217 protein-coding genes, 4 tRNA genes and 2 pseudogenes (2 of these 223 cut by a window edge) are annotated in these 230,686 nt (G+C 37.6%); 87 read left to right on the forward strand and 136 right to left on the reverse strand.

The genetic code is table 11. The annotated features are described in order from the left end of the window. Positions 1–798, reverse strand: partial view of a MaoC family dehydratase gene (locus ACTJJG_RS01390; protein ID WP_032055783.1) — the 5' portion only. It extends 57 nt beyond the left edge of the window; 798 of the gene's 855 nt are visible here — the first part of the coding sequence; the start codon lies at positions 796–798; the stop codon falls past the left edge of the window. Positions 799–872: 74 nt separating this feature from the next. After that, the gene (locus tag ACTJJG_RS01395; protein ID WP_019767650.1) at positions 873–2,264 is read right to left on the reverse strand and encodes a 3-oxoacyl-ACP reductase; all 1,392 of its coding nucleotides are present in this window, start codon (positions 2,262–2,264) and stop codon (positions 873–875) included. A 235-nt stretch (positions 2,265–2,499) separates the two neighbouring features. On the opposite strand from ACTJJG_RS01395, the gene ACTJJG_RS01400 reads away from it, so the two are divergent. After that, positions 2,500–4,068: an acetyl-CoA C-acetyltransferase gene (locus ACTJJG_RS01400; RefSeq protein ID WP_032055781.1), complete on the forward strand. Its 1,569-nt coding sequence runs from the start codon at positions 2,500–2,502 to the stop codon at positions 4,066–4,068. A gap of 64 nt (positions 4,069–4,132) precedes the next feature. On the opposite strand, the gene aceI is transcribed toward ACTJJG_RS01400, so the two are convergent. Next, on the reverse strand, positions 4,133–4,567 hold the full coding sequence (gene aceI, locus ACTJJG_RS01405) for a chlorhexidine efflux PACE transporter AceI (RefSeq protein ID WP_032055780.1): 435 nt from the start codon (positions 4,565–4,567) through the stop codon (positions 4,133–4,135). A gap of 90 nt (positions 4,568–4,657) precedes the next feature. On the opposite strand from aceI, the gene ACTJJG_RS01410 reads away from it, so the two are divergent. From ACTJJG_RS01410 to leuE, 3 genes are all read left to right on the forward strand, one after another. Continuing rightward, complete coding sequence (locus ACTJJG_RS01410) at positions 4,658–5,551, forward strand: LysR family transcriptional regulator (RefSeq protein WP_005073797.1); 894 nt, start codon at positions 4,658–4,660, stop codon at positions 5,549–5,551. 130 nt (positions 5,552–5,681) lie between these two features. Beyond that, complete coding sequence (tal, locus tag ACTJJG_RS01415; RefSeq protein WP_017387331.1) at positions 5,682–6,671, forward strand: transaldolase; 990 nt, start codon at positions 5,682–5,684, stop codon at positions 6,669–6,671. A gap of 73 nt (positions 6,672–6,744) precedes the next feature. Then, entirely contained in the window at positions 6,745–7,395 is a 651-nt protein-coding gene (leuE, locus tag ACTJJG_RS01420) for a leucine efflux protein LeuE (RefSeq protein WP_032055779.1), read from the forward strand. 50 nt (positions 7,396–7,445) lie between these two features. On the opposite strand, the gene ACTJJG_RS01425 is transcribed toward leuE, so the two are convergent. Further along, complete coding sequence (locus tag ACTJJG_RS01425; protein WP_002115169.1) at positions 7,446–7,919, reverse strand: Lrp/AsnC family transcriptional regulator; 474 nt, start codon at positions 7,917–7,919, stop codon at positions 7,446–7,448. 186 nt (positions 7,920–8,105) lie between these two features. Here ACTJJG_RS01425 and ACTJJG_RS01430 point away from each other — a divergent pair, with 186 nt between their 5' ends. Next, positions 8,106–9,281 carry a benzoate/H(+) symporter BenE family transporter gene (locus tag ACTJJG_RS01430; RefSeq protein ID WP_440608909.1) on the forward strand — a complete coding sequence of 392 codons (1,176 nt, stop codon included), beginning with the start codon at positions 8,106–8,108 and terminating at the stop codon, positions 9,279–9,281. Positions 9,282–9,341: 60 nt separating this feature from the next. On the opposite strand, the gene ACTJJG_RS01435 is transcribed toward ACTJJG_RS01430, so the two are convergent. The 3 genes from ACTJJG_RS01435 to ACTJJG_RS01445 all read right to left on the reverse strand — a co-directional run bounded on the left by ACTJJG_RS01435 (position 9,342) and on the right by ACTJJG_RS01445 (position 10,629). Then, on the reverse strand, positions 9,342–9,785 hold the full coding sequence (locus tag ACTJJG_RS01435; RefSeq protein WP_005073782.1) for an RDD family protein: 444 nt from the start codon (positions 9,783–9,785) through the stop codon (positions 9,342–9,344). A 270-nt stretch (positions 9,786–10,055) separates the two neighbouring features. Beyond that, positions 10,056–10,226 (reverse strand): hypothetical protein, encoded by a 171-nt coding sequence (locus tag ACTJJG_RS01440; RefSeq protein ID WP_032055777.1) that lies wholly within the window; start codon positions 10,224–10,226, stop codon positions 10,056–10,058. 175 nt (positions 10,227–10,401) lie between these two features. Beyond that, the gene (locus tag ACTJJG_RS01445; protein WP_032055776.1) at positions 10,402–10,629 is read right to left on the reverse strand and encodes a hypothetical protein; all 228 of its coding nucleotides are present in this window, start codon (positions 10,627–10,629) and stop codon (positions 10,402–10,404) included. Between the two features lie 290 nt (positions 10,630–10,919). Here ACTJJG_RS01445 and ACTJJG_RS01450 point away from each other — a divergent pair, with 290 nt between their 5' ends. Beyond that, positions 10,920–11,363, forward strand: coding sequence for a universal stress protein (locus ACTJJG_RS01450; RefSeq protein WP_002115225.1), 444 nt, complete (start codon positions 10,920–10,922; stop codon positions 11,361–11,363). A gap of 261 nt (positions 11,364–11,624) precedes the next feature. Beyond that, entirely contained in the window at positions 11,625–13,208 is a 1,584-nt protein-coding gene (locus ACTJJG_RS01455) for an ATP-binding cassette domain-containing protein (RefSeq protein ID WP_032055775.1), read from the forward strand. 68 nt (positions 13,209–13,276) lie between these two features. Here ACTJJG_RS01455 and ACTJJG_RS01460 read toward each other — a convergent pair whose 3' ends face one another. Both ACTJJG_RS01460 and ACTJJG_RS01465 read right to left on the reverse strand, forming a co-directional pair. Further along, complete coding sequence (locus ACTJJG_RS01460; protein ID WP_032055773.1) at positions 13,277–13,705, reverse strand: PPC domain-containing protein; 429 nt, start codon at positions 13,703–13,705, stop codon at positions 13,277–13,279. 37 nt (positions 13,706–13,742) lie between these two features. After that, positions 13,743–13,859: pseudogene (locus tag ACTJJG_RS01465) on the reverse strand (hypothetical protein). Between the two features lie 54 nt (positions 13,860–13,913). On the opposite strand from ACTJJG_RS01465, the gene ACTJJG_RS01470 reads away from it, so the two are divergent. After that, entirely contained in the window at positions 13,914–14,420 is a 507-nt protein-coding gene (locus ACTJJG_RS01470; RefSeq protein ID WP_032055771.1) for a GNAT family N-acetyltransferase, read from the forward strand. Between the two features lie 91 nt (positions 14,421–14,511). Here the strand turns inward: ACTJJG_RS01470 and ACTJJG_RS01475 are convergent, their stop codons facing one another. The 4 genes from ACTJJG_RS01475 to ACTJJG_RS01490 all read right to left on the reverse strand — a co-directional run bounded on the left by ACTJJG_RS01475 (position 14,512) and on the right by ACTJJG_RS01490 (position 16,874). Continuing rightward, positions 14,512–14,874: a NirD/YgiW/YdeI family stress tolerance protein gene (locus tag ACTJJG_RS01475; protein ID WP_032055769.1), complete on the reverse strand. Its 363-nt coding sequence runs from the start codon at positions 14,872–14,874 to the stop codon at positions 14,512–14,514. Positions 14,875–15,121: 247 nt separating this feature from the next. Beyond that, on the reverse strand, positions 15,122–15,409 hold the full coding sequence (locus ACTJJG_RS01480; protein WP_002114606.1) for a hypothetical protein: 288 nt from the start codon (positions 15,407–15,409) through the stop codon (positions 15,122–15,124). Between the two features lie 274 nt (positions 15,410–15,683). Then, positions 15,684–15,815 (reverse strand): hypothetical protein, encoded by a 132-nt coding sequence (locus ACTJJG_RS01485; protein ID WP_002114618.1) that lies wholly within the window; start codon positions 15,813–15,815, stop codon positions 15,684–15,686. Positions 15,816–16,004: 189 nt separating this feature from the next. Beyond that, a complete protein-coding gene (locus tag ACTJJG_RS01490) occupies positions 16,005–16,874 on the reverse strand; it encodes a LysR family transcriptional regulator (RefSeq protein WP_005073761.1) in 870 nt (289 codons plus the stop codon). 223 nt (positions 16,875–17,097) lie between these two features. On the opposite strand from ACTJJG_RS01490, the gene ACTJJG_RS01495 reads away from it, so the two are divergent. Continuing rightward, entirely contained in the window at positions 17,098–17,952 is an 855-nt protein-coding gene (locus ACTJJG_RS01495; protein ID WP_032055767.1) for a DMT family transporter, read from the forward strand. A gap of 56 nt (positions 17,953–18,008) precedes the next feature. Here ACTJJG_RS01495 and ACTJJG_RS01500 read toward each other — a convergent pair whose 3' ends face one another. The 10 genes from ACTJJG_RS01500 to ACTJJG_RS01545 all read right to left on the reverse strand — a co-directional run bounded on the left by ACTJJG_RS01500 (position 18,009) and on the right by ACTJJG_RS01545 (position 24,253). Further along, positions 18,009–18,272, reverse strand: a complete 264-nt coding sequence (locus ACTJJG_RS01500; protein ID WP_032055765.1) for a hypothetical protein — start codon at positions 18,270–18,272, stop codon at positions 18,009–18,011. A 162-nt stretch (positions 18,273–18,434) separates the two neighbouring features. Next, on the reverse strand, positions 18,435–19,541 hold the full coding sequence (locus ACTJJG_RS01505) for a minor capsid protein (RefSeq protein ID WP_032070445.1): 1,107 nt from the start codon (positions 19,539–19,541) through the stop codon (positions 18,435–18,437). 183 nt (positions 19,542–19,724) lie between these two features. After that, entirely contained in the window at positions 19,725–19,967 is a 243-nt protein-coding gene (locus ACTJJG_RS01510) for a hypothetical protein (protein ID WP_017398401.1), read from the reverse strand. A 559-nt stretch (positions 19,968–20,526) separates the two neighbouring features. Continuing rightward, positions 20,527–21,099 (reverse strand): lysozyme, encoded by a 573-nt coding sequence (locus ACTJJG_RS01515; RefSeq protein WP_372552708.1) that lies wholly within the window; start codon positions 21,097–21,099, stop codon positions 20,527–20,529. Between the two features lie 16 nt (positions 21,100–21,115). After that, positions 21,116–21,625 (reverse strand): hotdog fold domain-containing protein, encoded by a 510-nt coding sequence (locus tag ACTJJG_RS01520; protein ID WP_017398403.1) that lies wholly within the window; start codon positions 21,623–21,625, stop codon positions 21,116–21,118. A gap of 183 nt (positions 21,626–21,808) precedes the next feature. Then, complete coding sequence (locus ACTJJG_RS01525; protein ID WP_002114613.1) at positions 21,809–22,009, reverse strand: hypothetical protein; 201 nt, start codon at positions 22,007–22,009, stop codon at positions 21,809–21,811. Between the two features lie 186 nt (positions 22,010–22,195). Next, positions 22,196–22,654, reverse strand: a complete 459-nt coding sequence (locus tag ACTJJG_RS01530; RefSeq protein WP_017398404.1) for a hypothetical protein — start codon at positions 22,652–22,654, stop codon at positions 22,196–22,198. A gap of 307 nt (positions 22,655–22,961) precedes the next feature. Beyond that, positions 22,962–23,231 carry a hypothetical protein gene (locus tag ACTJJG_RS01535; protein ID WP_017398406.1) on the reverse strand — a complete coding sequence of 90 codons (270 nt, stop codon included), beginning with the start codon at positions 23,229–23,231 and terminating at the stop codon, positions 22,962–22,964. Between the two features lie 266 nt (positions 23,232–23,497). After that, positions 23,498–23,872 carry a TonB C-terminal domain-containing protein gene (locus ACTJJG_RS01540; protein ID WP_019767639.1) on the reverse strand — a complete coding sequence of 125 codons (375 nt, stop codon included), beginning with the start codon at positions 23,870–23,872 and terminating at the stop codon, positions 23,498–23,500. Between the two features lie 150 nt (positions 23,873–24,022). Then, complete coding sequence (locus ACTJJG_RS01545; RefSeq protein WP_005068685.1) at positions 24,023–24,253, reverse strand: hypothetical protein; 231 nt, start codon at positions 24,251–24,253, stop codon at positions 24,023–24,025. A 262-nt stretch (positions 24,254–24,515) separates the two neighbouring features. Here ACTJJG_RS01545 and ACTJJG_RS01550 point away from each other — a divergent pair, with 262 nt between their 5' ends. From ACTJJG_RS01550 to ACTJJG_RS01560, 3 genes are all read left to right on the forward strand, one after another. Then, complete coding sequence (locus ACTJJG_RS01550) at positions 24,516–25,238, forward strand: type 1 glutamine amidotransferase (RefSeq protein WP_032055758.1); 723 nt, start codon at positions 24,516–24,518, stop codon at positions 25,236–25,238. Positions 25,239–25,351: 113 nt separating this feature from the next. After that, positions 25,352–25,867 carry a hypothetical protein gene (locus ACTJJG_RS01555; protein WP_023187825.1) on the forward strand — a complete coding sequence of 172 codons (516 nt, stop codon included), beginning with the start codon at positions 25,352–25,354 and terminating at the stop codon, positions 25,865–25,867. 397 nt (positions 25,868–26,264) lie between these two features. Continuing rightward, positions 26,265–26,660, forward strand: a complete 396-nt coding sequence (locus ACTJJG_RS01560; protein WP_019767636.1) for a Fur family transcriptional regulator — start codon at positions 26,265–26,267, stop codon at positions 26,658–26,660. Positions 26,661–26,701: 41 nt separating this feature from the next. Here the strand turns inward: ACTJJG_RS01560 and ACTJJG_RS01565 are convergent, their stop codons facing one another. Together ACTJJG_RS01565 and ACTJJG_RS01570 are read right to left on the reverse strand one after the other, a co-directional pair. Continuing rightward, positions 26,702–27,385 (reverse strand): Fe2+-dependent dioxygenase, encoded by a 684-nt coding sequence (locus ACTJJG_RS01565; protein ID WP_002163149.1) that lies wholly within the window; start codon positions 27,383–27,385, stop codon positions 26,702–26,704. A gap of 94 nt (positions 27,386–27,479) precedes the next feature. Beyond that, positions 27,480–29,714, reverse strand: coding sequence for a TonB-dependent receptor (locus ACTJJG_RS01570; protein WP_019767634.1), 2,235 nt, complete (start codon positions 29,712–29,714; stop codon positions 27,480–27,482). 497 nt (positions 29,715–30,211) lie between these two features. Between ACTJJG_RS01570 and ACTJJG_RS01575 the strand changes: the two genes are divergently transcribed. Beyond that, on the forward strand, positions 30,212–32,401 hold the full coding sequence (locus ACTJJG_RS01575) for a TonB-dependent receptor family protein (protein WP_032055752.1): 2,190 nt from the start codon (positions 30,212–30,214) through the stop codon (positions 32,399–32,401). A 69-nt stretch (positions 32,402–32,470) separates the two neighbouring features. Here ACTJJG_RS01575 and ACTJJG_RS01580 read toward each other — a convergent pair whose 3' ends face one another. From ACTJJG_RS01580 to pepN, 11 genes are all read right to left on the reverse strand, one after another. Beyond that, the gene (locus ACTJJG_RS01580) at positions 32,471–33,022 is read right to left on the reverse strand and encodes a TetR/AcrR family transcriptional regulator (protein ID WP_032055750.1); all 552 of its coding nucleotides are present in this window, start codon (positions 33,020–33,022) and stop codon (positions 32,471–32,473) included. A 608-nt stretch (positions 33,023–33,630) separates the two neighbouring features. Beyond that, a complete protein-coding gene (locus ACTJJG_RS01585; protein ID WP_032055748.1) occupies positions 33,631–34,650 on the reverse strand; it encodes a hypothetical protein in 1,020 nt (339 codons plus the stop codon). Between the two features lie 49 nt (positions 34,651–34,699). Further along, positions 34,700–35,257: a chorismate mutase gene (locus tag ACTJJG_RS01590; RefSeq protein WP_233752438.1), complete on the reverse strand. Its 558-nt coding sequence runs from the start codon at positions 35,255–35,257 to the stop codon at positions 34,700–34,702. A gap of 77 nt (positions 35,258–35,334) precedes the next feature. Next, complete coding sequence (locus ACTJJG_RS01595) at positions 35,335–36,018, reverse strand: SDR family NAD(P)-dependent oxidoreductase (protein WP_032055744.1); 684 nt, start codon at positions 36,016–36,018, stop codon at positions 35,335–35,337. Between the two features lie 9 nt (positions 36,019–36,027). Then, a complete protein-coding gene (locus tag ACTJJG_RS01600; RefSeq protein WP_032055742.1) occupies positions 36,028–36,789 on the reverse strand; it encodes an SDR family NAD(P)-dependent oxidoreductase in 762 nt (253 codons plus the stop codon). Between the two features lie 7 nt (positions 36,790–36,796). Further along, positions 36,797–37,483, reverse strand: a complete 687-nt coding sequence (locus tag ACTJJG_RS01605; RefSeq protein ID WP_014207075.1) for a glutathione S-transferase — start codon at positions 37,481–37,483, stop codon at positions 36,797–36,799. Between the two features lie 228 nt (positions 37,484–37,711). Beyond that, the gene (locus tag ACTJJG_RS01610) at positions 37,712–38,731 is read right to left on the reverse strand and encodes a Csu type fimbrial protein (RefSeq protein ID WP_032063427.1); all 1,020 of its coding nucleotides are present in this window, start codon (positions 38,729–38,731) and stop codon (positions 37,712–37,714) included. Then, a complete protein-coding gene (locus ACTJJG_RS01615) occupies positions 38,722–41,181 on the reverse strand; it encodes a fimbria/pilus outer membrane usher protein (RefSeq protein WP_032055738.1) in 2,460 nt (819 codons plus the stop codon). The genes ACTJJG_RS01610 and ACTJJG_RS01615 overlap by 10 nt, the downstream gene beginning before the upstream one ends. Positions 41,182–41,190: 9 nt before the next feature. Continuing rightward, a complete protein-coding gene (locus ACTJJG_RS01620; protein ID WP_032055736.1) occupies positions 41,191–41,895 on the reverse strand; it encodes a fimbrial biogenesis chaperone in 705 nt (234 codons plus the stop codon). A 72-nt stretch (positions 41,896–41,967) separates the two neighbouring features. Continuing rightward, positions 41,968–42,498 (reverse strand): Csu type fimbrial protein, encoded by a 531-nt coding sequence (locus ACTJJG_RS01625; RefSeq protein WP_032055734.1) that lies wholly within the window; start codon positions 42,496–42,498, stop codon positions 41,968–41,970. Between the two features lie 584 nt (positions 42,499–43,082). Beyond that, complete coding sequence (gene pepN / locus ACTJJG_RS01630) at positions 43,083–45,689, reverse strand: aminopeptidase N (RefSeq protein WP_372552749.1); 2,607 nt, start codon at positions 45,687–45,689, stop codon at positions 43,083–43,085. 318 nt (positions 45,690–46,007) lie between these two features. Between pepN and ACTJJG_RS01635 the strand changes: the two genes are divergently transcribed. The 3 genes from ACTJJG_RS01635 to thiM all read left to right on the forward strand — a co-directional run bounded on the left by ACTJJG_RS01635 (position 46,008) and on the right by thiM (position 48,437). Then, positions 46,008–46,265, forward strand: a complete 258-nt coding sequence (locus ACTJJG_RS01635; protein WP_002119338.1) for a hypothetical protein — start codon at positions 46,008–46,010, stop codon at positions 46,263–46,265. Between the two features lie 151 nt (positions 46,266–46,416). Continuing rightward, positions 46,417–47,574, forward strand: coding sequence for a hypothetical protein (locus tag ACTJJG_RS01640; protein WP_032055730.1), 1,158 nt, complete (start codon positions 46,417–46,419; stop codon positions 47,572–47,574). A gap of 35 nt (positions 47,575–47,609) precedes the next feature. Continuing rightward, on the forward strand, positions 47,610–48,437 hold the full coding sequence (gene thiM, locus ACTJJG_RS01645) for a hydroxyethylthiazole kinase (protein WP_019767622.1): 828 nt from the start codon (positions 47,610–47,612) through the stop codon (positions 48,435–48,437). A 121-nt stretch (positions 48,438–48,558) separates the two neighbouring features. Here thiM and ACTJJG_RS01650 read toward each other — a convergent pair whose 3' ends face one another. Further along, complete coding sequence (locus ACTJJG_RS01650; RefSeq protein WP_019767621.1) at positions 48,559–48,918, reverse strand: 5-carboxymethyl-2-hydroxymuconate Delta-isomerase; 360 nt, start codon at positions 48,916–48,918, stop codon at positions 48,559–48,561. Between the two features lie 43 nt (positions 48,919–48,961). Then, positions 48,962–50,674: an AAA family ATPase gene (locus ACTJJG_RS01655; RefSeq protein WP_019767620.1), complete on the reverse strand. Its 1,713-nt coding sequence runs from the start codon at positions 50,672–50,674 to the stop codon at positions 48,962–48,964. A 230-nt stretch (positions 50,675–50,904) separates the two neighbouring features. Here ACTJJG_RS01655 and mdh point away from each other — a divergent pair, with 230 nt between their 5' ends. Both mdh and ACTJJG_RS01665 read left to right on the forward strand, forming a co-directional pair. Then, on the forward strand, positions 50,905–52,077 hold the full coding sequence (gene mdh, locus ACTJJG_RS01660) for an iron-dependent methanol dehydrogenase (RefSeq protein ID WP_032055726.1): 1,173 nt from the start codon (positions 50,905–50,907) through the stop codon (positions 52,075–52,077). 195 nt (positions 52,078–52,272) lie between these two features. Beyond that, positions 52,273–53,241, forward strand: coding sequence for an alpha/beta hydrolase (locus ACTJJG_RS01665; RefSeq protein WP_032055724.1), 969 nt, complete (start codon positions 52,273–52,275; stop codon positions 53,239–53,241). Here ACTJJG_RS01665 and ACTJJG_RS01670 read toward each other — a convergent pair. Next, the gene (locus ACTJJG_RS01670; protein WP_005068630.1) at positions 53,238–54,428 is read right to left on the reverse strand and encodes a helix-turn-helix domain-containing protein; all 1,191 of its coding nucleotides are present in this window, start codon (positions 54,426–54,428) and stop codon (positions 53,238–53,240) included. The genes ACTJJG_RS01665 and ACTJJG_RS01670 overlap by 4 nt on opposite strands. 142 nt (positions 54,429–54,570) lie before the next feature. Between ACTJJG_RS01670 and exaC the strand changes: the two genes are divergently transcribed. The 5 genes from exaC to ACTJJG_RS01695 all read left to right on the forward strand — a co-directional run bounded on the left by exaC (position 54,571) and on the right by ACTJJG_RS01695 (position 60,854). Beyond that, on the forward strand, positions 54,571–56,082 hold the full coding sequence (gene exaC / locus ACTJJG_RS01675) for an acetaldehyde dehydrogenase ExaC (RefSeq protein ID WP_017385402.1): 1,512 nt from the start codon (positions 54,571–54,573) through the stop codon (positions 56,080–56,082). A 220-nt stretch (positions 56,083–56,302) separates the two neighbouring features. Beyond that, complete coding sequence (gene eat / locus ACTJJG_RS01680) at positions 56,303–57,739, forward strand: ethanolamine permease (protein ID WP_032063230.1); 1,437 nt, start codon at positions 56,303–56,305, stop codon at positions 57,737–57,739. 14 nt (positions 57,740–57,753) lie between these two features. Next, positions 57,754–59,139 (forward strand): ethanolamine ammonia-lyase subunit EutB, encoded by a 1,386-nt coding sequence (locus ACTJJG_RS01685; RefSeq protein ID WP_372552750.1) that lies wholly within the window; start codon positions 57,754–57,756, stop codon positions 59,137–59,139. A gap of 10 nt (positions 59,140–59,149) precedes the next feature. Beyond that, positions 59,150–59,965, forward strand: a complete 816-nt coding sequence (eutC, locus tag ACTJJG_RS01690) for an ethanolamine ammonia-lyase subunit EutC (protein ID WP_032055718.1) — start codon at positions 59,150–59,152, stop codon at positions 59,963–59,965. 166 nt (positions 59,966–60,131) lie between these two features. Continuing rightward, positions 60,132–60,854, forward strand: coding sequence for a glutamine amidotransferase (locus ACTJJG_RS01695; RefSeq protein ID WP_032055716.1), 723 nt, complete (start codon positions 60,132–60,134; stop codon positions 60,852–60,854). A 508-nt stretch (positions 60,855–61,362) separates the two neighbouring features. Here ACTJJG_RS01695 and ACTJJG_RS01700 read toward each other — a convergent pair. Continuing rightward, on the reverse strand, positions 61,363–63,090 hold the full coding sequence (locus ACTJJG_RS01700; RefSeq protein WP_017385407.1) for a glutamine--tRNA ligase/YqeY domain fusion protein: 1,728 nt from the start codon (positions 63,088–63,090) through the stop codon (positions 61,363–61,365). 167 nt (positions 63,091–63,257) lie between these two features. Between ACTJJG_RS01700 and ACTJJG_RS01705 the strand changes: the two genes are divergently transcribed. Both ACTJJG_RS01705 and ACTJJG_RS01710 read left to right on the forward strand, forming a co-directional pair. Beyond that, positions 63,258–63,767 (forward strand): peptidylprolyl isomerase, encoded by a 510-nt coding sequence (locus ACTJJG_RS01705; protein WP_002122280.1) that lies wholly within the window; start codon positions 63,258–63,260, stop codon positions 63,765–63,767. Between the two features lie 15 nt (positions 63,768–63,782). Beyond that, positions 63,783–64,502, forward strand: coding sequence for a UDP-2,3-diacylglucosamine diphosphatase (locus ACTJJG_RS01710; protein ID WP_019767613.1), 720 nt, complete (start codon positions 63,783–63,785; stop codon positions 64,500–64,502). 7 nt (positions 64,503–64,509) lie between these two features. Here the strand turns inward: ACTJJG_RS01710 and ACTJJG_RS01715 are convergent, their stop codons facing one another. After that, positions 64,510–64,740 carry a hypothetical protein gene (locus ACTJJG_RS01715; RefSeq protein ID WP_039757939.1) on the reverse strand — a complete coding sequence of 77 codons (231 nt, stop codon included), beginning with the start codon at positions 64,738–64,740 and terminating at the stop codon, positions 64,510–64,512. Positions 64,741–64,878: 138 nt separating this feature from the next. On the opposite strand from ACTJJG_RS01715, the gene nfsB reads away from it, so the two are divergent. Continuing rightward, complete coding sequence (gene nfsB, locus ACTJJG_RS01720; protein ID WP_032070447.1) at positions 64,879–65,532, forward strand: oxygen-insensitive NAD(P)H nitroreductase; 654 nt, start codon at positions 64,879–64,881, stop codon at positions 65,530–65,532. A 39-nt stretch (positions 65,533–65,571) separates the two neighbouring features. Here nfsB and ACTJJG_RS01725 read toward each other — a convergent pair whose 3' ends face one another. The 5 genes from ACTJJG_RS01725 to tsaE all read right to left on the reverse strand — a co-directional run bounded on the left by ACTJJG_RS01725 (position 65,572) and on the right by tsaE (position 70,544). Beyond that, positions 65,572–66,429: a DMT family transporter gene (locus ACTJJG_RS01725; protein WP_069120053.1), complete on the reverse strand. Its 858-nt coding sequence runs from the start codon at positions 66,427–66,429 to the stop codon at positions 65,572–65,574. A gap of 142 nt (positions 66,430–66,571) precedes the next feature. Further along, a complete protein-coding gene (hfq, locus tag ACTJJG_RS01730) occupies positions 66,572–67,084 on the reverse strand; it encodes an RNA chaperone Hfq (RefSeq protein ID WP_002122267.1) in 513 nt (170 codons plus the stop codon). 93 nt (positions 67,085–67,177) lie between these two features. Then, the gene (miaA, locus tag ACTJJG_RS01735; protein WP_019767611.1) at positions 67,178–68,122 is read right to left on the reverse strand and encodes a tRNA (adenosine(37)-N6)-dimethylallyltransferase MiaA; all 945 of its coding nucleotides are present in this window, start codon (positions 68,120–68,122) and stop codon (positions 67,178–67,180) included. A gap of 6 nt (positions 68,123–68,128) precedes the next feature. Further along, a complete protein-coding gene (gene mutL / locus ACTJJG_RS01740) occupies positions 68,129–70,078 on the reverse strand; it encodes a DNA mismatch repair endonuclease MutL (RefSeq protein WP_068929930.1) in 1,950 nt (649 codons plus the stop codon). Further along, positions 70,071–70,544, reverse strand: a complete 474-nt coding sequence (gene tsaE, locus ACTJJG_RS01745; protein ID WP_069120061.1) for a tRNA (adenosine(37)-N6)-threonylcarbamoyltransferase complex ATPase subunit type 1 TsaE — start codon at positions 70,542–70,544, stop codon at positions 70,071–70,073. The genes mutL and tsaE overlap by 8 nt, the downstream gene beginning before the upstream one ends. A 119-nt stretch (positions 70,545–70,663) precedes the next feature. Between tsaE and ACTJJG_RS01750 the strand changes: the two genes are divergently transcribed. From ACTJJG_RS01750 to ACTJJG_RS01760, 3 genes are all read left to right on the forward strand, one after another. Continuing rightward, complete coding sequence (locus ACTJJG_RS01750; protein ID WP_032055703.1) at positions 70,664–71,572, forward strand: pseudouridine synthase; 909 nt, start codon at positions 70,664–70,666, stop codon at positions 71,570–71,572. 110 nt (positions 71,573–71,682) lie between these two features. Further along, positions 71,683–71,991, forward strand: coding sequence for a type II toxin-antitoxin system RelB/DinJ family antitoxin (locus tag ACTJJG_RS01755; protein WP_005068595.1), 309 nt, complete (start codon positions 71,683–71,685; stop codon positions 71,989–71,991). A 98-nt stretch (positions 71,992–72,089) separates the two neighbouring features. Further along, positions 72,090–72,533 (forward strand): GNAT family N-acetyltransferase, encoded by a 444-nt coding sequence (locus ACTJJG_RS01760; RefSeq protein ID WP_002122286.1) that lies wholly within the window; start codon positions 72,090–72,092, stop codon positions 72,531–72,533. Here the strand turns inward: ACTJJG_RS01760 and ACTJJG_RS01765 are convergent. After that, the gene (locus ACTJJG_RS01765) at positions 72,526–73,230 is read right to left on the reverse strand and encodes a pseudouridine synthase (protein WP_032055701.1); all 705 of its coding nucleotides are present in this window, start codon (positions 73,228–73,230) and stop codon (positions 72,526–72,528) included. The genes ACTJJG_RS01760 and ACTJJG_RS01765 overlap by 8 nt on opposite strands. Before the next feature lie 102 nt (positions 73,231–73,332). After that, on the reverse strand, positions 73,333–73,551 hold the full coding sequence (locus ACTJJG_RS01770) for a hypothetical protein (RefSeq protein ID WP_002122273.1): 219 nt from the start codon (positions 73,549–73,551) through the stop codon (positions 73,333–73,335). A gap of 250 nt (positions 73,552–73,801) precedes the next feature. On the opposite strand from ACTJJG_RS01770, the gene ACTJJG_RS01775 reads away from it, so the two are divergent. After that, positions 73,802–74,254, forward strand: a complete 453-nt coding sequence (locus ACTJJG_RS01775; protein WP_017480868.1) for a DUF441 domain-containing protein — start codon at positions 73,802–73,804, stop codon at positions 74,252–74,254. 60 nt (positions 74,255–74,314) lie between these two features. Here the strand turns inward: ACTJJG_RS01775 and ACTJJG_RS01780 are convergent, their stop codons facing one another. Both ACTJJG_RS01780 and ACTJJG_RS01785 read right to left on the reverse strand, forming a co-directional pair. Continuing rightward, on the reverse strand, positions 74,315–75,235 hold the full coding sequence (locus ACTJJG_RS01780) for a LysR family transcriptional regulator (RefSeq protein ID WP_002122195.1): 921 nt from the start codon (positions 75,233–75,235) through the stop codon (positions 74,315–74,317). Between the two features lie 289 nt (positions 75,236–75,524). Next, positions 75,525–76,322 (reverse strand): DUF4198 domain-containing protein, encoded by a 798-nt coding sequence (locus tag ACTJJG_RS01785; protein WP_032063242.1) that lies wholly within the window; start codon positions 76,320–76,322, stop codon positions 75,525–75,527. Between the two features lie 212 nt (positions 76,323–76,534). Here ACTJJG_RS01785 and ACTJJG_RS01790 point away from each other — a divergent pair, with 212 nt between their 5' ends. Next, positions 76,535–77,734 (forward strand): MFS transporter, encoded by a 1,200-nt coding sequence (locus ACTJJG_RS01790; RefSeq protein ID WP_032063243.1) that lies wholly within the window; start codon positions 76,535–76,537, stop codon positions 77,732–77,734. 26 nt (positions 77,735–77,760) lie between these two features. On the opposite strand, the gene ACTJJG_RS01795 is transcribed toward ACTJJG_RS01790, so the two are convergent. From ACTJJG_RS01795 to ACTJJG_RS01825, 7 genes are all read right to left on the reverse strand, one after another. Continuing rightward, positions 77,761–78,744, reverse strand: a complete 984-nt coding sequence (locus tag ACTJJG_RS01795) for an ion transporter (protein ID WP_032055694.1) — start codon at positions 78,742–78,744, stop codon at positions 77,761–77,763. A gap of 117 nt (positions 78,745–78,861) precedes the next feature. Then, positions 78,862–79,296, reverse strand: coding sequence for a hypothetical protein (locus tag ACTJJG_RS01800; protein WP_017385424.1), 435 nt, complete (start codon positions 79,294–79,296; stop codon positions 78,862–78,864). Between the two features lie 229 nt (positions 79,297–79,525). After that, positions 79,526–82,165, reverse strand: coding sequence for a bifunctional aconitate hydratase 2/2-methylisocitrate dehydratase (locus tag ACTJJG_RS01805; protein ID WP_002119674.1), 2,640 nt, complete (start codon positions 82,163–82,165; stop codon positions 79,526–79,528). A 254-nt stretch (positions 82,166–82,419) separates the two neighbouring features. Further along, positions 82,420–82,782, reverse strand: a complete 363-nt coding sequence (locus tag ACTJJG_RS01810; protein ID WP_005068569.1) for a hypothetical protein — start codon at positions 82,780–82,782, stop codon at positions 82,420–82,422. 134 nt (positions 82,783–82,916) lie between these two features. Continuing rightward, positions 82,917–84,152, reverse strand: coding sequence for a lactonase family protein (locus ACTJJG_RS01815; RefSeq protein WP_032055688.1), 1,236 nt, complete (start codon positions 84,150–84,152; stop codon positions 82,917–82,919). 260 nt (positions 84,153–84,412) lie between these two features. Next, the gene (locus tag ACTJJG_RS01820; RefSeq protein ID WP_032055686.1) at positions 84,413–88,921 is read right to left on the reverse strand and encodes a translocation/assembly module TamB domain-containing protein; all 4,509 of its coding nucleotides are present in this window, start codon (positions 88,919–88,921) and stop codon (positions 84,413–84,415) included. Positions 88,922–88,947: 26 nt separating this feature from the next. Further along, a complete protein-coding gene (locus ACTJJG_RS01825; RefSeq protein ID WP_372552751.1) occupies positions 88,948–91,683 on the reverse strand; it encodes an autotransporter assembly complex protein TamA in 2,736 nt (911 codons plus the stop codon). Between the two features lie 166 nt (positions 91,684–91,849). Between ACTJJG_RS01825 and ACTJJG_RS01830 the strand changes: the two genes are divergently transcribed. Both ACTJJG_RS01830 and coq7 read left to right on the forward strand, forming a co-directional pair. Next, positions 91,850–93,172, forward strand: a complete 1,323-nt coding sequence (locus ACTJJG_RS01830) for an MFS transporter (RefSeq protein ID WP_372552752.1) — start codon at positions 91,850–91,852, stop codon at positions 93,170–93,172. 3 nt (positions 93,173–93,175) lie between these two features. Next, positions 93,176–93,811 carry a 2-polyprenyl-3-methyl-6-methoxy-1,4-benzoquinone monooxygenase gene (gene coq7, locus ACTJJG_RS01835; protein WP_002119684.1) on the forward strand — a complete coding sequence of 212 codons (636 nt, stop codon included), beginning with the start codon at positions 93,176–93,178 and terminating at the stop codon, positions 93,809–93,811. 46 nt (positions 93,812–93,857) lie between these two features. Here coq7 and ACTJJG_RS01840 read toward each other — a convergent pair whose 3' ends face one another. Then, a complete protein-coding gene (locus ACTJJG_RS01840; protein WP_032055682.1) occupies positions 93,858–94,406 on the reverse strand; it encodes a DUF2799 domain-containing protein in 549 nt (182 codons plus the stop codon). 404 nt (positions 94,407–94,810) lie between these two features. Between ACTJJG_RS01840 and ACTJJG_RS01845 the strand changes: the two genes are divergently transcribed. Continuing rightward, the gene (locus ACTJJG_RS01845) at positions 94,811–96,235 is read left to right on the forward strand and encodes a glutamine synthetase family protein (protein ID WP_032063246.1); all 1,425 of its coding nucleotides are present in this window, start codon (positions 94,811–94,813) and stop codon (positions 96,233–96,235) included. A 76-nt stretch (positions 96,236–96,311) separates the two neighbouring features. Here the strand turns inward: ACTJJG_RS01845 and ACTJJG_RS01850 are convergent, their stop codons facing one another. The 9 genes from ACTJJG_RS01850 to ACTJJG_RS01890 all read right to left on the reverse strand — a co-directional run bounded on the left by ACTJJG_RS01850 (position 96,312) and on the right by ACTJJG_RS01890 (position 107,291). Next, positions 96,312–97,028, reverse strand: coding sequence for a response regulator (locus ACTJJG_RS01850; protein ID WP_000625746.1), 717 nt, complete (start codon positions 97,026–97,028; stop codon positions 96,312–96,314). Positions 97,029–97,039: 11 nt separating this feature from the next. Next, positions 97,040–99,694 (reverse strand): ATP-binding protein, encoded by a 2,655-nt coding sequence (locus ACTJJG_RS01855; RefSeq protein ID WP_372552753.1) that lies wholly within the window; start codon positions 99,692–99,694, stop codon positions 97,040–97,042. A gap of 38 nt (positions 99,695–99,732) precedes the next feature. Further along, complete coding sequence (gene kdpC, locus ACTJJG_RS01860) at positions 99,733–100,338, reverse strand: potassium-transporting ATPase subunit KdpC (RefSeq protein ID WP_372552754.1); 606 nt, start codon at positions 100,336–100,338, stop codon at positions 99,733–99,735. Between the two features lie 13 nt (positions 100,339–100,351). Next, complete coding sequence (gene kdpB / locus ACTJJG_RS01865; protein WP_372552755.1) at positions 100,352–102,391, reverse strand: potassium-transporting ATPase subunit KdpB; 2,040 nt, start codon at positions 102,389–102,391, stop codon at positions 100,352–100,354. Between the two features lie 8 nt (positions 102,392–102,399). After that, a complete protein-coding gene (gene kdpA, locus ACTJJG_RS01870; RefSeq protein ID WP_372552756.1) occupies positions 102,400–104,109 on the reverse strand; it encodes a potassium-transporting ATPase subunit KdpA in 1,710 nt (569 codons plus the stop codon). 258 nt (positions 104,110–104,367) lie between these two features. Further along, the gene (locus ACTJJG_RS01875; protein ID WP_032055675.1) at positions 104,368–104,805 is read right to left on the reverse strand and encodes a 2-amino-4-hydroxy-6-hydroxymethyldihydropteridine diphosphokinase; all 438 of its coding nucleotides are present in this window, start codon (positions 104,803–104,805) and stop codon (positions 104,368–104,370) included. Then, on the reverse strand, positions 104,762–105,142 hold the full coding sequence (gene folB / locus ACTJJG_RS01880; protein WP_069119252.1) for a dihydroneopterin aldolase: 381 nt from the start codon (positions 105,140–105,142) through the stop codon (positions 104,762–104,764). The genes ACTJJG_RS01875 and folB overlap by 44 nt, the downstream gene beginning before the upstream one ends. A gap of 15 nt (positions 105,143–105,157) precedes the next feature. Further along, a complete protein-coding gene (locus ACTJJG_RS01885) occupies positions 105,158–106,456 on the reverse strand; it encodes an ABC1 kinase family protein (protein ID WP_002119658.1) in 1,299 nt (432 codons plus the stop codon). A gap of 58 nt (positions 106,457–106,514) precedes the next feature. Further along, a complete protein-coding gene (locus tag ACTJJG_RS01890) occupies positions 106,515–107,291 on the reverse strand; it encodes a HesA/MoeB/ThiF family protein (protein ID WP_032063252.1) in 777 nt (258 codons plus the stop codon). A gap of 173 nt (positions 107,292–107,464) precedes the next feature. Here ACTJJG_RS01890 and ACTJJG_RS01895 point away from each other — a divergent pair, with 173 nt between their 5' ends. Further along, a complete protein-coding gene (locus tag ACTJJG_RS01895; RefSeq protein ID WP_032055671.1) occupies positions 107,465–108,043 on the forward strand; it encodes a flavin reductase family protein in 579 nt (192 codons plus the stop codon). Between the two features lie 91 nt (positions 108,044–108,134). Here ACTJJG_RS01895 and ACTJJG_RS01900 read toward each other — a convergent pair whose 3' ends face one another. Then, on the reverse strand, positions 108,135–109,271 hold the full coding sequence (locus ACTJJG_RS01900) for an acyl-CoA dehydrogenase family protein (protein ID WP_025466499.1): 1,137 nt from the start codon (positions 109,269–109,271) through the stop codon (positions 108,135–108,137). A 19-nt stretch (positions 109,272–109,290) separates the two neighbouring features. Continuing rightward, entirely contained in the window at positions 109,291–110,061 is a 771-nt protein-coding gene (locus ACTJJG_RS01905; RefSeq protein WP_032055667.1) for a 3-hydroxyacyl-CoA dehydrogenase, read from the reverse strand. A gap of 169 nt (positions 110,062–110,230) precedes the next feature. Here ACTJJG_RS01905 and ACTJJG_RS01910 point away from each other — a divergent pair, with 169 nt between their 5' ends. The 3 genes from ACTJJG_RS01910 (at position 110,231) to ACTJJG_RS01920 (ending at position 113,319) form a co-directional block, all read left to right on the forward strand. Further along, on the forward strand, positions 110,231–111,259 hold the full coding sequence (locus ACTJJG_RS01910) for an AraC family transcriptional regulator (protein WP_032055666.1): 1,029 nt from the start codon (positions 110,231–110,233) through the stop codon (positions 111,257–111,259). Positions 111,260–111,501: 242 nt separating this feature from the next. Beyond that, on the forward strand, positions 111,502–112,476 hold the full coding sequence (locus tag ACTJJG_RS01915) for an aliphatic sulfonate ABC transporter substrate-binding protein (RefSeq protein ID WP_005068523.1): 975 nt from the start codon (positions 111,502–111,504) through the stop codon (positions 112,474–112,476). 3 nt (positions 112,477–112,479) lie between these two features. Beyond that, positions 112,480–113,319: an ABC transporter permease gene (locus tag ACTJJG_RS01920; protein WP_032055665.1), complete on the forward strand. Its 840-nt coding sequence runs from the start codon at positions 112,480–112,482 to the stop codon at positions 113,317–113,319. A 2-nt stretch (positions 113,320–113,321) separates the two neighbouring features. Here ACTJJG_RS01920 and prmC read toward each other — a convergent pair whose 3' ends face one another. From prmC to ACTJJG_RS01935, 3 genes are all read right to left on the reverse strand, one after another. Beyond that, positions 113,322–114,137: a peptide chain release factor N(5)-glutamine methyltransferase gene (prmC, locus tag ACTJJG_RS01925; RefSeq protein ID WP_032055663.1), complete on the reverse strand. Its 816-nt coding sequence runs from the start codon at positions 114,135–114,137 to the stop codon at positions 113,322–113,324. Further along, positions 114,137–115,225, reverse strand: a complete 1,089-nt coding sequence (gene prfA / locus ACTJJG_RS01930; protein ID WP_002119588.1) for a peptide chain release factor 1 — start codon at positions 115,223–115,225, stop codon at positions 114,137–114,139. The genes prmC and prfA overlap by 1 nt, the downstream gene beginning before the upstream one ends. A gap of 290 nt (positions 115,226–115,515) precedes the next feature. Then, positions 115,516–116,355 carry a type 1 glutamine amidotransferase domain-containing protein gene (locus ACTJJG_RS01935; protein WP_032055661.1) on the reverse strand — a complete coding sequence of 280 codons (840 nt, stop codon included), beginning with the start codon at positions 116,353–116,355 and terminating at the stop codon, positions 115,516–115,518. A 119-nt stretch (positions 116,356–116,474) separates the two neighbouring features. Between ACTJJG_RS01935 and ACTJJG_RS01940 the strand changes: the two genes are divergently transcribed. From ACTJJG_RS01940 to ACTJJG_RS01960, 5 genes are all read left to right on the forward strand, one after another. After that, on the forward strand, positions 116,475–117,392 hold the full coding sequence (locus ACTJJG_RS01940; RefSeq protein ID WP_032055659.1) for a LysR family transcriptional regulator: 918 nt from the start codon (positions 116,475–116,477) through the stop codon (positions 117,390–117,392). Between the two features lie 176 nt (positions 117,393–117,568). Next, a complete protein-coding gene (locus ACTJJG_RS01945) occupies positions 117,569–117,988 on the forward strand; it encodes a glycine zipper domain-containing protein (protein WP_002119685.1) in 420 nt (139 codons plus the stop codon). 236 nt (positions 117,989–118,224) lie between these two features. After that, on the forward strand, positions 118,225–118,731 hold the full coding sequence (locus tag ACTJJG_RS01950; RefSeq protein WP_002119687.1) for a hypothetical protein: 507 nt from the start codon (positions 118,225–118,227) through the stop codon (positions 118,729–118,731). 133 nt (positions 118,732–118,864) lie between these two features. Next, positions 118,865–119,869 carry an LLM class flavin-dependent oxidoreductase gene (locus ACTJJG_RS01955; RefSeq protein WP_032055657.1) on the forward strand — a complete coding sequence of 335 codons (1,005 nt, stop codon included), beginning with the start codon at positions 118,865–118,867 and terminating at the stop codon, positions 119,867–119,869. Positions 119,870–120,016: 147 nt separating this feature from the next. Continuing rightward, entirely contained in the window at positions 120,017–120,580 is a 564-nt protein-coding gene (locus ACTJJG_RS01960) for a hypothetical protein (protein ID WP_032004706.1), read from the forward strand. A 39-nt stretch (positions 120,581–120,619) separates the two neighbouring features. Here ACTJJG_RS01960 and pgaD read toward each other — a convergent pair whose 3' ends face one another. The 5 genes from pgaD to ppsR all read right to left on the reverse strand — a co-directional run bounded on the left by pgaD (position 120,620) and on the right by ppsR (position 127,810). Continuing rightward, complete coding sequence (pgaD, locus tag ACTJJG_RS01965; protein ID WP_372552757.1) at positions 120,620–121,078, reverse strand: poly-beta-1,6-N-acetyl-D-glucosamine biosynthesis protein PgaD; 459 nt, start codon at positions 121,076–121,078, stop codon at positions 120,620–120,622. Further along, positions 121,075–122,322, reverse strand: a complete 1,248-nt coding sequence (gene pgaC / locus ACTJJG_RS01970; protein ID WP_032005419.1) for a poly-beta-1,6-N-acetyl-D-glucosamine synthase — start codon at positions 122,320–122,322, stop codon at positions 121,075–121,077. The genes pgaD and pgaC overlap by 4 nt, the downstream gene beginning before the upstream one ends. Continuing rightward, positions 122,322–124,148, reverse strand: a complete 1,827-nt coding sequence (pgaB, locus tag ACTJJG_RS01975; protein WP_032055653.1) for a poly-beta-1,6-N-acetyl-D-glucosamine N-deacetylase PgaB — start codon at positions 124,146–124,148, stop codon at positions 122,322–122,324. Before pgaB ends, pgaC begins: the two co-directional genes overlap by 1 nt. Beyond that, positions 124,148–126,586 (reverse strand): poly-beta-1,6 N-acetyl-D-glucosamine export porin PgaA, encoded by a 2,439-nt coding sequence (gene pgaA, locus ACTJJG_RS01980; protein ID WP_372552758.1) that lies wholly within the window; start codon positions 126,584–126,586, stop codon positions 124,148–124,150. Before pgaA ends, pgaB begins: the two co-directional genes overlap by 1 nt. 387 nt (positions 126,587–126,973) lie before the next feature. Then, the gene (gene ppsR, locus ACTJJG_RS01985) at positions 126,974–127,810 is read right to left on the reverse strand and encodes a posphoenolpyruvate synthetase regulatory kinase/phosphorylase PpsR (protein WP_002119749.1); all 837 of its coding nucleotides are present in this window, start codon (positions 127,808–127,810) and stop codon (positions 126,974–126,976) included. Positions 127,811–127,957: 147 nt separating this feature from the next. Between ppsR and ppsA the strand changes: the two genes are divergently transcribed. The 12 genes from ppsA (at position 127,958) to alr (ending at position 140,376) form a co-directional block, all read left to right on the forward strand. Then, complete coding sequence (ppsA, locus tag ACTJJG_RS01990) at positions 127,958–130,345, forward strand: phosphoenolpyruvate synthase (protein WP_005803576.1); 2,388 nt, start codon at positions 127,958–127,960, stop codon at positions 130,343–130,345. 64 nt (positions 130,346–130,409) lie between these two features. Beyond that, a complete protein-coding gene (locus ACTJJG_RS01995; RefSeq protein WP_002119677.1) occupies positions 130,410–131,165 on the forward strand; it encodes an RDD family protein in 756 nt (251 codons plus the stop codon). Between the two features lie 316 nt (positions 131,166–131,481). Beyond that, positions 131,482–132,534, forward strand: a complete 1,053-nt coding sequence (gene cyoA, locus ACTJJG_RS02000; protein WP_002119579.1) for a ubiquinol oxidase subunit II — start codon at positions 131,482–131,484, stop codon at positions 132,532–132,534. A 3-nt stretch (positions 132,535–132,537) separates the two neighbouring features. Beyond that, positions 132,538–134,529: a cytochrome o ubiquinol oxidase subunit I gene (cyoB, locus tag ACTJJG_RS02005; protein ID WP_005068497.1), complete on the forward strand. Its 1,992-nt coding sequence runs from the start codon at positions 132,538–132,540 to the stop codon at positions 134,527–134,529. Between the two features lie 4 nt (positions 134,530–134,533). Continuing rightward, positions 134,534–135,154, forward strand: a complete 621-nt coding sequence (gene cyoC, locus ACTJJG_RS02010) for a cytochrome o ubiquinol oxidase subunit III (protein WP_002119759.1) — start codon at positions 134,534–134,536, stop codon at positions 135,152–135,154. Further along, on the forward strand, positions 135,154–135,483 hold the full coding sequence (locus ACTJJG_RS02015; protein WP_000094534.1) for a cytochrome o ubiquinol oxidase subunit IV: 330 nt from the start codon (positions 135,154–135,156) through the stop codon (positions 135,481–135,483). Before cyoC ends, ACTJJG_RS02015 begins: the two co-directional genes overlap by 1 nt. 10 nt (positions 135,484–135,493) lie before the next feature. Beyond that, complete coding sequence (gene cyoE / locus ACTJJG_RS02020; RefSeq protein ID WP_002119614.1) at positions 135,494–136,372, forward strand: heme o synthase; 879 nt, start codon at positions 135,494–135,496, stop codon at positions 136,370–136,372. A gap of 180 nt (positions 136,373–136,552) precedes the next feature. Next, positions 136,553–136,936, forward strand: coding sequence for a 30S ribosomal protein S6 (gene rpsF / locus ACTJJG_RS02025; protein WP_002119610.1), 384 nt, complete (start codon positions 136,553–136,555; stop codon positions 136,934–136,936). A gap of 11 nt (positions 136,937–136,947) precedes the next feature. Further along, positions 136,948–137,175 carry a 30S ribosomal protein S18 gene (gene rpsR / locus ACTJJG_RS02030; protein WP_000090661.1) on the forward strand — a complete coding sequence of 76 codons (228 nt, stop codon included), beginning with the start codon at positions 136,948–136,950 and terminating at the stop codon, positions 137,173–137,175. 8 nt (positions 137,176–137,183) lie between these two features. Next, positions 137,184–137,630 (forward strand): 50S ribosomal protein L9, encoded by a 447-nt coding sequence (rplI, locus tag ACTJJG_RS02035; RefSeq protein WP_000382591.1) that lies wholly within the window; start codon positions 137,184–137,186, stop codon positions 137,628–137,630. A gap of 197 nt (positions 137,631–137,827) precedes the next feature. Continuing rightward, positions 137,828–139,273 (forward strand): replicative DNA helicase, encoded by a 1,446-nt coding sequence (gene dnaB / locus ACTJJG_RS02040; protein ID WP_002119718.1) that lies wholly within the window; start codon positions 137,828–137,830, stop codon positions 139,271–139,273. 32 nt (positions 139,274–139,305) lie between these two features. Further along, complete coding sequence (gene alr, locus ACTJJG_RS02045; RefSeq protein ID WP_080776749.1) at positions 139,306–140,376, forward strand: alanine racemase; 1,071 nt, start codon at positions 139,306–139,308, stop codon at positions 140,374–140,376. Positions 140,377–140,437: 61 nt separating this feature from the next. Here alr and ACTJJG_RS02050 read toward each other — a convergent pair whose 3' ends face one another. Genes ACTJJG_RS02050 through ACTJJG_RS02065 form a run of 4 tightly spaced genes read right to left on the reverse strand, consistent with a single transcriptional unit; the run spans position 140,438 to position 144,140 of the window. Next, the gene (locus ACTJJG_RS02050; protein WP_002119721.1) at positions 140,438–141,172 is read right to left on the reverse strand and encodes a proteasome-type protease; all 735 of its coding nucleotides are present in this window, start codon (positions 141,170–141,172) and stop codon (positions 140,438–140,440) included. 16 nt (positions 141,173–141,188) lie between these two features. Next, a complete protein-coding gene (locus tag ACTJJG_RS02055) occupies positions 141,189–141,968 on the reverse strand; it encodes a transglutaminase family protein (RefSeq protein ID WP_002119692.1) in 780 nt (259 codons plus the stop codon). A gap of 2 nt (positions 141,969–141,970) precedes the next feature. Then, entirely contained in the window at positions 141,971–142,567 is a 597-nt protein-coding gene (locus ACTJJG_RS02060) for an alpha-E domain-containing protein (protein ID WP_002119585.1), read from the reverse strand. Between the two features lie 22 nt (positions 142,568–142,589). Next, positions 142,590–144,140: a circularly permuted type 2 ATP-grasp protein gene (locus ACTJJG_RS02065; RefSeq protein WP_005803585.1), complete on the reverse strand. Its 1,551-nt coding sequence runs from the start codon at positions 144,138–144,140 to the stop codon at positions 142,590–142,592. A gap of 225 nt (positions 144,141–144,365) precedes the next feature. On the opposite strand from ACTJJG_RS02065, the gene ACTJJG_RS02070 reads away from it, so the two are divergent. Further along, on the forward strand, positions 144,366–145,373 hold the full coding sequence (locus ACTJJG_RS02070; RefSeq protein WP_002119763.1) for a helix-turn-helix transcriptional regulator: 1,008 nt from the start codon (positions 144,366–144,368) through the stop codon (positions 145,371–145,373). A gap of 373 nt (positions 145,374–145,746) precedes the next feature. Here ACTJJG_RS02070 and mnmG read toward each other — a convergent pair whose 3' ends face one another. Next, positions 145,747–147,627, reverse strand: a complete 1,881-nt coding sequence (gene mnmG, locus ACTJJG_RS02075) for a tRNA uridine-5-carboxymethylaminomethyl(34) synthesis enzyme MnmG (protein WP_032063196.1) — start codon at positions 147,625–147,627, stop codon at positions 145,747–145,749. 232 nt (positions 147,628–147,859) lie between these two features. On the opposite strand from mnmG, the gene ACTJJG_RS02080 reads away from it, so the two are divergent. The 11 genes from ACTJJG_RS02080 (at position 147,860) to ACTJJG_RS02130 (ending at position 158,326) form a co-directional block, all read left to right on the forward strand. Beyond that, positions 147,860–148,090 (forward strand): hypothetical protein, encoded by a 231-nt coding sequence (locus tag ACTJJG_RS02080; RefSeq protein ID WP_002119672.1) that lies wholly within the window; start codon positions 147,860–147,862, stop codon positions 148,088–148,090. A gap of 154 nt (positions 148,091–148,244) precedes the next feature. After that, a complete protein-coding gene (prmA, locus tag ACTJJG_RS02085; protein WP_032063197.1) occupies positions 148,245–149,150 on the forward strand; it encodes a 50S ribosomal protein L11 methyltransferase in 906 nt (301 codons plus the stop codon). Positions 149,151–149,162: 12 nt separating this feature from the next. After that, entirely contained in the window at positions 149,163–150,008 is an 846-nt protein-coding gene (locus tag ACTJJG_RS02090) for a zinc-ribbon and DUF3426 domain-containing protein (protein WP_032063199.1), read from the forward strand. Positions 150,009–150,385: 377 nt separating this feature from the next. After that, positions 150,386–150,655: a DNA-binding transcriptional regulator Fis gene (fis, locus tag ACTJJG_RS02095; protein ID WP_001086304.1), complete on the forward strand. Its 270-nt coding sequence runs from the start codon at positions 150,386–150,388 to the stop codon at positions 150,653–150,655. Positions 150,656–150,740: 85 nt separating this feature from the next. Beyond that, positions 150,741–152,315 carry a bifunctional phosphoribosylaminoimidazolecarboxamide formyltransferase/IMP cyclohydrolase gene (purH, locus tag ACTJJG_RS02100; protein WP_032063200.1) on the forward strand — a complete coding sequence of 525 codons (1,575 nt, stop codon included), beginning with the start codon at positions 150,741–150,743 and terminating at the stop codon, positions 152,313–152,315. A gap of 122 nt (positions 152,316–152,437) precedes the next feature. Continuing rightward, a complete protein-coding gene (gene purD / locus ACTJJG_RS02105) occupies positions 152,438–153,724 on the forward strand; it encodes a phosphoribosylamine--glycine ligase (protein WP_002119643.1) in 1,287 nt (428 codons plus the stop codon). Positions 153,725–154,211: 487 nt separating this feature from the next. Next, the gene (locus tag ACTJJG_RS02110) at positions 154,212–155,084 is read left to right on the forward strand and encodes a MetQ/NlpA family ABC transporter substrate-binding protein (RefSeq protein WP_002119639.1); all 873 of its coding nucleotides are present in this window, start codon (positions 154,212–154,214) and stop codon (positions 155,082–155,084) included. 75 nt (positions 155,085–155,159) lie between these two features. Beyond that, positions 155,160–156,185: a methionine ABC transporter ATP-binding protein gene (locus ACTJJG_RS02115; protein WP_032063203.1), complete on the forward strand. Its 1,026-nt coding sequence runs from the start codon at positions 155,160–155,162 to the stop codon at positions 156,183–156,185. After that, on the forward strand, positions 156,182–156,877 hold the full coding sequence (locus ACTJJG_RS02120; protein ID WP_002119707.1) for a methionine ABC transporter permease: 696 nt from the start codon (positions 156,182–156,184) through the stop codon (positions 156,875–156,877). The genes ACTJJG_RS02115 and ACTJJG_RS02120 overlap by 4 nt, the downstream gene beginning before the upstream one ends. Positions 156,878–157,029: 152 nt before the next feature. Then, the gene (gene gloB / locus ACTJJG_RS02125; protein ID WP_005068466.1) at positions 157,030–157,761 is read left to right on the forward strand and encodes a hydroxyacylglutathione hydrolase; all 732 of its coding nucleotides are present in this window, start codon (positions 157,030–157,032) and stop codon (positions 157,759–157,761) included. 361 nt (positions 157,762–158,122) lie between these two features. Beyond that, positions 158,123–158,326, forward strand: a complete 204-nt coding sequence (locus ACTJJG_RS02130) for a hypothetical protein (RefSeq protein ID WP_002119766.1) — start codon at positions 158,123–158,125, stop codon at positions 158,324–158,326. A gap of 159 nt (positions 158,327–158,485) precedes the next feature. Here ACTJJG_RS02130 and ACTJJG_RS02135 read toward each other — a convergent pair whose 3' ends face one another. Both ACTJJG_RS02135 and ACTJJG_RS02140 read right to left on the reverse strand, forming a co-directional pair. Then, the gene (locus ACTJJG_RS02135; RefSeq protein WP_002119617.1) at positions 158,486–159,784 is read right to left on the reverse strand and encodes a dicarboxylate/amino acid:cation symporter; all 1,299 of its coding nucleotides are present in this window, start codon (positions 159,782–159,784) and stop codon (positions 158,486–158,488) included. 457 nt (positions 159,785–160,241) lie between these two features. Next, positions 160,242–160,802, reverse strand: coding sequence for a TetR/AcrR family transcriptional regulator (locus ACTJJG_RS02140; protein WP_014207150.1), 561 nt, complete (start codon positions 160,800–160,802; stop codon positions 160,242–160,244). Positions 160,803–160,940: 138 nt separating this feature from the next. On the opposite strand from ACTJJG_RS02140, the gene ACTJJG_RS02145 reads away from it, so the two are divergent. Continuing rightward, positions 160,941–162,143, forward strand: coding sequence for an MFS transporter (locus ACTJJG_RS02145; protein WP_032063204.1), 1,203 nt, complete (start codon positions 160,941–160,943; stop codon positions 162,141–162,143). A gap of 58 nt (positions 162,144–162,201) precedes the next feature. On the opposite strand, the gene ACTJJG_RS02150 is transcribed toward ACTJJG_RS02145, so the two are convergent. From ACTJJG_RS02150 to ACTJJG_RS02170, 5 genes are all read right to left on the reverse strand, one after another. Next, entirely contained in the window at positions 162,202–162,654 is a 453-nt protein-coding gene (locus ACTJJG_RS02150; protein WP_005073564.1) for a GNAT family N-acetyltransferase, read from the reverse strand. A gap of 27 nt (positions 162,655–162,681) precedes the next feature. Then, the gene (locus ACTJJG_RS02155; RefSeq protein WP_032055612.1) at positions 162,682–164,055 is read right to left on the reverse strand and encodes a PQQ-dependent sugar dehydrogenase; all 1,374 of its coding nucleotides are present in this window, start codon (positions 164,053–164,055) and stop codon (positions 162,682–162,684) included. A gap of 172 nt (positions 164,056–164,227) precedes the next feature. Next, positions 164,228–164,647 (reverse strand): PH domain-containing protein, encoded by a 420-nt coding sequence (locus tag ACTJJG_RS02160; RefSeq protein ID WP_032055608.1) that lies wholly within the window; start codon positions 164,645–164,647, stop codon positions 164,228–164,230. A gap of 66 nt (positions 164,648–164,713) precedes the next feature. Then, entirely contained in the window at positions 164,714–166,543 is a 1,830-nt protein-coding gene (locus ACTJJG_RS02165; protein WP_080776769.1) for a DUF1302 domain-containing protein, read from the reverse strand. Positions 166,544–166,643: 100 nt separating this feature from the next. Next, positions 166,644–167,249, reverse strand: a complete 606-nt coding sequence (locus tag ACTJJG_RS02170; protein ID WP_080776751.1) for an RBBP9/YdeN family alpha/beta hydrolase — start codon at positions 167,247–167,249, stop codon at positions 166,644–166,646. 290 nt (positions 167,250–167,539) lie between these two features. Here ACTJJG_RS02170 and ACTJJG_RS02175 point away from each other — a divergent pair, with 290 nt between their 5' ends. Next, a complete protein-coding gene (locus ACTJJG_RS02175; protein WP_372552742.1) occupies positions 167,540–168,550 on the forward strand; it encodes an AraC family transcriptional regulator in 1,011 nt (336 codons plus the stop codon). A gap of 92 nt (positions 168,551–168,642) precedes the next feature. Here ACTJJG_RS02175 and ACTJJG_RS02180 read toward each other — a convergent pair whose 3' ends face one another. The 8 genes from ACTJJG_RS02180 to ACTJJG_RS02215 all read right to left on the reverse strand — a co-directional run bounded on the left by ACTJJG_RS02180 (position 168,643) and on the right by ACTJJG_RS02215 (position 175,937). Beyond that, positions 168,643–169,653 carry a YeiH family protein gene (locus ACTJJG_RS02180; protein WP_032070452.1) on the reverse strand — a complete coding sequence of 337 codons (1,011 nt, stop codon included), beginning with the start codon at positions 169,651–169,653 and terminating at the stop codon, positions 168,643–168,645. Beyond that, entirely contained in the window at positions 169,646–169,954 is a 309-nt protein-coding gene (locus ACTJJG_RS02185; RefSeq protein WP_080759619.1) for a Rieske (2Fe-2S) protein, read from the reverse strand. The genes ACTJJG_RS02180 and ACTJJG_RS02185 overlap by 8 nt, the downstream gene beginning before the upstream one ends. 14 nt (positions 169,955–169,968) lie before the next feature. Further along, positions 169,969–170,625 carry a DsbA family oxidoreductase gene (locus tag ACTJJG_RS02190; protein ID WP_032055596.1) on the reverse strand — a complete coding sequence of 219 codons (657 nt, stop codon included), beginning with the start codon at positions 170,623–170,625 and terminating at the stop codon, positions 169,969–169,971. After that, positions 170,622–171,971, reverse strand: coding sequence for an MFS transporter (locus ACTJJG_RS02195; RefSeq protein WP_032055593.1), 1,350 nt, complete (start codon positions 171,969–171,971; stop codon positions 170,622–170,624). Before ACTJJG_RS02195 ends, ACTJJG_RS02190 begins: the two co-directional genes overlap by 4 nt. A 117-nt stretch (positions 171,972–172,088) precedes the next feature. Then, positions 172,089–173,141, reverse strand: a complete 1,053-nt coding sequence (locus tag ACTJJG_RS02200) for a 3-keto-5-aminohexanoate cleavage protein (protein WP_032055590.1) — start codon at positions 173,139–173,141, stop codon at positions 172,089–172,091. A 60-nt stretch (positions 173,142–173,201) separates the two neighbouring features. Then, positions 173,202–174,050, reverse strand: coding sequence for a TauD/TfdA dioxygenase family protein (locus ACTJJG_RS02205; protein WP_032055586.1), 849 nt, complete (start codon positions 174,048–174,050; stop codon positions 173,202–173,204). An 11-nt stretch (positions 174,051–174,061) separates the two neighbouring features. Next, complete coding sequence (locus ACTJJG_RS02210; protein WP_032055584.1) at positions 174,062–175,048, reverse strand: quinone oxidoreductase family protein; 987 nt, start codon at positions 175,046–175,048, stop codon at positions 174,062–174,064. Between the two features lie 136 nt (positions 175,049–175,184). Next, positions 175,185–175,937, reverse strand: coding sequence for an aspartate/glutamate racemase family protein (locus tag ACTJJG_RS02215; RefSeq protein WP_032055582.1), 753 nt, complete (start codon positions 175,935–175,937; stop codon positions 175,185–175,187). 137 nt (positions 175,938–176,074) lie between these two features. Here ACTJJG_RS02215 and ACTJJG_RS02220 point away from each other — a divergent pair, with 137 nt between their 5' ends. The 4 genes from ACTJJG_RS02220 to ACTJJG_RS02235 all read left to right on the forward strand — a co-directional run bounded on the left by ACTJJG_RS02220 (position 176,075) and on the right by ACTJJG_RS02235 (position 178,483). Continuing rightward, on the forward strand, positions 176,075–176,569 hold the full coding sequence (locus ACTJJG_RS02220; RefSeq protein ID WP_032055581.1) for a GNAT family N-acetyltransferase: 495 nt from the start codon (positions 176,075–176,077) through the stop codon (positions 176,567–176,569). Positions 176,570–176,736: 167 nt separating this feature from the next. Further along, positions 176,737–177,309: a nuclear transport factor 2 family protein gene (locus tag ACTJJG_RS02225; protein WP_005073557.1), complete on the forward strand. Its 573-nt coding sequence runs from the start codon at positions 176,737–176,739 to the stop codon at positions 177,307–177,309. Further along, positions 177,276–177,770 carry a chalcone isomerase family protein gene (locus tag ACTJJG_RS02230; RefSeq protein ID WP_005073555.1) on the forward strand — a complete coding sequence of 165 codons (495 nt, stop codon included), beginning with the start codon at positions 177,276–177,278 and terminating at the stop codon, positions 177,768–177,770. The genes ACTJJG_RS02225 and ACTJJG_RS02230 overlap by 34 nt, the downstream gene beginning before the upstream one ends. Before the next feature lie 17 nt (positions 177,771–177,787). Next, complete coding sequence (locus ACTJJG_RS02235) at positions 177,788–178,483, forward strand: response regulator transcription factor (RefSeq protein WP_002119620.1); 696 nt, start codon at positions 177,788–177,790, stop codon at positions 178,481–178,483. On the opposite strand, the gene ACTJJG_RS02240 is transcribed toward ACTJJG_RS02235, so the two are convergent. The 10 genes from ACTJJG_RS02240 to ACTJJG_RS02285 form a co-directional block, all read right to left on the reverse strand. Next, on the reverse strand, positions 178,480–179,808 hold the full coding sequence (locus ACTJJG_RS02240) for a sensor histidine kinase (protein WP_032055573.1): 1,329 nt from the start codon (positions 179,806–179,808) through the stop codon (positions 178,480–178,482). The genes ACTJJG_RS02235 and ACTJJG_RS02240 overlap by 4 nt on opposite strands. Positions 179,809–179,840: 32 nt before the next feature. Then, positions 179,841–180,887, reverse strand: coding sequence for an SAM-dependent methyltransferase (locus ACTJJG_RS02245; RefSeq protein WP_005073549.1), 1,047 nt, complete (start codon positions 180,885–180,887; stop codon positions 179,841–179,843). Between the two features lie 8 nt (positions 180,888–180,895). Further along, on the reverse strand, positions 180,896–181,675 hold the full coding sequence (locus ACTJJG_RS02250) for a DUF1295 domain-containing protein (protein ID WP_032055572.1): 780 nt from the start codon (positions 181,673–181,675) through the stop codon (positions 180,896–180,898). Between the two features lie 29 nt (positions 181,676–181,704). Next, on the reverse strand, positions 181,705–182,904 hold the full coding sequence (locus tag ACTJJG_RS02255; protein ID WP_032055570.1) for an SAM-dependent methyltransferase: 1,200 nt from the start codon (positions 182,902–182,904) through the stop codon (positions 181,705–181,707). Beyond that, positions 182,901–183,692: a DUF1365 domain-containing protein gene (locus ACTJJG_RS02260; RefSeq protein ID WP_032055569.1), complete on the reverse strand. Its 792-nt coding sequence runs from the start codon at positions 183,690–183,692 to the stop codon at positions 182,901–182,903. Before ACTJJG_RS02260 ends, ACTJJG_RS02255 begins: the two co-directional genes overlap by 4 nt. A 21-nt stretch (positions 183,693–183,713) precedes the next feature. Then, positions 183,714–184,976 carry an NAD(P)/FAD-dependent oxidoreductase gene (locus tag ACTJJG_RS02265; protein WP_032055567.1) on the reverse strand — a complete coding sequence of 421 codons (1,263 nt, stop codon included), beginning with the start codon at positions 184,974–184,976 and terminating at the stop codon, positions 183,714–183,716. Then, positions 184,973–185,944 (reverse strand): acyl-CoA desaturase, encoded by a 972-nt coding sequence (locus tag ACTJJG_RS02270; RefSeq protein WP_000032710.1) that lies wholly within the window; start codon positions 185,942–185,944, stop codon positions 184,973–184,975. The genes ACTJJG_RS02265 and ACTJJG_RS02270 overlap by 4 nt, the downstream gene beginning before the upstream one ends. Before the next feature lie 119 nt (positions 185,945–186,063). Next, the gene (locus ACTJJG_RS02275; RefSeq protein ID WP_000770558.1) at positions 186,064–186,627 is read right to left on the reverse strand and encodes a lipocalin family protein; all 564 of its coding nucleotides are present in this window, start codon (positions 186,625–186,627) and stop codon (positions 186,064–186,066) included. 96 nt (positions 186,628–186,723) lie between these two features. Next, positions 186,724–188,127, reverse strand: a complete 1,404-nt coding sequence (locus ACTJJG_RS02280) for a heavy metal sensor histidine kinase (RefSeq protein WP_032055565.1) — start codon at positions 188,125–188,127, stop codon at positions 186,724–186,726. Then, positions 188,124–188,795 (reverse strand): heavy metal response regulator transcription factor, encoded by a 672-nt coding sequence (locus ACTJJG_RS02285; protein WP_002055638.1) that lies wholly within the window; start codon positions 188,793–188,795, stop codon positions 188,124–188,126. The genes ACTJJG_RS02280 and ACTJJG_RS02285 overlap by 4 nt, the downstream gene beginning before the upstream one ends. Positions 188,796–188,920: 125 nt before the next feature. Here ACTJJG_RS02285 and ACTJJG_RS02290 point away from each other — a divergent pair, with 125 nt between their 5' ends. Together ACTJJG_RS02290 and uraH are read left to right on the forward strand one after the other, a co-directional pair. Next, entirely contained in the window at positions 188,921–189,388 is a 468-nt protein-coding gene (locus tag ACTJJG_RS02290; RefSeq protein ID WP_080776771.1) for a GlcG/HbpS family heme-binding protein, read from the forward strand. A 10-nt stretch (positions 189,389–189,398) separates the two neighbouring features. Continuing rightward, a complete protein-coding gene (gene uraH, locus ACTJJG_RS02295) occupies positions 189,399–189,800 on the forward strand; it encodes a hydroxyisourate hydrolase (RefSeq protein ID WP_000167346.1) in 402 nt (133 codons plus the stop codon). Between the two features lie 59 nt (positions 189,801–189,859). Here uraH and ACTJJG_RS02300 read toward each other — a convergent pair whose 3' ends face one another. Genes ACTJJG_RS02300 through ACTJJG_RS02315 form a run of 4 tightly spaced genes read right to left on the reverse strand, consistent with a single transcriptional unit; the run spans position 189,860 to position 193,646 of the window. After that, positions 189,860–190,567, reverse strand: a complete 708-nt coding sequence (locus ACTJJG_RS02300; RefSeq protein WP_032055557.1) for a PqiC family protein — start codon at positions 190,565–190,567, stop codon at positions 189,860–189,862. Further along, positions 190,557–192,224, reverse strand: coding sequence for a PqiB family protein (locus ACTJJG_RS02305; protein ID WP_372552744.1), 1,668 nt, complete (start codon positions 192,222–192,224; stop codon positions 190,557–190,559). The genes ACTJJG_RS02300 and ACTJJG_RS02305 overlap by 11 nt, the downstream gene beginning before the upstream one ends. 7 nt (positions 192,225–192,231) lie before the next feature. Further along, positions 192,232–193,041, reverse strand: a complete 810-nt coding sequence (locus ACTJJG_RS02310; protein ID WP_372552745.1) for a paraquat-inducible protein A — start codon at positions 193,039–193,041, stop codon at positions 192,232–192,234. Continuing rightward, positions 193,038–193,646: a paraquat-inducible protein A gene (locus ACTJJG_RS02315; protein ID WP_032005371.1), complete on the reverse strand. Its 609-nt coding sequence runs from the start codon at positions 193,644–193,646 to the stop codon at positions 193,038–193,040. The genes ACTJJG_RS02310 and ACTJJG_RS02315 overlap by 4 nt, the downstream gene beginning before the upstream one ends. A 1,005-nt stretch (positions 193,647–194,651) precedes the next feature. Between ACTJJG_RS02315 and aspT the strand changes: the two genes are divergently transcribed. After that, a complete protein-coding gene (aspT, locus tag ACTJJG_RS02320; protein WP_005068377.1) occupies positions 194,652–196,337 on the forward strand; it encodes an aspartate-alanine antiporter in 1,686 nt (561 codons plus the stop codon). A gap of 56 nt (positions 196,338–196,393) precedes the next feature. Continuing rightward, entirely contained in the window at positions 196,394–197,992 is a 1,599-nt protein-coding gene (locus ACTJJG_RS02325; protein WP_005073522.1) for a bifunctional aspartate transaminase/aspartate 4-decarboxylase, read from the forward strand. Between the two features lie 91 nt (positions 197,993–198,083). On the opposite strand, the gene ACTJJG_RS02330 is transcribed toward ACTJJG_RS02325, so the two are convergent. Both ACTJJG_RS02330 and ACTJJG_RS02335 read right to left on the reverse strand, forming a co-directional pair. Further along, positions 198,084–198,638: a TetR/AcrR family transcriptional regulator gene (locus ACTJJG_RS02330; protein WP_372552746.1), complete on the reverse strand. Its 555-nt coding sequence runs from the start codon at positions 198,636–198,638 to the stop codon at positions 198,084–198,086. A 677-nt stretch (positions 198,639–199,315) separates the two neighbouring features. Next, a complete protein-coding gene (locus ACTJJG_RS02335) occupies positions 199,316–200,407 on the reverse strand; it encodes a DUF6670 family protein (RefSeq protein ID WP_440608910.1) in 1,092 nt (363 codons plus the stop codon). A gap of 412 nt (positions 200,408–200,819) precedes the next feature. On the opposite strand from ACTJJG_RS02335, the gene ACTJJG_RS02340 reads away from it, so the two are divergent. Then, on the forward strand, positions 200,820–201,053 hold the full coding sequence (locus ACTJJG_RS02340; protein WP_016806139.1) for a hypothetical protein: 234 nt from the start codon (positions 200,820–200,822) through the stop codon (positions 201,051–201,053). 89 nt (positions 201,054–201,142) lie between these two features. Here ACTJJG_RS02340 and csuE read toward each other — a convergent pair whose 3' ends face one another. The 6 genes from csuE to csuAB form a co-directional block, all read right to left on the reverse strand. Further along, positions 201,143–202,162, reverse strand: a complete 1,020-nt coding sequence (gene csuE, locus ACTJJG_RS02345; protein ID WP_017402994.1) for a Csu fimbrial tip adhesin CsuE — start codon at positions 202,160–202,162, stop codon at positions 201,143–201,145. Then, the gene (gene csuD, locus ACTJJG_RS02350; RefSeq protein WP_032055544.1) at positions 202,159–204,657 is read right to left on the reverse strand and encodes a Csu fimbrial usher CsuD; all 2,499 of its coding nucleotides are present in this window, start codon (positions 204,655–204,657) and stop codon (positions 202,159–202,161) included. Before csuD ends, csuE begins: the two co-directional genes overlap by 4 nt. Further along, entirely contained in the window at positions 204,654–205,487 is an 834-nt protein-coding gene (gene csuC, locus ACTJJG_RS02355) for a Csu fimbrial biogenesis chaperone CsuC (RefSeq protein WP_155394906.1), read from the reverse strand. Before csuC ends, csuD begins: the two co-directional genes overlap by 4 nt. Then, positions 205,481–205,999: a Csu type fimbrial protein gene (locus ACTJJG_RS02360; protein ID WP_032055540.1), complete on the reverse strand. Its 519-nt coding sequence runs from the start codon at positions 205,997–205,999 to the stop codon at positions 205,481–205,483. Before ACTJJG_RS02360 ends, csuC begins: the two co-directional genes overlap by 7 nt. A 4-nt stretch (positions 206,000–206,003) precedes the next feature. After that, positions 206,004–206,552 carry a spore coat protein U domain-containing protein gene (locus tag ACTJJG_RS02365; RefSeq protein WP_032055539.1) on the reverse strand — a complete coding sequence of 183 codons (549 nt, stop codon included), beginning with the start codon at positions 206,550–206,552 and terminating at the stop codon, positions 206,004–206,006. Between the two features lie 73 nt (positions 206,553–206,625). Beyond that, positions 206,626–207,162: a Csu fimbrial major subunit CsuAB gene (csuAB, locus tag ACTJJG_RS02370; protein ID WP_032055537.1), complete on the reverse strand. Its 537-nt coding sequence runs from the start codon at positions 207,160–207,162 to the stop codon at positions 206,626–206,628. A gap of 583 nt (positions 207,163–207,745) precedes the next feature. Between csuAB and ACTJJG_RS02375 the strand changes: the two genes are divergently transcribed. The 3 genes and pseudogenes from ACTJJG_RS02375 to ACTJJG_RS02385 all read left to right on the forward strand — a co-directional run. Further along, positions 207,746–208,384, forward strand: a complete 639-nt coding sequence (locus tag ACTJJG_RS02375) for a TetR/AcrR family transcriptional regulator (RefSeq protein WP_032055536.1) — start codon at positions 207,746–207,748, stop codon at positions 208,382–208,384. A 198-nt stretch (positions 208,385–208,582) separates the two neighbouring features. Further along, positions 208,583–208,984 carry a DoxX-like family protein gene (locus tag ACTJJG_RS02380; RefSeq protein WP_017386491.1) on the forward strand — a complete coding sequence of 134 codons (402 nt, stop codon included), beginning with the start codon at positions 208,583–208,585 and terminating at the stop codon, positions 208,982–208,984. A gap of 30 nt (positions 208,985–209,014) precedes the next feature. Beyond that, a pseudogene (locus ACTJJG_RS02385) lies at positions 209,015–209,383 on the forward strand (SDR family NAD(P)-dependent oxidoreductase); the annotation flags it as partial. 67 nt (positions 209,384–209,450) lie between these two features. Here the strand turns inward: ACTJJG_RS02385 and ACTJJG_RS02390 are convergent. Both ACTJJG_RS02390 and gltS read right to left on the reverse strand, forming a co-directional pair. Then, on the reverse strand, positions 209,451–211,286 hold the full coding sequence (locus ACTJJG_RS02390; protein WP_069119481.1) for a monovalent cation:proton antiporter-2 (CPA2) family protein: 1,836 nt from the start codon (positions 211,284–211,286) through the stop codon (positions 209,451–209,453). Between the two features lie 194 nt (positions 211,287–211,480). Continuing rightward, a complete protein-coding gene (gltS, locus tag ACTJJG_RS02395; protein ID WP_002115276.1) occupies positions 211,481–212,716 on the reverse strand; it encodes a sodium/glutamate symporter in 1,236 nt (411 codons plus the stop codon). A gap of 434 nt (positions 212,717–213,150) precedes the next feature. Between gltS and ACTJJG_RS02400 the strand changes: the two genes are divergently transcribed. Next, a complete protein-coding gene (locus ACTJJG_RS02400) occupies positions 213,151–214,302 on the forward strand; it encodes an alpha/beta fold hydrolase (RefSeq protein WP_032005341.1) in 1,152 nt (383 codons plus the stop codon). A 706-nt stretch (positions 214,303–215,008) separates the two neighbouring features. Continuing rightward, positions 215,009–215,332, forward strand: a complete 324-nt coding sequence (locus ACTJJG_RS02405; RefSeq protein WP_032005339.1) for a hypothetical protein — start codon at positions 215,009–215,011, stop codon at positions 215,330–215,332. Here the strand turns inward: ACTJJG_RS02405 and ACTJJG_RS02410 are convergent, their stop codons facing one another. The 8 genes from ACTJJG_RS02410 to ACTJJG_RS02445 all read right to left on the reverse strand — a co-directional run bounded on the left by ACTJJG_RS02410 (position 215,333) and on the right by ACTJJG_RS02445 (position 219,610). After that, complete coding sequence (locus tag ACTJJG_RS02410) at positions 215,333–215,803, reverse strand: AnBLUF65 family BLUF photoreceptors (protein WP_005073517.1); 471 nt, start codon at positions 215,801–215,803, stop codon at positions 215,333–215,335. It lies immediately after the preceding gene. Positions 215,804–216,081: 278 nt separating this feature from the next. After that, positions 216,082–216,291 (reverse strand): cold-shock protein, encoded by a 210-nt coding sequence (locus ACTJJG_RS02415; RefSeq protein ID WP_002115279.1) that lies wholly within the window; start codon positions 216,289–216,291, stop codon positions 216,082–216,084. A gap of 461 nt (positions 216,292–216,752) precedes the next feature. Then, positions 216,753–216,826 (reverse strand) — tRNA-Trp (locus tag ACTJJG_RS02420). Positions 216,827–216,881: 55 nt separating this feature from the next. Then, positions 216,882–216,966 (reverse strand) — tRNA-Leu (locus tag ACTJJG_RS02425). 27 nt (positions 216,967–216,993) lie between these two features. Further along, positions 216,994–217,067, reverse strand: a tRNA-Trp gene (locus tag ACTJJG_RS02430). 55 nt (positions 217,068–217,122) lie between these two features. Next, a tRNA-Leu gene (locus ACTJJG_RS02435) sits at positions 217,123–217,207 on the reverse strand. 92 nt (positions 217,208–217,299) lie between these two features. Then, complete coding sequence (locus ACTJJG_RS02440) at positions 217,300–218,115, reverse strand: protein kinase domain-containing protein (RefSeq protein ID WP_032055531.1); 816 nt, start codon at positions 218,113–218,115, stop codon at positions 217,300–217,302. After that, positions 218,102–219,610: a DUF3336 domain-containing protein gene (locus tag ACTJJG_RS02445; RefSeq protein WP_032055530.1), complete on the reverse strand. Its 1,509-nt coding sequence runs from the start codon at positions 219,608–219,610 to the stop codon at positions 218,102–218,104. Before ACTJJG_RS02445 ends, ACTJJG_RS02440 begins: the two co-directional genes overlap by 14 nt. 177 nt (positions 219,611–219,787) lie before the next feature. Here ACTJJG_RS02445 and ACTJJG_RS02450 point away from each other — a divergent pair, with 177 nt between their 5' ends. Together ACTJJG_RS02450 and ACTJJG_RS02455 are read left to right on the forward strand one after the other, a co-directional pair. Beyond that, a complete protein-coding gene (locus ACTJJG_RS02450) occupies positions 219,788–220,669 on the forward strand; it encodes an ATP-binding protein (protein ID WP_032062847.1) in 882 nt (293 codons plus the stop codon). Positions 220,670–220,772: 103 nt separating this feature from the next. Further along, positions 220,773–221,876 carry a DUF6670 family protein gene (locus ACTJJG_RS02455; RefSeq protein ID WP_032062845.1) on the forward strand — a complete coding sequence of 368 codons (1,104 nt, stop codon included), beginning with the start codon at positions 220,773–220,775 and terminating at the stop codon, positions 221,874–221,876. A 2-nt stretch (positions 221,877–221,878) separates the two neighbouring features. Here the strand turns inward: ACTJJG_RS02455 and tsaD are convergent, their stop codons facing one another. After that, a complete protein-coding gene (gene tsaD, locus ACTJJG_RS02460) occupies positions 221,879–222,889 on the reverse strand; it encodes a tRNA (adenosine(37)-N6)-threonylcarbamoyltransferase complex transferase subunit TsaD (RefSeq protein ID WP_032062843.1) in 1,011 nt (336 codons plus the stop codon). A 145-nt stretch (positions 222,890–223,034) separates the two neighbouring features. Here tsaD and rpsU point away from each other — a divergent pair, with 145 nt between their 5' ends. Together rpsU and ACTJJG_RS02470 are read left to right on the forward strand one after the other, a co-directional pair. Continuing rightward, positions 223,035–223,250, forward strand: a complete 216-nt coding sequence (rpsU, locus tag ACTJJG_RS02465) for a 30S ribosomal protein S21 (RefSeq protein ID WP_001136722.1) — start codon at positions 223,035–223,037, stop codon at positions 223,248–223,250. A 25-nt stretch (positions 223,251–223,275) separates the two neighbouring features. Next, a complete protein-coding gene (locus ACTJJG_RS02470) occupies positions 223,276–223,722 on the forward strand; it encodes a GatB/YqeY domain-containing protein (protein ID WP_002115302.1) in 447 nt (148 codons plus the stop codon). Positions 223,723–223,812: 90 nt separating this feature from the next. On the opposite strand, the gene ACTJJG_RS02475 is transcribed toward ACTJJG_RS02470, so the two are convergent. The 6 genes from ACTJJG_RS02475 to ACTJJG_RS02500 form a co-directional block, all read right to left on the reverse strand. After that, the gene (locus ACTJJG_RS02475) at positions 223,813–225,240 is read right to left on the reverse strand and encodes a M48 family metalloprotease (RefSeq protein ID WP_079380935.1); all 1,428 of its coding nucleotides are present in this window, start codon (positions 225,238–225,240) and stop codon (positions 223,813–223,815) included. Between the two features lie 142 nt (positions 225,241–225,382). Further along, entirely contained in the window at positions 225,383–226,348 is a 966-nt protein-coding gene (locus tag ACTJJG_RS02480) for a 2-hydroxyacid dehydrogenase (RefSeq protein ID WP_233752482.1), read from the reverse strand. Positions 226,349–226,359: 11 nt separating this feature from the next. Continuing rightward, positions 226,360–227,007 (reverse strand): hypothetical protein, encoded by a 648-nt coding sequence (locus tag ACTJJG_RS02485; RefSeq protein ID WP_069119474.1) that lies wholly within the window; start codon positions 227,005–227,007, stop codon positions 226,360–226,362. Positions 227,008–227,107: 100 nt separating this feature from the next. Next, positions 227,108–228,997 (reverse strand): M48 family metalloprotease, encoded by a 1,890-nt coding sequence (locus tag ACTJJG_RS02490; protein WP_005068334.1) that lies wholly within the window; start codon positions 228,995–228,997, stop codon positions 227,108–227,110. 78 nt (positions 228,998–229,075) lie between these two features. Further along, positions 229,076–230,617, reverse strand: coding sequence for an amidophosphoribosyltransferase (gene purF, locus ACTJJG_RS02495; protein ID WP_005068333.1), 1,542 nt, complete (start codon positions 230,615–230,617; stop codon positions 229,076–229,078). A gap of 25 nt (positions 230,618–230,642) precedes the next feature. After that, positions 230,643–230,686, reverse strand: partial view of a CvpA family protein gene (locus ACTJJG_RS02500; RefSeq protein ID WP_032062840.1) — the final stretch only. Its footprint extends 544 nt past the window's final position; 44 of the gene's 588 nt are visible here — the last part of the coding sequence; its start codon lies beyond the right edge, outside the window — the gene reads right to left on this strand; it ends in the stop codon at positions 230,643–230,645.

Consider the following 230,686-nt stretch of genomic DNA (forward strand, 5'->3'; position numbering starts at 1 on the left):
CAAGAAATCAGTCTTTTTATCTGCATTTGCAGTTAAAAACTCAACTTTTGACGGTAAGAACATTGGTAGCTTAAACCATACATCTGCTTCATAAGCATTTGGTAATTCAAGGTTTGCTAATGCTTTAGCTTTGCTCCACATACCATGCGCAATGGCTTGCTTAAAGCCAAATGCTTTTGCAGTGATGGCATGAATATGAATTAAGTTAAAATCACCAGACACTTTCGCATAACGGCGGCCTGTGTTTTCTAAAATATTCCACTCTGCCTTTGGAACATAAGCTGGTGCTTGTTCTTCTTTGACTTTCTCACCTACTCTTTTCTCAACTTTTTGGCGAGATAAATAAGTCGTTAAGCCTTCCATCACCACTTCATTGCCAACTTTTGCCGTGGTAATAAAGTCGAACTGAGCACCTTTATCATGCGGTTTTAGTTCCCCAAATTTACATGACAAAGTTAATTTTTCAGTCACAGCAATTGGTCTGGTCTGTTTAATCTGGTTACGAATATGGACTAAACCTAAAATTGGAAATGGGAATGCTTCTGCCGTCATCATGTGCATTTGCAAACTTTGAGAAAGCACCGCTAAATAAATTGCTGGTACAAAGCCATTATTTTGAAAGCCACATACTTCGTTATAAGCTTTGAGGTGGTTCTGATCAATTTCTAGGGTATCTACCACATATTCAACTTGCGGTAATATTTTTGGGCCTTTCGGCTTTTTAAAAATTAAACCTTGCACTACTTTTGGATAAGCCAATGCCGCTTTTGGTAGCTGGCTAAAATGACGAGTATTCATACCTAACCTTTTATAATTTATAGATTCTTGAATAAAAAAGGGATGCACAAGCACCCCTATTTAGCTAAAAGTGCTTAAGCGCCCAACAAGCTTTGACCACATACACGCACAACGTTGCCATTTACCCCTGTAGAAGCAGTTGATGCAAACCATGCAATTGTTTCTGCTACATCAACAGGTAAACCACCTTGTTGCATTGAGTTCATACGGCGACCAGCTTCACGAATTGCAAATGGAATTGCCGCAGTCATTTGAGTTTCGATAAAGCCGGGTGCTACTGCGTTAATGGTAATACCATTTTTTAAGATAGGCGCAGTAAATTTCACTAGACCAATCACACCTGCTTTCGACGCAGCATAGTTTGTTTGACCAAGATTACCCGCAATACCACTAATTGATGATACACAAACAATACGGCCATTTGCATTTAGACCATCGTTTTCTAACAAGTAGTCATTTACGCGTTCAGCAGCAGACAAGTTAATATTAATTACCAAATCCCAAAGCTCTGGCTTCATGTTTGCCAAAGTTTTGTCACGTGTAATACCTGCGTTATGAACGATAATATCTAAACCGCCTTGTTTTGCAGCAGCAGTTTTAATTTTTTCGCCCGCATCCGCAGCTGTAATGTCAATTGCCAATGTAGAACCGCCAATATCAGCCGCTACACGGTCAAGGTCAGCCTGTTGTTGTGGTACATCTAGACAAATAACATGCGCACCGTCACGCGCCAACACATGTGCAATCGCCTCACCAATACCACGGCTTGCACCAGTTACTAACGCAGTTTTTCCAGCAAGTGGTTTTGCCCAATCAACATCAACTACATCTGCTTTAGATACACGAATCACTTGACCAGATACATAAGCTGAACGTGGAGAAAGTAAGAAACGTAATGTTGATTCAAGGTTTGCAGCAGCACCTTCGTCTACATATACAACTTGAGCAGTAATACCCTTTTTAAATTCTTTACCTACAGATTTGATAAAGCCTTCAAGTGCACGCTGAGCAATCGCCTGTTTTACAGTTTTTGCAGTTTCAGGAGTTGTACCAATCACAATCACTCGACCAGAAGTCGCAACTTGACGTGCAATCGGGTTAAAGAATTTATAAAGTTCATTTAACTGTTCTGAGTTTTGAATACCAGATGCATCAAATACAACTGCTTTGAATTTTGATTCTTTATCGCCTGCATTGAATGGACGTAAATTTAAACCAACTTTTGCAGCTTCTTGTTGCAAAGCAACGTTATTGCCTACATAGCTATCTGCATGAACATTGCTAAGTACTTGTGCAATCGCACCAGACAATACACTTGACGGCGCTGCGCCAACCAATACTGCACCATTCACTACTGGCTGAGCACTTTCAAAACGCTCTAATACAACTGGCGATGGTAAACCCAGATTTTTAACAACGAATTTACCAATAGGAGATTGTGTAAATGCTTGGTATTGATCAGTCATGATTATTATCTCTCAAAGAAATGAATTTTCTACGACAGGCTTCATTATGTTATGAGATGGATAGAAACAATATGAAAGCAGTCGTTCATTAGAGTTACTCCAAATCATACTTGACTTCATCTTTGGATGTCTTGACCTGAATGCTATCTACAATGTCATTCTAGTCAATACAGGTCTATTTGAATTGTGTTAAGGTAGCTTACAAGAATATCGTTATTATGCTTGGAAAAGCCTTATGAGCAAACCAACTCAAGAAAATCCAGCAGTCGAAAATTCTGCTCAGGAAAAAGTGTCAAATACATCAAAGTCGGCTTCTAACACGGCTAAGCGTAACAGCACTACTCCTAAAGCAGCAACTAATACATCAAAAACGACACGTACTCGTTCAACGACTGCACCTGCACGTAGCCCTCGCACCAAGAGCGCGGCTACAGCAACTACTTCTACATCTTCAAATGTAGCTGCAGCACCAAAAGCAACAAAAACCAAAACTTCTGTTCAACAGGATAAAACCATGAGCCAAAACACTGTTCGCCGCGTTGCAATTATTGGTGGCAACCGTATTCCATTTGCACGTTCAAATACTGCTTATTTTAAAGCGTCTAATTCTGACATGCTGACAGCAGCATTGAATGGTTTGGTTGAGCGCTTTAACTTACAAGGTAAGCGTATTGGTGAAGTCGTTGCTGGTGCTGTTTTAAAACACAGCCGTGACTTTAATATGACTCGCGAAGTTGTATTGAGCACAGATCTTGCTCCTGAAACTCCTGCTTATGACATTCAAATTGCTTGTGGTACAGGTTTACAAGCAGCTTTTGTTGTTGCAAACAAAATTGCGCTTGGTCAAATCGATGTAGGTATTGCAGGTGGCGTAGATACAACTTCTGACGCTCCTATCGCTGTGGGTGATGGTTTACGTAAAGTTTTACTTGAGCTCAATGTAGCTAAAACAGGTAAAGACCGCCTTAAAGCTTTAACAAAAATTGATTTTAAAAAGCTTCTTGATGCACCAAGCAACGGTGAACCGCGTACTGGCCTTTCAATGGGTGAGCACCAAGCAATCACTGCTTTAGAATGGGGTATCACTCGCGAAGCACAAGACGAGCTAGCTGCAAGCAGCCATCAAAAACTTGCTGCTGCTTATGAGCGTGGTTTCTTTGATGACTTAATGACTCCTTTCTTAGGTCTTAACCGTGACAACAACTTACGTGCAGACAGCACAGTTGAAAAACTTGCTAAATTGAAGCCAGTTTTCGGTAAAGGCGAAACTGCAACAATGACAGCGGGTAACTCAACTCCGTTGACTGATGGTGCTTCTGTGGTATTGCTTGCTTCTGAAGAATGGGCAAAAGAAAACGGTCATGAAGTTTTAGCATACCTTTCTTTCTCTGAAACAGCAGCTGTTGACTTTATTGGTAAGAACGGTCCTAAAGAAGGTTTGTTAATGGCCCCTGCTTATGCGGTGCCTCGCATGCTTAAGCGTGCAAACCTTAAACTTCAAGACTTCGATTTCTATGAAATCCATGAAGCATTCGCATCTCAAGTGTTATCTACTTTGAAAGCTTGGGAAGATGAAAAATTCTGTAAAGAGCGTCTTGGTTTAGATGCACCTTTGGGTTCAATTGACCGTTCTAAACTGAACGTAAATGGTTCATCTTTAGGTGCAGGCCATCCATTTGCTGCAACTGGTGGTCGTATCTTAGCAACTGCTGCTAAATTGATTAATCAAAAAGGTTCAGGCCGCGCATTAATCTCGATCTGTACAGCAGGTGGTGAAGGTGTGGTTGCGATTGTAGAAAAATAATTTCTATAACGACCTAACAAAATAAGCACCCATTTGGGTGCTTATTTCATTTCAATAGATTAGCTTAATGAAGTGATGCAGCTTTGGCATCTGGGAAAAATTTATCTTCAATATGGTCATAGCACCACTGGAAAATAAAGGTATAAACCAAAATACATAAGGTTAAACCAATATCTAAAATAAGTGCATCAATGACACTCATCTGAAGCATATATGCAATCATTGGTACAGTTGCAATCAGCAAACCACCTTCAAAACCAATCGCATGTAAAATCCGCACAGCGATCGTTCTTTCCCAATTATATTTATGCTCTACTTTTTCAAAATAGTGGTTAAAAATCATGTTCCAGAAAACTGAAACCACTGCCATAAACACACCGAGTGTACCGGTTACGTCCATTGGCATATCAAAAATAAAACTTAATGCAATCGCAATGATGACCAATAAAATTCCTTCATAACTGATTGCATGAATGAGCCTTCTCTTGGAAATCAACATTTTTAAATACTCAATAATAACTTGGATAATGTGCATTTTATTTTTATAATATTGATTAATCTAATCAGGTTCTTTCAGTTTTTTTGACAGATGAATATTAATCAAGAACAACTACTCATGTTTCAAGCCGTGATTGAGACCGGCTCTTTTTCTGCAGCAGCTCGTAAACTTGGCAAAGTTCCTTCGGCTGTAAGCATGTCTATTGCCAACTTAGAGATTGATCTAGACTTAACTTTATTTGACCGTAAAGGCCGCGAACCCGTCCCTACTGACGAAGCACGGGTTTTATATGAAAAGACCTCTCAGCTTTTGATTGAGATGAATCAATGGAAACAGCATGCCCACGCCTTAAGTACAGGGTTAGAAGCTAATTTAACTATTGTGATTGTGTCTGAACTTTTACACACCAATTGGACAGACTATATTTGTCTTCTAGAGAGCCGTTTTCCAGACCTACAAATTAATATTGTCTCTGCCCCTCAAGAAGATGCTCTGCAAATGTTATTAGACGGGTCTGCCCAACTTGCACTGATGTTTGAACGCGAGCACCTAGATAACAGAGAACAATTCGTAGAGCTCAAGCAGGAAGCTCTAATTCCAGTTATTTCAAACAGCCATCCTCTAGCAAGCCAAAATCAGGTTTCTTATGAGCAGATCCTCACTACACGACAAATTGTAGTTGCAAGCCGAGATGAGACGTTAAAACCAGAATTACTTTTTTCGAAACATTATTGGCGCACCGATAACCACCACTCCGCTTGTTTAATGATCTTGCGCAATTTGGGTTGGGGTGTACTTCCTCAAGAAATGTTTAAAGAAAATCCTGAATTAAAAAATAAACTTAAAGTATTGGATTTATTAGATTTCACTCCCCGATTTGAATATTATGTCGACTTGGTATGGAGTCGAGAAAGTGAGCTTGGTGCCGCTGCTAGATTTTTGATTGAACATATCCGCAAGCAACGAATGCAACCACTACCTTAAAAATATTTCAAATTAGATGCAGAACCTAAACGTTTTTCTTTGAAATATAACAATTGATATATCGACAGCATGAATAGACTTTGTGCTATAAAGAAAAGATAAGATTTATTACCGAAGATGTTGAATATCAATGACTCATACAGCACTTGACCAATTAAAAACATTAACGACCGTTGTTGCCGACAGTAGTGACCTTGATGCAATTCGTAAATTCCGTCCATTAGACGCAACGACTAACCCTTCATTGATTACGGCAGCAGCAGAACAACCAGAAAGCAAAGAGCTGATTGAAGATGCTTATTATCAAGCCAAAGAAGAAGGCTATAGCAACGATGAGTTAATCGAAAGAACCATTGATATTTTAACCGTAAAATTTGGCGTAGAAATTTTGAAACTCATTGAAGGCCGTGTTTCTACAGAAGTTGATGCTGCTCTCTCATATGACACCGAAGCAACCATTAAAAAAGCGCATGAATTATGTGAACTTTACAAAGGTTATGGTATTGATCAGTCACGTATTCTGATTAAAATCGCGTCGACTTGGGAAGGCATTCAAGCTGCTAAGGTACTTGAAGCTGAAGGGATCGCTTGTAACCTGACTCTGCTTTTCGGTTTACACCAAGCGCAAGCATGTGCAGATGCTAAAGTGACTTTAATCTCACCATTTGTCGGCCGTATCTTAGACTGGTACAAAAAGGCTGAAGGTGTAGATGCTTACCCAATCGAAAAAGACCCAGGCGTAGTTTCAGTTAAGAAAATCTACACTTACTACAAACAGCAAAACATTCCAACTCAAGTGATGGGTGCGAGCTTCCGTAGTATTGATCAAGTGCTTGGTTTAGCTGGATGTGATTTACTAACCATCTCGCCAAGCTTACTTACCCAGCTTGAGCAAGATACCCGTACAGTCGATGCGGCACTTGATGCATCTCAAGCAAAACAAGCAGAAGCGATTGTTAGACCAGCTCAAGATGAGCAAAGTTTTAAAGATGAACTTAACCATGACTTAATGGCATTCCAGCTTTTACAAGGTGGTGTTGATGGCTTTATTAAAGCACGAGATCAATTAAGCCTTTTGTTACGTCAGTCTTTTGGAATTGATGCGGAAATAAAATCTTAAAAAACTGCACTTTTCATACAAAATTGCCGATTTTTGTTATCATGACAAAAATCGGTTTTTTATTGGGTTTCTCGTGTTCGGCATAACAGATTTAACAACATATATTATTGGTACATTCCTAATTGTGTTATTGCCAGGACCCAATTCTCTTTATGTGATGTCAATTGCTTCACGCTACGGGATTAAAACCGGATATATGGGTGCATTCGGTATTTTCACTGGTGACCTTATTTTAATGCTCTGTACCGTACTGGGTGCTGCTTCTCTACTTAAGGCATTCCCATGGATATTTGTCATTCTTAAATTAACAGGTGCACTTTATTTATCTTATTTAGGCTTTAAACTATTACAAGGCAGTATTCAACGCTGGAAACAACGTAATCAAACTCAACCAGAAATGGCTGATTTACCTGCTTTAGATAAAATTCATCCTTATAAAACAGCACTCAGTATTAGTTTACTCAATCCTAAAGCGATTTTATTTTTCCTCTCTTTCTTTGTTCAATTTGTTGAACCAGATTATGCTTATCCTGCTCTGAGCTTTTTAATTTTAGCAATTATTTTACAGATCATTAGCTTTAGTTATTTAACTGCATTAATCTTCTCTGGAATTAAACTCTCGGCATTTTTTAAAGAGAACCATAAAATTGCAGCAAGCGGAATCTTTTTAGTCGGAATTCTATTTTTCGGATTTGGTTTAAAACTAGCAACCTCAACGATTTAATTATTTTAATCTAATAACTTTTGCATTAGAAAGTTAAAACATATGAACTGCTAAAAGTCCAGCATGCCATCTGTTTTAACTTCATTAAGTACAAAAAAAGTTCTGACTTGTCTTACCCCAGGTAAAGCAATAATCTTTTCACTATGAAATCGGTTAAACGCTGCTAAATCTTTAACACGAATTTTTAGAAAATAATCGACTTCTCCGGCCACCAGATAACACTCTAAAACATTTTCCAAATCACCCGAAGCTTGTTCAAATGCTTGAAAGCTGTCAGGGGTTGAACGATCCAAAACTACACCGACTAACACCACAGTACCACGTTGAACCGTATTGGGATTGATCCGAGCACGAACATCCAAGATTGCTCCAATCTTAAAAAGACGCTGAGTATGATTCCAACAAGATGATGTACTAATACCTACTAGTTTTGCCAATTCAGCATTACTTAAACGCCCATTTTCCTGTAAGGCACGCATAATTTTCAGTTCTAGTGGAGTTAAATTTTCAGCTTTCTCATCCATAAAATAATATTCTTGATTCATTGTTATTTATGAAATAAATAATAGCATTATTTAATAATTTAAAAACATTATTTATTTTTTAATCTAAAAATAGAAAGCACCTTCGTAAAAAAAATTGTTAAATTCACCCCAACTGGAAGCAATGGCAGAAGCCTATTAATTTTTCTTGGGTTTAGAATACGTATCATGCAAAAAATTCTTCAAGATTTTTCAATTCCGGCAGTTTTTGCTGGTTTTATTACCTTTCTTATTGGTATTAGTGTTTCGGCCGTTTTAGTGATTCAGGCGGCTCAAGCTTTAGATGCTTCACCTGAACAAATCACTTCATGGTTTTGGGCTTTGGGTTTGGGTATTGGTTTATCAGGACTCATTCTTTCTTGGAAATTTAAATATCCTGTAGCAACGGCGTGGTCAACCGCTGGTCTTGCTTTAATTATGGCAACAGGTAGTGGATATAGTTTGAATGAAGCGATTGGTGCTTTTTTAGTTGGTGGTTTACTAACAGCTATTTTAGGCTTTTCAGGTATTTTTCAAAAAGCGCTGTCATACATCCCTCAAAGTTTAACAAGTGCCATGCTGGCAGGCGTGCTACTCAAATTTGGTATTTCGCTTTTCGCAAGTTTACAAAATGATTGGGCATTTGTTTTGTCCTTACTTAGCATTTATGTCATTACAAAAAGATTATGGCCGCGTTATAGCATTGTATTTACCGTAATTGCAGGTATTGCCCTATGCCCTGTCTTTTTAGAATTTCATATGCCTACAGTTCAGTGGTCTTTAGCAAAACCTGTTTGGATTAGTCCTGACTTTAGCTGGTCAGCACTTTTGGGCTTAGCACTGCCACTGTTTGTGATTAGTATGGCTTCTCAATATTTAGCGGGTATTGCCATGATCAAAAGTTATGGCTACAAACCACACGTGAATCAACTCATTGGCTGGACAGGTTTAACCCAAGTTGTGCTTGCTCCGTTTGGCTGTTATAGCGTCAATATTGCTGCGATTAGTGCTGCCGTAAGCTTAGACGACCAAGTTCATCCTGACCCAAGCAAACGCTATATTGCAGGTATAAGCTGCGGTTTTTTCTACATCTTAATGGGTTTGTTTGCTGCAACACTCACAAGTTTATTGATGTCTTTCCCTCATATTTTTATTGTAGCTTTAGCGGGTATTGCATTACTTGGTACGATCAGCCACAACATTGCGATTGCTTTTGCTCAAATTGAAGAGCGTGAAGCTGCATTATTTACCTTTTTATGTAGCGCTTCGGGTATTCAATTCTTCGGAATCGGCTCAGCATTTTGGGGATTGGTGGTCGGAATTATTGTATTTGTTGTTCTCAAATTTAAATCCAAAAAAAGCTAATAAAAAAAGCGTTCATAGCTCCCTATTTTCAATGCTATGAACGCTTTTTAGTATAGTTTCTTATAACTCTCTTACTACGACTGTTTTTGCCATTTTGTCGTGCCAGCCTTGTTTTTTAGCGTCAAATGCCACCCAAAAAAGACCAATACCAAATACTAAAATTGATGGAATATAGCCAATATATCGAATAATACTTTGCATGACTGTGAGCTTATTACCTGTTTTTTCATCTAAAACTTTTAAGCGCATCAAACGTTTGCCAGGTGTACCTGCAAAATACAACCAACATAAAACTGAATATAAAAAAGGAAATGCGTAGTTCACAATCAGGTCAAACCAATAGTTTTGTGGCTGACTACTTAAGCCTGTAGCAAATACTAAGTCGTAATCTCCCCGATAAAAAATCCATGCGGCTGGAATAATTGCTAAACAAAGAATAAGACTATCAATAATCATTGCGCCAAATCTTAACCAGAACCCTGCATACTCATACTTATAAGTCATGCCTACCTCACTTTGTTATTGTTTAATAGCTAAAATGGTCTTACTACTTTACTTTTATCCTAATTGAAACTTTTTTATTTTTAAATACTTAAATAAATTTTAAATTTCTTACTTTTATATTTTATTGTAATTATTTTGATCAAAAAACATCATTAACCACATATCTCTACAAAAACTTAATTTAATCTTTTAAAAACTGACATTTTTTTATGTCAGTTATATCGAAATACGTTTATATATAAATTAAATTACAAATAAATATTATATTTATTACCAAAATAAAATATCTATTTTAAATTCTTTTTTTAATAAAAGTGCTACAAATAATAGAGCCAATCCGATTGTAATTAAAAAAACACTTAAACTGATTAATCCATAAACAATTGTTATACCGCCTAATATAGCTAAAATATAAAAAATAATTACACTGATTGTTGGCATTTCAATTTATTCCACTACTTAAAATAAAAGCAATTTATTCTATCGAGTTTATAAACGATTGCTGTTTTCAAATGTTGATTACACTATTAATTTGTATCATCATACATTAATAATGTTATTAAACTTATTTAGTGTTAATTTAGTTTAATAGACAGTGATGAAGTTCACATAAGTTTTATCTAATTTCAAAATAATGTTTTTCAGTCACAAGTTTAATTTTTAAGTTTTTATATAAGCGTTCTTTTGAGTCTTCTAGTGAAGGAACAACTTTTTCTGCAAATTTATCTTCAGTCATCAGTCTTGCATAAGTTTTGTAGCCAATGATTAACTTTTGAGGTTCTTTACCTGTTTGACTAAACTCTTCAATGAGTTTATTGACTTTCTTTGCTGTTAAATCTGCCATCTTTCTTAGCCCCCCTTTAATTTACTATTTTGTTATACGGCTTCTTTGTGACAGAAATATGAACCGTAATTTTTTGTAATTTTCATGTAAATATTAACAATTATTGGTCTACAGCATACTTATCAGTTCAAAACCAGCAAAGCAATCAATTCAACTATTTGATTTATATTTATTTTATTTAATTTCAATTACTTTTAATTGAATAGATGTCTCCATAGAATGAAATATGTTAATCTTTAATTAATAAAAGCTTCATACATATAACAACTGTAAATAAGAGGAATAACATCATGAATTACCAACATATTATTGTACCAGTAGATGGTTCTGAGATTTCTTTAGCAGCAGCTCGACAAGCAGCTCACATTGCAAAAGCATTTGGTAGTAAATTGACCGCCATTAGTTTGGTTGCGGTAGATCCTTTTAGTGGCGTAGATTTTTATTACATCTCACCTGTTGTAAAAGATTATTTTGTTGAAGCACGTGCCAACGCAGAAAAAACTCTCGCAAAAGTTAAAGCTTTATGTGCTGAAGAAGGTATTGATGCAGAGACTCAAATCATCCAAGGTGAAATTTCTTCAGATGGTATTTTGAAAGCCGTAGAAGACTTAGGTTCTGATTTGATTGTGATTGGTTCGCATGGCCGTAAAGGTTTCCAAAAACTAATTTTGGGAAGTTTTGCTCAAGATGTTTTAAATAGCACCAAGATTCAAGTTTTAGTCGTAAAAGAGTAAAATTCTTGAAAGATAAAAACCCAATCCTATGATTGGGTTTTTTAATAAAATAACTTATAGAAATTTTACACCCACTAAAAAACCCTATAGAATAGTTCACTATTCCATCAATTTCGTGAGTCACGCCAATGAAGTAAGTCTTTTTTCTCATCAATTTTTTCTTTTTTTGATGTGCAAAATAGACTATTTTTGTGATTTACCGTCTCTATTAAAAATTATCATTCTCCTATTTTGTACATCCTGTATTTATGAGGTTTTTTTATGACTCAGCAGGCATGTGTAATATCGCAACTTACCTTAGAGTTCCCTTCAAAGGTAATGTTTAAGCATCTAAATTTTAGTCTTGAATCGAATCAGGTATCTGCCCTAATTGGTCGTAATGGCCAAGGCAAATCTTTGCTTATGCAATTTTTAAATGAGACGCTTGCATTAGATTCAGTTGTTACATCAGGGCAAATATCCTGGCATGTAAAACATGCGTATTTACCTCAATTGCATCGTTTGACAGCACTGACGATTGCTGAAGCCTTAGATATTTTAGATATTTACGATGCTTTTAAAAGAGTTGAACAAGGTAATGCCGACTTCGATGATTATGATTTATTGGAAGGTAAATGGGACCTGCCCACTTTATGGAACAACCTCTTAGAATCTGCTGGTCTACCAACAGATTTAGATTTCCCAGTTAAAAATTTAAGTGAAGGTCAAAAAACCAAATTGGCTCTAAGCTGTTTATTTTTAAAATCAGATCACTATCTATTACTTGATGAGCCTAGTAATCATCTAGATCAGGAATCTAGACAATGGTTAATCGATCATTTAAAAAAACACCCGGCAGGTAGTCTTATCATTAGCCATGATCGGACTTTATTAAATGAAGTCGATCATATTTATCATTTAAATGAACATGGTCTACATCACACCACCGGAAATTATGAAAAATTTTATGGGCAGTATCAAACCAATATTGCAGCTCTAGAGCAATCTATTCAACAGAGCCAACGTGAAGTTAAGCACATGAAGCAAAAGCAACATGATGTATTAATGAAAGCTCAAAAACGAGAGCGTGCTGGCAATAAATTAAGAGAATCAAATTCTCAAGCCAAGATTTTGCTCGACTTTAAAAAGGAACAAGCAGGCCAAAGCATTGCTGTTATACAGTCTCAACACCAACGTCAGATTTCGAACAGTCAAAATGATTTAAAAGATAAGAAATTGTTTCTCGAAACGGTTAAACCTCAACAGTTTTTCTTCCCGTCTTTTCATAAGAAATCTGGTGAAATTCTGCGGATTAAAAAATTGAAACTGAAACATGGTACTCAAAAACCCATCGATCTAGCTGTACAAGCAGCTCAAAAAATTCACATAGCAGGAGAAAATGGTATTGGAAAATCAACTTTACTTAAGGCAATTCATGCAGAGAACAATCAACCCTGTGACAGCATTCACTTATCTGTAGAGTGTTTCTATCTCGACCAGAACTTTAGCTTTTTGTGTGATGAAATGACTGTTATTGAAAATTTATCTCACATGAATAATGAACTTTCAGAACTCGAATGGAGAAATTTGCTAGGTCAACTTCGAATTCGTGGGGATAAAGGTACCCAACTATTGTCTCAGTTAAGTGGTGGTGAAAAATTAAAAGTAGCTTTATTGGCTCTTAGCCAGTTAAATCCTGCACCTGAACTTCTGTTATTAGATGAACCAGAAAATCATTTGGATATTGAATCTAGAGAGCTACTTGCTAATGCTATTCAGAGTTATGAAGGTGCGGTATTGCTCGTTTCACACGATCAACTGTTTGTTGAAAGCTCGGGCATTCATGAGTCATTTTCCTTAACGTAATAGTTAGTAATATACCAATTTTCAAATTTACTAGTTCTCATTTGAGAGCTAGTAAATTTCATCAGTTATTATTTTTTCACTTTATTTAATAACTCGAGGTCTAAAGTATATTTGACAGTTTTATTTTTACGAGCACTATTACGCATTTGATAAACTTGAATAATATAATCACCGTCAACTGGTAAAGTAAACTCTCCTTTAAAACCTATAGTTGAGCCAATCAATAATGCGTTATCTTTACCTGGCTTCTTACCAGGTGCAAAAATATTTATGTAGGCTAAATTCCCCAGACTATTGATATCAAATTTTAATATTTGGCCTTTTTTTGCATAAATTCTATACCTTACATCATCGTAGCCCTGAAATTTTCCAGTTAAAGTGGTATGTGGTGAACTTTGTAAAAAATTAACTTTTTGCTCATTATTTTTGGCATAGATAGTGAACGAAGTAGCTGAAATAAGCGTAGATAGTAATAATGTTTTAATGATTTTCCTCAATTTATTGACCCTCGAAATTATTTTTACAATGATTATATTAAAAATAATTTTTATAAAATTTTACTTTATGTATGAGTTTGATGAGTAGTAGTTGCTTTTTATAACCAGTAACAAATAAAGTATCTTAGAAATCTAAATTATCTTTCTTTTCAATAATTATTTAAAAGTTAAAGTATATGAATAATCTATAAGTCTGGAAGAATTTTTAATGAATATTATTATTCGTGATGAGCAAGCCGAAGATATTGAAGCCATTGAAGAATTGACAAAAGCAGCTTTTCAAAATGCTGAGCACACAAGTCATACCGAGCATTTTATTGTTAATAGTCTAAGAGATCACGGACAACTTACTATTTCTCTAGTTGCAATTGAAGATGAGTCTATTATTGGACATATTGCTATTTCTCCGGTTGAGATTAGCTCAGGCGAAATAGGTTGGTATGGTTTAGGTCCTATCTCAGTTCATCCAAATAAACAAGGATGCGGTGTTGGCTCTCTTCTCATCAATAAATCACTAGAAAAATTAAAACAACTTGCCGCTCAAGGATGTGTTTTATTAGGTGATCCAAATTATTACAGCCGATTTGGTTTTAAAAATTATCCTGAGCTAATTTTTCCTGATGTACCGAGTGAATATTTTCAGGCTCTAACTTTCTCGGGCAATATTCCAAAAGCTAATGTCAAATACCATGAGGCTTTTAATGCAACGCAATAATAAAAAATTACTATCTTCAAAAGAAAACTCCTAAAAATAGGAGTTTTCTTTTTCATTGGTTTTGAACAATATTTACTTAAAACATTAGCTTTTATTTAACACGCTCAATTTGGAAAACTTCAATATCGGTAGGCTTAACTCTATGCTTATCTACCTCACCAACGACACGTACTTTATCCCCTGCTTTTAGTTCAAGAGGTTTCCATAAGTCATCATCGATATCAATTATGATTGAACCCGTAGCATCTTTTAACTCAAAATGATCCCCAGCAATATGCTTTACGATCGTACCAGTTAAAGTTACTCCAGATTCATCAGCCAAAGTTTTTACTTTAGCCACCGTGACTACATTTTTTGTTGCTTCTTTTAATAAAGCAGCATCTGGTTTAGCCATCACAGCACTACTTCCTAATAAAGCAAATCCAGCCAACGCTGTTAAAAGTATTTTTTTCATGACGATTACCTACTTTTTAATATTCTTAGTTATATAAACAAATTCTTTTAAAGTTATAGATTTAGCTTTTGTGGCTTTTTGTATCTTATTAGGATCTTTTTTTAATGAGAATAAATAGTAATATTAAAAAATTTCTTTAAGTTCTCTTTTCCAACAACTATTTTATGGTCTTTATTTTTTCGTGAATTTACTTAAGAAAGCTTTTTCTTAAGTAAATTAAACTCAGCATTTAAATATCACTTCATTGTTAGGCAACAAGTTGTCCTAAACTCAATAAAATATTTATGGCTTCTGTCTCGTCCTCAGTTTGCATAACAATCATTCTGTCATAAGAAATTCCACCAACCTCAATATAAATTTTTGGATGTGGAAGCTGAGGGATATAGACTTTTAGTGGTTGATAAAGAGCAAGAAGATAACCAAATGAATCATAAGGATAATGATCATCTTTTAATGTCTTCTTTATAACAACATAGTTGTTCAATATATTTAAGATAAAACCGTATTCATTTTCAGAATGAAATTTAGCGTCCATACCTACCTCCTTGATTAGTTAATATTTTTATAATCAAATTTAAAGGTTAAATTTCTGATCTGAGGATATTTGAACTAATTTACTTTAAATATAGAGTTCTATTTAAAATAATTAGTGTCGAATTTAAATATATTTAAAACCGAGTGTATTAGTCAACATATTTTGAACAGTGCCATTAAAAATAAATCTTTTGAGTTACAAATCACACTTTAAGACAGAAATAAAAAGATATAAAAAAGCCCATCTTACGATGGGCTTTGGGCATTCAACTAGATTATGAATCTTTATCCATTGAATGAGGAGTTGTGGTTTTATCTTGCTGTTTTGTGTCGTTTTCACCTTGGCAAGCACTCACACTCAAAGAAATAAAGGCGGCTAAACCCAAGGTCGCTATAATTTTTGTCATGTTTCACCTCATGAGTTATTCAGATTGATGAGTTAATAAATACTTTTTATTAGTTTTACGATCAGCATAGGTTTCTAGGCTTTTTTGTAGATTTAGCGCAAAAATGTAAAGCTATTTAGTTTTGACTTTAAGTGCTCATTTAAATTTAACTCAACAATTTCAAAGCCCAGTACCTAAAATAAACTTAAATTAAATATTAACTGAATGCCTGAGCGTTTTGAGGAGTAAGTCATATAAGTGATCCACAGCTTTAGACTCCAAAGATGCCCGACTCCGATAAACAGCGACCTCCATAGGTTCTAAAGGTCCTAAGCCATGATCAGCACTTAAAATAGTTAAATGCTCAGGCGCACTACACTGTGTGAACACAGCAATTGCTAAACCACTTTCCACTGCTGCAATTTGACCAGCTAAACTTGAACTGTTGTATACTACCCGATAACGGCGTCCCTGTAAGGCCAAAGAATTAATAGCACTCTTTTTGGCTTGACTAGTACTTTCATAAACTGCAATTGGGAGTGGATCTTCTCGCCAGAGTTCAAACTGTGGAGAGCCTACCCACACCATTGGTTCATGAAATAGAAGTGTTCCTTGACGAGCGTTATCTCTCGAAATTAATGCTAAATCTATATCCCCAGTTTCTACCCGTGGTATTAACGAAGTAGACTGCTCACAAATTAATTCAATTTCAACACCTCCATAACGTGGAGCAAAACGCTTCAGTACGGGCGTTAAATATTTTGCAGCATAATCATCGGGCACCCCAAGGCGTATACGCCCCTTCAGCTCATCTCCGTGAAATGCCATTTGGGCTTCTGCATGTAAGTCGAGAATACGGCGCGCATAACCTAAAAGCAGCTGTCCTTGAGACGTTAATTCAATTTGTCGGTGCGTTCGTATTAAAAGTTGGCAATGTAGAGCTTCTTCAAGTTTTTTTAGTTGCATGCTAACAGCTGACTGTGACCGATATAACTCAGGTGCTGCGTTTGATAAAGAGCCTGTATCTACTACGGTGACAAAACACTTTAGCCAATCAATCTGTAAATTTTTTAAAGTCATTAGAATTTATCTATTCGATTTTCAAATAGTATATAAAAGAATTATGCGCTTTTCTTTATTTATTGTCTCTTTCATACTGAGCTTATAAGAAGTTAAAACAATTCATTTTTTAACGTCGCTAACAGTAAATTGATTAACAACTGAATAACTCGTTAATCACTGTCCTTACTAACAATTTTATCACTTCGTATTTCTTAGGTATTACGCACTAGGAGGAGGTTTTATGCGCCTAAATAAACAGATGCTTGCGTCACAAAGTGCGACATCCACTTTCGTTTTACTTTGGGGAAGCGCTGCGATTTTTACTCGATGGGGACTCGACAGTGCCTCACCTATAGCATTATTAATTCTGCGTTTTGCCACAGCTTTGTTTGTTCTATTGTTAATTGCTATTTTTAGAAAAAGGCTTTTGCCTAAGCATGGAACTCGAAAGCAAGTTTTATTAACTGGACTCCTTATTATTGCAGGTTATTCAATTTGTTATTTTAAAGCCATGGCTCACGGAGTCACCCCTGGTTTAATGGCCACAATCATGGGAATACAGCCAATCTTGACGCTTTGTCTTTTAGAAAAGAATTTACAAAAAGAGAGATTATTAGGTCTATTGATTGCTTTAGCCGGACTCATCCTTTTAGTGTGGAAAAGCTTAACTATGTCTTTTATCGCTCCAATCGGAATATTCTTTGCTTTAGCAGCACTGATCTGTATAACTTTTGGGGCCATCATGCAAAAAAATATTCAACAAGCCCCAACAGATGTCTTACCGCTCCAATATGTAGTTAGCCTTGTAGTTTGTTTATTTATAGTTCCATTTGAACATTTTGAAATAACGTGGAATTCACAACTCATTATTTCGGTATTATTTCTTGGAATTTTAATTTCTGTAGTTGCTCAACTTTTACTTTACCGTCTTCTAAATCAGGGCAATCTTGTAAATGTGACAAGCCTATTCTATTTAGTCCCTGTTGTTACTGCACTTTTAGATTTTTTAATTTTAAAAAATAAGTTGCCGCTTGCAGGCTTAATAGGAATGATTGCAATTTTAATAGGCTTAATGCTTGTATTTAAAAAGAAATAACTCATTTAAGGTAAATTATAAAACCCTCGACTGAGGGCTTTATGCTGAGTTAAAGACTACTCTAAATTTTTCCAATCTTTACCAATTTGAGCTAATGCTGGCAGTTCATCGCTATTAAAAACATTAGAATTACGATCAATAGCAAATCGATAGATGGGCACAGAATCAGCTTGAGTTTTTTTATAGAAGCTGAAATTTTCAGTAATGTGGTAATTGCCAGCTTCTGTAGATTTTATAGCTGCACCTGATGGAATATGGATATAACTTTCACATTCCACTTCAACATTATTTCCAGCAAGATCTTGGTAGGAAAATTTCATGTTTTGATCCTTTCTAAATTTTTATGATTGAGAAAAACTTAACATGCTATCTGGCCAGATTATTGAAACTTTTTTCAACTAATTGTTTAAGTGTGTGTATTTAGTTAAAACTAAAAATATTATTCAAGATAAAAATCTTATCTCTAATATTTCTACTCTATCTCACAATCCCAATGCTTTAAAAGCTCGTTCATCAAGTTCTTTAAGCTCCTCAAGTGTATACAACCGTCCTTCTGGATCAAAAAACTTCTCAAAGTCGAATTGTCCTTCTTTATATAGTTGATATCTTTTAGGCCCTAACCACTCTTTTTGAAAGAAATCATCTGTTAGTTTAAAAAACTCTTTAAATGACATATTTGCATCTAATTGGCCAATTAACTGTTCACGTTCATTTTTAGGAATATCCCTAAATTTTCTTTCATCCATAATAAAGGCTCGGCTACCAACTAGCTGACCATCTTCATGAGTTGGAACTAGAATACTGCGGCAATGAGGATGCAAAGGCGGAACTTTTTTTGTAGGATCATTGATATTCCACACACTACTATCGAGGGCTGCACATACTTTTGAGGTTCTACCATCAAGCACACTTACAAATCTGACATATTCAAACTTTAACTGTTTATAGCTGTGTAAATAGGCCTGATTGGATATATGGCTTCGAATCGTACGCACAGTTCGTTCAATATCAATCTTAGAGCTATTTAGTAGTCCATCTTCATATTTAAGGCGTTTAGTCCCTCGAATCCTTTGAATAATTTGTTGATTCGTTGCTCCAGTATTGAGGCCATCCCGAATTGCATACTCCACTCTTTGACGGGCCACCTCTGCAATTGTAGAAAATAACTCATCTACCAATGCTCCACCTGCTAAAGGAACACGTTTAGCAGCTTTATAGAGCTGTTCACCTTTTAATTCTTTATGTTTGCCACCAAAAATTTTTGACATATATCTGACTTCATAGACAGCCAATGCCACAGCAGAGACAGTAAACGTATCAATGAGTGCATCATTCGTTACATTAAACCATTGAGAAATTAGTGCACGTATCTCTTTTAATGGAGCTGTTGAGTAAAGTCCGCCTGCTAGCGCTGTTTTTTCCTTTTCATTTAGTCCATCTAACAAATTACTTAACTTGGTAAGCATGTTAACTGTTTCGGAATTAAATAAATTAAGAAGTTCATTGACCGATCTTGAAGATGCTCGATATAGATAAGCTTGATGTTGAGTCAGAACATCAAAAAGTGATTTCTGATGAAGATTAACCATAAAAATTACCTCTACAGAATTGCCCTTTTTGTTATTTTCTATTTGTTTGTCTTACCTTATATAATTTGCTTATTATTAATATCTCTAGAATAAGTTATGACTAACAAGTGTACCTACGTAAAGTTATTTAGCTAACAGCTTATCCTTGTAATTTATATCTTTATAAACTTGTCTCGTGTCTAACTACACAATCTCTTTAATGCTGAGTAAAACAGCATTACTCGGAATATTTTTAAGTATTTTCTTTTGTTGTTTTCGCCATTCTTTATGAAATTTTTTAACAGATTGTTCGGAAAAACTATCTCTATGCTTCTGACAATCAGTATCTTCTAAATTTGGTGATTGTATACATGGCCACTTGTTTAATTGAGGTGTTAAAACCGCATTACTCATCAATGATAATTCTTCTAATCTAATTAAATTCATATTTACTTCCTTGCTTATATCTGGCTCCTGATGTCTTCGTTCAAAACTTTATTGAACCTTTAAAAGATAGCTATTGTTTTATTTCCCAAGCCAATCAGAGCCTACACAAATACCACATCCATAAAAATGCAAAGTGCAATTTTTGTGTATTGATTTACCAATGATGTAACTTGCTATATGCCCAAATAAATTAATTTTAAATAGAATGAAAAGCTATTTATAAGGTTTTCTTCTCAGTTGCTCCAATTTCAGATATACTGACCTTAGTATGAGATGAGCCTTATATAGTTCATTGGTAGATCAATGAATGACTAAGCCCTTCGCTTTCGAGCAAGGGCTTTTTTAATGTGTGTAATTTGGAAAAATTACTTTTATCTGACTCAGCAATTCAAGCCTTGGTTTGCCTTTACTGAACAGGTCTGTTAGATTGGTCTTGTTCATCAACTCCTATTGTCGATGAATACTGAAGCCTGATTCGTAGCATCAGGCTTTTTTCATGCTTAAATTTTATAAAGATCGGAATAGCTTTTCTGATAAAACCCTATAAAAATTAAAAAGACTATGATCCTAAAAACAATTTCTTTTCAATAGCGCGGCGTCTAACCAATCCAGCCAAACGCTTACCACCTGCGTTTACCCATACATCAAATTGGTTTGCGGCCCCTTTGTAATCTCCTGAATTTAATTTTTTTAATAAGGTCGATTTTTTAAAGGCTCCTACGCCGATGTTATAACTCAGACAGACTAATGCGTCGAATTGATTTTGCGTTAAAGGAACTTTTACAGCGCCATTGACTGCACGCTCAAATATTTTCAAATCATGCTGCATATATACTTTGGCCTGCTCAAGAGTACATGTGTCACCTTTTTGAACGCTCAAACCATTTGGGTATCTGGTTGTGCCATAACCAATGCTCCAGACACCTATGCCATCATCATAAGCACTGAGTCTTAATCCTTCAAAATTACAAATATGGTTTACCCCTACCTGACTCAGAGACATCTCATCTACCGCAAAACCCATTTCCTGATCGCCATTGTCTGTTGCTGTAGCAATCGAGCTATTTGTAGCGGCACGTGACCGAGACTGAGTAGTAAAAAGCTTGCAAAGATAATCCAATATTTTTTGCATCTAATCCTCTGTCATCTTACTTTTTCTCTGTAACCCAAAGTGTAATATACCCTTGAACTACAGGCTGTCCATCTGCTCTATAGGCATTTACTTTTATTTGCATATCGCCAACTTTCCATTCTTCATCAATTGTTGCGACGACTTTAATATCAGAATCGGCTTTGGCGACATAATTTACATTCATGCCTTTAGGTAACCATCTTAAATGTTGAGGAATAGATGCTTCGGTTAGTACACCCATAACAAATTCTAATCCATTACATATGGCAATAACGTGAACTGTTCCTATGTGATTTTCGACTGATTTATTCTTTTTGATGAAAGCTTCACACACGTCAGCATCTAGTTTTTGAATAATTGGATTTACTGTTTGAAAATATGGAGCAACACGGCTAACAACTTTTGACAACAACGTTAATCCACCTGGTATTGCTTTCAATGTTCTAAAAGCGAGCAAAACGTCATTAATTGGTGGTACAGCGTTATGTTTGATTTGGTTGGCAAATTTATAAATATAATTACTCATAGTTTTACTTCTGGCTGAAAATAAGAATTTAATAAATATATAGCCTCATATCTCTAGACTCATTGCTTAACTTTAATGTTTTTTAAGTCATTAATGATAATTTTTGAATAACATCTAGGGTTTGTTGTTGTTCAACCAAATACGCTAGAAATTAAAATGCCCAATATAAAATTGGGCTATAGATTATTCTTCGACTTCTATGGGATCGCCATCTTCAGGTCGAATATGTCGCTCACCATCATCTGCCGGATCGACACTAGAGCCATCTTTGGTAATACTGTTATACAACTCATCCTCTTTTTTATCATCGATAAATTCTTCATCTGCAAAATCAAGAGGCTCTTCATCATCATCAAAATTTAAGGGTTTTTCTTCATCTATCATGAAATTTATCCTTTACTTCACTTGTCTCATACCATGCTCAAATAATTAACAGATACATTCAACATGAAACAATCATCATTTATGTAACAGACACTTTAAGATACATATAACAAAGAAAACTGCCCTCGAAGGCGGTTACTAAGCTCTAAATTGATAGAGATAATTGGCTTATAACTTTTATATATTTTAAGAAGGTAGTTTATTATTTTTAATATAATCATCTGATTTAAAATAATTAATAATCATTTCTGCATTTTCTTCTTTTACAGGTAAAGTAGTTACTGGAATATTTTCATTTACCATACTAAAGCCTTGAGGGACCAACTGAGAAATAGGAGGAAATTTAGCTTTACCTCCATCAGTGATTCTTTCAATAAAACCTGCAAGCCATAAAATAAACTCACCTTCATTATCAAACTTAGGCATAAGACTAAAATCAATTTTTACCGAGCATTGCTCGATGGGTTTGGTTAAGCAGTCTTCAAAATTAATAAAATTATACTTTAATTTGAATTCAGTACCTTTTATCGCATTACGAATAAGCCCAACCAAACAATTTAAATTTTCTATTACATCATCAGAAAACAAGTTGTCATTTTTAATTTTTTTATAAACCTTATCTGCTATAGCTAGATATCTTGGCATCTTAACCTCCTATCTTCTCATGCGTATATTTATATACTTCTTTAAACTATTATTTTTTTATGTAAGATAGGGTAAAACTCATCAACTAAATGTAAGAAATACAAGGTTTTTGAAAGTTAATAGTAAGGTATTTATCAAAAACATTTAAAAATGTGAAACATGCAACACAAAATACCAAAATAAAAGAAGATTTTGAAAAATTTTCTTTCAATTTATTTTTATAGATGAGCAATGCTTCCAATACTAACTTACCATCCATTTAAGATGAAATATACTTATACAAGATATTAATTTACTAAGATATTTTTTAATTTTTATTGTTTTCAAGGTGATTCAAAATACTACTAATTTTTAAAAACAAATAACCGAAAAGTAGTCCATTAAATATAATAAAAAGACCTACAGTGACCATTTCTTTAGACCACACTTGGATAATGTCTAAATTATCATTTCGAGTTTCAACTTGCCCGTATGACAAAATAAAAGCCAAGCCTAAGACAATTCCAAACAAAATCACAACCCATGCTACAACTGATGTAGTCTTACTTTCTTTAAAAGATTTCTTCACTTCATGCATAATTTTTCTTGATAAACTTCTAGATTTACATATTCTTTTATATTAATTGGCTATGTAATTAAAGTTTTATTTCTTTAACTTTTTGATAAAAATGTTATTAATTTTTATATTTTGTTTATCAAAAAATATTAATTAGTATATTTAATATTTCTGTAACCTCAAAATTTTAAAGTAAATAGTATTAAAGATATTTACAACAAAGGGGCGAATTTAATATAAATAAATGAAAATCCTTTAAATCCGCTCCTCATGTTTAGTATCTTCTTTTATTTTACATGAAATTTAATATTGAATTTTCTTGCTTGTTTTCTTACTTCCGGATTAGATGGTAAAACAAATGGACTTGAACGCCAGATAGCTTTTTCAATACTTGTTTTAAATTTTTGCTCTTCTTTATCTAAAAAGATAATTTGCTCAATTTCGCCAGTATCCGTTAAAAAGACTTTAACACTTGCACTCATACCTGTAGAAGACTTGGGAATATTCCATGTTTTATAAATTTTCTTTTGATATTGTTTTTTATATTTTTCAGCTTCTGAAATAATTTTATTATCAGCCACTGGCACAGGAGTGACTTGTTTGTGACCTGTGGCACACCCAACTAACAAAAATAAAGAAGCAACAATAGTGAAGTTTTTCATTTAAAATACCTTATTTTCAATAATTAAAATTTAACAGTTTAGAGTTTAAAAAACCACCCAAAAGGTTGTATTAATCATTAATTATTATGAGTTAACAAAGGTGTGAAGCCACCTTTGCTCTTCCCTTTTTTATTTAATATTTTATTTTCATTAAAAAGGAACTTCATAACGAAAATTTAGATTTGAATTTTCTGATATATTTATATTATAGACATCTCGATCAGTAAAAATCCCGTGTTCAGGTGTTTTAAAACTATTAAAAGCTTTATTCTCTGGAACTATTGGAGGTTTATTTAAATAATTTTCTTGAGAATTATATGGAGATGAAGCACAACCAATCAGCCCAAAACCCAATAAAGATATAACTAAAAATGTCTTCATAAATTTTGTCCACTTTGATAAAAGCTACACAATTTAACAAATTGAAATGCTATTGTCACACCAGAATAATTTAGTTTAACTTAACAATAAATATATCGCATATATTTTAAAAACAAATAATTTCAACTTCGATAAAAACAAATAAAGCTGGCCCATATAAGTTTTCAAAACTGGATGTATTAAAGGCCCTATTCTAATTTTAATATTTCCTTGATTTTTAACCAATGATCTACCTATTAATGTTTAGATTTTAAGGATTGTTATGCGGTTACATTTTATTGTTCATGAAGATTTTGAAGCGCCTGGCGCATATGAAATTTGGGGCAAAATGAATAACTTCAAAATTACCTATTCAAGAGTGTATTTAAATGAAGTTTTGCCAACTTCTGTTGAAGATATTGACTTTCTTATTGTAATGGGTGGCCCACAAAGTCCCGATACTACATTAGATATGTGCCCTCACTTTAATTCATTAGCAGAACAAGCAATCATTAAAAAAGCGATTGAAGCAAATAAAGTGGTTATTGGGGTATGCCTAGGATCTCAATTGATCGGTGAAGCTTTAGGTGCCAAGTTTGAACACAGCCCTGAGCGAGAAATTGGTAAGTTTCCAATTATGCTTACAGAGTATGGAATAACGCATTCTAAGTTTTCTCACTTAGGAAAAATGACCGAAGTTGGCCATTGGCATAACGACATGCCAGGCTTAACTCCCAACGCAAAAATTATTGCTTTTAGCGCAGGGTGCCCAAGACAGATTATTGAATATTCCAAATTAGTTTATGGCCTACAATGTCATATGGAATTAACTTCAGAAGTAGTTGAATTGCTGATTCAACATTCAGAAATCGAGTTAAATGATGCTCATAATTATAAATTTGTGAATACTCGTGAAGAATTATGGAAGCATGACTATCAAAAAATGAATCAAAACCTCTTTATTTTTCTGGATAAATTGAAAGAAGAATATTCAAAACGATCTTAAAAAAATGAGTGTAAAGAGCCTTTTTAAATTGGCTTTTACGCTCCGCTACAGATCTTATTATTTACCAGTTGATCAAGCATACTTGAAGTCAAACCTTCAAAAATCAAATTTTAATGTTACAATACAGTGATTTACTCAATTTCAATTGGACTCCCAAAGAAATGAATAGATTTTTATTAACTTTTTTATCTTTAAATATTGGGCTTTTTTCTTCTTCCACTTTTGCTGAAACAAACACATTTCAAACCAAACAAGAATATAACCGCCCTAGATTTAATCAGCATAAAAGTATGCTTGAAGTAAATTCTAACACTCAGAACTATCAGCTGACTGAACAACAAAATTCATTTAATTCTCCTCATTCTCAAAACGTAGATTTTTTTGAAATTGCAAAACAATATCAAGAAAATGAAGCAAAGCCTTCTTCGTTTACTGATGAAACAGTGAATATGAGCGATCATGAGCGTAGTCTTTACTACATTAGACATCATGATAATGTGGGCATTCAAAGAGAAATTCGTGGCCAACAGTTTAAATCGCTAAAACAACAGCGAGATAAAGGTGTTATTTCTAATCATGTATATAAAGAAAAGGTCTACAAAATCTTAAAACAACCTAACTTTAAATAAATTTGAAGCCCTCTTCGGAGGGCTTTTTAAATGTTACTTTTAGGAATGCCACTTCCTTCATCTTTACAACTCTCAATTCATAGGTATTGCAGCCTCACCTATAACAAAAGTAAATCAATCATGTGAAAAGCTAACAGAGATCATTGAGCAAAATAGAACTCAGGTCATGAGAGTCTAAAAATTTAATGGTATGGTAAATATGAGCTTCTAAAAAAGAATCGACTGCTAACTTTTGTTATTTCTATTAGTATTTTTACTTTTTATCATAATACTTTTTATACCAAATGGTTTACAATTAAGACTAATATCATTCGTTTTCAAATAGATTTTTTTACCTGCTACTAAAAAGCCTTAGTAATCAATTTAAATGTAAAGAAGCCATTAGCAGAGGAACTAAATGGATTATCATCAAGCGTTAATGGAAATGGGTTTATCAGCTACACCTTCGCGAGTTGCTATTTTTCGTTTTCTACATGAGAACGATAAGGGAATAACTGCAGAAGAAATATATCTACTATCTCAAAAGAAAAATTTAAAAATTAGTCTAGCCACGACATATCGTACTTTAGCGGAACTCGAACATAGAAAATTAATTAAAAGAGTTGTTTTAGGTAAAAGTAATAGAGGGATTTATAGACCAGCCTCTAATAAAATTAGTTTAAATCTTATTAATACCAAAACTGGAAAATCTCATCCTTTTGAATATGATGAAAAAGTAGAAGAACTACTAGAATGCTTGTTGAAAAAAATTGATGAAAAAGCGTTAAATATTGAAGTAAATATTTATAAGTAGTCTATAAATAATCTACGCTACTTAATTACTCGCCTTGTTATTTAAACCTCAGCCCACTTACGAATTAAGTTGTGATAAGTATTGGTTAAGTTCAAAACTTCTTTATGATCATCACCTAGTTGCATACGTAAATTTTGAATAGTTTGGTCTAGATTAAATAACATATGTCGCTCTGCATCATCACGAATCATGCTCTGAACCCAGAAAAAAGACGCTATACGACAGCCTGAAGTAATAGCGGTGACTTCGTGTAGACTGGTAGATGGATACAAAATCATATCACCAGCAGGTAATTTAATCTCATGATATCCATACGTATCTTCAATTACGAGTTCCCCACCTTCATACTCTTCTGGCTCACTTAAAAAAACCGTACACGATAAATCTGTTCTTAAACGCTGATTACTACCACGTATGAGCCGTATTGAATTATCTACATGAAAACCAAAAGACTCATGATTTTCATAGCGATTAAATAATGGTGGGATTATATCTAGGGGAATTGCGGCAGATAGAAATAATGGATGTTTTCCTAAAGCATCAAGAATGATATTGCTCAGTTGATGAGTTAGAGGATCTTCTTCAGGCAATTGCTGATTATGTTTTACTGTAGCTGAAAGTGTACCAGCAGTGACTTTTCCATTAACCCATTCTGCTTTGTCCATTTCTTGACGGAAAAACTGGACTTGGTCTTTATTAAGTACATTTGGAATATGGTGAATCACGGCGATACCTTTAAAAATAGCTTTAATTAATAAAATAGCCTCATATTGAGGCTATTTTAGATTACTTATTCAAACTAATAAATTTTTAAACTTATTAGTATTTAAAGTTAACTGATAATACTGCGCTACGGCCTTCTGCTTCAGTTGCATAGTGTGAAGCATATGCTTTAGTAAAGTAACGCTTATCAGAAAGATTATTTAAGTTAAGTTGCAAGTTAACATTCTTGTTAACGTTATAACGAGCCATTGCATCATATCGAACATATGAAGGAACCCATTTTGTATTAGCTGCATCACCATATACTTTGTCAGCATAGAAAGCGCCAGCACCCACAGTAACTTGAGGCAATACTTTATATGTAGTCCATAAAGTTGCAGAGTTTTTAGGTACGTTTGGAAGTTGCTTACCCTTAGCTGCATTTTCTGGATTACATACACCAGCACGACTACAACTTGGCCCTGGATCAGTATTTTCACTATCTAAGTAGGTGTAACCTGCACTCACAGCCCATTTATCAGTGATATTTCCGTTTGCTGAAAGTTCAATACCGTCAACTTTACTATCGCCGCCATTCGTATAAGTGCTTGAGTCAACTTGAATACGTGTATTTTGTTTCTCTGTACGGAAAATGGCAGCAGTTAAATTAAGTTTTTCGTTTAGAACGTTCCACTTTGTACCCAATTCAATGGTTTGGCTTTCTTCTGGTTTAAGGTCCATATAAGCTTGACCGATTGACTCAGAACCATCACCGCCATCAACACCTACAGGGTTAGCAGAAGTTGCATAACTTGCATAAATACTACCATTTTCAGTAGGTTTGAAAGTTACGCCTGCATTGTAAGTAACAAAATCTTTATTACTCTCGATTTTAGCGCCAGTGGCATTTGTCACCTGTTCGGTATCAAACTTATCCCAACGAACACCTAAATCAAGTAACCATTGAGGATTAAACTCAATATTATCTAATAAATAGACAGAAGTATTTTTTGTAGTCGTTGTCGTAGTTGCTTTATTGGCGATACGACCACCTAACCACGCATCTTTAGAATTAGGATTAGTTAATGAAGTACACCATGCATCATTAATAGCACAATCACTATTAAAACCGCCCGTTGTAGAACCTGCATACCCCGGATATGTTGTCGTGTAGCTACCTTTATCTGACTCTTGATCACTGTATTCTGCACCGACATTAAAGCTATGCTTGATAGCTCCAGTATTAAACTTACCTCTTAAAGATAATTGATCGGTGAAAATATCAGTGTCAGTAATTCGAGAATTAATACGACGCCAAACTTTACCGTTTGCTACATTACCTTTTGAATCATCTGGCTGAGTCCAAAGGTAATCATTTTTTGATTTGCTGTAGAGTACGGTGTTAGCAAGAGTAAGATTTTCATTTAAATCATGCTCTACTTTAAAAGTACCAATATGATTTTCTTGTTTTTGGAAATCACGACCTTTTAAACCATAGTAAATACCTTGTTTAACATCAACAGGCTTACCAACAGTTGCCTTTTTAGCCGTATCGTAATTATATGGAACACCTGAATCTGGAGTGTCATCAGATCTTAAGTAGTAATAACTTAAAGTTGCACGTGTTGGTGTATCCAATCCAAATGTAATACTAGGTGCGATACCTACACGCTTGTATTCAGCGCCATCGCTTTGACCCGCTTTTTCATTTTTATGCCCCATAAGAACAACGCGACCAGCAGTACCATTACCGAAGTCTTTATTACCATCTAATGTGATACGTTGATAATTATCGGTACCTGCTTGTACAGAGCCTTCTAAAAAGTCACCTTTTTTAGCAACTTTAGAAATCATATTGATGCTACCGCCAACAGAACCTGCACCACCCATAGAAGAAGCAGACCCCTTAGTCACTTCAACTTGCTCGATAGCAAACATTTCACGGTTTTGTGATGATGAGTTACGAATACCATCAACGTACATCGAACTTTCTGAATTGTAACCACGAATAAATGGTCGATCCCCATTCGGGTTACCGCCTTCTCCAGCACCTAAGGTAATGCCTGGTACAGTACGAAGTGCGTCACTTAATGTATTTACTTTGATATCTTCAATAAGTTGTTTTGAAATTACTGAAACTGATTTTGGTGTATTTAATAGAGGTGCGACAAATTTAGAGTTAGCCGATTTATCAACTTTAAGGCTCTGTGCAACCTCTGCATCTGCTTGAACATGAATTAATGGAAGCGCTACAGAATTTTCCTGAGCAGCCATTGCAGTTGTAGCTACAATTGATAATGAAGAAGCTATTGCTGATTTAGCAATCTTCTTGCGAGACTTAATAAATTCCATATATATTTTGTGTGTTCATGTAAATATTAGCGCAAATAATAATGATTATTGATTATTAAAACAATAATTTAATATAAAAATCCTATAACAAATGTTCAATAAAAATTAATAATTATTTGATTTTAATTAAAAATATTTATGAAATTATTTTCAATTTCACACAAATAGCCTTTAAAGTCAACTTATTACCTGATTATCTACACTAAGTTTGTAATAGTGTACTTTTGATCTCACCACTACTTTTATACTTACTGTGTCTTTAAATAGAAATTATATGTGGTTGTACATAAGAGGGCTTCGATCTTTTAACAGCCAATGTCTAGCTAGAATCTTATTATCTATATCTAAATCATAGTCAGCTCTTTGAAATTATTATCAAAAGTAACCTTTTAGAAAAAGTTTAAAATTCTTAGAAAAAAACTAAACCGTTTTATAAAATTTTGTTACTTTTTCGCTATAATGATTATAATTATCGTTTAGGATTTCGATACATCAACATGGACCGCTCAACCCCTCTTTCACTACCAAATTTTAGGTTCAAAGTTTCTACACTTAGCTATGCAATCGGAATTGCTTGTACTTATCTCGCACTTCCTGTACATGCTGAAGATACAACTGCTAGTGCTTTACCGACTATTACCATTAAGGCACAAGGTAACTGGTTAGAAGAAGCAAATGCAGAAACTGTTCACAAGCATGCTGGCGCTCGAACTATTATTGACCGTAAGCGTTTAGATGAAACAGCTGCAACTTCAATCCGAGAAGCATTAAAACAAATTCCTGGGGTTCAAGCTCAAGATAGCAGCGGAACAGGTGGTAGTGATGTTTCACTCAATATTGGGGTTCGTGGTCTAGCATCTCGCCTATCACCTCGCTCAACAGTTCTAGTAGACGGCGTTCCACTTTCATTTGCACCTTATGGTCAGCCACAGTTATCTTTAGCTCCTGTTTCAATTGGTAATATTGAGTCAGTTGACGTTGTGCGCGGTGCAGGTTCGGTACGTTTTGGGCCTCAAAACGTAGGCGGAATTATTAACTTTGCGACTCGCTCAATTCCTCAAGATTTTAGCGGAACTGTTAGCCTGACTTCAGAATATGCTTCTGGTACTGACCACGTAAAACTGAGCCCTAATCTATTTGTGGGAGGAACTTTAGATAATGGTTTAGGCCTTGCCCTTCTATATTCAGGGACTAAAGGAAATGGTTATCGAGAAGCTAACAATAAGATTGATATCGATGATGTAATGCTAAAGTCTGCGTATCAATTTAATGATAAAGACTCGGTTGCTTTAAATCTGCATCATTATGAAGGTCGTGGTGAAATGCCAGAGGGTTTAACTCAGGCGCAATATGCTGAAAACCCTTATCAATCTTCTGGTGAAAAGAACTATTTTGCAGGTCGACGTACAGATGTCTCTTTACGTTATAACCATAAAGATGAAAAAAATAACTTCGAGGTTTTGAGTTACTACATCGACTCTTTCCGTACTAGTAATCTTGAGACTACACTAGCGAATGGGCAAAAACGCCTCGATTCTGCTCCACGCGATTATAAAGTCTATGCAATTGAACCGCGTTACTCTCGCATTTATGAACTTGGTAATACTCAAAATGAAGTAACGGTTGGCTATCGCTATTTAAAAGAAGAAAGTTCTGAATTTGCAGGACGTACTGCATCTTATGCAGCAGGTTCATCAGTGCCAGATTTTGCTCCGCGTAGTAGTAGTGAAGGCGGTACTAAAGCACATGCTGTATATATCGACAACCGTATGGAACTCGGCCGTTGGACGATTACACCGGGTGTTCGTTTCGAATCAATTGAAACCCATAATAACTTCACAGGTTATAACAAAGGACAACCTAATACTGTTTATCCAAAAATTGATTCAGACGAATTTTTACCAAGTTTATCCGTGATGTACTCAGCAAATGAAAACTGGAATATATTTGCAAACGCAGGCGTATCGTTCGGTCCACAGCAATACAGTCAATTAGCTCGTCTTGAAGGAACAACCGCAACGGCTACAACCGAAGGCTTACATCCTGAAAAGTCGAACAACTATGAAATTGGCACCAAATATTTGGGCAATGGTTTAAATGCCGAATTTACCGTGTTCTATTTAGACTTTGATAAAGAGCTTTCATTGGTTCGTGATGCTGCTAATAACGGAATCTGGACAGATTTAGGGGCAACCAGCCATAAAGGTGTCGAAACAGGTATTAGCTATGATTTCGGACAATTGTCTGATGCACTGGAAGGCTTAAAAGTATATGGAAACTATACTTTTACCAAAGCAGTGGCTGAAGCTGGTCAATTTAAAGATAAAGACCTACCGTTTTACTCGCGGCATGTCGGTAATGTTGGGTTAGGTTACACAGTAGATAAATGGTCTTTAAATGCGGATATGTTTGCTCAATCTAAGCAGCATTCACCAGATCTTCCAGATAGTAATGTCTATCAAACAGAAGAAACTGCTGATGGTAAATATGGAGATATTCCGGGTTACACCACTTTTGCGCTACGTACCTCTTATGACTTAAGTTCACAAGTTAAAGGTTTAAAAATCGCTGGTGGAATCAAAAACGTCTTTGATAAGCAATATTTTACTCGCTCAACAGACTCTACTGGCGGTAAGTATGTAGGACTGCCACGTACGTTCTATCTACAAACATCTTTTGATTTTTAAAGCTAAACCAAATTGAATAAAAAGCCCTCTTCGGAGGGCTTTTCTTTAAGTATTAAAGTCTTCGCCAATTTAAGTAAGTATCGACATAAAATATTCTAATAACTTATCTCTTTCATCGATCTTATTTGCATTTAAAAGCTGGACCATTGCCCCATCAATCACAAACAAAAACATGTAGGCATCTTCAACTGTAGCGGTAACTTTTACGGTTAAAAGCAACTTATAAATTTCATTTATGAACCATTTTCGATAGTCGCTGACGACCGTATAAGCTGCTGGATAAAGCTTTTCAATTTCAAAAATGGCTTTAAATGGCAAACGATAAAAACCTTCTAAGTTTGCATGTAAAAAGTAAATTTTCTTGAGCTTATCAAACATCATAAGTTCACGGTACGAATAAATAATTGAAAACACCTCATGTTTTAATACATCTATTTGAAAAGTTAAGCTCATCTGAATGAGCCTTTCTTTGGAGTGAAAGTAGTTATAAAAAGTGGCTTTGGGAATTTTGGCTTCCTCAATAATTCGGTCAATCCCAATGTAAAACCCATATTGATTAAACAAATCTCTTGCCGCATGTAGCACGCAAAGTGCTCTAAATGATGCTTCTAAATTTGGCATTTTTATACCGTTTATAATAATTTTTTGTTGTAAGTAAATGAGATAGAAATACTGTCACTCTTAAATTGAGCGCTAAAAACAGGCATACAAAAGCGGCACAAAAAGGTGTGCTCGCCTATCTCAGGTTTATTGTTGCTATGATTTTTTAGTCGTAACGATTCTTAAGGTGCAAAAAACCTAGAGCCGATTAAACCGTTTGAAAGACTTTTTAAATGGAATGTATAAAGAGATTTTGGCAGAGATCAATAAAGAAGAAATAGTACGCATAACGGCGGACTCCTTTTGATTTAGAAGAGTCTTACCAATTACTGTCAAATAATGGTGGCAAGACTAGAAGGGTTGACAGACTGGTACAAAAGGAAACCAGCGCACGCAAGCGTGCCCCTCCTAGCCTCACCATAAAGGCGTGACTTAGGAGAACGCACAAAACGAAATAATACGTTGTTGTGCGCCTTTTGTACCAGCTCTGTCAAAAGCTGACTGGCAATGTGGCCAGCAGGCAAAGGATAATCGGAGAGATTTTGGGTGTCAATGTTCTAAACTGAAGAAGTAAGAGTATTGAATATAAAAAAAGCTCTTTAAATAACAAGAGCTTTAAATATTGAAACTTACTTAGTCTCTTTTACATGAAATGACTGTATAAGCCGAGTTAAATTATTTTCTATATTCTGCCAATCAGCTAAATGTATATCACTGTAATGTGCGGTAATACTCATCGGCAGTCCCTTCACATTAAAAGTATGTCTACAATAGTATTGCTGATTTGGTCTAGCATAGTCTTCTAGAATAGCCTGTTCAGGATCTGGTTTACTTAATAAATAAGTACGAGCAAAAGTACTACAACTAATATAAGAAACTATATTTCCACCAGCGTCTTTTTTAAAATAAATCTTATAATGATTATAATCCTCTGTTACATCCTCAGGATATTTCTTTTGCCAATCCTTATAAACAAGAACTTTATAGAACCCGCCTGGTAAATTAGGATCTAGTGATACCACTTCTGTTAAGCCTAATTCTGGAGCTGGTTTAGTTTGTATATATTTAATTAATTTTGGCGTTTCAAAATACTCTTTCGGATGAAACACTGAACTTAAATTTATACCCATCGTAATTTCTGCATCACTGGCATTCACTTTATGATTCTTAGGTATCCAGCTATTTAAGGAAAACCAAATTACATACTTATGAAACTCTTGCCAGTCTTTAGGTATTTCATAATCAGCTCTTACTGATTCAGGATTAAAAATATGTAAATTTTCTAATGTTTTTCCTTTGTACTCAGGTAAAAGAACTTGAAAAAGTTCAGTACATTGAAATCTATCACATAAGGCTTTGCCGCTCTCATACCTTTGCTTTTCTCTGAATTCTAGATCTTTCTTTCGTGAAGATTCAGAAATAGCAGTTGCATCCATAAGATAATTTGCTGGAATATCTAATGTGACTCCATTAGGGTCAAATTCAGATGGCCAAATCTCTCTATACAATGGTGGATGTAAATAATATTCTCTAAATAAAATCTTTTCTTTGTAATTGTGGTATTTGCCATAACCAAAGACTGCAACTAACAAAAGTATCAGTAAATATCTCTTCTTAAGAAGAAAAGATATTGAGGAAGCTTTTTTCATAAAACCTCTCCTGATAACAAATTTAGTGCTTTAATTATCTTAAATAGATTCAGTCTTTTAACTTAATTTTATTTAATGTCATACATAAAGCTTTTTTGTCGGCTTCTTTAAGTTGTGGATGCTGAACAGGCCACATATAACTACAGTCATGAGGCGCTTTGTTATGATTTCTCTTAAGTTCATCGGCGATATTTTTTAAAAGTTCAGTGTTTAAAGAACTAATTTTTAAACGTACTTCTGCTAAATCTTGAGGTTTCCAATTGCTTTCTGGAATCGACAACCAATCAGCCCGATAACGGTATTGAATGGCCTTGGCAACATTCATTTGCGTCACAATAAATGGCTTTACCGTTTCGCTATTTAAGCCAAAAGATTCGGCTTCAGAAAGTGATTGATCCAGAACTTTCTTTTCTTGAGTTAAATCTTCAATAGGTAAATGCTGCTCTGCTTTATAACCTGCGACATCCTTCATATAAGATAAGCGTTCGTTAACTAAACGAGCAGTTTGAGTGTATTGTGAAGCTTGCGCGAGTGGAGGAAAACACATAAAAGCTGCCAAGGTCGACACTACTTGAACCGTTCGCTGAAAACTCTTTATATTCACCATTTAAAACCTACCGAAGTTATTGTTCTGTCGTCATTTCAGATCAGTAATGTATTTTAACAACATGTAAAAGTAAAATTTTAAGATAGGCTGAGTTCTTGGCTCCATGCCGAATCAGGTTGCTGATAGATGTGTTGGCATACTTGTTTGAGAGATGAGGTAAAGTGCTGATTTTGCCCCTCCCATTTTTCAATCATGCAATAACTAACATGAATACCTTTAGGCTGAAACTCTCTGGCTAATGACTGCGATAAAGCTCGAATGCTAGCAAACATGCTTTGGCTTAACACATCGTAATGGGTCGAGTGATTAGAGGGTGCGCCAAGAAAAATAAGGGTGCCCCGCTGTTGTTTAAGCATAGGCTTAATGACAGCTTGAGCGATACTTACTGCACTTAAACCTGCGGTCTGCCAACTGTGTTCAATCTCTTCTAAAGACAAAGCTTCGATATTGGGCGAAGATGAAAAACTCGGCTGAAATACACAGAGTTCAATGGTATGCCCGTGTTTTGAAATATAACGCAATAAGCATTTTAAGTGATCTGCATTCACTAAATTTAAATGTACTGCTGTCACGCCATCATTTATAGAATGAATTTTCATCTTTTGCGTAGTTGAATCATGTATAACCTGATAAAGATGTAATGGAAAATGTGCATTTTTATCTAGAATTACAAAATCACGCTCAATCAGTTGTAGGTCATGACCAGCCACTACAACACAGCCCTGCTTTTTTTGAAATTTTTGGAATATTTTTTTTAGCATTTTAATCTCTCAAAATTTTTCTTGATAAGGGCGTAAATCCAACTCATGTGTCCAGAGCTTCGGTGTTTGTTGGTAAAGCATCCAATAATTTTCTGCAATTGCATCAATATTAAGTCCGCCAGTGCCACGCGTAAGACGAGCTAACCGCCCCAGACCAAATAATGCTTTATTCACTCTATCGCCATCGACCATGCCATCAATAATCACATGAGCAATATGGATGCCTTGTGATTTATAGATTTGGGCTAGATTTAAGGCATAAGCTCTTAAGGCAGATTTTCCCATCGTAAAAGCTGCGAAAAAAGGTTTGCCGCGTAGAGATGCACTCGCTCCAGTAAAAATAAGCGTACCGTGATTTTGATCTTTAAAAATTTTTAGACAGCTTTGAGAAACTAAATAAGCCGATAAAAAAGTGGATTGCCACATTTGAGTAAAAAACGACAATGGACTGCGTAAAAAGATGGAAGGAATATTCCCCCCCACATTATGAATGACAGCAGTAATACGCTCATTTTGACTTGTAATGGTGTCAAACAGGGCTTGTACTTGGTGTATATCTTCTGCATCTAAACGAAACGCTACAGCTTCCCCTGCATTTGCATGGATTTGGGCAGCCACTGCTTCAATTTTCTGGAAAGTACGTCCAGCAACATAGACTTTTAAGCCTTCTTTGGCGAAAAGACGACACACCGCTGCACCAATACCTTGTGATGCCCCGACGCCAATAACAACCGCACAATCTTGTTTTTTATCTAATGTTGCTGATGTCATAGACATTTCACCCTGTTTGTTTTTTATACCATAATGCAATAAACGGACGATTCAAAATTTCTTTACTAAATTTTTTACTGGTGCGGATCACTTCACCGAGTTGAGCAACTACCGCAATGTCTGCAATGGTTTGGCTGTTTCCAACTAACCATTCACTTTGTGACAAAACCTGCTCAATACGGTCGAGATGTCGTATAAATTCTTCTTCAACATTTTCAGCTTTCATACGTCCTAAGCCTTGAAAGAATAGCTGCGTTTTCAACTCGGCTAAAATAAAACCTTTTACCATGGGCTTTTCATAGGCCGGACGACCAATGCTACTAATGCGAATCGCTTCTTCTAAAGCTTCTGAGTCATTTACGCGTAAATAGACTTCATAAAAATAAAGAGATTCATCTGCCCAATCTTCCCAAAGTTCAGCAAGCGCTTTTTGATTTGGATCTTCAGGGTAAAGCCGAGGTGTGTCTGGAAAGGCTTCATCTAGATAGCGCGCGATTCGAGTGCTGTCTTGAATCCTCTGACCGTTATGGTCAATGACAGGTACTTTGCCCACCTTACTTAGTAGAGGAACTTTCGCTCCAAGAATGCCGTTATAGTTAACTGTGTCAAATGGAATTCCTTTAAATTTCAAAACTCTTGAAATTTTTTGACAGAATGGGGAAATTTCCCATTGATGCAAAATAATATTCGACATTTATTCACCTTTATTTTTAATTGCCTTTTATCTAGTTCTTTTTTAGAACTAATCAATAAATATACAGAATGCTTTTTTAAGTCAAACTGTTTTTGATGACGAACAAGTTCCGAAAGCTAAGAATTATTTGATTTTTACTACTTATTTCAGAACCTTTTTCAAGCGATATAATTTGAATTATAGGAAGCTCTGCCTTAAAAAGAACTTCCTATATAATAGATGAGAAAATTAATAAGTCACCGTAACGACAACACTATCAGAATAGACACCAGGTCTACTTGCGATGGCAGTGCCTTGCGGAATCTTTCCATACACAGTAGTCGTTTGAGCACTTCCTGTACCTGTTTTTGAGACTCCCCCTGTTCCCCCAACATTGGTTACGCCTCCCGTGGCATCCCATACCGTACTATAGTTAGAATCTTTATATAGCTGATAGGGAATAAATTCATTATTACTATTGATCATACGCCTAAAGCCTCCAGCAATACGGTTGTTTCCATCCCCTAAATAAATACTATATGGCGTTCCAAAATTACAGGTTGTATTCACTGCCCCTTGCGCTGTGTAATCACGCTTAGTCGTGCCAATATCATTAATATTGCCGAAATCTACAGTTGAGGTTGAGTTTAATTGGCACAGGCTTGGGACCACAAAGTTTGCTGTTAGCAATGTATCGCCTGAATCCCAGCCACCAAGTAAATCACCACATGACAAACCCAAAAGATCCATATCCCAATACAACCGAACCGAAGCCGTATATGTTCCTTGAGGGTATGCAATGAGAGACCCTGTTCGAGCTGGTACTTTTATATTTACCGAGTAGCTCACAATATTATTTGATGCGACTGTTGGTACTGGGCCATACCACACATTGGAGGTTTGGTTGGTGGTAGAGGAACCTGCCCCGCCTACAGTTGCAGTAACCGTATACGGTAATGAAACACTGTTAATTGCATTTGTTGTTCCCGTAAATACGGTTTTCATACACATGAAATTAGAAATCTGGGGAAGTCCTAAATTCGTACAAGTAATTGTTCCTGAAAGATTTACGGTTGCATCACTATTAATATTTGCTGCTGTGTAGGTAAACGTATTATTCGTGGTCCCACTTACCGTACAAGCCGCATGTGCAGGACTAAAAAATGCATAAACGAGATAAAATAAGCAAATGCCTACAAAATATTTTAAAGACAATGGAAAAAACTTATAGCTCTCTATTTGAGCCTTATTCATAATATTTAATGACATATATAAGGTCCCAATTTTTTAGTTGAGTACTGATTACTGTTATAAGTGAAGCCAACTTGGCATGAACCATGATCTAGAAGATCGACTTCAAGTTTGTTTTGCTTCAATAGGTTTGGAATAAATACTTCACCGTCATACCCAACCATCCCATTTTGCTGACCATTAATTCGAACGGTATAACCCGGCTTTAACGGTGAATTTTTTTGATCAACAAGTTTCACTAATCCTGAAATAACCTGATGAGCACCAAAGTCAACCAAAGTTCCTTGACGATAACCCACGACTGTTTTTTGATCTGTAGATTTAACATTCCAATTCAGAGGAAGATACGATGGATCTAAATAAATATGGTTCACTTGATATGGCATGAGACTAGGAATCAGAAATCTTCCAGACTTGTCAGTTTCTCCCAAATTGACCCCACCATTTATAATTTGACTTTGTGGTCCGGCATTCGTGACAACCGCATAGCCGTCTCCAATTTCATTAGCCGCAAAGATACGTCCCGCCGCAGCAACCAATGAACCTGTTGCTGAAAGTGCAACCTGATCGTTGTCGCCAAATCGGTTATAACGTCCCGTCAGGTAAGCTGCTCGTGCTCGGTAAGATGCATAGACCGATGCATTGTTTTCTTTTGCATCCTGATCTCGCTCAACATAGCCACCCCAGCCAAATGAACCAATTTGGGGTTCTGACAAACCGAATATTTCTTGGCGATACCGTAGGCTACCGCTGTCACTAGATACACTCGTGATCGCATTCACTTTACTGGACGGTGTATATCGCAGCGCAAAGTAAATACCATAGTCCTTGTGGTTTTCATAATCTTTATACGCTGATGCATAAAAACCCCAGTTCTTGTCCAGACTTCCACTTAAATTGGTAGACAGTAACTTGTAAGAGTTGTCGCTATATTTGATCTGGTTATAGCCCAGATAAACCCCATAGCCTGCATAAAAGTTATAGTTAATCCCTGCCCTAAAAATCTCATCTGCCAGTGCGCTGTAGTTCAGGTAGTTCTGTGACTCAGGATTAATTTGATTCTCTTTTAAATATCTCACTTGAGACACACGAGCTAGGTCAAAATAGTTATCAAATACTTTGCGGTAACTGGTGTTAAATGAAATGTTCTTACTGATGCGGCCTTCTAAACCCAGCAAGGCAGAATAACCGTTTTCATCTTTATACTGGCTTGCTGCAATGTCGGCATTGATCACGCCAATACCCAAAACATTCTTGGCAAATCCTGTGCCTAGGTTCGATAACCCATCTGTTGAAGCTTCTGCTCCACCGCTTAAGGTCAGTGAGTTACTGTAGCCGTATCGAATCGCACCTGAGGCAAAGGTGACATCATCATAATCGTTTGAATAGAGTCCATAGTTGTAGCGTGGAACCCCCACATCTACTGAAAACTCATTAATACCTTTTGCCAGAATCTTGGATGAAAAATAGTACGGCTTTTTGGTAATGCTCTGCTGACCCGTTGCATCTGTGGTCACCAGTGTGACTTCATTTCCTGAAATAAACGGAAGCTGTTTAATATCAAAGGGACCTGATGGCACTAGACCTGAATAAATCTTTTGCTGGTTGACGTATAAATCTAGGGTTGAAGGCAATGCTGCCGAGCCAGAGAATTGAGGGAGTGCCGAAGTGACAATATCCCCGCGTTGGCTATAAGCACTCGACCACTGAAAACCGGCCAGACGGACACTGCTTCCCCAATCCGGGCTATTAGAAATAAAGTCCCCTAGGGTATATATCCTGATCTTTTCAGGGTCAACATATTGCCACTTACTTTCTAGGCGCACCCACTTTTCATGGCTATAACTATTTTCATTACTACCGTTATATAAAACGCCTGAAGAAAAGTTACCGATTGCGCTATTAAAGATCCCTTCTGCCGTACCTGAGAAAACATTCTCATCATTGGTTATGGTGTTATACAGACTGTAGTTCAAAATAGCCGCGTTTAAGGGCTTCATCTTTAGCAAATGCGGGCTAGTGACCTGCTGACTACTTAAGTCAACTGAATAACCCGTTAACATGTTCGACGGAACTTTTAAGTTTAAAGACTGCTCATTCTCTAGATATTTAAACTGGATTCCGTTTAGATCATTAATACATACCCACTGATTATCTGGGATATGTTCATCCATTTTTAGTCTTAAAGTTTTTAAAGTGCTAGATCGAATATATAGTTTTCCATCCTTAGATTGCTTTACTGCAACCAAATCTTCATTAGCATTTGAGTTAATCGAAACATTTAAAAATAGATGAATGAAATTAAGATCTTGCTCCTGCTCATTCGCTCCTACTTGTGTATATTCACCATTGCTACCTACAGATTTAGGAACACTGGGAACTGCAGTATTCGTATGATCTAGTAACTGTTCGGCAAAAGAATATGCAGGAAAATACGCAACACATAAGACACCTATAATGTATTTCATATAAGCCTCTTAAAGTGTGGTTTTCTTACCATTAACTGTTAGAGATACGCTGTATTTATGATTTGGTTGGTAGGTAAAGTTACTAATCGAGTAACTTTTCGACTTCTCCGCAAGAATATAACCATTCACAGTATTTACTTTAATGGGATAACTTTTATTTGCTGTTGTATCAATAAGCATTAGACTATTTAACAGCGCATGTCGGTTACCTATATTGCTAATATTTAAAGAAGGTGTGTTCTGGTTAACATCAATTTTCCAACTCAGTTTGGTAATCGCATCTTTATTTACTACAAATACAGGTAATGATGAGCGAAGTAATACATTTACTCCCTGAGCTGCTTTACGGCTATCAATTGGTTTGGGTAACTCATCAATAATAATACGATAGGTTTTTTCACCAGAAATAGGTTCTGGGTTAATTCTAACTACACGTAAGTTATAAGAGTCACTAGGTTGTAGTTTTAAAAATGGTGGACTAACTACAATATCATCCGTAGGGATTAGTTGATCTTGCCCAGCATTTTGTCTCCACTCAAATACACGCACCTGCAAATCAGCACTTTCATTTGACTGGTTATATAAACTAATTGAAGCAGCATTTTGATTACTTAATATTTCTACATTTACAGGTGAAAGACGGATTGTTGCGGCGTTAATAGAGCTAGATAAAGATAAGAATAATCCCATAATAATAAAAATATTTTTTTTCATGATTTGCTCAAATATAACTTTTTAATGTATTAGCCCTTTCAAAAGGGCTAACGTAATTCTAATTTATGCAAATTAATAAGTTACCGTGACAGTCACACTGTCAACATAGTTACCTGCACTTGGTAAAGTTGTTCCTGCAGGAATACGACCATATACATTTATAGTTTGAACATTACCCGTTCCGGTTCCACTGTAGGCAGTCGTTGCAATACCAATTGCTGTGGCACGTCCTGTGTCAGAGAAAAGGTTGTAAGGAATATATTCATTGCTAGTCGCCCCACCGATCATGCGACGTTGTGTTGATAAAACATTCTGACCACCATCAAATGACAAAGTCCATGGCACAGTATTATTACAAAGGACTTTAATTGAGGTACCACCAGTCGTTGTGGTATCTGCATCAACATTGCCAGCAAGTGAACTTAAAGTACCAAAGTCTAAAACGGCATTTGTTGTCGTGCCAGTTGCAGAGGTATTCAATACACAACTATTCGTTACTGTTGCTCTAACAGTTAATGTACCTGTTGCTGTAGCTGCATTTGCCGCATTGAGAGAAAATACTCCTGCAACAACTGCTGATAAATAAATAAAAGTCTTTTTCATGGCCAAAACCTTTTAAACTAAATTGTCGAATTAATAGATATAAAAAATTTAACCCTTATTCTTACAATCATTTTTATTTGACTGCTCTTTTAAAGCTTATTTTTTTATCCTACTTTCCAACATAATACATAAAAATAAATAAAATGCATGTTCACGTTATTATTTTAATTTCTAATCAATAAAACAAATTTACCTAAACCTATCTTACGGATACAAAAAAACAATATTTACAAAATATAAATATTTGATTTAAATAATTTTAATAAAAACACTAGAAAAAATATTAAGATAAATTTAAATAAATATTTCAAAATTTAGCTAACTTTAAAAAATTAAATAATTTTTACGAGCCAATTTATTTTTTATATTATTTATCTCTTTAATTTTCATTTTATATTATTTCTTAAAAGTGCACCTTCAGAAAACTATTAAAGATTATAATTTATATAAAAATAAAATGATAAAAAATGATCTACAGATGAACTATAACAAGGATAGTTTTATTTATTTTAAATATTGAAGAGCTATGAGATATAAAAAAATAAAGGCCTCTTTAGAGACCTTTATTTAGTAAATTTAAATAATTAAACGCTCAGCATGCTATTTAAAGTTTCAGAAACATTTTTCGATTTCACTTTAGGCTGCAATGCTTGTAAAGCTTGTTGTACTTGAGAGCGCTGAGGCTCTGCAAGCGTATACCAACGAGATAACACCTGTAACAGACGTGAACCTAAAATCGGGTTTTTCTCGTCAAGATATTCTGCAAGGTTAATAAAGTGAGCGACACCAAAGCCCCAAGTATTTTCTGGATTATTTGACAAGCCACCACTTACCGCACGAATACGGTTTGGAGTTGTTAAATCATAGTCTGGATGTTGAGTAAGGTACTCAATTGTTTCTGTTGTCGCATTTGGGTTTGCAGCTTGAATCATAAACCACTGATCTAAAGACAAGGCTTCATCTTTAAAGCGATCATAGAAATCAGCAAGTGCCTCTTGAGCTTGAGGTGCATTTTGCCAAACCAATACACGTAAGGCACCTAAACGTTCAGACATATTGCCTGTGTTTTGGTATTGAACATGTGCTAATTCAAATGCAGTTTGGTCGCCCTGACGAGCCATCATCATCAACATGATATTTTTTAATGCACGAACACCCATGGCTAACGAGAATTCTTTTTGCAAGTCTGGGTCAAGGGTAAGATAAGTATCTTTCCAGAATGAACCCAACTCTTGTGCTAAACGATTAAGCAAGGCTTCACGCTTTACATGAATATCGGCTGGTGCATAGTTCTGATCAATACGACTACCCAAATAACCTTCACTTGGTACATCAAACAAACGTGATGCTAAAAGCGGGTCACGACCAACCAACTCCGGCAAAGTGCTCTGAATAGCTTGAATGTATGCATCTGCAGAATGGTCTTCTAGCAAAATACGCTCAAGCAAGGTTTGCGTTGCTTGCCATTGGTTAAAGCCGTTTGTTTCATGTTGAATTAAGAATGCTAATTCTTCATCACTATAATCAAATACCAGATTTACCGGAGCTGAGAAATTACGCAGCAATGACACAACTGGTTGCTCAGTCACACCTGTGAATTCAATTGTTGCTTCGTCTTGATCAAACAAGTACACACCATCTTTAACATCATTTACGAATAAGCTGTCACTGTGTAATGTATATTGCTCGCCTGTTTTAGCATTAAATAGCGCTAAAGCCACAGGAATTGGAACAGCTTTTAAGTTTGGATATTTAGGATGTGCTTTTAGGCTTTGTTTAAAACTTAAACGGTATGTTTGTGCCGCTGCATCATATTCACCTTTTGCTTCAAGCTTTGGTGTACCTGGTTGGTTATACCAAGTTAAGAATGCAGACAAATCGACACCTGAACCTGCAGATAATGCAGCAACCCAGTCTTCTACAGTTACGGCTTGTCCATCATGACGGCGGAAGTATTCGTCTGTTCCCTTACGGTATTTTTCTTTGCCTAACAAAGTAGACATCATGCGGTTAATTTCCGCACCTTTTTCATAAACAGTCACTGTATAGAAGTTATTAATTTCTACAAAGTGATCTGGACGTGGTGGATGCGACAATGGTCCAGCATCTTCAGGGAATTGATGCGATTTAAGTACTGCGACATCGTCAATACGTTGAACCGCAGCAGATTGTAAATCTTCAGAGAAAGATTGGTCACGGAAAACCGTTAAGCCTTCTTTTAAGCATAGCTGGAACCAGTCACGGCAAGTAATACGGTTCCCTGTCCAGTTATGGAAATATTCATGGGCAATCACAGACTGCACACGCATAATTGCTGCGTCAGTTGTGTATTCTTCATCGGCAAGTACGCATGAAGTATTAAAGATGTTTAAACCTTTATTTTCCATTGCACCCATGTTGAACTGACTCACCGCAACAATCATATAGTTGTCGAGGTCATAAGCACGACCGTAGTGTTCTTCATCCCAACGCATTGAATGCTTTAAGGCTTCCATCGCGATATGGCATTTTGGAATGTCTTTCTCGATTGCATAGATTTCTAGAGCAACATCACGCCCTTCCGAAGTCGTATAGTGATCTTTAAGAACAGCTAAATCACCAATGACACAAGCAAACAAATAGCTTGGTTTTTTAGTCGGGTCTTGCCAGATCGCAAAGTGGCGGTTTTCACCTACCTCACCTGTTTCAAGCAAATTACCATTGGCAAGTAACACTGGATATTTTTTGTCTGCTTCTACACGTGTCGTAAAGACTGAAAGTACATCTGGACGGTCTGGATAGAACGTGATTTTACGGAAGCCTTCAGGCTCATTCTGGGTTACAAACAACTCATCTGCTTTATATAAACCTTCAAGCTGAGTGTTGGTTTCAGGATGAATAATCACTTGAGTCTGTAAAATGACTTCATCTGGTGCATCAGTGATCACCAGTTGTTCACTATCGAGTGAATATTGTGCAGGAGTAAGATCTTGACCATTGAGCTGAATAGATTGCAACTCAAGATCACGGCCCAATAACACCAAATCTCCAGCAGTTTGACGCTTCATGACTAATGTTGAATCAACAATTGTTTTGTCATCATATACTTGAATATCAAGATTAATGGATTCAACCAAGAACGAAGGTTTTTGATAATCTTTTAAATAAACTGTTTGATCTGCCTGAACTGGAGGCTGCGCCGCAATATTCATCTTTATTCCTTATATACTTTTCGGAAACCGTTGTACGAATTTTATGAACTTGATCATACACATTCATACATACCGTGTTTGTTTACCTTTATAAAATTAATGGGACTTCATTTATACATTTCAAATTAGAATCGTCTTTTATTAGCACAGATTAGACCAAATTTACGATAATCGTTGCTTATATAATCAATCTATACAATAAAAATAAAACAACTTCAGCTTTTAACATTTTTTAGAGTCAGCTTACATTTTGGGCATGGTTCTTGCCTTCACTAATACACCAATATAATTATTTCAATCAGAACAAGAGGTGTCAGTATGGAATTAAAAGCACATTTTCATCGTTTAGAAAATATTAAAGCGATTCATGATCTAAACGCAGCAGGTCTCGATCACCATGTGATTGCGGTGTTTTTATCTGCAGAAGGTATTTCAATGACTGCTCAGGAGGTAACTTCTATCGTCAATACTTACGACGCTTTAGGTAAAGTAAAATTACCAAGTAAAAAAGTGCAGGCCCTTATTAATGCCAAAAAGCTTGGACAGAATGATGAGAGCTTGCCGTGCCCTGTTTAATTTTAAATTTTAATCCCTTATGAAAACCTAAAATCATAATAAAGATTTTAGGTTTTCTATTTTTGCATCAAACAAAAAGACAATCTCAGCTATCGGCAATGCGGCTGTGTATAATAAGTCAATCATGATAGTTTTAAACGTTCGGAGCAAAATGGTCTTACAAATTCTACAGAAACAGCTAGATGAAAGTAGCCATTGTCCTCTCTGCCAAGCTTCAATGTACTGGGTAGATGCCGAGCAATTTGAACAAGACATTCAGTTTCATGAATGCAGTCATTGTCAGCACCGTGTATTTAAAGATACGAAAATGACTTGTCATTGTGAAACATGCACAAAACAACGAAAAAAGCTTTTACAGCAAACACGCCTACAAGAACAACGCCAGTTTAAGTCAAAAGAGCAACCTCAACGTAGTCTGGAACAGCTCAGTTTTTTACATAAACTTTTTTTACTTAGCCTGCTCGACGACTATGCACGAGACGATGTTGCTCATGACGAATATATTCACTGGGACAAAATTAAATATCAGTCCATTACACCAAATTGGATTTTTCAAAACTATCTGATTAAACAACTCCATAAAGATGGAATTTTAAACGCCCAAGATCAAGCGGATGAACCTCAGTGCTTTTATTTAAACATTCGCTTAGATGGTTATAGTGACCCAAGTTTATTTAGTGTAGCCCAGCAATTACGCTACTGGTTTTATGAAAATTTAAGTCTTGGTATTCCGTTTCGTAGTGCTGATGAAGTAAAAGACGTACTTTTTCAGGTGCTCTATCAAGAGATTATTCAGTTTATGCAGTTCTATTGCCGAACTTGGGGCATTCAAATTGCAGGAAGCTCAAATTTCCAAACTTTTTGCTATCGTTTAATGGATTCATTGGCAATTGGTCAGATTTATTATTTAATTCAAACCGCACTTGAGTATCTTTATAAACAGAAAGCCCTACAGCCGCGTAATGAAAAATTTATTAATACCAATTTGTTAAAGAAAACCTTAGAGCAATATCGCGAGAGAGCCTTAGCTGAAAAGTGGGAAACCTCAATGTTGCCTCGCCCTCACAATATTCCCTACAGTAAAATGAGTTATATTTTACTTAACCGCTTCTTAGGCTACGACGAACAAATCTTTGTCCAACCTGTCTGGAAAGCATGGCGAAAAATTGAACCTCGATTAAACTTTTATTCAGTTAAACGCTGTATGCATTGTGGTTCAAATGATTTAAGTGTTGATTATGATGCGGCAGATTATGTTTCTTTAATTTGCCAAAGATGTAAGCATCAAGATCATTATTTTACTCACTAAATCTACAATCACTTTGGCTTAATAAGGATAATAACATGACATCAGCATCGACTTTGATTGAGCAGGTAATTGACGCTTGGCAAAACATGCAGGCAAAGACGCCTCTTGTGCAATGCATTACCAATAGCGTTGCAGCCAACTATACAGCCAATGTCTTACTTGCTTCTGGTGCTTCACCTGCCATGATTGATAATCCTTATGAAGCGGAAAGTTTTACCAAAATTTCATCGGCTTTGAGTATTAATCTGGGTACGCCAACCTCAGAGCAAATGCAAGCTATGCAAATCTCTGCCAAGACTGCACAGCTCAATGGCATTCCATGGGTGCTTGATCCAGTCGGCTATGGACCAATTTTAGCTTGGCGTAGTCAAATGACAGACGAGCTTTTACAGTTCAAGCCAAGCGTTATTCGTGGTAATGCCTCAGAAATTAGTACGCTTGCTGGCAACCAAGTTCAATCTAAAGGTGTCGATAGTACTTTAAGCAGTGATCAAGCCTATCAACAGGCTTATGCACTATTAGCACATACGGACTGTATCGCTATTTCAGGTGAGTCAGATTATATTTTATCTAAAGAATTAGACATCGTTATTCAAGTAAACGGTGGAAGTCCATTACAGCCCAAAATTACAGCAACGGGCTGCGCTTTAGGTGCCTTAATCGCAGCATATAGCGCTGTGACGACGCCAACAATTGCTGCTCTTTCAGCTCATGTTCATTTTGCGATTGCGGGTAAACTTGCTGCAAATCAAGCGCAAACTATGGGAAGTTTTAGCACCATCTTCATGGATTACATCCACATGCTAGATGACAACTTGATTGAGCAATATGCAGATATTAAGCTTTTAGAGATACAGGCATAATCTAGGTTATACCTGTATCATACTAGACTCACTTTAAAGTAAGTAGATGTCTGTTCATTCGAAAGCACTACTTTTACATAGTGCTGATCGCTATTCTTGATCGAAATTACGCTTTTTAGTGTTATACAACTTGCTTGAAATAATCTTCTCTTGGCATATCGACAAGCTCAACGCACAATTGAATTTCTTTATGAAACTCTGGTTGTAGATATTTTTTATTACTAAGCGCCGCTAATAACTGCTCACCCAGAAGCTGTTTTTGTTCAGCCGTTCTTCCCGACAAAATATAGACCTTTGCATGAATATAAGCCTGTTCCGCTCCCAAACCTATGAGGAAAACATCATCTTTACGCGCACGGCTTTTAATGTCTTCTGGACTAAATAGCTCTGTATCAATCAATGTGGTATTAATTTCTTCAAGTAATTGTTTTGCGTTTAATCCAGTTAAATTTTCTGAATAATCAACTATAACGTGCGGCATAGCCACCTCAATTTATATAACAAGTCATTAAGCTAATTAAACTTTACTCAATAAATAATAAAGCTAATCTGACCTGATCATATCCCATTCGAGGGCTGGTTGCTTCAACAATTGGTCTTAGTTTGATCGAACCATCATCAGAAAAATGATCTGGATTTTGGCGCTTTTTCAGCTTCTTATAAATTTTACGAATTTCTTCGACCACCTCTTCACCCGGATGGGCAACCGAAATATCTAACTTTTGCTCTTTATGCAGTCGAGCCAAGTGATTAATAATTGTCGCTGGGGTTAAACCACGTTCATGCGCGATGTCTTCAATCTCATAGCCTTCTTCAAACAAAACACGTGTCTCATCTAAAGTTGCCGTAGCATAATTTTGCTTGCCACCTTTTGCGAGTTTCTTCTCATTACGAGAGATCTCGGTTTCATTCAAGGTACCGCCACAATGACGAATAAATGCTTTATGCTGAGCCGTTAAATCTACATCTGCAAAGTTGTCTTCGGCTTCTTTTGAAAGCTCTTGGAAACGGCGATCGGCTTTGACAGCTAAACTGTCTAACTCTAAAGCTTGCTCGTTAATACCTAATAATTTTAGACCAGTTAAAGATTTTAAGCGCGACAATGCAACATAACCCTGACCTTTCTCGAAGGTATTCATCAGGTTAATTTCAGCCGCTTCTAAAGTCATACCTTGGCTTTTATGAATAGTAATCGCCCACGCTAAACGAAGTGGGATTTGCTGAAAACTTGCAATCACTTTGCCTGCTTCATTTTCAACGGACCACGTTTCAGGAGCAACCAGCAAAGTCGTGCCATCAGTCAGTTTTACTTTCGGCAGTAAGCCATTTTCATCATCTTCTTCAAAGCCGATGACTTCACCCAAGCTTCCATTGATATAACCCATATCAAAGTTATTTTTTACAAACATGACTTTTGCATGCTTTTTAAGGGTGAGTTCTTCTGGCGCACGAACTGAAGATTTTAAAGTTTCTAATAACTTTTCATTACCATCTAAAACAGCATTGAATTGATGCCCTTCATTATCAATTTCATTTAAGTGCTGATAGTTGATGTTATCGACATCCATATTGTGTGTATAAAGACGAGTAAAGGTCTCACCAATATCATGTGCTCGTGATTGACGCAGTGCTTGCAAATGATCGGGTTGAATATTTTGCGCGCGAATAGCGTTTAAAATCTGGTTCAGAATTTCATCATCTTGGCGGTGTTGTTCCGTTAAATAACATACACGGAATTTGGCTTCGACCCATGCATCTGACATAAAGCAGAACTTGTCACGATTGGCTTCACCATTACGTCCTACAGGCGGCAACTGGAAGAAATCTCCAGCCACAATGACTTGAATACCACCGAATGCTTCGTCGCTTTCTTTAAAATATTTTAGGACTTGATTGACCAGATTGAGCTGCTTCGCATGTAGCATTGAGATTTCATCAATCACAAGAACTTGCGCATTTTCAAGGTGTTCCTTGAGATATTTACGCTCTTTCATGCGTTTTAGATCGTCGTCAGTTAACAGATCTTTAATGCCAATGCCAGCCCATGTATGAATGGTCATACCGTTCATATGTGTTGCTGCAATACCTGTAGACGCCGTAATTGCCACAGGCACTTTACGTGCTTTTAAGTATTGGATGTACTGATTAAGTGTATAGGTTTTCCCTGCACCAGCCGAACCGGTTAAAAAGACATTTTCACCTGCTTTAAGCAGTTTAAGCGCAGTTTCCTGTTTCATAATCTCATATGTACATCTTCAACAGCCCATAGCTTAACGATTTTCCCGAAAAAATTAAATGAATGTGCCAAACTTTCTAAAAAGCACATATAAATCAATAATTAAAAACAAAATAATATTTGGTAGGTTTTTGGTAGGTAGGAAAATAAACTTCACATCACAATACTAAGCCCATGGTGAGGCTCACCTGTAATAACAAACAATGGATTTATGGAAGAAGGAATCACTCCATGGCTTTTAAAAATATTGCAGATCAAACAAACGGTTTTTACATTCCTTGCGTATCACTCTTTGGACCAGGATGTGCCAAAGAAATTGGTACGAAGGCGCAAAACCTCGGTGCAAAAAAAGCATTAATTGTGACCGATGAAGGCTTATTTAAATTTGGCGTTGCAGACCTTATCGCAAACTATTTAACTGAAGCAGGTGTTGCGAGCCATATTTTCCCGGGTGCAGAACCGAACCCGACCGATATTAATGTTCATAATGGCGTAAATGCCTATAAAGATAATGGCTGTGACTTTATTGTCTCTCTAGGTGGTGGATCATCTCACGACTGTGCAAAAGGGATTGGCTTAGTCACTGCTGGCGGTGGTCATATTCGTGACTATGAAGGTATTGATAAAAGCAAAGTACCTATGACGCCGTTGATTGCAGTAAATACAACGGCTGGTACGGCCTCTGAAATGACTCGTTTCTGTATTATTACTAATACAGACACTCACGTAAAAATGGCAATTGTCGACTGGCGTTGTACCCCACTCATTGCCATTGATGACCCTAAACTCATGATCGCAAAACCGGCTGGTTTAACAGCGGCAACAGGTATGGACGCGTTAACTCATGCAGTTGAAGCATATGTTTCTACGGCGGCAAACCCGATTACTGATGCGTGTGCAGAAAAAGCGATTACGATGATTAGCCAGTGGCTCCAACCTGCTGTCGCAAATGGTGAAAACATCGAAGCGCGTGATGCAATGAGCTACGCACAATACTTGGCTGGTATGGCATTTAACAACGCGTCATTAGGCTATGTTCATGCAATGGCGCACCAGTTAGGCGGTTTCTACAACCTACCTCACGGCGTATGTAATGCCATCTTGTTACCACACGTTTGTGAATTTAACTTAATTGCTTGCCCAGATCGTTACGCAAAAATCGCAGAGTTAATGGGTGTAAGAACTCATGGATTAACAGTGATGGAAGCTGCGTATGCTGCTATTGATGCCATTCGTAAACTGTCTTCATCAATTGGTATTCCATCTGGTTTAACCGAGCTTGGTGTAAAAACTGAAGACCTTGCGGTGATGGCAGATAATGCTCAAAAAGATGCATGTATGCTCACCAACCCTCGTAAAGCAAATCATGCACAAGTTGTGGAGATTTTCAAAGCAGCACTTTAATACTGATGTAATGGCATATCCCTCTAGTAAGTCAAATCCCTCCGACCGTTGACTTACTTTTTTCGGGAATACTTAGCTCCAGCGGTATTCCCTTTTTTTAGAACCTATACTCCAACCTTTTCCAAACCTGATTGACAATTCACCCATTTCATTGAAGGATACTCTGCATGTCTTAATTACAATAGCTCGATAAAAATGAATACATCTTTAGCTAATCAAACTTATGTTCCAGATATTTTAGGCACAGGTTACGAACAGCTCACACTTAGTTTTCCTGATGATTATGAAGGGAAAGTTGTAGCTACCTTAGTACGTAAAAAGGCCGCTCAATCGACTCAAAAAGCCGTGCTGTATATTCATGGTTTTTTAGATTATTTCTTTCAAACCGAAATGGCTGAGCAATTCAATGCTCATGGTTATGACTTCTATGCACTTGATTTAAGAAAATATGGCCGCTCAAAGCTACCTCATCAAATTTTCTATAATGTGCTTGATTTAAAAGAATATGATGCCGAAATTACTCAAGCATTAGAGATTATTGGCGAAGAGCAACACACTCAGGTTTTACTCGCAGGGCATTCAACTGGTGGTTTGACAGCAACACTTTATGCTGCCCATCATCCAGATCATCCTCTTATTAAAGCGCTATGGGCAAATAGTCCATTTTACGATTTTAATTTAAGCTTAGTCGAAAAGAAGTTTGGTATTCCAATGCTCAGTCGAGTAGGAAAATATCTACCAAAAGTTAAATTTCCAAGCCAATTAAACAAATGGTACACCACTAGCCTTCATAAGCAGCTGAAAGGTGAATGGGAGTTCAATCTTGACTGGAAACCGACCTCTGCCCCTACAGTTCAACTCAGCTTTGTACATGCAATTCATACAGCACAAAAAGAGATTCACCGTGGGGTTAAACTGAACGTTCCCGCCCTGATTATGCATTCGCACCAAACTAAAAATCCAAAAAAATGGGGAATAGATGCGACTCAAAGTGACGTAATTTTAGATGTTAAAGATATTGAGAAACATGGTAAAAAAATTAAAGGCGATGTCTCGGTTGTCTCTATTCACAATGGATTGCATGACTTAGTCCTTTCGGCCCAGCCAGTACGAGAACAAGTCTATCAACAATTGTTCCAGTGGCTGGATCAAAAAATTACTTAACTAAGCTTAGGTGAGTCAAGGTATTTCACCAGCAGTTGATGCGCAGGATGTTCACTTGGTAAGAGCTCCATAAGGCGTTCTACCGCGTCAATTGCTTCAGGGAAATGAGCTAGATGCTTTAACAGTAAATCTGTTTCTTGGGTTTTAAAAATTGCATCGCTCAAGCGTGACTCAAGGCAATCGCGCCATGCGCATAAAAATGGACTTTCAGTTTTTGCCAGAAATACACCTGTGTAAAGCTGCAAAGCCGAGGCTGCATATCCCGCATCGAGCGCTTGTTCAGCTTGTAAAAAATCGGCTTCAACATGCACCAGCAAACGATATGGACGTGAACCAAGTAAACCACCCAAAATATCTCGTAGTTGAGACATTTCAGCTTTAAGCGTACCCATACTGACTTTACGTTCGCCATAGAGCGCCTGATAAAGATGCTCTAAAGTTAAACCATGCGGACATAGTGCCAATATGGTTAAAATTTCAATTTGACGCGGCGTTAATAATAAACTTTTGCCGTTAAATTTAACTTGCGGCGTCGAAAATGCACGGATATGTAATTGCTGGCGCTGCTGCTCTAGCAAAGCAGATTGAATAATGGATGCACAACGTTCAGCAGCCAGAATTCCTAAACTATTATGGTTCTTCCATGTGGTTGATAAATCAACAACACCAAGGGTTTGTTTTGAATATGGATCGATAATCGGCGCGGCATAACACACCCAATCATGAATCGACTCCATGTAATGTTCGTTTGAAAAAACACAGCTTGATTGTTGAGTTTTTAAAGATAAAGCCAAGGCATTGGTGCCCACAAATTCTTCACGCCACTGACCACCTTGTACGAAATGTACACGCTCAGCAGCACTTTGCATTTGAGCACTTGGTGCCGTCCAGATAATCGTACTGCCAATATCACCGACAGCAATTACCATTGAAGATTGCTCTGCAATATGACGTAAGTCATCGGCACATTGGCTTAAAGCCATATCTAAAGCATTTTGTGAAGCAGTTTTTTTCTCGACTAATGGAGCAGCAAAACGCTCTTTAGGAATCGCGGCAGAAGCCGATCGTTCCCACGAGCTTGCAATACTTTGGCCGAGTTTGGCAGCGTTCTGAGGAGAGAGACTATTTTGCGTGCGCAGTTGATCAATCAACGTCCGTTGCTGCAATAAATCCTTTTTTGTGAACATTTGTAAATTCCTTATATATCCACATTTCTATTCCAACCTTTCTCCAACCTTCTTCTTTATATCCTAATTATACAAAGTACGAAAGTACCTACTGACAGGGTTCTTGTTAGTCTTTAGTCCTAAAAAGCAAAGGAATATTTATATGCGCTATATCGATCCAAATCAACCAGGCTCAAAAGTTCAATTTAAATCACAATACGAAAATTTTATTGGCGGTGAATGGGTGGCACCTTTAAAGGGTGCATATTTTGACAATGTATCTCCTGTTGATGGAAAAGCTTTCACACGTATTCCACGCTCTAGTGCCGAAGATATTGAACTCGCTCTAGATGCAGCACATAAAGCGAAAGCAACATGGAATAAAGCATCACCGACGGTACGCTCAAATATACTTTTAAAAATTGCTGATCGTTTAGAAGCAAATCTTGAAATGCTTGCTGTTGCTGAAACTTGGGATAATGGTAAAGCAGTACGTGAAACTTTAGCAGCTGATCTTCCGCTCGCGATCGACCATTTCCGTTATTTCGCTGGATGTATACGTGCTCAAGAAGGCGGAATCTCTGAAATTGACGAAGATACCATTGCTTATCATTTCCATGAACCACTCGGTGTAGTTGGTCAAATTATTCCATGGAACTTCCCAATTTTGATGGCAGCATGGAAACTTGCACCTGCTTTAGCAGCAGGTAACTGTGTTGTGATTAAGCCAGCTGAACAAACTCCAGTGGGTATTTTGTTGGTGGCTGAACTCATCCAAGATATTTTACCGCCGGGTGTACTTAATATTGTCAATGGTTTCGGTTCAGAAGTCGGCCGCCCGTTAGCTACCAACCCACGTATTGCAAAAATCGCATTCACAGGTTCAACTCAAACTGGACAAATGGTGATGCAATATGCGACCGAAAATATTATTCCAGTGACATTAGAACTTGGCGGTAAGTCACCAAACCTTTTCTTTGAAGATATCATGGATAAAGAAGATGACTTCTTAGAAAAAACGCTTGAAGGTTTTGCTATGTTTGCCTTAAACCAAGGTGAAGTATGTACTTGCCCTTCTCGTGCTTTAGTACAAGAAAGCATTGCTGATCAGTTCTTAGAGATGGCTGTCGAACGTGTAAAACGTATTAAAACTGGTCATCCACTTGATACTGAAACGATGATTGGTGCTCAAGCATCTCTACAACAGCAAGAGAAAATCTTACGTTGTATTAACACTGGTCGTGAAGAAGGTGCAGAACTCTTACTTGGCGGTAGCGGCCGTAAAGAAGTAGGCGATGGTTACTATGTCGATCCGACTATTTTTAAAGGTCACAATGGCATGCAAGTTTTCCAAGAGGAAATTTTTGGACCTGTACTTGCTGTGACAACATTCAAAGACTTTGACGATGCAATTAAAATTGCCAATGACACCATGTATGGTTTAGGTGCAGGTGTATGGTCACGTTCAGCTCACATTTCTTATCGTGCGGGTCGTGCTATTGAAGCTGGCCGTGTCTGGACAAACTGCTATAACATCTACCCTGCACATGCTGCATTTGGTGGCTACAAGAAGTCTGGTATTGGCCGTGAAAACCATAAGATGATGCTAGATCACTATCAACAAACTAAAAACTTGTTGGTAAGTTACTCAACTAAACCAATGGGCTTCTTCTAAGTTTCGCACCAAGTTGATACCAAACTATCAACACTAGAAAGAAGTAAGATGACTAATTATATAAGAAGCCAGTAATTTAGATTGCTGGCTTCTTTATTCCCGATTGTTAAGATTGAATTTTTATCATTTAGAATAAAAAAGCTCCATCTACTCTCTAAAGTGCTTCATTTAGGCATTGCTTTTGCATTGATTCATACAAACTAACTCGCAGGAGTATTGTATGAATCAACCAGAAACAGCTTCCGTTATTTCCTCAAAGACAGAAGTCTCGTCAGCAGAATATTTTGCTCAGCGTCAACTTAAACAAGGTACCGTTGGTTGGTTACTCCTGATTGGTTTAGGCGTAGCGTATGTGATATCAGGTGATTTTGCTGGTTGGAACTTCGGCATAGCCCAAGGTGGCTGGGGCGGGATGTTTATTGCCACTGCCCTTGCTGCAATCATGTATCTGTGCCTGTGTCTTTCTATGTCAGAAATGTCCACCATGATGCCGACAGCAGGTGGCGGTTATAGTTTTGCACGTGCTGCTTTTGGTCCTTTTGGCGGCTATTTAACAGGAACAGCTATTTTAATTGAATACGCAATTGCTCCTGCGGCTATTGCCGTATTTATTGGTGGTTATTGCGAATCTCTATTTGGTATTAATGGCTGGATGATTTACCTCGCTTGTTACGCCATTTTTATGGGTATACACCTCAAAGGTGCTGGCGAAGCCTTAAAAATCATGTTCGCAATTACGCTTGTCGCTGCTGTTGCCCTTGTCGTGTTTATTGGGGCAATGATTCCACACTTTAAAGCGCAAAATTTATTTGATATTCCAGTTGGTACAGGTGTTGGTGCAAGTCTTTTTTTACCTCATGGCTATTTGGGCATCTGGGCTGCAGTTCCTTTTGCTATCTGGTTTTTTCTTGCAGTTGAAGGTGTACCATTAGCAGCCGAAGAAGCGAAAGATCCAGCCAAATCTCTGCCACGCGGTTTAATCGGAGCAATGCTCATCTTAACAGCCTTTGCCATACTCATTTTATTCTTAGGTGCAGGTGCAGCGGGTGCAAGTACTTTACAAAACTCTGGCGCTCCCCTCGTCGATGCTCTGGTTAAAGTGTATGGCACCAATACTTGGCTTGCGACTTTTGTTAACTTTGTTGGTTTAGCAGGTTTAATCGCGAGTTTCTTTTCAATTATCTATGCCTATTCGCGTCAAATTTTTGCACTCTCTCGTGCTGGTTACTTACCTACTTCACTCTCTTTAACCAATAAAAATAAAGCCCCTTATCTCGCAATTATTATTCCGGGCATTATTGGGTTCTTGCTTTCACTCACCAAAGAAGGTGATTCACTCATTTTAATCGCTGTTTTTGGTGCCACCATTTCTTATGTGTTGATTCTTTTATCCCACATCAAACTACGCCTATCTAAACCCGACATGCCTCGTCCTTATAAAACTCCTGGAGGAATCGTTACTTCAAGTATTGCCTTAGTTCTAGCAGTCGCTGCTGTAGTTGCGGGCTTTGTTGTTAACCCAAAAGTTTGGTTTATTGCTGCCGCTATTTATGTCGTATTTATTGCTTACTTTTTATTCTATAGCCGTTATCATTTAGTGAAAGGCACACCAGAAGAAGAGTTTGCAAATATTAAAGCCGCAGAACAAGAACTATAAAAAAGGATTCAACTATGAGTTATCGCAATATTGTCGCCAATCAACAGTATCACTTTGCTGACTTGAAGACCTTGATGGCAAAAGCAACGCCGTTACGTTCAGGTGATGAATTAGCAGGTGTAGCGGCCAGAGATGCAACCGAACATGTTGCGGCACAAATGACTTTAGCCGATGTACCACTTAAAACTTTTTTGAATGAGGTTGTGGTCGATTACGAAACTGATGAAATTACACGACTAATTATTGATGAACATGATCTAGCAGCCTTTGCCCCTATTTCACACTTTACAGTAGGCGATTTTCGAAATTGGTTACTTGGTGAAGAAGCGACTGCACAAAGCTTAAAAGCTTTAGCATCAGGTTTAACTCCAGAAATGGTGGCTGCAGTCAGCAAAATTATGCGCAATCAAGATTTGATTTATGTCGCCAGCAAATGCGAAGTGGTCACCCAATTTCGCAACACAATCGGTTTAAAAGGTCATCTTTCTACCCGTTTACAACCGAACCACCCTACCGATGATGTGCTTGGTATTTCTGCCAGTATTTTAGATGGTTTGATGTATGGCAATGGTGATGCCGTAATTGGGATTAATCCAGCGACAGATAACTTACATAATTTATCAGAGCTACTGAAGTTACTTGATCATGTCATTCAGGAATATCAAATTCCGACGCAATCTTGTGTACTTACCCATATCAGCTCAGGTATTCAACTGGCTGAAAAAAATGTGCCAATTGATTTAATGTTCCAATCAATTGCCGGCACCCAACTAGCTAATGAAGGTTTTGGAATTTCACTCGATTTACTACAAGAAGGATATGAAGCCACACTTGCACTCAAGCGCGGAACGATTGGACAAAACGTCATGTACTTTGAAACGGGCCAAGGCAGTGCGTTATCCAGCAATGCACATCACGGCGTTGATCAGCAAACATTAGAAACGCGTGCTTATGCAGTCGCCCGTAAATACAATCCGCTTTTAGTAAATACAGTCGTCGGCTTTATTGGCCCCGAGTACCTATTTAACGGTAAACAAATTATACGTGCGGGACTAGAAGATCACTTCTGCGGTAAGTTACTTGGAGTACCGATGGGCTGCGACATTTGTTATACCAACCATGCCGATGCCGACCAAAATGATATGGATGTTCTCCTTACTCTGTTTGGTGCTGCGGGCATTAACTTTATTATGGGAATTCCGGGTTCAGACGATGTCATGCTCAACTATCAAACGACCTCATTCCATGATGCTCTCTATTTAAGACAACTCCTAGGTTTAAAACCTGCTCCTGAGTTTTCAGCTTGGCTTGAACAGCAAGGTATTTTTAAACAACAAAACTCTCAAATCTGTTGGGCAGACCACATGCCTGACCAATTCTCTCGTCTGCTCATGAGCTAGGGAGAACCCCATGAAACTGAACCGTGATATTCAATATCCATCTTCTACCCATCAAGATCAGTGGGAAAAACTTAAACAGTTTACTGATGCCCGTATTGCTCTGGGCCGTGCGGGTTGTAGCATTCCAACACGTGCCTTACTTGAGTTCCAGTTGTCGCATGCGCAAGCAAAAGATGCGGTTTATCAAGAGATGGATGTTTCCTACCTCTCGGAGCAATTAACACAACGGCAGCTGCAAAGTCTTCATGTACAAAGTAATGCACCTAATAAAGAAATTTATCTTAAACGTCCTGATTTAGGACGTCAGCTTTCAAACCCCTCAAAAGAAGCCTTAATTAAGAAGTATGCAGAAAACACGCAACAATACGATGTTTGTATTGTGGTCGGTGATGGTCTCTCCGCAAGAGCGATTGAAGCGAATGCTATCTCATTCATTACAATGCTGAATGAACAAATTCAGCAAGAAAACTGGAGCCTTGCACCCATTGCACTGGCAACAGGCAGTCGGGTTGCATTAGGTGATGAGGTTGCTGAAATCTTTAAGGCACCGATGCTTGTGATGCTGATCGGTGAGCGTCCTGGTTTAAGCTCTCCTGATAGTATGGGAATTTACTATACATGGAATGCATATTCAGGCTGCCTCGATGCCAAACGTAATTGTGTTTCTAATATTCGCTCAGCAGGTTTAAGTATTCCAGTTGCAGTACAACGTTTAATCGCTTTAATAAAAAAATCCAAACAACTTGGTTTCTCAGGAGTTAATCTAAAAGATGAGCATCAACTTTCAAATATAGATTTTGAAGAAACTCAAAAGCTATTATTTTAAGCAATGGAATATGCAAAGAGATTTATTGGAAAATAGATAATCCTTTGCATAACAATATTATCTTAACGAAAAATATCAATTTTCAGGTATTGACGATTTATACAGATATTTTCTTCTTTATATTTATCGCTATACTCCACCTATTGATCTTCTATGAATCATTTGTATGAACACAACAAACGCCTTCCCTAAAACTATTTATGCCATTCAGCATCTTGCTTTCGAAGACTTAGGTTCATTAGAAGATGTCTTTTATCAACTCGGATTTCGCGTCCGTTATTTTGAAGCAGGTGTAGATGATCTAACTGCTGCTTTTGCACACGATGGATTAACTATTATTTTAGGTGGCCCAATCGGGGTTTATGAAACTGAAGATTATCCGTTTTTAAAAGATGAAATCGCTTTACTTAAACAACGTTTAGCAGCAGATAAACCTACACTAGGTATTTGTTTGGGGGCACAGCTTATTGCTCATGCACTTGGTGCAAAAGTATATGCAGGACATCAAAAAGAAATTGGCTGGGGTCCACTGAGCTTAAGTTTACGTCCTAATCAGGTATTATCTGCTTTGCTTAATAATATCCATGTTCTACATTGGCATGGTGACACTTTCGATCTCCCTGAAAACGCGGTGTTATTAGCTAGTTCAGAGATTTATACCAATCAGGCATTTGAAATTGGAAATAATATTCTCGCGTTGCAGTTTCATATTGAAACAACAGAAGAAAATTTTGAGAAATGGTTAATTGGCCACACATGTGAACTTCGTAATGCCAAGATTTCGATTCAGAAACTTCGCGAAGAAAACTTACAATATGCTCAAGCACTTGAACATGCTGCATTTGAGGTTATTCAAAAATTCTTAAAAAGAATTGGTTATAGTGGATAAACTATAAAGACTCGAATGTGCGCGAATATTAAATTTTACCATTTGGTATTATTGTTTGCTTATTTTTCAAACAAAGAGAGTGCTATATTCGCCTTTAACAAACATTTAATAAAATTTTCAGTGTATTATTAATTTGTAACACAAAATATACGTTGATTTACTATGGATATCTGGAAATTTCTTAAAAGCTTTAATACGGTCAATACTTATTTATTGCTTTCATGTATTCTCCTTATAATCTTGGTTCTTTATTTTTATGTGATTAATCCAACCTAAGCTAATTTGCCAAGGATATTAATCATAAAGAAAAAGAAAAAGAAAAAGAAAAAGAAAAAGAAAATATGAGAAGACATCTAAATAAAAAGCCCAACTGAGTTGGGCTTTTTTATATTTGTTGTTTACTCACAACATGTTGTTCGTCTTGCGAAAAAGTAAGAGATAATCGATCTCTACTATCTACTCACAACATATTGTTCATCTTGCGAAAAAGTAAGAGATAATCAATCTCTTACTTTTTCTCAGGCTTGAAGCTATCTTTCAAATCAAGAATACGGTTGAAAACCGGTTTCTCTGGTGAATGATCATATTGATCAGCAACGAAATAGCCTTCACGCTCAAATTGGAAACGATCTTCAGGATTCGCTTGTGCCAAAGCTGGTTCAATGACAGCTTGTACCACTTTTAATGATTCAGGATTAAGATTTGCCAAGAAGTCATCATCTGCATCAGGTGCGGCTTCAGTAAACAAACGATCGTAAATACGCACTTCAGCAGGAATCCCTTTAGTTGCAGATACCCAGTGAATCACGCCTTTAACTTTACGGCCTTCCGGATTCTTTCCTAGAGTTTCAGGGTCAATTGAACATTTCAGTTCAATCACTTCACCATTTGCATCTTTAATGACTTCATCACATTTAATCACGTAAGCATGGCGTAAACGCACTTCACCGTCAGGAATTAAACGTTTAAAGCCTTTTGGCGGTACTTCTTCAAAATCTTTACGATCAATATAGATTTCCTTAGTTAAAGGAATCACACGATCACCCATATCAACATTAGGATGGCGAGCATGCGTAAGATCCATATCTTCAGGTAAATTAGTTAAAGTCACTTTAAGTGGACTTAAAACAGCCATACCACGCGCAGCAGTATTTTCTAAAGATTGACGAATACAGAACTCAAGCATTGCAACATCAACAATACCGTCAGTTTTTGACACGCCTACACGCTTACAAAAATCACGTAAACCTTCAGGAGTAAAACCACGACGGCGCATACCGACTACGGTTGGCATACGTGGATCATCCCAACCATTTACATACGCACCTTCCACCAATTTACGTAATTTACGTTTTGACGTGATGGTGTAATCCACGTTTAAACGTGAAGATTCATACTGATGCGGAACAGCTTTAGATTTTACTTTTTCAACAATCCAGTCATAAAACGGACGGTGATCTTGGAATTCTAATGTACAAAGCGAATGGGTAATTCCTTCAATGGCATCAGACAATGGATGAGCATAGTCATACATTGGGTAGATTTTCCATTTATCGCCAGTTTGGTGATGCTCTGAATGTAATACGCGATATAAAATCGGATCACGCATATGTACATTTGTACTTGCCATATCAATCTTGGCACGTAAAACCGCTTCACCCTCTTTAAACTCACCGCTACGCATTTTTTCAAAGCGAGCAAGATTCTCTTCAATAGAAGCATCACGGTATGGAGAGTTTTTACCTGGCTCAACAAAGCTACCACGGTTTAACTTAATTTCTTCTGGAGATTGTAAATCTACATATGCATCGCCTTGTTCAATAAGTTGAACTGCCCATGCATATAATTGATCAAAATAACCTGATGCATAGCGTGGTTCACCATTCCAGTTAAAACCAAGCCATTTCACATCGTTAGCAATACCGTCAACATACTCTTGTTCTTCAGCATCAGGGTTTGTATCGTCAAAACGCAAATTACATAAACCATCAAACTCTTCAGCCACACCAAAGTTCAAGCAAATCGCTTTTACATGGCCAATATGTAAATAACCATTTGGTTCTGGTGGAAAACGCGTTACGATCTGCTTTGCACGTCCCGTAGCCAAATCATCAGTAATGACTTGGCGAACAAAATCTAAGCCAGCCTGTTGTTCTTGCTGCGCAGAATCGACAGAGGCATGAGTATTCGGTGTCGGGTTATTAGGCAGGCTCGAGACAACATCATTAGGCTTCATAGTGTATCAATCACTTCTTTGTAGATAAATTTCGAAAAATTTAAACGCTATCTTCATTTTTCACAAAGATTTTAACGTTTTTTACTTGCCTTGTAGTTTACAGTTTGCTTATGCTTCTCTCAACCAAAAACCCATGGTCATAAGCCCATGTTTAGGAGATTAATGTAATGAGTTTTCCTCAAGTCGAATTAAACACCAATAAAGGTCGTATTGTTCTTGAACTAAATACTGAAAAAGCACCAAAAACAGTAGCAAACTTTTTAGAATATGTACGTGACGGTTTTTATGACGGCGTTATTTTCCACCGTGTCATTGATGGTTTCATGATCCAAGGTGGCGGGATGGATGAAAACTTCAAAGAAAAAGCAACTCGTGATTCTATCGAAAACGAAGCTGACAATGGTTTAAGCAATGATGTTGGTACGATTGCTATGGCACGTACTCAAGCACCTCACTCTGCTTCTGCACAGTTCTTCATTAACGTAAAAAACAACTCTTTCTTAAACCATACCTCTAAAACTGCTCAAGGTTGGGGTTATGCTGTATTTGGTAAAGTTGTTGAAGGTATGGATGTTGTTGAAGCGATCAAAGGCGTTCGCACTGGCAACCGTGGTTACCACGCTGACGTTCCTTTAGAAAACGTTGTAATCGAATCTGCTAAAATTATTTCTGAATAATTTTAGGAATAAGCTGTGACTTATCTGTTTATCTCTGATTTACACTTGTCACCTGAACACCCTCGACTTGTTCGAGGGTTTTTAGATTTATTGGTGCATTATCAAAATAAACAAACACAGCTTTATATTTTAGGTGACTGGTTTAACGCTTGGATTGGCGATGATTACTCAGCACCATGGCTCGATGAAATTATTGAGGCATTAAAAGACTTTAACAAAAAAGGAAATCGGGTTTACTTCCAAGTAGGTAACCGTGATTTTGCTTTAAATCAGATTTTCCTCAATAAATTTAACGGTGTATTACTACCTGACATTTATTATCTTAATATTGCTGGACATCAGTACCGCTTAGAACACGGTGATGCACTATGTACAGATGACGTTTCCTATCAAAGATTTAGAAAAATTATTCGAAATCCACTTTTAGTGGCTTTTTTACGCCGTACACCCCTGAGTTTTCGCACCAAACTGGTTAATGGCTTTCGAAAAAGAAGCTCCGCAGATAAACAGCAAAAAAGCTATGAAATTATGGATGTGAATGAACAGGCTGTTATTTCTGCTTTAGAAGATGCAGATATACTGATTCATGGGCATACCCATCGCCCTGCAATTCACCAAGTACAAGCTAAACAACGAATTGTTCTTGGCGATTGGCGTGAAGATCAAGCTTATATTTTAGAAATTGATCCGTCTTCAAATATGCAACAGCTTGAATTGATTATCTGGAATTATTAGTTAGAAGTTAGTAACTTTTTATTTGAACTTTCAATTCTTTAATTTTGTTATTTAAATCAAAATCGTAAATCACACATATACTGGCAATAAATACAAATTTCCAGTTTATATGTCCATACTTTTGATACTCAATGTATAAAATCAAAAGACTCAAAACAAATGCAAAAATGATAAAGGCTTTCACAATTCTAATTTCCCGCAGCTTACTCTTCGCATCTGTTGGCATTAAATCAATCATTTTCAATAGATTACTAAAACTTTATATGAACATTATATTTCTTTATTAAACTACATATGAAATGTTTTTGAATAAAATAGCGTATGATGGCAAAGATTAAATTCTCTCAATTGCTATAAAACTGATATGGAGTAAAGTATGGATTTATTAAATACGGTTAAAAGTCGCTATACAACAAAAGCGTATGATTCTGAAAAGAAAATTCCTCAAGAAAAAATTAAGAAATTATTAGAAATTTTACGTTTTACCCCATCTTCAGTAAATATTCAGCCTTGGCATTTTGTAGTTGCAGATAATCTTGCAGCTAAAGAACGAATCGCAAAAGCATTAACAGGAAAGTATGCTTACAATGCTCCTAAAGTGCTTGAGTCATCGCATACACTTGTATTCTGTACAAAAACGGATATTACATCTGAGTACTTAAATCAACTACTTGAGCAAGATGATTTAAATGGCCGTTTTAAAGATGAAAAAGCAAAATTAGGTCAAAAAGATACTCGCCATGGCTACGTCGAGTTCTACCGAAATGAACAGAAAAATTTATTTGGGTGGATGGAAAATCAAACATTCATTGCTTTAGGACAGCTACTCTTTGCTGCTGGCTTAGAAGGCATTGATGCAACTCCAATGGGTGGCTTTGATGAAGAAATTTTAAATACTGAGCTAGGTTTAACTGAAAAAGGCTTACGAAGCTCTGTGATTGTTTCTCTAGGCTATCGCAGTGAAAATGACTTTAATGCTAAGCTTCCTAAATCACGTCTGCCAGATGAAGTGATTTTCACATATTTATAAAAATCTCTATAGTTCAAGAGATTCTATTCTCTTGAACTATCAAGCCATTGCGCTAGCTAAACAAACTACCCCACTTATTCCTAAAAGGATCCCCAAAATAGTAGGCCATTTTAATTTTTCTTTATATAAAATCACTCCGCTTAAAATTCCAAATAACACAACAAGAATATTCATGCTTGCAAAAACAATAGCAGGAGAATCTTTTAAAAGAATATGAGCTTTTACATATAAAGCAATATTTGAAAAATTAAGTATTCCTAATATTAACCCAGCTATCGTACTTTTAAACTGCCACTTTTGAGTCTTCTGTAGCAATAAATATGAAATCGACAATATAAAAGCAGTAATAAAAATAAGATTTAAAGTGAGTGTAAACTGCAGACCTAAACTACTTGTATATTTCAAGAGAATATCTACTGCAGCATAACCACACCATACACTTAAAAGAGCAAAGATCGCTTTTCGAGATTGGTGATTTGCTGAAGAATTGATTTGCCCAAATAATACGAGTAAGACCGCACAAATCCCTAGGCCTACACCCCACAGTTTTAAGGTATTAAATTGTTCATGAAAAAAGAAATATGCCGCAAGTAAGGAAAGAACAACTGAAAGACGCTGTGCAAGTTCGGTTCTCACAATTCCTGCATACTCTAATGATTTAGCAAGACATAAAAAAATACTAGGTAAAATTATTCCTAAAGCAAAGATTAACCACCAAGGAGTATGTTGTATTGAAACATGTTGAATATCAGGCTGAAACCACCAAAAACAAAGAAGACTTGCGCTTGCATAGTTCCACGCAATCATTTGTAGTGGTTGATAACCTTTTCTCTTTAAATTTTTTAATAGGATAGATACCAAGACGCTGCTAAAAGCAGCAGCTAATATTAATAGCATTCATTAAAGCCCTATTTATTTAAATAAAATTAGTCATCATGGCAAATCATTCTCCATGACCAGTTAAATATTCTGAATCAACTTTTAAATACACATAAAAAAACCAGTCATTGTCTGACTGGTTTCTTTTTTAAGATTTCAATTAACGATTATTTTCGTCGTCTTGACCATCTTCAAATTTAGAATCGTTGTCAAAACCACCTTGATGACCACCGAAACCACCTTGACCACCGAAACCGCCTTGACCACCAAAGCCACCTTGACCACCGAAACCACCTTGACCACCGAAGCCGCCTTGACCACCGAAGCCACCTTGAGCGCCACCGAAGCCGCCTTGAGCACCACCGAAGCCACCGCCTTGACCGCCGCCAAAGCCGCTACCTTGACCACCAAAACCGCCTTGAGTGCCGCCTTGTGCTGGGAAGCCTGTACCTTGAGCGCCTGCTGGACGAGGGTTACGTGCTGGAACAACAGTTGAAATCGCGTGTTTATAAACCATTTGACTTACAGTATTTTTTAATAAAACAACATATTGGTCAAAAGATTCAATATGACCCTGTAATTTAATACCGTTCACAAGGAAAATAGAAACAGGGATACGTTCTTTACGGAGAGAATTTAAGAACGGATCTTGTAAAGTTTGACCTTTAGACATTTTTAACTCCAAAAAAAATTTTTAAATCAGCGCAAAAAAACTATCTTTATTTTTCAACTAAAAATTATAAAAAGACAGTGTGCAAATTTTGCTTTATCCATAAGAGTTTCGCAAGTCTTCTTTCGCCTGCTTTATCGTCAAGTAAGTTTTAAAATCGTGTATTTCTTGCAAAGAACGTAACCACGTATATTGACGTTTGGCAAGTTGTCGTGTTGCAAATAAAGCTTTATCCTCCATTTCACGTTTACTTTTGAGACTTAGGTCACTTTTTAATAGAAATTCTAATGCTTGTCGATAACCCACCGAACGCATTGAGGGTAAATTTTCATCTAAATCGTATTTTTCAATTAGAGCTTCAACTTCACTCAAAAAACCGATATCCCACATTTTGCTTAATCTTTGCTCAATGCGTTGATGTAATTCTACCCGATCCGGAAGTAAAGCGTAGTTATGAAATATGTATCGATATGGTACGTTTTTTGGTTGTTCTGCCTGCAATTTAGTAATTGGTTCACCCGTAATTTTATAAACTTCCAGTGCCCGAATAATTCTTTGCTTATCAGTTACATTAAACTTTATAGCGGCAGCAGGGTCTACAGAAACCAACTCATCATAAACTGCTTGCCATCCTTCATTTAGAGCTTTTTCTTCAATGGCTGCCCGAACTTGAGCATCAGCACTTGGTAGATTACCAGATAATCCTTCTAACAATGCCTTAAAATATAACATTGTCCCTCCTACTAAAATAGGAGTTTTGCCACGTGAATGCATTTCATCAATCAATTTACATGCATCTTCAACAAACTGAGCAGCTGAATAGACTTCCAGAGGAGTAATAATATCAATAAGATGATGAGGATAGAGTTCTTGCTCTTCACGAGTTGGTTTAGCCGTGCCGATATCCATATCTTTATATACTAGTGCAGAATCAACAGAAATTAGCTCAAAATTTCCACGCTCGTATAGTTCACATGCCAAAGCGGTTTTTCCGCTCGCAGTTGGTCCCATTAAATTGATGACGGGCAATTGATTTGACATGTAAAACTACTCTCCTCGAGCAAATAATTTATCTAATTGAGATAATGGGAATGCACGCCAAGTTGGCCGCCCATGGTTACATTGGCTTGCAAATTCGGTTTGTTCCATTTGACGAAGTAAAGCATTCATTTCTGAAAGACTGAGTTGTCGGTGTGCACGTACTGCTCCATGACATGCCATTCCAGCTAATAACTCATCTCTTTTTTGAAGTAATCCTTGTGCTTCATCATTTGGATCTAAATCATTTAAAAGCTCGGGAATAAGATTTTCAAAATCAGCTTTTTGTAATATGGCAGGCACACCCCGAACAATAACTTGCTCATCACCATATAAATCAATTTCCAAACCTAAGCGCTCAAGCTGAGGTTTTAACTCTTCAACTCTAACGGCTTGCATACGGCTAATAGAAATCACCTTAGGTATAAGCAACTGCTGAGATGTCCAAAATTCAGGTTTATCCCAAGCATTTTTCATTTGCTGTAATAAAATACGTTCATGTGCAGCATGCATATCAACAATAATAAGCCCTTCGGTATTCTGCGCTAAAATATAAATTCCATGCAGTTGAGCAATTGCGATACCTAATGGAAATTCATCTACTTTAGCAACTGGCTCAACATCCTCATTTACCGAAAAATTAGTAGGTTGGTCACGAAGTGGGGCTAAATAAGTTTTTAAAGCATTATTTAATTGAGCAGAACCACTATATTTTGGTGTTTGATCTGCATAGTAAACAGCTTGCGGACGACTAGCGTTAAAATCGGTTAATAATTCTGTCGGTGCAGGCTGAGTTCGTGCTTCACTGTCTGAATTTAAAGTTTCATTTGCACGGTGCAATGAAAATTGTTCTTGATATTTGGGCTGAGGTTGTACTGAATAATCTGAGCTTTCATCCACTTTCATCGCTTGAGCTAGATCAGCACTCGCTGTCTGAAATTGTGCGAGAGTTTCTTTTGCATAATGTCTTACAAACTCATGCACTTCTCTTTGATTTAAAAATCGAATCTCATGTTTAGTAGGATGAACATTGACATCAATATTTTCAGGATCGACTTCTAAAAAAAGTAAATAAGATGAATGTTGATGACCATGTAAAATACCATCATAGGCCATGCGTAGCGCATGCGAAATCGTTTTATCTTTGACAATACGGCCATTTACATAGACATATTGCATATCAGCCTGTGCACGTGCATCTGAAGGATGACCAAGCCAACCTGATAAACGCATGCTAATACTTTCAGCATCGATCCAATATGCATTTTGAACAAATTGTGAGCCTAATAATTGCTGAACTCGTTGAAAACGTAGCTCTCCGCTATCCGCTATAGGTAAATTAATTCTTATATTATCATTATGTTCAAGCACAAAACGTATATCGAAATGCGTTAGGGCCAGACGGCGAACAATCTCTTCAATATGACCAAATTCTGTAGTTGGTTTTTTTAAGAATTTACGGCGTGCAGGAACATTAAAAAATAAATCCTGAACACGTATATGGGTGCCCTTTTGAGCAGCAACTGCTTGTACTTCTTGATGATCAAATGCTGTTCCATTTACTTCAACTTGATGACCAATACCACTTTCATCTTGGCTACTGGTCAAAGTCAATCTTGAAACCGCAGCAATCGAAGCTAAGGCTTCCCCACGGAACCCCAAACTCACAATCGCATGTAAATCTTCAGCAGTTTTAATCTTACTTGTGGCATGACGCATGACAGCAAGTGCCAAATCATCCGGATGAATACCATGCCCATTATCAATGATTTCGATTAAAGTCGAACCACCTTGAGCAATCCGTACAATCAGCTCAGTTGCACCTGCATCAATTGAGTTTTCTAATAATTCTTTGACCACAGAAGAAGGACGCTCAATCACCTCACCTGCTGCAATCTGGTTCGCTAACGCTGCGTCTAATGTATGAATACGACGTTGTGTTAGCTTTTCATCAGTCATGAAACTGTTCCTGCAAAGTCTGGTACAAATTTTCTGTTGGTAAAGTTAACGTTACTAAACGAGTCAACTCATCATCTGACTTTTGAATGTCAATGATGATATCCGCTTGTGGAATTTCATCTCTACCTTTAGAAGGCCATTCAAATAGAAATAACGCATCTGTGATATCTAAATAATCACGGATTCCCATTAATTCAAGTTCGTAGGGGTCATTCAAACGATATAAATCAAAATGAAAAATTTCTTTATCATTAATTTTATACGGCTCAACAAGCGTATAAGTTGGGCTTTTAACAGAACCTTTATGACCCAAAGCTTGCAAAAAATAACGAGTAAGTGTGGTTTTACCCGCACCTAGGTCCCCAATTAAATAAATTACACCCGACTGAACATGCTGCGCCAAAGCTCGAGCTAGACGCTCAGTATCTTCTTCATGATTTAAGAGCAATTTCAATGAATACGACATAGCACACATAACATGATTCAAAATAATCGATATGATAACATTGCCCTGCCTTAAAAGCCTACTTAAGCCCTAGAAGTTGGCTTTTTTATATCAATTTTCTTACATATTTACACTTTTTTATGTCTAGTCCGAACGATTTTTTGCCACCTATGATTGATGGTGTAAGCGCAAGCCAAGTTTATCTTCCTCAACAAAAAGACACTCAAACAATTTATGAGTATCTCTGTGGTCACTTTGCACATATTAGAACAGATGAGTGGAAACAAAGATTTCAAGACGGGCTTATTTATGGGGCAAATGGACAAAAACTAACATTAGATAGTCCATACCAAAGTAATAGTCATATTTTTTATTATCGATTTCTTGCTTATGAAGTCCACGTTCCATTTGAACATCGGATTTTATTTGAGAATGATGATTTATTAGTGGTCGATAAACCACATTTTTTAACAATTAGCCCGACAGGACAATATGTTCAAGAAACGCTTTTAGTACGGCTAAAAAAACAAACAGGCAATGAATTTTTAACCCCTATTCATCGCTTAGACCGCGAAACCGCGGGTGTTGTTCTATTTTGCAAACGTGTTGAATCGCGTGGTATTTATCACCAATTATTTGCAGAGCGCCGAGTCAATAAAATTTATCACGCTATTGCACCTTATAAAAAAGATTTAAATTTTCCTCAAACATTATATTTGCATTTAGATAAAGGCCATCCTTTTTATACGATGCAGGTTATAGAAAATGTGAAAGCCAATACCCAGACTGATATTGAGCTTATCGAGCACAACGAGATTTGGGCAAAATATCGCTTAACTCCTACAACGGGCAAACAGCATCAACTTCGAGTGCATCTTAATTACTTAGAAATTCCTATTAAAAATGATCCATTTTATCCAGTAGTTCAGCACAAAGCTGAGGATGACTTCTCGGAACCATTACAGCTTCTGGCTAAGCATATTTCATTTACAGACCCCCTCACAAAAGAGGGAATGTCTTTTAATTCCAAGTTTGAATTGACATTGTAATGTAACCGTAATGACAAAAAAATTATTTTTTATGCCAAAAAGCATTGAAATTACATTGCGATGGTTTAAAATAAACTCCTAAAAATTAAAATCATTTGGTTTTGTTATTCATGCGAAAAACAGAAGTTTATCAGGTTCGACTTGACTCCCAAGAAAAAAAGCAGGCTTTTGCTGTTTTTAAACAACTGGGAATTACCCCTGCTCAAGCAGTACGACTTTTTTTTAAACAGGTCGTATTAACTAAATCTATTCCTTTTGCAATCGAAAATCAGAATATTAATATGGAACAATTATTAAAACTGAGAAAAGCAAAAGCATCTTCATTAAACCAAAACTCATCAACTATAGCTGAAGATGATGACCATGAAGATTTATTTGAAGAGTTGAATGCACTTCTTGGTGAAAGCGACAAAACTTAACACTGTTGCATTTATAAACAAGTTTTAACGTCAAAAAGCTCTTTTTTTCGTTATGCTCTCTTTGTAAAAACATAATGATAAGTTACAAGGAGTGCCAAATGATCGTTAGACGAGCGACTTTTGAAGATTTAGAGCAACTCGCCGTTTTATTTGATGAATATCGCCAATTTTATGGGGCCTCTTCTAATTTTAATGAATCACTTCACTTCCTAAAACAACGTTTTGAGAATAGAGAAAGTGTGTTCTTCATTCATATTAAAGACGATAAAATTACGGGTTTTATTTTACTCTATTTAGGTTTTTCTTCAGTTGCTTGTTCAACTTACTATATTTTAGATGATGTATATGTTACGCCTGTTTTCCGACGTCAAGGTTCTGCTAAACAGCTAATCGATACAGCAATCTTATTTGCAAAGCAAGAGAATGCTTTGCGGATTAGTTTGGAAACTCAAAGCAACAATCATGAATCTCATCGTTTATATGAACAAATGGGATTTATTCGAGATAGTGAGTTCCAAACCTTCCATTGTTTTCTCAAATGATATTTTGAGCGAGCTGTTTTTGTTGTTCAGATAAATAAACCCATTCTCCATCTTCAAGTTCAGGTAAAACCAATTGCCCGACTTGATGGCGATGTAATGCTTCTACCTTATTTCCCACAGCTGCAATCATTCTTTTTACTTGATGATAAACACCTTGATGAATCGTCATGGTTAATTGATGCGTTTCTAATATCGCTATATCCGTTGCAGCGAAAACACCTTTTTCCTGATGTAGGCTTACACCTTGGCTCAGCATTTCAATTTGCTCTGGTGTAACCGGATCTATAGTCGTAACATGATAAACCTTTGGAACATGCTTACGGGGATGAGTTAAAGCTTGAAGATATTTACCGTCATCAGTAAGTAAAAGTAAGCCTGTTGTATCTTGATCTAGACGGCCAATGGCTTGCACACCACGTTGAATCATAATTTCGGGTAAAAGGCTAAATACGCTTTGATGATGGTGAGGTTGGTGTGAACATTCAAAACCTTTCGGTTTCTTTAACGCAAGGTAAACTTTTTCTCGATATTGATAAGTTTCCCCAAAAAGAGAAAATTCTAAATTTTCTGGAGAGAATTGCTTTTTAAGGTCACTTACAACCTCTCCATCAATACTTACAGATCCGTTTTTTATTAACTGCTGACAATATTTACGAGAACCAAACCCTTGTGATTGTAAAATTTTTTCCAGCAGCATGAAGTTTTCTCATTAGAACTAAGCTGTTATTTTAACGTAGTTTCCATTTTTTACTAAATACTACTCGCTACTGTTTTCATCTACTTAAACTAGTTCGCACCCTTACTCTTCAACGACTCGATAAATATTTTCATTCTGTTCGCTTTCAAATAATAATTCTGTAGTAGGCAAAATAATTTCATTATCAACAATAATATGCTCAATACGTTGGCTTAGTTTTAAAGATTCATTTTCATGTTCCACTAAATTTTTCTTTAGTTGTGCTTTTGCATCATGAATCTTATCAAACTGATCTTTGATCTTGATATCTATAATGTCCATAAAAATATCCCGTACTCATGAGTAATGACTATTTTTATATCATAATTTTTAAACGCTATAATTTTTAACTTGTTAATTTATATAACATTGTTTCCAAGCGTAACCAAAAATTAAAACTCCTTATCATTGAGAGATATACACTCAATTTTTAATTAAGAAGAGCTGAAATCAGCTGTATCTTTTAAAGCTTTCACATTCCAAGTCTTAAATATTATACAATTCCATTTATTTATAATGCCCTCCGCTCGCCATGCTTGCCCAATTTGATGTTAATTTAGTTGTTCTACTCGTTCTGCTTGTCTGCGGCTTATTAAGTCAAAATGCAGCTGTAACTATTGCAGCAGGTGTGTTGATTGTCGTTAAAATCACACCATTAAATGAGTTTTTCCCTTATATTCAAGCTCATGGTCTTAATTTAGGAATTCTTATTTTAACCATTGGCGTACTCACTCCAATTGCCAGTGGGAAACTCAGTGGAGAGAGTATTTTAAAATCCTTTATTAGTGTTAAGTCTATTATGGCTATCGCAATTGGCCTGTTAGTCGCCTGGCTAGGTGGTCGCGGAGTAAAACTAATGTCGAGCCAACCTGACGTAGTTGCAGGTTTACTCATTGGTACAGTTGCTGGTGTCGCTTTACTCCGTGGTGTACCAGTCGGTCCTCTAATTGCGGCAGGCCTACTCTCTTTATTCATTGGCAAATAAGAAATTGACATAAAAAAGGTGCAATAAAGCACCTTTTTAACACTTAGGCTAAATTATTTTTTAGCCAGAATAATAAGCGTTTCGCTTTAGAGAGAACTTTTCTAACTGCTTTAAAAAGCCTTCAAAATAACTTTTCTCTTTTTCTTCAGTTCGGTAGCCCGCATATAAAGTTCGTCTTAAACCTGTAGGAGAAACACAATCTAAACGACGACTAGTAACCCATCCCTTTTGTTCATACTCATTCACCACCCAATCAGGTAAAGCAGCAATACCTCGTCCACTTGCAACAAGTTGAATAAGCATTTGAGTTAAATCTGTTGTCCGTATTTGTTTAGGCTGAATATTCGCGGGGATGAAAAGTTTAGACATAATATCTAAACGGTGCTTATCTACTGGATAAGTAATTAAAACTTCTTCGGCCAACTCTTGAACTGTAATATTTTCAGCCCGCACCAAAGGGTGAGTATTTGATAAGACTAACCGTGACTCATATTCAAAAATCGGAAAATACTCAATTCCTTTTAACGCGATTGGGTCAGCTGTAATCAATAAATCAAATTCTGCATTTTGTAAGAGTTCATGTGGATTAGCTTCAAACCCCGAAGCAAAGTCTAAATCGACGTCAGGATATTGCTGGCGATACTGATTTAATAAAGGCATTAACCAGTCAAAACAACTATGGCATTCCGATGAAAAAATAATTCTACCTGTCTGTCCATGCACAATACGTGTGATATCACTATGTGTAATCTGGATTTGTGGTAAAACATCATCTGCTAACTTTAATAAGCGCTGTCCAACATTAGAAAAACTAACAGGTCTACTTCGACGATTAACTACTTCTACTCCATACCAATGGTCTAATTCTTTTAATTGATGGGAAATAGCAGATGGCGTCAAACAAAGGTCATTTGCTGCCGAAACTAATGAACCATGCTCACGTAAAGCAACTAAAGTTTTAAGGTGGCGTATTTCTAACATGGGCCCAAGCCTAAAAAACAGATTTATCTATAAATGGATAAAGCTCATCTTTGCTTTTCCATAAAACTTTCGACAAATCTTTATTGATGAATTTTATTCACTTTAACATAAAATTAGTTAGTTTGTCTCAACATGAATTTTATTTCACTATTTTTACATGGTATGAATTTAGGTATCATTCAAAAATGAAGGAAAATTAAAACGATTTTATAAAAATTTTTTAAAGTAGTTAAAAACTATAAGACAAAAATAGGCCTAATAAAGGCCTATTTTTTTAAAACACTAAAAACTATTGTGCTAAAACATTTAAGCTAATAATCGTATAGCTCTGATCTTTAGGTTTTAATTTCAAATTTAGAGGAGCTGTTACTTCTACTAAATACTCTCCAGCTTTTGGAAACGTAAGCTCAACTTGACCGTTGCTTCCTGCCTTAAACTGCTGCGCTTGCTTCTCAGTTGCACCCTTTTCTCTTAAATTCACTTCAGCATAAGCTAAAGGTTGCCCTTTTTCAGTTATGGTTAATTTAACAGGTTGAACAGCTTTAATCTGGTTAGGATGTACAGAGAAACTAACTTTAATCGGTGTATTCGGAAGTTGAATATCTGAAACTTTTCCTTTAGAAAGATAACTCTGCAATATCCACTCACGTGTTACTTGTTCTGTTTTAATTGTTTTTGTTTTAAGGTCAGTCGGAATCAAATATTCACGCTCTGCTTTCGGTGGAGCTTTATCAGCTGGCATATCAAAAAATAAATGCCATGCTTTTTGGTCGTATACATATTTCAAAGGATAATTTGCCTGAGTTTGAACAATGTATGTGCCTTCTTCAGGTAGATCTACATCAAAAACAGTAGCAGACTTATTCAGGGCTTCTGAATTGACGGTTTTAAGCTCATTTTTAGGTGTAATTACAGTAAGCTTAGCATCCTTTAAAGCATATTCACTATTTAATGCTTCTTCCGCATAACCAGCAATTACGGGTACTTGAGTTTGTTCAGTTTTATAAGCTACAGGAGCTACATAAGGTTCATGAGCAAAGCCTGTTGTAGATATCAATGCAAGTGACATCATTAGAAATCTATTCATTATTACAAAATCCTGTTATACGCAAAGTTAAAATTTCAGACAAAATATAAGCGGATACAGTATACACAAATAAAAATAATTCTTATTATCATTAATAAATTTAATTTTACTAAAAAAGAAATACGCAAACTTTCCCCTCAATATTTTAGTTTTTTATTATTCTGTTCTCTTTTCCCTTATACTTCTCTTTTTGAGTCTTGCTTCAACTTATTATGGCGTCCCCGCAATCTCCTCTTTCCACACCTCAACATTACTCTCTCTTTTTAGCAATTTTCTCACTCGCTGTAGGTGGTTTTTGTATTGGAACCACTGAATTCGTCGCAATGGGACTGATTCAGGAAATTGCAAATAATTTAAATATTACAGTACCTGAAGCTGGTCACTTTATTAGTGCCTATGCATTGGGTGTAGTTATTGGTGCTCCTATCATCGCAATTCTTGGAGCTAAAGTACCTAGGAAAACTTTATTGCTCGGCTTAATGCTTTTTTATGGTGTTGCGAATGCCTTTACTGCTTTAGCTCATACACCTGAAACTGTTTTAATCTCACGTTTCATTGCAGGTTTACCACACGGAGCATATTTTGGAGTCGGTGCATTAGTTGCAGCTGAACTAGCGGGTCCATCAAGAAGAGCTTCTGCGGTTGCCCAAATGATGATGGGGCTTACAGTCGCAACTGTAATTGGAGTTCCTTTAGCAACTTGGTTAGGCCAAAACTTTGGTTGGAGAGCTGGTTTTGAGTTTTCAGCAACTATTGCTTTCGTCACTTTAATTGCTGTAGGTTTCTTTGTACCCAATATCCCAGTTCAAGCTACTGCCAGTATAAAAACTGAATTAGCTGGCCTTAAAAATATCAACATGTGGTTAACACTAGCAGTGGGTGCAATCGGTTTTGGAGGCATGTTTTCAGTTTATAGCTATGTCTCACCAATTTTGACTGAATATACAAAAGTTAATATCCAAATCGTTCCTATCGCTTTAGCTATCTGGGGTATAGGTATGGTTATTGGTGGTTTAGCGGCAGGATGGCTTGCAGATAAGAACCTCAACAAAACTATAGTGGGTGTATTAATTAGCTCAGCTATCGCTTTTGTTGTCGCTAGTTTTTTAATGAGTAATATCTATACTGCCATCGCATCTTTATTTTTAATTGGTCTCACGGTAATGGGATTAGGCGGAGCATTACAAACTCGTCTAATGGATGTTGCAGGTGATGCCCAAACTTTAGCTGCCTCACTCAACCACTCTGCCTTTAATATGGCCAATGCATTAGGTGCATTTTTAGGGGGCTGGGTACTCAGCCACCAAATGGGTTGGATCGCTCCAATCTGGGTAGGTTTTGTTTTAAGCCTTGGCGGTCTGATTATTTTACTTATCGCATTTGCAGTAGAAAAAGCTAACAAAAAAGCTTAATTAAAGAAAAGGCTAACTTATTACTTCTAATCAGTTAGCTTTCCACCACAGTGCGGGCAATAACATTTTTTCTCTCGAACAGACTCTTCTTCCTCTAATACTTTTTCACGCATAATTTGAATAATCAGGTTATGCGCTTGCTCTTTTGGCAATCCTACTTTTTGACGGATCCGCTCTATTTCAATTTCATTATGTAAAATATCAATACCTCGTGCTTGAAGTAGCTCACGAAACTCTTGCTCTAGTCTCTGATTCCGTTGATTAAGCTCATTTGCAAGTCCAGACGCCAAAATACCAGCAGGCAATGCTGCAATACCCACACCTAAAATAGTAATAAGCGCCCCTAATAACTTTCCTAGGCTAGTTACAGGAGTGACATCGCCATACCCCACTGTAGTTAAGGTAACCACTGCCCACCACATAGATTTAGGTATTGAACTAAAAGCTTCTGGCTGAGCTTTGTTTTCAACCACATAAATTCCAGAAGCAGTCATAATAATCATGATAATTAAAATAAAGATAACTGCTTGAAAAGATCCCTTCTCGCGTTTAATCACACATAACAATATCTGTAGTGAGATGAAATAGCGTGTTAATTTTAATAAACGAAGTAGACGTAAAATCCGAAGCATACGAAGATCGATTCGTACAAAGAAATTCAGGTAAGCTGGCAAAATTGCCATCAAATCAATAATTGCTTCCCCACTTTTCATCCAATTCAAGCGAGTTTTCCATGCGGATTGTGTCGTATCTCGATCTGCAACACTCCACAACCTTAATAAATACTCAATACTAAAAATTGCGATTGAAATATTCTCAAAGTAGTCAAACCAAATACGATAATTTGAGTACAAATCATTTACTGTTTCTAATAAAACAGCAGCGACGTTACCAATAATTAAAATAACTAAAAAATAGTTAATGCATTTACTTACCGTCGTTTCATAGTCATGGTTGTGAAGATTATTATAAAAAAACTTACGTAATCCCTTCCAAGCTGAATTATGCATATTGATCTGACCACTTAATATTGTAGATATAGTAAGCTCATCGCCTCTATTCACCAATATAGTCTTTAACAATTTTTGTTTTACTTACCCCAATATTTGAGCCTTAATTTTTTTTCATCAATTCGTGGCTACACATCGAAATTCATTCTCTTCCCACCACATCACATCATAGATGCCTGGATGCGATTTTAAGATAATATTTATATAATTTTGCAACACCATAATATGATGAGTAATATCAATTTTTCTAAATAGAAATTTTCTTAAAATCGGAGTATTTGGAGAAATAAAAATTGCGAATCCATTACTATATTCTTCATAAACACTAATTCCGAGATACATCGTTATTTCAGCTAAGGGAATCTCAATTTCCCACCCCCAGCTTTCACTATATAACTCTACATTTAAATGATATCTATTCTTTAATATACTAAAAATATATTGTGCAATATCTTCAGTTTTTTGAACTAAAATACTACCTTCATCAGCATAAGTTTTTTGGTCATATAATTGATAATCATCAAATTTAAATTCAACAATTGTCTTTAGCATTCTTAAGTTCCCTATATAAAATACTCATATTTTTTTTAATTATTTTCAAGTTCGTTCAAATATTTTAAAACAAAAATCAATTTAATATCTAGAGTAATATTTATTTTTACATTTTCATTAAATAAAATTTGATCTATTTATTATTTTCTAAGTCTAATAATGTACAAAGTCTCATTTAAAATAAAAAGGAGCTGAATAATCAGCTCCTTTTTTGTACTAAATCGACGTATTAAGTCAATTGAGCAGCTTGGATTTTCTTAGTATCAACTTGATCAGCTTCTTTAGTATATTCGCTCATCTTGTCGAAGTTTAAGTATTTGTAGATGTCAGCAGAAGCGCTGTCGATTTGCGACGCGTACTGTTGATATTCTTCTGGGCTTGGTAATTTACCAAGAACCGCAGCTACAGATGCAAGCTCAGCAGACGCTAAGTAAACGTTTGCGCCTTGACCTAAACGGTTCGGGAAGTTACGAGTAGAAGTCGATACACAAGTTGTGTTCGGCGCTACACGTGCTTGGTTACCCATACATAATGAACAGCCCGGCATCTCTGTACGTGCACCAGCACGGCCATAAATGTTATACAAGCCTTCTTCCATTAATTGGTGCTCGTCCATACGAGTTGGTGGAGCCAACCATAAACGAGTAGACAATGAACCACCAGGTACTTTGTCAAGTAACTGACCAGCTGCACGGAAGTGACCGATGTTAGTCATACAAGAACCGATGAATACTTCATCAATCTTATCGCCTTGAACGTCAGAAAGAAGTTTCGCGTCATCTGGATCGTTCGGGCAGCAAAGAATTGGTTCTTTGATGTCAGCTAGATCGATTTCGTAAACTTTTAAGTATTCAGCATCAGCATCAGCTTTTAACAAGCTTGGGTTATCTAACCACTTCTGCATGTTTTCAGCACGACGCGCAAGTGTACGTGCATCGCCATAACCTTCTGCGATCATCCACTTCAACATCGTGATGTTAGAACGTAGGTATTCAGCAACTTTCTCTTCAGAAAGTGTGATTGAACAGCCAGCAGCAGAACGTTCAGCTGACGCATCAGAAAGTTCGAATGCTTGCTCAACAGTCAAGTCATTTTCCATTTCTGATAAATCGATCTCAAGGATACGACCAGAGAAGATATTTTTCTTACCTTTCTTCTCTACAGTTAAATCACCCGCTTGAATTGCGTAGTAAGGAATTGCATGTACAAGGTCACGTAAAGTGATACCAGGTTGCATTTTACCTTTAAACTTAACAAGTACAGATTCAGGCATATCAAGTGGCATAACACCAGTTGCTGCTGCGAACGCAACAAGACCAGAACCCGCTGGGAATGAAATACCGATTGGGAAACGAGTATGTGAGTCACCACCAGTACCTACTGTATCTGGAAGTAACATACGGTTTAACCAAGAGTGGATAATACCGTCACCTGGACGTAAAGATACACCACCACGGTTCATGATGAAGTCAGGTAATGTATGGTGAGTTGTTACGTCAACTGGTTTTGGATACGCAGCAGTGTGACAGAAAGACTGCATCACTAAGTCAGATGAGAAGCCCAAGCATGCTAAGTCTTTTAACTCGTCACGAGTCATTGGACCTGTTGTATCTTGAGAACCAACTGTAGTCATTTTAGGTTCACAGTAAGTTCCTGGACGGATACCTTGACCTTCTGGTAAACCACATGCGCGGCCAACCATTTTTTGAGCTTGTGTGAAGCCTTTGCCAGTGTCAGCAGGTTGTACTGGAGTACGGAATAATGTAGAAGGTGCAAGACCTAATTCTTCACGTGCTTTAGCAGTTAAACCACGACCAATGATCAAGTTAATACGACCACCAGCACGTACTTCGTCTAAAAGTACTGGAGTTTTAAGATCTGCTTCAGAGATTTGCACGCCATCTTTAAAAGCAGTTACTTTTGCAGCAGCATGGTCAATTTTCAATACTACTTCGTCGCCCATGTTCATATTAGCAACGTCGATTTCTACAGGTAATGCACCTGCATCTTCCATAGTATTGAAGAAAATTGGAGCGATCTTAGAACCTAAGCACACACCACCGTCTTTTTTGTTTGGAATGTGTGGAAGTTCATCACCAAAGAACCAAAGAACAGAGTTAGTTGCAGACTTACGGCTTGAACCTGTACCAACAACGTCACCAACGTAAGCAACTTGATTGCCTTTAGCGATAAGTTCTTTAATTTGGCTTAATGGACCAACTTCACCTGGTTTTTCAGGGTTGATACCATCACGCTCGTTTTTCAACATTGCATTTGCGTGTAATGGAATGTCTGGACGGCTCCAAGCATCTTGAGCTGGAGACAAGTCATCAGTATTTGTTTCACCAGTTACTTTGAACACAGTGATTTTGATTTCTTCTGGAACGTCAGGACGGCTAGTGAACCATTCTGCTTCAGCCCAAGATTGTAAAACAGCTTTAGCAGCTGCATTACCAGCTTTTGCTTTATCTGCTACATCATGGAATGCATCAAATACAAGAAGAGTTTTCTTTAATGCTTCAGCAGCTAAGCCTGCAAGTTCGGCATTGTCAAGAAGTTCAACAAGTGGTGCTACGTTATAACCACCTAGCATAGTGCCAAGTAAGTAAACTGCACGTTCTTTAGAAACGAGTGGTGAAGTTGCTTCGCCTTTTGCAATCGCTGCCAAGAATGCTGCCTTTACGTAAGCTGCTTGGTCAACACCTGCAGGAACACGGTTTTCAAGCAAATCTACCAAGAACGCTTCTTCGCCTGCTGGTGGATTTTTTAATAGTTCAACAAGCTGAGCTGTTTGAGCGTCATCAAGTGGCTTCGGTGGGACTCCGAGTGCGGCACGTTCTTCAACGTGTTGGCGGTAAGCTTCTAGCACGGTGTTCATTCCTCTTTTTTTTGAAAAATTACTTGCAAATTCCAGCTTTCTTAAAAGCTTCACAAGTAATATGGACTACAAAAGTTTACTAGAGTTCAAGGTAAAAGTTAATGAGCGCGGGGTGTTTCTCCGTGATGCCCATTATTTTGTATCTAAATACCTGTGTCTAAATAATGAGCATATTAGGCGGATTTGAGCTATTTTTAAGCAAAAAGAGCTTTAGCCGGATGAAAATTCAATAACCTCATCCACAATTAGAATGATTTATATTTTGGCATTTTGTCATGAGGTGTTGCCAAACATTCATCCATCATTTGCTTTCTAACTTTTTCTTGGATTGCTTGAGGATCTTTTGTCAGTTCTTCTTTTGGAATTGCATAAACTTTTTCAATAATATTAAGAATGAATTTTTTAGTTATCTCATCTTCAATCTTATTTGCATGCTCAACTGCCTGAGTTTTTTCAATTGCTTGCTGACGATCAAAAACAATACTTCTTGCAGCATTTCCTACGCTAGTACAAAAGCCATGCCACTGCTCTTCTGGTGTTAATGGTTTCTTTTCCGAACAACCAACAAAGAGCAAACTCATTGCAATCAATAAAATCTTTTTCATCATTTCACTACACTAATTATTGCTGCCCATATCATACGGAAAATCATCGTTTTTGCCAAAACTGCTATAAAAAACCGAGATAACAAAATCTCGGTCTTTTGTATTAAGTACTAGAAAGGTCAGTTTCATGTTTTGGATTAATTAAAGAATTTAATATCCGTAGGTGTTGATATTTTTGCTGCATCGCCAGCTGGTTTTAAGGTGCCATTTTTTGCATCAAAACGGAATAAACTAATATTGTTACTATAAACATTGGTTACATATAGATACTTACCAGATGCATCAAATGAGAATGCACGAGGTTCAATACCATTCGCTTTATAAACAACTGGCTTAGCTAGCAATCCATTCTGTTGGATTTTAAATACTAAAAGTTTGTTGTCTGCACCTCGATTGGCAGCAATCACATATTTACCATTTGGGCTAAGGATAATTCCACTCGCACTCTTAAATTCAGGTGTTTTGTCCTCGTGGATTAGTTTTAGCTCGGCCACTTTTTTCAAATGACCATCTTGCACGTTAAATGTCACAATTTCACTTCGCATTTCTGCGGTAACATATGCATGTTTGCCATTGGGTGAAAAGACCATATGACGCGGGCCAGAACCATGTGTAAAAGTTACATCGCGGTTGGTATCCGCTTCAAGTGGCTGAGCCTTGTTCGGGTTATAACGAAATGCATAGACTTTGTCATTTCCAAGATCACTAGCATATAAATACTTACCATCCGGACTAAAAGTTGTGGAATGAGCATGTCCACTTTCTTGGCGGCCTTTGACGTGGCCAGAACCTTCCTCAAAAACAATATTTTGTACTTTTTCACCCAAATGGCCATTTGGTAAAATTGGCAAAACAGCCACACCACCACGGCCTTTATCGAACGCTGAATAGTTCGACACAAACAGGAACTTACCATCTAAACTAATTGTTGCATGTGTTGGATGTCCACCATGACTATCCACTGTGTTCAACACTTCCACCTTTCCATTTTGAATAGATAATGCGGTCACCGCACCTTCGTTTTCTTCATTAGTGGTATATGCAAAACGGCCATCTTTCGATTTCACAATCCAAGAAGGACTTTTCATTTTCAACACTTTAACGGGAGTTAAAGTTCCATCCTTATTCACGTGAAGCTGGTATAAGCCTTCACTGGCTTGTTTTGGTTTTTGCGCAAGCGGTGCATTAGGAATTGATGTCCATGTACCTACTAAAGCAATTTGTTGTTGTGCAGCATTTACGGTGGAGCACCATCCAAATGACAAAAGCGTCAATGACAATGTTGCTGTTAATTTTTGAATTAGGCCACGATATTTAACGTTGATATCGTTTTCCTTGCCATTTTTAATTTCAACATAAGTATCTATATTCACTACTATATCCTTGAAAAAACCCACCTTATTTGCATTTATCAACAAGGTATATCAATCTAATTTCATTTAATGTTTCTGAAAACTAATTTATAAAACAGCAATTTTCAAGTGAATTTTCTTTAATCAATACCTATCCAAGGCTTCTTTACTCTTAAGAGAAGCGATACTTTAAATCATAAATACTAAACTTTTTTAAATGTTATTAAATTAAAAGCCCACAATAGTGAGCTTTTAATTCATTCATTATTGGTTTCAATCAACTAAAAGCGCCAATTGTAGAATAAGTCGATCGCTCTTTCTAAAGACTGACTTGCTTCTAAGTATAAACGTCGATTCATTTGATAACGTAAAGTAAGTTTATTTACAGGAGTAAACACCCCAACACCATAGCGAATAAACAGATCTGGTGTGATATAACCCGTTAAACTCACTTGCGTATCATCACCTGTACCTTGTGCATCTAAAGCTAGGCCGCTCAAACCAAACGTACGTCCAATCTGGTTAGTTAAAGCACGTGTACCACCCAAGCCCATACTAATACCTGCAGCTGCAATGGTGTTGTTTACATCAGATTTAAAACCTTCTGCATTACTCAAGCCACTCGAACCTTCATTAATACGACCAGTCACAAGCGCATTCAATGCTTCTTGCTCAGATAAGCCTGCATCGTTATAGACCTGAATGTTTGGTGATGTCGCAGTACCTGTAACACGTACGCCAACCATGCTTCCCTGAACATTTTTGTTCGCATCGATATCTAAAGTCGGGTTAGCCAATGGTCCATTAAAACGGGCAATTGCTCGGTTCAAGTCTAGACTTTGTCCATAAGCTTCAATTTTCACTTTTTGGCTGACACCAATCGCCCCATTAGCTCTCATTGCAGTTTCATAACCACGTTGGCTTAAGTTTAGACGACCAACTAATGGAATATTACTGTTAAAGCCTTGGAAGATAACTTGTTTTCCAATATTAACAGAAATATCAGCTCGAATATCCCAAGGTTTAGCGGCCCGTAAAATTGCAAGTGGGTCTTGACCTTGGCGCACGATGCGAACATCTGATGAAGTATTAATAATTGGAGCAGTCGTTTCTGGCATTGAAATACGTGCACGAGGAACATCTACAGATCCTTTTAAACTTAACCGCTTATCAAAAGGATACATATCAAGTGTCAGATTCGGGTTGGCAATTGCGGTAATTAATGGCGCTTGACGTACCAGTAAATTATCACCTTTCAGATTTAATTGAAGACGTGGCGCATCTTTCCACTCAAAACTACCTTTAAGCAAGCCTACACCTTGCCCACTATTAAATGCTCCATCAATTGTTGCCATATCCTGACGAATTGATGAATATACCTGCACATTGGTTAGATTTACTGGCAAAGAAATCATGCTAATCGCACCATTTTTCAGACGCATTTCACCAGTAAACTGAGGTTGAGTTAATGTACCGTTGACTTTACCAGCCAAGGCTAACGTTCCACTCATTGAGCGAACATCTTGAATAAATGGTTTCAAGACTTTTAATTGAACATCATTAAAGGCCACTTCACCATGCATTGGCATTGAAGACTGGAATGGGTTGATAATAACGTTCGCGTAACCCGTACCAATATCTGGTGTTTTCACATCAACTCGGAATAACAGTCCCTCTGATACACTTTTTGCAATCACGCCTAACTCATCATAAGCCAGAGTAGTCGCAGGGTCTTGCGGATCTTCAGCAGCTAAACCGATTTCACCTTTACGCGTAATTAAACGTGCATCAAGTTTTGGATTACCACCATTTACCCACGATGCCTTGGCGTAACCATTTAATTGTCCGGTCATCGCTAAGCCTTCTGGCATAAATGCTGCGAAGTCACTTAAATCCATGTTCTGAGTTACAAAAGAAACATTACCTCGTGCTTTACTCACTCGTACCGGCTGATCAAAACATAGTTGACTATTGGTACTTTGCCAGCAATGTTGACCCACATATAGCTCAGATTTCGCTGAAGAAAAAATTACTGGAGCATTTTGATTTTGTGCCAGACGAATTCGTCGTGAATCAAAACTTCCTTTTTGGATTTGACCTAACCAATCATTCTTTTGATTAAATCCACCTGCCAACTGAACATAGAACTTGGAAACACTATTATTGCCAAGTACTTTCAATAAATGTGCTTTTCTTGTTCCTGTCAAATTCACTTCAGCAGACTGGATTTCTCTATTTCCGCTACGCAGATTATTTAATTTTGCGGTTAATTGAGTCGGTGTTGTTTCCGATGTTGGAAGCTCACCCTGAATACTCAATCTCTTCACACTTACAAGTGTATTAAAAGCAAAATTATCTACGGCAATATTGGCTGTTGCTTTTAAACGTGGTTGTGATTGAACATTCAAATCACCATAAGCTCGTCCGCGCAGTCCTGGATATAACTCGTAGAGTGCTGGCGCATTCAGCTTAATTTTTAGATTTTGTGCATTGCCAGTAGCTTGTAACTGGTTCTGTCCATACACTAAAAATAAGTTATTCGCTTCAAATTGCTGAGGTAAAAAGCCATTTTGATTGGAATCCATCAATAGAGATAGATTACCCTTACCCCGAACAGGTTTATTATTTAAAAAGCCTGCAAGATTCAATTGCTGAATATTAATTCGCTTCAAGTGATCAGACCAAACCCCTTGAGTTTTCAGGTTTCCTGAAATTTCACCTTTAACAGTTGAGGCAAAATATTGAGGCTTAAAGCGTACTAATGAACTATTAATATCCCATGCAATGCGGTCTTTTAAATTGACAGAACCAGTAGCATAGATTTTTCCAGCCACCCCATCATGTTGTAACTGGCTAATTCGAATAAAATCTGGCGTGCCCGCTATAGAAAACTTCAACAAACCATTTGCCTGTTTTAAGGCTTTTAAAGACCCGTCATAATTAACCGCAAAGCCTTTAAAGCCGCCACCAGCTTTAACATCATGAAATAATAATGCTGCTGTACTTTTTCCACCTAAACTTACAGTTTCTTGACCTGCTTGAGCTAATCGACCAGTTAAATCAATTTTCTCAAACTGAATAATTTGCTGGTTTGGTTTAGCGAAACCATTTGCCTTAATCGAACCGTTTAATAAATTGACCGGCGCTGCTGCATGAATACTTTGCGGATTAAAATCTTTTGCATTTAATAAAGCATTCCAAGCCAGCTGACGTTTTTCAGTAGGTAATAAAACTTTAGCCTGACCTGTTAAGCTACCTTTTTCAGCAGCAAAACTAAAATTAGGCACATTTAAGATATTATCTTTAACATTCAGGTTGGCTAGATATTGTCCTGCTGGCAATAAAGTTTTTTCATGCTGATATACTTTTGTAGCAACCTTAATATCTTGTTGACCGTCACGTAATGTTAAATCGACTTGACCATTATCACTACTTAACCATCCAATATAAGGCATTGCACGGTCTATATTCGCCCACGCCACATTCATGAGCATTGGTTGAGGTTTATTATTTTTTTCAGGCGCCTGATTAAGCTTGAGTTTCCAAGACTCATAACGGTCAAAATCAACGTTAGCAAATACTTCTGTGCCTTTTTCCAAAGAACCAGTTGAAGCAATAGCAGCATCTAAACTTGGCGGTAAGAAGTCTTGAACCACCTGAGGAATCGCTTTGTCTTTAGGATTAATGCGATCTAAACGACCTTTGATGTCCCAAGTCACATGATCTTTCCAATTCACCAGACCTTTCAGATTAACGGCACCTTTCATAACTTGGCCATTAAAATCGGTAATATTAAGCTGATGAACTAAATCAGTATTCATTAAAGCGTTGTACTGACCTTCAGGTAAATTCTCACCCTTTAAATCTGTATCAAGTGCCAAATTAAGCTGTTTAATATCACCTTGAAACTTAATCACACCATTTTTTGCAAATAGTTTTTGTTCTTGTAGCAAAGGTAAATGATAGTTTTTTAATAATAGTTCACCTTGCATTGGAACTTCATCGCGAACCGGATGCAATATTACCCAACCTGTTAATAGATCGGGAGTGGTTGTTGCAACCCCAGCTTTTATAGTATCTAAACTTCCCCGAGCAGCCACTTTAATATTTTGAATATTTAGACTTTTTAAAGATGGGATTCTTAAATCTGCTGTGGCATCTAATGGATATTTACCACTGAAATCCATTTTACCTGTTGCGTTATGGACTGAAAGATAGCCCATATCCATACTAGATTTTTCAAATTCCAGTTTGGTCTCTGACCAAAGTGCATCCTGCAAATGAACGTCATGAAAACTTACATCTGAGGTTGCCAACTTAATTTCTAAATGATCAACATCACCTTCATCTACGCGTAAAACAAAGGGTAACTTGATTGGTTTAAATTCAAACGGTTTACCAGAAGGCGGAGTTTTATTAATAATACGTAAGTTGCGTACATCTGCATGGCTTAAATGCACTTCTTTTTCTAATAATAAAGAACGCCATCCTAAGCCTACATCAGCTCGATCTAATGAAACATCAACGTCTTTTAATTGCACCAACACATTTTTGAGAATAATGCCTCGCAATAAGTTGCCGCCTTCGTATTCATATTTAATTATTTTCTGAGCTTCTAAAACCCGATCTAATAAAAAACGGCTTCCGCGATCCGTTGACATCATGATGACTAACGAAGAAGCCAATAATAACAATATGATCAATATCGTCAGCAAGAAGCTACGCAAAATGCGACGCTTCTTCTTAGGAGAGCTTGGTGCCGAAGTGGGCTGCTGTTCTACTTCCGCCATAAAATAAACCTAATAAAATTTTATTTTTAAAGTTGTGGGCCTATAAAGAAATGTAAACGAATCGGATGGTTCTCATCTGAAATACCCGAAGCGACATCTAAACGGATTGGCCCAATTGGAGACTTCCAGCGAATTCCGACCCCAACACTATAAGCTGCTGGATTACTGAAATCTTTATCGTAAGCATTACCAAAGTCAGAGAAAACAGCTGCTCGCCATCCATCTTTGAACTGATAGTTATATTCTAAAGAACCTACAGCTAAAGCTTGGCCCCCAATTTTATATCCATCTACTTCTGGAGAAAGACTTTTATAGTCAAATCCACGAATCGTTTGGTCACCACCCGTAAAGAATCTAAGATTGTATGGAACTTTGTCAAAGTCATCTGTAAAAATATAACTAAGGTCAGATCTTCCAACAAATTGGTGATCATCATTTTTACCTAGAGAATAAATAAATCTCCAGCCTGCACTCGCAATCGCCATATTGGCATCAGACAGTAAACTCTCACTGCCTAATTCTAATTTATAAGTTTGTTTAAAAGCTTTTGTTGGGTTTAAACGTGTATTACTTGAGGTTTTAGATGTTTCATAACTAAACAATAATGCTTCTTGCTCAGATGCAGCTGTTTTAAAAGCATCTGGTAATTCAGAAATATCAACATTACCTTTTTGGGTCAAACGATCTAAACGATAACGAACACCAATAGTATGCTGCCAATTTCCTAATGGACGTTTGATTACGCGCTCCCCACCCACAACAGCAGATTCGGTTAACAGGCTTACATCTGGACCGATATCATCCCGTGTTTCACGCTCATAACCGCCGACGATATTAAAATAGTCATTTAACGGATGTTTATAGGGAATACTATATCGACCATCAATCGATTGGCGAATTTCAGAAACTTCCAAGTTGGCATCAAATGAATGACCATATTTATTTACGATAGAACGGCGATATTGACTACGTAAACGTGCACCCGTATCGGTTCCATAACCAATACCAGTTTCCAAACTATTTAGCTTGTCAGCATTTAAAGTCACAATAACTGGAATTCTTTTTGTTTCACGTGCTTGAGCTTGTAAATGATCCTGTTCAGTTTCCTGTTCATCATGCTGAGCTGCGGCGCTTTGCAACATCGCAGTTTGAGGCTCTGCCTGTTTTGCATTTTGTGTTCCGGCAAACTGTTTTTCATCGACTACGTTTTGCGTAACTTCTTTATTGGATGTCGCTAATTGACGTGCTTTCGCAAGTTGTCGTTGTTCTGGTGAAAGTAAATTAGACTCATCAACATCAATATTTTGTTCATCCACCAAAGCTTGTAAATCTGGTGGTAGCTCAAGTGGCTTTTCAATTGGGTCTGGTTTAATACTATCAACCAAGGTGTAATTGAAATAACGTGAGTTGGTTAGGTTATTTGCGAGCACATTTACACGCCAGAAGGCATAGTCATCACCCTCTTTCCAAGGCGCCATACTTTCTAAGATATTTTGGTTTAATGGCAAAGGTTTCGAAGGATCACTCATACGAAACTCGACCTTGTCTAATTTATAGCGCTCACCAGTCTCGTAGCGTAAATTGATATCGGCCTTATTTTCTGGCTGACTTACTTTTACATCATGCAATCGCCAATAAGCATCAAAATAACCATTATTAGATGCGGCATCAACAATACGGCTTTTAGTGGTTTCATATAAACCGTGGTTAAAGATATCACCCACATCTTGATCGGGAACTAAACGAATAACCTGAAATTGCGGCTGCTTTTCGCCTGGACCGGTAAACTCAATATTTTGCTCATTAATTCGTACTGGTTCATTTGGTGTCACTCTGACACGAACACGACTCGGACTTAATTTTTCAAATCGGAACTCAGCATTATAGTAGCCAACAGCTTGAGCAGCCTGATTACTTAATGTTCTAAGCTGAGGTAAAGCAGCATTGAAGTCTTCAAATGACTCTTGGGTAAATGTTGAAAGCTTACCTTTAATATTTTTAGCCAACACATCTGAAGCACCTTCTACCTCTGCGCTAATACGCGGTACTTGTTCCATCGGAATTGCACGCGGCGGACGTACTTTATTTAAAATACGCTTAAAGAAACCAACTTGCTCAGGCGGTTCTTCGGCCTCTGGTGTCAATTCAGGCAGTGTTTTTCCAGTCTCATTGGCTTCAACTACAATCTTACTATCAGACTTAATCTCTTGCATAAGCTGATCAATATTTACAGGTGCCTGTTTAATTTCCTGTATTTCAGACTGCGTTGCATCACTTACAGTAACTTCAGGCTGCTTTTGAGTCCCATTTTGAAAGTTCTGCGTTTCATTTTTAGCTTCTTCGGCTACCCTATAAATTTCATTTGCCATGTTTTGATCAACAGGCAAGTCGGGTAAATCTTCAAGATTATCAAGAGTAATTGGCTTAAATTCATCAATTTGATTTGGAAATTGTTCTTGTTGTTGCAATATAGCCAAGCTATCTTGTTGCTGCTGAGCTTGGGTTACAAGTGTAGCGATATCTGTAACTGGAGCAGTATATTGCTCGTTAACCTGAGCTGATTGTTCAGTTGACTCATCAGATACTGTCTGGTTTAAAGTTGTTGATGAACTATTCTCAACAGAAGTTTGAGCAAAACTTGGCGTTACGCAAACGCTTAACAACAAGCTGCTACAAATAAGTTTAGGAATGCCCTGCATTTTTAAAATTAAATGCATAGAATGTGAGAGAGTTGACTGTTTAAACTTAATTTTAGAAGGCATAGAAAACTCTAGACTTATTTTTTAATAAAACGCACCAATGTGAGTGTAAAACTCACTCAAAACCATTGATTTTTCATTTAATCAAGCGTTAAAAATATCATACATGGTTTTCGATGCAAATTAACACTCGGTCACATTTTTTTATAAAACACAATGAAGTTTGCACATGATGAAACAAGATGAGCACCTGATGACCTCACGTCGGTTTGTACCGATGTTTTTTACCCAGTTTTTTGGCGCATTAAATGATAACGTTTTTAAGCAAGCTTTATTATTGGTGATTACTTATGGATGGATTCAGCAACAATCTGCTCCCGTAAGTACTCTTAATAATTTGGCAGCCCTCTTGTTTATTCTGCCATATTTCTTTTTTTCAGCCACAGCTGGACAAATCGCCGACAAATACGAACGATCTCAACTCGTCCGTGGTATTAAAATTTTAGAAATCATCATTATGCTCATCGGTACTGCAGGTTTCCTGTTAGGAAACTTATGGCTACTTCTTTTTGCTTTATTTTTGATGGGTACACATTCGACGTTCTTCGGCCCGATTAAATACGCAATTTTGCCTGAAATTTTAAAACCGAACGAGTTAATGTCTGGTAATGCGCTGTTTCAATCCGGCACATCCATGGCGATCTTGTTCGGAATGATCTTAGGTGGTGCCGTAATTGCCTCATCAGATGGTAATTTATTGTGGATTAGTATCACCGTAGTGGCTATTGCTTGCATAGGCTATTTATTTAGTCGCTTCATTTTGCCGCAAAAAGTTGCTGAACCTGACTTAAAGATTGACTGGAATTTTATCCGTACAAGCTTTCAAACCATTAAATATGCTAAAAGCTTACCGTTAGTATTCACAATTTTGCTAGGCAACTCATGGTACTGGTTTTATGGCGCGACTTATTTAACGCAAATTCCGCAGCTTACCCAGCAAAACCTTCATGCATCAGAAAATGTCGTTAGCCTGTTACTGACTTTCTTTTCAGTCGGTATTGGTGTGGGTTCTCTTCTTTGTCGTAAAATTGGTGGTTCAGAAATTAATATTAAAATGGTGCCGATTGGTGCAATTGGCCTTACTGTTTTTGCGCTCTACCTTGCTGCCAGTTTAGCTTTTGTACCAGAAAGAACTGGGGCATTACTTACCTTAAAAGATGTTTTTACCCAAGGCTGGGTTTACTATCATGTCATGATTGCTGTGACTTTATTGGGGATTAGTGGCGGTTTTTATATTGTTCCCCTATATGCCATGATGCAGGCTTATTCACCACGTTCACATCGTGCACGTGTTGTTGCAGCGAATAACATCCTAAATGCCGTTTTTATGGTTTCTTCTGCAATTTTTTCAATCTTAATCTTAAGTGTTTTAAAAATTGATATTAAAATACTATTTATTATTACAGCTGTACTTAGTGCAATCTTTAGTATCTGGCTTCTTGCTAGACTAAAACCAATGCTTGCCACAGCCCACCTTTCTTTAGAGGACTAATTTATGCGCCACTATACTGGAATTGATCAACTTATTAACTCATTTGATCAGGCATTGCGTAGTCTTGTTCCGGGTGCAACAGCAGCACAGCGTCAAAATCCAGCTGAAACAGTAGAAACAAAACTTGGTGTAGAAGATGCTCGCCATGTCGCAGGTTTAATGCGTGTTAACCACAGTGGTGAAGTATGTGCTCAAGCACTTTACCATGGGCAAGCATTAACGGCGAAATTGCCAAATGTACGCCAAGAAATGCAACAAGCAGCGATTGAAGAACAAGATCATTTAGCTTGGTGTGAAGATCGTTTAAAAGAATTAAACAGTCATACAAGTTTGTTAAATCCAATCTGGTACGGATTGTCATATGGCATGGGTGCCCTTGCCGGTATTGCTGGTGACAAATATAGCTTAGGTTTTGTTGCTGAAACTGAGCGTCAGGTTAGTCTGCATTTACAAGATCACTTAAACCAGTTACCTGCTCAAGATGAACGCTCTCGTAAAATTTTAGAGCAAATGAATGAAGATGAATTGCATCACCGTCATACTGCACTTGAAGCAGGCGGTGTTGAATTACCATATGCAGTAAAAATCACAATGACTGCTATTTCAAAGTTAATGACAAAAACCAGTTATTATCTTTAAAAACCAAAGGATTGATCTCATTCAGATCAATCCTTTTTTAAAATATTTATTTTAAGCCGTGATCATATTTGAAACGTTCGATATCTCGAATTGAGTTCCAATAGTTTCTGTTAATACGGTCACGATCAATTTGTAATTCTCTTAAAAGCTTACGATAACGTTCACGCTCTTCTGGCTTTAATTTTTCGTTGTAAGCATTATCAGAATATTGCTTAAACTTTTCGTCATAACGCTCATATTCATTTTTTGCGTTGTAGTAATCGGAAGCTGCTCGATAATAAGGTATTAAACGATTACGCTGCTCGATTGGGCATACATTAATATTGCCGTTACCCTCTAAAGCGTTATAAAAAATATTTGATGGCTGGCAATAATACCCTAAGCCCTCTTTATATCCACGTTCATATGACTTTTGATCTGGAACAATATTGGCTTTTCCACACGCTTTATAATATTGATCTAAACGTGGCGAAGATCCCTTTGAACCATCTTTCTCACCCACTAATGACCAATTCGCAGTCTTACATTCTTCTACGCTCATTGCAGCACAACCTGAAAGGCTGATTGCTAAAATGGCTAACCCGATATTTTTCATATTAAGAAAACTCAAAAATAAAATTAAAAAACGCAAAAAATAAAATTCCAGTACATGTGCTATATAAGCCTTGCTCAATTCAAGATTTATAAATAAATGTTTAACTGGATAAGCATTTAAGTTTAAAGCAGTTTGACCATCTCACCAAATGAGAAGCTTAAATTTTAGCTTTGTTTAACTTAAAAAAGAGAAATCCGTAGAATTTTATAATACGCCAACTGATCTTATACGCTAATTTTACTTTAAAAATTGATTGCAAAAATTAGATTCAAAACATTGATTATTAATAAATAAAAGCAACAAACCCCATAGAAAAACCTTTCATTATTTTACTCTTTTTTTACGAGATTAACTTCAAAGGCTAAGTTAGGATTTTAGCTAAATAACCACCAAGGTTTTTTATAATGAGTACGCTTATTTATCCAAACTTAAACTTACAAAATCCTCTTTTTAAGGCATTTAAAATATCAGATGATTTTATTCCTCCAACACAAACCGACATTTTCAACTCAGAGCTTTTTTTGAAAGAAGTTGATGAATATTTAAGTTTATATCCCCACACTCAGCACATTGATATTTGTCTGCATGACTTAAACGGGCATATTCGTGGCAAACGAATTGAAGTTAAGAGTCTGAAAAATCTATCTAATGGCTGTTATTTTCCTCTTTCTGTTTATGCCATGAGCCTTGATGGAAAAGTGATTGAAGAAACAGGCTTGGGAAAATATATTGGTGAACCAGATAGACTTTGCCTACCCATTTTAGGCAGCTTGCAACCAAGTGCCTTATCCCCAGAATTAAATGCTCAGCTTTACCTATCAATGCAAGAAGAAGATGGTTCAGACTGTCGCTATGAACCACGTAATATATTAAAAAAATTATTAAATCAGTTACATGCTAATAATTATTTTCCTGTCATGGCTGCCGAGCTAGAGTTTTACCTTTTCTCACCTCAGCATCAATTCGAGACATGTTCAGAAAACCAATGTTTTGATATAGATGCGCCAAATAACTATCAACAAGTCCTAGATGAAGTTGAAAAAGCAGCCTTACTACAATCAATTGAAATTACCGCAATTGTTGCGGAATCATCCCCTGGACAATACGAATTAAATCTTCAACACAGCCATGACATTTTAAAACTCTGCGATCAAATTAATGCTTTAAAAAGAATTGTAAAGCAAGTCGCAAGAAAACATGACTTAACTGCTTGTTTCATGGCGAAACCAAACTTAGCAAAGGCTGGTAGTGGCATGCATTTTCATATGAGCATACTTAATCAATACCATGAAAATATATTTAGCTCAGAAGTAGAAAAAAATGAGCTTTCAGCCAAATTATTGAGCGCGATTAGTGGCCTAATTGAGTTAATGCCTGCATCTATGGCGATTTTAGCGCCTAATATTAATTCTTATAGACGTTTTAAAATTGGTCATCATGTGCCATTAGAAGCCAATTGGGATACCAATAACCGAAATGTCGCAATACGAATTCCATGCTCAGATTTACAAAATCAACGCTTAGAATATCGTGTTGCTGGAGCTGACTGTAACCCTTATCTTGTTACAGCGACTATTTTAGCTGGTGTGTCTTATGGCTTATCTCATAAATTGCCGCTCCCAAAACCAGCACATCTTTTAAAATTTCCAGACGAACACATTTTACTAGCAAATAACCAACCGGAAGCCTTAAAAATATTTAAAGGAAGTCTTATTTTAAAAGGATATTTAGGAGCAGACTTTGTAGAGCATTGGTTCACAGTTAAACATGCTGAATATCAAAATATTTATAGTCAAATGACCGAAGCAGAACAACATTGGGATATATAAATAAAAAAAGCAAAAAAACTATAAACCACTTTGCAAACCCTTAGGGAGAAATACCCTAAGGTTTTTTTATATCTAATTAATGATTTTTCTGTTTAGCTAAAAAACGTAACCCAACACCTGGTTCAGTAGCAATATAACGTGGCTGAATCGCGTTATCCCCCAGTTTACTGCGTAACTTACCCACTAAAATACGTAAATAGTGCGTATCTTCCTGATGGGTGGGTCCCCATAGCTCTTTTAAGAGCTGAGGCTGTGTTAAAAGCTGCCCTTGATAGCGCATTAATAGTGTCAAAAGTTGAAACTCTTTTCGAGTTAAAGTAATTGGTTGTTGCTCGATCCAAACTAAACGTTGCATGACATCAACCTTGAGATAGCCATCGTCATACACATGAGCTTCTTGTTGAATCGGTTGATTTCTTAAAATGACACGTATGCGCGCCAAAAGCTCTTGCACACTAAAAGGCTTGGTCATGTAGTCATTTGCCCCTGCGTCTAGCAAGGCAACTTTTTCATATTCATCAGCGCGTACAGATAACACAATAACGGGAACATTCGACCAGCTACGTAATTCTTGGAGGACTTCTTTCCCATCTAAATCAGGTAAGCCTAAGTCTAAAATAACCAAATCAGCCCCTTGGGTTGCCAATGCCTCTAGGCCTTTGTAACCCGTTTCACAGAGCGTGGTTTTGTATTTTTGAGTTCTTAAAGCAATGTCTAAAAATTTACGGATTTGAGGCTCATCATCAATAATCACAATACGTGTTTCTACAGGTGAGGTTTCGGAACTTATCATGAATTTACAACTTATTCTTTTACTGGGTGAATGGGTAATCTGATTTGAATTAAAGTACCTTTATTTTGGCGCCCTGAAAATGCTTCTATTGTACCCATATGAGCACCAATAATCGCTTTTACGATTGTAAGCCCTAAACCAGTACCAAACTTTCCACGGTCTCCTCGTTCCATCGTGTAAAACATATCGAAAATACGATGTCTTTCGTCTTCAGGAATTCCCGTTCCTCTATCTTCAATTTCAATTTTTACTTCATCTTCTGACACAAGATGAGCACGAATCATGACTGGTTCATCTGGAGGTGAAAAGTTTGCGGCATTTTCTAAAACATTAAAAATAGCTTGTTCTACCAGTGCTGGGTGAACATATAAACTAATTTGTTGCTCAGATAACTGAACGACCACTTGTGTATCTGGTTTATAACGCTTTAAACGGCGGGTTGCCGAACCAATTAATTCATCTACCCCAATCCAGTCTCTTTTTAAAGTTAGACCTTCGTGACCTAAGCGTGTCATATCAAGTAAGTTTTGAATGTAACGGTCTAAACGCTCACCTTCTAAATGAATTGTTTCAAGCAGATCTTGTTGGTCTTGTTCTGACATATCAGCTTTAAAATTAGCAAGCGTGTCTGCTGCGCCAATGATAGAAGCAAGTGGCGAACGTAAATCATGCGATACCGAAGATAATAAAGCAGAACGTAAGCGCTCTGTTTCACTGGTGACTTTTGCTTGTTCAAGCTCATTGACCAATTGGGTTCGAAGTACTGCCTGTGCAATGTACTCAATTACACTTTCAGTCAATTTTTTTTGCTCAAAATTTAAGGAAACCACTTCATCCTTAAAGTAAATTCCCACAATACCTAGGCTATTTTTTTGTTCTAAAAGAGGTAAAAACCACCAGTTTGACTGACTCAGAGTATCGGTAAAACGCCCACACGGCTGCTTGTGTTTCAAACACCATTCTGCGGCTACTTTTTCTTTATCATTTAGCTCAATATCAGATGAAATTACCTTATCTCGAATAGAAATCCACACTTTAGTTTGAAGTTGTGTTTCTAAAGTCATACGTCCTGTTTGCATGACTTCTTCAAGGTTTACTGCACTAGAAAGCTTACGCGCCAAGTCTTGCATTACCGTAGTGTAAGCATTCGCAGCTTTTAAAGACAAAACTTGCTGGCGTAACTGAGAAGCTAAACGGCCAGCAATTAAAGCTGCTGCAAAAAAAGCAACAACGGTGACTACCCCTTGGTGTGCTGAAATCTGAAAGGTATAACGCGGGGCAATAAAGAAAAAATTATAGGCTAAGAAACAAATAAGAGCAGCCACTACTGCAGCTAACATTCGGGTTTTCGTTGCAACAATTAAAACAGAAATAATAAAAATGACAGAGAAGTCTTCAATACCAAATAGAACTTCGGCGAAGTGAGCTAGAAAAATGCTACCGCACGTCACAGCTAAAACAAAAACACTTTCTTTTAATGATAAAAATGAAGGCTTTTTGAGCTGATTAATCTTTTTAGTACCCTGTTCTGGGTGCAAAATGGTTAAAGCAATTGAGTTTTCTTGATTTAATAATTGCTGAGCTAAATTTTTCTTAAATAACTTTAACCACCACGGTGAAATACTTTTACCAATGACAAGATTGGAAATACCTCGATCAACGGCGGCATCCATTAACACTGATGCAACTCGCGGCCCATATAAAACTTCAGTTCGACCACCTAGTTGTCGAGCCAACTCAAACGCACGGTCAATCTCGATGTATTCTTTTTTATAAGAACTCACTGAACTCTGCCCAAAGTCCAAACTTCTAGCAACATTTACTACAGTCCATGTAGCCCCATTACGTTCTGCTAAGCGGCAGCCTGCTCGCACTAAATATTCAGAAGAGCCTTGCCCATCTATCGCAATCATCAATTCATTTTGTAACGATATAGATTTCAAACCCTTTGAGGCATAACTCTCTTTTAAGTCTGAATCGACATGCTCAGCAACGCATTGCATTGCCAGTTCACGTAATGCCGTTAAATTTGAAATGCTAAAAAAGCCTTGTAATGCCAGATTTGCTTGCTCTGGCACATAGACTTTTCCTTGATGGAGCCTTTCAATAAGCTCACTGACGGGTAAATCTATTAAGCGAATGTCTCGAATACGATCAAATACCCGATCTGGTACTGTTTCATTTACTCGAATGCCTGTAATTTGATAGACCACATCATTTAGGCTTTCTAAATGTTGAATATTTATAGTGGTGAATACATCAATACCAGCGTCTAGCAACTCATTAACATCTTGCCACCGTCGTTCATGACGACTATTTGGGACGTTGCGATGAGCCAATTCATCAACCAAAATGATTTGCGGATGCCTAAGTAAAATAGCATCCAAGTCCATTTCTTCTAAAATATGCCCCTGATATTGCATTTCTTTTCTAGCAATCTGAGGCAACCCTTCCAAAATTTTTAGAGTTTCGATTCTTCCATGAGTTTCAACAATACCAACAACAACATCTGTGCCCTGTTGAAATAATTCTTTGGCGCGGGCAAGCATGGCATAAGTTTTTCCTACACCAGGTGCCGCACCAAGAAAGACCGTTAGTCGACCGGCTTGATATCTGTTGACATGATTTAATAAGGCCTCAGCCTGATTTTCGCGATTGCTTTGCACTTGATATCATCCGGTAAACTAACAACTTTATTTTTAAGTTAATGTGTAGATTGTAATTGATCTAAAGCAATATTGAGCTGTAATACATTAACACGAGCTTGCCCTAGTACACCAAACTGCTTCGGTTCAATATGCTTTTGCAAAAGCTCTTCCACAATCTTAGGGTCTAAATGACGAGCTTGAGCCACTCGAGCAACCTGTAACTGAGCAGATTCAGGACTAATATGCGGATCAATACCACTACCAGATTTAGTCACCAAATCACTTGGAATAGGTGTATTACCTGTGTGATCTTGTTTTTTCACAGCAAGAATCCGAGCATCAATTTGTTGCTGTAGTTCAGGATTAGTACGAGCTAAGTTTGTACCTGCCATCGCCATCGGGTCATAAGCGACTGCTGAAGGACGTGAATGAAAATAAGCCTCTCCAACAAATGGCTGAGCAACTAATTTTGACCCTAAAACTTTATGATCTATTTCAATCAAACTACCATTTGCTTGATTATTGAATAACACCTGTCCCGCACCTGTAGCGATAGCACTATAAGCAGCGCCACAGCCAACTAAGGTAAAAATTAATAATCCCAAAGATGCTCTTAAGGTCTGACCCAAATTTGCTTCTGAATTTTGTACATAAGTTTTCATTTCAAACTCCAGATTACAAACCACATAATTGAACAATCACTACATCAATCGCTTTGATGGCAAGGAATGGTAGAACTACACCGCCCACCCCATAAATCAACATATTTCGACGTAGTAACTGAGTTGCAGTTGAAGGTTTAAATTTCACGCCTCGGAGTGCGATTGGAATTAATAGCGGAATAATAATCGCGTTAAAAATTAATGCAGATAAAATCGCGCTGCTTGGACTTGCTAAGTGCATTACATTTAATACTTGCATTTGTGGAATCGCAGCAGCGAACAATGCAGGCAAGATGGCAAAGTATTTAGAGACGTCGTTTGCTAACGAAAATGTTGTTAAAGCACCACGGGTAATCAGCTGCTGTTTCCCAATCTCAACCACAGCAAGTAGTTTGGTTGGGTCAGAGTCTAAATCGACCATATTGCCAGCTTCTTTTGCAGCTTGTGTACCTGAGTTCATGGCTAAGCCAATATCGGCTTGAGCTAATGCTGGTGCATCGTTGGTTCCGTCACCGACCATCGCAACTAAACGGCCTTGTTGTTGTTCTGTGCGAATACAAGCCAATTTGTCTTCTGGTTTTGCTTCGGCAATATAATCATCTACACCAGCTTCAGCAGCAATGGCGGCCGCAGTTAATGGGTTATCACCTGTAACCATAACGGTTTTGATGCCCATTTCTCTTAAACGAGCAAAACGTTCTTTAATGCCGTGTTTAATTACATCAGAGAGTTCAATCACACCTAATACATGATGTTGATTTGCGACAACCAATGGTGTTGCCCCTTTTTTGGCAACTTGCTCAACACGTGCTTTTAACTCTAAATCTTGAGAATAATCTTCATCTACAAACTTCAAGATTGCATCTAAAGCACCTTTACGAATTTGGTCACCATTCGGTAAATTCACGCCAGAAATTCGGGTAGAAGCACTAAAAGAGATAAATTCAGCTTGCTCAGGTTCTTGCTGTTTTAAACCTTGTTCTTTTGCTAACTTAACAATCGATTTCCCTTCTGGTGTTGGGTCGGCAAGTGAACTTACCCAAGCAGCCACTCTTAACTCAGACTCAGTTACCGAAGTTAAAGGATAAAATGAGGTCGCTTGACGGTCACCATAGGTAATGGTTCCTGTTTTATCGAGTAAAAGCACATCAATGTCACCTGCAACTTCTACCGCTTTACCTGATTTCGCCAAAACATTGGCTTTGAGTGCACGGTTCATCCCCGCAATACCAATCGCAGGTAACAAACCACCAATGGTTGTAGGAATCAAGCAGACCAGTAACGCCACGAGCACAACTGGATCAAGCTCAATATGCAAATACTTGGCAATAAATGGCAAACTAATCACGACAATTAAAAACGTGATTGTCATCACCATTAATAAGAAGCCAAGCGCAATCTCATTCGGTGTTTTTTGACGATTTGAACCTTCGACCAAAGCAATCATGCGGTCCAAGAAACTTTGACCAGATTCAGCAGTCACTTGTACGATAATACGATCCGTAAGTACTTTAGTTCCGCCAATAACGCCTGAACGGTCAGTTCCAGCTTCACGTAGCACAGGTGCTGACTCACCTGTAACAGCCGATTCATTAATGGTCGCAAAGCCTTCTACAATCTCACCATCAGCTGGAACAAGTTCACCTGCATGAACTTCAATGAAATCATTTAAATGAAGTTCAGTCGCTGCAACTTGAGTCGCTTGACGGTCTGTCAAAGAGTTGAGTCTTCGAGCTGTTAAATTTTCTCTTGCTGCACGTAATGAAGATGCCTGTCCACGACCTCTGGCCTCTGCAACTGCTTCAGCATAGTTAGCAAATAAAATGGTAATAAACAGAATTGCTGTAACTGCGAAACCAAATAACAGCGTGGTGTAACCCAAGACTGTACTAATTGCAGCAACCACTGTTCCAAGCCATACAATTGCCATCACAGGGTTTTTAATTGCATGCTGCGGTAGCAGTTTCACAAATGCATTTTTCCAAACTTCAAAATTTGGCACTGCCATGGTTTGTTTATGGCTATTTACATGAGTTTGTGTATTCATTTTCACTCGCCTCCTTAGCCTTTAACCAACAAAAGTTGATCGGCAATAGGCCCAAGGACAAGAACTGGCATAAATTGTAATAAGGTAAGCAACACAACAATCGTAATCAGCGTTAAAGCAAAGGTTGGAGTTTCAACCTGAAGACTACCTGCTGTTTCGGGTGCTTTTCTTTTTGCTGCTAAATGTGTTGCAATCATTAATGGCAAAATTAAGGTTGGAAAACGTCCTAAAAGAAGAGCAATACTACAAGTGACATTCCACCATACAGTGTTGTCTCCAAGACCTTCAAAACCTGAACCATTGTTGGCAAATGCAGAGACATATTCATAGAACACTTGGCTAATACCATGTGGTCCCGGATTACTAATTCCAGATATGCCTGGAACGCTGAGGCTTAATGCGGTAAATGCAAGAATGACTAAAGGTTGAATCAAGATAATAATCGCGAGCAACTTAATTTCTGCCGCTTCAATCTTGCGCCCAAACAATTCAGGGGTACGACCTGTCATTAAACCTGCAATAAATACTGCGAGTAACAGATAAATCATAAACTGTTGCAGACCACAGCCCACACCACCCCAAATGGCATTAATCAGCATGTTAATGAGTTCGACTAAACCGGTAAGCGGTGCAGAAGAATCATGCATCATATTGACCGAGCCGTTATTTACCTGTGTAGTAAGCGCTGCCCAAACTGCTGATGCTGCTGGTCCAAATCGTTGTTCTTTACCTTCCATTACGGCAAATTGAGATGCTGTCGATGACATACTCTCAGACCAGACAGCCGCTGCACCTGAAATAATTGACATGAAAAGCATGCTGCCAAAGACAAAGTAAGCAAACTTTTTACGCTGAGTAAAATGCCCAACCATAAAAATGACTGTGATTGGAATAAGTAAGATCGCAATCATTTCTAGTAAATTAGAAAATGGTGTTGGATTTTCTAAAGGCACAGAACTATTTGGACCGTACCAACCACCACCGTTACTACCTAATTGCTTAATCGCCACCATTGGCGCAACTGGTCCTAAAGGAATTTTTTGAGTTTCAACACTATTGGCTTTATCAATAAGCTGTACTTCTGGCCCACCTTGGAAAGTTGCAGGCACACCTTGGCTGTTAAGCAACAATGACCAGACAAAACAGAGTGGAAGCAAAAAGCGAACTGTAGGACGAATTACATCTGCCCAATAGTTACCAATTAAAATTTGATCTGGCTGCTCGGCAACATCGGCCGCAATATGGCTTGGACGCTGATAAAAGAAAGCTCTTAATGTTGCAACCACCAAAGCCAGCCCCATCATTGGAGTAATGACTTGCAAGCCCACAATACCTGTCATTTGCGACAAATAAGATAATTGAGCCTGACCAGAATAATGCTGTTGGTTGGTGTTTGTTAAAAATGAAATAACAGTGTGTAGCGCTAAATCCCAACTCATATTTGGTGCATGGTTCGGGTTTAATGGTAACCATGCTTGCGTCATAAAAATAGCAAGAATAGCCACTGCAAGAAAAATACAGCTCACAACAAATGCTAGAGAATATTGTTTCCAATTCATTTGTTGTTGTGGAGATACACCTAATAAGCGGTATACAGGATTTTCAATCCAGCGAAATAATCCATCACCCCACATCGGCTGATTTGCCATCACTTTGGATAAATATTTACTGAGGCACCATGCTAGAAAAATAGCAATAAATAAAACAAGTATAAGTTCTAACATGGCTATTCTCCTCTATACCCCTTGGCTTGATTTGCCAGACTGGAAATAAGGAGAGATGAAGAAATATCATTTGTTTTAAGTCCGCATAAGACAATGCCAGACTGATGCAAGATGCGCATTTGAGAATTTATAAGCATCTTTATTGTCCTGAAATAACACTAATTTAGTGAATTTCAGTATCGATAAAATACCCGTAAATTCTCTATTGAGGAAGTCAAAGCCCGCGTAAAGTTTGCGTAAAATTTAGTTTGAAGGGTATTAAACTTTAAAATTAACGACTGGATAAATCATGCTATCAGCCTTTAAGGCTTCACAATGCCAAAGTTCATATAAAGGAATTTTTACATCGAGTGCCAAAGGTAGCTTTTTAGAATTAAATTGCATATGGTCCAGATCACTTCCCCATGCAATCAAATCTACATCTAAAGAAATATGATGCGACGGACGAACACGCCCCGAATCTGACTCAAGTTTCTTTAGAAAAGATTCAATTTGTTCACACGATAAAGTGCTTTTTAATAGACATGCCGAATTCCAATAATCATCTCCAATACCATCTCGGCATGGAATTTGATAAACAGATGAAAACTGCACTTTCCCCAATGTTGCCAATTGCGTATAAGCAAAAGTAAAGTGCTGATCTGCGTCTAAATTACTCGCTAGGGCGAGCGCAAAAATTGTTTCTGGTGCGTTCAAGACGAATTCCTACAGCATTTGCTTCTGCAATGATGGCTGGCTTACGGATGGTTATGGTAATTTTTTCAATTGATGGAAAGGTTTCAAACAAACATTGTAAAACCAGATGTGCTGCATGCTCGATTAATTCAGGTTTGGCTTGTTGAATGGTTTGAGCCGATAACTCACAAATCTGCGCATAGTTGAGAGTGTCCTCAAGCTTGTCAGACGCTGCAGCTCGGCTCAAATCATTATGGATGGTTAAATCCAACATTAAAGGTTGAATGATTTGTCTTTCCCAGTTGAAACAGCCAATGACTGTCTCAACTTTCAAGCCTTCAATAATAATGGCATCCATAAATTTAAACTGACCTTAGTGCTTTAATAACGAAGCAGGTTCCATATTTTGAACCATTTTCAAACGCTGGTCTGCATAAATATCAGTATATGGTGCGAGTACGCGCATAAAACGATCGAAATAAAGCATTTGCTTAAATAATAAAGCAAAATCACGTGGGAATTTAATCCCGTGGCGTTCGCCTACACCTACCATATCCATCATGATGTCATTTAAATCGGCTGGATTTGAAGACAAGATCTGTTGCGGATCGGCCATTAATACGCCATTAAACAAACGTTCTAGATCTTGAGCCAACACCTGAACGTCAATTTTGTTATGGGTCATACCCATTTTCAGCATATTTTCAGCCATTGCCTGATAATCAGTTTTTTGTAAGGCATCCATAAATGCAATACATGCAGTCCAAACTTCAGGTTTTAACTGGCCGACGATACCAAAATCAATAAAACCAATACGCCCATCTTCAAGCAACATTAGGTTCCCAGCATGTAAGTCAGCATGAAAACTCTTACACAGCATAAGACTACCGAACCATGTATTCATGGCAGTAATCAGTACTTGCGAAGGATCTTTAGCATATTGTTTTACAACACTAAAGTCTGTCAAAGACACACCATATAGACGTTGCATAGTTAAGACACGACGTGTAGAAAACTGATGATAAACTTTAGGCGCTGTCGCTGCTTTATTTTGTGAAATATTAAGATATTCCACAAAATCATCTAGGTTTTGTGCTTCTTCAATGAAATCGACTTCACGGACCATACGGCTTTTAATTTCATCTACAATTTCAGAAAGAGCTGCGAATTTGATCTTTGGTACAGCACGTTCGAGCAGCTTGGCAGCCCAATGTACTACACTTAAGTCTGTATATAAAATGGTTTCAACACCAGGCTTTTGTACTTTGATAACGACATCTTCACCTGTGGTCAGCTTAGCTGCATGAACCTGAGCAATTGATGCAGAAGCTAATGGCTTTTCATCGATATAGCTAAAAATCTGGCTTAAATCGCGCCCTTCAAACTCAGATGCAAGCACACCTTGAATATAACTAAATGGGAGTGTTGGTGTCTGGTCTAAACAACCTTGAAATTCTTCTACATATTCACGTGGGAAAAGCGATGGCGTACTCGCAATAAACTGACCAAGCTTAATATAAGTTGAACCAAGTGACTCAAAAGTCTCTCGCATGAGTTTGGCATTACTTGGTTTTTCAGTTGCGTATTTAATTCCAGCTTTGGCCGCAACCACTGCTGTTTCACCAATGCGGGCGACTGAACGCAGCCCATCAAACAAAATATTTTTTTTCATATTTCTTCAAAACCAAATCATTCAGGTTGAGTGTAGCAAATTTTGTTTAATTTACTGATTAGCTTGCCTGACAAAGTGGGCAATTTACATCTTTATCAAAACTAACAATACGTTGTGTCATATTTAAACCATCCCACAATAATAGTTTCTGCTTTAAAGGTGTACGATTTAAACCTAAATATAGCAAAGTGTGATGCGCTTGTAATGACGCTATCATTACAGGAGTAGTTGCCAGTACCCCTGACTCTGCACAGCGCAGCCCCTCATTGGCAGGTTGTTCTTTTGGGAAAAGGCATTCATAACAAGCTGAATCACCTTCAACCATAAACATTTGTGCCTGAAAACCAATTGCTGAAGCACTAATTAATGCGACCTGATGTTTCTTACAAGCTGCATTTACTAAATAGCGAGTTGTAAAATTATCACATCCATCTAAAACCACATCTTGGTGTTCAACAAGTCTATCAATATTATGTTCGTCTAAACGTTCGTTGTAGTATTCGACACAGATATAAGGGTTAATTTTCTGTAAACGTTTAGCCAAAATTTCTGCTTTGTAACGACCAATATCTTCATGACCAAATGCAATTTGACGCTGTAAATTACTTATTTCGATCATATCTGCATCAATCAGTGTAATTTTCCCAACCCCTGCTCGCGCTAGTAACTCCGCACTGCTACATCCTATTCCACCAGCACCTACAATCAGCACATTAGCAAGTTTGAGTTTTTCCTGAGCTTCAATATCCCATCCATCAAGTAAAATCTGACGGCTATAGAGATGCATTTCTTCATCACTTAACTCTACAAAATCGATATCTTGAAGCTCGGTCACACGTTAATCCTTTCACTTAGAAGCGAAATGATTTTATGATTAAGTTCGTTATTATGAAAGCTATAAAATAGAAACAACTTTTTTATTCTAATAAAGCTTATTTATCAACATTGCATCTATCAAGCTTTCTGCAACAATAGAAATATCTATTTTCTTTATTACTTAGGCTAAATATGACGCAATCATATATTGCACCTGTAGAGTTAGAAAAAGCTTATCGTTTATTAAATCATGGCCCAACTGTGCTTGTTTCTGCACAACATGGTGATGACCGCAATGTGATGGCTGCCGCTTGGGCATGTGCCTTAGAGTTCAAACCAGCTAAAGTGTCCGTAGTTCTCGACAAAAGCACTAAAACCCGACAACTCGTTGAGCAAAGTGGCTATTTCACACTACAAGTTCCCTGCTATGCACAGCTCGATCTGACTCATCAACTTGGAACCATTAATAAGTTGGATGATCCAGAAAAACTTGAGCATTGCGGTGTTGAGCTATTCTATCAAGAAGGCCTTACCAGCCCGCTTGTATCAGGTTGCATTGCATGGCTTGTCTGTAAACTTATTCCAGAACCACATAATCAGTCAGCTCATGATTTATTTATTGGTTCTGTTGTAGGTGCATGGGCAGATAGCCGCGTTTTTAGAGATGGGCACTGGCATTTTCAAGATGCGCCAAAAGAACTTCGCAGCCTGCACTATATTGCAGGCGGAACTTTTTATTTGATTGGTGAGGAAGTCAAAGCTCAAATTTAATCCTTAAAAAGTGAGTTTCATTTAATTGCAAAAAACCGCATAACAATTGCGGTTTTTTTGCAGTCAACAACATTTTTTAAAAATCTAATATTTAAACTTGAGCCACTTCACGCGCAATCACCAAACGTTGAATATCAGAAGCACCTTCATAAATCTGGCTTACACGAACATCACGATAAATTCTCTCTACAGGGAAATCACTCACATATCCATAACCACCATGAATTTGAATCGCATCCGAACACACCCGCTCAGCCATAGTAGATGCAAATAGCTTTGCCATTGAGGCTTCTTTTAAACAAGGTAGCTCCGCATCTTTTAAAGTTGCAGCATGTAAAACCAACTGATGTGCCGCTTCAATCTGGGTCGCCATATCGGCTAAACGGAAACCAACCGCCTGATGCTGAACTAATTCGACTCCAAAAGCTTTACGCTCATTTGCATATTGCACCGCTGCATCAAAAGCCGCTCTTGCCATACCTACCGATTGAGCTGCAATACCAATACGTCCAGCTGCCAAATTAGATAATGCAATTTTATAACCTTCACCCTCTTGCCCCACCAAATTTTCTAAAGGAATTCGGCAGTCCTCAAAAGTAATGGTCGCTGTATCTGAAGCATGTTGACCCATTTTGTCTTCAATACGAGTCACCAAGTAACCTTGTGTATTGGTGGGTACAAGAAAGCACGAAATACCTTTTTTACCAGCTTGTTTATCTGTGACCGCGAACACCAAAGCCACTTGGGCATTTTTACCACTGGTGATAAATTGTTTTACGCCATTAAGCACCCAATGGTCGCCATCTCGCTCGGCTTTACATAAAATCGCGCTCGCATCGGAACCGACATGTGGCTCAGTTAAACAAAAGCATCCTAGCCATTCGCCAGAGGCAAATTTTGGCAAATAGGTTTGTTTTTGCTGCTCTGAACCGTATGCCAGTGTAATACCGCAAATCAAAGAGTTTTGTACGCTTACAATTGTCGAAATAGCACCATCGCCTGCGGCAATTTCCTCAATTGCGAGTACCAAAGATACATAGTCCATTCCTGCACCGCCCCATTCATCGGGCACGGTCATCCCCATAGCGCCTAGTGCACCTAAATCTTTGAGTTCCTGAGCTGGAAATTCATGAGTTTTATCGCGATGTGCAGCAGTTGGCTTTAACTGATTTTGCGCATAGTTACGCATCATCTCCTGAACCATACTTTGTTCAGCATTTAAGATCATTTCAGCATCCTTATTTTTATTATTTTGCTGCCATACGAATTGCACCATCTAGACGGATGACTTCACCATTTAAGTAAGAGTTTTCAGCAATATGTGCCACCAAACGAGCAAACTCTTCTGGTTTTCCTAAACGAGATGGGTACGGCACCATTTGCCCCAAAGCATCTTGTACATTTTGTGGCATACCCTTAAGCATTGGGGTTTCCATAATTCCCGGTGCAATGGTCATAATACGAATAGCATGTCGCGCAAGCTCACGAGCAATCGGCAATGTCATCGCAACAATAGCGCCTTTTGATGCAGAATACGCAGCCTGACCAATTTGACCATCAAATGCGGCAACAGAAGCAGTGTTAACAATTACACCACGATCTTCTTCACCTTCTTCAACCGTGTTTTTACTCATTGCATCTGCTGCAAAACGCAGCATGTTAAATGTACCTGTAACATTAATATTTAAAGTCTTTGCAAATAATCCCAAGTCATGAATGCCCTCACGGCCAACCACTTTCGCAGAAGGGCCAATACCGGCACAGTTCACCAAACCATGCAAATGACCATGTTTTGTCAACACATCTTTAAAGAACTGTTCAGCAGCAGCTTCATCGGTCACATCAAGTTTTACAAAGTCAGCTTTTGGCCCCAACTGTTTTGCTTGTTGCTCGCCTGCTTCTGTATTCATGTCTACCAAGGTAACTGAAGCACCTTGCTGGACTAAATACTCAGCTGTTGCAGCACCTAAACCAGACCCACCACCTGTAATTACGAAATGTTTCCCTTGAATTTTCATTGTGTAATGTCCTATAGAAATGTTCTTTAAACTTAGTAGTGAGAGTAAAAGTTGTTGTTTTCCGATACAATTTCAAAAAGCCTCAAAATGTTTGCAGCTTTTGATCAATCCAAATTTTAAATATGCAGTATTTCACTTGAAATATATGAAGAAAATATGAGTCTTTGACATGGTTGTCCAATCTTCTTTAAGTAAAGGCACAATTTCGATTGCACTAGTACATGAAGCACTGAGTGCGGCTTATGCCAAAGGCCTAAATACACAAATAATTCTAAATAAAGCAGGTATCCCCGCTGAATTACTGATGTCGCCAAAGGCACGTGTGCCTGTTACAACCTATGCCCAATTGTGGATAGAGCTTGCCAATGCCATGAACGATGAGTTTTTTGGAATGGATAGCCACCCCATGCGTCGTGGAAGCTATAAATTACTGACTAAACTCGTCAGTACGGCTGAAACTTTAGAAAAAGCACTCTACGATATTTTGAAGTTTTTTAACTTTGTTCTAGATGACATGCATGGAGAACTCATTCGAGAGCAAGACAAAGCTTATTTAGTGATTCATGATCGTGAACAGCCTAAACGCATGTTTACCTACGCAACCTTTTTAATATTAGTGCACGGACTTATGTGTTGGTTGGTAGACCAGCGAATTGGTTTAAATACTATTATGGTACGTTGTCCTAAACCTCAAGATATTCAGGACTATTTCGTTCGTTTTGGTGAAGATATTCAATTTAATGCTGAGATAAATCGAGTTGAGTTCGATGCCCACTATTTAGATATTAAAATTAAAAAAGATAAAAAAGCGCTTTATGATTTTTTAGAGCAAACTCCGCAAAATCTTTTAGTTCGCTTTAAAAATGAAAATGCCCTGAGTGTACTTATTCGTCGCCATTTATTGAAACTCCACCCTGCACAATGGCCCGAACTTAAAGATGTAGCTCACCAACTCAATATTTCAGAAGCCACCGTTCAACGTAGACTGAAACATGAAGGTGTAAGCTATCAACAAATTAAAAATGAAATCCGCTGTGATATTGCTGTTCAACGTTTAAGCAAAACGAATGACTCAATTCAAAATATTAGTGAAGATTTAAGCTTCCATGACCCAAGTGCATTTCACCGTGCTTTTAAAAAATGGACAGGTGTCAGCCCAGGTGCATATCGAGATAATTTAACTGGACACAAGCAATAACATATACATCGAATGAAGCTTAAGGCGTTAGAGTTTAAGCTTATGATATTTATGTATTTTAAATTCAATATTTCAGATAAATGCATTATTTAAAATTTGATAATAGTCATAAAAACAGTGATTTATAATTTTATTCAAACTTTTATCTTTCAAACTGATTTATAAATCAAAATAACTAAGTTCATAAGCCTCTAAACACGTGAAAGGATGATCTCCTATTTCATTTCGGTTTTATTTTTATCATGTCTTTAAAATCAAAATTTTCTCTACCAAAGACTTTGTTGGCATCAACATTGGGGTTTGTATTTGCTTCATCTGCTTTTGCAGCAATTCCGACTACACTTAAACTTGATTATGCTTACTATGCACCAACCAGTTTAATCGTTAAAGATCAAAAACTTCTCGAAAAAGCACTGCCAAATACCCAAATTAAATGGGTTTTTAGTCAAGGTAGTAACCGCTCATTAGAATATCTCAACAGTAACAGCATCGATTTTGCTTCTACCGCTGGATTAGCTGCTGTATTAAGTCGAGCGAATGGTAGTCCAATTAAAACGGTTTATGTACAAAGCCAACCGGAATGGACCGCGCTTGTTGTCGCAAAAAATTCACCAATTAAAAGCCTAAAAGATTTAAAAGGTAAAAAAATTGCAGCCACCAAAGGAACCGATCCTTTCTTATTTACACTACAAGCACTAGATACAGTCGGTTTGAGTAAACGTGATGTACAACTGGTTCATCTACAACACCCAGACGGCAAAACTGCATTAGAGCGTGGCCAAGTAGATGCTTGGGCTGGACTTGATCCATTAATGGCTTCTGCTCAAATTCAATCGGGTGCCAAATTGCTTTATCGTAATGTTGGATTTAATAGCTATAGTGTACTGAGCGTTAAAGAAGATTTTGCAAAGCAAAGCCCTGAAGCGGTAGAGGCCGTTATTAAAGCCTATGAACAAGCCCGAAAATGGGCAAAAGCCAATCCAGATAAAGTGGCAGCACTTTTAGCTCAAGAATCAAAACTTCCTCTACCTGTGGCTAAACTACAACTGAGCCGAACCAACTTCGATCAAAGCATTCCATCAGCAACTCAAGCACAAGCGCTAAAACGTTCTGGGAAAATTTTGACTGAAGAAGATTTGGTTAGAAAAGGTACTAACGTCAATCAAGTGGTTGATCAGTTGCTAGACCCACGTTTTGCTCAAAAAGTCGTGAAATAGTATATGAGTGATTCACTTAACAAAGCTGAGCTAAATCACTTCTTAGCTCAGCAGGCTTTAAAATCTGAGAAAAAGCATCTAAACCACAAATTTACACGGTGGTTTAAAGCGCTACTCATTCCACTCATCTTTTTAACGGCTTGTGAGTTTTTAGTCAGAAATGGCTATATCGATGCTTATCTACTGCCTGCACCGTCTAGTTTATGGCAATCTTTTTTAGATTTAGCTCATAGCGACCTGTTTGCCCATATTTATATTAGTACATGGCGTGTTCTGTTGGGCTTTATTATAGGAAGCGGTTTAGGTTTAATTTTTGCGATTTGGGTTGGATTAAGTAAAGAAGCAGAAGCTTATTTAGAACCAACTTTTTCAGCAATTAAATCGATCCCAAGTCTTGCTTGGATTCCCCTGTTATTGCTTTGGTTAGGAATTGACGAAGGTTCTAAAATTACATTGATTGCAATCGGAGCATTTTTTCCAACCTATACCAATACAGTTGCAGCAATTCATAATGTAGATAAAAAGCTCATTGAAGTTGGAAAAGTTTATCGGCTTAATGCTTTTCAGCGGATTATATCTATTATTTTACCGGCAGCATCTCCAGGCATTTTAACGGGTTTACGTAACAGCTTAAGTTTATCTTGGATGTTTATGATTGCAGCTGAACTGATTGCAGCCACTCAAGGGATTGGCTATTTACTCAGTGATGGCCGAGAAACGTCTCGACCAGATATTGTTATCATTGCAATTATTTTATTAGCCCTATTGGGTAAAGTAACCGATACCTTAATGAAACTTATCGAAAACTGGTTATTACGTTGGCGAGATACACTACAAAGGTAATTTTAAATCCAGCATGCCAAAGTGACTCGATCATTTTGGCCATAGTCTTGAATAGTTTTAATTTGGCTAAAACCATACTCTGTGAAAATATCTCGAACAGCTTGTCCCTGATCATAACCATGCTCTAGTACAATCCAGCCTTGCGGTTTTAACCAGTTTTTCCCTTGAGCAATAATAATTTCAATATCAGCCAGTCCCTGATGATCTGCAACCAATGCACGGCGTGGTTCTGTAGCCAAAGCTTGCATGTGTTCATCTTCAGGGTCAATGTAGGGCGGATTAGAAACAATTAAATCAAACTTTTGTGGTTCAAGTGCGTCAAACCAAGCGCCGCAGGCAAATTTCACACGTTGCAAATCATGTGCTTGTGCATTTTCTTTTGCGACTTCTAAAGTAGGCGCATAAATATCAGTTGCCGTGACTTGCCAATCTGGACGTTCACTTGCTAATGCAAGCGCAATTGCACCTGTTCCCGTTCCCAAATCAACAATATTTGCAGTATTTGGCAAATTTAGATTTAAAACAGTTTCAACTAAAACCTCAGTATCAGGTCGTGGCACTAAAGTATCAGACGTTACTTTTAAATCGAGTGTCCAAAATGGCTGTGAACCCGTCACATAAGCTAAAGGCTCACCATTTTGGATACGTTCTAGACCAGCCAAGTAATCTTGCTTTTGTTGGGCAGTTAACTCTTGCTCAAGTCTAAACTTTAATTCAAGCGAATTGATTTTTAGAAAATGCTCAAGTAACCAAGCATTTTCTTGTCGTTCATAACTGTCAGGCTCACCACGAATTGCAAGCGCTTGAGCAATATTCATTAGCCGCCATTTTCCTGTGCAAGCATCGCAAGCTGATCTGCCTGATATTCACGGTGTAAGCTATCGAGCAATTCAGTCAAATCACCTTCCATAATTGCATCTAACTTATATAAAGTTAGGTTAATACGATGGTCCGTCATACGCCCTTGTGGGTAGTTATAAGTACGGATACGTTCAGAACGGTCACCAGAACCAACCAAATCACGGCGCATCTCAGAAGTTGCTGCGTCGGCTGCTGCACGTTTTGCATTTTCTAAACGCGATACTAACAATGCCATCGCTTTAGCTTTGTTTTTATGCTGTGAACGTTCTTCTTGGCACTCAACCACTGTGCCGGTTGGAATGTGAGTAATACGCACCGCTGAATCGGTTTTGTTAATGTGCTGACCACCTGCACCAGATGCACGGTAAGTATCAATACGTAAATCTGCCGGATTAATTTCAACGTTGGTATCAACATCAATTTCAGGCAAGATCGCAACTGTACAAGCTGATGTATGCACACGACCTTGTGATTCAGTTGCTGGCACACGTTGTACACGGTGAGCACCACTTTCAAACTTTAAGCGACCATAAACGCCATCACCATCTACACGGCAAATAACTTCTTTAAAGCCACCATGCTCGCCTTCATTTTCAGAAAGGACTTCGATACGCCAGCCTTGTGTCTCGGCATATTTGCTGTACATACGGAACAAATCACCAGAGAAAATCGCAGCTTCATCACCACCTGTTCCAGCACGGATTTCTAAATAAGCCGCATTAGAGTCATTTGGATCTTTTGGAATCATCAAAATGTTGAGCTGGCTTTCTAATTCTTCAAGCAATGTTTTATTGGCTTGAATTTCTTCTTCTGCCATATCTTTAAAGTCTGGGTCAGACTTCATCATTTCAGCAGTTTCAATATCTTCTTCTGCTTGACGGTATTTGCCCCAAACTTCGGTAATTTCAGATAAATCACTATGTTCACGAGACAATTTACGGAAACGTTTGTTATCGGAGATCACTTCAGCATCTGCAAGCAATGCAGTAAGTTCTTCATGTCGATCACAGAGTTGATCAAGTCGTAAACGGAGTGACGCTTTCATAAGAGGAAATATCTCAAAAGTCCAAAAAGCTTATCGAAGGCTATGTAAGTATAGAAGATAAGCAAAATCGTAAAAATAGCGCATAGTTTACAGATTATGCTGCTTAAATGACATATATAATCAGCCAATTCATCAACTTTCCCAATAAGTAGAGGCGTATAAATATAATGATTTCGAATAAGATTTATTACTTGCCTATAATTTGGCTGTTCTGTAGAAAATAATAAGTTATATTTTCCCTCTATATGACAATCGAGGCTTTATTTAAAAACCTCTTTTGCCCCGCCTACTTATTTTAATTTTTCTAATAAGGTTTTGCCCACCAAAACAGCTGACGCCGGATTTTGTCCTGTAATAAGTTCACGGTCCACCACTACGTTTGGAGTCCATGCAATGGTATTACTTTGATACTTACCTCCAAGTGACTGTAATACAGTTTGTGGATAAGACTTCATTTCTCCACCTTTTAATAAAGCTTTAGCCTGCTCTTCCTCCTGATTACTAATCACCGTCATTCGATAATTTTTATAAATCCATTCGCCAGTTTTTACTGGTTTGCCTTGTTCGAGTTGACCAACTACTTCCGAGGCATTAGGTAAAGTAGACATTAATGCAATAGGACCATGACAGACCAACGCAGTAGGTTTACCAGCTTTATGGAAAGCTGTAAGTACTTTTCCAAGTTGTTTATCTTTTAATAGATCTTGCATAGGTGCATGCCCACCTGGAATATAAATAGCATCAAACTGACCCACACCAATTTGCTCAATACGAGATAGGCTCACAACTGGAGAATCTTGAACAGATGTTAATTTTAGATCATGCAATAAATCTGCATATTGCTTTAATGCTTTTTCATCTTGGTTAAAATACATCGCATTATTCGATGATTCATCTAAGGTTGGAGCTTTCCCTTTTGGTGTAGCGAAAGTTACTGTATGGCCTGCATCTAAAAGCATTTTTGTAGGTTGCATCAATTCATTTAAATAAAAACCAGTTTTAAAAATATGGCCTTTTTTCAGCTCTAATTGGGCTTCATCAGACAATACAACCAACACATGAGCAGCATTTGCAGTGAATGCTGCTGAAGCGGCAACTACTGCAAGCATTATTTTATTTAGAGATTTCATCATTCGACCTTCATTCCAACCATTTGCTGGCTTTATATTTTGGATGGATATATTCTATTTTTGCCAATAAGGTAGAAAAACAACCATACATACAAATCTTTTTTGCGTTTGAGGACTAAATGTCACGTCAATTTGACCATCTTGCCGATATTGAAGTGTTTTTAATTGTGGCTGAGAAGCTTTCTATTAGTGCAGCTGCAATTTATTTAGCAACAACCCCCTCAGTCATTAGTAGAACAATTACGCGGCTAGAGAAAAAACTTGGTATTCAGTTTTTCAGAAGAACAACTCGTCATTTAAGTCTGACCGAAGCAGGCCAGCTTTATTATGAAAAGATGCAACATGCATTTCAGTTAATTGACCATGCAGAGCGTGCTATTCAAGGTAAGCAACTGCTAATTTCCGGCAAAATTAAATTAAGCGTACCCACCACCTATGGACACTATCGCCTTCCAGAATTACTACAAAAATTTCTTTTGGAATATCCAGATATTCAAATAGAAGTCAGTATTTCTAATCGAAACGTCGATTTAATTGCGGAAGGATTTGATTTAGCTATTCGTCAAGGTCAGCTTCCTAGTAGCACTCTCATTGCCAGACCTTTGGAGCTTGCCCCTCTTCAACTTGTTGCTTCACCTGAATATTTAAAACGTATGGGTGTTCCTCAAACCTTGGAAGACTTAAACCATCACCAATGTATTGCCTTTGAATTACCGAGCACAGGTAAGGTCACTCAATGGTTTTTTAAAAATGGTGATAATGAAATTCAATGGATACCATCAAATCGGATTTTAGTAAAAGAAGATATTTTGGGAGTAGTTTCTCTTGCTGAAAGTGGATTAGGAATATGTCAGAGTTATAGCTTTATTGTTAATGAAAAGATCCGGCAAGGAAAATTGCAGCCCCTACTTGAGGGTTATGCAGGTCACACACGGCCCTTTTCTTTACTGTACGCACAACATAAACATATGTCGTCTGCGACAAGAGCTTTAATAAATTTTCTATGTTCTGATCGTGACTCCCCCCGTCAAAACTAAATAAAGCTTAATTTATCTATATGAGTATTAAATATTCTATTTTAATAGAAAACATACAAACCAGACACTAAACTGCAATAATCAAAAGATGGTTCTCCATATTTGGGGAGAAGTGTTTTGTTACATTTGCCGTAACAAAAGATATAGGGTCCTGCAACTAGGGACACGGAGTCAAAATGAAATTAAATGCTTGGTTATGTAGCGCTGTTCTAGCAACTTCAATGGTTACTGTGGCACATGCTGACAATACAACACATGTAGCAGCTGCTTCTGCTTTAGGTAGCGTAGCAGGTACTGCAATTGGTAAAAGCATGGGCGGTACATCTGGCGCAACAATTGGTGCTGCTTTAGGTGGTGCTGGTGGTGCAGCTGTTGCAAGTGATCGTCGTAACCGTACTGAATCTGCGATTGGCGGTGCTTTAGGTGGTGGTGCTGGTTATACGGTTGGTAAAAGCATGGGCGGCACAAATGGTGGTTATGTAGGCGCTGCTTTAGGTGCTGCGGGTGGTTCTGCTTTGGGTAATAAAATCTCTAAAGACCGTTATACAGAAAAATCTTCTAAACACTGGAAGAAAAAACACCGTCGTCATCACTAATCAAATTTGACGAACAGATATTTAAGCACCTTCGGGTGCTTTTTTATTATGAGTGATTAAAAGCTAATTTGTCGTATGCTCATGGTTTATCCACAAATTAATACAAACACTACAAACAGACACAAAACACTTGTATCACCCTTGGGGTTCTCCATAATTATCACGAAATTTTTTATTACATTTACCCCAAGATAAAGATAACTGTCCTTCCAGTAAAAAGGACATGGAGTTCTACGATGAAAATGAATATTTGGTTGGCTAGTGCATTAATTGCAACATCTTCTATGGTAACAGTTGCACATGCTGACAATGGTACACGTGTTGCTGCAACCTCTGCTTTAGGTAGTGTAGTGGGTACTGCAATTGGTAAAAGTATTGGTGGTACCTCAGGTGCAACAATCGGTGCTGCTTTAGGTGGTGCTGGTGGTGCAGCAGCAGCAAGTGATCGTCGTAATCGTACAGAAGCTGCAATTGGTGGTGCTTTAGGTGGTGGTGCTGGTTATACAGTCGGCAAAAATATGGGCGGCACCAACGGTGGATACATCGGTGCAGCAGTAGGTGCAGCTGGTGGTTCTGCATTAGGTCGTAAAGTTGCTGAAGATCGTAATTACGATGACCGTTATGACCGTGATCGTTACGATCGTGATGACCGCAGATATTACGATGGTGACCGTCGTTATTATAAAGGTGGTAGCCGTCGCCATGACAATGGCTTACACCGTGGTTGGTATAAAAACCGCTAATTCACAGATGAATCAAAAGAGCACCTTCGGGTGCTTTTTTATTTATAGCTAAAAATTAATATCGAAAAAAAACGATATACATCACACCCCATATATCGTATTATTTCGATATATCCTTATTCGAGAATATCGCATGCGATCACTTCAAGATACCAAGTTCTCCATTTTGGAACTTGCTCCTATTCGTAATGATAAAACCATCGAATTCTCATTACGTCACGCATTAGAATTGGCACAACATGCAGAAAAACTAGGTTATGAACGTTTCTGGCTTGCTGAACATCACAACATGGATGGAATCGCAAGTTCAGCTACCGCTGTCTTACTCGGTTTTATTGCAGCACATACACAGCATATTCGCTTAGGTTCAGGCGGAATTATGCTTCCTAACCATGCCCCTTTAGTTGTCGCAGAACAGTTCGGGACGCTTGCTACTTTATATCCAAATCGTATTGAACTTGGTTTAGGCCGTGCTCCCGGTACAGACCAACTCACCATGCGAGCTTTACGTCGTGGCCATCAAGAAACAGAAGATCAGTTTCCTCGAGATGTTGTCGAAATCTTAAGATATTTCGATGTACCTCAAGCAGGACAAAAAATTATTGCAACACCAGGGCAAAGCACCCATGTTCCTGTTTGGTTACTTGGATCTAGCCTATTTAGTGCACAACTCGCGGCAAAACTTGGACTTCCTTACTCATTTGCATCACATTTTGCACCACGTATGTTAGGTCAAGCGATTCAACTTTATCGGGAGAACTTTGAACCTTCTGAGTACCTAGATAAGCCGTATGTTTCAATGGGTGTGCCTGTTGTTGTTGCAGATACAGATGAAGAAGCACAATTTTTAGCAACTAGTGCTTATCAACGCGTATTAGGTTTAATCCGTGGTGAAAGCTTGAAGCTGAAACCACCAGTTGAATCAATGCAGGGATTATGGAATACAGCAGAACAACTTTCTGTCGAAAACTTTTATGCAATGGCGCAAATTGGTTCTGTAGATACGGTTCGCTCTGGCTTACAAAATTTATTAGCGACATACGATGTTGATGAATTTATTTTTACATGCGATGTATACGATACAGCTAAACGTTTAGAAAGCTTTACACAACTCATGAATGTAAAAACAGAACATTAAACTCTACTTTAAGCTCCCATACTTGAATTGATTTCGAGTATGGGATGACCATCTATCTGAAAAGACTTTACCCCAACTGCCTGCTTGGTTATTTATATTAAAACGATAAAAACATCATGATTTAAAAACCAAAAGGATTTTTGGAAAATGAGTATTAATATTAAAAATAACACTTCAAAATCAGTGATTTTTCAGAATATCTCTCAAGATTTCGAAGATTTTACTGGTCAAGTGATTTCCTCAACATCAATTAAAGAGTTTGACTTTTCACATTCATCTGTCGCGATTATTGGTACAAATCAAGATAGCGTGACTCATCTTGAAAAAATCTGCCAGCAAGCAAAATTTGTGACTGTCTTCCAAATCACCCCTCATTTTATTTTGCCCCATAGTCAGATGGGTACACATAAGTTAATTACTCACCCACTTATTATCAAAAACCGCAGGTTATTTAACAATCGTGTTAAAAGCATTCTGGCATTACGTTTTCTAGAAACCCAAGTAAACGAACCATGGCTTAAGCGTCTTTTGACTCCCAATACTGCAACCACCAAAAAAGTATTTTTTAAATCCGACAGTTATTATGCAGCACTTCAGAAACCCAACTGTAAATTGCAAACATGGCCAATTGTTAAAATTACCAATAGATCTATTCACAGCATGGATGGTATAGAACAACCCGTTGATATTATTATCAGAGCAATACCATAAAAGTAAAAAAAAGCATGGTTTTAGGCCATGCTTTTTTATTTACTCATATTTTTGCAAATTACCATGATCATCGTAATGCAAAATGATGCGCTGTTTTTCTTGCAAATCATTTAGCATGTCGGAAGTAACTGAAAATTGGGCCGCTAATAATTCTACAGAACTATTAGGTGCCTTAGCACGTCGGTCCTCACCACTAAACCTAATCCAGTTATAACTTGCCCATAAAATTAAAATAAGCGCGCTAATTCCGATCATTAATGCTAAATGTAATAAGGTCTTAACTTCTGATAAGTGGTCTATCCAGACGTAATCATAAATTAAGTGACCTTCAAAAACCCATAAAAACAGTGAAACCAACGGGAAAAGCAACCACATTAAACAAATCCAGCCAATGGTTTGTAATATATAGTTTGCTGTTTTATTTTTGACATATTCTGGCTGATCAATATATTCAGGGATATCTAAAGTCTCTATATCCTTATTTTCCTCAAGTTTCATGGGTTATCTCCACGGAAGCCTCGATCTGGACTTACCCAACGGGCACGTTTTTTTGTGTTAAATAAAGTTTTTGGTACCGCAACGACACTCGTGAACAAAGTCAGTAGCCAGAAAAATAACGGGTACCAAATCACCCAAAAGTAATTTCTAAAAAAACGCCCTCGGTCATAACGATGATCAATCCACAAACTCACTAAAAACTGGATCAAACATGTTCCGCCTAGTATTACACCGTACCACTGCGGCATAAGCGTTTTGATCTGCCATTGCTGAGGCAGTTCAACAAATAATCCAACAAAAAATAGCGTGAAGATCATGATCATCACATAAGACCAGATAATACTGACTAGCGCCTCAATCATGACCGGCCACATTCTTCGAACACGCAGTTTGAACATTTGTGGAATATATTCTATAAGAACCTCTACCCCACCTTGCGCCCAGCGAAGACGCTGTTTCCATAGACCTTTAAATGTCTCAGGCATATAGATGTAACAAAGCGCTTGTGGAATATACTGAATATCCCAATGGTCTAGCTGTAACTTCCATGAAATATCAATATCTTCGGTAATTTTATCGTCTGACCAAAACCCGACTCGAGCGAGTGCAGTTTTACGAAATGCTGCAATCACACCAGATACGGTAAAAATACGACCATATGTACGTTGTGCACGTTTAATCAAACCAATAATCGAAGAAAACTCACCAACTTGTAATTTTCCTAAAATACTAGATCGGTTTAAAATTCGTGGATTACCAGTTACAGCACCAATTCGCGGGAAGTTAATAAAAGGTTGCATTAACCAAAGTACCGCATGCGGATGCAACAACGCATCGCCATCAATACAAACAAGATATTCGTATTTACTAACCAGTACTCCCGATCTTAAAGCTACGGCCTTACCCTGATTTTCTGCTAAGTGTACAACCCGAAGTCGTGAATCTTGCGCTGACAATTCATCTAGAATTTCGGCGGTCCTATCACTACTTCCATCATTAACAGCAATGACTTCAAAATTCGGATATTTGGTTTGTAACGCATAACGAATTGTTTGGCGTACTTGCGCTTCTTCGTTAAAACACGGAATGATGATACTGCATCCTTCACCTGTCGGTTCAGGAAGCGCTTGTTCGCGGTATTCTCTTTTAAAGAAAAACCAAAGTCCCCCTACCATCCATGTCCAAGCCATCAGTAAGGGATATAAAAAGGCAAAAGCAAACAGAATATCGAGTAATACCCTCATTACTTTTTCCCCTCTACCAATCCAGCAAAAGGCTGATACATCACAGGGCTAGCATTCAGACTAAGCGGATTATATAAGTACTGATGAACATCTTTTGATTTTTCAAAGTCATAGCCATCAATACCGAATTTCTGGATTCCTACTCGCTGAATAGAAAAGAGTCCTTGCTGAACATCTTCCCAAGCATTTTTCTGCGAATTTTCTGGTAATACTAAAGTCAGCATTATTCTTTGCTTATCATTTTGATCAAGTGTATTTAAGAGCGTTAACAACTGATTAAATTGTTTTTTCTTACCAATCACATCAAACTTCAAATTGACTAAGTCATGTTGCATTAAAAGTGTTTTTATAAGCTCAGGTAGATTTTCCACATGATCTAAATCAGGTGTAAGCAATAAACTAAACTGTGCCTGATTACTCATATTTAAATAAGGTTTGACCGCTTCTTTAGTCAGTTCACTCAGTTGTTCCAGCTGTTTTGATTGTTCAATGCAACTGCTTTCTTGCACGGTTATTTTTTGCATTGCGCAATTTAAAGATGATCCTGCATTAAGCTGAACACCACTTAAATTACTGTTAAAACGCGCAATATCTTTAGCCAAATCTATAGTTAAAAATGGTCTATCTTTTCGCGGATAAGCAGGTAATTCTAATATTACAGATTGACCTGCGCGAGTTTGAGCCTGCCATAAACTACGGTTTAAAATATCTTGTTGAACAGACATTTTATCTGTAGGGAAATAGGCAACATCATATTGCCCATCTCCATCTTTGTCTTCTAAAGGCTTTAAGATTAAAGCATTGTTTTTTAAGCTATACAATTTTGATAACAACTGCCCAAGTTTTTCATCAGTTTGAGCATTTTGTTGTGCTGTCAAATGCTTTAAATCCATACTCACAAAATGACGCGATTGCTTAAATAAATCTGACTCTTCAAAGCTCAGAATATTTAACATGCCTTCTGTCAGTTGTTCGGCTGTAGGGTTATCAATGACTAAGCTACGCTTAAAAGTTGAGTCACTCACGCGATTCATACCATCACGTCCCAAACTGAATGAAAACTGGAAACCCGCCTGTTGTGCTAGCTTTTCTAACTGTTCATTCACGGCGCCATAAGGCCAAATAATTGCTTTAGGATTAACCCCTACTTCTTTTTTTAAAACTGCATAAGATTTTTTTAAATCCTGCAAAATGCGCTGTTGATATTCCGCATCGGTTTCATAACGTGATTGCGATTTTAAATAGGCATAAGAAGTAGCAGCAGGTTGCTCATTGCCTTGAGGATTGGCTAATACACCATGATGTAAATCATCGCTATGGCTTGCAAACTCGGCTAAGCCAGATGCTTGCATTTCACGAACTTGAGCCCAGTTCACCAAATTACCTTGACCATAGGCTTCATAACCCGCTTTTATATTACCATTTAACCAACTGGTTGGAAGTGCAAAAACTGCTGGGATTTTATATTGCTTAAGCAAAGGAAATACTCGGCTATAACTACTTAAAGCACCATCATCAAAGGTCAGTAGAATAGAGTTATGAGGTAATTCTTTACCTTGCTTGCGCGCCTCTTCAATGTCTTTTAGTCGAATCGGTTTCCAGTCCGACTGACTAAGCCAATCGAGAAACTGCGCCAGATTATTGGTCTGAATCGCATAAATATCACGATCACCTTCCTTGAGTACGTCATCTCGTACATCATGAAAAGTTAACGAAACCGTATGATTTTTTGGTAGTTCAGTTTCAATGCGGGCATAGGCAAATTGTACGGGTAATAATGTTGAGGCAAACACACAGCTCAACATTTTTGACATCATGTTATTCATTAAAAACGCCCTTCAAATCCGAAAATACCGTAGGTATGTTGTTCATCATGACCATCGTATGGATGGTATTGCCAACCAATTCCATAATTAAGTTGCCAAGTCCGTGAGAGCTGCCATTGATGTTGATATTGCAAAGAGTATGTTGGTCGAGCTGAGTAATCTGCTTGTTTATATAGCCCTACTCCAGCTTCAAAATGTTGTTTAAATGAGCGTTCGTACTCTCGCCAAGTGACCCAGTCATGGCTTAAATTCAACTCGGCACTGTAATGATTGCTTGGGCTAAAGTAAGCAGTCTGATCTTGGCTATTGCTGCCATAAAATCCACGAACGGTTCCGTAAGTAATATGGTGAGGCGCATCGAATAATCGCTCACGCCAAAAAGTAGAAAATTCTTGTTGTTTATTACCGTCACTTATATCGGTTAAGCCATAGCTCGCTCCAATTTGGCGTGACTCATCTTTTTGCCATGTCAAAGCAGCACGGTAAGCTTGTCCATCCTCACCAGCATCAATTGCTTGTAATGGAATATTAGCCTGACTGTCATATTGCAATTGATATTGCCAGTGGTCGTTTAACCATTGCGACCAATCAATACGAACACCTGCTTGGCCACCATCTGTACTTTGCGACAAAATTGCCGACAATGCCTTACGGTTTGCTTGCCACTCAGCACCAACCCCATAACGTTGGTCATGCACATCACCAAAACGGTATCCACCGTAACGATCTTGATGCCAAGCAAATAGACGATAATTATCTTTAATCCAAGGGCTATTAATACGAGTTTCCATTTCCCGATCTTTTAAGCCATTTTGCCCACTCACAGAATCGCTATTTTCTGCTTTACTTTGGCCCCAAGTTGTTGAGTGCGAGATAGTTGCTATATCACGATCATCCAACTCTTTTCGACTTTTAACTACACCACTATCTTCAGGATAATATTGCAAAAGACTTTCTGTGCTTTTGCGCCACTCAGGAATATTCCCTAAAGCCTGAGCATTTTGCATTTGATTAATACGCGTATCTTTAGCAACTGGCGTTAAGCCATTTAAACGAGCAATTGTTTGCTTTGCGTGTAAAGGTTTATCTCTCCAGCGCTCAACACGAGCAAGGTTGTTAATTAAACCTTCATTAGCAGGTGCAAGATCTACTTGTTTCTGAAAATGCTTTTCTGATTGACCCAAATGATTTGCATAGGCTAAATGCATGCCTTGTAAAGCAATATAATCATCACGATCAGGATGGCTTGATTTATCTACTCCTTTGGCTTGGCTATATTTATATGTAGGGATCAACCTATCAACATCATTCAAAAGTTGTTCAGCTTGCTTATATTTTTCTTGTTCAATATAAGAATAATAAAGCCCCGTATATACCGTCATATCTGAGTAGTTTTTTTCGGTAAGTAAGGTTTTAAAAGCGAGTTCAGCCTGCTTCGGTTGTCTTTCAGCTAAATAACTATCAGCAATCGCATGACGTACATAAGCCGGCAGCTTTTCTAACGGTACATTTAATTTAGTAAATTCATCTAATACCGTACGGCTACGCCCACGAAAGTCCAAAGCATACAAATAGTCATAATGAAATCTTAAATAATTAGGGTCTGACGGTTGAATCAAAGACTGTATTTGTTCACCTTGTTTCAACACAGCATCAAGCTCGGCAAAGCCTTCACTGTCCGACATGCCTTCCCGATTCAAATATTTATAGCGAGTAATTGCGTTATTTACACGTTGAGAAAACTCGCTGACTTTTAACCAGTGTTGTAACGATTCTATTTGCGTATTTTTATCGCTGGCAAGCAGCAACTGCTGAGCTTTTTTATAAGCGCCTACAGCCGCCAAGTCGTAACTATATTCTTGCAAAACCGCAAAAGATTTTGGTTGTTGTTGATAAGCTTGCTCGATTGCAGATAAAGCATCTACAGGTGAATTAATAAGTCGATATGCATAAGCAATTTGAACAAATTGATCAGCTGTAAGATTTTTACTCTTAATACCTGATAAATGCACCTTAGCATTTACAGGGTCTTTAGCCTCAGCATATAGAACCGCTAATAAAATCTGCCCATCAAATGTCTTTTGAATATTAAATTTATTCGACCAATCAATTGCATCTTTGAAGTGTTTAAAATCACGAAAATTACGTATTAATGGTAGTTGCCCATATTCTGGGAAATTCACATAATTAACATTTGCTAAATGCTGAGAAAAGGTTAATAAATCTCTTTTTTCACTTGACATGACAACTAAATAATCAGCTAGTAATTTTTGGTCATGCGGGTACTTATTTAGCAATTGTTCTAATTGCAATATTGCTTGTTGAGTTTGCCCAGTTTTGTAAGTGTGAATAGCTTGCTCTCGCAATTCATCTACTTGAGCAGCATATAAATTAAGAGGCAAGATATATACCAATGAAAAAATACATTTTTTTAGCATTTTGATAATCGGATAGTCCCATATCGAGGTGGGAAATTATAATTAAAATCAAAAACCAATCACATAACACCAAAAAAGTGTGATCTATTTAACATTTTATAAATTATGGATTTTTCATGAATGCTTTCATAAAATATTCATAAAAAATAAAGAATTATCATTTTTATGTGCAATAAAAAACATACACTTCTTTTCAATAGTGTTATTTAAATTTACAAACGAGTTTCAAAATAACTACGGGCTTATAACCAATAAGAACTATTTAATAATATTTAGTTTTATATATAAAACTTTAATTTTTCTCTGTGATATATATTAAAAAACCATTCAACTTATCTATAAATTAATATACAAAAATTGAATGGTTAAAATAAACAATTGATTAAATTAACCAATACGACGTTTTAATCCTGTCATTTGTAAAATACGAGTTGAAATCTCTTCAATCGACATTTCGGTCACGTTTAAATATTTAATGCCTTCTGAAATATAAATCCCTTCAATTGCTCTTAGCTCCATTTGGCATTGGCTAAAACTTGCATAACGGCTATTCGCTTTACGTTCACTACGAATTGCGACCAAACGCTCAGCATCAATCATCAAACCAAATAACTTGCTACGATGAGCTCTTAATACTGCTGGTAAACGGTTATCATCTAAATCTTCTTCAGTTAATGGATAGTTTGCAACGCGAATACCGAATTGAAGAGATAAGTAAATAGAAGTCGGTGTTTTACCCGAACGGGAAACTCCAATTAAGATTAAATCCGCTTTATCGTAATGACGAGTACGTGCCCCATCATCATTATCAAGCGCAAAATGAACAGCATCGATACGGGCTTTATAATATTCAGAATCGGTTACCGCATGAGTCTGCCCAACCAATGTTGTTGGTGGTGTTCCAAGCTCTTGTTCAAGTTTACTAATTAAACCTTCAAACACATCCAGATTAACCGCTTTAGCCGTATTAATAATCTCTCGCACATGCGGATCGACTAAAGTATCGAATACTAAAGGTAGGCAACCATCTTTGGTTTGGCATCGATTAATCTCAACCACCACATCCATTGCCGCCTCTTCAGTTGTAATATACGGCATGATGTGAATATCAAAATCTACATTGGGAAATTGTGCTAATAACGAATGTCCAAGAGTCTCGGCAGTAATTGCAGTTCCATCAGAAATAAAAAAAACACTCCGCTTAAATTGTTTACTTTCTGACATTAAAATTCTCCTTAAACATTTGTCTTAGTGCTATATAATCTTTATAGTAAACTGATCTTACATGACTGTCGCTTAGTATAATTCTCAACTAAGCACTTTATTTTTATAATTTCATGCCAAGATAGACATTAATACTGCAAAAGTGGAGTGAAAACTTTGGAAGCGCGCGTAATCGGTCTAGAAAAATTAGGGAAACACGATGTCGAACTCGTAGGTGGGAAAAACTCATCTTTGGGTGAAATGATCAGCCATTTATCAAATGCTGGTGTATCGGTACCTGGTGGCTTTGCAACTACTGCTGCTGCCTATCGTGAGTTCTTAGACCAAAGTGGTCTTAACGCTCGAATTCAAGCAGAACTTGCTCAACTCAACGTCGATGACGTAAATGCTCTTGCAGAAACAGGCGCTAAAATTCGTCAATGGATTGTAGAGACTCCACTCACTGCAACCTTAGAACAAGAAATTCGCGCCGCTTTTACAGCACTTTCTAACGGCAACCCTGATATCGCGGTTGCCGTTCGTTCATCTGCAACTGCTGAAGATTTACCAGATGCTTCTTTCGCGGGTCAACAAGAAACTTTCTTGAATATTCGCGGTATTGATAACGTACTTATTGCGATTAAAGAAGTATTTGCTTCTTTATATAATGACCGTGCAATTTCTTACCGTGTGCATCAAGGTTTTGATCATGACATCGTTGCACTTTCTGCGGGTGTTCAGCGTATGGTTCGTTCTGAAACTGGCGCTGCAGGTGTAATGTTTACACTTGATACAGAATCTGGTTTCCGTGATGTTGTATTTATTACTGCATCTTACGGTTTAGGTGAAATGGTTGTACAAGGTGCCGTTAACCCAGATGAGTTTTACTTATCTAAACCATTATTAAATGCAGGAAGACATTCTGTTTTACGTCGCAACCTTGGCTCTAAACACCAAAAAATGATTTATGGTGAAGAAGGTTCTGCGGGTAAATCTGTTGTTGTTGTTGATGTTGAAAAACAAGACCGTCAACAATTCGCTTTAAATGACCATGAGTTACAAGAGTTAGCTAAACAAGCGCTTATCATTGAGCAGCATTACGGTGCTCCAATGGACATCGAATGGGCAAAAGATGGTGATGACGGTCAAATTTATATTGTTCAAGCTCGTCCTGAAACTGTAAAAAGCCGCCAAAATGTAGGCACTATGGAACGCTACCTTCTCAAACAAAGAGGCACTGTTCTTTGTGAAGGTCGTTCAATTGGTCAACGTATTGGTTCTGGTAAAGTCCGTATTGTTAACTCAATTAAAGAAATGGACAAAGTTCAAGAAGGCGACGTTCTTGTATCAGATATGACCGATCCTGACTGGGAACCGGTAATGAAACGTGCTGCTGCAATTATCACTAACCGTGGTGGTCGTACATGTCACGCAGCAATTATTGCACGTGAACTTGGTGTACCAGCGATTGTAGGTTGTGGTAACGCAACAGAAGTATTAACTGATGGTCAGGAAGTAACTGTTTCTTGTGCTGAAGGTGATACAGGTTTCATTTACGAAGGTGCTTTAGATTTCGAAGTTCAACGCAACTCAATCGAATCTATGCCTAAGCTTTCGTTTAAAATTATGATGAATGTAGGTAACCCTGACCGTGCATTTGACTTTGCTCAAATTCCAAACGAAGGTATTGGCCTTGCTCGTCTTGAGTTCATCATTAACCGTATGATCGGTGTGCACCCTAAAGCCCTACTCAATATTGATAGCCTACCTCGTGAAACTCGTGCTGCGGTTTTAACTCGTACAGCGGGTTATGCTTCACCTGTAGATTTCTATGTTGAAAAATTGGTTGAAGGTATTGCGACTCTCGCTGCTGCATTTGGTGACAAGCCAGTGATCGTTCGTATGTCTGACTTCAAGTCAAACGAATACGCAAACTTAATTGGTGGTAAGTTATACGAGCCTGAAGAAGAAAACCCGATGCTCGGTTTCCGTGGTGCAAGCCGTTATGTATCTGATAACTTCCGTGATTGTTTCGAATTAGAATGTCGCGCACTTAAGAAAGTTCGTGATGAAATGGGTCTAACCAATATTCAAATCATGATTCCTTTTGTACGCACAGTATCTGAAGCAAAACGTGTTATTGAATTACTTGCACAAAATGGCTTAAAACGTGGTGAGAACGGATTAAAAGTAATCATGATGTGCGAATTACCAACTAACGCTCTGTTAGCTGAACAATTCTTAGAGCACTTCGATGGTTTCTCTATTGGTTCTAATGACTTAACTCAGTTAACGTTAGGCCTTGACCGTGACTCAGGTATTGTTTCACACTTATTTGATGAACGTGATGCAGCTGTTAAAGCTCTTCTTTCAATGGCAATCCATGCCTGCCGTAAAGCAGGTAAATATGTAGGTATCTGTGGTCAAGGTCCTTCAGACCATCCAGATCTTGCAAAATGGTTAATGGAACAAGGTATTGAATCTGTCTCTCTTAACCCAGACTCAGTTTTAGATACATGGTTCTTCCTTGCTGAAGAAAAAATCAAGCAAATCTAATATGTTATAAAAAAAGGCCCATCCGTGGGTCTTTTTTCATCTTTAGAATAGAGAATTTTTATTTATGCAAATTTACTTGGCACGTAATAATCAACAAGCTGGGCCTTATACTTTAGAACAAGTAAATCAAATGTTGGCTAGCCAACAAATTTTGTTAACTGATTTAGCTTGGCATGAAGGCATGACAGAATGGAAAGCTTTAGGAGAATTAACCCAAGGTAAACTTGTATATCAACCTATCGGTTATTCTGTACCTACAATAAATACGAATACATCAACTAATGAAACTATTCGTCAAATTCGTGTAGAACCTAAAGTTCATGAACTTGCATCTATTCCAGCTCGGGCTTTAGCAAAAATTATTGATTTATTGCTTTGGTTACCAATCGCTGCAATTCCTTCTTTTTTCTTTAATGAAGCTCAATATAAGCAATTATTCGAGCTGCAAAAACAGATGCAATCTGCCGAAGTCGCATCGACTAAAGCTGCAGAATTGCAACAGCAACTTTTTACTTTAATTCCAATAGAAGCTTGGCATTCAATGCTTCTTTACGTCGTAATTATGCTTGCAATTCAAGCCGTTCTTTTAACAAAGTTTGGTCAGAGTATAGGTAAGAAAATTGTTGGAATTAAAATTGTAGATGCTGAGGACAATAGCAAGGTTAATTTAACTCGCATCTTCTTATTAAGAAGTATTGTTTTTATCATATTAAACTTATTGTTTATGCCGATCAGTACAATTATTGACTACGCTTTTGCATTAGGACAAAAGCGACAAGCTTTACATGACAAAATTGCAAGAACAAAAGTGATCAAATGATAGTGAATGACTCATTCATTTAATGTCTAAAAAAAGAGGAGGCACCCCGCCTCCTTTTTTCTATAGTGAGTTGATATTTAAATAAAAGCTCTATTGCGACTCGATACCCTACAAAAAAAATCGGGTTTTAAAACAATTATTTCAGCCTACTTTATGTATAGCTTAGTTTGTCGATATGAGGCATAATGCCCTACAACGTAGCGGTGTCATATAATTGAGAAGTCTAAATTTAAGGATTAGCGTTCTCAATCATGCGACACTTTAATCGCTATCCCATATTTAATTAGGGAATGGGACTCTTCACCGAGGTTGTAAAATGAGACAAACGATTTTAGCTGTATTGTCTTTATCAACGCTTGCCGCACTTTTGACTGGGTGTGGTGGTGATATGGTACTTCTAAACTCTAAAGGTCCAGTTGGTCAAGGTCAAAGTGACCTTATGATGACTGCGATCTATTTAATGTTACTTGTGGTGATTCCTTCAATCATCATGGCATTATGGTTTGGTTGGAAATATCGCGCGTCAAATAAAGATGCAGACTATAAACCTACATGGGCACACTCAACTGCAATTGAAGTTGTAGTATGGGGTATCCCTGTCATTATTATTGGTATTTTAGCTTGGTTAACTTGGTGGGGTTCCCACAAGTATGACCCATACCGTCCTTTAGAATCAGATAAAGCACCTTTAACTATTCAAGTTATTGCTGAACAGTTTAAGTGGATCTTTATTTATCCTGAACAAAACATTGCAACAGTTAACGAAGTACGTTTCCCTGAAAAAACTCCGTTAAGCTTTAAAATCACTTCTAACTTTACAATGAACTCATTCTTCATTCCACAGTTAGGCGGCCAGATTTATGCAATGGCAGGTATGCAAACTCACCTTCATTTGTTAGCAAATGAAACTGGTGTATATCGTGGTTTCTCTTCTAACTACTCAGGTTACGGTTTCTCTCAAATGCGTTTCAAAGCGCATAGTGTTACAGAGCAACAATTCAACGAATGGGTAGCAGCGGTTAAAGCAGGTAATGGTTCAACCATTAACCCAGAAGCAGTTCAAAAAACTACGCTTGACCAAGCTGAATTGGCAACCTTACGTGATGGTAACCGTTCTAAGCATCAGATCGAGCATTTAGTAAATCGTGCTAAAGCTGCTGGTGATGAAAAAGCAGTTGCTGAAGCTGAAGCTATGAAACCGTTCCCGACTAAGCCACACCCTGTGACTTATTACTCTACTGTTGAGCCTAAATTGTTTGAAACAATTATCAACCACTATATGAGTAACTATCATGGTGTTGACCACTCTGCTGAACACGCAACAGCTGACACTCATGCTGCAGCTGAACACGCTGCTCAAGGGGAATAAGACATGGATATGATTTTTGGTAAACTGGGTTGGGACTCTATCCCGACAGAGCCAATCGTACTTGTCACCATGGTCCTTATGGCAATTGGTGCAATTGCAGTGCTTGGCGGTATCACCTATTTCAAAAAATGGGGATATTTGTGGAATGAGTGGTTTATTACGGTAGACCATAAAAAGATTGGTATCATGTATATCATCGTATCTGTTGTCATGCTTCTGCGTGGTTTCGCCGATGCGATCATGATGCGTTTACAACTTTTCCTCGCTAAAGGCGGCGGCGAAGGTTATCTACATCCTGACCACTATGACCAGATCTTCACCGCACACGGTGTAATCATGATCTTCTTCGTAGCAATGGGTCTCGTTGTAGGTATGATGAACATCTCTGTACCTTTACAGATTGGTGCTCGCGACGTTGCTTTCCCATTATTGAACTCTTTAAGCTTCTGGTTATTCGCTGGTGCTGCTGGTTTGATGATGCTTTCACTTGTGTTAGGTGAATTTGCTGCGACTGGTTGGATGGCTTACCCTCCTCTATCTGGCATTCAATATTCTCCTGGTGTAGGTGTCGACTACTATATCTGGGCACTTCAGGTTTCTGGTCTAGGTACGCTTTTATCTGGTGTTAACTTCTTCGTTACCATCATCAAAATGCGTGCACCGGGCATGAAATTAATGGACATGCCTATTTTCACGTGGACTTCACTTTGTACGGCTGTATTAATCATTGCATCATTCCCTGTATTAACAGGTACACTTGCAATGCTTACTCTAGACCGTTACTTCGGCTTCCATTTCTTCACAAATGAGCTTGGCGGTAGCCCAATGCTTTATGTGAACTTGATCTGGACATGGGGTCACCCTGAAGTATATATCTTGGTATTACCAGCATTTGGTCTATACTCAGAAATCGTTGCAACCTTCTCTCGTAAAGCGTTGTTCGGTTACAAGTCTATGGTGTATGCAACTATCGCGATTACTGTTCTTGCGTTTGTTGTATGGCTTCACCACTTCTTCACCATGGGTGCTGGTGCGAACGTTAACGCGTTCTTCGGTATCATGACCATGGTTATTGCGATTCCTACTGGTGTTAAAATCTTCTCTTGGTTATTCACCATGTATAAAGGTCGCATCACCTTTACTACTCCAATGTTATGGACGCTTGGCTTCCTTGTAACATTCGGTATCGGTGGTTTAACTGGTGTACTTATGGCTGTTCCACCTGCGGACTTCTTGGTACACAACTCATTATTCTTGATCGCTCACTTCCATAACGTAATTATCGGTGGTGTGGTGTTTGGTATGTTTGCCGGCATCATTTACTACTGGCCAAAAATGTTTGGTTGGAAGCTCAACGAAGCATGGGGTAAAGCTGCGTTCTGGTTCTGGTTCTTTGGTTTCTATTTTGCATTCATGCCACTTTATATCCTTGGTTTCATGGGTATGACTCGTCGTTTGAATACATATGACAACCCTGAATGGGATCCGTACCTTGCGATTGCATTATTTGGTGCTGTTCTTGTTGCGATTGGTATTGCATGTTTCTTAATGCAAATCATCGTTGGTTTCTTACAACGCAAAGACAACATGGACCTTACTGGCGATCCATGGGATGCTCGTACGCTTGAATGGGCGACCTCTTCCCCTGCTCCATTCTACAACTTTGCACATGAACCAGATGCAAGCGGTATCGACCGTTTCTGGACTGACAAAGAAAATGGTGTAGCATACGCACGTAACACTAAATATGAAGACATCCACATGCCGACTGATCGTGCTGCTGGTTTTGTCATTGCAATGTTCATTACTCTTCTTGGCTTTGCACTCATCTGGCATATTTGGTGGCTCGTTGTTGTTTCATTCGTTGCAGCTGTTGTTAGCTTGATCGTAAGCTCATTCACTAAGAATGTTGACTACTACGTTCCTGCTGCTGAAGTTGAGCGTATTGAAAACGAACGCTATGCTTTACTTGAAAAACACTTGAAGAAGGACTAAGGAAATGGCTGAAGTACTTCATCACGACAACCACGGCCATGACGGTCATCATGAACATGATGATACCGACTTAACGGTTTTTGGTTTCTGGACATACTTGATGAGTGACTTGATTCTTTTCGGATCACTCTTCATTGCGTTCGCTGTATTAAGCAGTCATGTTCCAGCAGGCACTCCAAGCGCATATGACCTATTCCATGACTCATTAGGCTTCGTGTTAACTGAAACATTTGCCTTATTGATTTCATCGGTAACCTTTGGTTTTGCTGTACTTGCATCTTATAAAAAGAATGTAAATCAAGTTATCACTTGGTTATTTATTACATTCCTTTTTGGTGCATCGTTCATTGGAATGGAAGTCTATGAATTCCATCACCTTGTACATGAAGGCCATGGTCCAACTCACAGTGCATTCTTATCATCGTTCTTTACTTTGGTTGGTACACACGGTATCCACGTAACTTCTGGTTTAGTGTGGATGCTAGTATTAATGTATCAAATCAAAACTAAAGGTTTGACTTTACCGAATACACGTCGTCTTGCTTGCTTAAGCTTGTTCTGGCACTTCCTTGACATCGTTTGGATCTGTGTATTCAGCGTCGTTTACTTACTGGGAGTTCTCTAATGAGTAGTCATGAGCATAATGCTGCTGGTGCGTCACACGGTAACTTTAAGCAATACACTGTTGGATTTATCCTTTCTGTTATCCTCACCATCATCCCTTTCGGGATGGTGATGGCGGGTGGTTTCAGTCGTGGTCTTTTAGTTACAGTGATTGCAATCACTGCGGTTGCTCAGGTTCTTGTACAACTTGTGTACTTCCTACACATGAATACATCATCTGAACAACGTTGGAATATGATTGCATTCATCTACACAATCCTATGTATCGCCGTACTTTTAATCGGTTCTGTGTGGATTATGAATTACCTTCACTACAATATGATGATCTAAACTGATTGTCATGTTGAGAAAATATCTATTCCTGACTAAACCAGGAATTCTCTTCGGTAATTTCATTACCACCTTGGGCGGCTTTTTCTTAGCCGCCCAAGGCTCTATAGACATCTTATTATTACTTCTCACCCTACTTGGAACAACTTTAGTTGTAGCTTCTGGTTGTGTGGTTAATAATGTTATAGATCAAGATATTGATACAAAGATGCAGCGCACACAAAACCGCGCACTAGTTAAAAAAACAATCTCTCCTACTGTTGCGCTGATATATGCATTAGTGCTTGGAGTAATTGGTTTTAGCATTTTGTGGTTCGGTGTAAATGGTTATGCATTTTTGTTTGCAATGATTGGTTTTATTGTCTATGTCGGTTTTTATAGTTTGTGGACCAAACGCACCTCAATCCATCAAACCGTCATTGGTAGTATCTCCGGAGCGAGCCCTCCTGTTATTGGTTATACAGCAGTAACTCATCAATTTGATGTGGCAGCCTTGCTTTTGTTTTTAGCATACGCTTTATGGCAAATGCCTCACTCTTGGGCAATTGCAATTTATCGTTTTGATGATTACAAAAATGCGGGAATTCCAATTTTGCCTGTAGCACGTTCTATTTATCGTACGAAAATTGAATGTGTAATATATATCCTATTATTTGCAGCTGTTTTGAATGGGTTATATTGTTTTGGCTATACCAATGTATTCTTTTTAATTACCTTTAATGCTTTGACTGCATATTGGTTATATTTATCAGTTATTGGATTTAAAGCCGAAAATGATCAATTGTGGGCTAAACGTTTTTTCCTGTACTCGGTCATATTAATTACCCTGTTAAGTTTGAGCTTTAGCTTTACCTATCAATCCCCTGCTCCAAATCTTCCTCTCTTTTAAACAAGAGAGGATTCCTCTTTATAGTAAAGAAGTTTTACTTTTCTGATCAAAAGATTTGTTTTTAGTCGAACTTTTACCTATAATTCAGCCTTCGCAAATTTTGCGACATAACTTATTAAGTTATGACTCCTTGCTTCTAATTTTTTTATTAGGGGCTGTTTAAACCGTAAGGAGCTGACAATGCGTCATTACGAAATCGTACTTTTGGTACACCCAGACCAAAGCGATCAAGTTGTAGGTATGGTTGAACGCTATATCTCTCAGATCAAAGAAGCTGAAGGTCAAATTCACCGTTTAGAAGATTGGGGCCGTCGTCAATTGGCTTACCCAATTAACAAAATTCACAAAGCGCACTACATTCTTATGAATGTTGAATGTGGTCAAACTACGCTTGATGAGTTAGAAGAATTATTCCGTTATAACGACGCGATCATTCGTAACCTTATCATCCGTCGTGAACACGCAATCACTGAAGAGTCATTGCTTGCTAAGAGTGCTGAAGAAAAGCGTGCGCGTAAAGCTCAACGCGAAGAAGCACAGCAAGTTGCTCAAGAAGCTGAATAAGGAGAACATCAATGGCACGTTTTTACCGTCGTCGCAAGTTCTGCCGCTTTACAGCTGAGAATGTTGCGTACATCGACTACAAAGATATCGACACTTTAAAACAGTACATCACTGAAAACGGCAAGATTGTTCCTAGCCGTATCACTGGTACTAAAGCTCGTTATCAACGTCAATTAGCACTTGCTATCAAACAAGCTCGCTATTTGTCTTTGATTCCGTACACTGACAACCATAAGTGAGGTGATCTGTGGACGTTATCTTATTACAACGCATTAAGAACCTTGGTAAATTAGGCGATAAAGTATCAGTTAAAGCTGGTTACGGCCGTAACTTCCTTATCCCTCAAGGTAAAGCAGTTGCAGCTACTGAAGCTAACACTGCTGCTTTTGAAGCTCGTCGTGCTGAACTTGAGAAGCAAGAAGCTGAAGTTTTAGCTGCTGCTCAAGCACGTGCTGAACAATTGAATGAAGTTAACATCGTTATCACTGCTAAAGCTGGTGACGAAGGTAAACTCTTCGGTTCTATCGGTACTCGTGACATCGCTGACGCATTAACGAATGCTGGTCTTACAGTTGACCGTGCAGAAGTTCGTTTACCAAATGGCGCGCTTCGTCACACTGGTGAATTCAACATCGCAATCCAATTGCACCATGATGTTGTTGCAGAAGTTCTCGTTACTATCGTATCTGAGTAATTTCTCATCAAAAAAAGAGCATGCTTTTGCATGCTCTTTTTTTATGTTTCAAATTTTAAAATAAGATATATTAATTCCTGATCAGTTCTTCAGTTTAATTGGTTTTTTAATTAGGTAGTTTATTTAATTTTGTTTTAAGATAGTTCTCGGCTTTACAGCCTCTTTGTGTACACCTTTCTTTATCATCAGGTCTAATTATGTCTCAGGCGAATGCCACTTCTTTAGCGCTTTCATCTCCAACAGAAAATAAAACGAGTGAATCAGGCCAACTTAAAGAGTTTCGCACTCCCCCACACAATTTAGCTATTGAACAAGCTGTGCTAGCTGCCCTGATGACAGTTGCCGAATCTTTCGAACAAGTTAACGATGTACTCAAAGAAAATGATTTTTACGCGACTCGCCATAAATATATTTTTCGTGCAATCGAGAAATTAGCACAAGAAAACTCACCCTATGATGCTGTCTTAGTAAGTGACTGGCTCTTAAAACAAAATTTACTTGATGCTATCGGTGGCGAAGAATATTTAATGCAGCTCATGGCTGACTCACCTTCAAGTTTCTATAACTTAGAAACTTATGCCACTAAAATTAAAGAGTTTTCTACGCTTCGTAGCATGATTAAAGTTAGTACTGAAATTTTGCAAAATGCTTATGACACGAAAGGCCGCGGTGTAAGTGAAATTTTAGACTTAGCTGAAACAAGTATTTTCTCATTAGCAGAACAGCACAATAACAATAAAAAAGATGCTGGTCCTAAATCTATTAGTTCTGTTACCGCAGACGTAATTAGTAAGCTTGATGAGCTTTCAAAATTAGATGGCAATATTACAGGTTTAACGACTGGCTTCTTAGAACTTGATAATAAAACATCTGGTATGCAACCTGGTGACTTAATTATCGTTGCTGCACGCCCATCAATGGGTAAAACTACTTTTGCCATGAATTTGGTTGAGAGTGTTTTGCAATATAACAAGTTACCTGCTCTGGTCTTTTCAATGGAGATGCCAGCAGACTCTATTGCGATGCGTCTTATTTCCGCAATGGGTAAAGTCCATCAAGGACATTTACGCTCTGGTAACCTCGATGCAGATGAATGGACCAAGGTGACTGGTACAATTTTGCAGCTTCAGCAAATGCATTTGTATATTGATGACTCATCAGCCCTACCTCCAACTGAACTTCGTGCCCGTGCTCGTCGTGTTGCCAAAATGCATGATGGTAAAATCGGTTGTATCATGGTCGATTACTTGCAGCTCATGAAAGTCCCGGGCATGGGTGATAACCGTGTAGGCGAGATCTCAGAAATTTCTCGTAGCTTAAAAGCATTGGCGAAAGAGATGCAATGTCCTGTTATTGCACTTTCTCAGCTTAACCGAAGTCTGGAAAACCGTCCAAATAAACGCCCTGTAATGTCCGACTTACGTGAATCCGGTGCGATCGAGCAGGATGCCGACTTAATTATGTTTATTTACCGTGATGAGGTTTATAACAAAGAGTCAAAAGAGGCCGGCACTGCAGAAATTATTATTGGTAAGCAGCGTAATGGTCCAATTGGTTCAGTTCGTCTTGCTTTTGAAGGTCAATATACTCGATTTAGTAATCTCTCTCCTGAGTATTACAGCCAATATGATGATGAAGAATAAGCTCTATCTCTAGCCCAAAGGAGTAAATGAGGGTGCGCCAAGCAACAGTTTATATTGACCGCAATGCACTTCAATATAACTTAAACCGTGTCAAACAACTCGCAACAAATTCAAAAATTGTAAGTATGGTAAAAGCCAATGCTTATGGACATGGAATCAAAGACTGTTTAGCAGCCTTAAATGCATCAGATGCCTTTGGTGTCGCCTGCCTACAAGAAGGTTTGGAAATTCGTGAATTAGGATTTCAACAACCTGTCACTTTAATTGAAGGGGTATTTTCTGAAGATGAAATGCCAATTGCAATTAAACAAAAATTTGAATGTATCATTCACCATCAACAACAGTTTGAATGGTTGATTAAACACAAACAAGCGTACATCAATCAAGGTTTAAAAGTCTGGGTTAAACTTAATAGTGGGATGAACCGGTTAGGTTTTAAAAATCCAGAAGTTATTGAAGTTATTAAGACTTTAAAATCTGAAGGATTTACTTGTGTACTTGCAATGCATTTCGCAAATGCAGATGTAGACCATCCACTTAACGAGCAACAAAAACAACAATTTCTACAAGTTAAACAAGCTTGTGATCCAGTGTTAGCTTCTTGCTGTAATTCTGCTGCTATTTATAAATGGCCAGAGTTACATTTTGATTATGTTCGTCCGGGTATCATGCTTTACGGCGCCTCACCTTTTGCAGATCAAACAGTCCATGATCTTGACTTAAAACCAGTGATGACTTTTTCAGCAGAAGTAATTGCACTCAACCATATTCAAACTAATGAACATGTCGGTTATGGATCAACTTTCTGTGCCACTCAAGCAATGGATATTGCAATTGTTTCTATAGGTTACGGTGATGGTTATCCACGAGCTTATATTAAACCGAACTATGTCGCTATTGATAAACAACCCTGTGCGGTTGTAGGGCGAGTGAGTATGGATATGATTGCAATCGACGTGACAGGCATGAAAGTAAAATTAGGCACTCCAGTTGAACTCTGGGGTCCACATCGCTTAGTTGATGATGTTGCGGATGCAAACGGAACGATAGGATATGAATTACTCTGTCGATTAAGCAATCGCCCCACTCGTAAAAGTACTTAAATAATAAAATATAAAAAAAATCCAAGCATGCTTGGATTTTTTTTATTTAAACATTCAAAATTTATCGCCAGTAATCATCTGTAGGCTTTGGCATTTCCTGTAAACCCCGACGAAGAGTATCTGACCATTGTTTACTAATCTGTGAGAAATAAGGATCATCTTCGGTTATTCGTTTTCCCATGGGGATAACAAAGCTATCTTTAATGTAGACCAATGCATCAAGTGGTAAGCCAACAGAAACATTTGAACGCAAAGTCGAATCAAAAGAAATCAGGCTACAACGTAATGCATCATCTAGTGGCATTGCATAATATAAAGCTCGATCCAGAATAGGCTTCCCGTATTTACTCTCACCTATTTGAAAATAAGGTGTATCTGTAGTTGCGCAAATGAAATTGCCTTGTGGATAGACATTATAAAGTTGCATGTCACCACCCTTAATCTGCCCACCCACCAAAATACTACAGGCATAATTCATTTGTTCTTGAGTGTCCGAACTAATATCCTCTAAAACAGTTTTTAAGGTTTTTCCAATTAGTTCAGCCGCCTCAAACATCGTATTAACACTATATAGATTAGGCTCTTGCTGCAAAGTCAGGGCATTTTGCAAATGACCTATAACAGCTTGCGTTGTTGCTAAGTTACCTGCAGTTTGCAAGGCAATAAAACGTTCTCCGGTAACGCCGAAAGTATGCAGTTTTCGGAACACAGAAATATGGTCAACTCCTGCATTGGTTCTTGTGTCACTAATAAACACTAAACCTTGTTCCAATCTTAACGCACAACAATAGGTCATTTCATTCTCTTTACATTCAACATGCCAACACTTGAACCACAGACATCATGTTCTCAACTCCACCTTGCTCTCTTACGCCACGAATAGGTGCCACATCGAGATAGTCACGTCCTACTGCAAGGTAGATATGATGTTTGGGTGTAAACAACTGATTGCTTACATCAAAACAATACCACTGATTTTCTAAAAATACCTCCGCCCAAGCGTGACTGGCCAGGTGCGGATAGTTTTGATCAAATAGATAACCAGAGACATAACGTGCAGGTAATTGTAGCGCACGACACATCGCAATTAAAATGTGAGCATGATCTTGGCATACACCTTGTCCAGCTTGAAATGCTTCGATCGCAGTTGTCTGAACCGAAGTACTTTCAGGCTGATAAAGTATTTTCTGTAAGATATTTTCGCTTAATAATGCAATATGTTGTCGGTCTTTATTCACCACAATATTTTTTGCAAAGTCCAACATTTCCGTATCACATCGGGTTGCACCTGTCATCTGCAAAAACAAATTAGTAGGTGTAGAGAGATCTACACAACCTAGTTCTATATTTTGAAGCTCAACAATTCCTTGGGCCATAAATGTAAGATGTTGGTATGGATAACGCTGACTAGCCGTCATCCATACATTGTTAAATATATCTCTCTTTATTGTTTTATCACCCGGCACGCTAATTGCCCAATTCATAACATGTTGGTGAGGCGATGTTTGAGGCATCATTTTAATATACTGAATGCTGTTCCGAGCAGTTTCAGTATAGCTATAATGCGTTTGATGATTAACCATCAATTTCATAATCAGCCCTCAAACATATTTTCCAACTGCTGTGTAAAAGTATAGTAAGCGTCCCACATAAGTTGCTGCTTTAGCGCTTGCCAATTTTCATTTATATTTTCCCAATTCAAATTAGCGAGCTGTTGCACCACTATATCTAGCTCTGATATGAGAACAGATAAATCTTCTCCAAAACGCAGTTCTATATCAAATTGCTCTATTTTTTGGCCTAAATGCAGAAATAAACGAACGTCTTCATGTTCCACTTCTAGTATTTGCGTGCATTGTTCGACTGCTTTACTCAATGCATCAGGTTGAGCTTGAAGCGTATTAATCACATTATTTAATTCTGCATAAGCATGTGATGACAAAATACCTCTTAGTTCCTGAATATTATCTTTAGCAATAATGAGCTGGTTCAGTAATGAAAATGTTTGCTTCTTGTCTAACATATAGTGATTTAGTAATTCAGCATTTTCTATGACCAAACCAAATGCTGCTGCAAATCTTGTTGCTTTCTCATCTTCTGTAAAGGGTAAATGAGAGGCTGCAAATTTAACTCGCATCAAATATCGACCCAACCAATATATTTGATGCGCACTCGAATTGAGTAAAACCATAAAGTTCCTCTTTAACCCACAATCAGGAATGTAATGTTTCAACAACCCATGTATCTTTTATACCGCCACCTTGAGACGAATTTACAACTAAAGAACCCGCCTGCATGGCCACACGTGTTAAGCCACCAGGCACAATCTCTGTACGATAAGGTGAGCTCAATACAAATGGACGCAAATCAATATGACGTTCCGCTACTCCTCCCGTAGTTAAAGTTGGAGCGACAGATAAAGCTAAGGTAGGCTGCGCAATATACATATGAGGCATCGCAATCAATTTTTTTCTAAACTCATCAATTTCGCATGAGCTTGCTTTAGGTCCAATCAACATGCCATATCCGCCCGAACCTTGTGCTTCCTTAACGACTAATTGATCAAGATTAGAGAGTACATAGTCTAAGTGTTCTTCTTTACGGCACTGATAAGTGGGTACATTTTTTAGAATTGGTGTTTCATCCAAATAATATTGAATCATTTGATCTACATAAGGATAGATAGATTTATCATCAGCCACGCCTGTTCCAGGTGCATTTGCAATCACAACATTTTTTTGTAAATAAGCAGACATAAGACCTGCTACACCTAAAGCACTGTCTGGTCGAAATGCTAAAGGATCTAGAAAGTCATCATCTAAACGGCGGTAAATTACGTCTACTTTTTGACGCCCACGAATAGTTTTGACAAATACTTGATCATTTTCTACAAATAAATCCCGATTTGTAACTAATGGCACATCCATTTCACGCGCTAGAAAAGCGTGCTCATAATAAGCACTGTTAAAACGCCCTGGTGTTAGCACCACAATAAAGGGTTGATCTGCAGAAGAATTTTCTTGCAATATTTCTTTTAAAAGTTTTGGATAATGCTCAATCCCCTGTAAATTATTGGCTGTACATAGCTCAGGCATTAATTTCTGGCTAATATTTCGGCTCTCAATCATATAAGACACCCCAGAAGGTGTTCTCAAATTATCTTCTAATACAAAAAACTCCCCTTCACCATCACGGATAATATCGATCCCACTAATTTGTGAATAAATTTTTCCTTTTAAAGAATGTTTAAGCATATGGGGCTGGAAAGCATCATTTCCCATAATTTGTTCTTCGGGAATGATTTGTTCTTTTAAAATATGTTGTCCATGATAAATATCATCTAGGAAATAATTTAATGCTTTAACACGCTGTGCACAGCCTGAGGCAATTTTTTCCCATTGTTTTTTCTCGATTACTCTTGGAATTAAATCAAAAGGAATAGTGCGCTCCGTTCCTTCTTTATCGCCATAAACATTAAAAGTAATCCCATGATAAAGAAAATGCTGTTTTGCTTGGGTATTTAACTCCTTTAACTCATCTAAAGTACGGATGCTCAACCATTGTTCAATTTTTTTAGAAGCTGCACCATTTGATGTTACATCATCAAGCATCTCATTAAAGAACTGTGATTTGAGTTGCTCAAAGAAATTGGTTTGCACAGAAATATGTTCTAAAAAAGAGGTTGGGTTAATGAGTGCTGTTGTTGTCTGCTCTTGTATAAAAAAATCATTATCTAGATGTAATTCATGCTCTTGTTCTGACATAACCACCTCGTCTTATCATTTATCTATATTTCATTTTTAAATAAGCAATTTCAGTGCCACTTATATATCTGTAATACTTGTACGGCATCATTGTTATAACTTTCTTCTAAATCTTATCATCGTTTGCCCAATGGGCTATAAACTGAATCTGACAAACTTGCTAAATCTGTAAAGATTTTTTATTGTGTTGACACCAAAGCAATTGGATATAGATGTATTACGCTTATGTCTGTAATAGAAAAAGAAACTTCGAATAGTTTATATCGCCAATGGCAGATCTTGTCTCGCCTACCGACCGGCAAATGGATCGGGACTCGAGAATTGCAAGAAATGCTTGAGCGTGAAGGTATTGATATTAGTTTAAGGACTATTCAGCGTGACTTAAATCAAATTGCTCAGCGTTTTCCGATAGAGAGCAATAAAGCCGTACCTCAAGGCTGGCGGTGGCAATCCGATGCGCCTATTCAAAGCTTACCTCACATGACAAGTTCTCAAGCGGTAACCTTTATGATGGTTGAGGAGCACCTTAAGCACCTCCTTCCTCCGAGCCTGCTTGATGAGATGGGACCATGGTTCGATTTGGCCAAACGTAGTCTCTCTACTCAAAATAATGTGAGACAGTGGATTAACCGTGTACGTATTGTTCCGGCAAGCCAACCGTTAATTCCACCTGTAGTTGACCGAAATGCTCAACAAGCAATTTATGAAGGTTTGCTCCAAGACAAGCAAATAGAATGTGTTTATCGGGCACGGGTCAATCAGGGTGAAGACAGAACTTATGTTTTAAATCCTTTGGCTTTGGTACAAAAAGGTGCAGTCATTTATTTAATTTGCACACGACATGACAAAACTGAAGTTCAAACATTTGCTCTGCACCGTTTTAAATCAGCAAAAGTATTAGACAGTCGAGCACTGCATCCAGTTAATTTTGATATTGATCATTATATTGACTCAGGGGCTTTAGGCTTTAGAGTGGACTATAACCAACCAACTGAATCAATTCAGCTCACCTTAACCATGACAGAGCAAACTGCTAAAACCTTTTATGAAAGTCAGTTAAGTAAAGACCAAACGATTACTCCGCTTGAAGAAAATATTGTAGAAGTTTCAGCGACTGTACCTTTTACATCTCAACTAGTATGGTGGCTACGTAGTTTTGGTAAGAAATTACTGCATATTGAGCCAGTACAAGTACATAATGCTGTGCGAGAAATTGAAACTGAGAATAAATAGATATAAAAAAGAGAACCGTAAGGTTCTCTTTAGATTTTGAATTATAATTTTCTTAATTTTATATTGTTCTTATTTTTTTACTTGTTTCAGATCAATGTATTCTCCCCCACCAAAACTGATCTGCTCTTTCTTTTGCGCTATTTTGAACATGAGCATTGGCATGCCATTTCATATCCATTGTAGCGAATTGATTTCATTGTCATGGTTAAAGCCCTCTTGTTTGAACGTGAATTCAATATAACTGGCGGCTTAAAATATGTGAAATAAGAAAAAAAGGAAGCGAAATCTCTTTTCTTCCTTAGGAAGTTTCCATATATTTTTTGAATAGAAAATAAAAAAGCCCAATAAATGGGCTTTTTGTACATTTAAATGATTAAGCTGTTTTCTTAATCATATTGTTTTTACGAATTGTGATCATTACGAGTTGAACTGCTGCTGGCGTAACACCAGGAATACGGCTTGCTTGAGCTAAAGTTTCTGGAAGAACTGTTTTTAACTTCTGCGTGATTTCACGTGACAACCCAGACACGACATCATAGTCAAAGTCGGCAGGAATTTTAGTTTCTTCAAGACGCTTTAATTGAGCAACATCTTCATGCTGACGGTTAATGTAACCTTCATATTTCACAGCAATTTCAATTTGCTCACCCACTTGTTCTGAAACTTCAGAGCCAGTAAGTTCAGCAATTTGACCGAAGGTGATATTAGGGCGCTTAAGCAAATCAATCGCACTACATTCCTTACTCAAATCAGCACCCGTCATTTCAACGAATTTTTTACCCATAGGGTTATTTGGTGCTGCCCATAAATGTTGTAAACGAGAGGTTTCACGCTCAACCGCTTCCATTTTCTCGCAATAAGCAGCCCAACGAACATCATCAACCAAACCAAGTTCACGACCAATAGAAGTTAAGCGCTGATCCGCATTATCTTCACGCAACATCAAACGATATTCGGCACGTGAGGTAAACATACGGTATGGTTCTTTAGTACCTAACGTAATGAGGTCATCAACTAATACACCCATGTAAGCTTGGTCACGTTTAGGCGTCCACTCTTCTTGCTCCCACGCACGACACGCAGCATTTAAACCTGCAAGTAAACCTTGGGCACCAGCTTCTTCGTAACCTGTTGTACCATTAATTTGACCAGCAAAGTACAAGCCATTAATCGCTTTAGTTTCAAGTGTAAATTTCAAAGCTTGCGGGTTGAAATAGTCATATTCAATTGCATAGCCCGGACGTAAGATATGAGCATTTTCCATACCACGAATTGAACGTACAAGCTCGAACTGAACATCAAATGGTAAAGAAGTCGAAATACCGTTTGGATAAAGCTCATGTGTATCTAGACCTTCTGGTTCCAAGAATACTTGATGTGAGTCTTTATCAGCGAAACGGTGAATCTTATCTTCGATTGATGGACAGTAACGCGGACCTACACCTTCAATAACACCAGTGTACATTGGTGAACGGTCTAAACCACCACGAATAATATCGTGGGTTTTTTCATTCGTATGCGTGATATAACAGTTTACTTGTTCAGGGTGCATAGAAGCATCACCCATGAATGACATCACTGGAGATGGGAAATCACCCGGCTGCGGAATCATGACTGAAAAATCAACTGAACGTGCATCAATACGTGGTGGAGTACCAGTCTTTAAACGTCCCACTGGTAATTTTAACTCACGTAAACGTTGAGCAAGTGCAATAGAAGGAGGATCTCCCGCACGACCACCGCTTGATTTTTCTAAACCAACGTGGATTACACCACCCAAGAATGTACCTGTAGTCAACACAACAGTTTTTGCATCAAAGCGAATACCCATTTGGGTAACAACACCTTTAACGGTATCGCCTTCAACAATCAGATCATCAGCTGCTTGCTGGAAAATGTCAAGATTTGCTTGATTTTCCAAAGTATCACGGATAGCAGCTTTATAGCGCACGCGGTCAGCTTGAGCACGTGTTGCACGCACAGCTGCACCTTTACGCGAATTTAAAATACGGAACTGAATACCACCTTTATCGGCAGCCAGAGCCATTGCACCACCAAGTGCATCAATTTCACGGACTAGGTGAGACTTACCAATACCACCAATTGCTGGGTTACAACTCATTTGGCCCAAAGTCTCAATGTTATGGGTCAAAAGCAAAGTCTGTCGTCCCATACGCGCAGCAGCAAGGGCCGCTTCCGTACCTGCGTGACCGCCACCGATAACGATAACATCATAAACTTTAGGATAGTGCATGAGTACAAAAACACCAGAAAAAAAAGACGGAACATTATAGCAAAATTATCTGCTTATTGATGTACATAATTACAAAATTGTCTTCACATAATTTACGCTATGCCACATGATTTGACATTTTGTTTCATGAATTCAATACAAAGTGAATGTTTTTAAAATTAATTCATCTTAGAATAAAAAATGTACAGCACTTCTATGACTTTAAAATTAACGCAACGAGAAGGAATACAAAATGAAAACGACCATGTTAAAAATCTTAACTGCATCTCTAATTTGTTTTTCAGGCGTAACTTTTACCCATGCTGCTGACACGAGCAAAGCCGAAATGCAAAAACAAATTCGAGTCTGTGCAAAAAAACAGCAAGGTGAATGGGTTTCTTACAATCACAATGGTGTGACCTTTAACGGTACTTGCCAACCAAATGAAAATGGCAAGTTACAATTTAAGGCCCCTGCTCCTTAATCTGTTTTGACATAGGTATAGAAGAAGTCATTTATTTTCCGCTATATCTCATCAGTATTTTCAAAGACGGTCCATTAAAGATGGGCCGCTTTCTTTTTTAAAATGGTCTAGTCCGCTACAATACGCCTTTAAATAAAATTTTTAGGTCCTTTTCGTGAAGTGGTTACAAATACACATTACCGTTGATCAAGAACAAGTTGAGTTCACAGAAACACTTTTAATGTCTCTAGGTGCGGTAAGCGTAACGCTGGATGATGCTGAAGATCAGGCTTTACTTGAACCATTACCGGGTGAAACACCTTTATGGAACAAAGTTATTGTGACAGGCATCTATCAACAAGACGAACAAGACCCAATTGATGTCGACACTTTAGAAGCTTTCTTAAAAGCTCAACTTCCAGATGTTCCTATGCGTCATGAAGAACTTGAAGATCAAGTGTGGGAACGCGCATGGATGGATTACTATGAGCCAATTCAGATTGGGGAAAAGTTCTGGATTGTGCCTGAATGGCTAGAGCCCCCAGAAGCGGATGCAACTAATATTAAGTTAGATCCAGGTCTTGCATTTGGTACAGGTAATCACGCAAGTACTTTCCTATGCTTACAATGGCTGGGTAAAACTGACGTTAAAGATAAAATCGTGATTGATTATGGCTGTGGTTCAGGCATTTTAGGCGTAGCAGCTTTATTACTAGGCGCTAAAAAAGTATATGCCACAGATATTGACCCGCAAGCTGTTTTAGCAACGAAACAAAATGCAGAGCTTAATGGTGTATTAGATCGACTATATGTAGGTCTTCCTGAAGAGTTTGATCAAGAATTCACACCTAAACAAGCCGATGTTTTAGTTGCAAACATTTTAGCAGGACCTTTAATGATGCTTGCGCCTGAATTTGCAAATTTAATCAAATCTGAGGGCGAGTTCGCACTTGCTGGTGTGATTGAAGAGCAAGTTGCTGATGTTTCACGTGTTTATTCTGAATTTTTTGATATATTAGATGTCGAAAAGCGCGAAGAAAACTGGTGTCGCATTTCAGGAAAACGTAAAACAATAAATTGAGATTTTTAACTCATGAATGAAAAACAAACCCGCTGCCCTAAGTGTTTAACAGTTTATAAAGTATCTCTTACTCAATTGACTGTCGCCCAGGGTATGGTTTGTTGCCCTAAATGTAATTCAAGCTTTAATGCCTTAACCCATCTAATCAATATTGAACAGCCAGTTATGGTCAACTCAACGACTCTAGCCAATGGTTCAATGCAGACAAGATATATGACGCATTCTCACGTATTAGATATCTTTGACCAAAAAGTAGAAAACTCTAATATTGATCTTTTAACTTACCTCAACAACTTAAATTACTTTCACAATGAACCTATTAATGCTCTACCAAATCTTAATTTAGCTGAGCAGGCATCCCCACAAGAACAAGACAACAATAAAAAGCATAGTTGGCTTTACTATACGCTCTGGAGCTCTGCCAACCTTATTTTAATTTTAGTTTTTACTTTTCAAATTCTCTGGTTTAACCCTAAGCTCATGCATGCAAGCCCAACCGTTAGCCATGCTTTTAATTACGTTTGCCAAATACTGCACTGCAACAAATCAGCAGAACTTTATCAACTTATCTATATAGAAAAATTAAAAGTCCGCAAGATCGATGCGAACCATACCCAGTTCTCAGGCATATTGCTCAACCAGAATGATAAAAGTATTGAGCTTCCTAACCTAAACTTGATTTTTGCAACAGAGCCAGACAAAACAGAGGAAATCATATTAACTCCTCAAGAATACCTAGTCGAAAATTTAAGGGGTATTCAACGTATTCCATCAAACACTCCATTCCGATTCCAATTTGAGCTAAACAAAAGCAAAAAAAGGCTAGTAAATTATCGATTAGAAATTGTCCACCCCTAAAATGTAAAAAAAGTGAAAAAAAAAATAAAAAAAAATGCAGTTAATTTGCTCACTTTTTCCTAGACAATGGTATGATACGCGCCACGAAAGCTTTGACTCATATACTCCTCGCTCTCAATCCAAAAAAAATACTGTTAAGCATGTGTGCTTTTCTACTTTAAGCGCATAGCCTAACTTTTTTTGTTTTTGAGGGGGCTGTAACAAATATTTAATTATTGTTACGCTTATTTTTTATTCAATACGAAGAAATATGGCAAGCTAATTGTTCTTATGTTTTAGAGTCACTGTTTTAGGATCTAAAACAGGACTCCGTATTTTTAGACCACATTTATATACTACTTTACCCAAGCTAGTATTTGATTTTCGGATTAACTCGCATGAATAGCAAATCTCCTATTTTTACTGCACAATCTGATGTTGCTCTTCGCATCCACGTGGATCGCGCAGTTCGCCATTATTTTGCACAATTGCAAGGTGAGCAACCATCTCAGGTATATGACATGGTGCTAGCAGAAATGGAGAAACCTCTTTTATCTGTAGTTCTTGAATATACACGTGGTAATCAAACGCGTGCTGCAGAAATTCTTGGACTCAACCGTGGCACTTTACGTAAAAAGTTAAAAGCTCACGGTTTAATGAGTGAATAAATGATAAAATGCTCACGACGTCGTGGGCATTTTTTTATGCTTATTGGTTTTAATCCGTAGACTTGAAATTGTTGAATTAAACATCATGACTATTAAACGTGCTTTGATTTCTGTATCTGATAAGACAGGAATTGTCGAATTTGCTCAAAACCTTGCAGCTCTAGGGGTAGAACTATTATCTACAGGCGGCACATATAAGTTGCTTAAAGATAATAATATCGCGGTTGTAGAAGTATCTGAACATACTGGCTTCCCTGAAATGATGGATGGTCGTGTTAAGACCTTACATCCAAAAATTCATGGCGGTATTCTTGCTCGTCGTGGTTTAGATGAAGCAGTTATGGAAGAACACAACATCGATCCGATTGATATTGTTGTTGTAAACCTTTATCCATTTGCTGCAACCGTTGCAAAACCTGATTGTACTCTTCCTGATGCAATCGAAAATATCGACATCGGTGGTCCTACAATGGTTCGTGCAGCTGCTAAAAACCATGCTTCAGTAGGTATTGTAGTTAATGCTTCTGATTACGACACTGTAATTAATGAATTAAAAACTGCTGGTTCACTTTCTTATGAAACACGTTTTGATTTAGCAGTTAAAGCATTTGAACATACAGCTCAATACGATGGCATGATCGCTTCTTACTTAGGCGCTCGCGTTGGTAAGACTGAAGGTGAAGCTGACTTATTCCCTCGTACATTCAATACTCAATTGAACAAAGCACAAGATTTACGTTACGGTGAAAACCCACATCAATCGGCTGCTTTCTATGTCGAAGCTAATGCAAAAGAAGCATCAGTTTCTACTGCAAAACAGTTACAAGGCAAAGAATTGTCTTATAACAACATTGCAGATACAGATGCTGCACTTGAATGTGTTAAATCATTCGCAAAACCTGCTTGTGTCATCGTGAAACATGCTAACCCTTGTGGTGTTGCGGTTTCTTTAGACGGCATTAAAGCTGCTTATGATTTAGCTTATGCAACTGATCCAGAATCTGCTTTTGGCGGTATTATTGCATTCAACCGTGAATTAGACGTTGCAACTGCTCAAGCAATTGTAGAGCGTCAATTCGTTGAAGTTATTATTGCTCCAAGTATTGCTGATGGCGTGCTTGAAGTAACTGGCGCTAAGAAAAATGTACGTGTTTTAGTATGTGGCGAGTTACCTGCAATTGATGCACGTGCACCGCAACTTGACTATAAACGCGTAAATGGTGGCTTACTTGTTCAAGATCAAGACTTGGGCATGATCACTAAAGATGATCTTAAAGTAGTTACTAAGCGTGCGCCAACTGAGCAAGAAATTGATGATCTTATCTTTGCTTGGAAAGTTGCAAAATATGTAAAATCAAACGCAATTGTTTATGCTAAAAACCGCCAAACTATTGGTGTGGGTGCAGGTCAAATGAGTCGCGTTAACTCAGCGCGTATTGCTGCCATTAAAGCTGAACATGCTGGTTTGGTTGTTGAAGGTGCTGTAATGGCTTCTGATGCATTCTTCCCGTTCCGTGACGGCATTGATAATGCTGCTAAAGCTGGCATTAAATGCATCATTCAACCAGGTGGTTCTATGCGTGATGAAGAAGTAATCGCTGCAGCAGACGAAGCTGGTATTGCAATGGTGTTCACTGGTATGCGCCATTTCCGCCACTAATTTAAATTTAGTCCTCCCTAACCCTCCTTTCATTCAGGAGGGTTTTCCACAATAATGGAGCTAACTCCACCTTGAGGAATAGAGGGGGATGAAAAGGATTAAAGTTAAGGAACAAATTAAAAATGAATATTTTAGTTTTAGGTAGTGGTGGTCGTGAACATGCTTTGGCATGGAAAATCGCGCAAGATACCAAAGTTACTCAAGTTTTCGTTGCACCGGGAAATGCGGGAACTGCAACTGAAGACAAATGCGTTAATGTTCAGCTTGATATTTTAGACAACCCTGCAATTATCGCTTTTGCTAAAGAAAATAATGTTGAACTTATTATTGTTGGTCCAGAAGCACCTTTAGTGAATGGTGTGGTAGATGCTGCTCGCGAAGCAGGTCTAAAAATTTGGGGACCAACTCAATATGCTGCGCAGCTTGAAGGCTCAAAGGCATTTGCTAAACATTTTTTAAAGCGTCATAACATTCCAACTGCTTTTTACGAAGTATTTACGGAAGTTGATGCAGCTAAAGCTTATGTTGAAAAAAATGGTGCACCAATTGTAATTAAGGCAGACGGTCTTGCTGCTGGTAAAGGTGTAATCGTTGCAATGACCAACGAAGAAGCTTTTGCAGCAATTGATGACATGCTTGCAGGCAACAAATTCGGTGATGCTGGTTCACGTGTTGTAATTGAACAGTTCCTTGCAGGTGAAGAAGCTTCTTTCATTTGTATGATTGATGGTAAAAACATTTTACCAATGGCAACGTCACAAGATCACAAGCGTATTTTTGAAGGTGACCAAGGTCCTAATACTGGCGGTATGGGTGCTTACTCTCCTGCTCCGGTGGTAACTTCTGACATTTTCGAACGTGTTATGACTGAAATCATGCGTCCGACTGTTGAAGGTATGGCTGCTGACGGACATGTCTACACTGGTTTCTTATATGCTGGCTTAATGATTGATGAACAAGGCCAACCGCGTGTGATCGAGTTCAACTGTCGTTTCGGTGATCCTGAAACTCAGCCAATCATGATGCGCTTAAAGTCATCTCTTGTTGAATTGGTAGAAGCTGGCATTGCTGGCAATTTGCCAAAAGAAGCTGAATGGGATGAGCGTAAGTCAATCGGTATCGTACTTGCAGCCGAAGGCTATCCTGATAGCGTACGCAAAGGTGATGTAATTTCAGGTATTGGACAATCACCTGAAGATACTAAAATTTTCCACGCAGGCACTGCAACTCGTGAAGATGGTCACATCGTGACTTCTGGTGGTCGAGTTCTTTGTGTAACTGCGCTAGGCGACAGCGTGCTTGAAGCACAAATTAATGCACTTGAAGTATGCGGACAAGTAACCTTTACAGGTATGCAATATCGTAGTGACATTGGCTATCGCGCAATTGCACGAGAAAAAGCTGAGTAAAAAACTCTCAACTGATAAAAAGCCCTCTATTAAAGAGGGCTTTTTATATTTCATTCTTATTTATCAGAAAATTTTATATAAATCCCAGTTTTTATTCACTTCCAATCAATAAGATCGAAACATGTCCACTATATTGAATATGTTTTTATTGATATGATTAGATAAAGCGTTGGAACTTTCCACAAAGTTATTGTGCCTTTAAATATTGAGGCTCATCATCTAATTCTGTTAGGGATAATATTTATTTTTAACATTAAATACTTTTAGAAATCGCTTAAAGACTGTCAACTCATGATAGAACTGTTGTGAAAATAGTTTTATTTAGTACAGATCAAAAACGGTAAAACAAGTATCTGAGGAATTAGAAAAGACCTAAAAGCTATAACTTTTAGCATTCAAAACTTTGTGACGTGACAACAAAACTCATTTTCTTTTCTAGAGAGCCAACTAAATAGTTGATATCTCTCTTAATCAGGACTTTTTTTACATGAAAAAGCTGATCAGTCTTTTTTTAAGCGTGTCTGTGCTATTACTTGCAGCTTGCGGTAAACAACAAAGTGAACCACAAGCTGGAAAGAGTGGTGATTCATCACAACTTCAAACTGTGGTTATTGCCTCAACTGGTTCTGACGCTGATATCTGGCGTTATATTTCGACTTTACCAGAAACTAAAGCTGCTGGTGTTAAGCTTGAGGTGAAAAATTTCACTGATTATGTTGCAATGAATACAGCTGTAGCAAATAAAGAAGTTGACTTAAATGCATTCCAATCTTATGCATATTTGGTGGCTTTCAATGCATCAAATAAAGATAAAATTGCTCCAGTTGCTACAACTTATCTTGAGCCAATGGGGATCTACTCAAGTAAACATAAAAAAGTAGAAGAATTCCAACAAGGTGCAAGCATTGCAATTCCTAATGATGCAGCGAATGAAGCTCGTGCATTATTGTTATTACAAAGTGCTGGCTTAATTAAACTTAAAGCTGACTTCGACCCTGCTAAAGGCACACCAAGCGATATTATAGATAACAGTAAAAAAATTGATATCAAACCAATCCAAATGGCGACAGCTGTACGCGTAAAAGATGAAGTTGATGCAATTGTTTTAGGTAATACGTTAGCTTTAGAAGGTGGTCTGAACGTACTTAAAGATTCTATCTACTATGAGCCTGTTGACCAAAGCACTAAACTGAATGTAAACATCCTTGCAACAGCTGAATCTCGCAAAGATGACCCAATTCTTCAGAAAGTTGGTCAGCTATACCACACTGAAGCTGTTAAAAAATACGTTGAACAACACTTTGGTGGTACAAAAGTTGACGTGAATCAGCCAATCAGCTACCTCACGGAAGCTAAATAGTAATATAATAGCTGCAACGCGAAACAGGCAAAGACTCTTTGCCTGTTTTTTCTTTTTAGCATAGTTTTTGACGACATGATTCAATTTAAAAACATTTCAAAGCACTATCAGCTTAAAGGCCAAACCATACGAGCTCTGGACCAAATTAATTTGGAAATTCCTGAAGGGAGTATTTTTGGTATTATTGGCTATAGTGGTGCAGGTAAAAGTACTTTAATCCGCCTGATTAACTTACTTGAACGACCAAATGAAGGTCAGGTTATCATTAATCAAAAGGACTTCACTGCTTTGGATGCGCGTTCATTACGTCAGGAACGTGCAAATATTGGTATGATTTTTCAGCACTTCAATTTGCTACAAACCAAAACGGTTGCTGAAAATATCGAAATGCCAATGTGTCTGCTGAATTACAATAAAGCAGAACGTGAAAAGCGCTTAAATGAGTTATTGGAGTTCATTGATCTTAAGCATAAAAAAGATGCTTATCCTGATGAACTTTCTGGCGGCCAAAAGCAACGTGTCGGTATTGCTCGTGCTTTGGCAAATCATCCAAAAATTCTTTTGTGTGATGAAGCAACCTCTGCCCTAGACCCACAAACAACCAAGTCTGTTTTAGAGTTACTCAAGAAAATCAATCAAGAGCAAAAAATCACAATCGTTATGGTGACCCATGAAATGGATGTCATTGAAACTGTTTGTGATCATGTAGCTGTGATGGAAGCTGGTAAAGTCATTGAACAAGGTTCAACGATTGATATTTTTAGTAATCCTCAACATCCGACGACTAAAAACTTTATTCAAACTGTGTTACATCAACAGTTGCCTGTGAATATTTTAAATCAACTCGAAAATCAGCATCACCATAGCATCTACTGTTTACAGTTTTTGGGCCGTTCTGCTCAAGAACCTGTAATTCAGTCACTGATTAAACAATTTGATATTAGTTTAAATATCTTATTCGCTAACATGACTGAAATTAACGGTACTGTCATTGGTCAAATGTTTGTACAGCTTCTAGGTGAGCCACAGTTGATTAAACAGGCTATCGAGTTTTTAGAGAAAAATGAAGTGAGTGTAGTTCAATCAGGAGATCAAGTATGAGAGATTTAATCGTACAGTGGTTAACTGAACTTACTCAACCTTTCTGGCACAGTTCTCTTTCAATTGACCAGTTTGTAACAGCTCTACAAGAAACATTTCACATGGTGTTTTTTGCGCTTTTATTTGGTGGTATTTGGGGTTTCATTCAAGGGGTTATCTTGCTTGTAACTCGACCAGAAGGTATTTTGCCAAATAGATTCGTCTATCATTTACTCAACCCAATTGTAAATGCGTTACGCTCTCTCCCATTCATTATTTTACTTATTGCAGTGATTCCTCTTACCAAGTTATTGGTAGGAACTTCAATTGGTACATGGGCTGCGATTGTCCCTTTAACAATTTACGTTGGTCCATATATGGGACGTTTGATTGAAACTTCCCTACTCGAAGTAAATGAAGGAATTATTGAATCTGCTCAGGCGATGGGTGCTACACCTTGGCAAATTATTTACCGCTTTATTTTGCCAGAAGCACGCAGTTCACTCATTTTAAACCTCACAACAGCGACAATCAGTTTGATTGGTGCAACAGCAATGGCTGGTGCAGTGGGCGCAGGTGGTATTGGTGACTTAGCAATCTCTTATGGTTACCAACGTTTTGATACAAGCGTTGTAATTTTAACAGTAATTGTTCTATTGCTCTTAGTACAGATTGTACAGACGCTAGGTAACTGGCTCTCTAAGATCCGTTAAATTACTCATATAAAAAGCTCCCTAAATGGGGGCTTTTTTGTTTTATATACATCGTTTTCATAAAAAGGTTGAGTGAGTGGCTTAATACCATTTTCTGTTATTATCGAAAACAGTGATTACTTATTCTTTGGATTTGGTTTTAGGATAAAACAATGCGTTATAGAATTCATTTTATTGATGTACAGAATGCCCTCCAAAACTATATCTGGATTTTAGAAGATACTGAAACCCAAGAGGCTGTTGCAGTTGATCCAACAGAAGCTGATCTTGTGACTCAATTTTGTCAAAATTATCAACTCACTTTAAAACAAATCTGGCTCACTCATTGGCATAAAGACCATATCGGTGGTGTAGCGGATTTAACGGCTGGCCAAAATATTACTGTCTATGGTCCACGTGATGAGCTCTCAAAAATTCCGGGAATTACTCACCCCTTACAACATGACGATCATTTAAAATTTAATGATTTAAAAGTAGAGATTATCGCGACCCCAGGTCACACCTTAGGGCACATTGTGTATTTTATTGAAGAGTTAGAAGCTGTATTCTGCGGTGACACTTTGTTTGCAATGGGATGTGGACGATTATTTGAAGGTACGGCTGAACAAATGTATCACTCACTTAGTCGTTTAGCAGCGCTACCAACACAAACCAAAGTTTATTGTACGCATGAATACACGCTTTCAAATGCCGAATTTGCCTTAACGGTAGAGCCGCATAACCACGCCTTATCTGAACGAGCTGAAGAAGTTCGTGAGCTACGTAAACAAGGATCAATCACCCTTCCGAGTACGATTGAACTCGAATTAGCCACCAATCCTTTTCTTCGTGCAGAAAGTGCTGAAGACTTTGCTCATTTACGTGCACTTAAAGATAACTTTTAAAGTTAAAGCCTCTCCTTTTAAGAGATACAGTTTCATTTTAAAAACTGTATCTTTTTGCATAGTGCACGTTGATCGTAATTATTTTTTACATTTAGTATCTTCATATTTATTCATATTTTTAAAAATTCCCTCGAATTTATATTTTCTTAAAAACACGCCAACAAACAATCCATTAAATAAAAAGTTATTATTTTTTAGTTACATAACACCACCATATTTTTATAAAAATGAAAACTGTTCTTTCTCTATCTTACTTTTTTTACAAGTTGCAAAATAAAACAAAGTTTTCCCCCTTTAAAAAATCTAATTAAAACCCTATTAATAAATAAGATGTAATGCCACGGATAGAAGGAGTTCTCACGTGAAAAAGGTTGTTAAAGCTAAAAATTTGATTGCGTTTCGTATTTGGTTAGAAAAGTTAGGGTATTCAGTTAAAAATCTTGCTGATGGAAAAGGTTTTACTTTTAGTTTTAAAAAAGAATATGGTTTAGTGACCTGTGATTTAGCAGGTAATTCATTAGCGATGCAATTAGGTGAAGAGTTTGAGGATCACTTAAAAGCATAATTTTTTACGACTCGATTTACAGTATTGTCTTTTTGAAAGATAAGTAATATTGCAAAACTTTAGAATGGTTTAATTAAAATATATTGTTAAATATTAAACAAAAAATCTGTAGCGGGGCTACTCTCCCAAATTGCCCTCAGCTACAGATTTTTTATAAGATTATTCTGCTTTAGGATTCTTTAAAGCTTTATCTAAAAGATCTTTATCTAAAGCTTTATCCCATCGTGCTACAACAATTGTTGCGCAAGCATTACCAACTAAATTTGTTAATGCACGGCACTCTGACATAAAACGGTCAATACCAAGAATTAAAGCCATACCTGCTACAGGAACCGCCGGTACAACCGATAGAGTTGCAGCCAGAGTAATAAAGCCTGCACCAGTCACCCCTGCTGCACCTTTAGAACTTACCATTGCCACAAGAAGCAATGCAATTTGTTCACTAATTGATAAGTCAACATTACACGCTTGTGCGATGAATAGAGCCGCCATAGTCATGTAGATATTTGTACCATCGAGGTTAAATGAATAACCTGTCGGAATCACCAAACCTACCACCGATTTTTCACAACCTGCTTTTTGCATTTTATCCATTAAAGATGGTAAAGCTGCTTCAGAAGAACTTGTTCCTAAAACCAACCAAAGTTCATCTTTGATATAACGGATTAAATGAATAATTGAGAAGCCATTGTAACGGGCTACTGCTCCTAGGATCACTATGACAAACAATACCGCTGTAATATAGAATGTCATAATTAATAGTAATAAATTACCAATTGATTCGATTCCATACGCACCAATGGTAAAAGCCATTGCACCAAAAGCACCGATTGGAGCCAGCTTCATTAACATACCAACAAGGTAAAAAACTGGAGCTGTTAAGTTATTTAAGAAGTCGGTAATTGGACGTGCACGGTCACCCAATGCAGCCAAAGAAATACCAAATAACACCGCCACAAACAGAACCTGCAAAATCTCGCCACCTGCCAGAGGGCTAACTAGAGTTTGCGGGATAATATTCATGAAGAAGTCAGTAATATTTGTTGCATGCGCCTTTTCAACGTAAGTATTTACTTTATCGTTGACTAAGGTAGCGGGGTCAATATTAAGACCTTTACCTGGTTGGATAATATTTGCCACAATCATACCAACTACTAGCGCCAAGCTTGAGAAGGTAAGGAAATAAAGCATAGCTTTACCAGTTACACGGCCAACTCGGCTCATGTTTGTCATACTGGCAATGCCTGTAACAACGGTTAAAAAGATGACGGGAGCAATAATCATTTTAACGATCTTGATGAATGCATCACCAAGCGGTTTTAAACTTTCGCCAAGTTCTGGGTAAAAATGACCAATTAAAATGCCCAAAATAATTGCAAAGATGACCTGTACATACAAAATTTGGTGAAACTTCTGTTTTTTCTGTACCGTTTCTTGGTCAAGGGTATTGAAATCCATTATCTAAATACCTTTTCGATGGGGATAAAAAAATAAAATATAAAGCGTGCACCACAAGCTGCTTTATCAAGGAAAAGCCATTGTAAAGAATAAAAAACGGCCTGTGTTATAAATTTAAAAAATGTCAAATTCAATAATCATGCAATAAATTATATAAAATCATTTTAATTTTCTAGTTTTAAAAAATAAAAAAACAACCAAAATTCGTTATAAAGCATTATTTAATCTTAATATTTTAAGTAAAAACATGCACAAAAATGGCTGTAGAAGTTTAATTGTCTCATACCAGCACAACATTTATTAAATAAATGATTTTATAAAAAACATGTAAATTATAAATTATGAAAATTTAGTTTAAAAATAATAAGAAAAATTGATATATAATTTTTTAACAAGATAAAGTGTCTCTTTTTTGTTAAAAAAATCCTACTAATAGGCTTTGATAAATTAATTCAAATTAGGGAGCGTTAAATAACCGTTCCAATAAAATGTGGACGTAATCTAAGCTTAAGGTACGTTCAGTGAATAAGATGCGAAATAGCATAGGGGCAATAACAGCTTCGATAATTTCTTCATTATTTATAGTGGGTTCATTACGCGATTTAGCTCTGGCTTGAATAATATCAAGTTGTTGAATAATTAAGGTTTCACATTTTCTTGCATTTGAAGAGTCGGCTGTATATAGCACATCACGCAATAATGTTTGACCAACTTCAGAAGAATACTCCTCAAAATATTGTTCAATCCATGCAGTGATATCTAGCTGAAATGAACCTAAATCTTTTGGTTCCATATCAGGTTTAAGTTCATTTAGGGCTACATCTGAAAATAGCTGATTAATATCGCCCCAACGGCGGTAAATTGTCGAAGGTGTTACTCCTGCCTCATGAGCGATCATAGGTATGGTAATCTGGCTCTGCTCTAAGGTTTTTTGAAGCTCTTTTACCGCTTGGTGCACCGCAGTTTGAATTCTTTCACTACGACCGCCAGGACGTAAACCAGTAACAACTTTTGCCATTTATAAACTCTGTAAAAGGAATCAAAAAATTTATAAATATTTATATCTATATACAAAATACACTAAAGCTAAAGATTTGCTTTAGTGTGAAAATAATGTATAAAAGCTAAATATTCGCTTTTATGTTATTCATCTTATATGAACAATTCAAGTTCAAAACGGTCTGGATCAGTTTTTCAGTTAGATAGTGCAAGTGCATTGACACTCAATACAATCACGCTCATGACTTTTATGGCAGCGTCTAGTGCACCGACTCCACTTTATCGTCTATACCAACAGCTTTGGCAATTTTCACCTGTCACTTTGACTTTAATTTTTGCAACTTATGCTTTTACTTTGCTGGGTTCATTACTGATTATTGGTTCTTTGTCTGACTATATTGGACGTCGTCCTGTCATTATTGCAGCCATTTTTCTGCAAATTATTTCGATGAGCTTTTTCTTATTTGCTTCAGATGTTTCGATGTTATTTATTGCACGGGGCTTACAAGGAATCGCAACAGGGCTTGCTGTCTCGGCTATAGGCGCAGCAATTTTAGATTTTAGTAAGCTTCAGGGTTCGCTTATTAATAGTATCGCACCAATGGTCGGCATGGCTGTTGGTATATTTCTAACTTGTTCTATTTTGCAATTCTCTGCCCAACCGTTACAGCTTGTTTTTGAATTTTTATGTCTTCTTCTTATTTGTGAACTCATTTTAAGTTTTTTTACTCCTGAAACAGCCCAAAAGAGATCGGGTGCTCTTGCCTCTTTAAAGCCCAATATGGCTATTCCTCCACAAACAAAAAGTGCTTTATTGAGTATTAGCCCTATTAATATTGCTCTTTGGATGGTCAGTGGTTTCTTCCTATCACTTATGCCCTCTTTACTGGCAAAAATTTTCCATACTTCATCTGCATGGCTAAACGGTGTTATGTTTATAGCGCTAGCACTCTCAGGTGCGGCAGGTATATTAACGCTTAGAAAGTCGACAAATTATCGTATTTTATTAATAGGTACTCTTTCAATTGCTATTGGTTCAACTGTTTTATTTTTAGCAATTAATTTTACAAATGCAGTAGTTTTATTTCTTGGTTCTATTATTACGGGTGTGGGTTTTGGTACAGCTTTCATGGGAGCAATTCGCACAGTAATGCCTCTAGCTTTACCAGAGGAACGCGCAGGACTTATGGCTGCATTTTTTGTTGAAAGTTATTTGGCTTTTAGTGTTCCAGCAATTTTAGCTGGCTATTTTGTTGGGAAAATTGGGCTGATGAGTACAGCAAATAGTTATATTAGTTTTATTATTTTACTATCGTTTGTTGCCCTTCTTTTGATTTTTAAAAACTTTAAAAGTAAATAAGCCTATAAAAAAATAGCCTCTATAGAGGCTATTTTTTTTAGATGCTCTTTAAATTCTATTAAAAAGTATCTGCTACATACATACGTACCATCTCGCCTTCCTCATCCTTTACCAACATTAAAAACCGCCAACCACATTTTTCATAAAACTCGGTATGGTCTGTTATTAAATAAAGTGTTTGGATGCCCTGATTACTCAAGTCTTCACGTATAAAATCTAAAATGTGCTTTGCAATATTTTGGTTTCGATAGTTCTCTTCTACAAATAAAGCACATAAGTTTGGTGTTAAATCTTTACGCTCATGGAAGTCATTATCAATGACTCCTGCTCCAGCAATTAAATGCTTATCTTCATTTAAAACAATGTACCACTGTGGAATAGCATGTTTTTGATCAATGGAAATCTGAATGCTATCAAGATAGGCTTCCACAGGGATTTGCCATTTTTCAGAAAACCACTGTGCAGCCATTTCTTTGTATTGAGGGTAATCAGATAACCGTAATATTTGCATAAAATAAACCTATTTTGTCCAACCTTTTTAAGGTTGAGTCACTGAACTACTAATGGATTGCTGGGTTGGACTCTCATAAGTTGTCTCTGCAACTGGCGAAACGCGCCAAATCGTATTGCCCACATCATCTGCAACTAACACAGCACCTGAGAAATCAATTGCTACACCCACAGGGCGACCATACGCTTTGCCTTTATCGCTGAGGAATCCAGTCAAAATATCTTGCGGTGGACCAGAAGGCTGACCACTTCTAAATGGTACAAAAATGACTTTATAACCACTGTGAGGTTTACGGTTCCAAGAACCATGCTGACCGATCAATGCCCCACCTCTAAATTGTGGCATCAGTTCGGCTGCATAAAATGCAAGGCCTAAAGAAGCCGTATGGTTGCCTAGTGCATAGTCGGGTTTAATTGCACGAGCAACCATTTCAGGATTTTGCGGTTTTACTCGCACATCTACATGTTGACCATAGTAGCTATAAGGCCAACCATAAAAAGCACCGTCTTGAACCGAAGTCATATAATCGGGTACTAGGTCACTACCGATTTCATCGCGCTCATTAACCACTGTCCAAAGTTTACCGCTTTGAGGTTGCCAAGCCATACCATTAGGATTACGTAGTCCTGTTGCAAATGGGCGAGACTGACCACTTGCAATATCAAACTCTGTAATTTGTGCACGACCTTTTTCTTGATCTAAACCATTTTCAGCAACATTACTGTTAGAACCGACAGTAATGTAGAGCTTTGTACCTTCGCGATTAGCAATTACATTTTTGGTCCAGTGGTGGTTTAAAGCACCACCCGGTAAGTCCAATACTTTGGTTCCACTGGCTGTAATTTGAGTTTCCCCTTCTTGGTAAGGAAAACGCACCAGTGCATCCGTATTGGCGATATATAAGTTATTACTTACCAATGCTATACCAAATGGAGAATTTAAGTTTTTAAGGAATACCGTTTTCTGGTCAGCGACGCCGTCTCCATTGGTATCACGAAGTAAAATAATACGGTTTGCGCTCGGATGAGATGAGCCTGCACGCCTCATCACAAAAGTCATGATTTTACCTTTAATACCTTTGCTGTCTTCCGGTTTAGGCGGAGCATCTGTTTCAGCAACCAATACATCGCCATTTGGTAATACATAAAGCCAACGCGGGTGCTCAAGTCCTTTGGCGAAGGCTTTGACCTTTAAACCTTCTGCTGGAGTAGGCATAGCGCCATTTGGCCAACCTTCTGCTGGGGCTATATTAACGGTCGGTAATAAGCTTGTTTTTGGTTCAGGAAGTTTTGGTTCTGGGCCATAACTATCAGTAATTGGATATTGAGAGGATGACGCACATCCTGCAAGTACACATACAACCGTAATGCCTAAAGTTGGCTTCAAAAAATCGTTAAGCATCTTTTATCTCCATTTTATTTATTCGCAATAAATACAGGTTAATGCTTTAGAAGAGAGACTTATAGTTGATTTATTTAACTGTGCTGAGCATTACAGACCGTATTTTTCAAAAATCTAATACATAACTGAGTATTTATTAGGCACTTAATTTACTTTCTTAATTAACTATCAATTAGAACTTGGTCCCAGAACTATTGTTTAAAGTATTTAAAAAGCTCTCTTTATCTTTGGGCGAGATCATTACTGTAGCCATTCTTCCATCTTTCATATAATAAATTTTAAGTCGATCTAGCGATAATGCTGGAGAAGAAAGTGGATTATGGGTAGGTTCTATTTGAGTAATATCATTGATATTAATTTTCCATCGAAATACCAAGCTCTTAATGATTAATGTGTTGTTTTCTACTACGTAATACGTGTTAAAGACCGGAAGCCAAATAACCAAAATGACTAAACTATAAATGAAGAGGTGCTGAAAATTTGAAGCTAAAGAATAATGATGATTTGCTTCATAAATTTTCATAAGGATATTGCCAGTGACAACAATAAATATGAGTAAAAGCCACCAATCAATTTTTGATCTAAATTTCAAAGTTATCCTCCACGTATAAATATCATTTATAACGAGCCTTTCTATATTTTTTATAAAATAATTGAACTAAAAATTAGCTTTAAATGTTAATGATACAAAATCTCGATCATCTATCGTGCTAAATTCATTAGAACCAAAAAAGTTATTATAGGCAATCTCTGTTGTATATTTTTGCTGATAAGTCATAGATAACGCCGCAGTTACACTCATTTGCCCTTCTTGAAAGTTTTGGCTATATCCATAAACATCGTGTCTAAAACTAAGACTTGGCGTAATCACTGTAGAGGGTAAAATATCTTGATAATTTAATGCTCCACGTAATCGGTAACCTAATGACCATTCATTAAAAAAACCGTTTTTATTACAAAAGCGTTCATTCAAGTTATCAATTTCTGCATTGGTAAGATGAGCTGTACCATACGGCGTACATTTAAACTCACCTGTTTCAGGATTATAAGCACCTGTTGAAAGCTCACTACGACCAAATGCGCCTGTCCGGCCAATCCGATGATTACCAATATCTGCAATATGGTTTAAGGCAAACTCTGTAGACCATGTCATCGAATTTGCACCCCAAATATTGAATATGCTGCCAGTTGCTCCAACCGAAAATTGTGTTACAGGTAAGCGTACATATCCTTGGATATATTGACCCAATCCAACAGTTTTTCCCGGCGGTGCAAATGGTGTTCCTTCTGATAATACTTGAGCATAGACAATGTCTGTACCGTTTAGTTGCAAAGGTTGATTAGGTTTGTGGGTTAACTCACTAAAAACGTTTGTTGTTCCAACTTTACCAGTCAAACTTAATCCAAACATTTTGATATTTTCAGGATAGATAGAAAAATAACTCGCGCTATTAAAATGTTCGGGTCCTGCAGCTGTTACGGCCGTTCCATCAAAGTTTGCATTACGGTTATGGTAATTCGCATAGTAAATACCTAACTCAGCATTATTTAAACTGGGTAATGTCTGTTTTAAAGCAATACCATATTGGCCGTTATCCTTTGCTTTTCTACTTTCTGCACGTGGAATATAGGTACGTAAACGAATTGCGGTATCCGATAATTTATCTCCACCTCCAGCAATCAGAACTGGACCTGCATTTTCGGGCACAAAGTCTGAAATCTCAAAGAAAGTTCCGTTACCATCAACAACTGAAGGTCTAAATTTAAATTGATAGAACCCTTCTATTTTCAAATTTTTATTAATGCTTGTGTCGAATGAAAACATTTCGGTTGGAATGATTCTTTCTTTTGCATCACCACCCGGTCGGTTAATTGCAGCAAAATCAAAAGCACTCACCGAATTTAAACCGTTTTGAAAAAACTGAGATTTCCCCCAATTTAAAGTCTGTTTGCCTAATTTTAAATTGATGCTTTTTCCATCGTCTAATTCAAAATCTTTCCATATATAGGCATTCCATAAATCGATACCTTTGAACTTTGCGAGCCTTGGCCACGCTGAATCATTAAAGGGTTTAAAGTCTCCGTGCCCTGTCTCATAGGCATGGTCATACCAGTATTTAGTGCTAATGACCGCACCCTGCTGTTTTCCATTTAGCTTAACTTCGGTTATGCCTCTGATGATCTGTGAAATGGCATCATATTTACTAAAATTCATACGCCCATCATCACCATTCACATCAATGCTAGCGCCTTGTTTACCTATTTTGTTTGCGTCAGGCCGATAAAGTAATGAAACGGATGGATCTTGCGTACTCCAACTGGCACCTAAGCTTAATGTCGTCCTTGTCTCGAACTTCCAGTCTTTATCAATATCAAAATTGGCTGCATTTGCTTTAGACATGAATAAAATTAGGCTTAATGAAATACCTATTTTTTGAATATATAGAACGTGATTATTTCTTTGATTTAAATAGACGTACTGACCCATCATATTATCTCCCTATAACTATGATTTTTTTATTTATTGCTTATTACTCAAAGCCATCCATTGGCTTTAAATGGTTTACATAAGCAGGTATTTTTTTGCACTAGGCTGGTTGTTCGACCTGATCTAACTGTTGAATGAATTGTTCAGCTAAAGGCCAATAGCCAAAGCCAGATGCAGGGTTTAAATGTCCCACTTCACCTAAATTTACGAGTCGACTACCCCACTTTTCTGCCATTTCACTGACAGCTTCATAACAAGCTAAATGGTCATTGGTGCTTGCAACCAAAATGCTGGGGAAAGGTAGTTCTTGATCTGGTAAAGGACTCCATCCTTCTTGATGAAGTACAGTTGGGCTTGGATAATTTTCTGGCCAGCTTTCGTTTAAGTCAGGTGGAGCCACAAGTAGAGCTCCTTGAATTGGTCGTTGATATTTTGCAGCCCAGTGTATTGTCATCAGCACACCAGCGCTGTGTGCGACCAAAATGACAGGCCCTTGTATTTGTTCGAGTTGTGCCTGAATAGCAGCAACTCTATTTTCACAATTGAGTTTATTAGTTTCTACAGGTGGTACAGAGCGAACCTTTGCTAGCTTTGTTTCTAAGATCGTTTGCCAATGCTCGGGAACATGATCGCGTAACCCCGGAATAATTAAAATTGTTGCTTTGGTTTGTATTTTTTCCATTTCGACGCCTGTGAATTTTGCCATCTAGGATGCATAAGAATTTTTATAAAACTCTATTCACAATAAAGGCTCATTTCAGTTAATGGTGTACATAAGACGTCACGGACTTTTCATTTGACGACACATCTTTTTAAAATTTCGTAAATTAATTAAAATAGTTTTTGTAATTACAAATGAATTAAGAGAACAGCTTTAAAATTAAATCGACATCATGATTAGGCGCTTAAATAAAAGCTTTTGTAATGTGGATATTTTAGTTATAACTAGATATGAGCTGTAAGGAATATGGCTGATTAAGAACAGGAGATAATAAAATGGTGCCTCTTGCGCATACCGCCTCTTTAAAAAATTATTTGGCAGTTGCTCAGCAATTAGATCTAAATCCCTACCATTTATTATCACGTGTTGGGCTTAGCCAAACTCAATTGAATGATCTTAAACAACGTATTTCTGTAGATAAAGCCATTACCTTGCTTGAAGACTCAGCCCAAATGAGTAATTGCGATGTTTTCGGTTTACATATGGCAGAGCAACGCGAAATCGCGGATTTTGGTGAACTGAGCCTATTATTAAGTTACCAATATACTTTGAGAGAAGCGCTGCAAACGATTGTTCGTTACAGGAATTTACTCAATAACTCACTTGAAATATATATAGAAGAAATTGACGATACAGTAGTTATTCGAGAAGAAGTTGTAACAACAACTTGCGGGTATAGCCGTCAAGCCACAGAACTTGCTTTAGGAATCACCCATCGTTTTTGTGCAGCACTCATGATGCAAAAATGGCGACCATTAAGTGTACACTTCACTCATAACCCGCCTAGTGATTTAACTTTGCATCGGCGAATTTTTGGCTGTGCGCTCGAGTTTGGTAGTGACTTTAATGGCATTGTTTGTACTGCGGCCGAACTTGATACAACAAACCCTCAAGCAAATTTGGCTATGGCTAACCATGCACAACGTTATTTAGATATTTTGCAGAATAGCAATGAATCGACCATGATTTTTGATATTCGTAAAAGTATTTATCTTCTTTTGCCAATGGGCCGCGCTACTATTGATCAAGTCGCTCAAACACATGGTATTCATGTACGAACTTTACAACGTCGATTAGAAGAAGCTCAGACGAGTTTTAGTGATTTAATGAATGAAGTACGCAAAGATCTCGTATTTCGTTATTTAAAAAATCTAAATTATTCACTTGCTCAAGTGTCTGATATTTTAGGTTACTCAATGCCGAGTTCTTTTACCCGTTGGTTCATTAGCCAATTTGGTATGTCACCAAATATGTGGCGTAGTCACAATAAAGCCCTGCTCAATTAATTTCTCTTTATTTGACACCCCATAAAGTCATTTAAAGTATAAGGAAGCTGGGAAACTACTCCAGAACTTCCTTAAAAATCTAATTCTTGAAATTAAAACCACAAGCGCATAAGCCCAAGAACCAATACCACTAAAAAGATGCTTTCGCCGATCATTAAAAGAATCGGTTTAATGCCGACAGATGCTAATTCTTTTAACTGAGTTTTCATTCCTAAAGCACTTATTGCGATGACTAAAAACCAGCGCGATAAATCATTGATTCCATTTTGAACCATCGTTGGCACCCATCCTGTACTGTTAATACAAGCGAGTAGTAGAAAGCCAACGGCAAACCAAGGCAGTAATGGTGGTCGCTCTCCGGTTGAATCTGCTCCTTGCATGCGGGTAATCATGGCTGCACAAACGATTACTGGAAGCAGCATGGCCACACGCATAAGTTTAACTACAGTCGCCGTATCGCCAGTTTGAGTAGACATGCTATAACCAGCGCCGACCACTTGCGCCACATCATGAATCGTAGCACCAAGAAACACACCAGCCGCTTGTGGAGATAGCTCTAGCCAATTCGCAATCATCGGATAGACAATCATTGCAAAGGTTGAAAGTGCCGACACGCCAATCACGGTAAACAAAGTCGCCTTTTCTTTTTGCGGATGATTTGGAAAAGCAGCGGATAGCGCCAGTGCGGCTGAGGCACCGCAGATTGCCGTTGATCCACCAGTGAGCATGCCAAATAGTTTTTGGAAGCCTAAAATTTTAGCGGCAATAACAGAAACTGTAATTGTGACAACAACCAAAGTGATAACTAACGCAACTGGTTGCCAACCTAGTGCGGTAATTTGTCCTAAAGTTATACGCATTCCGAGTAACGCGATACCCATTCTGAGCACACTACGTGCAGTAAACTCGATACCTGCCTTACATTTACTTTCAGCAGCTAAAAAATTCACGCTCATGCCGAGTAATAATGCAAATAGCATAACTGGCGCGCCATAGTGCTCTGATAAAAAACAGGCAGCTGCTGCAACGACCGAACTGACCACAAAACCTGGTGCTAATTCTCTTGTACGCTGGGAAAAATTTTTCAAAACTAAACTACTCATGATTTTCCCCACAGCCCATCACAATAAATACCTTGTCCTCGATCACTTCTACGGGATAGGTTGCAACTTTGAGCTGAGAGGAATTAACCAAACAGCCATTTGTTAAATCAAAACGTAGACCATGGGCACAGCACTGAATCACTCGTCCTTCTAGACGTCCGCTAAATAGCGATGCGCCCTGATGAGGACAACTGTCATCGATTGCATAAAATTGAGCCGCAACGTTAAATAGTGCGAGAGTTTTATCTCCAATTTTAAAAAAAGCCCGCTCACCTGAATTTGGAATTTTTTCAAAAGGCACTTGAAATCGGTTGGTCATATCAACTCTCCTTGTGCCAGCATTGCCTCTTGCATCGCTTGATAAAGTGCATCTGCTGATTGCGCGCCCACCAAGGCAGAAGCCCGATCAAAAATAAAGTAAGGCACGCCATTACCTCCTGTACTTGCAGAGATAAAATCTTGATGATCTTGAATAAGCAAATCTTTGATCAGTTCACGCGGGAAACCACAGCGTTTGGCGATTTTGTATAAAGTAGTAGTATTTCCGATGTCTAACCCATCATAAAAATATGCAGCAAAGAGTTGTTCTAACAACGCATTGCACTGCTCAGGAGTTCCTATCTTTAAAGCTTTATCAAATAAGCGATGAGCTTTGGCCGTATTTGGCATTCGTTTAATTTGCTCAAAATCGATCTTGAGCCCAACTTTATTTGCAGCTTTATTGACCTGTTCTTGTCTCATACGAACTGCTGTCAAGCTACCTAACCGTTTCAAATAAAACGTTTGAAACGGTACACCTTCAACAGCTAAGTCAGGTATAAGCTGAACACCTCGCCAGTGCACGATAACTTTGACTTTGGGGTGAAGCTGATAAAATCTATTTATAGCGATCAGTAACTGACGTTTTCCGATCAAACACCAAGGACAAATAAAGTCAAAAAATACATCAATGTGTAATTGCCGAATCATCATTTGTTATTCATCCCGCATTTTTGTATTTGGTTACCTGAATGATTTTCAAGCTCAGTTATTGCTTGCTGCTCAAAGCGTGAGATATCTTTGTGATAATGGCGTTTGGCATAAAAAAATACTGCTGCAGCTGCAATACTGACCAATGGCATGAGTTGAAATGCGCTATGTAAACCAATCACATCAGATACTTTGCCAACCACTAAAGGACCAAGAGCTAAACCAAGAAAATTGTTAGCTAAGGTGAGTGTTGCAAATGCAGAGCCATGAACTGAGTTATGTGTGAGATTGGCCACCATGGCACTAGATGGCCCATTGGTTCCTAGGGCAATAAACATTCCGAGGCAGATGAGAAGTAACTGGTTACGTCCCACAGGCATAGCAAAAGCAATTGATAAAAGAACACAACCGAGCAAGCAGTATGTAATCGCTAAACTGACCTTACGATCTGGACAGTTACGGCCCAAATAATCACACAACATGCCGCATAGAATTGTGCCTACTGCACTACATAGCAAAATGATCGCTGCCATTACGCCTGCTTTGTCGGTACTCATGCCGTAATAGCGATTGAGATAACTCGGCATCCAGACAATCACTGTGCCACCAACAAATAATTGCAGACCACTACCAATGTAAGTGGCAATGACTGAACGACTTGAATATAAAGTTTTTAAAGGGCTTTTTATGTGCTGGGTTTTACTACGAATTTTATTTTGAGGTGCTGCATTTATTCTGTTTTCTTTCACTAAAATTGGATATAGAAAAGCCAAAATGAGACCAAATAAAGCAATGCCTCCAAATGCCCAACGCCACCCGAAGTGCTGTGCGAGTACACCACCTAAAGCTACACCCAAAAATGAACCAAATACGCCACCCGCCATAAAAGCACTGGCGAGTGTTGCGCGCATTTCTCGTGGAAAAACAGCCACAACCACTGCAATTCCAACGCTGCCATAAGCAGCTTCACCCACACCAACCATAAAACGAGCAATAAACATTTGCTCATAATTTTCAGCCAGTGCACATCCTAAAGTCGCCAAACTCCATAAAGCCGCCATAATAGCCAAGCTTTTCACTCGCCCAAAATGGTCTGCCATTAAAGATAACGGCAGAGTCAATAAACCCACCATTAACGCGACAATGCCACTGAGCAAACCTAACTGGCTATCGCTGAGCAACCACTCATTTTTAAGTAAAGGAAAGACTGCGTTTAAGACTTGCCTTGACATGTAATCTGAAATGAGCAAACCAAATGTCAAAGCAAAAACAAGCCATGCATAACGACGAGGTATACTGATTGACGTATCAACATCGCTCATCTGATCTGAATACTGATGTGTATTCATACGACCTCCTTGTATTTTTTATAATTTCTATTTAGCTAGTGCAGCAGCGCACTTTTAAAAACAAAGTGAATAAGCTGCACTACATTTGAGGTCTAAATTCCGTTAGACCTTGTCACATTAGTTACGCTGCGGCACGCCTTTTTGCCCTGCTTTACGGTTGGGTGCCATACCATTTGCGATTAGAGTTTCTTCAATACTGTTGTATTGCACCCCAATACGATAAATTTCACGGGCTTCTTTTCCTGAGGCAATTTCACGGCCTAATTCATGGGCAATCCGAACGGTTTGCTTAATTTGCTCTACAGATGAAAAACGGCGTCCGTGATGATCAATGATCGTGTCTTCGTTACCCACTCGTGCATGTAAACCCATTGCCATCGACATGGTGTTAAAAGGTAATACATTTTTGAGCAGAGATTCTGATGTCAAAGTACATCCATCAGGTACGCGATGAATAAAATTAAAGAAATTAAATGGGTTTGGACCATCAAAACCACCGCCAATTCCAATCCAAGTTAAGTTTAACGGCCCCATGTACAACCCTTTACGCACCATACGTTCTAGCGTCTCAAACCCATGCATACCTGTTAACTGAAAGTGCGGTTGAATATTGTTTTTACATAAGCGCTTAATATGTTCGGTAACCCATGCAGGCCCTGCAGGCACAGTCATCTCTGCATATGCTGCCTGAGTCGCTGGATGTGCCAATGAAGTCCCTTCTAAATATTCAGGATAGAGCAATTCCATAATATTCATTTGTGTGGTGTTAATTGCCACCGTGACCTGATCGGGCTTGGGAGTGAGTTCTGCCAACATATGTCGGGTATCATCACTTAACCATAGGGCTGCCTCACCTTCACTTTCTGGTGCAAATGAAATCGAACCACCCACCTGAATAATCATGTCAGGCACAGCTTCACGAACCCCTGCAATGAGCTCATTAAATTTTGACAAGCGTTTAGAGCCTTTGCCATCAAGCTCACGGACATGTAAATGCAGCACTGTCGCGCCCGCTTCATAGCACTCAACCGCTTTTTGAATTTGCTCATCCATGGTCACTGGAATATCTTCGGGAAAGTCTTCTGGCATCCATTCGGGTCCATACGGCGCAACCGTGATCACCACTTTTTCCATATTTTCCGGGTGCAATGAGTCGTCAAAGAATTGCATGTGCATCTCCTCATATATTTTTTAGAATTTTCAATTAGATAAAATTATTAACCTATAGATTTAATAGGTTGCGTCACCAATAATGCCGGCCCGCTCCATTTTTCGGTGGCAAGGTGGGTAATCCATGACTGCATAATGTTGTGTGCTGCGGTTATCCCAGATGGCAATGCTGTTAGGCTTCCAACGCCAACGCACTTGAAACTCAGGAATATAGGCTTGAGAAATTAAGTAACGCAGTAGTTCAGCTGCGCCCGGATTGGCATCTTGTCCAAATCTGACTCGGTCTTTGGTGTGATAGTTACTGAAGTGAGTTGTGAACGCGTTGACGTATAAAATTTTCTCTCCCGTTTCAGGATGAGTACGTACCACTGGGTGCTCAGCATCGGGAAACTTTGCTTTTAAGTCCAAGCGTTTTTCAAGTGGCATAGCCGCACCAAAACTCGCTTCTATGCTGTGGTAGGCACGTAAGTCTGCAATCTTAGCCTTAATATCGTCGGGTAAAGACGCATAGGCCATGACCATATTGGTCCACATGGTGTCACCACCTACAGGTGGGCATTCGACACAGTGCAGCACACATCCCATCGGTGGAACCTTGCGCCAGCTTGCATCGCTGTGCCAAGCATTTTCATAACGATCGACAGGACTTTCAGGATGTTTATAGATCTGCACCAAACCCGGATGATCAGGATGGCTGCCTACCGCGGGATGATCTTCTAATTGTCCAAATTTTTCTGCAAATGCGACATGATCCTGACGGGTTAAGTGCTGATCTCGTAAAAACAACACACGATGTTTAAGTAGTTGTGTGCGAATTTCAGCAAATAATCCATCATCATAAATCGCATCAGCAAGTTTGACGCCACTGAGCTCTGCACCAATATTGCAAGTTAACTGTTCAATTTGCATAAGAAATCCCTTCAAATTACAAAGATTGATGAACCTATTGTTTTACGTGCTTCCAAATCACGATGAGCTTGCACGGCATCCTTTAGCTCATAGCGCTGATTAATTTCAATTTTGATTCGCCCATGTCGAACATGATCAAATAATTCATTTGCCAGTTCTTTCTTCTCAGCAGGATCTGCAATGTAATCTGCCAAAGCTGGACGTGTGACAAACAATGATCCTTTCACGGCGAGTAATACCGGATCAAAAGCAGGGATTGGACCAGACGCTGTTCCCACGCAGACCAACAAACCACGGCGTTTGAGAGAGTCTAATGAACTCATGAAAGTGGCTTGGCCAACACTATCGAAAACGACATTTACACCCACGCCGCCTGTTAACTCACGTACACGCTCAGCAACATTTTCATGACTGTAGTTAATGACATGATCACAACCATGAGCTCGCGCTACGGCAGCTTTTTCTTCTGAAGATGTGGTCCCGATAACAGTTAGGCCAAGTAATTTAGCCCATTGAGAAACGATCAGCCCAACACCACCTGCGGCTGCATGTAATAAAATTGAATCGCCCGCTTTAAAGTCATAAATGCGGCGCATTAGATAAGCAGCGGTCAACCCTCGCATGGTCATGGCTGCCGCTGTTTCACAAGAAATTTCTTCGGGTAATTTAATTAAAGCATTTGCTGGAATTAAACGGTGGGTGCTATATGCACCTAACGTATTTAAAAAACCTGTATAGGTAACTCGATCACCTACTTTAAGCTGAGTTACTCCTTCACCTAAAGCTTCGATAACACCAGATGCTTCGACGCCCATGCCATTAGGCATTGGAATTTGATAGGTTCCATTACGAAAATATGTATCGGCATAATTTAAACCGACTGCCACATGACGTAGGCGTACTTCCCCTGCTTTTGGATCTCCTACTTCTACATCTTCATAGCGCAATACTTCTGGCGTTCCTGTTCCATAGAAACGTATAGCTTTCGTCAACGTCATGTCCTATTCCATATTTTGGTTTTTTATTGAGTGCATATAAAAGCAATAACCAAAATTACAACAGTTAGGATATGGGCCACTTTACATTTGACGACACAAGCTTAACGTTTAATGACAAAGGATATTCCAAATATTGCTAAACAGTATTCCCAGAAATTGCAGCAGATATATTTAAATTGGTGCTATGAAAATTCTTATTTTCATTCAAGCTAAAACTCACCGCCTCTTTTGCATGAATGGTGGTCGTATCAAATAAAGGAACCGAGAATTTAAGCTCACCAATTAACATACAAATTTCGGTACAACCTAAGATAATTCCTTGGGCACCTTCAGCTATAAGCCTCTCTACAATAGCAATATACTTTTGCTGAGAATCGGGGTTAATCACACCTAAACAAAGTTCTTCATAAATAATGTGATGGACTGTCTTTCGATCTTCTTCATTTGGAATAACAACATCAATTCTATGATCTTGTAATCGAGCTTTATAAAAATCTTGCTCCATTGTAAAAGCAGTCCCTAACAATGCAACTTTACCAATGTTTTGACTCAAAATTTCTTTTGCAGTTGCATCAGCAATGTGTAAGAAAGGAACCGTAATTGAATCTTCAATCTGTGCAGCAACTTTATGCATGGTGTTAGTACACACCAAAATACAATCTGCCCCTGCTTTTTCTAAATTTTGTGCTTGCTCAGCTAAATATGTGCCAGCTTCTTGCCATAAACCCTTCGCTTGCAAGGCTGCTATTTCTTCAAAATCAACACTATTAATAATGACCTTAGCTGAGTGCAATTTTCCTAATTTATGATGAACCATTTTATTAATTTTCTGATAATAAAGCGCTGTCGATTCCCAACTCATTCCACCTAATAAGCCGATTGTTTTCATTATTGAATCCTTCTATTTATGTAAAATTTATCTATATCTCTTATGGGTAAAGCGCAGCTAGAATAAAATTGCTTTCTTTATTGAATTATTATTCATCTTATAAGCTATAATTTTTTAAACTATTTAATAAGAACTCTATGTTAGAAACAGAACGTTTAATTTTACGGCCATTCCTTGAAGAAAACTTACCTATTATGTTGGAGATGTTTCAAGACAAAGATTTTATGGCTTTTTCACCTCATGGTGCCTTATCAACTGAGGCAGCAACTGATCGTTTTTTAGAAATTTTGGAGCACTATAAAAATCATAATTTTGGCAAGATGGCTATCGTTTTAAAAGATACCCATAAAATTATTGGTTATTGTGGTTTTGAAACTTGTGAGGTTGATAGCAAGACAGAAGCTGAACTAGGTTTTAGACTTATTAAAACTGAGCGAAATAAAGGTTATATTGTTGAAGCTTCACTTAAGTTACTAGAAGACATGCAAAGTCGAAAATTTAAGCATGTGATCGCTTTTTCAGAAAAAGATAATTTACCTGCCCACAACCTATTAAATAAACTTGGTTTTGAAAAAACAAATTCATCTAGTTACATGAATATGGATGTTATCTTTTTCAAAAAAGATCTGTAATTTCTTTGATAAAAAATAAAGCATTACTATAAAAAACTTTAAGTTAGTGAAGATCTATTTGCCTCAAAGGAACCAGCATTAAATCCCAAATCATAAAACATAAGAATTCACGCAAAATTCACGACCAGCTCTTTAATTTGATCTTATAAAGTTGGCTTGGTATCGACATGAAAATTATAACTACAGCCCTAGGGTTGATTACTTTGGTAGGTTTAACGGCGTGTAAAAGTGTGCCTAGTTACTCAGGTGACTATGGCAAAGCTGAACAAAAAATTACTGGTATAGAATTAGATGATCAACAGGCGCTAGATGTCGGCAATCGTTTTGTCGCTGCATTTAATACGCTCGGTACTCCTTCTTTTGTAAATAATGCTAGCAATCTTTACGCTGATCAGCTCTATATCAACGATACACTCTCGCAGTTCTCTCAAAAGAAAGATCTGATTAAGCATTTTGAAGGCATGAATGCCCGAGTGAGTAATGTCACGGTAAAACTCATTAGTGCAACTCATCACCAAGATACAGCCTACATTCATTGGTACATGACCTATGACTTTAAAATGCTAGGTCGCTCAAAAACCATGGCTTCTTATGGAATTAGTCAAATTAAGATTAATGAGCAACAAAAAATTATTTTCCAGCAAGATTATTGGGATCCGGCAAATGGCCTTTACCGTTCTTTACCAATATTTGGAGGAGTATATAAATGGGTATTACCGTTCAAAAAAGTCGAATCTTGATATTTCTGGGAATCTTAATCGTATCTCAAGCCAATGCGGCTGAACTAAAAAAATGCAGTTCAGCTCCTTTAATGGTGACGAGCAAGAAAGTGGGAAATGTCAGTTACTTTGCTGAAGATTGCCTAAAAAATTGGCAGAACCAAAGCATCAAAATGGACTTTAGCTATAACCGCGATATTCCCGAGTGGGCATTTAAACGTGCAGCAACCCACTTTTTGAAGAAAAATGTTAGCGGCTTTGATGCGAAATCCCCGCTTAATCATATTAATGAACTATATAGGCCAATTAAGAGTGGAGATCTTTATAGTCTCTACTATCAACATGAAAATCAAAAACTAGAATTAAAATTAAACCAGAAGCTACTCGGCTCTTTGAACAATCCGAATGCAAATCAATATTTTAAAATCTGGTTTGGTAGCGAACCGTTTAATGCTAAATTAAAACAACAATTATTAAATTAATGGCTTAATAAAATCTCATGGGTAATCACTTTATCCTCATGGTTGAGGACCATTTTGAACTCGCAGCAACGGTCTGCGAATTTCTTGAAGTGCATGATTATGTTGTCGATCATGCACGTAATTTAGATGCTGCACGGACTTTTCTCAAATCTCAGCATTATCATCTTTTGTTGCTCGATATAAATTTGCCCGATGGCTCGGGTTATGACCTATGTAACTGGCTACGTACCGAACAAGGCGTTGATATTCCCGTTCTTATGCTCACAGCAAGAGATACTTTAGATGACAAACTTAAAGGTTTTACTGCTGGCACAGATGATTATTTGGTAAAACCTTTTGATTTTAATGAATTAGTGATGCGGATTCGTGCATTAATAAAAAGAGCAGCTGGTGAAGTCACTCACCATAAAATTCAAATTCACGACTTAATTCTTGATAGCTCAACTCAAACTGTGGTTCGTGCCGGAAATAATATCGAGTTACCCCCTATTCAATTTAAACTATTAAAAATTTTGATGCGCCAGTCTCCAAAAGTAGTGACTAAGCAAGAACTGATGATGGAATTATGGGGAGACGAAGAACCTGAAAGCGATGCGTTACGCAGTCATATCTATAACCTAAGAAAAATGGTTGATAAACCTTTTGATCCTAAACTATTACATACAGTGGCAGGTGTCGGTTTAAAAATTGCTTTGGAAGATTCCGCAACTTAACTTAAATAGACCACAACAATTAAGCCCGTGGTTGGCTCCAAATCGAGTTCAGGATGAGTGGTTAAATAATATTGTCGATCAAACAGCTCCACTCTCCATCCTAGTTGTTTGCAAAGCTTTTGTACCAATTGCAAGCCAATTCCATGGCCTTTAGCCTTTAAGGAAAGTTGCGAATCGCTGAGCTCTTGCACCTTTACATCGTTAGGTAAAGAAATTCCAATTCCGTTATCTGCAATAATCAGGCTGTTTTTTTGTTGAATGATATCGATTTGTGAGCCTTGAGAATAGTTCAGCGCATTACGTAAAATATTACCTAAAACCATTTGAGTCATCGAAGGATATAACCAACGTGGCTGCTCAGAAACGTCAGGTTGAATATTAATCTGTATCCCTTTACCTACACTCACCGCTTCTAAACTTTCAACAAGATCTTTTACCGTTTTGGATAATAAATTTTTCTCAGACGGCAAGCTTTTTACCGTATTCCGAGCAATCGCAAGTAAGGTATCAACGAGCAACTGCATGTCTTCAATTGTGTTATGAAGACGGACTAAAGATTTATCGTCTCCATATTTCGCCTGACAAAGTTGCACATTACCTTTCAAAATGGTGAGTGGAGTGCGTAACTCATGGCTCACATCTCCAGTAAATTCTCTTTCACGTCGAATAAAATCACTTAAAACTTGATGATATTTTTCTAAAGCTTGTTTGAGATATTCGGCTTCCATGTTGCCATTGGTATTAATATCTCTAAAAGGAGATGCCTGAGTATCTTGATGTGCCCAATCAATATTTTCTAAAGCGTTCGCTAAGCGCGTAATTGGGGAAAAATAGCGTCTTGCTCTTCGGTTTGACCACCACAAAAAGCTATATAGAACAGATAAGCTGAACATCAGTGGAGCAAGACCAAATAACCAGATCAGCTTATTAACATTGCTTTCGCCAAATACCAATAGAACATGCTGACCATTACGCTCACCATAGACCGTCATTCGTTCTTTACCATCAACGAATACTCGGTGCACGCCACTCTCTAAATGCATGCCCCGAAAAGGTTGAGGCGCGGCCTGTGTATTCCACCGATATCCATATAAATTTTTAGTATCTGGTAAATCAGCATTTGGATTACGTTCTATGCGTAACCAGTAATGCTCCATTTCCTGTTCTAAAGCGGTTTTAAGTAAAGAGCCCTTAATCACCCAAGCACTACAAGCCAACCCGACCACGATCGATAATGCAATCAGACCAATCTGCAACCAGTAATATCGATTGAACATTTGGGCTAATGGATGACTCGCTTTGCCATCATGTCGAGTTTTTATCATATCTTTATCGCCGGGATAGGCTATAGAAATTACTATGATCGCTTTTTAAATAAAAAGTGACCAATGACCCATTCTTGACCTTGCTCAAAACCAAATAACTCAGCACAAGCCATGAAGAAAATACGCCAGCGTTGCCACCAAATATTGGCATCTTTTCCATAGATTTTTTTAAACAGGGGCTTCAGTTCGACTTCTTGGTTATCCATGTTATCAAGCCAAGCATTTGCCGTTCTCATATAGTGCTCACCCGACCACTGCCACTGTTGAGCCAACTCTAAATGCTCTTGAAAATGCAAAAAAGTCGAAGTCGAAGGCATTAAACCGCCAGTAAAGAAATACTTGGACATCCAATCATAATCTGATTTTACTTCAAAAGGATAATGTAAAAAGCGATGGCAAAAAATATGACACCAAAGTAAGCCGTCTGCTTTTAACCAGCCCTGAATTTTTTCAAAAAGACGTTGGTAATTACGAACGTGTTCAAACATTTCGACCGATACAACACGATCAAACTTGTCTTGGTCTAAGTCAAGTACATTCACATCACAGGTAAGCACTTCAACATTGGTTAAACCTCTCAATTCTGCTTGCCGAAGAATATGCTTTTTCTGAGTTGCAGAATTTGAAACAGCCGTAATCTGTGAGCCTGGATAGTTTTCTGCCATCCACAAAGTTAAAGAGCCCCAACCACAGCCTAACTCTAAAATCTGTTGACCGTTTTTAAGTTGTGCTCTTTCACAATAAAGCTGAAGAGCCAACTCTTCTGCCTGATCTAAAGTTGTTGTTTTAGTCGGAAAATAACACGCACTATATTTGAGTCTTTTTCCAAGCACCGCCTGAAAAAACTCGGTCGGCAATTCATAGTGCTGCTCGTTTGCCTTATCCGTTTCAACCGCGATTTCGCTCTTCTTCAGCATATTAAGCACATCCATGTAGCGCTGCGCTCCTTGCTCAGGATCATAACGGCCTTCTTGGATTAAGCGCTTTTTACTTAAAGCACGAATTGCAGCTCGAATTGCATGATCTGGAATCACACCACTTTCAACAATTTTCAAAGACTGATGAACAATAAAATCCATATGCGCACCTATTTTTTGGGTTTTCGCGGAATAAACATTGATGTTTTTTGTTGATAATCAAGATAATTTTGACCGCGACTTTTAATTGCTTGTTTTTCACTAAATGGAATACCCGTGACGTAATATAAAAATAGCCACATCAGTAACGGATAAATCCACAATACATATTGGCCTGCTGCTAAACCAATAATTGGATAGGCAAACCAGTGTAACCATTCAAAAAAATAATTGGGGTGCCGTGAATAACGCCATAAACCCTGATCCATCGTTTTGCCATGATGATCTGGATTTAATTTAAATCGGTATAACTGCTGATCAGCGAGCTGCTCTCCAATGAAAGCAATTGCCATGATAACAGCAGCAATTACTAAAGCGACTTTATATCCACTACTCCATTCAGTTGTCTCTACATTGAGGAGCATCCACATCGGCAAAAAGAACAAAAGCACTAAAAGTGTTTGAAAGATAAAAAATAATAAAAAGCCAATATGCTGAAACTTACCCATCGCTTTACGCATGCTCGCGTAACGTCCATCTTCTTTTTGTTCAGATTGATAACGTCTTAACAGGTGCCAAAATAATCTTAAAAACCATAAGCCGCTAAAAATACCGATAAAAAGACGCACTTCAACTGGGGCAACTGAAATGAGTAAAGAAGACACAATAATGTTTACTGCCAGACAGAAACTCCATGCAGCATCTACAATTCCAGCTCTGCCATTTAGAGTGGCAAGTAGCCAGCTCAGCAACATGATCATTAAATCTAGAATCAGTAAATTCCAAAACATGAGCAGTCTCCTTACTTGAGCTGTTTGATTTAGTAGCTGGTACTTTCAAACAACAAGTGAACATTGCTTATCACGCCTTCTTTAAAACCACCTTCGCAATAACATAAATAAAAATCCCACATGCGAATGAAGTTTTCATCAAAACCTAGAGCCAATACTTGTTCCCGCGCTGCTAAAAAACGCGCTCGCCAGTGATGAAGTGTTTGTGCATAACTTAAACCAATATCATTTAAATGTTTTAACCTTAAACCACTCTCAGAGGCGGTTTGAGTTAATACACTTATGCTAGGAATGAAGCTACCCGGGAAAATATAGCGCTTAATATAATCAACTGTATTTAATGCTTTTTTATATCGGAAATCTTCAATGGTAATGGCTTGAATAAATGCCAAACCTTTCGGTTTTAAGAGTGCTTTACATTGATCAAAGTATGTCGATAAATATTGCGCACCAACCGCCTCAACCATCTCAATTGAAACCAGCTTATCGAACTTACCTTCGAGCAAACGGTAGTCTTTAAGTTGCACATCAATTCGATGTGCCAAGCCAGCTTCATTTACACGAGTAATGGCTTCATCATATTGAGCTTGTGAAATGGTAATGGTGGTTACTCTACAGCCATAATGTTGAGCTGCATAAATGGCAAAACCACCCCACCCACTTCCAATTTCAACCAAATGATCTAGCGGTTTTAAATCTAACTTTTTACAAATGATCTCTTTTTTTAAATCAGATGCTTCTTCGAGAGTCATGTTTTCATTTTCAAAAACGGCGCTCGAATACATTAAAGACGGATCTAAAAATAATTTAAAAAAGTCGTTGCTTAAGTCGTAGTGCTCGGCAATATTTTTACGGCTACCACTTATAGAGTTCTTTCGATTTTGATACCACGCTTTAAGAAAAAACTGGCTCGCTTGAGCAATAACATTCTGGTTGATTTGGTCCAATACAGCTCGATTACGTGCCAAGATCTGAATCAACTCGACAAGGTGCTCGCTGCTCCAGTCACCACGGATGTAGCCTTCTGCTGCTCCCAAAACACCATTTTTTAAAATGAGATCCATCAATAAAGGATTGTGAACTTCAATCACAGCATGTAAGTCTGAAACTTCACCGACCGTCCCATTCCACGCGCCCTGAAAAGTGATCTGTCCATGACGTAGTTTGAGAAGACTCTTGAGCAATAACGGCAGTGAGTCATCTTCACCATAAAGAAATGTTTTTATCATGTCTTATCTACCTTGATCTTTTTAGGATGACGATAAAATGGAACTTTTTTTCGCCACAACTTAAATGCCTCTAAATATATTGAAAACAACATTTTAAAAGGCGCTAGGCTGTTTATAAGAGCATATCGATATTGCTGTGAAGGAAATGTGATGGGCACAAGCTCAAAACGCATAGTGGCATCAAAGACTTGTTTCTGCTCTTCAAAAAGCTGCATGTGAATGACATTCTGCTGATCTGAAAAACTAAATCGCCAACGGTAAGTCAACTGCATGGGCATAAATGGCGAAACATGAAATGATTTTTCAAAGTTAAAATCGAAACTTTGATAGTCACCTACCTGACCTTGTTGTTTTATACATTCGTGTGTATAGACTTTTCGTTCATTCCACGGAGTATTGGTGATTTCACTAAGAATAAAGAGCGGTTTTCCGGCTTTATTTAAGACAAAATAAAATACGACCGAATTAAACCGAAAACCTAAACAACGAGGCAAAGCCAACACTCGGATTTGCCAGTCTGGCCGAAGATGTAAGTGATTATTTTGTAGTATCGCTTTCTCTACTCTATCCCTTATAGAACCGTGATACATGTTTAAAAAATCATTTTTAGATAGATTTAGTACATTCCAATGATCCGTCGACCAGAGTGAACAATCTTTTGTGATATCAACTAATTGATCTGGATCGAACCATAAATAATTTAAGGTCGATGTAAACTCATGCGGTTTTGGGCTATAACGCCGATGACGAATAAGCGCAGGAGCGATAGCAAGTTTATTTAATAACATTTGAAAGCTCCTTATTTATTCTTATAGCGCTAAGAGTTGCTCAACAACACGTGCTGCACTACGGGCACCGTCTTCATGAAAGCCCCAGCCCCAATATGCTCCACAAAATGAAGTACGATTTTGCCCATTAATTTCATACCAACGAGATTGAGCTTGAATCGCTTTTGCATCAAATACGGGATGCCGGTATTGCCGCTCAACCAAGATGTCTTGAGCTTTAATTTTCATATTCGGATTTAACGTAGAAAAAATCTGAGTAGCGCAGGATAAATTCTGCAAATTATTCATCCAGTAGGTAAAACCATAATATATGTCGGATACTTCGTTTTGAACTTGAGATTTTGGTGTTACATGTACATGCCAGCTTGCCCACTGCAAACGGCTTTTAGGCATAATTGAAAGATCACGATGGACGACCATTCGATTATCTTGATAACCAAATTGGCTTAATATTTCTTGTTCAAGCTCCGATGCATCTTTAATTAAACTTAGGCTATCGTCAGCATGGCTTGCAAAAATCACCCAGTCATATTGCTCTTGCCCTTCAACGGTTTCGATCAAAACTGTTTCTGGTGAACGGCTCACAGCTTTTACTTCTGCAAATTTCCACTCAATGGATTGGCAATTCTTTTGAATAGCACGAATATAGCTTGCCGAACCATGTTTAACCGTTTGCCATTGCGGCCGCTCTTTTAACTGCAACATGCGGTGATGCTGAAAAAAGCTCACCACAAATCGATATGGAATTTGGCCTACCTGCTCAACGGGTGCCGACCATAAGGCACCGCACATCGGATAAAGATGTTCATAACGAAACTCATGACTATATTTGTGAAGGTCCAAATAGTCTTCAATCGATAAATTAGGATCAATATCTGCCACATCTATATCTTTATTGTCATCATAAAAACGCAGCAAATCTGAGAGCATTTGCAGAAATTTTCGGTTTAAAAAGTTCTGCGGACGGGCAAAGAGCGACCATTTTTTTGAAGGATTATATTGAAGTCCACTGACCAGATTATTCACCGAAAAACTCATATCGCTGCTTTGAGTTTCTACGCCTAATTTTTTAAGCATGTTGGTAAATAACGGATAGTTATAGCCATTAAACACAATAAAACCACTATCTACCGCGACTTTAGTGCCTTCTATCTCTAGCTCGTGAGTGTCAGTATGACCGCCAAAATAGTTATTTTTTTCATACACAGTGACTTGATGTTGTTCCGACAATCTCCAAGCTGCGTAAAGTCCAGATATACCTGAACCAATAATGGCAATTTTCATAACACTTCACCGTTTTCAATTTTTTCTATCGATAGGTTTTTAATCTTTTTATATTGATAAACCTTGTCTGGTACTGGCTTTAGTCCCCACACCAAACCAAATAAAGACATCAGTTTAAGCACATAAAAGGTGATATCAATCTGCCACCAATAAAAGCCTTGTCGCACACTGCCTGCGTAAAAGTGATGGTTGTTGTGCCATCCTTCACCCAAGGTAATTAAAGAAAGTAGGAAGTTATTACGGCTATCATCTGGGGTATTAAACTCACGTGAGCCATAACGATGAGCGAGTGAATTAATACACAAGGTTGCATGTGTTAATAGAACAGTGGAAATCACAAATCCCCACACCAAAAGCTGTAAGCCATTGGTGCCCAACTCAGGAAAATGTTGTGCAAGCCAAGAACCTAAACCATAAATTGCTAAGGCCGTCAAAATCACAATAGGCAAACTAAATCGGTCTAGCCAAATCAGCTCAGGATATTTCAACCAGTCTTTAATGACTTTTTTTCGAGTAGCAAAATTTTGCTCATTTAAAAACCAGCCTACATGCGAATACCAAAAGCCTGCTTTCGCTGAATGCGGGTCCTGATCGGTGTCGGTAAAGTGATGGTGATAACGGTGATGTGCTGCCCACCATAAAGGTCCGCGCTGCGCACTCATGGTCCCGATCAGTACAAAAATGAATTGAACAATACGTGATGTCTGAAAAGTTTTATGCGAAAGATAGCGGTGAAAAAAAGCGGTAATTGCAAACATGCGAAGAAAATAAAATCCCAGCATGAAGATCACAGCAAACCAAGATACGCCCACCCAAAATGCAGCTAAGCAAGCGATATGTAATAAAATAAAAGGAATAATTCTTAACCATTGAATTTTCTTTTCAATGACATATTCGCTAGAAGCACCCACTTGCGCATTTTCTGAATCTGACCAGCTATCGATCCAGCGCAGAAAAAATTTAGACATTGATTCTTCCTGATCTAAAGCATTTCTTTTGGTTCTAATTTAGAAAATGCGCAATGAAATTTATGTGAAGTTCACTCGGTTACGAGATAAATATAAGCATCTACGCAACCAGCATTTCACTATTTAGACTGAGTTGTTTTAACGAGTTTAGAAACGTCGTAGCCATAGCTTTTTGCGGTTTGCAGATAAGACTGATATGTCGCCTCATCAAGTTGAGGGCTACGAGAAAGAATCCATAAATATTTATGGCTTGGGCCACCCACTAAAGCGACCTGATAATTTGGGTCAACTCTTAAAACCCAGTAATCGCCTTTTGTAAAAGGAATCCATCGGAGGCCAGAAGGTAAAAAGCTCACCTTCAATTTACTGTTGCCTTCATTTTGCGGATAAGCAACGCCTTCTGATGAGATCATTTCGCCTTTTTTAGTCGTACAACTATTTAAAACACCAACGGTTTTGTCTGCGTTAATAGAATAGTTTGCAGTTGTATTGGCTACACAATTACGCTGAAAAAACATAGGTAAATGCGCAATTTCATACCACTTACCTGCATATTTATTAATATCGATAGAATCAACAGCGACAGGTTTAGTATTGGTGTCGGCAAAGGTGCTCAAAGGAAGCATTAAGCTAACCGCTGCAAGGCTACTGCTGATGACAAGTGATTTAAATAATAATTTCATGATTGCCCTCTTCTGTTTATTTCATACGTTTAAACATACTTCAGAGGGCTGTGAACAAAGTGTGAATTTTAAAAATTAAGCAACATTAATAAGGATTTAATTGTATTTCTTTAGAGCATCGGCAACTGGAAAATCAAGCTCAAAGCACACACCCTCAACCGTGTTATAAACTCGATAGCGGCCATCATGTAGATCCATAATTGAAGCAACAATCGATAGGCCTAATCCACCTGTTTGATTCTCATCACTTCGACTTGAGTGGCATTGGTAAAATCTTTCAAAAAGATGCTCAAGTTGATGTTCAGCAATTGAAATACCACCCGTTACCACAGTTAGGCTGACCCATTGCTTATGCTCAATCATCTTATGTTTTGTTGCGATATAAATAGTTCGCTTGTCACCACCGTGAACCAACGCATTTAAAATCAGGTTATAAACGGCTCTTTGAAAAAGCTCAGGATCTGCAAATAACGTTTGAGCTTCTAAGTTAAAACTAAAATGACAGTCTTGTTCCTCGGCCTGATATTCAAAAATCTGGCATAACCCATCAATAACATCTTGGATATTTATTTCTTGTTTATTTACAAGCACCATTTTCTGATCGGCTCTTGCCAAGAAAAGCATGCTATCAATCATGCGTTTTAATCTGTGGTAATCATCTAAATGAGAAACCAGTAAATCTTCATATTGTTCAACCGAACGTTCGCCAGTTAAAGCAATCTCGGTTTGCCCAATCAGATTATTTAAAGGTGTGCGGAACTCATGTGCAATATCTTCAGAAAATCGGTTGAGCTGGGTATAGCCCTTTTCAATACGCTCAAGCATATGGTTTATATCTTTTGAAAGTAGATCAACTTCTAAAGGTGAATTTAGGAGGTTTAACCGTTTCTGTAGCTGATTTACGTTAATAGAATGAGTTTGCTTGCGAAGCTGTTGCAGCGACCGTAAACCAAAATGACACGCTAAAATACAAAGCACAAAGATTGCAAGCGCGCCCCCGACCACATACATCAACAAACTTTCTTGAAAAGGTAAAAGAATATTGATGCGTTCCGACCACTGTTTACCTGCAATGAGCACATAAGGCTCGTTATTAATTTTTATGGTTTTCCAAGCAATGCGTGTTGGATATGAGTTGTTAACTAAATCTTGAAATTGAAGACTGTTGCGCTGTGCAAGTTCAGGCAGTTGAATGTGGAGCGGATTGATATTAATTAAAGTTTTGTCTTTATGGATGAGCAGAAACAAGTTGTCTTGGTTGCCGAGCATGTTTTGATACAGCTTAGGACGCGCAATAATTTGCTCTACATTTTCGCTATCTTGCAGCAAAATTTCCAAACGGTTAATTCGCTCTGCTAAAGCTTTATCTTGTTGCTTCAATAAAATTTGGTTAATGCCTAAATAGGTCATAAAGCCGACGGAACATAAAATTAAGGCAGAACAAAGCGTGACCAGTAATGTAATACGGACTTCGAGAGAACGCAGAAATTTAAAGTTCATAAGCTAACCGAAATTTTATAGCCCAAGCCACGTATGGTATGAATGAGTTTTAATTCATATCCTTCATCAATTTTGCTTCGTAAACGGCGTACAGCGACATCAATAAAGTTGGTATCAGTGTCAAAGTTAATATTCCAAACTTCGGAACCAATTTGTCTGCGTGTCACAATTTGCTCTTTGTTGAGCAATAGATAGCGCAACAAATTAAATTCGGTTTTACTCAGCTCAATTAAGTTGCCACTACGCCAAACTTTATGGCTAACCACATCCATTTTTAAATCGCTAATAGATAGCTCATTTTCTTGCAGATATTGCTGTCGTCTTAACAGACTTTTAATACGTGCCAACAGTTCAATATAGGAAAAAGGTTTAGCCAAGTAATCATCTGCACCCAACTCTAACCCTTTAACTCTATCTATGACCTGATCTTTTGCCGTTAAAAAAATCACCGGAATTTTTGAAAACTGGCGTAGGACCTGTAATACGCTCCAGCCGTCTATGTCCGGCAACATGACGTCAAGAATAAGCAAGTCATATTGATCTCTCTTTAGCATTTCCAAACCTTGCAGCCCTAAGTGAACACACTCCGCTTGATATCCAGACTCTTTTAATCCTTTGACCAAATAAGTGGCGATCTTGATCTCGTCTTCAATAATAAGGATACGCATTTTGTAGAGACTCATTTGAGAGATGACAACTTTGTAATGTGATTGTCATGCTTGAAATTAAGCAATTTGTTTAAGATTTTCAAAGCGACATAGAGGCAATCATTATGAAAAAATTGAACTGGCTGATGTTAGCAGCCGTGCTATTTGGTAATAGTACTTTTGCACAGCCCCCTGCTTTGAATCAAGTTTATTCGTTAGATCTCAAAACTGCCCACCTGTTAGCCGACAGTGCGAAAGAGGCATGCAAAAAATTAAATCAAAATATTGCGGTTGTTGTTGTAGATCGCGGCGGTAATCCATTAACTGCCGAACGGCATGAGTTGGTTGGCCCGCATAATTTAATGGCTGCAGAGAAAAAAGCCTATACCGCGTTATCTACCAAAACATCGACCTTGGTTTTAAGCCAAAACAGTAACCAAAACCCCGATGCAAAAAATTTAACCACTGTAGCAAATTTACTTTTGTTAGGCGGCGGAGTACCTGTTCGTTTTGAGAACCAAGTGATCGGCGCGATTGGCGTTGCGGGTGCTGGCGGCGCACAAAATGACAATCAATGCGCAAACAAAGCCATTGAAACCGTTTTTCATTCATAAGGAGTTCACCATGACTAAATCATTTATTGCTTTATCTTCTTTATTTATTGCTTCGGCTACATTTGCACAAACTAATCCGCTAAGTGTGCATGTGTTAAATCTAGAAACGGGTTTACCCTCTTCTCAGGTTGAAGTCGTTTTAGAGAAAAACACCAATAACCAGTGGGTTAAACTCAACCAGCAAGTGACAGATTCAAATGGTCGTATTACTGCGCTCTATCCAGAAAATAAAAAACTAGAGCAAGGTATTTATAAAGTTACTTTTAAAACAGAAGACTGGTTTAAAAAGAACAAACAACAAACTTTTTTTGCCGAGGTTCCTGTAATTTTTAAAGTCGATGGAAGCGTAAATCACTACCATATTCCTTTATTACTCAGCCCTTACGGTTATTCAACCTATAGAGGCAACTAAAAATAAAACCCCTTTATCTGTTGTACACAAATAAAGGGGTTGATTAAAAACGATGCGTTTTACGAACAAACACCATTGCTAATAACCGATTTCTTGTTTGAATCTAGCGCCACAATTGAAGAAGAAACCGTATTAATAATTTGGGTCATTGCTTCACTTGAAGCATTCACAATACCTTCCATCTTTTTAGCTTTCTGATCAATCGGCTGCTTAAAAGCAATTCGACAATTGAGCTGAGATCCTGCATTCGTGATGACTTTTGCATTATTTGACTCTAATTGAGTGGGCGGTATTTGACGCTTCACCACCCAAGATACCGCAATATTAATATAGCTTTTATCTACAATATCAAAATGAGAAAAGTCTGTAGAAACTCGATATAAAGGTTGGTTGTTTCCAGCTAGCCCACTGCTATAACTGTCAATTGCCCCTAATTTTTGCTGCAAACCCGCCGACAAGGTATCGCGTAATTGCGTACCCATGGTCGATGTCCAGCGTTCATTATTTAACAGCGTAGACTTACCACTACTGTCTTGGAGCACCAAAGGCGCACGGTCCAATCGGTCTGGAATCCCGACGGGTAAAACCTCAATCACCTGCACAGTTGATTTTGTAGCCGCAGTAATTTTAGGGGACATTGTATAATAATTTGGCGTTGGCGAACTCGAACATGCCGTCATGGCAACTGCCGTTAAAAACAGGCCGCTCCCAAGCAGCCATTTGGCTGCTTTAGGATGTTGAAAAGATAGAGTGTTTTTATTTTTCATCATCGGTCTCTGGTGTTTTACCACGAATAATTGATTCAGGATGTTGCTCAATATAGTCTGCCATTAACTGTAATGAAGCAGCTGCACGTGTCATTTGCTGCAATGCTTTACGTACGTCTTGTTGTAACGGCGCATCGCTCGACAAAATAGACTCTGACGATCTTACAGTTTTACGAACATCGTCTAAGGTTGCTTGTAAACCAGGTGCAACTTTTCCATCTAACTGTTTAACCAATTTATCGGTAGACTCAATGGCTGTGTTCATATTGTTGAGCGTTTTACGTACATCTTGCCCAATCTCAACTAACGGGAATTTAGTTAACTTATCAGCAATCTGAGAAACTTGTGCTTGTAAGCCACTCAGTTCAGTTGGTGTAGTTGGAATCACCACACGATCATCACTCAAAATTTGTAATGTGGCTGGTTTAGCTTTAGGGAACTTATCTAGGGCAATATAGTTTTGACCCGTGAGAAGGTTGCCTGTTCTCATTTGAGCACGCCAACCATGTTCAACAAAATCTTTGAAAATATTGCTGTTTGGATTGAGTGCCTGTCCATTCTCAACGCGTGACGGATAGATGACCGCCTCAACACGCATACGAATCTGCTTATAGTTGTTATAAAACTCTGCATTAATCGATTTAACATTACCAATTTCAATGCCCATGAAATCAATTGGCGCGCCAACAGACAGTCCACGTAATGAATGATCAAAGTACATAATCACACCACGAGGTTGCCCGTCAGGTTCTTTTAATGCCTCAGATTTCGAGTCCCACAGATTAAAGCGACTATGATTTGCCGCTGTAGTAGCACGCGAGCTTTCAGGAATTCCAAAAGCAATACCGCCCGCGACAATACTTGCCAGCGATTGAGTATCTAAACTAAATCCTGAAGCATTCAAGCTCACATCAATACCACTCGCCTGCCAAAAACGTGCATCTGTGGTGACAAACTTGTCATACGGTGCACGGATAAAAGTTTGCAACTCTACAGTTTTACCATCATTTGACAATTTATAGGCTGTAATTTGGCCCACATTAATTCGACGATAATAAATTGGGGAACCGACATCTAAAGACCCCAAGTCATCTGCATTTAAGAAAAATTCTTTACCCGGCACATCGGAAGTAATCACTGGCGGTATTTCCAAGCCAGTAAATTCGAGTTTTTTCTCTTCCGACTTACCACCATCCACTTCAATATATGAACCTGACAATAAGGTGTCTATTCCTGAAACCCCACTCGTCCCAATCCGTGGTCGCACAACCCAAAACCGTGAATCTTTTGCGGCAAAGTTACTCGCATCTTTACGCAAATCAATTCTGGCAATCACGTGTGAACGGTCTTCTGAAAGATCAATCTGGCGTACTACACCAATATCCACCTGTTTATAACGGACCGTTGTTTTACCCGCGACCAATCCCTCAGCCGTCCTAAAAGACACGTCAATAGTAGGGCCGTGAGACAAGAGCGCTTTTATCGCTAATGAAAGCGCGATTAAAAGAGCAACCAATGGAATGAGCCAAATTAAAAGAGGCTTCCACCGACTTTTCTTTTCTTGGGGTTCTGGCAAATCATTCACGCTATCCAGTTCAACATCCGGATCACGACGATCTGAGTTACCATGGGTTATTTCATTTTCAGACATACTCATTGTTCTTTTATTGACTGGGATTAATGGAATCATTATTCAACGGCGGGTGTTCTGCCTGAATAATTTTGGTTTTGTTTGAGGCAAAGGAAGAAGGCTTATTTGTATTTTGAGATGCGTAGAAGTTATCCCAAATAAGTCGTGGATCAAAACTTAAAGATGCAAACATGGTTAACACTACAACTGCACCAAAAGCGATCGAACCCGGCCCTGCTAAAATCGTAGCAAGTGATTGAATCTGAATGAGTGCTGTTAAAAGTGCCACCACAAATACGTCAATCATTGACCAACGGCCAATAAACTCGACAACTCGATATAATTTAACGCATTGCTCGGGTAAAAACTTCCAAGCTGCCGATTGTTGAAGATATACCGCCACCAATAAAAAATACAAAATCAGTAGCTTTAACATTGGAATAAAAATACTGGCCATGAAAATGACCGCTGAAACCAGATAGTCTCCACTTTGCCAAAAGTAAATGACCCCACTCATGATGGTATCTTGCTGGCTACCCAACAGTGAGTCAGTCACCGTCATTGGAAGTACATTGGCGGGAATATAGAGAATGGTCGCAGCCACCACTAAAGCAAAAGTTCGATTTAAACTCGCTGGTTTACGTAAATGCAGCACGCTATTACAACGAATACAACGTAATACCTGATGGCTTTGGTTGAGTCGTCTCTTGTCATTTTGAGCAGAATTTACAACCCCACAACAGTGACACACAATTAATGAGAGATCTTTGGCTCTTGGATATTGCTTAAGCATTGACCCTTGCTGCGAGCTTTGTGTTTGGGTCACATTTTTTATCGTTTTCATGGCAGTGACCTATCAATTTCGTTCCATATATCACTCACCTTTATGGAAGTAATATAGACCAACAATACACTTAAAATCGCAAATGCCCATAACGCAATCTCAGGAATGACCAACACCATTCCCATTAACTTCACAAGCGTGACCAAGATTCCAATTAAGAACACCTCAACCATTCCCCACACTCTCATAAAATAAAGTGTACGTAAGGCAAATACTAAAAATGTGGGTCTTTTCTTCAATACGCTTACTGTGCCCAACACATAGGAGAGTAATAAAAGATAGGAAAGTGGCACAATAAAAGTGGTGATTAAAATAAGAATGCCAACAAAAGCCCGATCATAATGAAACATTACCCAGACCGCACCAAGTAAAGTGGTTTCAGAGATGTTGCCCTGCAATTCAATTTTTACAATAGGAAAGCTATTGGCAATAATAAATACGATCAACGCCGTTAAGATTAATGCCAACAGTGTCGAAAAAGGTTTGGTGTGCCGATAGAGTTCAGCACCGCAGCATAAGCAATAAGCTCTTTTCCCATAAGCAAGCGGGGTTCTACGATAGACAGTATCGCATTCCTCACAACCTGCTAATTCTTTAAGCTTCATAGTTATACTCTGAGATTTATAGTTTTAACTGTGTCACACAAAACTCTTTTTATTACTAAGGTAAATTAAAATATAAATCAATCGAAAAACTATCCAAGTCATCATAAATTTTGAGATGAAAATTACCATGTACTGTTCAATATATTATTGAAACTGCTGAATAATCTGTACAAATTCTGTGGTCAAATTAAAATAGAACCTAAAAGTCAAAGGCTTAAGCTGAGATAGTACAGTTTTATGACCAACATATCTTAGATCGGCATGTGACAGCACGAAACCATCAAAAATTTAGCATTTCTGAACAGTACGGCATGTGAGTCATTGGGAAACCAGTACGAAAGAATAGCGTATTAGTTATACACGCGGACAGAGATTTACTTAAAAGTATGAGCGGTCATAGAGTAGTTAAATTTTTTTGATAACCATAACCCTCTCTTTTTAATATGATAATTTTAATTAAGATATAAAATAAAAATATTAATCACTTTTATATTCAAATATACATTCCATTTAAGAACGGCAATTTCAAATCTTATATTTTTCTTTAAAAATAAATGTCATTATAAAGATTAATTTAAATATATTAAAAATTAATTTATGCGACACAATTATCAAAAAACTAATTTTAAGTAGATTATTTTTTAATTTATATAAAAATTAAGACCAGCCTAGCAATTAAAAATTAATTATTTAAATATCAATATATTAAAAACTTATTTTCAAAATTAGATATAAGCAATACACTTTAATCTCATAAAATATTCTTTATATTATTGTAAATAAATTTCACCTTTCATTAAAAAATTAATAGTTGATTTAAACACTCAGAATTACCACCAAACCTTAGATCACAAGCATTTTAAACTCATTAATTCTTATAATTAAACTTAAGAAAACCACCAAACTTAAAGGTTTGCTTAAGTAATTTTCATATTGTATTTTAAAAATGAAAAATAAATAAATTTATATATTAAAGATAGATCTAATAATAAAAGTGAGATCAAAATGATTGAATGGTTACAAGGTGTTTTAAAGCACAGCCCCGAAATATTATTGTTCTTATCACTCGCAATAGGCTTCTGGATTGGACAATTCCAGTTTGGAAAGTTTCAGTTTGGCGGAGTCGCAGGCTCCTTACTCGTCGCAGTTGTTTTAAGTCTTATTGGCGTACCTGTCGATAACGGCGTTAAAGCAATTTTATTTGCTCTCTTCATTTACGCAGTCGGCTTTGAAAGTGGTCCACAGTTTTTTAAATCACTGGGTCCACAGTCCATAAAAGAAATTTTATTAGCAGTATTCATGGCAGTGTGTGGTTTAGTCACTGTTTTAGTAATGGCTAAAATTTTTCATCTCGATAAAGGCTTGGCTGCGGGTCTCGCTGCGGGCGGCATGACTCAATCAGCGATTATTGGGACTGCGGGAGATGCAATTTCTAGACTCGATCTCCCACTCGCAGAAATTCAAAGACTTCAGGCAAATGTCGCGATTGGCTATGCGGTCACTTATATTTTCGGTTCATTGGGAGCAATTATTGTCTGTGTGAATATCTTGCCTAAATTTATGGGTAAAGAAATTCATGACGATGCTTTAAAAGCTCAGAGTGAACGACTCAAAGGTGCTTTTGAACTCGCACCAGGCCAAGAACTGGCAATGCCCGAAATTGTTGGCCGTATTTATAAAGTTAAACAAGCCAATGGGCAAACTATTGCGGAAATTGAAGCAAAAGAGCCGAGTATTACGATTGAACGGTTAAAACGTAAAGATCAGTTTATTGATGTCGCTCCCGAGCTAACTTTACAAACTGACGACGTCATTTTACTGGTTGGTCGCCGTGCCAATGTAGTTTCAGTTGCCGAGCAAATCGGTAGCGAATTACAGTCATCGCAAGGTATGGAAATGATTATGGATACCAGCGATGTCATCCTAAGAAATTCCAAATATCTCAACCGTACCTTAGGAGACATTAAGGCCAATACGCCTGCGTATTTAAAGCACGGTATTTATGTACTTGCAATTAAGCGTAACGATGAGACACAACCTTTAAGTGACGATACTGTTTTACGCCAAGGCGATGTGGTCACTGTATACGGAACAAAAAGCGACCTCGACCGCTTGGTGAAAGAAGCAGGTAAAGCCCTACCTGAAAGTTTAAAAACGGACTGGATTTTCCATGGTGCAGGCCTTGTGGTCGGTTTGGTGATTGGTCTTTTTGTGATTCGTTTAGGTGATGTGCCATTAACACTTGGTGCTGGTGGCGGTGCTTTACTATCAGGTCTTCTGTTTGGTTGGATTCGAAGTCGAAATCAAGTACATGGCAATATGCCTTTAGCGGCTTCACAGCTTCTTAAAGATTTGGGACTTGCAGGCTTCGTTGCTGCTGTCGGCTTACAATCAGGTTTGCAAGCAATTCAAACCATTAAAGAAAGTGGTCTTTCACTCTTTATGATTGGAGTTGTGGTAACACTGGTTCCCCTCCTACTTTCCATGCTCTTTGCTCGTTATGTTCTGCGTTATGACAACGTTGCAGTAATGGCAGGTGCACTATCTGGTTCACGCAGTGCAAACCCTGCATTTGGTGCAATTTTAGACAAAGCAGGAAACTCGATTCCGACCGTTCCATTTGCAATTACCTATGCCTTGGCAAATGTGTTCTTAACCTTGCTCGGACCACTGATTGTAGGCTTGGCCTGATTTTATACATTGAATTAGAAATTTTATTCATCTCACTATAATTAAGGAGACGTCCCATGGGGAAAGTCGATTATTCTAAATACGCAAAACTCAGCCCATTTGAACTAAAAGATAATTTAATAGAATTAGCTCAAAGCAGAACTGACCGAATGATGCTAAATGCTGGGCGTGGTAATCCAAACTTTCTTGCGACTATCCCACGTAGAGCGTTCTTTCAACTGGGTTTGTTTTCTGCGACCGAATCCGAATTTTCATTTTCCTATATGCCGGAAGGTCTAGGTGGCTTCCCGCGCCCCGTTGGACTCCAGTCACGTTTTGATAACTTCATTTTGGAAAACCGTGACAAACCCGGTGTAGTCTTTTTAGGTAAAGCCGTGTCTTATGTGCGCGACCAGTTAGGCTTAGACCCAGATCTTTTTTTACTTGAAATGGTTGAAGGGATTTTAGGCTGTAACTATCCAGTACCAGACCGAATGCTTCGAGTGAGTGAAACAATTATTAAAGAGTACGTCTTAAGAGAAATGGGCGTACAAGGCATGCAAAAAAGAGACTTAGATTTGTTTGCGGTCGAAGGCGGAACAGCCGCAATGGCCTATATTTTTAACTCATTAAAAGAAAATAAAATTATAAAAAATGGTGACCGCATTGCCATTGGTAGCCCTATTTTCACGCCATATCTTGAGATTCCAAAACTCAATGACTACCAACTTGAAGAAGTATTAATTGCGGCAGACCCTAAACTCGATTGGCAATATCCAGAATCGGAGCTTAGAAAGTTAGAAGATCCGTCTATTAAAGCTTTCTTTTTAGTCAACCCAAGTAACCCACCATCGGTGAAAATGAGTGATGAAGGACTTGCGATTTTGGCCGATATCGTCAAAAAACGCCCTGATCTGATCATTTTGACCGATGACGTTTACGGTACGTTTGCCGATAACTTCAAATCACTATTTGCAATCTGCCCAGATAATACGATTCTGGTTTACTCGTTCTCTAAATACTTTGGTGCGACTGGTTGGCGACTTGGTGTCATTGCACTTTCAAATAACAATGTGCTTGATAAACAAATTGCGAACTTATCGAAAAAAGAGAAGAAAGAGCTTGAAGAACGCTATTCATCTTTAACTACCGACCCAGCAAGTATTAAGTTTATTGACCGCTTAGTTGCAGACAGCCGAAATGTTGCTTTGAACCATACCGCTGGTCTATCTACCCCACAGCAAGTTCAAATGGTTTTATTTGCCTTGTTTAATATGATGGACTCACGCCAGAGCTATAAAAAAGCGGTTAAATCTGTTGTTCGTGAACGCGATGCAGCACTTTATAGACAGCTTGGTGTCGAGGTTCCAACAGATCCAAATGCTGTTGATTATTACACGCTAGTCAACCTTGAAAACACATCACGTACTCTCTATGGAGATGAGTTTGCTGATTGGGTCATGAAAAATAAAAATCCGACCGAGCTATTGTTTAGAGTTGCCGATGAAACAGGTGTAGTTTTATTACCGGGTTCTGGCTTCGGTGTGCAGCACCCTTCTGCCCGTGCATCTTTAGCTAACTTGAATGAATACCAATATGCTGCAATTGGTGACTCTTTAAGACGCTTTGCAGATGAAGCTTATGCAGAGTATTTAAAAACTAAAAAAGGCAAATAAACACCTATATAAAGTGAGGCTCTAGCAGCCTCACTTTTTTCTTTCTGTTCTTTAATTTGCTATTTCAGTTTTTCAATTTAACAGGTTCAATTTAAGCATTTATCTGTAAAAAGTAAGTCAGCAACTGATCAGGCTCTTCATTTTGGCTTGAACCTAAAAGCCCAAAAATCGCACCATCAATCATAAATACAAAAATATCAGACTCTTCATATGTGGCTCTTTTTTTAGATTCTCGCAGAACCCAGAAAATTTCATTTTTAAGCCATCGCCTATAGCGAATTGCGGTTTGATATGCATTTGGATAAAGCTGTTTAATTTCAAAAATCGCTTTAAACAACAGGTAATACGCACCTTTTAAGTCCGCATGTAAAAGGTAAATTTGTCTAAGCGTAAGAGACAAATCTGGATATTGACGAGATTCACTTACCGCTCTCACTTTTTCTTTTAAGTGTTCTTTTTGAACCAACAAACACATTTCAATTAATCTTTCTTTGGAGTGAAAGTAATTGTAAAAAGTGGCTTTTGTCATCTTGGCCTCACTAACAATTCGGTCTACCCCGACCTTGTTAAAGCCGTATTGTTTAAATAAATCTGCTGCTGTATAAAGCGCTCGAGTTGCTCTAAATGAAACTTCTAAATTTTTCATGTATACCGCTTAAAATAATTTTTTGTTGTATATAAAAGAGATAGAAATGCCACCACTCTTAAAATGAGTGCTAAATACAGGCATGCAAAAGCCCCACAATAATAGTGTGCTCGCCTATCTCTGGTTTATTGTTGCTATGTTTTAGTCGTAACGATTCTTAAGGTGTAGAAACCTAGAGCCGATTCAGCCGTTTTAAAGACTGTCTAAGCGATATGGATAGAAAGAATTTGGCAAAGGTTGCCAATGAGAGAAAATTAATAGTACGCATAACGGCGGACTCCTTTTGATTTAGAAGAGTCTTACCAATTACTGCTAAATAATGGTGGCAAGACTAGAAGGGTTAGCAGACTGGTACAAAAGGAAACCAGCACACCCGAAGGTGTCCCTCCTAGCCTCACCATAAAGGCGTGACTTAAGAGAACGCACAAAAATCAAAACAGCATTGTTGTGCGCCTTTTGTAGACGGTCTGCTAAAACCGACTGGCAATGTAGGCCAGCAGGCAAAGGATAGTGCCCAACCCTATTTCAGTCAAGCACACAAAATGACATCTGTTTTAAAATAGATCATTAAAAAGTAAGGATAAATAATTAAAATCTATTGTTAAATTGAGTTTATAAAACAGATATTTTCTAGTTCGCTTAAAGCTGTAGATAAACAACTAAGTTTTAAAACGATTTTATCTTCGGTCAATATATTCCATATAGCCCCTTCCTACTAATGGCTGATCATAGAACTCACCTTGCCATGCATAAGAAGAAACGAAACCAGCAGCCAATCCAAAACAATATGGAGTGTCTACATGTGCTGAAATATCTAGAACCTTTTGATTGTTGTGATAAGCAGCCCAGCGAAAAGTATTTGGTAAACTCATTGGAAAACCATCAGGTGTAATCTGTGGTTCTTCTTGAAGACTGGTTACTTCAAAAAGTATATCGCCGTTGTATTGGATTGATGTTCCATCAATATGACGATAGTAAACAGAAGTCAAAATGGGTTGGTCTTCATAGCAAATAAAAGCCAGTAATAACTGCTGTTCATTGTCAATATTAATAACTTGATAGCTAAAGACTTTTACAGGGAGTTGAATATTCTCAACTAACCATTTGTTTTTGAGCATTGAGGTCGCTACAGCTTTCCAAGACTCAAGCGTACAAAGCCCTTGAACAGTCTCACTATTGCCTTTTTGTTTAATGTAGCCTTCATAATGCATCAAGACACTAAAATGCTTATAAAAAGCACTATAGGCAAACCATGAAATAGCTTTGGTAGCCTTTAAATGAAGTTCTAGTTCTAAATCTTCTCTTTTAGTAATTAATATAAATTCATCACCATCCTCATGCATGACACTTTGATTGTCAAAATTAATAGCGAAAGGAGTTTGGTTAAACTTGATATCATTTTTGATTGAAAATGTTCTGTAGGCCTCAGGCGTTGTAGATAATGCTGTTCCATGTACCAAAGAAGCTGTATCCCCTTTTCCATCTTTAGACATTTGATAGTTGGTATCTGTAATCGTAAATCCAACATAACCTAATACCGAAGCCCAAGATAAATATCGAAATGGTTCAGGTAAGTCAGGAATCATGACCCCGTAATGTGTACTACTAAAGCGCTTATAAAGAGTATGAGGACTGAGTTCAAACTCTTTTGGCAATGTTGCTTGTCGCTCTGATGTAACAGCTCCCAACAATGAGCCTGAAAGTTTGGCAACCTTTTGATTGGCTCTGTCTTTAAAACTTTTTGGTAATCTATCGCTTGAGATTAACATTTTTAAGATCCTTTATTTTTATCTACTTAAAAAATGAAGTTCCATATTAGAACTTGATTATTTGCAATTGAATGTTAATAAAGGACATCTTGATCTAAGCAAATGCACTAAAACAAAAAAGCCAACTCTTTCGAATTAGCCCTAATTACCTCACGACCACGTCTGTGAAAATTGCTTTTGATTTTATTGTTCGCAACAATCTTCATCATTTTTGTTATGAGTCTAAATTAGCCTTTCTTTATGACATTTCGATTAAAAAAACATCCAAAATCTCTCCTAAACAAACTTCATACATAAAATATGTGTTTTGGAGAACTAAATCACAATTTACAGAGCTGTAAATTTTAAAGGCATATTCCGCTAAACGACTAAGTCTATTATGCTTAAGTCATCTAATTGTTAAGTATGTATGATGGAACAGCAAACTTTATTACAAGAACTGAACTCACTCATTGAATACTACTCAAAAAGAACCGATTGCCCGCCTACTCGAATACGCATCGGCTATAGGGCTTATGCAAAATTGATGCAGTGTCCGCCTTTCGCGGATGAAGTGATGAACTCAGCCCTAGATCCAAATAAGCGAAAATATAAAAAGTTAAAAATTAAAATTACAAAAGATGATAATCAATTGGAACTGGAATAGGTTTATAAGAACCAGAAATTTCATATTCTATTTAAAGACAAAAAGCCCATGAACTGAGCTTTTATCTTTCACACCAAACCAAACAAATTTTAAAACTCGACTTGTACCGTGACCGTGTCTTGATAAGTTCCCGCAGGGATCGTGTCTGCATTTTCATCAACAATTTTTGTGGTAAACACATAGCTCTGCTGCGTCACTCCGTTATGTACACCGGGGTTAAGAGTCGCATTTAAACTCGACCAACGCTCGTTACCACTTCCCCATCGATCATTCGATGAGTTCTTGAAAATATCGTATTTTAAAAATGTATTACCAGTTTGCGACTTCATAGCTCGTTGGTCGCCATTTTGAGGGGAAAGTCCATTATTTAAACTGACATAGTATGGGGTATTTACCGAGCAACGGATTCCCATAGAAGACTGGACAGGTTCAAGCTTGGAAGCAAACGCTGCTGTACCAAAGTTTACGTCTTGAGCTAAAATTCGACAGTCCGGAAGTACAGTAATTGACAGTGAACCAAGCGAGTCTGTTCCAGTTCCCCAGTTAAAACCGATACCCAATACCCCGCGTTTAAATCCTGGGCTTTCAAAGAATATACCGATTCCGGCAATAGCAACCCCTGGTACCGAATAGAACCATTTTACTTTTAACGGTGAATCAGCCTGATAAACACCAGGTGATACGCTTTGCCCAGCCGGAAGGCGTATATAAAAAGGCAAATTACCATCTGGCCCGCTAAAAAGATTGACCAGTGTAAAGCTACTCATGTCTTTTTCTTGGCCTAAGCTAATGATTTCATTGTTACTATCTAAAATAACAGCATTGAGCTTTTCTCCGGTTTGAGCGTTGGTAAACGAATTCGACATTTGTTCAACTCGATATTTTAGATATGTCATGTTTGCTAAAGCCAGACTAAAACCCGTACATGACAAACCAGAATTAAACTGTGAAGAATTCTCACCGTTTTCCATTAGGTAAATAGACGGAACCGAAATAGTAGATGAACCGGAAGCACTCACACTACATGCAGCATGAGCCAAATTTCCAGCCAACATCAGTCCAGAAAACATACATAAATGGCTGAGTAATTTTTTTGTTTTTATTTTCATGGTAAAGATACCTCATGACACGTAACAGGCTTAACCACCACAATCTGTTGCTTGGCTTGCTCTACATCTACAGAAAAATCTGCCTTACATACGCTCTGATCCGAACGTTGAACAGTTACGGTATTGTTCGCTTTTAAATTTTCTAAATAGACAATGCCATCCATTCCCACATAAGATGACTCTTGGTCAGCTCTATGCACGACTGAACCAACAGGCATCGGTTTGCCGTCTGCTTGAGTTAAATAAACGTTAGCAGAAATAGACTGATGAACTGGGAACTTAATCACAACACCCGAGCCGCGTTTAGCAGCAATACGTTGTTCAACTTGCGTGATTGTAAAGTTTGAAGGTAAATCGATTGGGTCGACGCTGTATTTACCCGAATAATAAGGCGTCACCGATGGCACAAAAATATGGCCTTTTTTATTACTACGACCAATTAAACTGTTTTCGTATCTAACCAAAACATCTGGTACTTGGTTGGTATCGACCAATGCAAAAGAATCGCCTAAACGGTTTGAAGCAAATATCTCACCCCCCATATAAATAAGTGAACCAGATAGACCAAACCAATAGTTATAGTCATGGTTTCCAGACATACCAAAGTCGGTATTGATATAACCATTGCGGTAATTGACACGTGCCTGATTTAAATCTTCACTATTTTCATTAAAGCGTCGGGTCAAGTCGACACCCACACCGCCCTCAGACGGCACAGAACGGTTGAAATTAACATAACCCGTATCGCCCTCTTTATTAAATGCATAACCCGAGTTCACAGTCGCGTTTCGTTGGAACAGTGGTATCGAAAGCTGAAATGCAGCACTCCACTCTTTTTCGATAAAGTCACGGTTGGCACTTAAGGAAACGGTCACACCATTCATATAAGTCGGTAAAACAGGTGCCCATGACAAGTTTAAGAAGCGGTTTTTAAAGTCATTCGCCTTAGTATTAATATAACCGACGCCAAATGTGCCTGAGTTTTTGGTCGCAAAGTAAGTATTGGCCGTTAAGCTTTTATTGCTATTGACCGAAATTAAATTGCTATATTGCAGCCGTGAAAGATCGGTATATTCATCATCGCGCTGGTTATGGTTAATACTAAAACCAAACCGATTACGGTTATAGCTGTACCCGACCGTATATTGATTACCCTCTAAATCTTTAGCTCGATCTTCAGACATAGACTTATCGGCCTTACTTTGGCTAAAAGAAGCACTCAGCACACCTAAGTTTGCAAGCTTGAGTACAGACCCTGCACCCAATAACTGTAAGTCTGAAGAAAGTTCTGTACGACCTTCTACGGTAAACCAGTCATTGACCCCATAACGGGCATCGGCTGCACTTGCAAATTTTCCATAAGAAAAGTTCTTAAGTCCGTAGTCTTCACGGATTTTCCCTAAAGACAATGAGTAATCAAATAAGCCGGGCTTGAGCAAAGTATTAGAAATATAAAATGGGACCGCTGTTGTAACCTGACGCCCGACTGCATCGGTCGTGACCACAACAGCTTCCCCTTTACCATTAATAAAAGGAACATTGTTTAAAATAAATGGTCCAGACTGTACCTCTGTTGAACTGGTCTTTTGACCATTAATAATTAAATCGACTGTACTTGGCAACGCGGCTTGCCCAATAAACTGTGGCAATGGATAGGTAATTAAATCGGGTCGAGTTGAATAATTTCTCTGTACCTGAAAACCACCTAGACGGACAGAGCTTCCCCAAGTCGTTTTACTACCGGTAATAATGTCACCTAGTACAAAAGATGTAGCGTTATTTTGGTTATCAAATTGCCAAGATGTGTCATAACGACGATAGCCATCATTGTCTAAAGACTCGGCGTTACCTTCATTTTTATATTGATTTTTGACATAGACACCAGAGTTTTTAATAACCCCTAACGGAGAGAAAAAACGCTGCTCAGTAAATAAACTACTGGTTGAAACACCTTGATAGGGTCTATAAGTATAAAAATCATAGTTATTGAGCAGCCCTATACCAGACTGAGCAACGACAGGCTTATACCATGAGTCTTTACCTAAAACTTGAGTCGGCATCCAAGCAGGTGGAAAGTTAAGCTTAAAATATTGGTTTGATGATTGATATTCATAGCTTACATCTTTCAACTTATCTAAAGATATCCAGTCACTTGCATCACCACTAAACCCCAAAGTTAAGATATCTTGATTGGTTAAAGCAGTCTCGTTGTTTGTCAGTAGCTCCTGAGGAATTTGAATTTCTAACTCATCGATCAGCTTGTTTTTTTGTATGAAGTACTCATCATTTTTAACGATGACAGGCACAACCTGCTGAACTGAATATTGGTTTACAACCAAGTCTAGATATAGCTTAAACAATTGATTAATTTCGTTAATATCTTTTGGTGGTGGAGGCAAATCGCCAGCAACAGCAACATTTGGAATATTTAAGCATCCACCCGACAACAAAATTAGCAAAATACTTTTGCATAAATTATTATGCCGAAGGATCATGTTGGATCCTCCATTTTGGTGATTTCGATTAACTCTTGTTTTATGCCAGAGCTATCAACACCATAAATTTTAGAAGTTTTTAACAATTCATTTGCAGTCGACTTATCAATAGCAAACTTCACGGTACTATTCGATAAAACATAGCCAAAAGCAGCTTTCCCTAAAGAAATATCATTGCCAGTTTTTGAAGTTTTAAGTGCCGAAAGACGCGCAAATTTCTGTCCATTATTTTTTAAATATAGCTCAGACTGGCCTTTCTCATTGTTGCGGACGGACCACTGTAAAACGGGTTTGGCTAAAGGATTTTTTGTATTTGCTTTTTGGCTCTCTTCAGTTAAACCACTACCAATACCTTTTCCATAGGCAAATAACGGAATTGAGTAACGCATTTGGAAACTCACTTTAGAAGCGTCTTGCTCGTTTCCATCGGAAAGGCGAATCGGTAACTCATCTACAATCAACCGATATGACTGTTCTTTGCCATCTGGCAAATTGGCGCTTTTGGTTAAACGAAGCATATGCTTCTCACCTGCTTTAATTTTAGCTACAGGCGGGCTTGGTATAATTTCGGATTGCTCATTATAGTTATCTTTTAAGCCATCTTGATTCCATTTAAACACCCGAATTTGCACCATCGCATCGGTCTTGCCGGTATTTTGAAGCCAAACCGCTGTTGCTTTTTCATTGGCTTCAATTTTTGGATAAATAGGCCAAATTAAAAAAGTTGCTTGCGCCATCACAGGTGTAACAAGTGATAATGTACTTGCAAATAAAAAAGATTTTAAAATGCCATTTTTAATAAATGCAGAATTGTTCATACAAATCACCATGTAATCATTATTGAAACAGTATCTTTATAAATTCCAGCAGTATGTGGTTCATTATTATTTTCTAAATCAACGACACCATATATTTCAAAATTTGCCAGACGGTTTGTAGGTGTTGTGGCAGGCAATAAATATTTATTACCGACAACATATTCAGTAGACAAACTGCTAGAGTTATATAACTTATAAGGCAAATAATTCGAAGATGAACCATTTTTCATACGTCTTATATTATTCTGTAGATTTTCACCACCATCTATAGAAATACTAACAGGCAAGCTTTCAGTACAACGAATATTCCAAGATTCTTTGCTATTTATAATGTTAGAAACGACTTTATCTTTTGATAAAGCTGAATACTGACCAAAATCCATTTTCTGTTCGATATTATCTATTGAGCATCCATTTTCAATTTTAGCCTGAACTTTAAAACTAGAATTTAATTGAGGATCTACCGCATATACAAATGGACTTACAGATAGCAATAATATTGCTTTAAAATAAAAATATTTCATTTTCTTAAAACTCAATTGTAATTGGTACTATATCTCTATACTCACCCTTAGATATACGACCACCATCGTGTATGGCTTGAGCAAAAATATCGATATTCTTTTTAGTATTCATATCATTAAGAATAAAAGCATCATTCGCTCTAATCACTTGTCTATCTAAACCATAGAGCAAGTTATAAGCAACAAAATCTCTACCATTACTTAATGCATGATAATAATTTTGTGAAAAAGAAGCAGGAACTTTACTATCATTATTTCCAGAACCAAATATTATTTTTACAGTAGAAATACCAGCACACTGTATCTGTAAACCAGAGTTTCCATTATTCATCAAACTTGCGTCGATCACCCCATTAAAACCAGTTGAGGTTTCACCAAAATCAACAGTTCCGAAATTTAAATTTGTCGCATTATTTTCAACAACTTTATTATTAATAGAACAAGAAGGTAATAATTCAATTTGATTTGTTAACTTAGCTCCAATTTCACCCGCATTTAATGAAGAAATTAAAAAATAAGAAATTATAAATATAGAACCGCGATTAAATATCATCTCCCCTCCATTTAAAACAGGTTCACTCGCTTTTAAGTAAACCTGCCACTCAATCAATTATTTCTTTTTATATTTAGAAATTTACAGTAACTAATAGAGTATCTTTATAATCACCTTGAGCTTTTGCTGTGCCAGTGTTTGGAGCAATTGCACCGAAAATTGGTACCGCTGTAGCTTGGCCACTCACTGTAGTGAACTGTTGTGGCTGGTTTACAACATAAAGGTTTGTACGAGCAGCATCGCGGTAAACGTTATATGCAACTACATCAGCAGAAGCAGTATTTTTTAAAGTACGGTCTGTACGTTCACCACCATCAATTGCAACTGTAAAATCAACAGGATCCGTGCCGTCACAAGTCACAGAAATATTACCGCCTGTTGCTGCTGAAGCGACTTCAGCTGTTAATACGTTGTTCCAAGTACCAGAAGTTTTACCAAAATCTAAAGTACCAAACTTGTTCATATTCCCTTCAGTTTGACTACCACCTACAGTACAGCCTGTTGAGATATTTAATTTAACGTCAACCTGTCCAGTAACAGCCGCTTGAATATTTACCGCATAACCAGCAACTATTAATGCTGCAAGAAGTGATTTCTGAATGTTTTTCATATTCATAACCTACATATATAATGATTAGTTTTGTAGAACAAAATGAATCAAACTCAATAAATAAAATATGTCCAATTTGTTTTATATATAAAACAAACTACCTTTTACTATTGTGTGATTCTTTTCACAATTTAATAACAATTATTTAACTTGTATACACACATTACAAAAAGACTATGTTTACTTATTTAAAATTCTTTTTTTACCAGTAAAAAAAACACCTAACTAAATACCCACCCCTACTTTAAAAAAAAGTCTAAAAAATAGAGAAAATAAATATCATCCATCAAATAAAAACTAGTCAATATTTATTCAAATACAATAATTTATAGATTTAATAAAATCATAAGAAACTCATTATTATTTAAATAGGTCACACGACCTATTTTAACTATTACTTAAGAGATAAGAATAAGTCATTCGACCTATTTTTTAATTTTAGATTAGGTCATATGACCGATATTAAAAAATTATAGGTCACATGACCTATAATTAGTTTAATAGAATTTAAATATTTTATTTATATTTTTCTAATTTCATGGTTTAGAATGCCTTTTTTTAAATAGTACTTACAGGCTGGATAATGATCAAAATTGATACCTTTGATACTATGCAAATAAAGAAGTCCTTTACCACACTAAAAGGACAAGAAAGAGTAAAGCAAATCTTAAAAAATGCTGAGATAGTTTTTCTTACCAAAGGTTATTCTGGTTTTAGTATGCGAGGAGTTGCAGCTCAATCGAATATTAGTTTAAGTACCTTACAGCATTATTTTCAAAATAAAGATAGTTTATTAAAAGCTTTACTCGATAAATTAATTTTCGACTACATACAGCGTATAGAAATTTTAATCAACTTAAATGCAAATGAGCCACCCTTGCATCGGTTTATGAATATTATCGCTAATATAATATATGAAATAGAACAACCGGTCATTACGCATACATTTAAAGAGGTGTTTTCTATTTCAGATCACTTACCCTATGTATATGATTCTTTATCAATGATACAAAAGTATAATTTTGAACTTATATATAAAATTATACTCCCTATTCACAATAAAATCTCATCAGAAGAATACAAAGAAAGAGCCATAATTATAATTACACAGCTCAACGGTTATTTAGTTCAACATTCAAACAAAAATACAGATGAATGCTATAAACAATTTCTAAGAAATATACTTTTAAAAAATATATCAAGATTAGTTAGTGAACCATAAAATTAAAAACATAGGAGTATTTCTCCTATGTTTTAATATAAAATTTTCCTATCATATCCCTACATTAATGTTAAAAAACAACCATAAGAAATGATTAAAAAAACTAGCTAGTCTTATTAGCTATTGAAGAATAAATTAAATCAAAACATAATAATCGCAATGATCAAAATTGAAATTTCAATCTTTTAGAGAATCTTAATGGATAATGCTAAAGCATTAAAATTTATAAGCTTTATGCTCGCTTTCTTGTGGTTTTATCAAGGACTGGTTCCTAAACTAATTTTTATTAACTCTGATGAAATATTTGTATGGCAAACCATCGGACTTTCTTTTGAGTATGCAAAACTTGCAGGGCGCGCGAGCGGTATAGCTGAAATTATTTTTGGTTTATTGTTTCTTTTTTATACTCATAAATATATTCACTATTTAAGTATTTTAGGTTTATTCGGTTTACTATTCTTAATTGGTTTTTTAAAACCTTCTACACTTATCTCGCCTTATAACCCTATCGTAATGAATATTTCGATGATAAGTTTATCAATTATCTATTTGCTTTTATTAAAAGAGCAAACAACTCATTTTCATAAAGCTGCTCAATAGCGTTAATTTTAAAAAAATTTAGAGATTTCAATGAGTTTATCTAGTCGTGAAGTTGGCTGCGTAGTCATCACTGGAAGCACAAAAGGTATAGGTTTAGCACTCGCCCACGCTTTTTTAGATCTGGGATGTTCAGTTGTCATCGCTGGACGAAACGCGGAGCATCTTAAGCATGCTCTCACTCACCTAGAAAATCATTTTAGTAAAGAAAAATTTATTGGTTCATGCTGTGATGTGACACAAATTGCAGATTTACAAGCCTTATGGGAGGGAGCAATTCAGCATTTTGGACAAGTAAATGTGTGGATTAATAACGCAGGCAGCTGCCACCCAACGAAAGAGTTTATTGACCTTCAGCCAGATGAATTAAATGCAGCCGTTTCAACTAATATTTTGGGCACTTAGGTACTTCCACCAATAAAAATGCTCAGTAAAAGCTTTTCTAAAAAACTCTTACTGAGCTTTATGACTAATCCACACCCTCATTCTCTGAAGTATCTTCTTTATTTAAAATCCGCCCTTCTTGTTTTGGTCGAATCAATGGCGCAGTTGGTCTTGGATGATGAGTATGTGTATATTGCATACCTGCTCCCGCATTGACGTCATCTGCAGCGATTTCAGTTTCAAAACGCTCATTATCGAGATCTCGAATTTCCTCGGTAATTCTTTCTACTTCGTCTTCATCTACACCCAGTTCTTGCAAAATCACACCGCCAAACTTAACTGCAGATTCAAACGTTTCACGAATCATAAAGTCCACTTTTTGTTTAACTAAATGCAGTGAATGCTCACGGTCATATGAACGGACTAATAATTTTGCCAAAGGAAATTCATGGGTCACGAGTTCTACAATTCTATTGGTCGTTTCCTTGCTATCTACACACACCACAATCGCTTGTGCTGTTGCGGCGCCAGACGCATGCAGAATATCTAGACGGCAACCATCGCCATAATAAATTTTAAAACCAAACTTTTCGGCGTTTCTAATCATGTCGGCATTATTATCAATAATGGTGACATCGACACCTCTTGCTAATAATAATTGACTAGTAACCTGTCCAAAGCGCCCAAAACCAATCATTAAAACACTACCGCTTAGCCCGTCAGCAATGTCGATGTTTTCTAATGAAACCTTCGTTTTTGCTTGAGTAAAACGTTTGAAAATAATACCGACTATTGGGGTCAACACCATTGAAAGCACAACAATGGCGGTTAAGTTAGATTTAACGATACTATCAATAACTTGTGCACTTAGCGCAGCCGAGAAAAGTACAAAGGCAAACTCTCCACCTTGAGCCATAAGTAAAGCGCGGTCTAACGCTTCAGTATGAGAGCTTTTCGTTACTCGGGCGACCATATAAATCATGAGCGCTTTGACAAGCATTAGGGCAATTACACCACTCACAATAAGTTGCCAGTTTTGAGCAACTACCGATAAGTCCAATGACATACCGACCCCAAGGAAAAACAGGCCCAGTAATATTCCTCGGAATGGTTCAATATCCGCTTCAATTTGATGTCTAAAGGTCGATTCAGATAAAAGTACACCCGCCAAAAAAGCACCCATCGCCATAGTCAAACCGCTGACTTGCATCAGTAACGCTGCACCCAACACCACCAATAAAGCCGCCGCAGTCATGACTTCTCGGGCTTTAGCAGCGGCCAATAGTCTAAACAATGGGTTAAGTAACCAATACCCTGCCGCAATAAGCCCTGCAATTGCGAGTAAACCAATTCCTATATTTTCTAATCGTACCGATGTGCTTTCGACCACATGATTCGGTGCCATAAAAGCAACAATAGCCAGCAATGGCACAATGAGTAAATCTTCAAATAGTAAGATGGCTACAATCTTTTGTCCTCGGGGTTGAGTCAAATCCCCCCGATCACCCAATAACTGCATCACAATCGCAGTCGAGGTTAAGACGAACCCTGCCGCACCAATAAAAGCAACTTGCCATGTAAAGCCAAATAACAGCCCAACGCCAGTCAAAGCCAGCGCGCAAATAATAATCTGTAGCGTACCAAGGCCAAAAATTTCGCGCCTAAGACTCCACAAATGTGAGGGTTGCATTTCCAAACCAATCACAAAGAGGTACATCACAATTCCCAACTCGGCAATATGCAAAATTGCGGTGGAATCTTGAAAAAAAGCAAAACCGAATGGGCCAATAATTAGACCCGCAATTAAATAACCAAGTACTGAACCTAAACCAATACGTTTAAAAATAGGAACTGCAATGACAGCAGCCGCCAATAAAACCACAGGGGCAACCAAGCTAATTGAATGTGCTTCTGAGCTCATACATTTCTCATTTTATTTATCTGCAATTTATTCTATGTGAAACGAGGTTTAAGGGCGATTATTAGTTTTGAGAAAAAGCATCCTAAAAATTAAATGATTTAAGTCATCCGAAAATAAAAATTGAGCCTATAAATAGAAATCAAATACTCATGGACAAACACCCATAAAAAAAGCCCTAACGGGCTTTTTTTATATTAGGCAATAAATTTCAGCATGAGCTGAATGACTGTCGCATTAATTAAGTCGACAAAGAATGCGCCACAAAGCGGAACAATCAAGAAAGCCTTATGCGATGGACCATACATATTAGTAATGGCTTGCATATTTGCCACGGCTGTTGGTGTTGCACCCATACCGAAACCACAATGACCTGCTGCTAATACTGCTGCATCGTAGTTTTTGCCCATGACGCGGAACGTCACAAATGCCGCATATAAAGCCATCGTAATGGTTTGCGCACCTAAAATAACTACAAGCGGACCAGCTAAGTCGGCAAGTTGCCAAAGCTTTAATGAAAGCAATGCCATTGCTAAATAAAGCGACAAAGACGCGTTACCAAATACATCAATCGCGCGGTCGAAAATATCAATTTTCAACACGCTTTCTAAAATATTTCTTAAGATTACACCGCCACCGAGTGCCCAAACGAAAGTTGGTAACTCAAACCACGTTCCCTTACTAAAGCCAGTCATAAATTCAGCAAACGCTAAACATGCTGCAAACATACCCAGTGTAGTAATTGCATTATCGGCAGTAATTAAACGGACTTGATGCGGGTTTTCAAACGGAGCAAGGTCATCTGAATTTTGTTCAAGATGTGTGTCGCGATTTTGGATTTCAGCATTGGTTTTTGGTTGAGCAAGACTGTAACGATTAATGAGTAATTTCGCTAACGGCCCACCAATCACACCACCAATAATCAAGCCAAAGGTCGCACTCGCCATACCTAATGCTAAAGCACCCTGAATACCATGCTGGGTTTCTAAAATTTCACCCCATGCGCCAGCTGTACCATGACCACCTGTTAAGGTAATTGAACCTGCAATCAAACCAATAAGTGGGTCAAGACCCAATAATGTCGCAAGGCTCATACCAACAGCATTTTGCACAACAATGAATGATGCAACACAAATTAAGAAGATGACTAAAGCAGTACCACCTTCTTTAAGCTTCATAAAATTGGCACTTAAACCAATTGAAGCAAAGAACACGAGCATAAAGCTGGTTTGTAATTCGCTACTAAAAACAATGCTATACCCCCACAAAGTGTGGACAAGTAAAGAAACTACAGCAGCAACCAAACCACCAGCTACAGGTTCAGGGATATTATAACGTTTTAAAAAATCAATTCGATTAACAAGAAAGCGGCCCAACAATAAGACGATAACCGCCGAAATTAGTGTATAAAAACCATTAAAAACAAATTCCATATATGCTACTTTCTGATTACATTCCTAATGGATTGTAAAATAATTATATTTTATTTTTTATTATTTAAAAAAAACACAAACAAACTTTACAAAAACCATCTTTATTTAAAAATAACTATATAAATCAAAATATTGTTTTAAGTATTTAGTAAAAAATCATGATGTACCCTCTCCTAAATTTCTATCTTGCTTTGAGAATTAATTTTTTTAAAAGTTTTAATGCTCGAGTGATGAAATCAAGACATCTGGTTGCCTCAATCTTATTACTCTTTTTTTAAGCAACAGTATATTGCGCTAAGCTAAGCTCTAACTTGATACATTTAAAGAAAAATCCTGTCTTTTGGGTCACTGAACTTCTGCATCATTCACTTTAATATCCTTCAAAGACCAGCTCTTTACTGTTCTGGGCAACATCTTTATAGGTTTTATATTCAATGAGTTTATTGCTTAAAGTTCGTCAGAACGTTCCACAGCTACAATCTATTAAAAAATCTCTTCAGACACGTGCTGGTCAAAAAATACCTCACATGCTGATCAATGCATCAGATCTCTTTTTCAGAGGCCCTCAAATTGCCTTATCAGGAAAAACCCCATTTGATGTGATTCATAAGCATGAAATCATTACCTTACGCCATTATAAAAATGAGACTAGCTTATCCACACATAAACACCGTGTACCTTTAGTTATTGTTCCTCCATTAGCAGTGAACATGCTCATTTACGATTTGTTCCCTACGCGTAGCTTTGTACGCTATTTTTTAGCGCAAGGTTTTGATGTCTATTTAATTGACTGGGGCATCCCGACTCGGCACCAAGCAAAATATAACTTCGGTACTTATATTAAAGTTTTCATGCCAGAGATGTTAAAGCAAGTTCGCCTACACAGCGGTCAGCAACAGCTTTCTTTACATGGTTGGAGTTTGGGCGGCGCGCTTTCGCTCTGCTATACCGCATTGTTTAAAGATAAAGATATTAAAAATCTAATTATTCTCGCTTCCCCTATCGACACACACAAAGCAGGTTATATGGGGAAACTATACGGTAGTCTTACCAAACCCGCAGAATGGGTTCGCAAACATACGCCATTTCGTATTCGCCATCATGTACCAAGTGAAGCATTTCATATTCATGGCTGGCAAAACACGCTTGGCTTTAAATTAACGGATCCGATTGGAAATTTGAAAACATATTGGGAACTTTTTAAAAATCTAGATAACCGAGAGTTTATTGTCGATCATGCAACCTCAAGTTCATTTATCGATAATATGCTGGCCTATCCGGGCGGTGTCATGCGCGATATTATTCTCCGTTTCTGGATTGATAATGAACTGTCTAAAGGTGTAGTTAAATTTGGTGAACTTACCGCCTATCTAAAAGATATTAAATGCTCTGTGTTAGCTATTGGTGGCAACACAGATATTATTGTCACAGCTGATGCTGTTAAACCACTCATGGATTTAATTAGTAGCCAAGACAAAACATTCAAGGTGGTACCAGGTGGTCATATGGGCGTAGTTTCTGGTAGTCAAGCACCCACTACGGTCTGGCCAGAAGTAAGTACTTGGTTAGCTACTCGTTCAGAATAATTAATTCAAAAGCAGTAAAGCCAGTGTAGTCAGTTCTATGCTGGCCAAAATTTAAATTTTATAAGTCTGATATTCTAGTTTTATTTATATTGCAGTAGTTTTTTCTCATAATTCAAAAGCAGCTCATTACTAGATGACACAAAAATATAAATATAATTTCCTCACTATTAATCACATTAAAAATCCTTCAACACATAAATTTTATTTATTAGAAATACAATTTAATAAAACAATATTTTATCAAATGTTAAAATTTTTTAAATAAATTAATTTTCTCTTATTAATATTTATAAATTTTAAGAAAAGTATCTCTTAAAATTGATGTTACTTTTTGTTATTTATGTAAAGCTCATCTAAACAATATATTTACTTAAGTTATTGTTAAATAAATTTTTTTGTAAATTTAATTTTGTAAAATTTGATCATTATTTATACAAATGTAGGCAATCTCTCACAATTATGTAAGCCAAAGCTTACAACTCAAATGATTGTTTTTCTTATAATTAATTTCAGTACATATAAGCACTCTTTACTATTAAATAGAAAGCTGAATATTAATAAAGAGATCTGGAGAAAATGATAAAGTCATCTTTATTAATATAAAAACTCTTAATAATAGAAAAAGAATCTCAAAAATTAATATGTACTATCTTTCCTCTGGAAACAGAGGAAAGATACTTTTTAATCATCAGATAGGGTATAGAAAATGTTTATTGCAAAAAATATATTTGTATATTTACTATCAATGTTAGCTTTATGCTTACTGATTATTTTCTTTAATTACATAGGAATGAACGAGACGATTAATCTCCTTCTCTCTTCTGCACTGTTTGGAATATTTATTACTTGGTATTTTAAAGGTAGTAGACTCTGTCTCGCCCTATTTAGCTTTTTTTATTGGGCTATGTTTGTCATTAGTCAAAGCTTAGAAGTGATATGGATGCTCGCAAGTTCAGTTATTGTATATTTAGTCATGACTAAAATATTACCTAAACTCAAGACCATCCATATTGGCGTGATAGCCAAATAGCTAAAATGGTTTCACCCCACGATTCACCATACCCACTTTCTTAACTGTGTTAATTTTAGTTTGTTCGGCAATGACTAATTCATTGATGAAAGCTTTTAAGTTTTGCTCATCAAGACGAATAGGATTAAAAGTACTTTCTCCCATTTTTAGAAAGAAAGATTCGATATTTGTATTACGTTGTACATATTTCATTGACCATCGTTGAAACGAGTTTTGTTCAATGGAATATGTACACAACCATTTAACATTGTGGTGTCTTTCATCATTTGTAATTTTTTCAAATAATCGTTCAACCACCTCTCGCTCACCTTCCAAGCATTGAAAGAAAGCATTATCGGCATAATAGAGCACCCCACAGATCTGATTCAAATCATTGAAATCTCGTGCTTCTGTCAAAATATCACGTAAATCTTGCAACAAGTCTTCATTTTTTTCGTTCCGTTGACTGGCATAACACAGGCGAACGTTCATTAGCAATTCCGTGAAATATAAAATTTCTTTATTTAAAGATTTTTTAATCTACCATATCTCTATTACTAATAATTTATATTTCACACATATTCTAAAGTTTATATTAAAAATATGTTCGATTATTAACTATAAGAGCTTAATAACTAATGATTTATATTAACAAGAAAATAAAAAGCCCTACTATTGAGGGCTTCTAATGCTCTAAAAGAACAATAAATTGCTTTAAAAGCTAAAATAAAAAAAAGCACTAAAAAGTGCTTTTTTTACTTGCTGTTATATTATTGTGGAATAATATTTACAGCATTTGGGCCTTTTTGCCCTTGAGTAACGGTAAATGTTACGCGTTGACCTTCATGCAAAGTTTTGAAACCAGAACCTGCGATTTCTTTGAAGTGAGCGAACACATCTGGACCGTTGTCTTGTTGAATGAAACCAAAACCTTTAGTTTCGTTAAACCACTTTACTGTACCACTTACTGTATTAGACATGATATATCCTACTGATTTCTAATATTTTAGAATCATTAAATAATGACCCTATCATAACTTTGAAAAAAGAATAACAAATTGAGCTTAATATCTTAAAAAACGAAGGATTATGACTAAAACTACGATACTTAAAAGAAGATTTACTAACAAGTCTTTTTTCTAGTTAACTGAATAATACAGGAAATAAATTTGTATTCAAGGCTTTTATATAAATAATTTCAATAAATTATAGTAAATAAATACAAAACAACAAGTTAGGTAAAAATATCAGCAAATTCAATATATTCCCTGCTTAAATAATAACTTATTTTGGTAAATATTCTTGAAAACACAAATTAAAAAAGATTGTTTAGAAAATAGCTTGATTCAAAATAAAAAGAGTTATTTTTTAAATTGAAATAATTTAAATTAAAAACTTTAGATAATAAAAAACTCCTAAACAGGAGCCTTATTTTATTTGATGGCAGAGGATCAAGGACTCGAACCTTGACGAACGGTTTTGGAGACCGTCATGCTACCATTACACCAATCCTCTTCCAAGATCTAGATGACCTAACATCTACATCAAACTTTAAGTTATTAACTTAAAGTGGTGGGGGCGAAGAGACTCGAACTCTTACACCTTGCGGCGCTGGAACCTAAATCCAGTGCGTCTACCAATTTCGCCACGCCCCCATCTGGGACATTTATTTAAAATAAATGTGGCAGAGGATCAAGGACTCGAACCTTGACGAACGGTTTTGGAGACCGTCATGCTACCATTACACCAATCCTCTTCCAAGATCTAGATGACCTAACATCTACATCAAACTTTAAGTTATTAACTTAAAGTGGTGGGGGCGAAGAGACTCGAACTCTTACACCTTGCGGCGCTGGAACCTAAATCCAGTGCGTCTACCAATTTCGCCACGCCCCCGATGGCTGTGTATATTAGCGATAAGATCTGACAGTGACAAGTGTTTTTTTTCTAAAAAAAACTAACCGTGTAAATTGTATACAGATACTAGATCAATGATTTTTATCAATTTGAATCTCTTTTAAGCAATTTATTGCTTCATCAGCATTTGAAAACCGATTTTGCTGTTGTTTTTGTAATAAACCTGCAAGTAAGGGATAAAAAATCAAAAACTGCGTGGGTAATTGAATGTTTAATTTTTGACAGTGCAAGACTGCCCAATCACGATAACTACCAACTTCTAAGCGAGTTTGTGTTAACCATTCATATAGAACGATGCCAAAAGCATATAAATCGCTTTGTATTCCCTTATGCCCTCCTCTAAATAGCTCAGGAGCCATATAACGAGGTGTTGCATCCATGACTGTATCGCAACTTGAAATCGGTCTCGTTTTCTCAAAATCAATTAAATAAGGCTTTTGCTGAAACTTTCTAAAATGTTCTGCCTTAACGTCACCATGAATCCAGCCAAGTTCATGAAGCTCTGCAAGCTTATTTATTGCCAACCAAATCTTACGATATACATCAGTTAAATCATTTTCATGAATCAATGAACCAAACCACACGTCACTATCAGGTAAAATTAAAACCTTACCCAAAGAATGGCCTAGCTGAGGAATTAAACTGCCCTCAATCAATCTATGAGGTAAAAGCCATGCAGGTTTTTTAAGGTGAATTTCTTTATAAAATAATTGCTCATGCATGAAATCTTGCTCACTTTGAGCATGGGTTTCAGGCAAGTGATATTTTAACCAGTAATTCTTGGCATCTATGGTACATGTCCATAAACACCGCCCTAACGCTGCACTTGTTGGCTTTGTTACACATGTCAAGTTTTCTATATGCGAAGCAAAATCATGCTTCAGCATAGTAAAACTCAGGCTGTTGTTTCTTTTCTTCAAAGCGCAAAACTTCTAAACAATGCTGAATCGTCTTACCAATACGAGCATGGGTCTCAATTGAAGAAATTTTTGGCCAAGTTGCACGTTCCCCTTCTCTTTGCAAACGCTTAAACAAATGCGGACGCGGGTTTTGCAAAGTGTAGGTATAGTGACTTAGGCTATATTTAGCAATGATATTTACATCACCATAATAACGCTGTCCCATTACGCCATATCCATGATCTAACAATCTTCTAACTGGAGATATAGAACCAAGTCGTTGACGCGTAAAGTCCATAATGCCCATTGATAGTACTTTACCTTGGCGTCTTAAAATTCTTTCAGGCCAACTTAAAACGTCTTTACGGAAGCGATCCGCATCATTTTGCATAAATGGGACAATATGTGGGTTAACCTGACTCGCAATCGTGTAGTTTAAGTTATAAAGCCGCGCCATTCTTTCTTGCGGGAAATCGCTTCTTACACTTCCATCCACCCACTTTGTATTTGCCATATAAGGTGTATGTTCACCGTCATAACGTTTACTGGTTAAACGTACCGGTGGGAATAAAATTGGCACGGCACATGAAGCCAATACAGCACTCCAAACCAAAACATTCGGTGTCATAATGGCGTTCATAATTCTTGGGTTTTCTGTTGCATCATACGGCGCTACCGCCACATTAATGTTTAAACCAGATTTTTTGAAAGCCTCTTCAAACGTAAGATCACCTAAATTCTCAATGAGGAATTTTTTCAAATATTGAACATCGGCAATTCCACCATTGCCTTTAATGAGTTCACGGAATTTTCTAAAATGAAAAGCATCACTAAAAAATTGCTCACCATTTAATAAGTTTTGGATATCTTCACTAGCAGAGGTTCCAAGCATACCTGTCATAATTGCCCCTGCACTTGAGCCAGAGAGCACTTTAGGCATTAAGTCTTGTTCAATTAAAGCCTTACATACTCCCGTATGAAAAAGTCCTAAAGTCGCCCCACCCGAAAACATAAGTGCAGGTTGTCCATATGCCTTTTCACAGTTTTCAAAAAACTCTATTTTTTCTTTTCTTTGAAACGTAATGCATTCACTTGAAGCGATGTAAGCCAAGCTTTGGCTAACTTCTTCAATATAGTCTTCAATTAACTTTTTTGTACCGACATGTGTTGCGGCAAAAAGCATTGGATGACCAATATTTGCAATATCGTAGGTTAGACCTTCTTTAAGTAAATAGATGAGGTCTAATGTGCGATGTTGCTGGCGATATCTTTTGAGCAAAGTGTATCGATAAGAAATCAGTTCGGCATCGAAGTAAGGTGAACTATTATCAAACTTCCACTCTTGCACACCTGTTTCTTCATCTAGTTTTAATGCAAAAGACTTCCATTCCTCATAAGATTCAGCCATGTCTAATTGACGTTGTAATTTTTTGATACGGTAAGCCTGATGTGGATTCATATCACTTCGTATTTTTTCAAACATATTTCGTCCTCATCTTCCCAGATGATTTTACTGAATAGACATCACAACACTATGCTCGGTCTGAACATTTCAATCAATTGCAAAACCGATAAAGTGGATAGGTAATAAGTTTTTTGTCAGCCTGTTAATTTCGGTGTTAGTATCCTATCAAACACTGTTTAACATGATTGACTTACCATGGCTACCATTGATTTACCGGACAATTTAGTTCAAACATTATCACTTGTATTAAATCAGTTACAGCAAGTCTTGCCTGAGCCTCGACAAGAAACAGATTTTACTGCACCTGCTTTTAGATGGGAAAATCAGCAACTTAATGCCATCTATACGCCAAAAAATATTTATCTTGATGACTTAAAAGGCATTGAGCGTCAAAAAGAAAAAATTATTCAAAATACTTTGCAATTTTTAAATGACCTACCAGCGAATGATGTGCTGTTAACAGGCTCACGTGGTACAGGAAAATCATCTATTGTTCGTGCTTTATTAACTGAGTATGCCCCTCAAGGATTACGTTTAATTGAAATTGAACGTGATGATTTATCAGACTTACCCAAAATTCAAAAACTCATTCAAAATCGCCCTGAAAAATATATCGTCTATTGTGATGACTTGGCTTTTAATGCCGAAGATGAAAATTACCGTAGTCTAAAAAGTGTATTAGATGGTTCATTACAGTCAGGTTCAAGTAATTTTATTATTTATGCAACCAGTAACCGTCGCCACCTGTTACCAGAATTCATGCATGAAAATACACCTGTAACTAAGGTCGATGTTCCCCAATATACTGAACTACATCCACAAGAAGCGATTGAGGAAAAGATCTCTTTGTCGGATCGGTTTGGTCTATGGCTATCTTTTTATCCAATGGATCAAAACCTATATTTAGAAATCGTTGAGCATTATCTTGATAAAGCAAACATGCCTTTCAATGATGAAGTTCGTGCAGAAAGTCTACGTTGGTGTCAGATGCGGGGTCAGCGCTCTGGTCGAGCTGCTTATCAGTTTTCTAAGCATTGGATTGGTTTAAACGCCTTAAAAGATTTGTCTAACAATTAAATAAAATGTCCCGCAAAGCCTTAGCTTTGGCCTATAAACCGCTTAGCTTTGGCAGTTGTTTTTCATAACCTAAAACAAAGATAGCCCTTCTTTAGGTTTATATATGAAAAAGCAATTGCCAAAAATTTCTCCAACAAGTAAAACGCTTGGTAAAAGTTTATTACTTGCACAAGGCGTTTTAGACCAAGCAAAAAAATATTCAACTCTTCCTTTTACTCAAGCTCATATTATCCGTCCACGAGTTGACGAAAAATATTATAGCTGGACACATTACGGTATCTTTTTCCCGCTTTTACCAGAGCCGCATCGTTACTTAAATATTATGATTTTAATCGGTACGCCCGGTGCACTTGCTTTTGACCATGATGATATCATCACTGGAAATCCTAGAAAAACAGCTACTTTCTTTTCAAGTACAGCTGCTCTGGAACAAGCTTTACTGAAGGCCTATATCATTCCCGAAGATACAAAAATTAATAAAGATGGGACCTTAATAGAACTAGGTCAGGAAATTTCAATTCAAGGCAAATTTCCGCACATCCATATTAATGGAGATTATGATGGGTTTGATTTCGACTTTGATATCGATATCACTTCACATGTTTCATGGTTTATAAAAACACCAATCTATGGTCATTTTAGCTTATTGGCAAAGTTTAAAGGTTTTCTAAACTATCAAGCAGAACGCATTGAAACCCAAGGACTTTGTACTTACGAATATGCTCGAGCAGTTGGTCCTCACTCCATCACAAATAAACTTATTCCTGATGTATATAAACTACCACTTGATTTTTTCACTTATCAAATCATCAATTTAAATGAAACCACTCAGCTTCTTCTTACCAAAGCCGATATTGCAGGACAAACAGCTGCATATACCCTACATATTAGACATCTGGACCAGCCAGCTGAAATTTATACAGATGTAAGCTTTGATATTATTTCGCATCAAGTTGATGACTTTGTTTCACCTAGTGGGCAAAAAATGCGACTTCCAAAATATTTTTCTTGGATCGCTAGAAATGAGGCAAAGCAAATTATCTTAAACATTCAGGCAGAAATTGACTGCCCATTCCGCTATGGTCATGGGCGAGGTTATGCGAGTAGCTATATATTTACAGGTCATTATTTTGGTAATGAAGTTCAAGGCCGTGGTTACATCGAATATATTAATATCGAAAACCAACATGCTTTTGAAGATGAATAATTTTACTCAGGAATAGTGAGTTCAGTCATCGGCCAGCGCGGCGTGGTCGTTACCGCTAAACCATCATGCTGACCTGCTTTTAAACGTTGATATCCAGCAAAAGCAATCATTGCCCCATTATCAGTACATAAAGCAGGCTCTGCATAATAAACTTGCGCTTTAATTTTCGCCAAAGAGGTTTCTAATTGCTCGCGTAGTCTTAAATTTGCGCTAACTCCACCTGCAATCACTAAACGTTTAAGTCCAGTTTGCTTTAAAGCTTTTACTGATTTTTTTACCAAGGTATCTACAATTGCTTCTTGGAATGAAGCAGCAATATCAGCGTCACGATTTTCGCCATTCAATTTTTTCAATTGAACAGAAACAGCTGTTTTTAAACCACTAAAAGAAAAATCCAAGCCTTGATGAAGCATAGGTCTTGGAAACTCAAAAGCTAATGGATCTCCAGACAATGCAAGTTTTGCGATATTTGGCCCACCTGGATATGGCAAGCTCATCATTTTGGCAACTTTATCAAAAGCTTCGCCCGCAGCATCATCAATAGACTCACCCAATAGTTCATATTGACCAATAGCGTGGGCCGCCATCAATTGTGTATGCCCACCTGAAACTAACAATGCTACAAACGGAAATTCAGGTGGTTGACTTGAAAGTAATGGGGCCAACATATGACCTTCCATATGGTGAACACCAATTGCAGGCTTATTTAAAGAAAAAGCTAAAGTTCTGCCAAACAGTGCACCTGTCATTAATGCTCCCATTAAGCCAGGACCGCGCGTATAAGCAACCGCATTAATCTCTTGTTTTGTTACACCACTTTGTTCAAGCAATTGATTCATTAAAGGAATTAATTTACGAACATGGTCACGAGAAGCAAGTTCAGGTACTACGCCACCATATTCAGCATGAAGTTTAATCTGGCTATAAAGAACCTGTCCCCGTAAGCCGAGTTCGCTATCATAAAGTGCCAACCCTGTTTCATCACAAGAAGTTTCCAAGCCTAAAACAATCATCAAAACTGCCTTTTATATGAGTCAAAATATTGCAATCGCTATTATAGACTTGTGATATGAGTTGTAAATGAGTAAAATACTGACCTTCACTTGTGATCCGGCGCAATGGTGTGCCTGATCTTATCCATAATCTAGAGGATTTTACATGCCACAAGTTAAGTTGAAAGAAGGCGAACCAGTTGACGTAGCTATCCGTCGTTTCAAACGTTCATGCGAAAAAGCTGGTGTTTTAGCTGACGTTCGTAAACGCGAATTCTACGAAAAACCAACTCAAGAACGTAAGCGCAAAAAAGCTGCAGCAGTTAAACGCTACCAAAAGAAATTGGCTCGCGAATCTGTACGTACTACTCGCCTTTACTAATTAATTTGTGATTGACTGCTGAATTATGACTACTTTAAAAAACCAAATTACTGATGCATTAAAAACTTCTATGCGTGCCAAAGATATGGCAACAGTGACGGTTTTGCGTAGTCTACAAGCGGCAATTAAGCAAATCGAAGTCGATGAGCGCAAAGAGCTTGACGACGCTCAGGTTCTTGCGGTCATTGAAAAGCAAATTAAACAACGTAAAGAATCGATCAAAGCCTTTGAAGGTGCTGGTCGTAATGATTTAGCTAGTAAAGAACAAGCCGAAGCTGAGATTATCTCTCAGTTTCTACCAGAAGCTATGACTGAGGAAGAGCTTGATTCTATCATTGAGCAAACGATTGCTGCTCAAGAAGCAACTAGCATGAAAGATATGGGTAAGGTGATGAATTCTCTACGTCCGATCATAGCCGGGCGTGCCGATCCTGCTCAAGTTTCAGCAAAAATTAAAGCTAAATTAGCTTAATTCCCTCTCTTCTTATATACCCTTAAATTAAACTTTCTCGTAAGTTTAAATATATTTATGCCTGTGAAAATTCCTAAGTCATCCTAGACCTTAAATTTTCATTCGTCGCTCATCTTGCATTTGTTTCAAACGACTGTCTATTCTTGCCGACATTGCTTGATTATCTTTTGCCAATCGCTGAGCATGCAACATTGATTTAATTGCATTTTCCTCACTACCTGACCAATATTCTGCTTCAGCCCGATAGCGTAGAACGTTAACCGCTCTTAAAGGTCCATTCTTATCCAAATTCGCAGCTTGCTGTAAAAATTGCCAACCTTGTATATCTCTTGGATTCTTATTAATAAATCTTTGAACCAAAGTTTGAACTTGCGCAAACTTACCTTGGCGTAGCAGCACCTCAGCCAACTTATAACTAAAAGCTTTATTTTCAGGTATCGTCATCTGCATAGAAGCAATTGTAGTATAAGCTTGATCCAACTTGTTTTGGCCAAGATAAATATCTGTCTGCAACAATGTGACAAGAGGCTTTCCACTAGATTTCGCTTGATCTAGAGTAGACTGCGCTTGTACATAATCACCTTGTCTTGTGTAAAATGCTGCTAAAGCAATCAAACCAGCAATATTTTTTTGGGACGCTAAACTTTGTAGTTGGTGTTCAGTTGCCTGATTTGCAACCACCATGGTGTACCATTTTAGAATCTCAAAATCTGCATCATATATACGATTTTTAACTCTAGGCAGCTGGTTTGCACGGAGCCTAGCTTCACTCATACGCTCAGTCGTCAATGGATGAGTCAACCAGAAATCCGGTAAAAAACTTACTCGACTTGTAGCTCTATGCATTGTTTCAAAGTAATCAGCCATACTTTGAGGGTTATAACCTGCCGCATACATATATTGCATACCAATACGGTCTGCTTCACGCTCTTGATTTCGACTATATGTTAATTGCTTATCCATGAGTGCAGCTTGGGTTCCAAGCATCACTGCTGCACCCGCATCGCCACCACCCTGCGCAGCTATAGCCACCCCTGCTAAAAGTCCTGCTAGACTTAGCAATGTTTGACCTTTAAAGGCTTCTTCAGAGCGACTAAAATGCCTTTGCGATACATGCGCAATTTCATGCGCCATAACACCAGCAATTTCATCAATATTTCGTGCTGAGGCAATAAGCCCTGTATTGAGCGCAAATAAGCCACCTGGAACAGCGAAAGCATTAATTTGTGGGTCTTTAATCACGACTAGACCAATCGGCTGTCCAAGCTGAGTTTCACTTAAAATACTCGAAAATACCTGAAAAAATTGATCTTCTAGCCAGACATCTTGAATAACGGGCATTTGTTTGTGAACTTCACGAAAAACTTTTTCACCAATAAATTTTTCTTTTTGTTGATCAAGCAAACCTATCCCACTTCCAATATTTGGAATTTCTACTTGATTTGCAGAAGGCTGAGGGTCGAAAGGCTGCGCGTACGAAGCATTTGTTATAAAAGCCGTACTTAAAATAATTGGCAAAAATCTCAAAAGTTTTTCTCTAGTAAAATTAAACCATCAAAAAAGTCTACTGATATAAAACATAAAAAATTATGTTCAATCAATAGACTTTTAATATATCACTCGAGATCGCTTAGTTTTGCAATGAAGTGTTATTAATCATTTATGCAAAGTTTGGGTTTACCAAATATCTAGGAGTTTTATCCTCTAAAGCTTCAACTAGATTTTTATAAGCAAGATTTGCCATTTTTTTACGAGTCTCTGCAGTCGCAGATCCTACGTGAGGCAAAGTAACAATATTTGGCAGTTTAAAAAGCTCTGAATCTTGTAAAGGTTCTTTTTCGTATACATCCAAACCAGCCCCAAAGATTTCTCCGCTTTGTAAGGCCTCAATCAATGCTTGCTCGTCAACCACTGAACCACGTGCAATATTAATAAAAATAGCGTGCTTTTGCATAAGCTCAAATTGAGCTTTCCCCATCAAAGCTTTTGATTCATTATTTAAGTCAACTGCGGTTACTACAAAATCAGACTGTTGCAATAACTCATCTAAACCAAGATATTGTGCTTTTAAAGGCTCTGCCAATTCAGGTTTTTCACGGCGATTATGGTAAACAATATTCATGTTAAATCCATAAAAACCACGTCGTGCAATTGCAGCACCAATATTACCAAGCCCAATAATTCCTAATGTCTTTCCAAAAACATCTAAACCAAACTGCTGAGACCCAACAGTTCTTTTCCATTCACCTTGTTTCGTCCAATGATCAAGAAAAGGAACTTTTCTAGCAGCGCTTAGTAATAATGTAAAAGCAAGATCAGCCGTTGTTTCAGTTAAAACATGAGGTGTATTTGATAACCAGATTTTTCTTTGGTTTAGATAAGCCACATCATAATTGTCATAGCCAACTGTTACAGATGAAATAATTTTGAGTTTTTGAGCAGGCGCAAGATTACTTTCATTAAGAAGTCGACCAGCACCAATCATCCCATCAGCATCTACAACTTGTTGGCGAATTTGCTCATTAATATCACCCAGTTTTGGATTAAGAACCACAACATGATAATCCTGTTGTAATCGAGACAAAATTTCTTCATCAATTTGGCTAAAAACTACAACTTTTTTCATGTAAATCCCTACTACTCGTTGTTATCTTGCATTAATTGCCATAACCTTTTTTTAAGGAGTGGTTTCTCCAACATCTCTTTTAAACTCGCCAAATGAATAATATTGGCATGTTGAATATAAGAACATTCCCCAAGGCACAAGATTTTCTTGTCTGCTGCGACAGCATCTAAAAATCCTTGAATATATGAACCTGCACCACGTTGATCTTGATAGTTAGCTAAAGGGAACGGCCATTTTAGTTCAGCATATTGCCCTATTTTTGCTTTTTGAATGTTATTCCAAAGCTGCTTTTCTTCTTCACTTAAATTGGTAACATCTAAAAAAATAACGCATTTTTCAAGCGCAAAAGCCTGTAACTCAAATGAAGCAATCGTAACCACTGGAGCTTGTACTTCAGTACGAGGCGACACAACAGGCGGAACTTCTACTGGAAGTGGTACCGCAATTTCAGGTTCAACTTTTGGAACTTCGTTGACTTGTGGTTTTGTCGGTTGCTCAACAACTGGATTGCTCTTAGAAGGCAATATAATTGGTTCACCTTCTGGCGCAGCTTGATCTCGCCAGAGACTTTGAGCATTATTTTTTTGGCACACCTGTGTCTTAGGAATCCATACATCAATTCCTAAAGTTGCCAATATATTTCTTTGCTGCCCAATCATCTGTAAATCAATACCTCTACTCTATCTACATTCTAACGGGCTTCAGTTTTTTTTTCAGTGTTTTATTTCATTCAGATGTTTTTATAATCGTATATGTCTTTTAAATAATCATCACACTATTTCTCTTTTGCATTTGATCCACAATTTCTTCTGTCTCGAAGCCAAAACGCCAATAAAGCAATTCAAGCACATCCAGTTCATCTTGCGTAATAATACGGTCGCTCCACAAACACATTTCTGCAATAGCTAGAATACTTAGACGGTCACGTAATAATAAACCAGCAATATCATTTAAAATTTCAGCCAGATCTAATGGCTCATCTGAAATTTCATCATAGATATACATTTCATCGGGATTGAGCAGCGAACGCAAAATACGCTCACGTACTTCTAATTGATTTGGGCTATTAATTTGCTGAACATGAAGTAAAGCATCAATCAAACGAACAATTTGAGGTTTCACTTCTTCAAATGCAGTCGGTAGATGTAACGGCATCAAATTCAATTCATGTTTAACTCGCTCCAATAGTAGTGCATCTAACAACCCAATCTCACCATCTTCTTGGATAATGAGGGCCAACTTAGTAAGAAATTGCCGCGCAATACTTGCGGGTATATGTCCAATATTTTTACAAGCATCATGAAATATCTGAATATGAATACGCCCATCCAAATTCAATAATGCATCGATAATGGCATGACTCACAGGTGCATCTTTTGGAATAAACTCGCGATATTGGCGAATCATCAAAATAGCAACCATAACTTCACGTGAACCAGTCGCAGTTTGTAGTGCTCGCTGAATTAATTCAGGACGCTTTTTATTTCGACGTACATCACTACTCAGGGGTTTAATGGCATCATTTAATGCAAAACTAATTGGTGATAACCTTAATAAAGGTAGAGGCTGTGGAGATGACCACGGAATATAAATTTCTTTCTCAGATTCTTCCAAGAAATGAAATAAGCTAAACAACGGACGGTTGCGAAGCTTCTTTAAATTTTCTAATTGTAAATCTTGTAGCAAAGTGGGATTTAACTCATAAATACGTTCACGAATACTCGGGTGAATATTCATCCAGCTTTGCGGGCTCAGTGAGTTAGCAAAACACATATGTGCGATTGATTCAGAATAAGCACTATGGATTTGCGAACCAGAATGGTGAACATAAATACGCAACAAGGTTTGTGTATTTGCATTATTTTTTAATAGTCGTACTGTTTTTTGGTCATTACGAAATGTGCGCCCACTCAAAGTCAAATATTTAATAAAACGAGTAATCAGTACACCTAGGCTTCCAGCCAACCAAATGACTCCACCCACCGCAACAAAAACTGTTTCAAATTTATGTTTATAGCCGGGGCTATAGCGTTTAAAACCTTGCTTGGCTAATTTACTGCCCCACTGACTAAAAGTTGTTAAGCCGCTATATAAAATCTTTAATTTTGTATTCTCAACAGCCTCACCAGATAAAATCTGATTAAACTCATGGCCCAATAAACCATATAATTCAAGCTTATCCAGATTCTGTAAAGCACCCCATGTCAGAATAATTACGATATCTTTGGGATGAAAACCTGCCGTAAGTGCATTTACACCAACTTCATCAGGTAGTACATATACGGTTGGAACTTTGAGTGAAAAATTTTGAGCTAAGTGTTCTGTAATTTTTAATGCCGCGAGTTCTTCTGGAGTACTTTCCTCTTTCACCAAACGACGTGCTTTAAGTTGTTTTGCTAAAGAGTGCCCACCTTTACGCAGGATATAAAGTTCGGTAACTACCGACCAAACCATAATAAAAAGTAATAATGCAACGAAGTAAGGACTTAAGGTATGCCACCAAATTGGCTGGCTATAATCAAAAAAATGAACGAGTAAACCTAAAATTAAATTTAAGATAAAAATAGTAAGCAGCACAGCAACCAAACACATAGTGATGGACCATGCCATATTTTTATTTTCGATGAGATAGTGGCTTACTTCTTTCAATGTAAATATTCCCAATTACATTGTTAGGTTTCATCATAAAAGAAAAAAGCGGGAAATACCCGCTTTTTTCGGCTATTTCTATTCTTCTTTGATGCCTGTTAAATCTACAGAAGCAGCATCGACATTAACGTCAATATAACCATCTTTTTTCTTCTTAGCAGAGTCATTACGCTTCTGCTCCAAATTATTTAGATAGTTACCATCAATATCACCTGTTACGTAGATTCCATCAAATACTGAGCAATCGAACTCAGTTAAGTCAGGCACTTTGCTGGTACGTACAGCATTTTTCAAGTCTTCCAATTCTTGGAAAATCAAACGATCAGCACCAATAATTTCTTGGATTTCTTCCACGCTACGTTCTGAAGCAATAAGCTCAGCTTTAGCAGGCATATCAATACCGTAAACGTTTGGATACATTACTTTTGGTGCTGCTGAAGCAAAGTATACTTTTTTTGCACCAGAATCACGTGCCATCTGAATAATCTCATTACACGTTGTACCACGTACAATAGAGTCATCCACCAATAGAACGTTCTTACCTTTGAATTCTAACTCAACAGGGTTTAATTTCTGACGTACAGATTTTTTACGTTGCTGTTGACCCGGCATAATAAAGGTACGGCCGATATAACGGTTTTTCATAAAACCTTCACGGAACTTCACACCTAGAATATTTGCAAGTTCTAAAGCTGAAGTACGACTCGTATCTGGAATTGGAATCACCACATCAATATCGTGGTCCTCGCCCCAGTCACGTAAAATTTTATGAGCAAGCTTTTCACCCATTTTTAAACGCGCTTTATAAACCGAGATTCCATCAATAATCGCATCAGGACGAGCAAAATAAACGTATTCAAAAATACATGGGCGGTATTTAGGATTAGCAGCACATTGTTTAGAGAACAACTCGCCATTTGCATTGATGAAAATTGCTTCACCCGGTTCAATATCACGCTCAATTTTGAAACCAAGAGCAGTAATAGCCACCGATTCAGAAGCAATGATGTATTCCATCTCACCTTGTTCAGTCACACGTGAACCATAAATAAGTGGGCGAATACCATTCGGATCACGGAAACCAACCAAACCATGACCAGTAATCATCGCTACTACACCATATGCACCTTGGCAACGCTCATGCACACGAGAAACCGTGTGAAAAATATCGTCAGGGGTAGGATTTAAAGTGCCTTTTTTCTGTAATTCATGTGCGAATACGTTTAAAAGAACTTCTGAGTCAGAATCTGTATTCATATGACGTAAATCTGTTTTAAACAGATCATCATGAATTTCTTCAGCATTGGTCAAGTTACCATTATGTGCAAGCGTAATACCGTAAGGTGAGTTTACATAAAATGGTTGTGCTTCAGCACTGCTCGCAGAACCAGCAGTTGGGTAACGTACATGGCCAATACCATAATTACCAAGTAATGCTCTCATATGACGAGTATGAAAGACATCACGCACCATACCGTTATCCTTACGAAGGAAAAGACGGCCTTCATGGCAGGTTACTATTCCAGCTGCATCTTGCCCACGATGTTGCAACATCGTTAAAGCATCAAACAACATTTGGTTCACTGGCGATTTACCGGCTATACCAACAACTCCACACATAGCAACCTCGCAGACAAGCTAGGAATTAATAAAAAGGATTCTTTGTTGAATGGTCGGATCGGTTTTCTA

Origin of the sequence: Acinetobacter sp. 22512 (genome assembly GCF_052044755.1) — a bacterium.
Classification (GTDB): domain Bacteria; phylum Pseudomonadota; class Gammaproteobacteria; order Pseudomonadales; family Moraxellaceae; genus Acinetobacter; species Acinetobacter pittii.

What these genes read in the sequence shown, in the direction of transcription:
- ACTJJG_RS01490 (WP_005073761.1), bottom strand. Translation starts at nt 16,874, where the DNA reads ATGACTTTAAAAAATTTACAGATTGATTGGCTAAAGTGTTTTGTCACC.
- csuE (WP_017402994.1), bottom strand. Translation starts at nt 202,162, where the DNA reads ATGAAAATAAAAACAAAAAAATTACTCAGCCATTTATGTATGTTTTCT.
- cyoC (WP_002119759.1), top strand. Translation starts at nt 134,534, where the DNA reads ATGGCTGAAGTACTTCATCACGACAACCACGGCCATGACGGTCATCAT.
- cyoE (WP_002119614.1), top strand. Translation starts at nt 135,494, where the DNA reads ATGTTGAGAAAATATCTATTCCTGACTAAACCAGGAATTCTCTTCGGT.
- ACTJJG_RS02280 (WP_032055565.1), bottom strand. Translation starts at nt 188,127, where the DNA reads ATGAACTTTAAATTTCTGCGTTCTCTCGAAGTCCGTATTACATTACTG.
- ACTJJG_RS01830 (WP_372552752.1), top strand. Translation starts at nt 91,850, where the DNA reads ATGATGAAACAAGATGAGCACCTGATGACCTCACGTCGGTTTGTACCG.
- fis (WP_001086304.1), top strand. Translation starts at nt 150,386, where the DNA reads ATGAATAGCAAATCTCCTATTTTTACTGCACAATCTGATGTTGCTCTT.
- ACTJJG_RS01580 (WP_032055750.1), bottom strand. Translation starts at nt 33,022, where the DNA reads ATGCCAAATTTAGAAGCATCATTTAGAGCACTTTGCGTGCTACATGCG.
- ACTJJG_RS01480 (WP_002114606.1), bottom strand. Translation starts at nt 15,409, where the DNA reads ATGGACGCTAAATTTCATTCTGAAAATGAATACGGTTTTATCTTAAAT.
- ACTJJG_RS01570 (WP_019767634.1), bottom strand. Translation starts at nt 29,714, where the DNA reads ATGGAATTTATTAAGTCTCGCAAGAAGATTGCTAAATCAGCAATAGCT.
- ACTJJG_RS01825 (WP_372552751.1), bottom strand. Translation starts at nt 91,683, where the DNA reads ATGCCTTCTAAAATTAAGTTTAAACAGTCAACTCTCTCACATTCTATG.
- ACTJJG_RS01920 (WP_032055665.1), top strand. Translation starts at nt 112,480, where the DNA reads ATGAGTGATTCACTTAACAAAGCTGAGCTAAATCACTTCTTAGCTCAG.
- ACTJJG_RS02330 (WP_372552746.1), bottom strand. Translation starts at nt 198,638, where the DNA reads ATGAAAAATTTAGAAGTTTCATTTAGAGCAACTCGAGCGCTTTATACA.
- ACTJJG_RS01470 (WP_032055771.1), top strand. Translation starts at nt 13,914, where the DNA reads ATGAATATTATTATTCGTGATGAGCAAGCCGAAGATATTGAAGCCATT.
- ACTJJG_RS02305 (WP_372552744.1), bottom strand. Translation starts at nt 192,224, where the DNA reads ATGAGTATGTCTGAAAATGAAATAACCCATGGTAACTCAGATCGTCGT.
- ACTJJG_RS01850 (WP_000625746.1), bottom strand. Translation starts at nt 97,028, where the DNA reads ATGATAAGTTCCGAAACCTCACCTGTAGAAACACGTATTGTGATTATT.
- ACTJJG_RS02230 (WP_005073555.1), top strand. Translation starts at nt 177,276, where the DNA reads ATGGGTATTACCGTTCAAAAAAGTCGAATCTTGATATTTCTGGGAATC.
- ACTJJG_RS01450 (WP_002115225.1), top strand. Translation starts at nt 10,920, where the DNA reads ATGAATTACCAACATATTATTGTACCAGTAGATGGTTCTGAGATTTCT.
- ACTJJG_RS02290 (WP_080776771.1), top strand. Translation starts at nt 188,921, where the DNA reads ATGTTAGCAGCCGTGCTATTTGGTAATAGTACTTTTGCACAGCCCCCT.
- ACTJJG_RS01425 (WP_002115169.1), bottom strand. Translation starts at nt 7,919, where the DNA reads ATGGATGAGAAAGCTGAAAATTTAACTCCACTAGAACTGAAAATTATG.
- ACTJJG_RS02365 (WP_032055539.1), bottom strand. Translation starts at nt 206,552, where the DNA reads ATGATATTTAATCGCGGTTCTATATTTATAATTTCTTATTTTTTAATT.
- ACTJJG_RS02215 (WP_032055582.1), bottom strand. Translation starts at nt 175,937, where the DNA reads ATGAAAACAATCGGCTTATTAGGTGGAATGAGTTGGGAATCGACAGCG.
- ACTJJG_RS01495 (WP_032055767.1), top strand. Translation starts at nt 17,098, where the DNA reads ATGCGCCTAAATAAACAGATGCTTGCGTCACAAAGTGCGACATCCACT.
- ACTJJG_RS01500 (WP_032055765.1), bottom strand. Translation starts at nt 18,272, where the DNA reads ATGAAATTTTCCTACCAAGATCTTGCTGGAAATAATGTTGAAGTGGAA.
- ACTJJG_RS01445 (WP_032055776.1), bottom strand. Translation starts at nt 10,629, where the DNA reads ATGGCAGATTTAACAGCAAAGAAAGTCAATAAACTCATTGAAGAGTTT.
- ACTJJG_RS01435 (WP_005073782.1), bottom strand. Translation starts at nt 9,785, where the DNA reads ATGACTTATAAGTATGAGTATGCAGGGTTCTGGTTAAGATTTGGCGCA.
- ACTJJG_RS02140 (WP_014207150.1), bottom strand. Translation starts at nt 160,802, where the DNA reads ATGGCAAAAGTTGTTACTGGTTTACGTCCTGGCGGTCGTAGTGAAAGA.
- ACTJJG_RS01780 (WP_002122195.1), bottom strand. Translation starts at nt 75,235, where the DNA reads ATGTTAGAAATACGCCACCTTAAAACTTTAGTTGCTTTACGTGAGCAT.
- ACTJJG_RS01640 (WP_032055730.1), top strand. Translation starts at nt 46,417, where the DNA reads ATGGTCTTACAAATTCTACAGAAACAGCTAGATGAAAGTAGCCATTGT.
- ACTJJG_RS01945 (WP_002119685.1), top strand. Translation starts at nt 117,569, where the DNA reads ATGAAATTAAATGCTTGGTTATGTAGCGCTGTTCTAGCAACTTCAATG.
- ACTJJG_RS02050 (WP_002119721.1), bottom strand. Translation starts at nt 141,172, where the DNA reads ATGACCTATTGTTGTGCGTTAAGATTGGAACAAGGTTTAGTGTTTATT.
- mnmG (WP_032063196.1), bottom strand. Translation starts at nt 147,627, where the DNA reads ATGCACTATCCTAAAGTTTATGATGTTATCGTTATCGGTGGCGGTCAC.
- ACTJJG_RS01600 (WP_032055742.1), bottom strand. Translation starts at nt 36,789, where the DNA reads ATGACATCAGCAACATTAGATAAAAAACAAGATTGTGCGGTTGTTATT.
- ACTJJG_RS02190 (WP_032055596.1), bottom strand. Translation starts at nt 170,625, where the DNA reads ATGATGATTCGGCAATTACACATTGATGTATTTTTTGACTTTATTTGT.
- ACTJJG_RS02250 (WP_032055572.1), bottom strand. Translation starts at nt 181,675, where the DNA reads ATGTTTTGGAATTTACTGATTCTAGATTTAATGATCATGTTGCTGAGC.
- ACTJJG_RS01795 (WP_032055694.1), bottom strand. Translation starts at nt 78,744, where the DNA reads ATGCATAATTCAGCTTGGAAGGGATTACGTAAGTTTTTTTATAATAAT.
- ACTJJG_RS01765 (WP_032055701.1), bottom strand. Translation starts at nt 73,230, where the DNA reads ATGCTGCTGGAAAAAATTTTACAATCACAAGGGTTTGGTTCTCGTAAA.
- kdpA (WP_372552756.1), bottom strand. Translation starts at nt 104,109, where the DNA reads ATGTTAGAACTTATACTTGTTTTATTTATTGCTATTTTTCTAGCATGG.
- ACTJJG_RS01695 (WP_032055716.1), top strand. Translation starts at nt 60,132, where the DNA reads ATGAACACAACAAACGCCTTCCCTAAAACTATTTATGCCATTCAGCAT.
- ACTJJG_RS01535 (WP_017398406.1), bottom strand. Translation starts at nt 23,231, where the DNA reads ATGCATGAAGTGAAGAAATCTTTTAAAGAAAGTAAGACTACATCAGTT.
- ACTJJG_RS01620 (WP_032055736.1), bottom strand. Translation starts at nt 41,895, where the DNA reads ATGAAAAAAAATATTTTTATTATTATGGGATTATTCTTATCTTTATCT.
- ACTJJG_RS01665 (WP_032055724.1), top strand. Translation starts at nt 52,273, where the DNA reads ATGAATACATCTTTAGCTAATCAAACTTATGTTCCAGATATTTTAGGC.
- ACTJJG_RS01485 (WP_002114618.1), bottom strand. Translation starts at nt 15,815, where the DNA reads ATGACAAAAATTATAGCGACCTTGGGTTTAGCCGCCTTTATTTCTTTG.
- ACTJJG_RS02325 (WP_005073522.1), top strand. Translation starts at nt 196,394, where the DNA reads ATGGGGAAAGTCGATTATTCTAAATACGCAAAACTCAGCCCATTTGAA.
- csuAB (WP_032055537.1), bottom strand. Translation starts at nt 207,162, where the DNA reads ATGAAAAACATTCAGAAATCACTTCTTGCAGCATTAATAGTTGCTGGT.
- ACTJJG_RS02260 (WP_032055569.1), bottom strand. Translation starts at nt 183,692, where the DNA reads ATGTTATTAAATAAACTTGCTATCGCTCCTGCGCTTATTCGTCATCGG.
- ACTJJG_RS02300 (WP_032055557.1), bottom strand. Translation starts at nt 190,567, where the DNA reads ATGAAAAATAAAAACACTCTATCTTTTCAACATCCTAAAGCAGCCAAA.
- ACTJJG_RS01905 (WP_032055667.1), bottom strand. Translation starts at nt 110,061, where the DNA reads ATGAAAATTCAAGGGAAACATTTCGTAATTACAGGTGGTGGGTCTGGT.
- tal (WP_017387331.1), top strand. Translation starts at nt 5,682, where the DNA reads ATGACTCATACAGCACTTGACCAATTAAAAACATTAACGACCGTTGTT.
- pepN (WP_372552749.1), bottom strand. Translation starts at nt 45,689, where the DNA reads ATGAATATTGCGGCGCAGCCTCCAGTTCAGGCAGATCAAACAGTTTAT.
- ACTJJG_RS01895 (WP_032055671.1), top strand. Translation starts at nt 107,465, where the DNA reads ATGACGCAATCATATATTGCACCTGTAGAGTTAGAAAAAGCTTATCGT.
- ACTJJG_RS02270 (WP_000032710.1), bottom strand. Translation starts at nt 185,944, where the DNA reads ATGTCTAAATTTTTTCTGCGCTGGATCGATAGCTGGTCAGATTCAGAA.
- ACTJJG_RS02485 (WP_069119474.1), bottom strand. Translation starts at nt 227,007, where the DNA reads ATGATTGGGCAGCAAAGAAATATATTGGCAACTTTAGGAATTGATGTA.
- ACTJJG_RS02225 (WP_005073557.1), top strand. Translation starts at nt 176,737, where the DNA reads ATGAAAATTATAACTACAGCCCTAGGGTTGATTACTTTGGTAGGTTTA.
- ACTJJG_RS02090 (WP_032063199.1), top strand. Translation starts at nt 149,163, where the DNA reads ATGAATGAAAAACAAACCCGCTGCCCTAAGTGTTTAACAGTTTATAAA.
- ACTJJG_RS01650 (WP_019767621.1), bottom strand. Translation starts at nt 48,918, where the DNA reads ATGCCGCACGTTATAGTTGATTATTCAGAAAATTTAACTGGATTAAAC.
- ACTJJG_RS01400 (WP_032055781.1), top strand. Translation starts at nt 2,500, where the DNA reads ATGAGCAAACCAACTCAAGAAAATCCAGCAGTCGAAAATTCTGCTCAG.
- ACTJJG_RS01520 (WP_017398403.1), bottom strand. Translation starts at nt 21,625, where the DNA reads ATGAGTAATTATATTTATAAATTTGCCAACCAAATCAAACATAACGCT.
- ACTJJG_RS02150 (WP_005073564.1), bottom strand. Translation starts at nt 162,654, where the DNA reads ATGCAAATATTACGGTTATCTGATTACCCTCAATACAAAGAAATGGCT.
- tsaD (WP_032062843.1), bottom strand. Translation starts at nt 222,889, where the DNA reads ATGATTGTTTTAGGCTTGGAAACTTCTTGTGATGAAACAGGGTTGGCA.
- mdh (WP_032055726.1), top strand. Translation starts at nt 50,905, where the DNA reads ATGGCTTTTAAAAATATTGCAGATCAAACAAACGGTTTTTACATTCCT.
- ACTJJG_RS02165 (WP_080776769.1), bottom strand. Translation starts at nt 166,543, where the DNA reads ATGGGTCAGTACGTCTATTTAAATCAAAGAAATAATCACGTTCTATAT.
- ACTJJG_RS01950 (WP_002119687.1), top strand. Translation starts at nt 118,225, where the DNA reads ATGAAAATGAATATTTGGTTGGCTAGTGCATTAATTGCAACATCTTCT.
- ACTJJG_RS02390 (WP_069119481.1), bottom strand. Translation starts at nt 211,286, where the DNA reads ATGAGCTCAGAAGCACATTCAATTAGCTTGGTTGCCCCTGTGGTTTTA.
- ACTJJG_RS01395 (WP_019767650.1), bottom strand. Translation starts at nt 2,264, where the DNA reads ATGACTGATCAATACCAAGCATTTACACAATCTCCTATTGGTAAATTC.
- uraH (WP_000167346.1), top strand. Translation starts at nt 189,399, where the DNA reads ATGACTAAATCATTTATTGCTTTATCTTCTTTATTTATTGCTTCGGCT.
- rpsU (WP_001136722.1), top strand. Translation starts at nt 223,035, where the DNA reads ATGCCACAAGTTAAGTTGAAAGAAGGCGAACCAGTTGACGTAGCTATC.
- ACTJJG_RS02400 (WP_032005341.1), top strand. Translation starts at nt 213,151, where the DNA reads ATGAGTTTATTGCTTAAAGTTCGTCAGAACGTTCCACAGCTACAATCT.
- ACTJJG_RS02135 (WP_002119617.1), bottom strand. Translation starts at nt 159,784, where the DNA reads ATGGATTTCAATACCCTTGACCAAGAAACGGTACAGAAAAAACAGAAG.
- ACTJJG_RS02440 (WP_032055531.1), bottom strand. Translation starts at nt 218,115, where the DNA reads ATGCTGAAGCATGATTTTGCTTCGCATATAGAAAACTTGACATGTGTA.
- ACTJJG_RS01750 (WP_032055703.1), top strand. Translation starts at nt 70,664, where the DNA reads ATGTCTAGTCCGAACGATTTTTTGCCACCTATGATTGATGGTGTAAGC.
- ACTJJG_RS01550 (WP_032055758.1), top strand. Translation starts at nt 24,516, where the DNA reads ATGCGGTTACATTTTATTGTTCATGAAGATTTTGAAGCGCCTGGCGCA.
- ACTJJG_RS02110 (WP_002119639.1), top strand. Translation starts at nt 154,212, where the DNA reads ATGAAAAAGCTGATCAGTCTTTTTTTAAGCGTGTCTGTGCTATTACTT.
- ACTJJG_RS02055 (WP_002119692.1), bottom strand. Translation starts at nt 141,968, where the DNA reads ATGAAATTGATGGTTAATCATCAAACGCATTATAGCTATACTGAAACT.
- ACTJJG_RS02275 (WP_000770558.1), bottom strand. Translation starts at nt 186,627, where the DNA reads ATGAAATTATTATTTAAATCACTTGTCATCAGCAGTAGCCTTGCAGCG.
- hfq (WP_002122267.1), bottom strand. Translation starts at nt 67,084, where the DNA reads ATGTCTAAAGGTCAAACTTTACAAGATCCGTTCTTAAATTCTCTCCGT.
- ACTJJG_RS01715 (WP_039757939.1), bottom strand. Translation starts at nt 64,740, where the DNA reads ATGATTGATTTAATGCCAACAGATGCGAAGAGTAAGCTGCGGGAAATT.
- ACTJJG_RS01560 (WP_019767636.1), top strand. Translation starts at nt 26,265, where the DNA reads ATGGATTATCATCAAGCGTTAATGGAAATGGGTTTATCAGCTACACCT.
- ACTJJG_RS02195 (WP_032055593.1), bottom strand. Translation starts at nt 171,971, where the DNA reads ATGAATACACATCAGTATTCAGATCAGATGAGCGATGTTGATACGTCA.
- ACTJJG_RS01430 (WP_440608909.1), top strand. Translation starts at nt 8,106, where the DNA reads ATGCAAAAAATTCTTCAAGATTTTTCAATTCCGGCAGTTTTTGCTGGT.
- ACTJJG_RS01610 (WP_032063427.1), bottom strand. Translation starts at nt 38,731, where the DNA reads ATGTCATTAAATATTATGAATAAGGCTCAAATAGAGAGCTATAAGTTT.
- ACTJJG_RS01910 (WP_032055666.1), top strand. Translation starts at nt 110,231, where the DNA reads ATGGTTGTCCAATCTTCTTTAAGTAAAGGCACAATTTCGATTGCACTA.
- mutL (WP_068929930.1), bottom strand. Translation starts at nt 70,078, where the DNA reads ATGACTGATGAAAAGCTAACACAACGTCGTATTCATACATTAGACGCA.
- ACTJJG_RS02065 (WP_005803585.1), bottom strand. Translation starts at nt 144,140, where the DNA reads ATGTCAGAACAAGAGCATGAATTACATCTAGATAATGATTTTTTTATA.
- ACTJJG_RS02080 (WP_002119672.1), top strand. Translation starts at nt 147,860, where the DNA reads ATGAAAACGACCATGTTAAAAATCTTAACTGCATCTCTAATTTGTTTT.
- ACTJJG_RS01440 (WP_032055777.1), bottom strand. Translation starts at nt 10,226, where the DNA reads ATGCCAACAATCAGTGTAATTATTTTTTATATTTTAGCTATATTAGGC.
- ACTJJG_RS01885 (WP_002119658.1), bottom strand. Translation starts at nt 106,456, where the DNA reads ATGAAAAAAAATATTTTGTTTGATGGGCTGCGTTCAGTCGCCCGCATT.
- pgaB (WP_032055653.1), bottom strand. Translation starts at nt 124,148, where the DNA reads ATGAATAACATGATGTCAAAAATGTTGAGCTGTGTGTTTGCCTCAACA.
- ACTJJG_RS02220 (WP_032055581.1), top strand. Translation starts at nt 176,075, where the DNA reads ATGTTAGAAACAGAACGTTTAATTTTACGGCCATTCCTTGAAGAAAAC.
- ACTJJG_RS02070 (WP_002119763.1), top strand. Translation starts at nt 144,366, where the DNA reads ATGTCTGTAATAGAAAAAGAAACTTCGAATAGTTTATATCGCCAATGG.
- ACTJJG_RS01615 (WP_032055738.1), bottom strand. Translation starts at nt 41,181, where the DNA reads ATGAAATACATTATAGGTGTCTTATGTGTTGCGTATTTTCCTGCATAT.
- nfsB (WP_032070447.1), top strand. Translation starts at nt 64,879, where the DNA reads ATGGATTTATTAAATACGGTTAAAAGTCGCTATACAACAAAAGCGTAT.
- ACTJJG_RS02175 (WP_372552742.1), top strand. Translation starts at nt 167,540, where the DNA reads ATGGTGCCTCTTGCGCATACCGCCTCTTTAAAAAATTATTTGGCAGTT.
- eutC (WP_032055718.1), top strand. Translation starts at nt 59,150, where the DNA reads ATGAAACTGAACCGTGATATTCAATATCCATCTTCTACCCATCAAGAT.
- ACTJJG_RS02470 (WP_002115302.1), top strand. Translation starts at nt 223,276, where the DNA reads ATGACTACTTTAAAAAACCAAATTACTGATGCATTAAAAACTTCTATG.
- ACTJJG_RS01595 (WP_032055744.1), bottom strand. Translation starts at nt 36,018, where the DNA reads ATGCTAAAAAAAATATTCCAAAAATTTCAAAAAAAGCAGGGCTGTGTT.
- ACTJJG_RS02480 (WP_233752482.1), bottom strand. Translation starts at nt 226,348, where the DNA reads ATGAAAAAAGTTGTAGTTTTTAGCCAAATTGATGAAGAAATTTTGTCT.
- ACTJJG_RS01770 (WP_002122273.1), bottom strand. Translation starts at nt 73,551, where the DNA reads ATGGACATTATAGATATCAAGATCAAAGATCAGTTTGATAAGATTCAT.
- folB (WP_069119252.1), bottom strand. Translation starts at nt 105,142, where the DNA reads ATGGATGCCATTATTATTGAAGGCTTGAAAGTTGAGACAGTCATTGGC.
- ACTJJG_RS01900 (WP_025466499.1), bottom strand. Translation starts at nt 109,271, where the DNA reads ATGATCTTAAATGCTGAACAAAGTATGGTTCAGGAGATGATGCGTAAC.
- ACTJJG_RS02380 (WP_017386491.1), top strand. Translation starts at nt 208,583, where the DNA reads ATGGATAATGCTAAAGCATTAAAATTTATAAGCTTTATGCTCGCTTTC.
- ACTJJG_RS01915 (WP_005068523.1), top strand. Translation starts at nt 111,502, where the DNA reads ATGTCTTTAAAATCAAAATTTTCTCTACCAAAGACTTTGTTGGCATCA.
- ACTJJG_RS02155 (WP_032055612.1), bottom strand. Translation starts at nt 164,055, where the DNA reads ATGCTTAACGATTTTTTGAAGCCAACTTTAGGCATTACGGTTGTATGT.
- ACTJJG_RS02205 (WP_032055586.1), bottom strand. Translation starts at nt 174,050, where the DNA reads ATGCAAATTGAACAGTTAACTTGCAATATTGGTGCAGAGCTCAGTGGC.
- ACTJJG_RS02265 (WP_032055567.1), bottom strand. Translation starts at nt 184,976, where the DNA reads ATGAAAATTGCCATTATTGGTTCAGGTATATCTGGACTTTACGCAGCT.
- ACTJJG_RS02455 (WP_032062845.1), top strand. Translation starts at nt 220,773, where the DNA reads ATGAAAAAGCAATTGCCAAAAATTTCTCCAACAAGTAAAACGCTTGGT.
- ACTJJG_RS02235 (WP_002119620.1), top strand. Translation starts at nt 177,788, where the DNA reads ATGGGTAATCACTTTATCCTCATGGTTGAGGACCATTTTGAACTCGCA.
- ACTJJG_RS01605 (WP_014207075.1), bottom strand. Translation starts at nt 37,483, where the DNA reads ATGTCGAATATTATTTTGCATCAATGGGAAATTTCCCCATTCTGTCAA.
- ACTJJG_RS02245 (WP_005073549.1), bottom strand. Translation starts at nt 180,887, where the DNA reads ATGGATTTTATTGTTCATCAGTCTTTGAAAATTGTTGAAAGTGGTGTG.
- ACTJJG_RS01410 (WP_005073797.1), top strand. Translation starts at nt 4,658, where the DNA reads ATGAATATTAATCAAGAACAACTACTCATGTTTCAAGCCGTGATTGAG.
- ACTJJG_RS02170 (WP_080776751.1), bottom strand. Translation starts at nt 167,249, where the DNA reads ATGGCAAAATTCACAGGCGTCGAAATGGAAAAAATACAAACCAAAGCA.
- coq7 (WP_002119684.1), top strand. Translation starts at nt 93,176, where the DNA reads ATGCGCCACTATACTGGAATTGATCAACTTATTAACTCATTTGATCAG.
- prmC (WP_032055663.1), bottom strand. Translation starts at nt 114,137, where the DNA reads ATGAATATTGCTCAAGCGCTTGCAATTCGTGGTGAGCCTGACAGTTAT.
- ACTJJG_RS01505 (WP_032070445.1), bottom strand. Translation starts at nt 19,541, where the DNA reads ATGGTTAATCTTCATCAGAAATCACTTTTTGATGTTCTGACTCAACAT.
- gltS (WP_002115276.1), bottom strand. Translation starts at nt 212,716, where the DNA reads ATGGAATTTGTTTTTAATGGTTTTTATACACTAATTTCGGCGGTTATC.
- ACTJJG_RS01845 (WP_032063246.1), top strand. Translation starts at nt 94,811, where the DNA reads ATGAGTACGCTTATTTATCCAAACTTAAACTTACAAAATCCTCTTTTT.
- ACTJJG_RS01810 (WP_005068569.1), bottom strand. Translation starts at nt 82,782, where the DNA reads ATGATGAAAAAGATTTTATTGATTGCAATGAGTTTGCTCTTTGTTGGT.
- ACTJJG_RS02120 (WP_002119707.1), top strand. Translation starts at nt 156,182, where the DNA reads ATGAGAGATTTAATCGTACAGTGGTTAACTGAACTTACTCAACCTTTC.
- cyoA (WP_002119579.1), top strand. Translation starts at nt 131,482, where the DNA reads ATGAGACAAACGATTTTAGCTGTATTGTCTTTATCAACGCTTGCCGCA.
- ACTJJG_RS01510 (WP_017398401.1), bottom strand. Translation starts at nt 19,967, where the DNA reads ATGAATTTAATTAGATTAGAAGAATTATCATTGATGAGTAATGCGGTT.
- ACTJJG_RS01590 (WP_233752438.1), bottom strand. Translation starts at nt 35,257, where the DNA reads ATGGTGAATATAAAGAGTTTTCAGCGAACGGTTCAAGTAGTGTCGACC.
- ACTJJG_RS01955 (WP_032055657.1), top strand. Translation starts at nt 118,865, where the DNA reads ATGCGATCACTTCAAGATACCAAGTTCTCCATTTTGGAACTTGCTCCT.
- ACTJJG_RS02375 (WP_032055536.1), top strand. Translation starts at nt 207,746, where the DNA reads ATGATCAAAATTGATACCTTTGATACTATGCAAATAAAGAAGTCCTTT.
- ACTJJG_RS01545 (WP_005068685.1), bottom strand. Translation starts at nt 24,253, where the DNA reads ATGAAGACATTTTTAGTTATATCTTTATTGGGTTTTGGGCTGATTGGT.
- ACTJJG_RS01525 (WP_002114613.1), bottom strand. Translation starts at nt 22,009, where the DNA reads ATGATAGATGAAGAAAAACCCTTAAATTTTGATGATGATGAAGAGCCT.
- csuD (WP_032055544.1), bottom strand. Translation starts at nt 204,657, where the DNA reads ATGATCCTTCGGCATAATAATTTATGCAAAAGTATTTTGCTAATTTTG.
- ACTJJG_RS02415 (WP_002115279.1), bottom strand. Translation starts at nt 216,291, where the DNA reads ATGTCTAATACAGTAAGTGGTACAGTAAAGTGGTTTAACGAAACTAAA.
- ACTJJG_RS02315 (WP_032005371.1), bottom strand. Translation starts at nt 193,646, where the DNA reads ATGAAGCTTAAAGAATTAGCAGGTTGTGAGGAATGCGATACTGTCTAT.
- ACTJJG_RS01585 (WP_032055748.1), bottom strand. Translation starts at nt 34,650, where the DNA reads ATGAAAAAAGCTTCCTCAATATCTTTTCTTCTTAAGAAGAGATATTTA.
- purD (WP_002119643.1), top strand. Translation starts at nt 152,438, where the DNA reads ATGAATATTTTAGTTTTAGGTAGTGGTGGTCGTGAACATGCTTTGGCA.
- ACTJJG_RS01515 (WP_372552708.1), bottom strand. Translation starts at nt 21,099, where the DNA reads ATGCAAAAAATATTGGATTATCTTTGCAAGCTTTTTACTACTCAGTCT.
- ACTJJG_RS02335 (WP_440608910.1), bottom strand. Translation starts at nt 200,407, where the DNA reads ATGTTAATCTCAAGCGATAGATTACCAAAAAGTTTTAAAGACAGAGCC.
- ACTJJG_RS01625 (WP_032055734.1), bottom strand. Translation starts at nt 42,498, where the DNA reads ATGAAAAAGACTTTTATTTATTTATCAGCAGTTGTTGCAGGAGTATTT.
- ACTJJG_RS01820 (WP_032055686.1), bottom strand. Translation starts at nt 88,921, where the DNA reads ATGGCGGAAGTAGAACAGCAGCCCACTTCGGCACCAAGCTCTCCTAAG.
- pgaA (WP_372552758.1), bottom strand. Translation starts at nt 126,586, where the DNA reads ATGCTAAAAAAATGTATTTTTTCATTGGTATATATCTTGCCTCTTAAT.
- ACTJJG_RS01760 (WP_002122286.1), top strand. Translation starts at nt 72,090, where the DNA reads ATGATCGTTAGACGAGCGACTTTTGAAGATTTAGAGCAACTCGCCGTT.
- ACTJJG_RS01705 (WP_002122280.1), top strand. Translation starts at nt 63,258, where the DNA reads ATGAGTTTTCCTCAAGTCGAATTAAACACCAATAAAGGTCGTATTGTT.
- rpsF (WP_002119610.1), top strand. Translation starts at nt 136,553, where the DNA reads ATGCGTCATTACGAAATCGTACTTTTGGTACACCCAGACCAAAGCGAT.
- ACTJJG_RS01685 (WP_372552750.1), top strand. Translation starts at nt 57,754, where the DNA reads ATGAGTTATCGCAATATTGTCGCCAATCAACAGTATCACTTTGCTGAC.
- thiM (WP_019767622.1), top strand. Translation starts at nt 47,610, where the DNA reads ATGACATCAGCATCGACTTTGATTGAGCAGGTAATTGACGCTTGGCAA.
- ACTJJG_RS02255 (WP_032055570.1), bottom strand. Translation starts at nt 182,904, where the DNA reads ATGATAAAAACATTTCTTTATGGTGAAGATGACTCACTGCCGTTATTG.
- ACTJJG_RS01940 (WP_032055659.1), top strand. Translation starts at nt 116,475, where the DNA reads ATGTCACGTCAATTTGACCATCTTGCCGATATTGAAGTGTTTTTAATT.
- tsaE (WP_069120061.1), bottom strand. Translation starts at nt 70,544, where the DNA reads ATGTCGTATTCATTGAAATTGCTCTTAAATCATGAAGAAGATACTGAG.
- aspT (WP_005068377.1), top strand. Translation starts at nt 194,652, where the DNA reads ATGATTGAATGGTTACAAGGTGTTTTAAAGCACAGCCCCGAAATATTA.
- ACTJJG_RS01995 (WP_002119677.1), top strand. Translation starts at nt 130,410, where the DNA reads ATGCAAATTTACTTGGCACGTAATAATCAACAAGCTGGGCCTTATACT.
- kdpC (WP_372552754.1), bottom strand. Translation starts at nt 100,338, where the DNA reads ATGAAAACTTATGTACAAAATTCAGAAGCAAATTTGGGTCAGACCTTA.
- purF (WP_005068333.1), bottom strand. Translation starts at nt 230,617, where the DNA reads ATGTGTGGAGTTGTTGGTATAGCCGGTAAATCGCCAGTGAACCAAATG.
- ACTJJG_RS01670 (WP_005068630.1), bottom strand. Translation starts at nt 54,428, where the DNA reads ATGTTCACAAAAAAGGATTTATTGCAGCAACGGACGTTGATTGATCAA.
- ACTJJG_RS02210 (WP_032055584.1), bottom strand. Translation starts at nt 175,048, where the DNA reads ATGACGTTGACGAAAGCTATACGTTTCTATGGAACAGGAACGCCAGAA.
- ACTJJG_RS02180 (WP_032070452.1), bottom strand. Translation starts at nt 169,653, where the DNA reads ATGAGTAGTTTAGTTTTGAAAAATTTTTCCCAGCGTACAAGAGAATTA.
- ACTJJG_RS02145 (WP_032063204.1), top strand. Translation starts at nt 160,941, where the DNA reads ATGAACAATTCAAGTTCAAAACGGTCTGGATCAGTTTTTCAGTTAGAT.
- gloB (WP_005068466.1), top strand. Translation starts at nt 157,030, where the DNA reads ATGCGTTATAGAATTCATTTTATTGATGTACAGAATGCCCTCCAAAAC.
- ACTJJG_RS02060 (WP_002119585.1), bottom strand. Translation starts at nt 142,567, where the DNA reads ATGGTTTTACTCAATTCGAGTGCGCATCAAATATATTGGTTGGGTCGA.
- ACTJJG_RS01935 (WP_032055661.1), bottom strand. Translation starts at nt 116,355, where the DNA reads ATGAAATCTCTAAATAAAATAATGCTTGCAGTAGTTGCCGCTTCAGCA.
- ACTJJG_RS02200 (WP_032055590.1), bottom strand. Translation starts at nt 173,141, where the DNA reads ATGCAATTCTTTGACGACTCATTGCACCCGGAAAATATGGAAAAAGTG.
- ACTJJG_RS01530 (WP_017398404.1), bottom strand. Translation starts at nt 22,654, where the DNA reads ATGCCAAGATATCTAGCTATAGCAGATAAGGTTTATAAAAAAATTAAA.
- ACTJJG_RS01785 (WP_032063242.1), bottom strand. Translation starts at nt 76,322, where the DNA reads ATGAATAGATTTCTAATGATGTCACTTGCATTGATATCTACAACAGGC.
- rpsR (WP_000090661.1), top strand. Translation starts at nt 136,948, where the DNA reads ATGGCACGTTTTTACCGTCGTCGCAAGTTCTGCCGCTTTACAGCTGAG.
- ACTJJG_RS02410 (WP_005073517.1), bottom strand. Translation starts at nt 215,803, where the DNA reads ATGAACGTTCGCCTGTGTTATGCCAGTCAACGGAACGAAAAAAATGAA.
- ACTJJG_RS01725 (WP_069120053.1), bottom strand. Translation starts at nt 66,429, where the DNA reads ATGCTATTAATATTAGCTGCTGCTTTTAGCAGCGTCTTGGTATCTATC.
- ACTJJG_RS01635 (WP_002119338.1), top strand. Translation starts at nt 46,008, where the DNA reads ATGGAATTAAAAGCACATTTTCATCGTTTAGAAAATATTAAAGCGATT.
- ACTJJG_RS02340 (WP_016806139.1), top strand. Translation starts at nt 200,820, where the DNA reads ATGGAACAGCAAACTTTATTACAAGAACTGAACTCACTCATTGAATAC.
- cyoB (WP_005068497.1), top strand. Translation starts at nt 132,538, where the DNA reads ATGGATATGATTTTTGGTAAACTGGGTTGGGACTCTATCCCGACAGAG.
- exaC (WP_017385402.1), top strand. Translation starts at nt 54,571, where the DNA reads ATGCGCTATATCGATCCAAATCAACCAGGCTCAAAAGTTCAATTTAAA.
- ACTJJG_RS02310 (WP_372552745.1), bottom strand. Translation starts at nt 193,041, where the DNA reads ATGAAAACGATAAAAAATGTGACCCAAACACAAAGCTCGCAGCAAGGG.
- csuC (WP_155394906.1), bottom strand. Translation starts at nt 205,487, where the DNA reads ATGGTGATTTGTATGAACAATTCTGCATTTATTAAAAATGGCATTTTA.
- ppsR (WP_002119749.1), bottom strand. Translation starts at nt 127,810, where the DNA reads ATGTCAGAAAGTAAACAATTTAAGCGGAGTGTTTTTTTTATTTCTGAT.
- ACTJJG_RS01800 (WP_017385424.1), bottom strand. Translation starts at nt 79,296, where the DNA reads ATGCTAAAGACAATTGTTGAATTTAAATTTGATGATTATCAATTATAT.
- aceI (WP_032055780.1), bottom strand. Translation starts at nt 4,567, where the DNA reads ATGTTGATTTCCAAGAGAAGGCTCATTCATGCAATCAGTTATGAAGGA.
- miaA (WP_019767611.1), bottom strand. Translation starts at nt 68,122, where the DNA reads ATGTCAAATCAATTGCCCGTCATCAATTTAATGGGACCAACTGCGAGC.
- ACTJJG_RS01700 (WP_017385407.1), bottom strand. Translation starts at nt 63,090, where the DNA reads ATGAAGCCTAATGATGTTGTCTCGAGCCTGCCTAATAACCCGACACCG.
- ACTJJG_RS01960 (WP_032004706.1), top strand. Translation starts at nt 120,017, where the DNA reads ATGAGTATTAATATTAAAAATAACACTTCAAAATCAGTGATTTTTCAG.
- ACTJJG_RS02015 (WP_000094534.1), top strand. Translation starts at nt 135,154, where the DNA reads ATGAGTAGTCATGAGCATAATGCTGCTGGTGCGTCACACGGTAACTTT.
- ACTJJG_RS01790 (WP_032063243.1), top strand. Translation starts at nt 76,535, where the DNA reads ATGGCGTCCCCGCAATCTCCTCTTTCCACACCTCAACATTACTCTCTC.
- eat (WP_032063230.1), top strand. Translation starts at nt 56,303, where the DNA reads ATGAATCAACCAGAAACAGCTTCCGTTATTTCCTCAAAGACAGAAGTC.
- ACTJJG_RS01555 (WP_023187825.1), top strand. Translation starts at nt 25,352, where the DNA reads ATGTTACAATACAGTGATTTACTCAATTTCAATTGGACTCCCAAAGAA.
- ACTJJG_RS01475 (WP_032055769.1), bottom strand. Translation starts at nt 14,874, where the DNA reads ATGAAAAAAATACTTTTAACAGCGTTGGCTGGATTTGCTTTATTAGGA.
- ACTJJG_RS01775 (WP_017480868.1), top strand. Translation starts at nt 73,802, where the DNA reads ATGCTTGCCCAATTTGATGTTAATTTAGTTGTTCTACTCGTTCTGCTT.
- ACTJJG_RS01455 (WP_032055775.1), top strand. Translation starts at nt 11,625, where the DNA reads ATGACTCAGCAGGCATGTGTAATATCGCAACTTACCTTAGAGTTCCCT.
- dnaB (WP_002119718.1), top strand. Translation starts at nt 137,828, where the DNA reads ATGTCTCAGGCGAATGCCACTTCTTTAGCGCTTTCATCTCCAACAGAA.
- ACTJJG_RS01575 (WP_032055752.1), top strand. Translation starts at nt 30,212, where the DNA reads ATGGACCGCTCAACCCCTCTTTCACTACCAAATTTTAGGTTCAAAGTT.
- ACTJJG_RS02405 (WP_032005339.1), top strand. Translation starts at nt 215,009, where the DNA reads ATGTTTATTGCAAAAAATATATTTGTATATTTACTATCAATGTTAGCT.
- ACTJJG_RS02445 (WP_032055530.1), bottom strand. Translation starts at nt 219,610, where the DNA reads ATGTTTGAAAAAATACGAAGTGATATGAATCCACATCAGGCTTACCGT.
- ACTJJG_RS02360 (WP_032055540.1), bottom strand. Translation starts at nt 205,999, where the DNA reads ATGAAATATTTTTATTTTAAAGCAATATTATTGCTATCTGTAAGTCCA.
- pgaC (WP_032005419.1), bottom strand. Translation starts at nt 122,322, where the DNA reads ATGAGGGTATTACTCGATATTCTGTTTGCTTTTGCCTTTTTATATCCC.
- ACTJJG_RS02450 (WP_032062847.1), top strand. Translation starts at nt 219,788, where the DNA reads ATGGCTACCATTGATTTACCGGACAATTTAGTTCAAACATTATCACTT.
- ACTJJG_RS01755 (WP_005068595.1), top strand. Translation starts at nt 71,683, where the DNA reads ATGCGAAAAACAGAAGTTTATCAGGTTCGACTTGACTCCCAAGAAAAA.
- pgaD (WP_372552757.1), bottom strand. Translation starts at nt 121,078, where the DNA reads ATGAAACTTGAGGAAAATAAGGATATAGAGACTTTAGATATCCCTGAA.
- prfA (WP_002119588.1), bottom strand. Translation starts at nt 115,225, where the DNA reads ATGAAAGCGTCACTCCGTTTACGACTTGATCAACTCTGTGATCGACAT.
- ACTJJG_RS02240 (WP_032055573.1), bottom strand. Translation starts at nt 179,808, where the DNA reads ATGATAAAAACTCGACATGATGGCAAAGCGAGTCATCCATTAGCCCAA.
- ACTJJG_RS02285 (WP_002055638.1), bottom strand. Translation starts at nt 188,795, where the DNA reads ATGCGTATCCTTATTATTGAAGACGAGATCAAGATCGCCACTTATTTG.
- ACTJJG_RS02115 (WP_032063203.1), top strand. Translation starts at nt 155,160, where the DNA reads ATGATTCAATTTAAAAACATTTCAAAGCACTATCAGCTTAAAGGCCAA.
- ACTJJG_RS01840 (WP_032055682.1), bottom strand. Translation starts at nt 94,406, where the DNA reads ATGAAAAATATCGGGTTAGCCATTTTAGCAATCAGCCTTTCAGGTTGT.
- purH (WP_032063200.1), top strand. Translation starts at nt 150,741, where the DNA reads ATGACTATTAAACGTGCTTTGATTTCTGTATCTGATAAGACAGGAATT.
- ACTJJG_RS01655 (WP_019767620.1), bottom strand. Translation starts at nt 50,674, where the DNA reads ATGAAACAGGAAACTGCGCTTAAACTGCTTAAAGCAGGTGAAAATGTC.
- ACTJJG_RS01540 (WP_019767639.1), bottom strand. Translation starts at nt 23,872, where the DNA reads ATGAAAAACTTCACTATTGTTGCTTCTTTATTTTTGTTAGTTGGGTGT.